This window comes from Streptomyces sp. ITFR-6 (assembly GCF_031844725.1).
Classification (GTDB): Bacteria; Actinomycetota; Actinomycetes; order Streptomycetales; family Streptomycetaceae; genus Streptomyces.
On the sequence record NZ_CP134612.1, the window covers coordinates 4,623,946 to 4,852,620 of the forward strand.

At 70.7% G+C, this 228,675-nt stretch carries 205 protein-coding genes, 3 rRNA genes and 9 pseudogenes (2 of these 217 cut by a window edge); 119 read left to right on the forward strand and 98 right to left on the reverse strand.

Annotated features, from left to right (window positions below; genetic code table 11):
- The 10 genes in view from RLT59_RS20945 to RLT59_RS20990 are tightly spaced (at most 33 nt apart) and all read right to left on the reverse strand, a layout consistent with a single transcriptional unit that may run on beyond the window.
- Positions 1–13: the start of a phosphatidylglycerol lysyltransferase domain-containing protein gene (locus RLT59_RS20945; RefSeq protein WP_311304805.1), read on the reverse strand. 1,013 nt of this gene lie to the left of the window's left edge; the window shows 13 of its 1,026 coding nt (coding positions 1–13); it begins with the start codon at positions 11–13; the stop codon falls past the left edge of the window.
- Complete coding sequence (locus RLT59_RS20950; protein ID WP_311304806.1) at positions 10–588, reverse strand: hypothetical protein; 579 nt, start codon at positions 586–588, stop codon at positions 10–12. The genes RLT59_RS20945 and RLT59_RS20950 overlap by 4 nt, the downstream gene beginning before the upstream one ends.
- Complete coding sequence (locus tag RLT59_RS20955; RefSeq protein WP_311304807.1) at positions 588–1,037, reverse strand: type II toxin-antitoxin system RatA family toxin; 450 nt, start codon at positions 1,035–1,037, stop codon at positions 588–590. Before RLT59_RS20955 ends, RLT59_RS20950 begins: the two co-directional genes overlap by 1 nt.
- Position 1,038: 1 nt before the next feature.
- Complete coding sequence (locus tag RLT59_RS20960) at positions 1,039–2,325, reverse strand: aspartate aminotransferase family protein (RefSeq protein WP_311304808.1); 1,287 nt, start codon at positions 2,323–2,325, stop codon at positions 1,039–1,041.
- A gap of 5 nt (positions 2,326–2,330) precedes the next feature.
- Complete coding sequence (locus tag RLT59_RS20965; protein WP_311304809.1) at positions 2,331–3,476, reverse strand: acyl-CoA dehydrogenase family protein; 1,146 nt, start codon at positions 3,474–3,476, stop codon at positions 2,331–2,333.
- Entirely contained in the window at positions 3,476–5,083 is a 1,608-nt protein-coding gene (locus RLT59_RS20970) for an aldehyde dehydrogenase family protein (RefSeq protein ID WP_311304810.1), read from the reverse strand. The genes RLT59_RS20965 and RLT59_RS20970 overlap by 1 nt, the downstream gene beginning before the upstream one ends.
- 5 nt (positions 5,084–5,088) lie before the next feature.
- Positions 5,089–7,854, reverse strand: a complete 2,766-nt coding sequence (locus RLT59_RS20975) for a beta-ketoacyl synthase N-terminal-like domain-containing protein (protein ID WP_311304811.1) — start codon at positions 7,852–7,854, stop codon at positions 5,089–5,091.
- Positions 7,851–10,973, reverse strand: a complete 3,123-nt coding sequence (locus RLT59_RS20980) for a non-ribosomal peptide synthetase (RefSeq protein ID WP_311304812.1) — start codon at positions 10,971–10,973, stop codon at positions 7,851–7,853. Before RLT59_RS20980 ends, RLT59_RS20975 begins: the two co-directional genes overlap by 4 nt.
- A 33-nt stretch (positions 10,974–11,006) precedes the next feature.
- Positions 11,007–11,786: an SDR family NAD(P)-dependent oxidoreductase gene (locus RLT59_RS20985; RefSeq protein ID WP_311304813.1), complete on the reverse strand. Its 780-nt coding sequence runs from the start codon at positions 11,784–11,786 to the stop codon at positions 11,007–11,009.
- A 28-nt stretch (positions 11,787–11,814) separates the two neighbouring features.
- On the reverse strand, positions 11,815–12,999 hold the full coding sequence (locus RLT59_RS20990; RefSeq protein WP_311304814.1) for an aminotransferase class I/II-fold pyridoxal phosphate-dependent enzyme: 1,185 nt from the start codon (positions 12,997–12,999) through the stop codon (positions 11,815–11,817).
- Positions 13,000–13,624: 625 nt separating this feature from the next.
- Here RLT59_RS20990 and RLT59_RS20995 point away from each other — a divergent pair.
- On the forward strand, positions 13,625–14,089 hold the full coding sequence (locus RLT59_RS20995; RefSeq protein WP_311304815.1) for an SRPBCC family protein: 465 nt from the start codon (positions 13,625–13,627) through the stop codon (positions 14,087–14,089).
- Between the two features lie 24 nt (positions 14,090–14,113).
- Entirely contained in the window at positions 14,114–15,166 is a 1,053-nt protein-coding gene (locus tag RLT59_RS21000) for a fatty acid desaturase family protein (protein WP_311304816.1), read from the forward strand.
- Here the strand turns inward: RLT59_RS21000 and RLT59_RS21005 are convergent.
- The gene (locus RLT59_RS21005; RefSeq protein WP_311304817.1) at positions 15,126–15,734 is read right to left on the reverse strand and encodes a TetR/AcrR family transcriptional regulator; all 609 of its coding nucleotides are present in this window, start codon (positions 15,732–15,734) and stop codon (positions 15,126–15,128) included. The genes RLT59_RS21000 and RLT59_RS21005 overlap by 41 nt on opposite strands.
- A gap of 157 nt (positions 15,735–15,891) precedes the next feature.
- Here RLT59_RS21005 and RLT59_RS21010 point away from each other — a divergent pair, with 157 nt between their 5' ends.
- The 7 genes and pseudogenes from RLT59_RS21010 to RLT59_RS21040 all read left to right on the forward strand — a co-directional run.
- Entirely contained in the window at positions 15,892–16,746 is an 855-nt protein-coding gene (locus RLT59_RS21010; RefSeq protein WP_311304818.1) for an alpha/beta fold hydrolase, read from the forward strand.
- Entirely contained in the window at positions 16,743–17,513 is a 771-nt protein-coding gene (locus RLT59_RS21015) for a thioesterase II family protein (RefSeq protein WP_311304819.1), read from the forward strand. Before RLT59_RS21010 ends, RLT59_RS21015 begins: the two co-directional genes overlap by 4 nt.
- 25 nt (positions 17,514–17,538) lie before the next feature.
- Entirely contained in the window at positions 17,539–19,017 is a 1,479-nt protein-coding gene (locus RLT59_RS21020; RefSeq protein ID WP_311304820.1) for an aldehyde dehydrogenase family protein, read from the forward strand.
- Positions 19,018–19,063: 46 nt separating this feature from the next.
- Positions 19,064–20,053: an LLM class flavin-dependent oxidoreductase gene (locus RLT59_RS21025; protein WP_311304821.1), complete on the forward strand. Its 990-nt coding sequence runs from the start codon at positions 19,064–19,066 to the stop codon at positions 20,051–20,053.
- Positions 20,046–20,699, forward strand: a complete 654-nt coding sequence (locus RLT59_RS21030; RefSeq protein ID WP_311304822.1) for an LLM class flavin-dependent oxidoreductase — start codon at positions 20,046–20,048, stop codon at positions 20,697–20,699. The genes RLT59_RS21025 and RLT59_RS21030 overlap by 8 nt, the downstream gene beginning before the upstream one ends.
- Before the next feature lie 55 nt (positions 20,700–20,754).
- On the forward strand, positions 20,755–22,041 hold the full coding sequence (locus RLT59_RS21035) for a YhgE/Pip domain-containing protein (protein ID WP_311304823.1): 1,287 nt from the start codon (positions 20,755–20,757) through the stop codon (positions 22,039–22,041).
- 102 nt (positions 22,042–22,143) lie between these two features.
- Positions 22,144–22,338, forward strand: a pseudogene (locus RLT59_RS21040) (IS5/IS1182 family transposase); the annotation flags it as partial.
- Between the two features lie 1,446 nt (positions 22,339–23,784).
- Here the strand turns inward: RLT59_RS21040 and RLT59_RS21045 are convergent.
- A complete protein-coding gene (locus RLT59_RS21045; protein ID WP_311304633.1) occupies positions 23,785–24,207 on the reverse strand; it encodes a hypothetical protein in 423 nt (140 codons plus the stop codon).
- The gene (locus tag RLT59_RS21050; RefSeq protein WP_311304824.1) at positions 24,204–25,034 is read right to left on the reverse strand and encodes an IS5 family transposase; all 831 of its coding nucleotides are present in this window, start codon (positions 25,032–25,034) and stop codon (positions 24,204–24,206) included. Before RLT59_RS21050 ends, RLT59_RS21045 begins: the two co-directional genes overlap by 4 nt.
- Before the next feature lie 41 nt (positions 25,035–25,075).
- On the opposite strand from RLT59_RS21050, the gene RLT59_RS21055 reads away from it, so the two are divergent.
- The 4 genes from RLT59_RS21055 (at position 25,076) to RLT59_RS21070 (ending at position 32,452) form a co-directional block, all read left to right on the forward strand.
- Entirely contained in the window at positions 25,076–26,641 is a 1,566-nt protein-coding gene (locus RLT59_RS21055; RefSeq protein WP_311304825.1) for a type I restriction-modification system subunit M, read from the forward strand.
- On the forward strand, positions 26,638–27,798 hold the full coding sequence (locus RLT59_RS21060; RefSeq protein ID WP_311304826.1) for a restriction endonuclease subunit S: 1,161 nt from the start codon (positions 26,638–26,640) through the stop codon (positions 27,796–27,798). The genes RLT59_RS21055 and RLT59_RS21060 overlap by 4 nt, the downstream gene beginning before the upstream one ends.
- A 42-nt stretch (positions 27,799–27,840) precedes the next feature.
- Positions 27,841–28,929 carry an IS630 family transposase gene (locus RLT59_RS21065; RefSeq protein ID WP_311304418.1) on the forward strand — a complete coding sequence of 363 codons (1,089 nt, stop codon included), beginning with the start codon at positions 27,841–27,843 and terminating at the stop codon, positions 28,927–28,929.
- Between the two features lie 61 nt (positions 28,930–28,990).
- The gene (locus RLT59_RS21070; RefSeq protein ID WP_311304827.1) at positions 28,991–32,452 is read left to right on the forward strand and encodes a DEAD/DEAH box helicase family protein; all 3,462 of its coding nucleotides are present in this window, start codon (positions 28,991–28,993) and stop codon (positions 32,450–32,452) included.
- A 391-nt stretch (positions 32,453–32,843) separates the two neighbouring features.
- Here RLT59_RS21070 and RLT59_RS21075 read toward each other — a convergent pair whose 3' ends face one another.
- Positions 32,844–33,287 (reverse strand): hypothetical protein, encoded by a 444-nt coding sequence (locus tag RLT59_RS21075; RefSeq protein WP_311304828.1) that lies wholly within the window; start codon positions 33,285–33,287, stop codon positions 32,844–32,846.
- Between the two features lie 327 nt (positions 33,288–33,614).
- Here RLT59_RS21075 and RLT59_RS21080 point away from each other — a divergent pair.
- A pseudogene (locus tag RLT59_RS21080) lies at positions 33,615–34,148 on the forward strand (transposase); the annotation flags it as partial.
- Positions 34,149–34,275: 127 nt separating this feature from the next.
- Here RLT59_RS21080 and RLT59_RS21085 read toward each other — a convergent pair.
- Positions 34,276–34,608, reverse strand: coding sequence for an SseB family protein (locus tag RLT59_RS21085; RefSeq protein WP_399126939.1), 333 nt, complete (start codon positions 34,606–34,608; stop codon positions 34,276–34,278).
- A 262-nt stretch (positions 34,609–34,870) separates the two neighbouring features.
- Positions 34,871–35,326 carry a TetR-like C-terminal domain-containing protein gene (locus tag RLT59_RS21090; RefSeq protein ID WP_311304830.1) on the reverse strand — a complete coding sequence of 152 codons (456 nt, stop codon included), beginning with the start codon at positions 35,324–35,326 and terminating at the stop codon, positions 34,871–34,873.
- Positions 35,327–35,437: 111 nt separating this feature from the next.
- Between RLT59_RS21090 and RLT59_RS21095 the strand changes: the two are divergent.
- The 3 genes and pseudogenes from RLT59_RS21095 to RLT59_RS21105 form a co-directional block, all read left to right on the forward strand.
- Positions 35,438–36,016 (forward strand): annotated as a pseudogene (locus tag RLT59_RS21095) (SDR family oxidoreductase); the annotation flags it as partial.
- 115 nt (positions 36,017–36,131) lie between these two features.
- On the forward strand, positions 36,132–36,533 hold the full coding sequence (locus RLT59_RS21100; protein ID WP_311304831.1) for a PadR family transcriptional regulator: 402 nt from the start codon (positions 36,132–36,134) through the stop codon (positions 36,531–36,533).
- A complete protein-coding gene (locus tag RLT59_RS21105) occupies positions 36,520–37,107 on the forward strand; it encodes an HAAS signaling domain-containing protein (RefSeq protein ID WP_311304832.1) in 588 nt (195 codons plus the stop codon). The genes RLT59_RS21100 and RLT59_RS21105 overlap by 14 nt, the downstream gene beginning before the upstream one ends.
- Positions 37,108–37,169: 62 nt before the next feature.
- Here RLT59_RS21105 and RLT59_RS21110 read toward each other — a convergent pair whose 3' ends face one another.
- Both RLT59_RS21110 and RLT59_RS21115 read right to left on the reverse strand, forming a co-directional pair.
- A complete protein-coding gene (locus RLT59_RS21110) occupies positions 37,170–37,721 on the reverse strand; it encodes an NUDIX hydrolase (protein ID WP_311304833.1) in 552 nt (183 codons plus the stop codon).
- Positions 37,718–38,161 carry a MarR family winged helix-turn-helix transcriptional regulator gene (locus tag RLT59_RS21115; RefSeq protein WP_311304834.1) on the reverse strand — a complete coding sequence of 148 codons (444 nt, stop codon included), beginning with the start codon at positions 38,159–38,161 and terminating at the stop codon, positions 37,718–37,720. Before RLT59_RS21115 ends, RLT59_RS21110 begins: the two co-directional genes overlap by 4 nt.
- Positions 38,162–38,330: 169 nt before the next feature.
- On the opposite strand from RLT59_RS21115, the gene eno reads away from it, so the two are divergent.
- A complete protein-coding gene (gene eno / locus RLT59_RS21120; RefSeq protein WP_311304835.1) occupies positions 38,331–39,629 on the forward strand; it encodes a phosphopyruvate hydratase in 1,299 nt (432 codons plus the stop codon).
- Between the two features lie 33 nt (positions 39,630–39,662).
- On the opposite strand, the gene RLT59_RS21125 is transcribed toward eno, so the two are convergent.
- Positions 39,663–40,073: a putative antibiotic biosynthesis monooxygenase gene (locus RLT59_RS21125; protein ID WP_311304836.1), complete on the reverse strand. Its 411-nt coding sequence runs from the start codon at positions 40,071–40,073 to the stop codon at positions 39,663–39,665.
- A 153-nt stretch (positions 40,074–40,226) separates the two neighbouring features.
- On the opposite strand from RLT59_RS21125, the gene RLT59_RS21130 reads away from it, so the two are divergent.
- Entirely contained in the window at positions 40,227–40,871 is a 645-nt protein-coding gene (locus RLT59_RS21130; RefSeq protein WP_311304837.1) for a TetR/AcrR family transcriptional regulator, read from the forward strand.
- 8 nt (positions 40,872–40,879) lie between these two features.
- Here RLT59_RS21130 and RLT59_RS21135 read toward each other — a convergent pair whose 3' ends face one another.
- Both RLT59_RS21135 and RLT59_RS21140 read right to left on the reverse strand, forming a co-directional pair.
- Positions 40,880–41,521 carry a response regulator transcription factor gene (locus tag RLT59_RS21135; protein ID WP_311304838.1) on the reverse strand — a complete coding sequence of 214 codons (642 nt, stop codon included), beginning with the start codon at positions 41,519–41,521 and terminating at the stop codon, positions 40,880–40,882.
- 2 nt (positions 41,522–41,523) lie between these two features.
- Positions 41,524–42,819 carry a sensor histidine kinase gene (locus RLT59_RS21140; protein WP_311304839.1) on the reverse strand — a complete coding sequence of 432 codons (1,296 nt, stop codon included), beginning with the start codon at positions 42,817–42,819 and terminating at the stop codon, positions 41,524–41,526.
- Positions 42,820–42,952: 133 nt separating this feature from the next.
- Here RLT59_RS21140 and RLT59_RS21145 point away from each other — a divergent pair, with 133 nt between their 5' ends.
- On the forward strand, positions 42,953–43,687 hold the full coding sequence (locus RLT59_RS21145; protein ID WP_311304840.1) for an ABC transporter ATP-binding protein: 735 nt from the start codon (positions 42,953–42,955) through the stop codon (positions 43,685–43,687).
- Positions 43,681–46,221 carry an ABC transporter permease gene (locus tag RLT59_RS21150; protein WP_311304841.1) on the forward strand — a complete coding sequence of 847 codons (2,541 nt, stop codon included), beginning with the start codon at positions 43,681–43,683 and terminating at the stop codon, positions 46,219–46,221. The genes RLT59_RS21145 and RLT59_RS21150 overlap by 7 nt, the downstream gene beginning before the upstream one ends.
- A 92-nt stretch (positions 46,222–46,313) precedes the next feature.
- Here RLT59_RS21150 and RLT59_RS21155 read toward each other — a convergent pair whose 3' ends face one another.
- Positions 46,314–46,994 (reverse strand): phosphotransferase, encoded by a 681-nt coding sequence (locus tag RLT59_RS21155; protein ID WP_311304842.1) that lies wholly within the window; start codon positions 46,992–46,994, stop codon positions 46,314–46,316.
- 210 nt (positions 46,995–47,204) lie between these two features.
- On the opposite strand from RLT59_RS21155, the gene RLT59_RS21160 reads away from it, so the two are divergent.
- Positions 47,205–48,575 (forward strand): S1 family peptidase, encoded by a 1,371-nt coding sequence (locus RLT59_RS21160; protein WP_311307803.1) that lies wholly within the window; start codon positions 47,205–47,207, stop codon positions 48,573–48,575.
- Positions 48,505–49,275, forward strand: a complete 771-nt coding sequence (locus RLT59_RS21165; RefSeq protein WP_311307804.1) for a dioxygenase family protein — start codon at positions 48,505–48,507, stop codon at positions 49,273–49,275. Before RLT59_RS21160 ends, RLT59_RS21165 begins: the two co-directional genes overlap by 71 nt.
- A 20-nt stretch (positions 49,276–49,295) precedes the next feature.
- Here the strand turns inward: RLT59_RS21165 and RLT59_RS21170 are convergent, their stop codons facing one another.
- Positions 49,296–51,008, reverse strand: coding sequence for a bifunctional 3'-5' exonuclease/DNA polymerase (locus RLT59_RS21170; RefSeq protein ID WP_311304843.1), 1,713 nt, complete (start codon positions 51,006–51,008; stop codon positions 49,296–49,298).
- 122 nt (positions 51,009–51,130) lie between these two features.
- Here RLT59_RS21170 and RLT59_RS21175 point away from each other — a divergent pair, with 122 nt between their 5' ends.
- The 3 genes from RLT59_RS21175 to RLT59_RS21185 all read left to right on the forward strand — a co-directional run bounded on the left by RLT59_RS21175 (position 51,131) and on the right by RLT59_RS21185 (position 55,649).
- A complete protein-coding gene (locus tag RLT59_RS21175) occupies positions 51,131–52,042 on the forward strand; it encodes an NADP-dependent oxidoreductase (RefSeq protein WP_311304844.1) in 912 nt (303 codons plus the stop codon).
- A gap of 120 nt (positions 52,043–52,162) precedes the next feature.
- Positions 52,163–53,365 (forward strand): DUF2786 domain-containing protein, encoded by a 1,203-nt coding sequence (locus RLT59_RS21180; protein WP_311304845.1) that lies wholly within the window; start codon positions 52,163–52,165, stop codon positions 53,363–53,365.
- 124 nt (positions 53,366–53,489) lie between these two features.
- The gene (locus tag RLT59_RS21185) at positions 53,490–55,649 is read left to right on the forward strand and encodes an FUSC family protein (protein WP_311304846.1); all 2,160 of its coding nucleotides are present in this window, start codon (positions 53,490–53,492) and stop codon (positions 55,647–55,649) included.
- Between the two features lie 32 nt (positions 55,650–55,681).
- Here the strand turns inward: RLT59_RS21185 and RLT59_RS21190 are convergent, their stop codons facing one another.
- Positions 55,682–56,179, reverse strand: a complete 498-nt coding sequence (locus RLT59_RS21190; RefSeq protein ID WP_311304847.1) for a hypothetical protein — start codon at positions 56,177–56,179, stop codon at positions 55,682–55,684.
- 263 nt (positions 56,180–56,442) lie between these two features.
- On the opposite strand from RLT59_RS21190, the gene RLT59_RS21195 reads away from it, so the two are divergent.
- Positions 56,443–56,685 carry a DUF397 domain-containing protein gene (locus tag RLT59_RS21195; RefSeq protein WP_311304848.1) on the forward strand — a complete coding sequence of 81 codons (243 nt, stop codon included), beginning with the start codon at positions 56,443–56,445 and terminating at the stop codon, positions 56,683–56,685.
- Between the two features lie 51 nt (positions 56,686–56,736).
- Here RLT59_RS21195 and RLT59_RS21200 read toward each other — a convergent pair whose 3' ends face one another.
- Positions 56,737–57,264: an ATP-binding protein gene (locus RLT59_RS21200; RefSeq protein WP_311304849.1), complete on the reverse strand. Its 528-nt coding sequence runs from the start codon at positions 57,262–57,264 to the stop codon at positions 56,737–56,739.
- 311 nt (positions 57,265–57,575) lie between these two features.
- Here RLT59_RS21200 and RLT59_RS21205 point away from each other — a divergent pair, with 311 nt between their 5' ends.
- The 5 genes and pseudogenes from RLT59_RS21205 to RLT59_RS21225 all read left to right on the forward strand — a co-directional run bounded on the left by RLT59_RS21205 (position 57,576) and on the right by RLT59_RS21225 (position 62,430).
- Positions 57,576–58,457, forward strand: coding sequence for a Sco1979 family transcriptional regulator (locus tag RLT59_RS21205; protein WP_311304850.1), 882 nt, complete (start codon positions 57,576–57,578; stop codon positions 58,455–58,457).
- A 54-nt stretch (positions 58,458–58,511) separates the two neighbouring features.
- Entirely contained in the window at positions 58,512–59,969 is a 1,458-nt protein-coding gene (locus RLT59_RS21210) for an aldehyde dehydrogenase family protein (protein WP_311304851.1), read from the forward strand.
- Between the two features lie 118 nt (positions 59,970–60,087).
- Complete coding sequence (locus RLT59_RS21215) at positions 60,088–60,729, forward strand: PadR family transcriptional regulator (RefSeq protein WP_311304852.1); 642 nt, start codon at positions 60,088–60,090, stop codon at positions 60,727–60,729.
- Positions 60,730–60,806: 77 nt separating this feature from the next.
- Entirely contained in the window at positions 60,807–61,751 is a 945-nt protein-coding gene (locus tag RLT59_RS21220; RefSeq protein ID WP_311307805.1) for an efflux ABC transporter ATPase subunit, DrrA-related, read from the forward strand.
- Positions 61,748–62,430, forward strand: a pseudogene (locus tag RLT59_RS21225) (ABC transporter permease). Before RLT59_RS21220 ends, RLT59_RS21225 begins: the two are co-directional and overlap by 4 nt.
- Before the next feature lie 5 nt (positions 62,431–62,435).
- On the opposite strand, the gene RLT59_RS21230 reads toward RLT59_RS21225, so the two are convergent.
- Positions 62,436–63,857: a glutamate decarboxylase gene (locus tag RLT59_RS21230; RefSeq protein ID WP_311304853.1), complete on the reverse strand. Its 1,422-nt coding sequence runs from the start codon at positions 63,855–63,857 to the stop codon at positions 62,436–62,438.
- 99 nt (positions 63,858–63,956) lie between these two features.
- Positions 63,957–65,176: pseudogene (locus tag RLT59_RS21235) on the reverse strand (ion channel protein).
- Between the two features lie 182 nt (positions 65,177–65,358).
- Here RLT59_RS21235 and RLT59_RS21240 point away from each other — a divergent pair.
- Complete coding sequence (locus RLT59_RS21240) at positions 65,359–66,117, forward strand: MerR family transcriptional regulator (RefSeq protein ID WP_311304854.1); 759 nt, start codon at positions 65,359–65,361, stop codon at positions 66,115–66,117.
- Positions 66,118–66,169: 52 nt separating this feature from the next.
- Here RLT59_RS21240 and RLT59_RS21245 read toward each other — a convergent pair whose 3' ends face one another.
- The gene (locus tag RLT59_RS21245) at positions 66,170–66,535 is read right to left on the reverse strand and encodes a YbjQ family protein (RefSeq protein WP_073733657.1); all 366 of its coding nucleotides are present in this window, start codon (positions 66,533–66,535) and stop codon (positions 66,170–66,172) included.
- A 148-nt stretch (positions 66,536–66,683) separates the two neighbouring features.
- Here RLT59_RS21245 and RLT59_RS21250 point away from each other — a divergent pair, with 148 nt between their 5' ends.
- Entirely contained in the window at positions 66,684–67,394 is a 711-nt protein-coding gene (locus RLT59_RS21250) for a DedA family protein (RefSeq protein WP_311304855.1), read from the forward strand.
- 22 nt (positions 67,395–67,416) lie between these two features.
- Here RLT59_RS21250 and RLT59_RS21255 read toward each other — a convergent pair whose 3' ends face one another.
- Both RLT59_RS21255 and RLT59_RS21260 read right to left on the reverse strand, forming a co-directional pair.
- A complete protein-coding gene (locus tag RLT59_RS21255) occupies positions 67,417–69,129 on the reverse strand; it encodes a threonine/serine exporter family protein (RefSeq protein WP_311304856.1) in 1,713 nt (570 codons plus the stop codon).
- Between the two features lie 200 nt (positions 69,130–69,329).
- Positions 69,330–69,824 (reverse strand): inorganic diphosphatase, encoded by a 495-nt coding sequence (locus tag RLT59_RS21260; RefSeq protein WP_024491916.1) that lies wholly within the window; start codon positions 69,822–69,824, stop codon positions 69,330–69,332.
- An 86-nt stretch (positions 69,825–69,910) separates the two neighbouring features.
- Between RLT59_RS21260 and dacB the strand changes: the two genes are divergently transcribed.
- The 6 genes from dacB (at position 69,911) to folE (ending at position 77,505) form a co-directional block, all read left to right on the forward strand.
- Positions 69,911–71,407, forward strand: coding sequence for a D-alanyl-D-alanine carboxypeptidase/D-alanyl-D-alanine endopeptidase (gene dacB, locus RLT59_RS21265; RefSeq protein WP_311304857.1), 1,497 nt, complete (start codon positions 69,911–69,913; stop codon positions 71,405–71,407).
- Positions 71,408–71,461: 54 nt separating this feature from the next.
- A complete protein-coding gene (locus RLT59_RS21270; RefSeq protein WP_311304858.1) occupies positions 71,462–72,595 on the forward strand; it encodes an Rv3626c family coenzyme F420 biosynthesis-associated protein in 1,134 nt (377 codons plus the stop codon).
- 201 nt (positions 72,596–72,796) lie between these two features.
- Entirely contained in the window at positions 72,797–73,888 is a 1,092-nt protein-coding gene (gene tilS / locus RLT59_RS21275) for a tRNA lysidine(34) synthetase TilS (RefSeq protein WP_311304859.1), read from the forward strand.
- Between the two features lie 99 nt (positions 73,889–73,987).
- Positions 73,988–74,527, forward strand: a complete 540-nt coding sequence (hpt, locus tag RLT59_RS21280; RefSeq protein WP_037777945.1) for a hypoxanthine phosphoribosyltransferase — start codon at positions 73,988–73,990, stop codon at positions 74,525–74,527.
- 196 nt (positions 74,528–74,723) lie between these two features.
- Positions 74,724–76,751, forward strand: a complete 2,028-nt coding sequence (gene ftsH / locus RLT59_RS21285) for an ATP-dependent zinc metalloprotease FtsH (protein ID WP_311304860.1) — start codon at positions 74,724–74,726, stop codon at positions 76,749–76,751.
- A gap of 148 nt (positions 76,752–76,899) precedes the next feature.
- Entirely contained in the window at positions 76,900–77,505 is a 606-nt protein-coding gene (gene folE / locus RLT59_RS21290) for a GTP cyclohydrolase I FolE (protein ID WP_311304861.1), read from the forward strand.
- Positions 77,506–77,606: 101 nt separating this feature from the next.
- On the opposite strand, the gene RLT59_RS21295 is transcribed toward folE, so the two are convergent.
- The 7 genes from RLT59_RS21295 to RLT59_RS21325 all read right to left on the reverse strand — a co-directional run bounded on the left by RLT59_RS21295 (position 77,607) and on the right by RLT59_RS21325 (position 83,299).
- The gene (locus RLT59_RS21295; protein ID WP_311304862.1) at positions 77,607–78,038 is read right to left on the reverse strand and encodes a hypothetical protein; all 432 of its coding nucleotides are present in this window, start codon (positions 78,036–78,038) and stop codon (positions 77,607–77,609) included.
- Positions 78,039–78,353: 315 nt separating this feature from the next.
- A complete protein-coding gene (locus tag RLT59_RS21300) occupies positions 78,354–78,836 on the reverse strand; it encodes a DUF3180 domain-containing protein (protein WP_311304863.1) in 483 nt (160 codons plus the stop codon).
- Between the two features lie 73 nt (positions 78,837–78,909).
- A complete protein-coding gene (gene folK, locus RLT59_RS21305) occupies positions 78,910–79,521 on the reverse strand; it encodes a 2-amino-4-hydroxy-6-hydroxymethyldihydropteridine diphosphokinase (protein ID WP_311304864.1) in 612 nt (203 codons plus the stop codon).
- On the reverse strand, positions 79,518–79,877 hold the full coding sequence (gene folB / locus RLT59_RS21310) for a dihydroneopterin aldolase (RefSeq protein ID WP_024493348.1): 360 nt from the start codon (positions 79,875–79,877) through the stop codon (positions 79,518–79,520). Before folB ends, folK begins: the two co-directional genes overlap by 4 nt.
- A 211-nt stretch (positions 79,878–80,088) precedes the next feature.
- Positions 80,089–80,571 (reverse strand): nuclear transport factor 2 family protein, encoded by a 483-nt coding sequence (locus RLT59_RS21315; protein WP_311304865.1) that lies wholly within the window; start codon positions 80,569–80,571, stop codon positions 80,089–80,091.
- Entirely contained in the window at positions 80,568–81,365 is a 798-nt protein-coding gene (gene folP, locus RLT59_RS21320) for a dihydropteroate synthase (protein ID WP_311307806.1), read from the reverse strand. The genes RLT59_RS21315 and folP overlap by 4 nt, the downstream gene beginning before the upstream one ends.
- Positions 81,366–81,457: 92 nt before the next feature.
- Positions 81,458–83,299, reverse strand: a complete 1,842-nt coding sequence (locus RLT59_RS21325) for a phosphatidylglycerol lysyltransferase domain-containing protein (RefSeq protein WP_311304866.1) — start codon at positions 83,297–83,299, stop codon at positions 81,458–81,460.
- 139 nt (positions 83,300–83,438) lie between these two features.
- Here RLT59_RS21325 and RLT59_RS21330 point away from each other — a divergent pair, with 139 nt between their 5' ends.
- Positions 83,439–84,560 (forward strand): alpha/beta hydrolase, encoded by a 1,122-nt coding sequence (locus tag RLT59_RS21330; protein WP_311304867.1) that lies wholly within the window; start codon positions 83,439–83,441, stop codon positions 84,558–84,560.
- 15 nt (positions 84,561–84,575) lie between these two features.
- Here RLT59_RS21330 and RLT59_RS21335 read toward each other — a convergent pair whose 3' ends face one another.
- Positions 84,576–85,769, reverse strand: a complete 1,194-nt coding sequence (locus RLT59_RS21335) for a betaine/proline/choline family ABC transporter ATP-binding protein (protein WP_311304868.1) — start codon at positions 85,767–85,769, stop codon at positions 84,576–84,578.
- A gap of 131 nt (positions 85,770–85,900) precedes the next feature.
- Here RLT59_RS21335 and RLT59_RS21340 point away from each other — a divergent pair, with 131 nt between their 5' ends.
- The 4 genes from RLT59_RS21340 (at position 85,901) to RLT59_RS21355 (ending at position 89,556) form a co-directional block, all read left to right on the forward strand.
- Complete coding sequence (locus tag RLT59_RS21340) at positions 85,901–86,614, forward strand: ABC transporter permease (RefSeq protein ID WP_311304869.1); 714 nt, start codon at positions 85,901–85,903, stop codon at positions 86,612–86,614.
- 3 nt (positions 86,615–86,617) lie between these two features.
- A complete protein-coding gene (locus RLT59_RS21345; RefSeq protein ID WP_311304870.1) occupies positions 86,618–87,292 on the forward strand; it encodes an ABC transporter permease in 675 nt (224 codons plus the stop codon).
- Positions 87,293–87,386: 94 nt separating this feature from the next.
- Positions 87,387–88,364 carry an ABC transporter substrate-binding protein gene (locus tag RLT59_RS21350; RefSeq protein WP_311304871.1) on the forward strand — a complete coding sequence of 326 codons (978 nt, stop codon included), beginning with the start codon at positions 87,387–87,389 and terminating at the stop codon, positions 88,362–88,364.
- A 100-nt stretch (positions 88,365–88,464) separates the two neighbouring features.
- Positions 88,465–89,556 carry a hypothetical protein gene (locus RLT59_RS21355; RefSeq protein ID WP_311304872.1) on the forward strand — a complete coding sequence of 364 codons (1,092 nt, stop codon included), beginning with the start codon at positions 88,465–88,467 and terminating at the stop codon, positions 89,554–89,556.
- 34 nt (positions 89,557–89,590) lie between these two features.
- Here the strand turns inward: RLT59_RS21355 and RLT59_RS21360 are convergent, their stop codons facing one another.
- Genes RLT59_RS21360 through RLT59_RS21370 form a run of 3 tightly spaced genes read right to left on the reverse strand, consistent with a single transcriptional unit; the run spans position 89,591 to position 91,979 of the window.
- Positions 89,591–90,733, reverse strand: a complete 1,143-nt coding sequence (locus RLT59_RS21360) for an NADH-quinone oxidoreductase subunit D (RefSeq protein WP_311304873.1) — start codon at positions 90,731–90,733, stop codon at positions 89,591–89,593.
- Positions 90,734–90,767: 34 nt separating this feature from the next.
- Complete coding sequence (locus RLT59_RS21365; RefSeq protein ID WP_311304874.1) at positions 90,768–91,793, reverse strand: SAM-dependent methyltransferase; 1,026 nt, start codon at positions 91,791–91,793, stop codon at positions 90,768–90,770.
- A gap of 27 nt (positions 91,794–91,820) precedes the next feature.
- Entirely contained in the window at positions 91,821–91,979 is a 159-nt protein-coding gene (locus tag RLT59_RS21370) for an Arc family DNA-binding protein (protein WP_311304875.1), read from the reverse strand.
- Positions 91,980–92,070: 91 nt separating this feature from the next.
- On the opposite strand from RLT59_RS21370, the pseudogene RLT59_RS21375 reads away from it, so the two are divergent.
- From RLT59_RS21375 to RLT59_RS21385, 3 genes and pseudogenes are all read left to right on the forward strand, one after another.
- Positions 92,071–93,049: pseudogene (locus RLT59_RS21375) on the forward strand (RNA-guided endonuclease InsQ/TnpB family protein).
- 135 nt (positions 93,050–93,184) lie between these two features.
- A complete protein-coding gene (locus tag RLT59_RS21380; RefSeq protein WP_311304876.1) occupies positions 93,185–94,390 on the forward strand; it encodes a sensor histidine kinase in 1,206 nt (401 codons plus the stop codon).
- Positions 94,391–94,470: 80 nt separating this feature from the next.
- Positions 94,471–95,142 carry a response regulator gene (locus RLT59_RS21385; RefSeq protein WP_311304877.1) on the forward strand — a complete coding sequence of 224 codons (672 nt, stop codon included), beginning with the start codon at positions 94,471–94,473 and terminating at the stop codon, positions 95,140–95,142.
- Positions 95,143–95,160: 18 nt separating this feature from the next.
- Here the strand turns inward: RLT59_RS21385 and RLT59_RS21390 are convergent, their stop codons facing one another.
- The gene (locus RLT59_RS21390) at positions 95,161–96,273 is read right to left on the reverse strand and encodes a DUF5937 family protein (RefSeq protein ID WP_311304878.1); all 1,113 of its coding nucleotides are present in this window, start codon (positions 96,271–96,273) and stop codon (positions 95,161–95,163) included.
- 80 nt (positions 96,274–96,353) lie between these two features.
- Complete coding sequence (locus tag RLT59_RS21395; protein WP_311304879.1) at positions 96,354–97,586, reverse strand: threonine aldolase family protein; 1,233 nt, start codon at positions 97,584–97,586, stop codon at positions 96,354–96,356.
- 211 nt (positions 97,587–97,797) lie between these two features.
- Between RLT59_RS21395 and RLT59_RS21400 the strand changes: the two genes are divergently transcribed.
- The 10 genes from RLT59_RS21400 (at position 97,798) to RLT59_RS21445 (ending at position 105,891) form a co-directional block, all read left to right on the forward strand.
- Positions 97,798–98,760 (forward strand): Rossmann-like and DUF2520 domain-containing protein, encoded by a 963-nt coding sequence (locus RLT59_RS21400; RefSeq protein ID WP_311304880.1) that lies wholly within the window; start codon positions 97,798–97,800, stop codon positions 98,758–98,760.
- On the forward strand, positions 98,757–99,782 hold the full coding sequence (gene panC, locus RLT59_RS21405; protein ID WP_311304881.1) for a pantoate--beta-alanine ligase: 1,026 nt from the start codon (positions 98,757–98,759) through the stop codon (positions 99,780–99,782). Before RLT59_RS21400 ends, panC begins: the two co-directional genes overlap by 4 nt.
- The gene (locus RLT59_RS21410) at positions 99,779–101,515 is read left to right on the forward strand and encodes an L-aspartate oxidase (RefSeq protein WP_311304882.1); all 1,737 of its coding nucleotides are present in this window, start codon (positions 99,779–99,781) and stop codon (positions 101,513–101,515) included. The genes panC and RLT59_RS21410 overlap by 4 nt, the downstream gene beginning before the upstream one ends.
- A 2-nt stretch (positions 101,516–101,517) precedes the next feature.
- Complete coding sequence (gene nadC, locus RLT59_RS21415; RefSeq protein ID WP_311304883.1) at positions 101,518–102,552, forward strand: carboxylating nicotinate-nucleotide diphosphorylase; 1,035 nt, start codon at positions 101,518–101,520, stop codon at positions 102,550–102,552.
- On the forward strand, positions 102,552–103,349 hold the full coding sequence (locus RLT59_RS21420; RefSeq protein ID WP_311304884.1) for a type III pantothenate kinase: 798 nt from the start codon (positions 102,552–102,554) through the stop codon (positions 103,347–103,349). The genes nadC and RLT59_RS21420 overlap by 1 nt, the downstream gene beginning before the upstream one ends.
- Positions 103,350–103,481: 132 nt before the next feature.
- The gene (locus RLT59_RS21425; protein WP_311307807.1) at positions 103,482–104,057 is read left to right on the forward strand and encodes a hypothetical protein; all 576 of its coding nucleotides are present in this window, start codon (positions 103,482–103,484) and stop codon (positions 104,055–104,057) included.
- 43 nt (positions 104,058–104,100) lie between these two features.
- Positions 104,101–104,280 carry a hypothetical protein gene (locus RLT59_RS21430; RefSeq protein WP_073733684.1) on the forward strand — a complete coding sequence of 60 codons (180 nt, stop codon included), beginning with the start codon at positions 104,101–104,103 and terminating at the stop codon, positions 104,278–104,280.
- 126 nt (positions 104,281–104,406) lie between these two features.
- Complete coding sequence (locus RLT59_RS21435) at positions 104,407–104,844, forward strand: BlaI/MecI/CopY family transcriptional regulator (RefSeq protein WP_311304885.1); 438 nt, start codon at positions 104,407–104,409, stop codon at positions 104,842–104,844.
- A 9-nt stretch (positions 104,845–104,853) separates the two neighbouring features.
- Complete coding sequence (locus tag RLT59_RS21440) at positions 104,854–105,411, forward strand: amino-acid N-acetyltransferase (protein ID WP_311304886.1); 558 nt, start codon at positions 104,854–104,856, stop codon at positions 105,409–105,411.
- A gap of 144 nt (positions 105,412–105,555) precedes the next feature.
- Positions 105,556–105,891, forward strand: coding sequence for a histone-like nucleoid-structuring protein Lsr2 (locus RLT59_RS21445; RefSeq protein ID WP_024494064.1), 336 nt, complete (start codon positions 105,556–105,558; stop codon positions 105,889–105,891).
- Here RLT59_RS21445 and RLT59_RS21450 read toward each other — a convergent pair.
- The gene (locus RLT59_RS21450) at positions 105,870–106,508 is read right to left on the reverse strand and encodes an SCO3374 family protein (protein WP_311304887.1); all 639 of its coding nucleotides are present in this window, start codon (positions 106,506–106,508) and stop codon (positions 105,870–105,872) included. The genes RLT59_RS21445 and RLT59_RS21450 overlap by 22 nt on opposite strands.
- Before the next feature lie 441 nt (positions 106,509–106,949).
- On the opposite strand from RLT59_RS21450, the gene RLT59_RS21455 reads away from it, so the two are divergent.
- On the forward strand, positions 106,950–109,478 hold the full coding sequence (locus RLT59_RS21455; protein ID WP_311304888.1) for an ATP-dependent Clp protease ATP-binding subunit: 2,529 nt from the start codon (positions 106,950–106,952) through the stop codon (positions 109,476–109,478).
- 83 nt (positions 109,479–109,561) lie between these two features.
- Here RLT59_RS21455 and RLT59_RS21460 read toward each other — a convergent pair whose 3' ends face one another.
- Positions 109,562–112,789, reverse strand: coding sequence for an NACHT domain-containing protein (locus RLT59_RS21460; RefSeq protein WP_311304889.1), 3,228 nt, complete (start codon positions 112,787–112,789; stop codon positions 109,562–109,564).
- Entirely contained in the window at positions 112,786–113,235 is a 450-nt protein-coding gene (locus RLT59_RS21465) for a trypco2 family protein (RefSeq protein WP_311304890.1), read from the reverse strand. Before RLT59_RS21465 ends, RLT59_RS21460 begins: the two co-directional genes overlap by 4 nt.
- 469 nt (positions 113,236–113,704) lie before the next feature.
- Here RLT59_RS21465 and RLT59_RS21470 point away from each other — a divergent pair, with 469 nt between their 5' ends.
- Entirely contained in the window at positions 113,705–114,424 is a 720-nt protein-coding gene (locus RLT59_RS21470; RefSeq protein ID WP_311304891.1) for a M23 family metallopeptidase, read from the forward strand.
- A gap of 19 nt (positions 114,425–114,443) precedes the next feature.
- Here RLT59_RS21470 and RLT59_RS21475 read toward each other — a convergent pair whose 3' ends face one another.
- Positions 114,444–115,028, reverse strand: a complete 585-nt coding sequence (locus RLT59_RS21475) for a TetR/AcrR family transcriptional regulator (protein WP_311304892.1) — start codon at positions 115,026–115,028, stop codon at positions 114,444–114,446.
- A gap of 129 nt (positions 115,029–115,157) precedes the next feature.
- On the opposite strand from RLT59_RS21475, the pseudogene RLT59_RS21480 reads away from it, so the two are divergent.
- A pseudogene (locus RLT59_RS21480) lies at positions 115,158–116,728 on the forward strand (MDR family MFS transporter).
- Between the two features lie 93 nt (positions 116,729–116,821).
- Here the strand turns inward: RLT59_RS21480 and cseC are convergent.
- The 5 genes from cseC to RLT59_RS21505 all read right to left on the reverse strand — a co-directional run bounded on the left by cseC (position 116,822) and on the right by RLT59_RS21505 (position 121,433).
- Positions 116,822–118,213 (reverse strand): two-component system sensor histidine kinase CseC, encoded by a 1,392-nt coding sequence (gene cseC, locus RLT59_RS21485; protein ID WP_311304893.1) that lies wholly within the window; start codon positions 118,211–118,213, stop codon positions 116,822–116,824.
- Entirely contained in the window at positions 118,210–118,917 is a 708-nt protein-coding gene (gene cseB, locus RLT59_RS21490) for a two-component system response regulator CseB (protein ID WP_311304894.1), read from the reverse strand. Before cseB ends, cseC begins: the two co-directional genes overlap by 4 nt.
- Before the next feature lie 10 nt (positions 118,918–118,927).
- Complete coding sequence (locus tag RLT59_RS21495; protein ID WP_311304895.1) at positions 118,928–119,680, reverse strand: hypothetical protein; 753 nt, start codon at positions 119,678–119,680, stop codon at positions 118,928–118,930.
- Positions 119,668–120,306 (reverse strand): SigE family RNA polymerase sigma factor, encoded by a 639-nt coding sequence (locus tag RLT59_RS21500; protein WP_311307808.1) that lies wholly within the window; start codon positions 120,304–120,306, stop codon positions 119,668–119,670. The genes RLT59_RS21495 and RLT59_RS21500 overlap by 13 nt, the downstream gene beginning before the upstream one ends.
- Before the next feature lie 224 nt (positions 120,307–120,530).
- Entirely contained in the window at positions 120,531–121,433 is a 903-nt protein-coding gene (locus tag RLT59_RS21505) for an HhH-GPD family protein (protein WP_311304896.1), read from the reverse strand.
- A gap of 284 nt (positions 121,434–121,717) precedes the next feature.
- Between RLT59_RS21505 and RLT59_RS21510 the strand changes: the two genes are divergently transcribed.
- Positions 121,718–122,578, forward strand: a complete 861-nt coding sequence (locus tag RLT59_RS21510; RefSeq protein WP_311304897.1) for a hypothetical protein — start codon at positions 121,718–121,720, stop codon at positions 122,576–122,578.
- 74 nt (positions 122,579–122,652) lie between these two features.
- On the opposite strand, the gene disA is transcribed toward RLT59_RS21510, so the two are convergent.
- Both disA and radA read right to left on the reverse strand, forming a co-directional pair.
- Entirely contained in the window at positions 122,653–123,777 is a 1,125-nt protein-coding gene (gene disA, locus RLT59_RS21515) for a DNA integrity scanning diadenylate cyclase DisA (protein ID WP_311304898.1), read from the reverse strand.
- A 124-nt stretch (positions 123,778–123,901) separates the two neighbouring features.
- On the reverse strand, positions 123,902–125,314 hold the full coding sequence (gene radA, locus RLT59_RS21520; RefSeq protein ID WP_311304899.1) for a DNA repair protein RadA: 1,413 nt from the start codon (positions 125,312–125,314) through the stop codon (positions 123,902–123,904).
- A 217-nt stretch (positions 125,315–125,531) separates the two neighbouring features.
- Between radA and RLT59_RS21525 the strand changes: the two genes are divergently transcribed.
- Complete coding sequence (locus RLT59_RS21525; RefSeq protein WP_311304900.1) at positions 125,532–127,460, forward strand: hypothetical protein; 1,929 nt, start codon at positions 125,532–125,534, stop codon at positions 127,458–127,460.
- Between the two features lie 46 nt (positions 127,461–127,506).
- Here the strand turns inward: RLT59_RS21525 and RLT59_RS21530 are convergent, their stop codons facing one another.
- The gene (locus RLT59_RS21530) at positions 127,507–128,346 is read right to left on the reverse strand and encodes a DUF3109 family protein (RefSeq protein WP_311304901.1); all 840 of its coding nucleotides are present in this window, start codon (positions 128,344–128,346) and stop codon (positions 127,507–127,509) included.
- Positions 128,347–128,388: 42 nt separating this feature from the next.
- Between RLT59_RS21530 and RLT59_RS21535 the strand changes: the two genes are divergently transcribed.
- The 10 genes from RLT59_RS21535 to proC all read left to right on the forward strand — a co-directional run bounded on the left by RLT59_RS21535 (position 128,389) and on the right by proC (position 137,611).
- A complete protein-coding gene (locus RLT59_RS21535; RefSeq protein ID WP_311304902.1) occupies positions 128,389–129,339 on the forward strand; it encodes a Ppx/GppA family phosphatase in 951 nt (316 codons plus the stop codon).
- A gap of 118 nt (positions 129,340–129,457) precedes the next feature.
- On the forward strand, positions 129,458–130,273 hold the full coding sequence (locus RLT59_RS21540; protein WP_311307809.1) for a sugar phosphate isomerase/epimerase family protein: 816 nt from the start codon (positions 129,458–129,460) through the stop codon (positions 130,271–130,273).
- A complete protein-coding gene (locus tag RLT59_RS21545; protein WP_311304903.1) occupies positions 130,270–130,899 on the forward strand; it encodes a TetR/AcrR family transcriptional regulator in 630 nt (209 codons plus the stop codon). The genes RLT59_RS21540 and RLT59_RS21545 overlap by 4 nt, the downstream gene beginning before the upstream one ends.
- A 97-nt stretch (positions 130,900–130,996) precedes the next feature.
- The gene (ilvD, locus tag RLT59_RS21550; protein WP_311304904.1) at positions 130,997–132,847 is read left to right on the forward strand and encodes a dihydroxy-acid dehydratase; all 1,851 of its coding nucleotides are present in this window, start codon (positions 130,997–130,999) and stop codon (positions 132,845–132,847) included.
- 163 nt (positions 132,848–133,010) lie between these two features.
- Positions 133,011–133,487: an acetyltransferase gene (locus RLT59_RS21555; RefSeq protein WP_311304905.1), complete on the forward strand. Its 477-nt coding sequence runs from the start codon at positions 133,011–133,013 to the stop codon at positions 133,485–133,487.
- Positions 133,488–133,561: 74 nt separating this feature from the next.
- Complete coding sequence (locus RLT59_RS21560; RefSeq protein ID WP_311304906.1) at positions 133,562–134,149, forward strand: hypothetical protein; 588 nt, start codon at positions 133,562–133,564, stop codon at positions 134,147–134,149.
- 130 nt (positions 134,150–134,279) lie between these two features.
- Positions 134,280–135,128, forward strand: a complete 849-nt coding sequence (locus tag RLT59_RS21565) for a class I SAM-dependent methyltransferase (RefSeq protein ID WP_311304907.1) — start codon at positions 134,280–134,282, stop codon at positions 135,126–135,128.
- Positions 135,129–135,191: 63 nt separating this feature from the next.
- Complete coding sequence (locus RLT59_RS21570) at positions 135,192–135,959, forward strand: ABC transporter ATP-binding protein (RefSeq protein WP_311304908.1); 768 nt, start codon at positions 135,192–135,194, stop codon at positions 135,957–135,959.
- Positions 135,956–136,717, forward strand: coding sequence for an ABC transporter permease (locus RLT59_RS21575; protein WP_311304909.1), 762 nt, complete (start codon positions 135,956–135,958; stop codon positions 136,715–136,717). Before RLT59_RS21570 ends, RLT59_RS21575 begins: the two co-directional genes overlap by 4 nt.
- Positions 136,718–136,801: 84 nt before the next feature.
- Entirely contained in the window at positions 136,802–137,611 is an 810-nt protein-coding gene (gene proC, locus RLT59_RS21580; RefSeq protein ID WP_311304910.1) for a pyrroline-5-carboxylate reductase, read from the forward strand.
- 1 nt (position 137,612) lies between these two features.
- Here the strand turns inward: proC and RLT59_RS21585 are convergent, their stop codons facing one another.
- A complete protein-coding gene (locus RLT59_RS21585) occupies positions 137,613–138,200 on the reverse strand; it encodes a cysteine hydrolase family protein (RefSeq protein WP_311304911.1) in 588 nt (195 codons plus the stop codon).
- Positions 138,201–138,274: 74 nt separating this feature from the next.
- On the opposite strand from RLT59_RS21585, the gene RLT59_RS21590 reads away from it, so the two are divergent.
- The 12 genes from RLT59_RS21590 (at position 138,275) to RLT59_RS21645 (ending at position 152,078) form a co-directional block, all read left to right on the forward strand.
- Complete coding sequence (locus RLT59_RS21590) at positions 138,275–139,291, forward strand: GlxA family transcriptional regulator (protein WP_311304912.1); 1,017 nt, start codon at positions 138,275–138,277, stop codon at positions 139,289–139,291.
- A gap of 647 nt (positions 139,292–139,938) precedes the next feature.
- Positions 139,939–141,466, forward strand: a 16S ribosomal RNA gene (locus RLT59_RS21595).
- A gap of 301 nt (positions 141,467–141,767) precedes the next feature.
- Positions 141,768–144,894, forward strand: a 23S ribosomal RNA gene (locus RLT59_RS21600).
- 79 nt (positions 144,895–144,973) lie between these two features.
- Positions 144,974–145,090: ribosomal RNA gene (rrf, locus tag RLT59_RS21605) — 5S ribosomal RNA — on the forward strand.
- The 16S, 23S and 5S rRNA genes sit together here, the layout of an rRNA operon.
- Positions 145,091–145,164: 74 nt before the next feature.
- Positions 145,165–145,809, forward strand: coding sequence for an HAD family hydrolase (locus tag RLT59_RS21610; protein ID WP_073737082.1), 645 nt, complete (start codon positions 145,165–145,167; stop codon positions 145,807–145,809).
- A gap of 42 nt (positions 145,810–145,851) precedes the next feature.
- Entirely contained in the window at positions 145,852–147,054 is a 1,203-nt protein-coding gene (locus tag RLT59_RS21615; protein ID WP_311304913.1) for an MFS transporter, read from the forward strand.
- The gene (locus RLT59_RS21620; RefSeq protein ID WP_311304914.1) at positions 147,023–148,195 is read left to right on the forward strand and encodes an acetoin utilization protein AcuC; all 1,173 of its coding nucleotides are present in this window, start codon (positions 147,023–147,025) and stop codon (positions 148,193–148,195) included. The genes RLT59_RS21615 and RLT59_RS21620 overlap by 32 nt, the downstream gene beginning before the upstream one ends.
- Positions 148,196–148,310: 115 nt before the next feature.
- Entirely contained in the window at positions 148,311–149,126 is an 816-nt protein-coding gene (locus RLT59_RS21625) for a phosphatase (RefSeq protein ID WP_311304915.1), read from the forward strand.
- A 128-nt stretch (positions 149,127–149,254) separates the two neighbouring features.
- Complete coding sequence (locus RLT59_RS21630; RefSeq protein WP_158072253.1) at positions 149,255–149,467, forward strand: helix-turn-helix domain-containing protein; 213 nt, start codon at positions 149,255–149,257, stop codon at positions 149,465–149,467.
- Positions 149,468–149,577: 110 nt separating this feature from the next.
- Positions 149,578–149,676 (forward strand): 30S ribosomal protein bS22, encoded by a 99-nt coding sequence (locus RLT59_RS21635; RefSeq protein WP_003948845.1) that lies wholly within the window; start codon positions 149,578–149,580, stop codon positions 149,674–149,676.
- Between the two features lie 239 nt (positions 149,677–149,915).
- Positions 149,916–151,016, forward strand: coding sequence for an NAD-dependent epimerase/dehydratase family protein (locus RLT59_RS21640; RefSeq protein ID WP_311304916.1), 1,101 nt, complete (start codon positions 149,916–149,918; stop codon positions 151,014–151,016).
- Positions 151,017–151,031: 15 nt separating this feature from the next.
- A complete protein-coding gene (locus tag RLT59_RS21645) occupies positions 151,032–152,078 on the forward strand; it encodes a lysophospholipid acyltransferase family protein (RefSeq protein WP_311304917.1) in 1,047 nt (348 codons plus the stop codon).
- An 85-nt stretch (positions 152,079–152,163) separates the two neighbouring features.
- Here the strand turns inward: RLT59_RS21645 and RLT59_RS21650 are convergent, their stop codons facing one another.
- From RLT59_RS21650 to RLT59_RS21660, 3 genes are all read right to left on the reverse strand, one after another.
- A complete protein-coding gene (locus tag RLT59_RS21650) occupies positions 152,164–153,384 on the reverse strand; it encodes a DUF5667 domain-containing protein (RefSeq protein WP_311304918.1) in 1,221 nt (406 codons plus the stop codon).
- 224 nt (positions 153,385–153,608) lie between these two features.
- Positions 153,609–154,385, reverse strand: coding sequence for an ECF subfamily RNA polymerase sigma factor, BldN family (locus RLT59_RS21655; protein ID WP_024490754.1), 777 nt, complete (start codon positions 154,383–154,385; stop codon positions 153,609–153,611).
- A gap of 322 nt (positions 154,386–154,707) precedes the next feature.
- Complete coding sequence (locus RLT59_RS21660; RefSeq protein WP_311304919.1) at positions 154,708–155,655, reverse strand: HAD family hydrolase; 948 nt, start codon at positions 155,653–155,655, stop codon at positions 154,708–154,710.
- A gap of 148 nt (positions 155,656–155,803) precedes the next feature.
- On the opposite strand from RLT59_RS21660, the gene RLT59_RS21665 reads away from it, so the two are divergent.
- The 6 genes from RLT59_RS21665 to hemB all read left to right on the forward strand — a co-directional run bounded on the left by RLT59_RS21665 (position 155,804) and on the right by hemB (position 162,377).
- Positions 155,804–156,079: a glutaredoxin family protein gene (locus RLT59_RS21665; protein ID WP_311304920.1), complete on the forward strand. Its 276-nt coding sequence runs from the start codon at positions 155,804–155,806 to the stop codon at positions 156,077–156,079.
- A gap of 272 nt (positions 156,080–156,351) precedes the next feature.
- Entirely contained in the window at positions 156,352–157,122 is a 771-nt protein-coding gene (locus RLT59_RS21670) for a redox-sensing transcriptional repressor Rex (RefSeq protein WP_311304921.1), read from the forward strand.
- Positions 157,119–158,615, forward strand: coding sequence for a glutamyl-tRNA reductase (locus RLT59_RS21675; RefSeq protein WP_311304922.1), 1,497 nt, complete (start codon positions 157,119–157,121; stop codon positions 158,613–158,615). Before RLT59_RS21670 ends, RLT59_RS21675 begins: the two co-directional genes overlap by 4 nt.
- The gene (gene hemC, locus RLT59_RS21680; RefSeq protein WP_311304923.1) at positions 158,612–159,598 is read left to right on the forward strand and encodes a hydroxymethylbilane synthase; all 987 of its coding nucleotides are present in this window, start codon (positions 158,612–158,614) and stop codon (positions 159,596–159,598) included. The genes RLT59_RS21675 and hemC overlap by 4 nt, the downstream gene beginning before the upstream one ends.
- On the forward strand, positions 159,595–161,262 hold the full coding sequence (locus RLT59_RS21685; RefSeq protein WP_311304924.1) for a bifunctional uroporphyrinogen-III C-methyltransferase/uroporphyrinogen-III synthase: 1,668 nt from the start codon (positions 159,595–159,597) through the stop codon (positions 161,260–161,262). The genes hemC and RLT59_RS21685 overlap by 4 nt, the downstream gene beginning before the upstream one ends.
- Before the next feature lie 116 nt (positions 161,263–161,378).
- Complete coding sequence (gene hemB, locus RLT59_RS21690; protein WP_311304925.1) at positions 161,379–162,377, forward strand: porphobilinogen synthase; 999 nt, start codon at positions 161,379–161,381, stop codon at positions 162,375–162,377.
- 24 nt (positions 162,378–162,401) lie between these two features.
- On the opposite strand, the gene RLT59_RS21695 is transcribed toward hemB, so the two are convergent.
- Together RLT59_RS21695 and RLT59_RS21700 are read right to left on the reverse strand one after the other, a co-directional pair.
- A complete protein-coding gene (locus RLT59_RS21695; RefSeq protein ID WP_311304926.1) occupies positions 162,402–162,932 on the reverse strand; it encodes a HEAT repeat domain-containing protein in 531 nt (176 codons plus the stop codon).
- A gap of 116 nt (positions 162,933–163,048) precedes the next feature.
- Positions 163,049–163,801: a DUF4232 domain-containing protein gene (locus RLT59_RS21700; RefSeq protein WP_311304927.1), complete on the reverse strand. Its 753-nt coding sequence runs from the start codon at positions 163,799–163,801 to the stop codon at positions 163,049–163,051.
- Positions 163,802–164,134: 333 nt separating this feature from the next.
- Here RLT59_RS21700 and RLT59_RS21705 point away from each other — a divergent pair, with 333 nt between their 5' ends.
- On the forward strand, positions 164,135–165,529 hold the full coding sequence (locus RLT59_RS21705) for a helix-turn-helix domain-containing protein (RefSeq protein WP_311304928.1): 1,395 nt from the start codon (positions 164,135–164,137) through the stop codon (positions 165,527–165,529).
- Between the two features lie 159 nt (positions 165,530–165,688).
- Positions 165,689–166,417 (forward strand): CPBP family intramembrane glutamic endopeptidase, encoded by a 729-nt coding sequence (locus RLT59_RS21710; RefSeq protein ID WP_311304929.1) that lies wholly within the window; start codon positions 165,689–165,691, stop codon positions 166,415–166,417.
- On the opposite strand, the gene RLT59_RS21715 is transcribed toward RLT59_RS21710, so the two are convergent.
- Genes RLT59_RS21715 through RLT59_RS21725 form a run of 3 tightly spaced genes read right to left on the reverse strand, consistent with a single transcriptional unit; the run spans position 166,383 to position 168,059 of the window.
- Positions 166,383–167,174: a DUF4253 domain-containing protein gene (locus RLT59_RS21715; protein ID WP_311304930.1), complete on the reverse strand. Its 792-nt coding sequence runs from the start codon at positions 167,172–167,174 to the stop codon at positions 166,383–166,385. The two genes, RLT59_RS21710 and RLT59_RS21715, sit on opposite strands and share 35 nt — an antisense overlap.
- Positions 167,175–167,211: 37 nt before the next feature.
- Positions 167,212–167,451 (reverse strand): DUF397 domain-containing protein, encoded by a 240-nt coding sequence (locus RLT59_RS21720; RefSeq protein ID WP_311304931.1) that lies wholly within the window; start codon positions 167,449–167,451, stop codon positions 167,212–167,214.
- Positions 167,448–168,059, reverse strand: coding sequence for a DUF5753 domain-containing protein (locus tag RLT59_RS21725; protein WP_399125843.1), 612 nt, complete (start codon positions 168,057–168,059; stop codon positions 167,448–167,450). The genes RLT59_RS21720 and RLT59_RS21725 overlap by 4 nt, the downstream gene beginning before the upstream one ends.
- Before the next feature lie 2 nt (positions 168,060–168,061).
- Here RLT59_RS21725 and RLT59_RS21730 point away from each other — a divergent pair.
- Positions 168,062–168,739, forward strand: a pseudogene (locus tag RLT59_RS21730) (phosphatidylserine/phosphatidylglycerophosphate/cardiolipin synthase family protein); the annotation flags it as partial.
- Between the two features lie 17 nt (positions 168,740–168,756).
- On the opposite strand, the gene RLT59_RS21735 reads toward RLT59_RS21730, so the two are convergent.
- A complete protein-coding gene (locus RLT59_RS21735; RefSeq protein ID WP_311304932.1) occupies positions 168,757–169,179 on the reverse strand; it encodes an ATP-binding protein in 423 nt (140 codons plus the stop codon).
- 170 nt (positions 169,180–169,349) lie between these two features.
- Here RLT59_RS21735 and RLT59_RS21740 point away from each other — a divergent pair, with 170 nt between their 5' ends.
- Complete coding sequence (locus RLT59_RS21740) at positions 169,350–169,778, forward strand: GvpU-like protein (RefSeq protein ID WP_311304933.1); 429 nt, start codon at positions 169,350–169,352, stop codon at positions 169,776–169,778.
- Between the two features lie 93 nt (positions 169,779–169,871).
- Here RLT59_RS21740 and argS read toward each other — a convergent pair whose 3' ends face one another.
- Positions 169,872–171,653, reverse strand: a complete 1,782-nt coding sequence (gene argS, locus RLT59_RS21745; RefSeq protein WP_311304934.1) for an arginine--tRNA ligase — start codon at positions 171,651–171,653, stop codon at positions 169,872–169,874.
- A gap of 134 nt (positions 171,654–171,787) precedes the next feature.
- Between argS and lysS the strand changes: the two genes are divergently transcribed.
- On the forward strand, positions 171,788–173,545 hold the full coding sequence (gene lysS / locus RLT59_RS21750) for a lysine--tRNA ligase (RefSeq protein ID WP_311307810.1): 1,758 nt from the start codon (positions 171,788–171,790) through the stop codon (positions 173,543–173,545).
- Positions 173,546–173,610: 65 nt separating this feature from the next.
- Here the strand turns inward: lysS and RLT59_RS21755 are convergent, their stop codons facing one another.
- Positions 173,611–174,555, reverse strand: coding sequence for an ACP S-malonyltransferase (locus tag RLT59_RS21755; protein ID WP_311304935.1), 945 nt, complete (start codon positions 174,553–174,555; stop codon positions 173,611–173,613).
- Positions 174,556–174,892: 337 nt separating this feature from the next.
- Positions 174,893–175,942, reverse strand: a complete 1,050-nt coding sequence (locus RLT59_RS21760) for a UbiA family prenyltransferase (protein WP_311304936.1) — start codon at positions 175,940–175,942, stop codon at positions 174,893–174,895.
- A gap of 278 nt (positions 175,943–176,220) precedes the next feature.
- On the opposite strand from RLT59_RS21760, the gene RLT59_RS21765 reads away from it, so the two are divergent.
- From RLT59_RS21765 to RLT59_RS21775, 3 genes are all read left to right on the forward strand, one after another.
- On the forward strand, positions 176,221–176,937 hold the full coding sequence (locus tag RLT59_RS21765) for a 4'-phosphopantetheinyl transferase family protein (RefSeq protein ID WP_311304937.1): 717 nt from the start codon (positions 176,221–176,223) through the stop codon (positions 176,935–176,937).
- Positions 176,938–177,140: 203 nt separating this feature from the next.
- Entirely contained in the window at positions 177,141–178,142 is a 1,002-nt protein-coding gene (locus RLT59_RS21770; protein ID WP_311304938.1) for a sensor histidine kinase, read from the forward strand.
- Positions 178,126–178,800, forward strand: a complete 675-nt coding sequence (locus RLT59_RS21775; RefSeq protein ID WP_073737121.1) for a response regulator — start codon at positions 178,126–178,128, stop codon at positions 178,798–178,800. The genes RLT59_RS21770 and RLT59_RS21775 overlap by 17 nt, the downstream gene beginning before the upstream one ends.
- 21 nt (positions 178,801–178,821) lie before the next feature.
- Here RLT59_RS21775 and RLT59_RS21780 read toward each other — a convergent pair whose 3' ends face one another.
- Positions 178,822–180,222, reverse strand: coding sequence for a MocR-like pyridoxine biosynthesis transcription factor PdxR (locus tag RLT59_RS21780; protein ID WP_311304939.1), 1,401 nt, complete (start codon positions 180,220–180,222; stop codon positions 178,822–178,824).
- Between the two features lie 107 nt (positions 180,223–180,329).
- Here RLT59_RS21780 and RLT59_RS21785 point away from each other — a divergent pair, with 107 nt between their 5' ends.
- From RLT59_RS21785 to RLT59_RS21855, 15 genes are all read left to right on the forward strand, one after another.
- Positions 180,330–181,670 carry a nucleotide sugar dehydrogenase gene (locus tag RLT59_RS21785; RefSeq protein ID WP_311304940.1) on the forward strand — a complete coding sequence of 447 codons (1,341 nt, stop codon included), beginning with the start codon at positions 180,330–180,332 and terminating at the stop codon, positions 181,668–181,670.
- Positions 181,670–182,758 carry an anthranilate phosphoribosyltransferase gene (gene trpD / locus RLT59_RS21790; RefSeq protein WP_311304941.1) on the forward strand — a complete coding sequence of 363 codons (1,089 nt, stop codon included), beginning with the start codon at positions 181,670–181,672 and terminating at the stop codon, positions 182,756–182,758. The genes RLT59_RS21785 and trpD overlap by 1 nt, the downstream gene beginning before the upstream one ends.
- Positions 182,758–183,555 carry an indole-3-glycerol phosphate synthase TrpC gene (locus tag RLT59_RS21795; protein WP_311304942.1) on the forward strand — a complete coding sequence of 266 codons (798 nt, stop codon included), beginning with the start codon at positions 182,758–182,760 and terminating at the stop codon, positions 183,553–183,555. The genes trpD and RLT59_RS21795 overlap by 1 nt, the downstream gene beginning before the upstream one ends.
- Positions 183,552–184,739 (forward strand): tryptophan synthase subunit beta, encoded by a 1,188-nt coding sequence (gene trpB / locus RLT59_RS21800; RefSeq protein ID WP_311304943.1) that lies wholly within the window; start codon positions 183,552–183,554, stop codon positions 184,737–184,739. Before RLT59_RS21795 ends, trpB begins: the two co-directional genes overlap by 4 nt.
- Positions 184,736–185,533 carry a tryptophan synthase subunit alpha gene (trpA, locus tag RLT59_RS21805; RefSeq protein ID WP_311304944.1) on the forward strand — a complete coding sequence of 266 codons (798 nt, stop codon included), beginning with the start codon at positions 184,736–184,738 and terminating at the stop codon, positions 185,531–185,533. Before trpB ends, trpA begins: the two co-directional genes overlap by 4 nt.
- On the forward strand, positions 185,530–186,690 hold the full coding sequence (locus tag RLT59_RS21810) for a DegT/DnrJ/EryC1/StrS family aminotransferase (RefSeq protein WP_311304945.1): 1,161 nt from the start codon (positions 185,530–185,532) through the stop codon (positions 186,688–186,690). The genes trpA and RLT59_RS21810 overlap by 4 nt, the downstream gene beginning before the upstream one ends.
- On the forward strand, positions 186,687–187,811 hold the full coding sequence (locus tag RLT59_RS21815; RefSeq protein ID WP_311304946.1) for a DegT/DnrJ/EryC1/StrS family aminotransferase: 1,125 nt from the start codon (positions 186,687–186,689) through the stop codon (positions 187,809–187,811). The genes RLT59_RS21810 and RLT59_RS21815 overlap by 4 nt, the downstream gene beginning before the upstream one ends.
- A gap of 5 nt (positions 187,812–187,816) precedes the next feature.
- Complete coding sequence (locus RLT59_RS21820; RefSeq protein ID WP_311304947.1) at positions 187,817–188,746, forward strand: sugar phosphate isomerase/epimerase family protein; 930 nt, start codon at positions 187,817–187,819, stop codon at positions 188,744–188,746.
- The gene (locus RLT59_RS21825; RefSeq protein WP_311304948.1) at positions 188,739–190,046 is read left to right on the forward strand and encodes a M20/M25/M40 family metallo-hydrolase; all 1,308 of its coding nucleotides are present in this window, start codon (positions 188,739–188,741) and stop codon (positions 190,044–190,046) included. The genes RLT59_RS21820 and RLT59_RS21825 overlap by 8 nt, the downstream gene beginning before the upstream one ends.
- A gap of 51 nt (positions 190,047–190,097) precedes the next feature.
- Positions 190,098–191,213, forward strand: coding sequence for an Ldh family oxidoreductase (locus tag RLT59_RS21830; protein ID WP_311304949.1), 1,116 nt, complete (start codon positions 190,098–190,100; stop codon positions 191,211–191,213).
- A gap of 38 nt (positions 191,214–191,251) precedes the next feature.
- On the forward strand, positions 191,252–192,565 hold the full coding sequence (locus tag RLT59_RS21835; protein WP_311304950.1) for a Gfo/Idh/MocA family protein: 1,314 nt from the start codon (positions 191,252–191,254) through the stop codon (positions 192,563–192,565).
- The gene (locus RLT59_RS21840; RefSeq protein ID WP_311304951.1) at positions 192,562–193,242 is read left to right on the forward strand and encodes a phenylalanine--tRNA ligase beta subunit-related protein; all 681 of its coding nucleotides are present in this window, start codon (positions 192,562–192,564) and stop codon (positions 193,240–193,242) included. Before RLT59_RS21835 ends, RLT59_RS21840 begins: the two co-directional genes overlap by 4 nt.
- Before the next feature lie 122 nt (positions 193,243–193,364).
- A complete protein-coding gene (locus RLT59_RS21845) occupies positions 193,365–194,876 on the forward strand; it encodes an anthranilate synthase component I family protein (protein WP_311304952.1) in 1,512 nt (503 codons plus the stop codon).
- A complete protein-coding gene (locus RLT59_RS21850) occupies positions 194,873–195,472 on the forward strand; it encodes an anthranilate synthase component II (protein WP_311304953.1) in 600 nt (199 codons plus the stop codon). Before RLT59_RS21845 ends, RLT59_RS21850 begins: the two co-directional genes overlap by 4 nt.
- Complete coding sequence (locus RLT59_RS21855; RefSeq protein ID WP_311304954.1) at positions 195,442–196,107, forward strand: flavodoxin family protein; 666 nt, start codon at positions 195,442–195,444, stop codon at positions 196,105–196,107. The genes RLT59_RS21850 and RLT59_RS21855 overlap by 31 nt, the downstream gene beginning before the upstream one ends.
- Positions 196,108–196,129: 22 nt before the next feature.
- Here RLT59_RS21855 and RLT59_RS21860 read toward each other — a convergent pair whose 3' ends face one another.
- The 8 genes from RLT59_RS21860 to RLT59_RS21895 form a co-directional block, all read right to left on the reverse strand.
- On the reverse strand, positions 196,130–197,401 hold the full coding sequence (locus tag RLT59_RS21860) for an amidohydrolase family protein (RefSeq protein WP_311304955.1): 1,272 nt from the start codon (positions 197,399–197,401) through the stop codon (positions 196,130–196,132).
- Between the two features lie 2 nt (positions 197,402–197,403).
- Positions 197,404–198,126: a type 2 periplasmic-binding domain-containing protein gene (locus RLT59_RS21865; RefSeq protein WP_311304956.1), complete on the reverse strand. Its 723-nt coding sequence runs from the start codon at positions 198,124–198,126 to the stop codon at positions 197,404–197,406.
- Positions 198,123–199,535, reverse strand: coding sequence for a phenylacetate--CoA ligase family protein (locus RLT59_RS21870; protein WP_311304957.1), 1,413 nt, complete (start codon positions 199,533–199,535; stop codon positions 198,123–198,125). The genes RLT59_RS21865 and RLT59_RS21870 overlap by 4 nt, the downstream gene beginning before the upstream one ends.
- 194 nt (positions 199,536–199,729) lie before the next feature.
- Entirely contained in the window at positions 199,730–200,329 is a 600-nt protein-coding gene (locus RLT59_RS21875; protein WP_311304958.1) for a phosphoribosylanthranilate isomerase, read from the reverse strand.
- 75 nt (positions 200,330–200,404) lie between these two features.
- Positions 200,405–201,679: an MFS transporter gene (locus RLT59_RS21880; protein ID WP_311304959.1), complete on the reverse strand. Its 1,275-nt coding sequence runs from the start codon at positions 201,677–201,679 to the stop codon at positions 200,405–200,407.
- Positions 201,666–202,949: an ATP-grasp domain-containing protein gene (locus RLT59_RS21885; RefSeq protein WP_311304960.1), complete on the reverse strand. Its 1,284-nt coding sequence runs from the start codon at positions 202,947–202,949 to the stop codon at positions 201,666–201,668. Before RLT59_RS21885 ends, RLT59_RS21880 begins: the two co-directional genes overlap by 14 nt.
- 36 nt (positions 202,950–202,985) lie before the next feature.
- Entirely contained in the window at positions 202,986–204,197 is a 1,212-nt protein-coding gene (locus RLT59_RS21890) for an ATP-grasp domain-containing protein (protein WP_311304961.1), read from the reverse strand.
- On the reverse strand, positions 204,194–205,210 hold the full coding sequence (locus tag RLT59_RS21895) for a Gfo/Idh/MocA family protein (RefSeq protein ID WP_311304962.1): 1,017 nt from the start codon (positions 205,208–205,210) through the stop codon (positions 204,194–204,196). The genes RLT59_RS21890 and RLT59_RS21895 overlap by 4 nt, the downstream gene beginning before the upstream one ends.
- 306 nt (positions 205,211–205,516) lie before the next feature.
- Between RLT59_RS21895 and RLT59_RS21900 the strand changes: the two genes are divergently transcribed.
- Positions 205,517–206,275 (forward strand): SDR family NAD(P)-dependent oxidoreductase, encoded by a 759-nt coding sequence (locus RLT59_RS21900; protein ID WP_311304963.1) that lies wholly within the window; start codon positions 205,517–205,519, stop codon positions 206,273–206,275.
- A gap of 77 nt (positions 206,276–206,352) precedes the next feature.
- Here RLT59_RS21900 and RLT59_RS21905 read toward each other — a convergent pair whose 3' ends face one another.
- The 13 genes from RLT59_RS21905 to RLT59_RS21965 form a co-directional block, all read right to left on the reverse strand.
- Complete coding sequence (locus RLT59_RS21905) at positions 206,353–208,029, reverse strand: phytoene desaturase family protein (protein ID WP_311304964.1); 1,677 nt, start codon at positions 208,027–208,029, stop codon at positions 206,353–206,355.
- 33 nt (positions 208,030–208,062) lie between these two features.
- Positions 208,063–209,202 (reverse strand): beta-ketoacyl synthase N-terminal-like domain-containing protein, encoded by a 1,140-nt coding sequence (locus tag RLT59_RS21910; RefSeq protein ID WP_311304965.1) that lies wholly within the window; start codon positions 209,200–209,202, stop codon positions 208,063–208,065.
- Complete coding sequence (locus tag RLT59_RS21915) at positions 209,199–210,422, reverse strand: beta-ketoacyl-[acyl-carrier-protein] synthase family protein (protein WP_311304966.1); 1,224 nt, start codon at positions 210,420–210,422, stop codon at positions 209,199–209,201. The genes RLT59_RS21910 and RLT59_RS21915 overlap by 4 nt, the downstream gene beginning before the upstream one ends.
- Entirely contained in the window at positions 210,415–210,681 is a 267-nt protein-coding gene (locus RLT59_RS21920) for a phosphopantetheine-binding protein (RefSeq protein WP_311304967.1), read from the reverse strand. Before RLT59_RS21920 ends, RLT59_RS21915 begins: the two co-directional genes overlap by 8 nt.
- A 129-nt stretch (positions 210,682–210,810) precedes the next feature.
- On the reverse strand, positions 210,811–211,245 hold the full coding sequence (locus tag RLT59_RS21925; protein WP_311304968.1) for an ester cyclase: 435 nt from the start codon (positions 211,243–211,245) through the stop codon (positions 210,811–210,813).
- A 63-nt stretch (positions 211,246–211,308) separates the two neighbouring features.
- Complete coding sequence (gene fabG / locus RLT59_RS21930; RefSeq protein WP_311304969.1) at positions 211,309–212,013, reverse strand: 3-oxoacyl-ACP reductase FabG; 705 nt, start codon at positions 212,011–212,013, stop codon at positions 211,309–211,311.
- Positions 212,010–212,678: an HAD family hydrolase gene (locus RLT59_RS21935; protein ID WP_311304970.1), complete on the reverse strand. Its 669-nt coding sequence runs from the start codon at positions 212,676–212,678 to the stop codon at positions 212,010–212,012. The genes fabG and RLT59_RS21935 overlap by 4 nt, the downstream gene beginning before the upstream one ends.
- A gap of 9 nt (positions 212,679–212,687) precedes the next feature.
- Positions 212,688–213,725, reverse strand: coding sequence for an AfsA-related hotdog domain-containing protein (locus RLT59_RS21940; protein WP_311304971.1), 1,038 nt, complete (start codon positions 213,723–213,725; stop codon positions 212,688–212,690).
- Positions 213,726–213,822: 97 nt separating this feature from the next.
- Positions 213,823–215,277 carry an MFS transporter gene (locus RLT59_RS21945; protein WP_311304972.1) on the reverse strand — a complete coding sequence of 485 codons (1,455 nt, stop codon included), beginning with the start codon at positions 215,275–215,277 and terminating at the stop codon, positions 213,823–213,825.
- The gene (locus tag RLT59_RS21950; RefSeq protein ID WP_311304973.1) at positions 215,274–216,368 is read right to left on the reverse strand and encodes an SMP-30/gluconolactonase/LRE family protein; all 1,095 of its coding nucleotides are present in this window, start codon (positions 216,366–216,368) and stop codon (positions 215,274–215,276) included. Before RLT59_RS21950 ends, RLT59_RS21945 begins: the two co-directional genes overlap by 4 nt.
- A gap of 557 nt (positions 216,369–216,925) precedes the next feature.
- Positions 216,926–218,404 carry a DUF2637 domain-containing protein gene (locus RLT59_RS21955; RefSeq protein ID WP_311304974.1) on the reverse strand — a complete coding sequence of 493 codons (1,479 nt, stop codon included), beginning with the start codon at positions 218,402–218,404 and terminating at the stop codon, positions 216,926–216,928.
- A gap of 219 nt (positions 218,405–218,623) precedes the next feature.
- Positions 218,624–219,442, reverse strand: coding sequence for a DUF3558 family protein (locus RLT59_RS21960; protein WP_311304975.1), 819 nt, complete (start codon positions 219,440–219,442; stop codon positions 218,624–218,626).
- Positions 219,443–219,611: 169 nt separating this feature from the next.
- Entirely contained in the window at positions 219,612–220,514 is a 903-nt protein-coding gene (locus tag RLT59_RS21965; protein WP_311307811.1) for a DUF3558 domain-containing protein, read from the reverse strand.
- Positions 220,515–220,684: 170 nt separating this feature from the next.
- On the opposite strand from RLT59_RS21965, the gene RLT59_RS21970 reads away from it, so the two are divergent.
- The gene (locus RLT59_RS21970) at positions 220,685–221,878 is read left to right on the forward strand and encodes an RtcB family protein (RefSeq protein WP_311304976.1); all 1,194 of its coding nucleotides are present in this window, start codon (positions 220,685–220,687) and stop codon (positions 221,876–221,878) included.
- Positions 221,879–221,911: 33 nt separating this feature from the next.
- On the opposite strand, the gene RLT59_RS21975 is transcribed toward RLT59_RS21970, so the two are convergent.
- From RLT59_RS21975 to RLT59_RS21990, 4 genes are all read right to left on the reverse strand, one after another.
- Entirely contained in the window at positions 221,912–222,361 is a 450-nt protein-coding gene (locus tag RLT59_RS21975; protein ID WP_311304977.1) for a hypothetical protein, read from the reverse strand.
- 87 nt (positions 222,362–222,448) lie between these two features.
- Positions 222,449–222,796, reverse strand: coding sequence for a hypothetical protein (locus RLT59_RS21980; protein WP_311304978.1), 348 nt, complete (start codon positions 222,794–222,796; stop codon positions 222,449–222,451).
- Positions 222,797–222,972: 176 nt separating this feature from the next.
- Positions 222,973–223,731: an SDR family NAD(P)-dependent oxidoreductase gene (locus RLT59_RS21985; RefSeq protein WP_311304979.1), complete on the reverse strand. Its 759-nt coding sequence runs from the start codon at positions 223,729–223,731 to the stop codon at positions 222,973–222,975.
- 54 nt (positions 223,732–223,785) lie between these two features.
- The gene (locus RLT59_RS21990; protein WP_311304980.1) at positions 223,786–224,121 is read right to left on the reverse strand and encodes a YnfA family protein; all 336 of its coding nucleotides are present in this window, start codon (positions 224,119–224,121) and stop codon (positions 223,786–223,788) included.
- Positions 224,122–224,282: 161 nt separating this feature from the next.
- On the opposite strand from RLT59_RS21990, the gene RLT59_RS21995 reads away from it, so the two are divergent.
- Complete coding sequence (locus RLT59_RS21995) at positions 224,283–224,753, forward strand: hypothetical protein (RefSeq protein WP_311304981.1); 471 nt, start codon at positions 224,283–224,285, stop codon at positions 224,751–224,753.
- Positions 224,754–224,800: 47 nt separating this feature from the next.
- Positions 224,801–225,295, forward strand: a complete 495-nt coding sequence (locus RLT59_RS22000) for a MarR family winged helix-turn-helix transcriptional regulator (RefSeq protein WP_311304982.1) — start codon at positions 224,801–224,803, stop codon at positions 225,293–225,295.
- A 22-nt stretch (positions 225,296–225,317) separates the two neighbouring features.
- On the opposite strand, the gene RLT59_RS22005 is transcribed toward RLT59_RS22000, so the two are convergent.
- From RLT59_RS22005 to RLT59_RS22020, 4 genes are all read right to left on the reverse strand, one after another.
- The gene (locus RLT59_RS22005) at positions 225,318–226,043 is read right to left on the reverse strand and encodes a Mut7-C RNAse domain-containing protein (RefSeq protein ID WP_311304983.1); all 726 of its coding nucleotides are present in this window, start codon (positions 226,041–226,043) and stop codon (positions 225,318–225,320) included.
- A 57-nt stretch (positions 226,044–226,100) separates the two neighbouring features.
- A complete protein-coding gene (locus RLT59_RS22010; RefSeq protein ID WP_311304984.1) occupies positions 226,101–226,940 on the reverse strand; it encodes an NAD(P)H-binding protein in 840 nt (279 codons plus the stop codon).
- 171 nt (positions 226,941–227,111) lie between these two features.
- Positions 227,112–227,642 carry a GNAT family N-acetyltransferase gene (locus RLT59_RS22015; protein WP_311304985.1) on the reverse strand — a complete coding sequence of 177 codons (531 nt, stop codon included), beginning with the start codon at positions 227,640–227,642 and terminating at the stop codon, positions 227,112–227,114.
- Between the two features lie 29 nt (positions 227,643–227,671).
- Positions 227,672–228,385, reverse strand: a complete 714-nt coding sequence (locus RLT59_RS22020) for a DUF6597 domain-containing transcriptional factor (protein WP_311304986.1) — start codon at positions 228,383–228,385, stop codon at positions 227,672–227,674.
- 53 nt (positions 228,386–228,438) lie between these two features.
- Here RLT59_RS22020 and RLT59_RS22025 point away from each other — a divergent pair.
- A pseudogene (locus tag RLT59_RS22025) lies at positions 228,439–228,675 on the forward strand (TIGR03086 family metal-binding protein); it runs 404 nt beyond the window's last position.

Consider the following 228,675-nt stretch of genomic DNA (forward strand, 5'->3'; position numbering starts at 1 on the left):
GATCCGCGCTCATCCGCGAGTCCCGGCAGGCCGGCGGGACTGTCCGTCCGGTTCCGGAGCACCCCGGCCGCCCGGCTCACCCGGGCGCGCACCGCCCCGGCCCTCACCGCTCCGGTCCGCCCCGACCAGGGACAGGGAGGCCCGGCCGCCCGACTCCACGGCCGTCTCGAACTCCGCGAACGCCGGATGCGGCGCCGGCTCGAACGGCACGGAGAACGGCTTGAGGAAGTTGCCCAGCAGGCCCCGGTCCCCGCACAGGTGCACCGGAACGGCGAGCAGCGCCCACTCCCAGCCGAACAGCCACGCCCACAGGCCGACGACCGCGCCCGCGGTCAGCCAGCTGTGCATCGTGTTGTACAGGACGTAGTACACGCGCGGCACGGAGCCGCCCCGGGCCCGGTGGTGGGCCAGGGCCCCCGGGATGTAGCCGATGAGGTCGATGTACAGGAACAGGCCCACGGCCACCGGCCAGCGCACCTCGTTCCAGTGCGCGATCAGCAGCCAGGCGCTGATGAGCAGGCCCGCCAGGTACTCGCCGCGCAGCAGCCGGTACGTCGTACGGGACTCGAAGCGGTTTGCGGCGTCCACTACGCGCCCTCCCCGCCCAGCAAGGCCTTCAGGATGGTCGCGATGGTCTCGCGCAGCACCCGCTCGGCCACCGGGTCGATGATCCCGGCGAGGCTCGGCAGGCCGAAGTCGAACTTGGCCTGGAACCGCACCACGCACCCGGCGCCGGCCGGGCCCGCGGTTGTCACCTCCCACTGGCCGTCGAACACCTCGAAATCGCCCGCAGTCTGACGGAAGGAGATCAGCATTGCCTCGTCGTCGAAGACGTCCTCCTCGGACCAGGTCAGCACCCCGTTGCGGAAGTCCACCTCCCAGTCGCTGACGACCGCCTCGCTGTCGGCCCCCGGGTGCACCTCCACCCTGCGCACAACGGCGACCAGCTCGGGATAGCGCCCGAAGTCGCGCACCAGCCCGTACGCCGTCCGCGCGTCGACACCCGCACTGTGGTGTTCCAGCTCTACCGCTCTCATGTCAGTTGCTCCTTGTCGTGTCGCCGGTCTGCGGAAAGCGCCCGCCGAGCGACCGTGCGGCTCCGTGGACCGCATCGGACAGCTCGTCCACCTCCGCGCTGCTGAGCACCGCCGGCGGGGTGAAGCGGACGACCGCGTGTGCGTTGAGCGAGTGGTTGACGATGACGTGGCGGTCCAGCAGCTCCAGCAGGAACTCCCCGGCGGTACCTGCGTCATGGAACTCCACGCCGATGAGCAGCCCCACCCCCCGGACGTCGCGAACCAGGTGCCCGCAGTGCTCGGTCAGGGAGCCGCGCAGCCGTTCGAGGAGCTCCTCGCCCAGCTGAGCCGCCCGCTCGGTCAGGCCCTCCTCCCGGATCACGTCGATCGCCGCCTCGGCGGCGACCATGGCGACCGGGGCCGCTGAGAACGTCGAGGTGTGGATGAACGGGTCACGGTCGAAGACCGCGAAGGCATTCTCCGTGGCGATTGCCGCCGCCACCGGAATCACCCCGCCGCTGAGCGACTTGCCGGCCAGCAGGATGTCGGGCGAGACGGCCTCGCGGTCCGCCCCCCACCAAGCGCCGAGCCGGCCCATCCCGGTCTGGATCTCGTCGAGCACGAACAGGGCCCCGGTCGCCCGGCAGAGGTCTGCCACCTCCTTGAGGTAGCCGGACGGCGGGATGACGACACCCGCCTCGCCCTGCACCGGCTCCAGGATGACCACTGCGTCCGAGCCGTCGGCTCCGATCTCCGCCGCCACGGCGGCCGCGCCGCCGTACGGCACGTGGGAGACCAGCGGCAGCAGCGGCCGGAACGGGTCCTGGTACAGCGGCTTCCCGGTCACAGACAGCGCGCCGAGGGTCTTGCCGTGATAGCCGCCGCGCGTCGCGATCACCCGGCGGTGACCGAGGCTGCGGGCCATCTTCAGCGCCGTCTCCACCGCCTCCGCACCCGAACCGGTGAAGTGCACCCGCTCCAGCCCCGTCGGGCAGACCCCGGCAAGTGCCGCCGCGGCCCGCGCGGCCGAAGGCTCCAGCAGCAGCCGCGTGGCCAGCGGCAGCGTACGGATCTGCCGCTCGACCGCGGCGACCACCCGGGGATGGCAGGCACCGGTGAGGAAAACCCCGTACCCGCCGGCGTTGAGGAAGTCCTGGCCGTCGGCCGTACGGATCCGGGAGCCGGCAGAGGAGACCTCGACGTGGCCGCCGAACATCTCGCCGAGCTTGCCGCGCCCCCGGCTCAGGTGCGCCTTGTACCCGGCAGCCACGCTCTGCCCCGTGGGGCGGGCGTGCGGGGCCGCGCCCACGCCGCTCACCGGACCCGCAGGGGCGCGCCGGCGCAGTGGTCGAGCAGCGCCTGCGCGGAGGCCGTGCGCGACGGCGGGTGGAAGGCCAGCGCCCGGCTGACGGCCAGCAGGCTCCCGATGTCGGGCGAGCAGGCGAACGCCAGCCCGCCGAGCACCTCCGCAGCCCGGTCCGCGACGTCCACCAGCAGGTCCTGCACGGCGTAGCGCGCGGTGAGGGACGCCGCCAGCTCGTCGTTGCCCACCGGGCCCGCGTCGACCTGCCGGGCGACGTTCTCGGCCAGCCCTGCGGCCGCCTCCATGCCGGTGACCAGGGCGGCCCGGTCGATGGCGCTGCCGCGGCCGCCGGCCACCGCCGCCTCCGCGAGCCGGGCTACCGTCCCGGTGTACGCCGAGGTGACCAGCAGCTCGAACCAGACGAAGCCCACGGTCTGGAGCGTGTCCAGGCCCGAGCCCAGCTCGACCTGAGGTCGCAGCATCAGCTCCTGCGGTACGTGGACGTCCTCCAGCCGGACCTCGTCGCTCTCCGCACCGGCGAGGAAGGGGGAACCCCAGAACGGCTTGCGGGTGATGCCGGGGGACTGGGCCGGCACCAACGCCACGCCCAGCTCGCTGCCGCCCTGCCCGTCGGCGGTCGGCAGCGCGACCCCGGCGGTCAGCAGGTCCATCGAGTGGGTCAGACTGCACGGCTTCTTGACCCCGTTGACCAGGAAGCCGCCGCCCTCCACGGGCACGGCCGTGACGGACGAGTCCAGGATGCCGGAACCGGTGCGGCCCTCGGCGAACCCGGACGCGACCAGCAGTCGGTCCCGGGCGATGGCCTCGATAAGCATCCACTCCAGGCCGCCCGCGTCCTCCGAGGCGACCAGGGCGACCAGACTGGCCACCGAGAAGTTGTGCATCGCGGCCGCGACCCCGAGCGAAGGGGAGATCGCCCCCAGAGCCCGCCCGACCCGCACGGCGTCCAGGGCGCTTGCGCCCCCGCCCCCGTACGCACCCGGGATGAGCAGCCCCGGTCCGCCGCTGCGGCGGAAGGCGGCCAGCCCCGGCCCGCCCGGCGCCTCGAGCGTCGTCAGGGGGACGCCCCCGAGCTCCTCGGCCAGCCCCGGAAGGTACTTCTCGCACGCCTCGCGGGCGTCGTTCATCGCGCGCATCAGGCCGATGCCTCCTTCGTGAGAACTGCGAACACGGCCTCGGCGGGGCGCACACCGCGCGCCACACTGACGCCCTGGAGGTGGGAGGTGCGTAGCATCGGGTAGTTGGCCTCGCCGCCCGGGCCACCGGTGAGACCGGTGCCGCCGTGGGTGGGCAGGACCGGGAGGAACCCGATGTGCGAGTCGTTCACCTTGAGCAGTCCGCCGCCCCGCACCCCGGCCACGAAGCGGTCGATCACCTGCCGGTCGCCGGCCCACAGCGAGTTGCGCAGCCCGTACTCGTTGGTGTTGACGAACCCCATCACCGCCTCCAGCAGCCCTTCCGTCTCCTCCGGCGCAGGGACAACGACCGGCAGCAGGGGGAAGAAGGTCTCGTGGCGTACGGCTTCCAGGTCCCGGGCCCTCTTGAGCCCGTCGACACGGACGACGGTGGGCTCCAGGAACAGCCCGCCCACCTCGTCCACCTCGCCGCAGACATCCAGCCGGCGGCCGCCACAGACCAGTTCCGCGCTGCCTTCCAGCGCCTGGTTCAGCACGGCCTTGAACAGATCGGTGCGCAGCACGGGCGAGAGCAGCGTCCCCGGCTCCTCGGGGTATCCCGGCCTGATCCCGGCGGCCCGCGCGGTCACCTTCGCCAGCAGCTCGTCCGCGACCGCCGGGTGGACCACCGCGACGTTGGGCACCATGCAGATCTGCCCGGAACCGTAGAACGCCTCGGTGAGCGCCTCGGCGGCCAGATCGAGGTCTGCGTCGTGCCAGACCACGCAGATGTCGTTGCCCGCGAGTTCGAGGACGGGCTTCTTGCCAGCAGCCACGCACCGGGCGCCGAACTCGATCCCCTGCCGGCTGCCGCCGAAGTACATGACATCGTCGACGAGCGGGCTATCCAGCCACGTCCGTATGGTGGCGGGCGCGTCCGAGCAGAGCACCGAGAGCGCCGCAGCGGGGGCGCCGACGGCCTCCAGGGCCGGCGCGATCAGCTCCCGCAGGATGTGCATCACGCCCAGCGGCGCGCTCCGCGGGGCCCGGACCACCAGCGCATTGCCCGCCGCCAGCGCCCACACACCTAGCAGGACGTTGGCGACCGTCGCGTTCTGCGGTGGGTTCAGGCAGACCACCCCATCGGCGACACGGCGCACCGTCAGCTCCCGCTGCGCCGTGTCGACCCGGTGCTCCATCAGGGCCGCGAGGAACTCGCGTGTCTGCGGTGCGGTGTTGGCGAGGATGCCGGAGGCCTCCCAGCGGGCCAGCGCTGAGGGATGCCCCTCGGCGACCATCAGGTCGACGATCTCGTCGTGCTTCTCGCGCACCAGGTCGTGGAAGACCTCGACCAGCCGCAGCCGGGTCGCGAGCGGGGCGGCCGACCACTCGGCGGCCGCCCGGGAGGCCGACTGCAGTGCCGCCTCCACCTCGTGGGGATCGGCGACGGCGCAGCGCCCGATCACGTCCTGCGGCGCGTCCTTGTGGGCGAGCTGCCCGCGTTCCAGATCGCGCTTGGTCCGTACGGAGCCGAAGAAGTCACGCAGCATGGCGGAGGCCCGCACGGTGTACACCCATCGGGTGCCCGGCCGGTCCTGCCCGTCCACGTAGGAGCCGTAGCTCAGCATCGCGGTCAGCCTTCCTGGTCGTTCGGGGCGAGGGCCGAGCCGAGCGCGGCCCCGAGGCGGGCGATCCGGTCGCCCTCGTCGAACATGGAGAAGTGGTCGCCGGGAACCTTCGCCACCACCAGGTGGCCGGTGATGTGGTCGCCCCACAGGGACTTGTCGCGCGGGTTCATGCGCAGTGCGTCGAGCAGCGCCTCGCCCTCCGGCTCCTCCGCCTGGAGCAGGACGAGGTCACCCGCGAACCGGCGGTCCGGGTAGTAGCCCTTGAGCAGGTCGTGGTTGTGCTGCCACACGTCGAGGAAGCCCTGCTCCCGCAACATCTGCGGGTCCACGCCCCGGACCGCCGCGGCCTCGAACAGCACCGGGAAGACTGCCTGGAACTCCTCCTCGTCCAGGTGCCCGCCCACGTACGTCTCCGGCGCGTGGGCGTCGAGCATGACCAGCAGCTCGACCCGCTCACCGCTCTTCTGGAGCTGGAGCGCCATCTCGAAGGCCACGTTCCCGCCGAACGAGTAGCCGCCCAGGCGGTACGGCCCCTGCGGTTGCTCCCGGCGGATCCACTCGACGTAGAGCGCCGCCAGTTCACGCAGCGTGCCGGGCCGCAGGGCCGGGTCCGTGGGGAAGGACAGCGCGCGCAGCGGCGCACCCTGCGCCGTCTGGGCGGCCAGCCGGAAGTACAGGAAGTTGGTGCCGCCCGCCGGCGGGACCAGGTACACGGGAGTGCCCTCACCATCGCGAACCGGTGTGATCCCGCTGTGCGCGGCTGCCGTGCCGGAGCGCGCCGCGCGGATGTGGGCCGCCATCTCGTCGGGTGTGCGCAGCCGGGCGAACTCGTCGACGTCCAGCTCGATCTCGAAAGCGCTGCGCAGGGCGGTGACCATCTCCACGGCGAGCATGGAGTCCCCACCGAGCGCGTAGAAATCGTCGTCCGGGGCGATCTGGTCTATGCCCAGTCCCTGTTGGAGCAGTTCGACCACATGCTCCAGGACGTCGTCGTCGGTCGCGTCCGGTGCGGCGACGGCGATGGACTTCGCGGCCCCCGCCGCGGGGGATTCGGCGGGGGCCCCGGCCACCGCACCGGCCCGGAGGTCGGGCTCGATCCAGTGGCGCTCCGGCCGGAAGGGGTAACCCGGCAGGGAGATCTTGAGGGCCGGTCCGTGGGCCCAGCCCGCCTCGGGCAGCGCCGAGTGCGTCGGCGCCCCGGCGAGCAGCGCGTCGAGACCCGCGCGCAGCTCGTCATGGGTGGCCGCCGTGAACACGTGCCGTACGGGCAGCAGTGCCCGGCCCGTGAGCAACGTGTACGCGATGTTCCGGACGGCCGGCGGCTCGGCACCGTCCAGGAGAGCGCGCAGCGCGCGGCCTTGGTCGGCCAGCGCCTCGGCGTCCCACGCGGACAGCACGACCGGGTAGGGGATTCCGGGCCGCCCGGCGGGCGGTTCCTCCCGTACGGGCGGGGCCGCGAGCACGGCGTGCGCGTTCGTGCCGCCCAGTCCGAAGGAGCTGACCGCCGCGGCCCGCAGGGGAGCGGCCGGCGGATGGTCCACGGTCTCGGTGGGCACCGTGTAGGGCTGGTCGTCGAGCCGCAGGTGCGGGTTGGGCGTGTCGTAGTTGATCTGCCGCGGCACCTTCTGGTGGTGGAGGGCGAGCGCCGCCTTGATCAGGCCCGTCACTCCGGCCGCCGCGTCGAGGTGCCCGACATTGGCCTTGAGGCTGCCGATCGTGCAGTCGGGGGCCGGGCCGCCGGCCTCCCGGTAGGCGGCGCCGAGTGCGTGCAGCTCCAGCGGATCCCCGACGGCGGTTCCGGTGCCGTGGGTCTCGACGTACCCGACGTGCGAGGCGGGGACTCCCGAGGCCTCGACGGCCGCCCGGATGACCGCCCGCTGGCCCTGCGGGCCGGGCGCCGTGAAGCCGATCTTGTCCGAGCCGTCGTTGTTGACGGCCGTGCCCCGGATGACGGCGTAGACGCGGTCTCCGTCCTCCAGGGCGTCGGCGAGCCGCTTGAGGACGACGACACCGCAGCCGTTGCCCTTGATCGTGCCGGCGGACCGGGCGTCGAAGACACGGCAGTGGCCGTCGCGGGAGAGGATCCCGCCCTCCTGGTACTCGTACCCCGAGGTCTGCGGGAACGTGATGCTCACGCCGCCCGCGAGCGCGGCCCGTACCTCACCGCGCGCCAGCGCCTGGCAGGCCAGGTGGACGGCGGTCAGCGAGCTGGAGCAGGCGCTCTGCACGGTCATGCTGGGTCCGCGCAGGTCGAGCTTGTACGAGACGCGGGTGGCCAGGAAGTCCTTGTCGTTGCCCAGCAGCACCGGGTACGACAGGGCGGCGTCCGCGTATTCGACCGAACGCAGCACATTGGCCAGCAGGTACGTGCTCATGCTGGTGCTCGCGAAGACACCCACCCGGCCGCCCGCGTCGTGCGCGGCCAGGCCCGCGTCCTCCAGAGCCTGCCAGGCGCAGGTCAGGAAGACCCGGTGCTGGGGGTCCATCAGACGGGCGTCGCGCTGGGTGACGCCGAAGAAGCCGGCGTCGAAGAGGTCCGCGTCCGAGAGGTCCGCGCCCCGCGGGACCCGGCCGGCAGAGGCGATCTGCTCCGGGGAGACGCCCGCCTCGGCCATCTCCTCGTCGGGGAACCGGCGGACGGACTCGACACCGTCGAGCAGGCACTGCCAGAGCTCGTCCGTCGTCGCCGCGCCGGGGAAGCGTCCCGCCATCCCGACGATGGCCACGGCCTCGCCCGTCGCTCCGGGCGTTGACCGAGTGGTCCGGTTCATCGGCTGTCCCCTCGTACGGCGTCGATGTGCGCCGCGAGCCGGCGCACCGTGGTGTGGGTGTAGAGCTCGATCATTTCCAGGCCGGGCACGGCCAGGTGTTCCTGGAGCAGTCGGTGTACCTGGACCACGTGCATGGAGGAGCCGCCGATGTCGAAGAAGTTGTCCTCGGGGCCGATCCCGATCCCGGGGAGCACCTGGCCCCAAATGGCGTGGACGGCGGCCTCGGTGCCGTTGCCGGCCCCGGAGCAGGGCACACCGGGCGCGCCCTGCTCCAGGGCCGCTGCGGGAACCGCCGGCCACGGCAGCGCCGCGTCGTCGATCTTCCCGTTGAGGGTCAGGGGGAGCGCCGCGGAGCGGACGAACTGTGCGGGCACCATGTACGAGGGCAGCCGCTCCCGTAGCGCCTGCCTGATCTCGCCGGGCTCCGGCAGGCTCGCCCCGGCCGCGAAGGCGACCAGCCGGGGGTGCTCCGGGTCGCGCTCGTCGAGCCGGACGGTGCACTCGCGGACGCCGGGGACCGAGAGCAGCGCCGTCTCGATCTCACCGAGTTCGATGCGGAAGCCGCGAAGCTGCACCTGCTTGTCGATCCGGCCGAGGTGCACGAGCGTGCCGTCGGGCCGCACCATGCCGAGGTCGCCGCTGCGGTAGAGCGTCTTCCCGCCCAGGACGGGGAACCGCTCCGCCGTCAACTCTGGCAGACCGAGGTAGCCGAGCGAGACGCCCGCGCCGCCGACGACCAGCTCCCCGGGGACGCCCGGCGGGCAGATGTTGCCGTCCGTGTCGACGACCGTGACCGTCAGGTCCGGCAGCGGCCGGCCGATCGCCGAAAGGACCTCCGTGCGGGCGCTCTGCGGAGTGACCGGATGGTGGGTGACGTGGACCGTTGTCTCGGTGATGCCGTACATGTTCACCAGCTGGGCCCGCTCGCCCATCACCTCGTACCAGGCGTTCAGCGAGGCGTACCGCAGTGCCTCGCCGCCGAAGACCACGTAGCGGACGGCGAGGCGCTCGCCGTCGCCCGGTTCGAGCACCTTCATCAGCTGGCCGAACCCGGAGGGCGTCTGGCTGAGGACCGTGACCTGCTCCCGGACGAGGAACTCCCGGAACTGGTCGGGGGACTTGGCGCAGTCCTCCGGGACGATGGCCAGCCGGCCGCCGTACAGGAGCGCGCCGAAGATCTCCCAGACGGAGAAGTCGAAGGCGTACGAATGGAACAGGCTCCAGGTGTCCTGGGGACCGAATCCGAAGTGGCCCTCGCAGGAGCGCATCAGCCGCATCACATTGCGGTGGGTGACCTGGACGCCCTTGGGGCGGCCGGTGGAACCGGAGGTGAAGATGACGTACGCGCAGGCGTCCGGGTCGTCCTGCGGCGCCGGGCCGGCGCTACTCCCGCCGGCCGGGGCCGGCGCGAGTAGCGGCGCCGCCGGCAGGAAGCGGGAGACGGGCGAGGGCCAGTGCTCCGCGTCCACCACGATCGGCAGCCCGCCCGGGAAGCTCTCCAGGATCGAGTCGATCCGGGACACGGGGGAGTTGGGGTCGAGCGGGACGTAGGCCTTGCGCGCCATGAGCGTGCCGAGGATGACGGCGATCAGGTCGACCCCGCGCCGCATGGCGATGCCGACATCGGGGCTGTCCGTGGCGGCCGAGAGCCGTGCGGCCACCCGGGCCGCCCGCTCGCCCAGCTCGGCGTAGGTCAGCTCCTCACCGCGGTCGCGGACGGCGATGCGCTGCGGGTGCGCCCGCGCGGTCCGCTCGAACCAGGCGGCCAGGGACGGTGGCACCTCGAAGGGCTCGCCGCCGGCGTCCGGGTTGACCAGGGCGAACAGCTCGCGCTCGGCTTCGACGGACAGGGCGGGGATCTCCTCGATCCGCCGCTTGGGGTCCTGCGCCACCACCGTCAGGACGTGCCGCATCACGCTCAGCGGATCAGTGCGCCACTGCTCGTCGCTGCATTCGGCATTGAGGACGAAGGCGGTCCCGGAGTCCTCGACGTTCATGGAGAGCGGGTACTTCACCTGGCGCCGAGGGAGCGGAACGGACTCGACGGTGGCGCCGTCCAGCCGGAAGCGCAGCGGCTCCTTGTAGTAGGTGAAGGTGTTGTCGGTGGAAAGCAGACCACCCGCGAGCCGGGTGCTGACCTCACGGGCATGCGCACCCAGGTCGAAGCTCTGGTGGCGCAGCATGCCGACGGTCGTCGACTGCACGGCCCGGCACAGCTCCTCGAAGGTGCCGTGTTCCGTGAGATCCACCGCGAGCGGGAGCGTGTTGACGAAGTAGCCGTATGCCTGTCGCTGGCGCAGTCCGCGGCGGTTGGCCAGCGGGATGCCGGTGACGAGCTCGCGGCCGCCGGTGACCCGTGCGTACGTGACGAGGTAGGCGGCGAGGAAGAACGCGAACGGCGTGCAGCCGAGCTCCTTCGTGCGGGTGAGAATCAACTCGCGTAATTCCGCGTCGAGTTCAAGGCTGCGCTCGTCGCCGATCCGGGCACCGGAGGCGGTGCGGCGGCCCTGGAGGCGATCGTCACCCAGGGTGGTGAGGTGGCCGAGGCGCGTGCGGAAGAACTCGAGGGCGTCGGCGCTCGGCGGCGCGGCGTCGGTGAAGGAGGCCGGACCGTCGTCGACGGACGGCGGGAGGGCTGCTTCGGGGTCGGCGTAGAGGCGCTCCAGCTCCGAGAGGAAGTTGAAGTAGCTGTAGCCGTCGTTGACCAGATGGGAGAACAGGACCGTGGCGTAGGCGGCCTCGTCGTCCCGGTACACGTGGAAGGCGTACTGGCGCCCACCGGGCGGGATCGGGGTGTCACTCTGCTCCGCGATCAGCCGGGCGATCACCTCCTCGGCGTTGCCGGGGAGGACGGTGAGCGGCACCAGGGCGTCAAGGTCCGCCTCCGGGGCACGGCGGATGGCGTGCACGGCGCCGTCGGTGGATTCGAAGGTCGCGTTGAGGGCGTGGATGCTGCGGGCGAGGCGGCCCAGCGCCGCGCGCAGTCGCTCCACGTCGACATCGCCCGTGATGCGGTACAGGCGGCTGAGGTTGAAGGAGGCGTCGTCCGGAAAGAGCTGGTGGTGGGTGTGGAGCTTGAGCTGAGCTGTTGTGGCCGGTGATATCGCCGGACCCGTCATTGTGTTCCCCCATGAAGTTCTTGCTGTTTGTGCTCAGTGGTCGGGTTTGCTGATGTCCCACGCGAACCGCCGCGACAGCGACCTGGGCAGGTGGCGCAGTCCCCAGGCGGCGGTCTTGTACCGAAGGCTCGGGATGCTGAGCACCTTGCCCTTGTGTAGATCGCGCAGGGCCGAGCGGACGACGTCGTCGGCGTGGAGCCACAGCCAGGGCGGCGGGAAGGTCGTCGGGATACCGGCCCGCTGGTGGAACTCGGTCCTGGTGTAGCCGGGCAGGAGGGCCATCATCCGCACGCCTGCGTCGCGTACCTGCTGTGAGACGGCCAGCGATTCGGTGAAACCGATGATCCAGGCCTTGCTGGCGGGGTACGTCGAGCTCAGCCAGGCGGGGCCGATTCCCGCGACGCTGGCGACGTTGATGACCGACCCCGAGCGCCGATGGGTCATCTCGCCCAGCGCGGCGTCGGTGAGCCGCAGGACGGCGCGTACGTTGAGGTCGAGGAGGCGTTCCTCGGCCTGGATGCCGGTCTTGAGGAACGGGTCGTCGTAGCCGATGCCCGCGTTGTTGACGAGCAGGTCGACGGCCGGCTCGGCCGCCAGCCGCGCCGTGACCCGGGCGCAGCCCTCGTCGGTGGTGAGGTCGGCGGGAAGGGCCTCGGCCATGACCCCGTGGCCGGCCTGGATGAGCTCGGCATGCTCCTTCAGGTCGCGTTCCGATCGCGCGACGAGGACCAGGTCGTAACCCTGTTCTGCCAGGGCCCGGGTGAACGACTTGCCGAGACCGGCCGTCGCTCCCGTGATCAGTGCAGTGGGCATGTGTTGTCAGCTCCGGTCGGATGGGTGGTCAGAGACGCGCTTCCGCGCGCAGCACCTGGTCGCGGACCGCGCGGAAGCCGGCTACCGCCCGCTGCAGCTGCTCCTCGGTCTGGGCCGCGGTGTAGCTGGTGCGAAGCCTGGGCGAGGCGGCGGGTGGCAACACGGCGTTGACGTAAACGCCCTGCTCGATGAGGAGGTTCCAGGCCAGGAGCGTGCTCATGTCGTTGCCGATCTCGACGGGGACGATCGGGGTCTCACTGGCGCCCACCTCGTAGCCCAGGGCGGTCAGCTCGCGCCGCATGAAGTCGGCGTTGTCGGCGACCGTGCTGCAGCGCCAGGGCTCCGCCTGCAGGATCCGCAGGGATTCCAGGGCGGCGGCCGTGTTGGAAGGGCTGGCGCTCGCGGAGAACATCAGGCTGCGCGCGTTGTGCCGCAGGTAGTCGATCACGTCCTCGTCGCCGAGGATCGCGCCGCCGATCGAGCCGAAGGCCTTGGAGAAGGTCAGCGTGATCAGCGGGACGCTCGCGGTGAGCCCGAAGTGGGAGCTGGTGCCCCTTCCCTTGTCGAGGACGCCGCCGCCGTGGGCGTCGTCCACGAGCAGGGTCGCGCCCAACTCGTCGCATATGTGCACCAGTTCGGGCAGCGGGCAGAGATCTCCCTCCATGCTGTAGACGCCGTCGACGACGACCATGCACGGGGCGGTCCCGGCGAGGCGGGAGAGCTTGGCGTAGAGGTCGTTCGTGTCGTTGTGCGCGAACCACTGGATCTTGGCCCGGCTCAGCCGTGCGGCGTCGATGAGAGAGGCGTGGGCCTCCTTGTCCAGGAAGACGATGTCGCCGGGACCGCACAGTCCGGCGATCGCGCCCAGATTGGCCTGGTAGCCGGTGGTCAGGACGAGGGCTGCGGGCTTCCCGAAGAACTCGGCCAGTTCGCGTTCGAGCTGGTCGTGCAGCTCCAGGTTCCCGTTGAGGAACCGGGACCCGGTGCAGCCTGCTCCGTAGCGCTCGGTCGCCCGGACGGCGGCCTCGATCACCCGCGGATCGGTGGACAGCCCCAGGTAGTCGTTGGAGCCGCACATCACCACTTCGCGGCCGTTCGTCATGCGGGCGGTGCCGGCGTCGCGGCCGTCGAAGTTGAGGAAGTAAGGGTAGAGGCCGGCGGCCTTTGCCTCACGCGCTCGTGTGTAGGAGGTGCACTTGTCGATGACGCTCACAATTCATCCTTCTGATGTCTTGGAGAGTGAAATGGAGGTGCTTACACGCGGAATGCGGAGTTCAACTTCCCGAATGACCATTCCGAGGATTCCGGACATGGTGGTCAGCTCCCAGTCGTCCGACACGTGAGGGGTGTCGTGGGAGGTGGCGGTGTTCGGGTGTTGCGGCTCCGTGAATCTTTCGCGGAGCAGGGTCATCAGCGTTCCCAGGAATGCCAGATGAGGCGAAGAGTAGATGCGATGTCGCAGATTGCACCGGCAATCGCGGATGCGGCCTTGGCCATGTTTCCCCCATGGAATGCCCGCGTACGCCGTCGTTCGCCGGTGCGTGTGCACTGGCGGCCGGGAGGCGGGCGTTTGTGTGCGCTGCGGTACCACGCAGCAGCTCGCGAGGGTTCCCCCCCTCGCTCAGAACGGATCGACTCGTTCTAAACGTATGCGTGTGGCTCGAGATCGTCAAGTGAATTCCAGCCGACGGGCTTGCTTCTGCCGGGGAGTTGAGGATCACGTCATCGTTGGCCGAAAGCAGTTTCTCCGGTGATGTCCTGTCGCCGCTTTCGCCTCCGGGCCGCATACTCCTGGGTGTTCCGGACCTGGATGCAGGAGGAGAATGATGCGACGTCAGATGAGCACCGAAGTGGACATCTTCGTGAATTCCTCGCAGATGGATATGTATGCGGCCGTGGCCGATGTCCGTTCCATGGGGAAGTACAGTCCCGAGTGCAAGTTGGTCCTCGGGCCGCGCGGCCGCGCCGCGGCCGGCCGGAATTTCGTCGGCATCAACCGCAAAGGGCTTTTCATCTGGTTCACTTGGTGCCGCGTCACATGCGCCGAGGCGCCCGAACGTTTCACGTTCGATGTGAGCACTTTCGGTCTTCCCGTGGCCCGCTGGAGCTACCGGTTCACGCCCGAGGGCGGTGGAGTCAGGGTCACGGAGTCCTGGACCGACCTCCGGACAGGTCGAGGCGCCCGTATCACCGAGCTGCTCGGTCTCCTCTTCACCGGAACGCCGGCGGGGCGCCGCGCGGACATCAACCGCGCGGGCATGCGCACCACGCTCCTACGGCTCAAGCGCGCCGTGGAGCGATGACCCTCCCAGAGAAAGGCGACAGCCATGACGACGGACCAGGCCCCGGCCCCGGTCTCCACCCCCATCTCTACCCCCCGCTCCTTCGCCCCCCTCCAAGCGGCAGTGCGCGAGGCGGGTCTGCTCCGGCCCCGCACCGGCTACTACGCCGTCAAGTTCCTGACCAACACCGTCCTCATGGCGGCGGCCTGGGGTCTCTTCTGGTGGCTCGGTGACTCCTGGTGGCAGCTGGCCTCCGCCGTTCTACTCGCCTTCGCGTACGGCCAGACCGGACTCCTCGGGCACGACGTGGGCCACGCCCAGGTCACCCGCAACCGGCGCGCGATGACCGTGCTCGGCCTCATCCACGGCAACCTCCTGCTGGGCTTCAGCTACGGCTGGTGGATGAACCACCACACCCGCCACCACAACCACCCCAACCACCTGGACCACGATCCGGACATCCTGCGCCGTGTCGTGGCCTTCTCGCCCCGGCAGGCACAGGGCGTCTCGGCGCTGCGCGCCGTCGTGATCCGCCACCAGGCGCCCCTCTTCTTCCCGCTGTTGAACCTGGAGGGCATCGGCCTGCGCGTCGGATCGATGATCGCCATCCGGCGCGGCATCGTCCGGCACCCGCGCATCGAATCGTTCCTGCTGGCGGTCCATGCCGTTGTCTATGCGGTGGTGGTCTTCTCCCTGCTCAGCCCGCTCCTCGCGGTTGCGTTCATCGCCCTCCACCAGGGCCTGTTCGGGGTGTACCTCGGCTGTGTCTTCGCCCCGAACCACAAGGGGATGCCGGTACGGGACGGCGAGGCGGAACCCGACTGGCTGAGTCGTCAGGTCCTCACCTCGCGCAACATCCGCAGCTCGCTGTTCCACGACTTCTTCTACGGCGGGCTCAACTACCAGATCGAGCACCACCTCTTCCCGACGGTGCCACGGCCGAACCTTCGCAAGTGCCGGCCGTTGACGATGGCGCACTGCGCCGCGCAGGGTCTGACGTACTACGAGGTCTCGGCGACCCGCTCGTACATCGAGGTCCTGGCGCACCTGCGCGAGGTCACCGAGCAGGTGCGGGAGGGCACTTCGCGGACCGTGTGATCCCATCCATCAGCATGTCGACGAGGTCGCGGGTATAGGTCTCGGCCACCTCGCCCCGGCGGACCAGGACGCGCATCCACAATGCGCCGGCCATGGCGTCCACGAGCGGCGCCGGATCAGCGTCGGGCGGCAGGTCGCCGCGCGCCACCGCGCGTTCGAAGACCGGCTGGTGCCGCCCGAAGCGGTCATCGAGGAACGAGATCACCAGCTCGCGCATCGCCTGGTGGCGCACCGCGCCGACGAGCGCCGCCTCCACCACGGTCCGCCGGGGCTCGTCGTCCAGTAGGTCCTGCAGCCGCTCAGCGAGGTCGGTCAGGTCGCCGCGAAGACTGCCGGTGTCGGCGAGCTCGAACTGCAACACGTGCGAATGCAGCAGCGCATCGCGCAGCAGCTCTGACTTCGATGCCCACCAACGGTAGATGGTCGTCTTGTTCACCCCGGAACGCTGGGCCACCCCCTCGATGGTCAGGGAGTCGTAGCCCAGGCCGCCCAGCATGTCCAACGTGGCCGTGAAGATCTCGGCCTTGCGCCGCGGACCGCCGACGTCGCCCTCTTGCTTCCGTGTCACCGGATACCACCTTCGCTCATGTCGGGAACCACTCTACTGCAACGCAACGTAGTGTTGCATTTGGATGCCGAACCTCTTAGAGTGCAACGCAACGTTGCGTTTGTTTTGGCTCCCTTCCGTGGGCGCCGTCATCGCACCCACCAGGGGGTATGGACACATGCGTGCTGAGCGACCCGGGGACCCGGGGGCGGGGCTGGCACCCGCTGCCGGTCGGCCGGGGATCTGGACCGCCGGGCCGGACGAGGGCATCCCCCTGGTCCTCGTCCACGGCATCCGGGTATCCGCCCGCATGTGGGCCCCGCATGCCCGCCGGCTGACTCCGCGCTTCCGGATCACGGCCCCCGACCTACCGGGACACGGCACCCAACGCGAGCGCCCCTTCTCCTTGGAAGACGCGGTCGCAAGGGTCGGCCTCGCCGTGGAGGAGGCGATGCTGGCCACTGGCCAGCCGCCCCTGGTCGTAGGCGCCTCCCTGGGCGGCTACGTCGCCCTCGCCTACGGCGCCGCCCACCCCGACCGCGCGGCCGCAGTCCTGGTACAGGGGGCGACCGCCCGGCCCGACCGCCTCACCGGCTGGGTCTACCGCACCGCCGCACGGGCAATTTGGGCACTCGGTCCGGCTCGCGCCGCCCGACTCAACGACCGGGCACTCAAGAAGCGTCTGCCCTCCGACAGCTACGAGGCCATCGTGGCCGGCAGTCTCACCATGCACGCCTTCGTCGAGGTCGTCGAAGACCTCACGCGACGCGACTTCCTCAACGTGGCAGGCCGCACCAGACTGCCCGTCCTGTTCGTCAACGGCCGCGGCGACCGACTCTTCCGCACCCAGGAAAAGGAGTTCGTCAGCGCCGTCCGCTCCGCCGGCGGATACGCAAGGCTGTTCCACGTCCACGGACCGCACGACATGTCGATCAGTGACCCGACCGCGTTCACCCGCATCGTGGAACGCGGTTACGCACTCCTGTCGGGCGCACGACCCGACGCCTTCTCCCCGCCGGGGGAGACGACATGACCGCCTGGATCCAGGAGTGGACCCCACACCTCCCCGACGGCGCGGCCACCGCCCGCATCCTGTGCCTGCCCTACGCCGGCGCAGGCGCCGCCGCCTACCGCACCTGGGCCACCGCCATGCCGCCCGGTGCCGAACTCCACGCTGTGGAACTCCCCGGCCACGGACGCCGATTGCCCGAGCCCCCCGGCGCCGACCTCACCGAGATCATCGAAGCCCTGACCCCGCTCGCGGCCCGCCCCGGACCACCACTCGTCCTGTTCGGACACAGCATGGGCGCCCTGCTCGCCTACGAACTGTGTCGCGCCCTGACCACGTTCGGCGCCGCACCAGCAGCGCTCGTCCTCTCCGCCATGTCCCCCGCGCACCTCGTCGACCGCACGGCCCAGCGGGCACTCGCCGAGAACCCGGACGCCCTCCTCGACCACGTACGCGAACTGGGCGCAACCCCGCCGGAGGTCCTGCACACAGCCGCGCTGCGCGAACTCGTCCTGCGCACCATGCGCGCCGACCTCCGCCTCCTCGCCGCATTCCCCGACCCCGCCACCGACGACCCCCTTCCGGCCAACATTCCCGTCACCGCACTGAGCGGGCAGACCGACAGGCTCTACCCACCGCACACCGTGGCCGCCTGGACGGCGATCGCCGAACGCTGGGAAGGGATGCACGTCCTGCCCGGCGGCCACTTCTTCCCCTGGCAAGGCGACACCGGCCCCCGCCTCGTCGCCGCCCTTGCACAGACCGCCGCATCCGCAGCCCGGCCCGCGTAACGCCTCGCCGTGAAGGAGAGCCACCATGACCACCGCTCACACCGATACGGCGACGGCGCAGTTCACCTCCCTGAATCCGGTGAACGCAGAGCTCGTCGCGACCTTCCCTGCCGAGGACGAGGCAGCCGTACGGGACAAGGTCGCCCGTGCTCGCGAGGCCGCCGCATGGTGGGACGGACTCGGCCATGACGGCCGCCGTACCAGGCTGCTGGCCTGGAAGCGTGCCATGATCCGCCGCAGAGTGGAGATCATCGACCTGCTCCGCCGCGAGAACGGCAAAGTACGGGCCGACGCCGTCATCGAGCTCTCCGTCACCCTCACCCACGTCGACTGGGCGGCAAAACACGCCCACCGCGTGCTGCGCCGCAGGTCCATGCCCTCCGGACCGCTCATGTTCAACCAGGCCAGCACCCTCGAGTACAAGCCGTACGGGGTGATCGGCGTCATCGGACCCTGGAACTACCCGGTGTTCACCCCCGTCGGTTCCATCGCCTACGCCCTGGCCGCCGGCAACGCCGTCGTCTTCAAGCCCAGCGAGTTCACCCCCGCCTGCGGGAAATGGCTGGTCGACACCTTCACCGAGGCGGTTCCGGAACACCCGGTCCTCCAGCTCGCCACAGGGGCCGGCCCCACCGGCGCGGCGCTGTGCGCCTCCGGGGTCGACAAGATCGCCTTCACCGGCTCCCGGCCCACCGGGGCCCGCATCCTCGCCGCTTGTGCCCCTACGCTCACCCCGGTGCTCCTCGAACTCGGTGGCAAGGACGCTCTTGTCGTCGCGGAGGATGCCGATGTCGAAGCCGCCGTCGAGGCCGCCCTGTGGGGCGGCTGCGCCAACGCTGGCCAGTCCTGCACCGGCATCGAACGCGTCTACGTCGCCGACGCCGTCTACGACCGCTTCGAGACCCGGCTGACCGAACGTGCTGGGCAGATCCGCGCCCGCGAGGACTTCGGCCCCATCACCATGCCCGGGCAGCTCGACATCATCCGCCGCCACGTCGATGACGCCCTCGCACGCGGCGGCCGCGCCCTCGTCGGAGGCCGCGAGTCCATCAGCCCGCCCTACGTCCTCGGCCCCATCGTCCTCGCCGACGTCCCGGAGGACTCCGCCGCCCTGCGCGAGGAAACCTTCGGCCCGGTCCTGATCGTCAACCGGGTCCGCGATGCCCACGAAGGCGTACGACGCGCCAACACCTCGGAATTCGGGCTGGGCGCAGCCCTCTTCGCACACCACGGCGCCACCGCCCTGGCTCGCTCCATCCGCTCCGGGATGGTCAGCATCAACGACGTGATGGCCTTCCCCGGAGTGCCGTCGCTGCCGTTCGGCGGAGTCGGTGCCTCGGGCTTCGGCCGCATCCATGGAGCCGACGGACTCAGAGAGTTCACCGTGCCGCACGCCGTGACCCGCCGCCGGTTCACCGCGCCGCTCGCCGTATCGACGTACGCCCGCGGCGCCAAGGACATCGCTCGCCTGGAACGCGTGGTCCGATTCCTCGGATCGCGCTGACCTGGTGACCCAACCACAGAACGCATCAGGCAGAAAGGGGAGAAGCATGGCCGGCAGAGCCACAAGGCGGCTGTCACTGGGGGTAAGGCTGCACGGAGGAGAGGAACGGATCTCAGGGCTGCCGCTTCCGCCCACACCACCGGACCCGCACGACTATCCGTTCCACGAGTTCCTGGTGATGGAGCTGGAGCGGGGACGGCTGGACGCCCTGCTCGTACCGCAACTGCTCGGGACGCCGCCCGGCGTACCGGGCACCGCCGCCACGCCCGTGTTCGAGGCCGGCACCCTGCTCGCGGGCTTTGCTGGCGCCACCGACCGGATCGGCGTCGCCGCGACGACCCCCGCGGTCTCCGGACACGCCGAAGCTATCGCCCACAGGCTCGCCTCCCTCGACGTGCTGTCTTCGGGCCGGACCGGCTGGCTGGCAGACCTGCCGAAGGACGAGGGCGACGAACTGCGCTGCAAACTCGCAGCGGAACTCCTCGAGGAGATCCACGGCCACTGGCGCGCCGGGAACAAGGGCGCGCCCGACTCGCCGCCACCCGTCCCGCAGGGGCGCCCCGTCCTCTTTCTCCCCGCCGCAACCCCCGCCGAACGCGCCCTGGCCGCACGCCACGCCGACGTCGTCCTGGCTGGCCGGCGCCCCCTAGAGCACTCCCGGGCCTGGTACGCGCAGACCAAGACGCAGGCCGCGACATACGGCCGACTCGCCGAGGAATTGCTGATCTGGACGGAACTCACACCCCTCGTGGTGAGCGACGCCCACCAGGTCCACGCCCACCACACCGACGACGTACTCGTCGGCACACCCGCACAGATCGCCGACCACATCGAGGAATGCTTCGAACAGCGGGCCTGCGACGGCTTCACCCTCTCCTTCCCCTCCCTCCCGGGCCCGCTCGTCGACTTCGTCGACCACGTGATCCCCGAGCTGTGGCGACGCGGTCTGTTCCCCAACGACTACGAGCATCCGACGCTGCGCGAGAACCTCGGCCTGTCACACCACGCCACTGCAACGGTAGCCACCCATGCCTGAGCCGAAGACACCGCGCGGCCCCCTGCTCTTCGTCGCCCTGCCCGCCGTACGCCCCCGCCGAGCCTCCGTCCCATGGCCGCGGCTACTCGTGGAGGCCGCCCTCGCCGCAGAACAAGCAGGGATCGACGCGCTCGTCGTCGAGTCCGGCGCCGGACTCCCGGAACCAGCCCTCGACCCCGTCGTCGTGTTGGCGGGCCTCGCCCCGCGCACCTACCGCCTCGGCCTCGTCGCCGAACTCCCCGTCACCTCACCCGAACCGGCCCGGACGGCCTGGGAACTCGCTTCCCTCGATGCCATGAGCGGTGGCCGGGCGGGCTGCCTCCTCCCGGAAGGCGCGGCCGGCCCGCCCTGGCACGGCCGGAGCCCGGTTGTCCTGACGTCCTCTGCCACCGGCCACACCGTCACCGGGCCCAGGCTAGCCCTCGACGTCCTCACCATGGTCCCCGGCGAAACGGCCGCCGACCGCCTCGCGGTCGCGCTCACCCGTACCCGTACGGACGGCCTCCTCATCCGCTGCCTCGCCGGACCCGGGGCCCTCGCCCGCTTCGCTGTCGAGAGCGTCCCCCTCCTTCGGGAACGCGGCCTGCTGCCCGTGGCGCAACTCAGCCCCCGAGGGCTACGCGAACGGCTTCCTGCCGCTGCCTGAACAGGGCCCCACCCGAATCCAACCACCGAATTCCGAAGACTGAAAGGCGGCCCCCGTGCGGGCAACCACCCTGTGGAGGCAACCTCGCGCCTGGCTGGCAGTGATCGTCGGCGGCCTGCTGGCGGCACTGATTACCCTGGCTTACATCGGCCCGGCGGCCGATCCGCAGGCGCATCTGCGCGATCTCCCCCTCGTCCTCGTCAACGCGGACGAAGGTGCCGCCGCGGCCGGCTCCACCGTCCGGCTCGGCACCGACCTCAGCACCCGCATCGAAGCGAGCGCGCGGGACGACGGCCGGATCTCCTGGACGATCGTCGACTCGCTTCCCGCAGCCCGCAGGCTGCTCGAACGGGGCGAAGCGTCCGGTGCACTCGTCATTCCGCAGGATTTCACCCGTAAGTCACTGTCGCTGACCGCACGCGACGCCCGCCCCGAACGGCCCACGATGACGGTCCTCACCAACGAGGGCGCCGGAAGCGTGGCCTCCTCGATGGCGGAGAAAGCCGCACGTCAGAGCGCCACCCAAGCATCCACCGCTCTCGGGGCGCAGCTCACCGCCCGCGCCAACTCCACCCGTCCCGGCGCCGATCGTCTCCTCCTGCTCCATGACCCGGTACGTACGGTGACAGAGCCCGGTCTGACGACCTCCGGAGCGACGGCCGGCGGCGCCATGACGCTCTATCTGACGATCGCCCTGCTGTTGGCCGGTCTGCTGCCCGCAGTCCTCCTCACCATGACGGTCGACGCAGCCCTCGGCTACTCCCCGCTAGAGATGGGCCCGCGCCGCAGCGTGCAGCCCGTCGTACGCATCGCCCGTACCTCGACGTTCGTGGCGAAGGCGGGCATCGGCGCGGTAACCGGTTTCGCGGCGGGCAGCGCCGTGACCGCCGTCGCCCTGTGGGGTCTGGATGTCGAACCCGACCGGCCCGTGCAACTCTGGCTGTTCGCGGGCCTGACCTGCACGGCGGTTACGCTGCTGACGCTGGCACTGTTCGCGATCTTCGGTATGGCGGGCCAGGTAATCGCGCTGCTGATGGTGACCCTGTTCGGCATCCCCCTCTCCGGCGGCACGATTCCGGTACAGGCCCAGCCGGGCTTCGCTCAAGCGGTGGGCAACTTCCTCCCGGCCCGGCATGTCACGGAGGGCATCCGCTCACTCCTCTTCTTCGACGGACTCGGCTCCGGCCTCCTCAAGGCGTGGCTGGTCATGGGCGCCTACGCGGTCGTGGCGTTCCTAGTCGGTCTCGTGGTCGCCCGCCTCTACGACCACCTCGGCTTTGACCGCGCGACAGCCGTGGAACTTGCCCGTCACTCCCAGCCAGCGGTGACCGCCACGTCCTAAGAGGCGGCGCAGATAGGGGCGGTAGTGGTACCCCGGCCGCAAAGTAGGTGCAGGCATTGGTGATCATGGAGTTGCGACGCTCTGGGATCACCGGGGAGACCTGTGGCTGTACTTCCGTCATGGCTGAGCGAACCACTCTGGGCCCGATTCGCCGCCCTGTTGCCCTGAGCGCTCGACCGCCGTGCCGACGCATCTGTTGGGCTGCCACCGCCCAGCATCAGCGACCGGGTCGTCTTTGACGAGATGCTGCAGGTCCTGCGGCTCGGCTGCTCCTACCAGGCGATCGCCGACACGACCTTCTTGTAAATCCCCTCGCGCCGTGGAGATCTTTCAAGCGGCCAACTCCACGGCGGGGTCGCCGTGATGGTCGCGTTCGCAGTCGGTCGGCTCCGGTATCCGCACACTGTTTCGTCGGCGGGTGGTTTACAAGCCGGTGATCCAGGTGGCGAACTTCAGCCGTGCCTCGGTGCGGGGTGATGAAGGTATGCCGGTGGAGGTACTCGACCTTGAGCTCGCTGTTGAAAGCCTCGCTGACGGATGGCTCTTTGGGTTGAGGTGACCTCATGAAGTGAGGCGCTGTATAGGGAGGGGCGTGCCGGAATCCGACCTGCCCCGAGCCGGCCACACGGCATCTCGGGGCACCGCCGTCTCGCTCGCTCACGCGCCTGGCTGGCTCAGGAGGGCCGGGCGGTGGAGGATAGGCGCCGAAGCCCCTCCGGCCAGTTGAACAACGGCTTGACCAGTCGATCGAAACGGCAGCTTCCAACCCCGCGGTCGACGACTCCGCCAGCTGGGGCCTCAGAGGGGGCGTCGGTACGTGGCGGCTCGTCCCGGGTTGTTGCACAGGCCCGTCGGCCGCAGGTCGCCGGCGTTCAGGTGCCGTGCCTCCGGGCGAGGCCGGAGGACGAATCCCTTACCCAAGTCATGCGTCGGCAGAATCCGGTGGGTGGTGCTGAGTGGTTGGCGGGCGCGAACCGGCGGTCGGTGACCACTCTCCAGGGAGGCGTTCTGCGCCGACTATCGTGGGAGCGCTCGTGGGGGCGATTTCGCCGGGAGCGGGTCAGCCGCAAGAGGCACTGTGGAAGACCTACAACCCGTGTGGCGCCCCATGTCGTCGTCATCGGTGGCCCCTCCGGTGGCCAGCCGGTGGCCGGACGCCTTCGGACGACGTAATACGAGGGAGCGCAGACCAACCAGCCGCACATACTTTGATCAGGCGAAACGTCACCCGGCGGCACGACCAGGCACAACGCTGCACGATCGCTCACGGTCTCGTAATGCGTAGGTCTCGGGTTCGAATCCCGAAGGCGGCTCGGAAGAACCCCAGGTAACATAGCTTGTGACCTGGGGTTTTCTGTCTCTTGAGATCCTTTCGTAGCGTCCGTCCGCCCCTTTGGGGCTTCATGATCGCCGCCGGTGGACAGCCGGTGGACAGCTGCGCAGGGGGCGTGCAAAGCGGTGGACGAGGGGCGGCCGTCGGTGGGTGTCGAGAAGGCGGCTGATGGAGCGTTCTTGCGATTCGCCGAGGTCGTAGCCTCACGACCGCTCTTGGATGGTTCTGACATAAAAGATGATCATGCGGCGAAGCTGTCGGATCTCCATGCGTGAAGGGCTGCCCTTCGTCGGAATCTCGCGGAAAATTTTTGCCGGTCAGCGTTCCGTCTGAGAGGGCGGTATGAGACCTGATGCCCGATTCTTCGTTTCGTGCGGGACAAGCGGACAGGTTGTGGCGACGTCGGTCGACTATGGCCGGGGCTGGGTGAACAAGCCTGGCTCGGTCTCGGCCAGGATCCCGCGGTCGGCCAGCCGCTTGAGCTTCAGGCGGACGTTGTTGATGTTGTTGGGCGCGACCGTCAGGTCCATCGCCTCGCACACCTGCCGGGCCCGCAGCGGGTGGTCGGCCGCGGTGAACACCGCCATGATCTGCTGGTAGGCCGGATGATCCGGCAGCTGCGGCGCCGGCGGCGCGGGCGGCCCGGGGTCGGGCAGCTCCAGCAGTGTCTTGCGGGTGATCCGGACTTCCTCGGCGGCCCGGCCGAGTTCGTCGAGCTGTGTGGTCAGCTGCGTGATCTGTTCCCGCATCGTCCCGGCCTGCGCGGTGATCTCCCGTTCCCGCTCCTCCAGCCGCGCCAGTACCGCGCCGAGCGTCAGCTCTCCGCCGGTCATGCGGTGCGCCAGGCCGGCGCGGTCGCCCCGGTCAGCCGGCGCAGTATCACCGCGGTCATCGCCCAGTACACCCGCGACTCCGAACTGCGGGGCAGATGCTCGTAGTCACGCACCAGCCTGCGGTGCAGCATCAAGATCCCATACGCGCGCTCCACCACCCACCGCTTGGCCTGGGGAACGAACCCGGTCTGCGCGGGGTTGCGCTCCACGACCTCCACCTCGATGCCTACCTTCTGACCGTGCGCGACGACGGCGTTCTTGAAGCCCTGGTCGACCAGGGCCTTCTCCACGGTGTCGGTGTCGGCGGCGACCTTGTCCAGCAGCGCGAGGCCGACGGCGTTCTCGTGCGCCGACGCGGCCGCAACGACCACTGCGATCACCAGCCCCGACACGTCAACGGCCAGGCCGCGCTTGCGGCCCGGTACTTTTTTTGCCGCGTCACGCCCCGTCGTCTGCGTGGGCACTCCAGCCGCCGCGTGCACGCTCTGGGTATCGAGCACCACCAGGCTCGGGTCCGCCTTCCGACGAGCCATTTCCCGCACTTGCCAGCGCAGCAGGTCGTGAATGGTCTGATCGATGCCGTCGTCACGCCAGGTGTAGAAGTAGTACTTCACCGCGCCGGGCGGCGGAAAGTCGTGCGGGAGCAGCTCCCACTGGCAACCGGTCCGGCCCTGGTAGAGCAATGCGTTGACGATCTCCCGCATCTCGTATCGGCCCTGATGGCCGCTGACCAAGGGATGCGCGGCCTTCCACGCGGTGATCACCGGCTCGACCAGCGCCCACTGCTCGTCGCTCACGTCGGTCTTGTAGGGCTTGCGCTCGCTCACGGCGACCAGCCCAACATGCCAATGACCACCGACCGGCCGGGATGCCCCACCGCCACACGTTCAGGCGACGACAAAACTCCTATGTACTCTCATTCCGCCCTCTGAAGAGCAAGATCGACCGACTGTGGGACGCCTTCTGGTCCGGGGGGATCTCCAATCCGCTGGAGGTCATCGAGCAGATCACCTATCTGATGTTCATTCGGCGCCTCGACATCCTGGAGCAGGCCAAGGAGAACAAGGCCAACCGCACCGGGCGCCCGGTCGAGAACCCGATCTACGCGGACGATGCCCAAGTCCTACGCTGGTCGGTGTTCATCAACGAGTCCCCCGAGAACATGCTCTCGACGGTGCGGGACGGGGTCTTCCCTTGGCTGCGCACCCTGGGGGGTGAGGACTCCACTTACGCGCACCATATGAAGGACGCGCGGTTCACCATCACGACCTCGAACCTGCTTGCCAAGGCCGTCGACATGATCAACGGCATCGACATGGGCGACAAGGACACCAAGGGTGACCTGTACGAGTACATGCTCAGCAAGATCGCTACAGCGGGCCAGAACGGCCAGTTCCGGACGCCCCGACACATCATCCAGCTGATGGTAGAGATGATGGCTCCGCAGCCCGGCGACGAGATTTGCGACCCGGCGTGCGGCACTGCTGGCTTCCTGGTCGGTTCTGCAGAGTACGTCGAGCGCACCCACCGCGAGGCACTATTCGCCCCGGCTCAGCGCCAGCACTTCAACGAGAGCATGTTCCACGGCTTCGACTTCGACAACACCATGCTCCGCATCGGTAGCATGAATATGCTGTTGCACTCAGTTGAAAACCCTGACATTCGCTACCGTGATTCTCTCGCCCAGAGCGCGGCGGGTGAGGCCGACCGATACTCACTTATTCTCGCTAACCCGCCTTTCGCTGGCAGTCTTGACAATGACGCGATGGCAGTCGATTTGCAGAAGGTCGTCAAGACCAAGAAAACCGAACTACTGTTCCTCGCCCTGTTTCTGCGCCTCCTTAAGCCTGGCGGTCGGGCCGCAGTCGTAGTGCCAGAAGGGGTTCTGTTTCAGTCGAGCAAGGCACACAAAGACCTTCGAAAGCTTCTGGTTGAAGGCCACAAGCTGGACGCCGTTGTGAAGCTTCCTGGTGGAGTGTTCAAGCCCTATGCGGGGGTCTCCACGGCCATCCTGTTCTTCACCAAGACGAATAGTGGTGGTACGGATAACGTTTGGTTCTACGAGGTGACAGCGGATGGCTGGAGCCTTGATGACAAGCGTACGCCGTTGCTGTCGGGCGACAAGCTTGGACCCGTCGTCAGCGATGGCGCCTTGAGCGAGGAACAGCACACTAGGAACAACTTGCCTGACGTTCTGGCACGCTGGCGACGCCGCAATGGCAGTGAGCAGACCCGGGCGAGGACTGAGCAGAGTTTCTGTGTGCCAAAGGAAGACATCGCCGCGCAGGGGTATGACCTGAGCCTCAAGCGATACAAGGAGATCATCCATGAGGAGATCGAATATCGCGCGCCAAATCAGATCCTAGAGGATTTGGCGCGAATTGAGGCAGATATTCAGCAGGGGATGAGTGAATTGAAGGGGCTGCTGGGATGAGTGAGCCCAAGCTGACGCCTCTCGGGCAGGTGGCTTTTTTCCAGAGCGGTGGCACGCCCGACCGTAAGCGAGACGACTACTATAAGGGATGCATTCCGTGGGTAACGGGTGCGGATCTAGATGCTGACGGAGGTATTTCTCCACGCCATACGATCTCCGAGGAGGCGGTGAAGGGATCTTCTACTGGCACGGCCGAAGCAGGCGATCTGCTACTGGTGACGCGCACCAGTGTCGGCAAGGTGGCGATCGCGCGCGATCCTATTTGCTTTAGCCAGGACATTACTGCAGTGCGGGCTCGCCCTGGCGATCTCGACACGCGATACTTGTTTCATTATATCCGTTCCCTAGAACGCTATTTCACGGATCGCTCCCGCGGCGCCACGATTAAAGGCGTCACTCGTGAGGTTGTACGGGACTTCAACGTTCCGATCTTCGACCTGGCGGAGCAGCAGCGTATTGCGCAAATGCTGGACCATGTAGATGCTCTGCGCGTTAAGCGTCGAGAATCCATCAAATTCCTCGATGATTTCGCGCAGTCGATTTTTGTTGAAATGTTCGGTGACCCGGTGGCTAACTCCAAGGGTCTACCCCAGGTGGATCTCACCGAAATGGGAACTCTCGATCGGGGTGTTTCGAAGCATCGGCCGCGAAATGACCCGAGTCTGCTCGGAGGAAGGTATCCACTGATTCAGACGGGCGATGTGGCTAGGTCGCGTGGTTACATTCACTCGTACGAGAGTACTTACTCTGATGCTGGCCTCGCCCAGAGTCGCCTGTGGCCACAGGGGACCCTGTGTATCACTATCGCCGCGAATATCGCAAAGACCGGAATCCTTCAGTTCGATGCGTGCTTCCCGGATAGCGTGGTCGGATTTACGTCTGACCCGCCCGTGGTTGAGTACGTGCAAACATGGCTTTCATTTCTCCAGGGGAACCTGGAGCGTATGGCGCCGGAATCTGCGCAAAAGAACATCAACCTCGCGACGCTTAGAAGTCTTCGCATTCTGGATCCGGGGCGTGAATCGATCGAGGAATTCGCGAGCAGAGTCCACAGCGTCGTGACGGTGAGGGCCGCTGCGGCGGCTCATCTTGCCGAACTTGACGCCCTTTTTGAATCGGTCCAAAACCGTGCCTTCAAGGGAACTCTGTGGGACTAGTGTCCTGAGTCGTTAGTTCGCGTGCGGTTGTAGAGTGTGGCGATGCCTGGTCCGAAGCCGTTGTCGCTGGAGCTATCCGATCACGAACGCAGCGTGCTGCGGGGCTGGTTACGCAAGCAGACGGCGTCGCAGGCACTGGTGCTGCGGTCGAGGATTGTGCTGGCGTGTGCAGAGGGCCGGTCGAACGCGCGGGTCGCGGACGACCTGGGTGTCTCGCGGGAGACGGTGCGCAAGTGGCGGTCCCGGTTCGCCGCGGACCGGCTGGAGGGTCTGGTGGACCGGCCGCGTTCGGGTGCACCGCGGAAGATCACGGATGAGCAGGTCGAAGCCTTGGTCGCCAGGACGCTGGGCCAGAGCCCACCAACAGGCGATTCGCACTGGTCGACACGTTCGATGGCCCAGGCCCAGGGCATGTCGCAGTCGGCCGTCTCGCGGATCTGGCGGGCGTTCGGCCTCAAGCCCCACATCGTGGAGACGTGGAAGCTGTCGACCGATCCGCAGTTCGTGACCAAGGTCCGTGACGTGGTGGGCATTTACCTGTCGCCGCCGGAGAACGCGCTGGTCCTGGCAGTGGACGAGAAGTCGCAGATCCAGGCCCTGGACCGAACCCAGCCCGTCCTGCCGATGGCACCGACTACGCCGGCGAAGATGACGCACGACTACGTCCGGCACGGCACGACCAGCCTGTTCGCCGCCCTCGACATCGCCTCCGGATCAGTCATAGCCCAGCACTACCGCCGCCACCGCCACCAGGAGTTCCTCCGCTTCCTGAAGGTCATCGACGCCGCCGTCCCCAAGGACCTCGAACTTCACCTGGTCCTGGACAACTACGCCACCCACAAGACCGAACCGGTCAAGAAGTGGCTGCTGCGGCACCCCCGCTTCCACCTGCACTTCACCCCCACCTCGGCGTCCTGGCTCAACCTCGTCGAGCGCTGGTTCGCCGAGCTGACCTCCCGCAAACTCCGCCGCTCGGCCCACCGCAGCGTCATCGAACTCGAACGCGACATCCGCCGCTGGATCAACGAGTGGAACAAGAACCCCAAGCCGTTCGTCTGGACGAAGACCGCCGACGACATCCTCGACACACTCGCCGCATACTGCACACGAATTAACGACTCAGGACACTAGTTCCCTGCGCAAGTTGGCTGAATTGACTGGCTTCTGCCTGCATCAGTGAAAGGTCATCATCGTGAGCAACTTTGGGTTCCTGCAGGCCGAGTGGCCAGAGCTGCATACCGAGGCGGTGCGCGCCGAGCGGCTGACGTACGTGGACCCGCGTGCGTCAGCGTTCTACGCGCGGCGGGTGCTGGAACTCGCGGTGACGTGGATGTTCGAGGCGGATGGCACGCTCAAGCTGCCGTACCAGGATGACCTGGCGGCGCTGATTGCCGAGCCGACGTTGGTGAAGGTGGCTGGCCCTGCGATCCGGGCGAAGATGGATGTGATTCGGCGACAGGGCAATGCTGCCGTGCACCGTAGGACGCCCATCGCTCCGAAGGATGCGGTGCGCACGGTCGCGGAGTTGTTCCACGTCCTGTACTGGATGGCCCGTACCTACACCCTCGACCAGGCCCAACTGCCTGCGTCCACGCTTGCGTTCGACACGGCGCTGATACCTAGACCTGTCCCGGCCGAGGTGCGGATCGCCAAGCAGGCCGAGCTGAAGGCGCAGGCCGAGAAGTACGCCGAGCAGGATGCCGCACTGGCCGCCGAGCGGAAGAAGAATCAGGACCTCGACGCCGAGATCGCCGAGCTGCGTGCGGAGGTCAAGGCGGCCAAGGCCGCGAACGAGGCGCAGCCGGACAACCACGATTACAACGAGGCCGAGACCCGCAAGCTCATCATCGACCTCCTCCTCAAGGAGGCGGGCTGGGCGCTGGACCAGCCGAGGGACCGGGAGTATCCGGTGACTGGGCTGCCGACATCGGCCGCGCCTTCCGGAAAGGGCAAAGTCGACTACGTCCTGTGGGACGACGACGGCAAGCCCCTGGCCGTCGTCGAGGCCAAGCGGACCACCCGCGACCCGAAGCAGGGCAAGTACCAGGCGACGCTCTACGCCGACGCCCTGGAAGCGCAGTTCAAGCAGCGGCCGGTGATCTTCTACACCAACGGCTACCGCACGTACCTGTTCGACGACCTCAACTACCCGCCCCGAGAGGTCCAAGGCTTCTACACCAAGGACGAGCTGCGCCTCCTGGTTCAGCGCCGAGCCAGCCGCCGCAACCTCGCCAAGATGCCGATCAACGAGCAGATCGCCGGCCGTCACTACCAGTCCCGCGCGATACGGCGTATCGCCGACTCCTTCGAGAAGGACTCGCTGCGCCAGGCTCTACTCGTGATGGCGACCGGCTCCGGCAAGACCCGGACCGTGATCGCGCTCAGCGACCTGATGATGCGTGCCAACTGGGCCAAGCGCATCTTCTTCCTCGCCGACCGCAAGGCTCTGGTCAAGCAGGCCACCACCGAGTTCAAGAAACACCTGCCTGGTGCCAACCCGGTGAACTTGCTGGAAGAGAAGGACCCGCATTCGAGGGTGTTCGTCTCCACCTACCCGACCATGATGAACCTGATCGACCAGACCGACGCCGAAGGCCGCCGACTCTTCGGCCCCGGCTTCTTCGACCTGATCGTCATCGACGAGGCGCATCGTTCGATCTACCAGCGGTACGGCGCGATCTTCGACTACTTCGACTCGCTCCTCGTCGGCTTGACTGCGACCCCCAAGGACGAGGTCGACCGCAACACCTACCGCCGCTTCGAACTCGAAGACGGCGTGCCCACCGACGTCTACAGCCTGGACGAGGCCGTAGCCGAGGGGTACCTCGTGGCGCCGCGGGCAGTCGATGTTCCTCTGAAGTTCCAGCGTGGCGGCATCAAGTACGACGACCTGTCCGAAGAGGACAAGGAGAAGTGGGACGAAACGGAGTGGAACGAGGACGGTGATGTCCCGGACGAGATCACCACGGAGGAACTGAACAAGTACCTCTTCAACGCGGACACCGTCGACAAGGTCCTGCAGACCCTCATGACCCACGGCCTGAAGGTCGATGGCGGCGACAAACTCGGCAAGACCATCATCTTCGCTGCCAACAACAACCACGCGGAGTTCATCGCTGAGCGGTTCGACAAGAACTATCCGCACCTGAAGGGTGCCTTCGCGCAGGTCATCACCTACCGCAAGGAGTACGCCCAGAGCCTGATCGACAAGTTCTCCGACGCGGCCGAGCTTCCGCAGATCGCGATCTCCGTGGACATGCTGGACACCGGCATCGACGTCCCCGAAGTCGTCAACCTCATCTTCTTCAAACTGGTGCGCTCCAAGACCAAGTTCTGGCAGATGATCGGCCGCGGTACCCGCCTCGCGCCCGACCTCTTCGGCCCGAACCGCAGCAAGGACGGCTTCCTGGTCTTCGACCTGTGCCAGAACATCGAGTTCTTCAACCAGAACCTGATGCGCGTCGACGGCAAGGTCGCCCCCTCGCTGAGCCAGCGGATCTTCGAGCGCCGAGCCGACCTGCTTCTCGCCCTCGATGACAGCTCCGCCCGCGACCGCCAAGCAGCCACAGTGATCGCTACGCGGCCTGCATCCGACGGCACCGTCAGCGACTCTGGTCTGCGCTGGGATCTCGCCACTCGACTGCATGACGAGGTCACGGCGATGAACCCGGAGAACTTCCTGGTCCGCCCGCACCGCGAACAGGTCGAGACCTTCGCCGACTTCGACGCCTGGCTGGAGTTCACGCCCGACGCGCACGGCGAGGTCATCGACCACCTGGCCGGACTCCCGACCGCCTTCCGCGACAAGGACGACGCCGGCGAGGAGGCCAAGCGCTTCGACCTGCTCGCGCTCCGTCTCCAGCTCGCCGTCGCGAACGGAGACCCGGGCTTCACTCGGCTACGAGACCAGGTCCAGGAGATTGCGTCCACCCTGCTCGACCAGCTGACCATTCCCGTGATCAAGGCCCAGCAGGTCCTGCTCGACGAGGTCGCAGGCGACGAGTGGTGGCAGGACGTGACGCTGCCCCTGCTGGAGACCATGCGCCGTCGTCTGCGCGGCCTGGTGCGGCTGATCGAGAAGACCAAGCGCGGCATCGTGTACACCGATTTCGAGGACGAGCTGGGCGAGCTGACTGCTGCCACGCTCACCGGCATGGAGATCGGTACCGACCTCACCCGCTTCGAGCAGAAGATCCGTATTTACCTCAACACGCACCAGGACCAGCTCGCGGTCCAGAAGATCCGCCGCAACAAGCAGATCACCGCCCTGGACCTGTCGGAGCTGGAGGCGATCTTCGTCGAGGCCGGTATCGGGACCGCGGAGGACATCGCCTACATCAAGGACACGAACGGCGGCCTGGGCTTGTTCCTGCGGTCCCTGACCGGCTTGGAACGGGAGGCCGCAGCGCTGGCCTTCGACGCCTTCCAGCAGGGCAAGACGCTCACGGCGAATCAGCTCCGCTTCGTCAACGAGCTGATCGACTATCTGGCGCGCAACGGCACGATAGGCGTTGATGCGCTGTACGAGTCGCCGTTCACGGCCCTCGCCCCGACCGGCCCCGAGGCGATCTTCCCCGAGGCCGAGGTCGACGTCATGGTGTCCGTCATTCACTCGATCCGCTCGACCGCCGTTGCCGCAGAAAGCGCGGCCTGATCAACCAGGCGTGGAGGAGAAGCAATGCGTCAAGAAGAAGTCACTGACGAGTGCCCTGGGACGGGACAGCATGGGCACATGGACGAGAACGCTGTGGGCGACGAGTGGTACGTGATCTGCCACGTTTGCGGGGCAAAGTGGGCAGGCGGCAGCACCCTCCTCGTACCTCACCGAGACCGGCGTAAGAGCTGAGGGGCCGGCGCCGTTTGCGTGAGCGCCGCGTGAGCGGACTGGGCGGTACCAGGGGAGAACAGGCGTCACAGTGATCACGTCCGCACGCCTCTGCCCTGGGGAAATGGGATTCTGTGGCACCTTCCGGCATCATCTGGGATGATCTTGCAGGCCCTCGTAATGCGTAGGTCTCGGGTTCGAATCCCGAAGGCGGCTCGGATCAGCCCCAGGACTCACTCGCCGTGACCTGGGGCTTTTTCATGCGCATCCGCTTATCCCACTCGTGGGTCGGAGAATGGGTGGGCAGTCTCTCCCCACGTGAATGCGAACTCGCCTCGTGAAGCCTCATAAGTTGCCCGGTGCGCAGTACGTCGCCTACGCAGCCCAGGTACTCGTTGCGGTACGAGTGGGCGCGTGAGCGTTCGAGGTCGTCGGAGAACAAGAGAATGGCTGAGGCCAGTTCGATCACCCGGAATCTCGCACCGCAGGCCGGGTGCGAGGTGTTGTAGGGCTCTCCGATGACCGCCCCGGCGAAGTCCGCTTCGGTGGATGTTCCGGCGGCGACCCGGCTGTCGCGGGATGCCAGGTCGGCTCCGTCGCTCCAGTGGAGGTAGTAGCGGAACAGCGGCCGGCCGGGCGAGGGGCGGAGCACGATCCGGCGCATCCGGGGGTGGTGTTCGAGCAGGCGGTCCTCCTGCTCGTCGAAGTCGGGGATCGGTTCGTCGGCCGTGACCGGTTATCCCGCCGGAATGTACTGCGTGTCCCACGCACCAAGAGTCACTGTCGATCTGCTCATGACCAGGTCTTATTGCGGGGTGTCGGAGAAGGGGTGGACGGTATTTCCCCAAGTGAAGGTGAATTGCTCTCGTGAAACTTCATATGTGACGGCAGCGCCTGAGCTCTCCATGTCGAACTGTGTATGCAGCCACCCGTCCATGGCCAGGGCTGCCGCCTCGGACCGGTAGTCGCTCAGGGGATAGTCGAGATGCCCGTCTGCGACGGGCTCAAGGGCCTGCCCGAGGCAGTCGAGGCCGTCTGGCCCCGCACCACCGTCCAGACCTGCGTGGTCCACCTGCTGCGGAACTCCTTCCGCTATGCAGCCCGCCAGGACCGGGACAAGATCGCCAAGGTACTCAAGCCCGTCTACACCGCGGCGACCGAGGAGGCCGCACTCGAGCGGTTCGCGGAGTTCGCCGACACGTGGGGCAAGAAGTATCCAGCGATCGTCCGGCTCTGGGAGAACGCCTGGGAGGAGTTCACTCCCTTCCTCCGCTTCGACACCGAGATCCGACGCATCGTCTGCACCACCGACGCGATCGAGTCCGTGAACGCGCGGATCCGACGGGCGGTGAAAGCCCGCGGCCACTTCCCGAACGAGCAGGCCGCCCTGAAGTGCGTCTACATGGCGATCATGTCGCTGGACCCGACCGGCAAGGGCCAGGCCCGCTGGACCATGCGCTGGAAGACAGCCTTGAACGCCTTCGACATCACCTTCGACCGCCGACTCTCCGCAGCACGCCAGTAACCCTCAACAACCCGAGTTACACCGCTCGTTTGACAGACCCCCCAACTCATCGATCGTCGAGTTCAGGCCCTTGGTGTACTGGGTGAACTTGGTGACCGACTCCTTGTCCAGATGCAGATCCGCCCCGTCACCGCTCAGCCCCCTCTTCACCCGCACCCCTATCGACGGCGACCGCGTCCGGAACGATCCCGGAGACCGGCGGGAAGAACATCGACCCGTCCTCGGTCGCGATATCCACCGCGAGGCCCGCGGGCTCACCCAGCGCGGGCACGATCTCATCCACGATCCGCGCACCCAACAGCGCCGCGTAAATAACCGGCTGGTCCCCCGGACCGTGGTGGAGAGCGAACCGGGCCAGCGCCGTCTCATCGGTGAACCCGCAGATCCACCGCACCCCACCCATCCGCACCGACCACAACCGCTCATCGGCCACCGGCACCAGAAGGACCGAACGCCGCATCTCACCCACCAACGCCCGCGGGTCACCAACACCGCTCCTGCGCTCGGCGATGCGCTCGGCCAGCGCTTCCCTTGTGTGCTCCACGGGCCCTCCCCCTCGTAGGCGACTCGATGGCGCCGTAGCTCACGACGCACGGCACGGCAGCGCCGGTTCTCGCGACGTGCTGCTCGATGCCGATCCGCCTCAAAAATATATCGGCGGAGAAACGCGCTGGCGGGACGGCTCGTTGAGGCCCTGCGGTGGCGACTGCCGGCTCCGCGCGTCAGGCCGCCGGGTCCGCCGGGTCCGGGGCGACGCCGCGGAGGAGGTTGGCGATCAGCCGGTCCGCGAACTCTCTGCTCAGCGGTTGCGCGGGCATCAGCAGCCGGTGGTAGACGGCGCCCCACAGCTGGTCGACGATCGTCTCCAGGTCGGCCTCCGCGCGGATCTGGCCCGCCTGCTGTGCGCGGGTGAGCCGTTCGACGGCGAGGGCGCGGCGCTGAATGACGTAGTGGGTGGAGAGCGCCTCCGCCAGGCCGGGGTCGCCCTGGGCGGCTCCGATGATCCCGGCGATGACGGGGCCGTTGCGGTTCAGGAGATCGACGAAGCTGTGCAGCTGCGTGGTCAGGTCGCGCCCGATGTCGCCGGTGTCGGGGAAGGCGAGGGTCTCCTTGAAGGTGTTGAAGTAGGCGTCGAAGGCCAGGGCGCCGGGGGAGGGCCACCACTTGTAGAGGGTCATCTTGCTGACGCCCGCGCGCGGCGACCTTCGAGAAGGTCAGGGCGTGGACCCCCTCGGTGAGCAGTAGCTCGGCTGCCGCGGTCAGCGTCGCGCGGCGGACGTCCTCCGCCCGGCGGCCAGGCCGTTGCCGCCTCCGGCGACATTGCGGACGGGGTGGAGATGGCGGCCCTGTTCGACACCGCCGAGGAGCGCTTCGGCGGGGTGGACGTGGTGGTCAACACCGCCGGGATCATGCTGCTCGCGCCGGTGGCCGAGATGGACCTCGACGCCTTCGACCGGATGCACCGGGTCAACGTGCGCGGCACGTTCGTCGTCTCGCAGCTCGCCGCCCGGCGGCTGCGCCCCGGCGGAGCGCTGATCAACTTCTCGACCTCGGTCACCAGGCTCCAGCAGCCCACGTACGCCGCCTACGCGGCGAGCAAGGGGGCGGTGGAGGCGATGGCCCTGATCCTCGCCCGCGAACTGCGCGGCCGGGACGTCACCGTCAAGGCCGTGGCTCCCGGGCCGACCGCCACCCCGCTCTTCCTGGAGGGCAAGAGCCCCGAGCTGGTCGAGCGGATCGCCGCCGCCTCCCCGCTGGACCGGCTCGGTACGAGCGAGGACATCGCGAGCGCGGTCGCCTTCCTGGCCGGCCCCGACGGGCGGTGGGTCAACGGTCAGGTCCTGTTCGCCAACGGCGGTATCGCCTGACTGGCTGGCTACCCGCCTGGCTGGCTGCCCGACTGCCTGACTGTCCGACTGCCTGACTGTCGGGCTCTCGCGTGCGGGCCAGTCGGGGCATGCTTCGCCTGGTACATTGCTATGCATGGAACCAGGTGAGGCAAGGCGCCGGGCCTCGGGCAAGGCCGAGAGCCAGCTGCTCAAGGGAGTGCTGGAGTACTGCGTTCTCGCGCTGATGCGGGACGAGCCGAAGTACGGTGTCGAGCTGCTCCGCGAGCTTCAGGCGACCGGCGCCCTGGCGACCGGCCAGGGCACCGTGTATCCGCTGCTGTCGCGGTTGCGGCGGGAGGAGCTGGTCGTCACCACCTGGCGAGAGTCGACATCCGGTCCGCCGCGACGGTATTACGAACTGTCCGGGTCCGGCCGGGCCGCGCTCGCGGAGTTCACCGCGATCTGGCCCGGCTTCCGTGGCGCCGTCGACCGACTCCTCACGCCGGGCAAGGAGCTCGGCGCGCACCTGGAAGGGCACACTCTTGAAGACCGATGAAACGCTCGTGCGGGACTACCTCGCGGTGGTCGAGCGTGAGACGTCGACGCTGCCGCCGGCCGCCCGCCAGGAACTCATCGCCGACCTCGGCGAACACATCGAGGTCGCGCTCGCCGAACGGCCCGGCAGCACCCGCGAGATCCTCGACGAGGTGGGCGACCCCCGCGCGATCGCCGCGACGGCGTTCCAGGAGCTCGGCGGCGACGCGGGGGCGAAGCCCCGGAAGCCGGGCCGCCGCCGTTCTCCGGTGTGGCTGCCCCTGGTGCTCCTGCTGGTCAGCGCCGTCGTGCCCTACCTGGGGCGGAGTGTGGTCCTGGACTGGATAGCCTTCGCAAGCCTGGTCAGCGGAGCCGTGATCATCTACCGCGCCCGCTACTGGACCGTGGCCGAGAAGTGGACCGGGGTCACCCTGGCCTTCATCGTCCCCGTCGTCATGAGGGTCGGCTGGTACGTCTTCGTCCTCCCCGACGACGGAAGCGGTGTGGACTCCGCGCTGCGCTGGTCGGTCGTCGCCCTGACGTTCATCCTGACGCTGGCGGGAACCGGGTATCTGTGGCGGAACCGGCGCCCCTGAGTCACCCACGATCACCGGGTTCGACCCCGCCACGGCCTGGCGGGCGCGGAGTCGCGGGCGGCTCAGAATCCGTCCGGGGGCTCCCGCAGGGCCTTCGCGATCAGGTCGTGGACGAGGTATTCGCCGGGGGCGCGGTTCTCCGTCAGGCGGTGGAGGTCGCCGGGGCCGAACCAGTCGTAGGCGGTGTGCTTGGCCCACTCCAGGGCGGGGCGGCGCAGATCGCCGTCGACCTCGACGAGATAGTCGGCCTCGTGCCGCGTACCGGCCCCGTCGTCGCCGGTCCAGGTGGTGATCCCGAAGAGGCGGCGGACGCGGCGCAGGCGCCAGCCGGTCTCCTCCTCGATCTCGCGGGCGAGGGCGTCCAGCAGTGATTCGCCGGGCTCCACGTGGCCGCCGACGATGTCCCAGCAGTCGGGGAACAGTCGTCGGTGGGGGCCGCGCCGCTGGGCGAAGGCCTTGCCGTCCGGGCCGAGAACGACCGCGCCGACCGCCCAGACCTCGCCGTCGGCCGGGACCGGGAACTCGACGCCCTCGTCCACGGCCACGGCCACGGCTACGTCCGCACCGGCACCGGCACCGGAGCCGTCATCGCCGTCTGGATGGGGCGTGCTCATGACGTTCCGGACAGGCCCTGGCGGGCGGCCAGCCGTTCCATCAGGGCCGCGCTGCGCGCGAGCAACCTGCGTTCCTCGTCCGAGAGTTCGGCCTCGATGGCCAGGGCCAGCCAGCCGGCCCTGCGGCCGCGCTCCGCCTCCAGCGCGGAGCGGCCCGCGTCCGACAGCTCGACCAGGGACTTGCGTCCGTCCGTCGGGTGGGACCTGCGGGTGACCAGGCCCTGATCGAGGAGGAGGCCGACCGCGCGGGCCATCGACTGCGGGCGTACGCGCTGGTCGGCCGCGAGATCGCTGGTGGTCATGGCGCCGTCGCGGTCCAGGACGCCGAGCACGGCGATCTGCCCGACCGGGATCAGGTCCTCGCGCTTCACGCGCCGGCTGAGCTTGCCCATCGCGGTGCGCAGTTCGGTGGCGACGGTGGCGGCTTCCGGGGTCGGCATAGGGCACTTTAACCCGGAAACGCCGTCGTGCAGCATAACTGAACAGCAGGGCTGCGCAGCCAGGCTGAACAGCATGACTGAACAGCAATGCTGTAGAGTTTGCGATGTCGGGCCGAGCGCCAGCGTCGTCGCAGCCAGGGCCCGGCAGGTGACAAGGGAAGGAACTCTCATGCCCGTAAGCACAGTTGAGCCGACCGCCATCCGTAACGTCACCGCCCGCGCTGTCCTCGACAGCCGAGGCAACCCCACCGTCGAGGTCGATGTCGTCCTCGCGGACGGATCCCTGGGCCGCGCCGCCGTCCCCTCCGGCGCCTCCACCGGAGCCCGCGAGGCGGTGGAGCTGCGGGACGGTAACCCCGGGCGCTGGCACGGCAAGGGCGTCGACCGGGCCGTCGCTCATGTGAAGGGCGAGATCGCGGACGCGGTCACCGGGCGCGATACCGATGACCAGACCGGCCTCGACGCCGCGCTCGTCGCGCTCGACGGCACGCCCACCAAGGCGCGGCTCGGCGCCAACGCCCTGCTCGGGGTCTCCCTCGCCGCCGCGAAGGCCGCCGCCGTCTCGCACCGGCAGCCGCTGTACCGCTACCTCGGCGGGGCCGGGGCCGGTGTGCTCCCGGTGCCGATGATGAACATCGTCAACGGCGGCGCCCACGCCGACAACCCGCTGGACTTCCAGGAGTTCATGATCGCGCCGGTGGGTGCGGGCTCGTTCGCGGAGGCCGTGCGGATGGGCTCCGAGGTCTTCCACACGCTCCGCCGGGACCTGCTCGCGGCAGGCCACTCCACAGGCGTCGGTGACGAGGGCGGCTTCGCGCCCGCGCTGCGTACGGCCGAGGAGGCGCTCGACTTCGTCATGGCGGCGATCGAGCGGGCCGGATACCGGCCCGGCGCCGACATCGGCCTCGTCGTGGACCCGGCCTCCTCGGAGTTCTACCGGGACGGTGCGTACGTGTACACGGGTGAGGGCGTCCGGCGTACGTCCGCCGAACAGGTGGACTACTTCACCCAGTTGATCGACGCGTACCCGATCGTCTCGGTCGAGGACCCGATGGCGGAGGACGACCTCGACGGGTGGCGCGAGCTGACGGCGCGGATCGGGGCCAGGTGCCAGCTGACCGGGGACGACGTGTTCTGCACCAACGAGGCGCTGGTGCGGGAGGGGATTCGTACCGGGGTGGGGAACGCGGTCCTGGTCAAGGTCAACCAGATCGGGACGCTGAGCGAGGCGCTCGGGACGGTGGACGCCGCGCGGCGGGCCGGATGGGCGGCGGTCATCTCCCACCGCTCCGGCGAGACGGAGGACACGACCATCGCGGATCTGGCCGTCGCCACGGGGTGCGGGCAGATCAAGACCGGGTCCCTGTCCCGCTCCGACCGCACGGCCAAGTACAACCAGCTCATCCGGATCGAGGAGGAGCTGGGGGATTCGGCGGTGTACGGATACGCCGCCCCGTCCGCCGGGTGAGACGCGACGGCGGATCGGCGCCGAGCCCCGCCCTCAGCGAAGCCGGCGCAGCGCCGCGGTGCGGACCTTCAGGAGGTTCGGCACCAGGGCGTAGACCACGGCCGGGACGACGATGCCGGTGATGACCAGCGTGCGCAGGAGCATCGGGAAGCCCGCGACGTAGGGGCCGATCGCCAGCTGGACGACGGTGAGGGCCGTGAAGACGGCCAGCCAGGTGAGCAGGACCCGCATGTGCACGGAGGGCATCGGGACGGGCTGCGCCGAAGCGGTGGGAGTGGTGGGAGCGGTGGGGGTGGTGGGGCCGGCGTAGGTGGCGGAGGTGGTGGGAGCGGCGTAGGTGGCGGAGGTGGTGGGAGCGGCGTAGGCGGTGGAGGTGGTGGGAGCGGCGTAGGCGGTGGAGGTGGTGGGAGCGGCGTAGGTGGTGGAGGTGGTGGTGGCGGGCATCGGGTGGTCCTTCCGTGGTCGGGGGATCGTGCGGTGCTGCCGCCGGGGCCGTGCCGCTGCCCCCGGTGACGGGTTCCACTGAACCAACCAACTGGTTGGACGTCAACCATCCAGTTGGTTGGCGCTCCGGTGAACTCGTTCTACGCTGGTGCCATGACCTCGGACGCGCCCCCCACCAAGGAACGGCTCCTCGCTGCGGCGAAGGAGGAATTCGCGGCACACGGCATCGCCGGAGCCCGAGTCGACCGGATCGCGGAGCTGGCCGGCGTGAACAAGGAGCGGATCTACGGCTACTTCGGCAACAAGCAGAAGCTGTTCGACGCCGTCGTGGGCCGTGCGCTCGACGAACTGGCCGAGGCCGTCCCGCTCAAGGCCGGCGACGACCCCGCGGAGTACGTGGGGCGGGTGTACGACTTCCACCGGGACAACCCGGTCCTGGTCAGGCTGTTCTTCTGGGAGGGGCTGCACTACCGCGACGGCGTGCTGCCCAACGAGGAGCGCCGCCGCAGCCGCTACGAGGAGAAGATCGCCGCCCTGGCCGAGACCTTCGGGACCGAGGCGTCCCCGAAGGTCGCGGCCTGCTTGCTGACCCTGATCGGGCTCGCCGCCTGGCCGAACGCGGTGCCGCAGCTCACCCGGCTGATCATCGGCACGGGCACGGGCACGGGCACGGGCACGGGCACGGGCACGGACATGGACATGGACCGGCTGGATCTGCGCGGCCACGTGGTGGCGTTCGCCCGACAGGCGCTGTTCGGGGCTGGGGCCGGGGCCGTAACCGGCGCCTCGACCCCGTAGCGCGGCCGCTAACCGCGCAGGTACGCCAGCACCGCCAGCACCCGGCGGTTCGTGGTGTCGTCCAGCGACAGGTCGAGCTTGCCGAGGATGCTGCCGAAGTGCTTGCTGACCGTGCCCTCGCTGACCGTCATCGCCGCGGCGATCGACGCGTTCGACCTGCCCTCCGCCATCAGGGCCAGCACCTCCTGCTCCCGGGCGGTCAGCCGCGACAGCGGGTCCCTGCGGTGCCGGATCAGCTGGCGGACCACCTCGGGGTCCACCACCGTGTCCCCGGCGCCGACCCGGTGCAGGGCGTCGATGAACTCCTCGACGTGGCCGATCCGTTCCTTGAGCAGATAGCCGACGCCCCGGCCGTCCGCGGAGTCGAGCAGATCCTCCGCGTAGGCGCGCTGGACGTACTGGCTGAGTACGAGAACGGGCAGGTCGGGCTGGAGGGTGCGCAGCTCGACCGCGGCGCGCAGCCCCTCGTCGGAGAAGCCTGGAGGCATCCGGACGTCGGTCACGACGATGTCCGGGCGGTGCTCGGTGACGGCCGCGATCAGCTCGCCGGCCGTTCCGGCTCCCGCCACCACCCGGTGCCCGAACCGCTCCAGCAGGCCGACCAGTCCCTCCCGCAGGAGCACGCTGTCCTCGGCCAGTACGATCCGCACGGTCAGGTCCTCCCGGACGACGGCGTGGACGGGGCGGGGACCTCCAGCCGGAACACCGTGGGCCCGCCGGGGGGACTGGACAGTAGCAGGTGGCCGCCGAGCACCGAGAGCCGGTCGGCCACCCCCTCAAGTCCCGTTCCGCCGCTGGTCACCGCCCCGCCCGCGCCGTCGTCCGAGACCTCCACCACCAGCCGTCCCCGCTCGGTGCGGCCGGTCACCCGGGCCCGCCCCGCCCCGCTGTGCTTGGCGACATTGGCCAACGCCTCGCAGACCGCGAAGTAGACCCCGGTCTCGACCGCTTCGGGCAGCCGGTCCGGCAGGTCGAGGTCCACGTCCACCGGCACCACGGAACGGTCCGCGACGTCCTCCACGGCGGCCCGCAGCCCCCGGTCCGTGAGGACCCGGGGGTGGATGCCCTGGATCAGCTCCCTGATCTCCACCAGGGCGGCCCCGGCCTCCTCATGGGCCTTGGCCAGCAGTCCGGCCAGCGGCTGCGCGGGGTTCTCCAGCCGGGCCAGGCCGAGCGTCATGGACAGGGCGACGAGCCGTTGCTGCGCGCCGTCGTGCAGATCGCGTTCGATCCGGCGGCGCTCCGCCTCGAAGGCGTCCACCAGACGCATCCGGGACCGCCCCAGCTCCCGCAGCCTGGAATCGATTCCGGCATCCGGCGGGGAGAGCAGCTGCCGGGTCAGCACCGCCCGCCCGGCCGCCAGCAGCCCCAGCGGATACGCGAACACCGGCAGCAGGACCACCCCGGCGAGCAGCGCCGCGAAGGCGGACGGATAGGAGTGGGCGAGCCAGATCTTGAGCACCCGGACCTCCTCACCGCCGCTCGCCGCCAGCACCACGGGCGCCGCGATCAGCCCGCCGCAGACGGTGAGGGCCGTCCCCACCGCCAGCGCCTCCAGCGGCCACAGCACCAGGGCGAACAGCAGCGCGTATCCCAACTCCCGCCAGGTGCACCGCTCCTGGAGGCGGGTGCGCAGCCAGGACGACAGCCCGGTGCCGTCCGGTTCACGGTGTGCCGGGGGCAGCGGCCGGGGGTCGAGCAGCCGCAGCCTGCGCCGCTCCAGAGCGGCCAGCGGAATGCCCGCGAGCACCAGGGTCAGCAGCAGCGGTATCCCGATCAGGACCACCGAGAGAGCGCCGCCCGCGACCGCCAGCAGGAGCAGGGCGGCGAGCGTCGCGATGCCGAGGGGCACGCTGGTCAGCAGGTAGAGCGCGGCCCGCCAGGGCCACCCGCCGAGTACGTAGCCGCACTGTCGCAGGGCCTGCGGGAGGCCGGGGGAGGAGGGCATGGGGGGAACGGTAGGACGCGCCCCGGGCGCGGACCACCCAGCGGTGTCGACCTTCGTGGTGGAGCTACCTCCACCACGAGGACTCCTCTTCGCTGCGATGTGCCCGGAGCGCGGCGGCGGTTGGCTCCTACCCATGAATCAAGCAGCTGTCCGACTCCGTTCGGTCACCCGGTCCTACGGCAGGGGATTCGGCGCGGTGACCGCGCTGGACGGAGTGAGCCTGGACATCCCGCGTGGCACCTTCACCGCCGTCATGGGCCCGTCCGGCTCCGGCAAATCGACCTTGCTCCAGTGCACCGCCGGGCTCGACCGGCCGACCGGCGGCCAGGTGTTCCTCGGTGACACCGAACTGACCGGGCTCAGCGAGCGGCGGCTGACACTGCTGCGCCGCAGCCGCATCGGCTTCGTCTTCCAGGCGTTCAACCTGCTGCCCTCCCTCACCGCGGAGCAGAACGTGGCGCTTCCGCTGCGGCTGGCCGGCCGCCGGCCCGCGCGGGGCGAAGTCCTCGACGTGCTGGAGCGGGTGGGGCTGCGCGAGCGGGCGGGGCACCGGCCGGGGGAGCTTTCCGGCGGCCAGCAGCAGCGGGTCGCCCTGGCCCGCGCGCTGGTCACCCGGCCCGATGTCCTCTTCGGTGACGAACCCACCGGAGCGCTCGACTCCACCACCGGACAGGAGGTGCTCTCGACGATGCGCGCCATGGCCGACGACGGCCAGACCGTGATCATGGTGACGCACGACCCGGTTGCGGCCGCCCGCGCCGACCGGGTGGTGTTCCTCGCCGACGGCCGGGTGCGGGGCGAGCTGTACGCGCCGGACGCCGGGCAGATCGCCGCGCGCATGACGAGGATGGCGGCGGTCCCGTGCTGAGTCTCGTGCTCCGGGGCATCCGGGCCCGCTGGGTCACCTTCGCCGGATCCTTCGTCGCGCTGGCCCTCGGTGCGGGGATCGTCGCCGCCACCGGTCTGGCGCTCGCGGCGACGTTCGACGCGCCGCACCAGGGCCCGGAGCGGTTCGCCGCGGCCCCCGTCCTGGTCCGGGGCGAGGACCGGCTGCGGGTGGACACCCCGGTCGGCGTCCGTACCCGGCCGCTCACCGATCCCCGCCCGGTCCCGGCGGAGCTCGCCGCGGAACTCGCCGGTCTCGGCCGTACGGAGCTGGACCGCACGTTCCCCGTGACCCTCGGGCCCGCCGCCCGCCCGGCCGGTGACGGCGGGCAGGCCGTCGGCCACCCCTGGCCGGTCGCGGCCGCCGCCCCCTACCGGCTCGTCTCCGGAAGGGCCCCGGCCGCGCCCGGCGAGGTCGTCGTGACGGCGGCAGACGACCCGGGCCCGGAGACGGGCCCGGAGACGGGGGACAGGATCACCGTCGCGACCCCGGCGGGCAGCGGTACGAGGACGGTGGTCGGGACGGTGCGCCCCGCCCGCGGCCCCGCGAGCTTCGAGACCGCCGTGTTCTTCACCGAGGCCGAAGCCGCCAGGATCTCCCCGGACATCGACGCCGTGGTGGTGCACGCGGATCCGGCGGCGGTGCGCGCGACCGTGCACAAGGCCGCGGGCACGGGCTCAGGTACGGGCTCCGGCATCGCGGTCCTCACCGGCGACGAGCGGCGCCGGGCCGACCCCGATCCGGACAGGGACGCCGAGGCGCTGGTCTCGGTCAACGCCCTGCTCGGCACGGCCGCGGGCATCACCGCCTTCGTCAGCATCTTCGTGATCGCCTCGACGTTCTCGTACGGAGTGGCCCAGCGCCGCCGGGAGTTCGGCCTGCTGCGCACGGCGGGCGCCACTCCGGGCCAGGTGCGCCGGCTGGTGTACGCCGAAGCCGTCCTCGTCGGCGTACTCGCGTCGGCCGCCGGCTGCCGGCTGGGTCTGTCCGGTGCGCCCCGGCTCGCCTCCTGGATGGCCGGCGAGGGGATGGCGCCCCGCTGGTTCGCGATCGGTGACCAGGCCTGGCCGCTGCACACCGCGTTCTGGACCGGGCTCGCCGTGGCCCTGGCCGGCGCGGTCACCGCCGCACACCGGGCCGGCCGGACCGGACCGGTCGAGGCGCTGCGCGAATCCGCCGTCGACAGCGGCTCGATGCCACTGAGCCGGATCCTGCTGGGCACGGCCGTCCTGCTGACCGGGGCCGTGCTGGTGGCCGTCGCGCTCGTCCAGGACCCCGGCGGGCTCCTCAAGCGCAAGACGTACATCACCCAGCCGATGCTGCTGATCGTCGGGTTCGCCCTGTTCGCACCCGTGCTGGTCCGTCCCGCCATCCGGTCGCTCACCTGGCTGCCGGCCCGGCTGCCCGGCGCCGCCGGGCTGCTGACCAGGGAAAACGCCTGCGCCGGGCTGCGCAGGACGGCCGCCGTCGCCGCGCCCGTGATCGTCACCGTCGCCCTGGCCGCGTCGCTCATGGGCACGACGGCCACGATCGACGCGGCCGGGGCCGCGGAGGCGCGTAGCCAGGCGACCGGGGACTTCATCGCCACGGCGGACGGCGGGGCGATCCCCGCGCGGTTCGTCGAGCGCGCCCGGCGCATCCCCGGCGCGGCGGTCAGCGCCTCGCGTTCCACCTCCGTGACCGTACTGGAGGAGGGCGTGGCGCTCGTCAGCTCGGAGGCCAGGGCGGTGGACCCGGCGGACGCGGCGGCCGTGTCCGAACTGCCGGTGGTGGCGGGCCGGTTCGCCGACCTCGACGACGGCGGCATCGTCGTCAACGAGGAGTGGCTGACCACGACCGTCGGCGAGCGCGTGGCGGTCTGGCTGGGCGACGGCCGCAAGACCACCCTGCGGGTGGTGGCCGTACTCGCCACCGGCACGGGCGGCAACGGCGTCTACGTCACCCCGCGCAACGCCGCCCGTGCCGCGATCGACCGGATCGACGTCCGGGTCCGGTCCGGAGCCGAACGGTCCGCCGTCGCGGAGCGGTTGTACGCGGACGGGCGGGCGACCGGCACCGAAGTGCTGACCACGGCCCAGTGGGTGAGGGCCACGCACCCGGCGACCGGCGGCTCCACCCGGACCGGGCTGCTGATGATTCTCGCGATCGCCCTGCTGTACACGGGGATCGCGCTGGCCAACACACAGGTGATGGCCACCTCGGACCGGGTGCGGGAGCTGGCGGTGCTCCGTCTCGCCGGGGCGACGAAGGCGCAGGTGCTGCGGCTGATCGGGGTGGAGGCGCTGGCCGTGGTCGCGGTGGGCGCGGTCCTCGGCGCGCTCGTCGCCGCGCTGAACCTGCTCGGCGTGCGCACCGCTCTCGGACTGCTCGGCGTCGGATCGGGCGTCGTCGTCCCGTGGGGCGCCACCGGTCTCGTGGTGGGGGTGAGCGCGGCGCTGGCCGTGGTCTTCGCCGTGCTGCCCGCCTCGTTCGCGCTGCGCACCCGGCCGGTCGAGCTGGCGGGCACGCGCGAGTGACCGGGCCCGCGCGGCACGGCGGACCGGGCGGGACCGGCGTTGGCAGTGCGGTGAACGGGCGGGGGCCGGGACCGGGGCCGGGGCACGGGGGTCTACGCCGACAGTGAGGTGACCAGGTCCGACGCCTTCCCGATGAGGGCCAGTTCGGCCGGGCTCATCGTCGGGTGGGCGGCTCTGCGGGCCGCCGCCGAGGCGAGGTGACGGGCCGGGATGCCGTCGTCGGCGGCCAGCAGCGGCACCAGGATGTCCACCAGCGCGCGGGCGCCCGGCGCCGCCGGGGCGTGGGGATCGACCGCGACCTGGGCCAGGATCAGCGCGGTCATGGCCCGGTCCAGGGCGGGCGGGCCCTCCTCCGTGTTGCTCCAGTCGATCACCACGGGGCCGCCCGCCGTCAGCATCACGTTGCCCGGGTGCAGGTCGAGGTGGAGGATCCGGTCCTCTGGATCCGCCGAGAGCCGGGCCGGGACGGTGTGCAGGTCCGCGAGCAGGCCGACCAGCATGGCGGAGCCCTCGTCCCCGCCGAGTTCGCCGGACATCAGGGACTCCAGCATCGTCGGACCGTTCAGGCGCTGCAGCACCAGGTCGCCGGGACCGGCCGAGACGGGCAGCGGGCCGAGCCGGGGGACCGGGTAACCGGAGGCCGACAGATAGGACATGACGGGCATCTCCTGCCTGGCGTCCAGCCCGGCGCGGTAGCGCCGCAGGACCCACTGCTCGTCCAGCTCGTATACGTCGGCGGAGCGTCCGGTGCCCAGCAGTTGGCCTATTCGCATGAGGGGAACCTACTCGGGCCGGGCGTGAACGGGGAGGCCGGAGCGCGGGTTTCACCGTATCGCCGCCGGTCACGGGTGCCCCATAACGCGATGCGATGGGGCGGACGGGATCTCCTGGAGCCGGGCACGCGCGGCTACGTTGTCGGCAATTCCCCCGCAACGAAGGAGAGTTCGGTGGAGAGATCCGTGGAGGGTTTCGTGCAGAGATCCATGCTCCGAAGACGCGCACCGGCCGTGTGCACCGCCGCCGTGGCCGTCGGCGCGCTCGCCTTGGCCGGGCTGACCGGCACCGCGTCCGCAGACCCTTCCCCCGCCTCCCCCGCCGCTCCGGTCGCCGGGGCGGGCCGGCTCTCTCCCGGCCTGATCGAGGCGATGCGGCGCGATCTCGGGCTCACCGCCGACGGTGCGCGGGCCAGGATCGGCGCGGAGTCCCGTGCGGCGGCCTCGGCCGCCGGACTTCGGCACTCCCTCGGTGCCGGTTTCGGCGGCGCCCGGGTGAGCGGTGACGCGGCGGAGCTGACCGTCGCCACCACCGATGCGGCGGACACCGCCAGGATCACCGCGGCCGGTGCGCGGGCCGTCGTCGTCGCCCACAGCCTGGCCGAACTCACCTCGGCCAAGGCCGCCCTCGACCGGGTGGCGCGGCAGCGGACGCCGAAGGACGTACCCGCCTGGTACGTCGATGTGCGCACCAACCGCGTCGTCGTCGAGGCGGGCCGGAGCGCCGCCGCCGAGAGCTTCCTCGCCGTGGCCGGAGTGCCGCGTGCACTGGTGACGGTACGTCAAGCAACCGGTCAGCCGCGCACGTTCACCGATCTGCGCGGCGGTGACGCGTACTACATGAACGGCACGGGTCGCTGTTCCATCGGTTTCCCCGTCAAGCGCGGTACCCAGGGCGGCTTCGTCAGCGCCGGACACTGCGGCACCCCGGGTGTCACCACCAGCGGCTACAACCAGCAGGCCCAGGTCTCCTTCCAGGGCTCCACCTTCCCCGGCCGCGACTACTCCTGGGTCGCCGCGAACACCGGCTGGACCCCTCGGCCGCTGGTGAACGGCTACGGCAACGGCGATGTGACGGTCACCGGTTCCACCGAGGCGCTGGAGGGCTCGTCGGTCTGCCGCTCGGGCTCGACGACCGGCTGGCACTGCGGCACCGTCCAGCAGCGCAACAGCAGCGTCACCTACCAGGAGGGCACCGTCTCCGGGGTGACCCGTACCAACGTGTGCGCCGAACCCGGCGACTCCGGGGGCTCGTTCATCTCCGGCAGCCAGGCCCAGGGCGTCACGTCCGGCGGCACCGGCAACTGCTCCCAGGGCGGTACGACGTACTTCCAGCCGGTCAACCCGGCACTCCAGGCATACGGGCTGACCCTGGTCACCAGCGGCACCCCGACCGATCCGCCCACCGATCCGACCGACCCGCGACCTCGTACCCCACCCCGAGGAGTCCGCCATGTCCCCCGACCCCGTCGACCGCTTCTCCGAGGACCGGCCGATCAGCCGCAAGACCCTGCTCAAGGCGGCCCTGGTGGCCACCGCGGTCCCGCTGTTCGCCGGGACCGGGGTGGCGCTGGCCCGTGACACCGCTTCCAGCGGCCAGCCGCTCGCCCCGACACCCGACTGCGACGACGGCGACGGCCCGACCCACGACCAGATCGAGGGCCCGTACTTCAAGCCCGACTCCCCGCTCCGCACCAGCCTGGTGAGCGCGGGCACGCCCGGTGTCCGGCTGACCGTCAGCGGCTATGTCTTCGGGCGGGCCTGCGAGCCCCTGCCCGGGGTACTGCTCGACTTCTGGCAGGCCGACACCAACGGCGCGTACGACATGAGCGGATTCGCCTTCCGTGGCCACCAGTTCACCGACGCGACGGGGGCCTTCACCCTCTCCACGGTCGTGCCGGGGCTGTATCCCGGCCGCACCCGGCACATCCATGTGAAGGCCCAGGCGCCCGGTTCCGGCATCCTCACCACCCAGCTCTACTTCCCCGACGAGCCGCGCAACAGCACCGACACCCTCTTCGATCCGGCCCTCCTGATGAACGTCCGGTCCGTCGGCCCGGCCAGGGAGGGGACCTTCGACTTCGTCCTCGACGTCGCGCAGGACCCGACCGATCCCACCGATCCGCCGACCGGGCCGGGCGGCAGCTGGGCGGCCGGGGCGCCGTACAAGGCGGGAGACCGCGTCACGTACGGCGGCGGCGCGTACCGCTGTCTGCAGGCGCACACCGCCCTGACCGGCTGGGAGCCGCCGAACGTCCCCGCTCTGTGGGAAGGCGCCTAGGTCGGGTCGCGCCCGCCGGGTCACTTGGCGTCCGAGTACCGCCGCACCACCGCGGTGGTGAACGGGAAGCGCACCGGTGTCTCACCGAAGGCGATCCGGCCGGCCAGTTCCCCGGCGGCCCGGATCGCCTCCACCACCGTCTCCGCCTCCTCCCGTGGGCAGTGCACGATCACCTCGTCGTGCTGGAAGAAGACCAGTTCGGCCCGGAGCCCGGCCGTGCTGAGCGAGTGGCGCAGCGCGGCCAGGAGCAGCAGCGCCCAGTCCGCGGCGCTGCCCTGCACCACGAAGTTGCGGGTGAAGCGGCCGCGGGCACGGGCGTTGGACGAGGCGTAGCCGGGTGTGAAGCCGCCGTCCGCCGGGGGCCCGGAGCCGTCCCCGGGGAGATCCTCGCCGCCCTCCTGCGGTATGCCGGCCTCCCCGTCGTCCCCGCTGCCGACGGCCGGCGGGCTGGTCCGGCCGAGCCAGGTCCGTACGAGACGGCCCTCCTCGCCGGCCTTCGCGGCGTCGTCCACGTAGGCGACGGCGTGCGGGAACCTGCGGCGCAGGGCGGCCAGATTCTTCAGGCCGTCCCCAGAGGTCTGGCCGTAGACGGCACCGAGCAGGGCGATCTTGGCGTGGTCGCGGTCGCCGTGGAAGGCGCGGTCGGACAGCGCGGTGTAGAGGTCGCCGTCGTGCCCGGCCACCTCCATCAGTCCCCGGTCGCGGGAGATCGCGGCGAGCACCCTCGGCTCCATCTGGTCGGCGTCCGCGACGACCAGCCGCCAGCCCTCGTCGGCGACGACCGCCCGCCGGATCACCTTGGGGATCTGCAGCGCCCCGCCGCCGTTGGTCGTCCAGCGGCCGCTGACCGAGCCGCCCGGCTGGTACTCGGGGCGGAAGCGGCCGTCGCGGACCCAGTCCTGGAGCCAGCTCCAGCCGTGGGCCGTCCAGATCCGGTACAGCTTCTTGTACTGGATGAGCGGCCGCACCGCCGGATGGTCCAGCCCCTCCAGCTCCCAGCGGCGGGTCGACCTCACCTTGATCCCGGCCCGGCCGAACGCCCGCACCACGTCGGCGGGGAGGTCCGGACGGACCCGGTGTCCGAAGGCGGCGGACACCTCGCCCGCCAGCTCGGCCAGCCTGCGGGGCTCGCCGCCCGCGTACCGCTCGCCCAGCAGCTCCTGGAGGACGTCGCGGTGGACGTCGGCCCGCCAGGGCAGGCCCGCGCGGTGCATCTCGGCGGCGACCAGCATGCCGGCCGACTCGGACGCCGTCAGCAGCCGCATCCGGTCCGGCCGGGCCGTGGCGTCGTGCCGGGCGAGCTGGTCCGCGTACACCTGGAGCAGGGCGTCGAAGGGCAGCTCCGTGCCGGAGCGGGGTTCGAACAGGGCGGACTGGGAGCCGGGCACCGCGTGGCGCGGCGCCGGATCGGGCGGCACCGGGGCGCGCAGCAGCCGGGCGTGGGCGGCGGCCGCGGAGCGGGGTTCACCGAGCCGGCCCTCGTGTCCCAGCAGGAGCGACTCGGCGGCCTCGATGTCGTAGCAGCGCGCCACGGGCACCCCGGCGGCGAGCAGCCGGGGGTAGATCTCGGTGGTCGAACGCCACACCCAACGGGTCACTCCGGGGCGGCTGCGGACGGCTTCCGCCAGGTCGGGTTCGGTCACGGCCGGGGCGGTGGGCAGACCTGCGGCGTCCAGCGGGACGAGGCGGGCGCCACCGCCCTCCGTGGCGGCTACCGCCCAGCGTTCGGTCATATGGCCGAGTCTGGCACTCCCCACTGACAGCGCGAGGCGGCTGGCACGGGCGGGTCGCAGACGGGAAGATCGGCACAGACCCTGCTCCGGGCCCCGGAGCACCCACCGAGGGGACAGGCGCGATGGAAGCGATCGTTTTCGAGGAGTTCGGCGGACCCGAGGTCCTGCATCCCGCCCGGGTCGAGGACCCGCATCCCGGTCCGGGGCAGGTGCGGGTGAAGGTCATGGCCGCCGGGGTGAATCCGATGGACTACAAGATCCGGCGCGGCTGGATGCGGGAGATGTTCCCGACGTCGCTCCCGGCGATCCCGGGCGTCGAGTTCGCCGGAGTGGTCGACCGGACGGGGGAAGGGGTCACCGGCGTCGAGGTGGGCGACGAGGTGCTGGGCCGCAGTGCGACGGGTTCCTACGCGGAGTACGTGCTGGCCGACGCCACCCGCGTCGCGCCCAAGCCGGCCGGGCTGAGCTGGCAGGACGCGGCCGCGCTGACCATCGCGGCGGACACCGCCCAGCGCGTCCTGGACGAGCTCGCGGTGGCCGAGGGCGACACGCTGCTGCTGCACGGGGCGGCCGGAGCCGTCGGATCGGCCGCGGTGCAGCTGGCGGTGGCCAGGGGCGCGACGGTGATCGGTACGGCGTCCGTCGCCAACCACGACTACCTGCGGGTGATCGGCGCGACCCCGTTGGAGTACGGGGACGGGCTGGTCGGCCGGGTCCGCGAAGCCGCTCCCCAGGGTGTGGACGCGGTCTTCGACGTGGCGGGGCGCGGTGCGCTGCCGGACTCCATCGAGCTGCGCGGCGGCACCACGGACCGGATCGTCACCATCGCGGACCCGGCGGCGGCCGAGCACGGTATCCCCTTCTCCGCAGGTTCCCCCGGCTCCGCGGAGCAGCTGGCCGAGCTCGCCCGGCTGGCGGCGGACGGCGAGCTGCGGGTGCCGGTCGAGCGGGCCCTGCCGCTGGTCGACGCGGCGGACGCGCAGCGGCTGAGCGAGGCGGGGCACGTACGGGGGAAGCTCGTCCTGCTGCCGTGAACCGTTCGGGGCGGGCCGCGTCTCGCGATCGGCGGACTCCGTCCACAGCCTGTGGACGGACTCGGCCGCCCCTGTCATCCCCGTCATCTCCGCCGAATTCGCCGCGCCTACCCTGACCTCATGGAATCGGTGATCGACCAGGCGTTCGCGGCCGCGCTCTACTCGGACGGCGACGCCGGTCTCGACACCGGGGCCTCGCTCCTCGCCGCGGACCCGGCGAGCGACGGCGAGCTGCTGCGGCGTGGCGAGGAGTTCGTCCGGCGGGCCTGGGAGCGCGGCTGGCTGCCCGCCGATCTCGTACGGCTCGTCCGCCGCGAACTCGACGAGCACGGGGCCGCGCTGGCCGCCGGGCTGATCGTCTCCGAGGTGCGGCGGTACGAGCGGCTGCCGCCCCGCTGGCGGTCCCAGCTGGACGAGCTGCCGCCGGCGCCGCAGCCGGGGAGGCCCGACCGGTTCTCGTACGCCTCCGAGCTGCTCGGGCTCTGCCGGCTGCTGCTGCGGCTGCCCGCCATCGAACCCGTCGGGCCCCCGCCCGGGGCGCCGCGCGACGGGCTGAGCCTGCCGCCCGCGCACGACGAACCCCGCATGCTGACCCGGATCAGGGCACTGCTGGCCAAGGCGGAGGCGACCGGGTTCCCCGAGGAGGCGGAGGCGCTCACCACCAAGGCGCAGGAGTTGATGGCCCGGCACAGCATCGACGAGGCGCTGCTCGCCGCCCGTACCCACAGCGACCGAGCGCCGGGCGCCTGCCGGATCGGGGTGGATGCCCCGTACGAGACGGCGAAGGCGATCCTGCTCGACGCCGTCGCCTCCGCCAACCGCTGCCGGGCCGTGTGGAACAGCGACCTCGGCTTCTCGACGGTCGTCGGCTTCGAACCGGACCTGGAGGCCGTGGAGCTCCTGCACACCTCGCTGCTGGTGCAGGGCACCGTGGCGATGACCAGGGCGGAGGCGGGCCAGCGGGCCGGCGGGCGTAAACGGACCAAGACCTTCCGGCAGTCCTTCCTGATGGCGTACGCCCAGCGGCTGGGGCGCCGGCTGGCGGAGGGCACCGCCCGCGCCACCGCGGAGGCCGACGCCGAGGGAGCCGCGGCCGGACCGCCCACCGCGACGGACCCCGGTCTGCTGCCCGTGCTGGCCGCCCGCGACATGGCGGTCACGGACACCGCGGAGCGGATGTTCCCGCAGACCACGACCACCCGGGTGCGGGGCGCCGTCGACCCGGACGGCTGGACCCACGGCACGGCCGCCGCCGACCGGGCCAGGATGGGCGAGGACGCCCCGGAGATCCCCGGCCGGGGCCGCCGGACCCCGCGCACGTGACAGCCGGGGCCGGGGACCTCGCGTGTCACCCCGGAAACCTCACCGGGCCCCGCGCGCGTCACCTCGGTAACCCTGATATCACCGACAACTCGGGCATAACGCCAAATCCGGTTAGGCTCTCGGCGTGAGCTGGCTCCGGGCGCTGAAGGAGACCGCCCGCTCGGGGCTGACGATCGAGCGGCGGCGCCTCGAACCGCTGATCGCGATCCGGGGCGCGGCCGGTCTCGCCCTGGTGATCGGGGTGACCCTGGCCCTGTTCGGTCCGGTGGTCGCGGCCGGCGCCGCCTTCGGCGCGTTCCAGGCGGCCATCGCCACCTTCCAGCGCAGCTGGCGGCCCCGGCCGGTGCTCGCCCTGGTCTCCGGCGCGAGCCTCGCCATCTCCACGTTCCTCGGCTATGTCACCGGCTCCCATCTGCCGGTCTTCATGCTCCTGCTGGTGCTCTGGACCTTCGTCGCCGGCCTCGCCTGGGCGGCGGGTCCGACCGGCGGCATCATCGCCGCGTCCAATGTCGCGATCATGCTGGTGACGATCACCCTGCCCACCTCCGTCGCCCAGGCGGCCCTGCACGGGGCGATGATCGCGTTCGGCGGGGTGGTCCAGGCGGCCCTGATCGTGGTGTTCCCGGTCCGCAGATGGGGTGCCCAGCGCGACGCGCTGGCCGACGCGCTGGCCGCGGAGGCGGACTACGCCCGCAGGCTGCGCCACGACCCGGTCGCCCACTTCGACCCGCTGCCGCTGATGGAGGCCCGCAGCGCGGCCGCCGTCACCCCGCGCCAGGCCCGCCGCCGCCCGGCCGAACTGCGCGGATCGCGCGGGGTCGCGGAGCGGATCAGGCCGGTGCTCGCCTCCCTCGCGGACCCGGCCATGGGCGTACCGGCCGAGGGCCCGGAGCGCGACCGGGTCCGTGAGCTGCTCGCCGCCGCCGGATCGCTGCTCGACGCGGCGGCCAGGGCGATCCGGCAGGGCGATCCGGTGCGGCTCCCCGCGTCCGCGGTCGCCGCGCTGAAGACTCCCGACACCGGGTCGCTGCTCGCCGGTCCACCGCTGCGCGCCGCCGACCGGCTCGCAGAGCTGCTCTCCGACGTGATCGAGGCGGCAGAGGGTGACGGGACCAAGGAGGAGCGGGCCCAGGCCGAGAAGTCCGCCGACGCCGTCGCGGCGAGCCGGGGCCGACGGCAGCCGGAGGGGCAGCGGCGCCCCACCCTGCTGCGGCTGGTCCCGGTCGTGATCGGTTCGATGCGCCGCGAGCTGCACCCCGGCTCCCCGATCCTGCGGCACGCCATCCGGGTCTCCGCCGTAGCCGCCGGCGGCTACCTGCTGGGCACCGCGCTGCCCTACGGCCACGGCTACTGGGCGCCGATGACGGCCGTGATGGTGATGCGGCCGGAGTTCTCCCGGACGTACGAACGCTCCGTGGCACGGTTCGGCGGCACCGTCGTCGGGGTCCTCGTCGCCACCCTGATCGTGCAGGGCGCCCACCCGGGCGTGGGGCTGTCCGCCGTGCTCGCCGTGGTCTGCGCCCTGCTGATGTACCTGCTGATGCGCACCGGCTACGCGGTCGGCCAGGCCTGCGTCTCCGCGTACGTCGTCTTCCTGCTGGGCATGGCGGGCGACGACTGGTCGCAGACCGTGCTGGAACGGCTCGTCCTCACCTTCGGCGGCGGCCTCCTCGCGATGATCTCGTACGCCGTCTACCCGGCGTGGGAGACCCCTCGGCTGCGCAACCGGCTCGGTGACTGGCTCAAGGAGGACGGGCGGTACGCCGCCTCGGTCGTCGACCAGTACGCCGATCCGGCGGACCGGGGCCACGACGACGTGCGCGAGGCGCTGCTGCGCACCCGGGCGGCCCGGGTCGCCTGGCAGGAGGCGGTGGCCACCGCCCAGCACGAACCGGTGCGCCACCGGGGCCTGTCGCACGCCGCGGCCGGTGACACCCAGCACGCCCTGTCCCAGCTCGGCCGGGTCGCCATGCTGATGGAGGCGCACCTCCCGGAGGGCGGAGCCACCCCCGTACCGGAGGCCGGTCCGCTGGCCGAGGCGTTGCGCCGGGCCACGGACCAGGGCGCGAAGGCGGTGCGGGAGCGGCGGGTGCCGGACTGGGGGCAGGTGCGGGACGCGCTGGCGGCGTGGGACGAGCGGGAGCGGCTGCGCGACGGAGTGGCGGACCCGGTCGTGCGCAACGGGGCCGGTCTCCTGCTCGACGCGCTGGAGGAATTCTCCCGGGGCCTGGACGACGGCCCCCGGCCCGGGACGACCGGCGCGCCCGCCGGGCCGGCGGACTGAGGGCGCGGCCGAGTGCCGTGCGGAGCCCGGAGTTACGGGGCCGTCAGGCCGGGCAGCCCTTCGAGCGAGTCGGCGTCGGTCCTGCCGAGGGAGTCCTTGGTCCCGCCGTCCCACGAGACGACGACGGTCTTGCCGTCGTTGGACTCGACGGTTCCGGCGGACCGGTCGGTGTCGCCGTCGGCGCACTTGAGCGCCAGCGTCACCTTGTCCGTGCCCTTCGCACTGCCCGAGCAGACATGGGAGTCGGCGACGACAACGGCTTTGCCGTGCGCGACGGACAGCACCACGGCCTTGCCGTCGGTCTGCCCGGCCCAAGCGCCCTCCAGCGCCTTGAGACCGTCGGCGGACGTGCCGCCGCCGGACCCGCCGCCCGCCGAGGAGCCGTCGCTGTGGTCCGGCGCCGGCGCGGAGGCGGAACCGGAGCCCTTGTCCGCGTCGGGCTTGTCGTTGTCACTGCCGCAGCCGGTGAGCGCGAGCGCGGTCAGCAGGCCGGTGGCGACAACTGCACCGGTACGTACGAGTTTGCGCATCGGGAATTCCCCCTGGATGACGAAAGACCATCCAAGCTACCAGTGGGTCGCAACGGGCCCCGGGCGGTCAACTCGGGGAATCGGGAGCGGAACGGGCCCGTCGTCCGTCTCTCTTACGAGCCCTCTCTCACGGGAAGCTGTAATCAGGGGACCACCGCGCGTGCACGTGCATCTGCTCATGCATCCGCTCATGCATGGGAATTTGAACACAGCTATGATCCGAGACAGTTGACACTTGCACCTTGCAACTCGGGGAGCGTCCTGTGCACCACGTGTACAACGGCATGGCGGCGACAGAGCTTCGCGGAGTCGCCTGGCAGAAGAGCAGACACAGCAACTCGCAGGGATCCTGCGTGGAGTTCGCGAAACTGCCCGATGGAGATGTGGCGATGCGCAATTCGCGCCACCCCGACGGGCCGGCGCTGGTCTACACGTCGGCCGAGATAGAGGCGCTGCTTCTCGGCGTCAAGGACGGGGAGTTCGACCACCTCATCGCGGAGGGCTGAGCTCCGCCCGGTCGCGCCTGTCCGCGCCCCGCGGCTCCCCGGCCCGGAGCGTCACACCGGCTCCGACAGCCGGAAGAGCGCCCAGACGACCTTTCCGCGCGGGGCCGCGCCGGAGGCGCTGTCCGCGCCCAGCGTGGGCGAGGGGTGCCAGCCCCAGGAGTCGCTGAAGGACTCCACCAGGAACAGCCCGCGGCCCGATTCCGCGGAGTCGGCGGCCTCCGACGCCACCGGGCTCGCCTGGCTCGGGTCCCGTACCGCGCACACCAGCCGTGAGGTCCAGCGCATCAGGTGCAGCCGCACCGGCGGGTCCTGCGATTCGCGCGGGACGTCGGAGGGCAGCGCGTGCCGCAGGGCGTTGGTGACCAACTCGGAGACCACCAGGGCGACATCGTCGAACCGCTCGCTGAGACCCCAGCCGGTCAGGGTCGATCTGGTGAACTGCCTGGCCCCGCCCACGGCCTCGTAACGGGCGGGCAGGGTGCAGGTGGCCGATCCGGAGACAGCGGAGGGATCGATGGGGGGAAGCCCCTGCCGTAACGGCTCGAAATCGAGCATCGTCGTCGATCCATTCGTCCCCATGCGAGGCACTCCCGGGATTCGCGGCTGTCTCGGTACTGCGGGTACTCGGGTACAGCGGCACAACACGAACGAGCACGCAGGTGCGCGACGCCCATGGTTCCGAATGCGCAGGGCAGATGCAAGGGCAGATGCACGTGCACGCGCCTGACCTGTCCGACCCCGTGCCGGTTCTGGCTCATTTCTTCCCCGGGGCAGTTTTGGAGTCTTGGGCAAGTCTTTCTATTTCCGTAATCGAATGAGTACGGGCTGAAGCGTTTTGATGGCAGAATCCGCCCCTGGGGTTCAGGGGGAGCCCCGATGCCAGGGAAGCGATGGGGAGGGTTGGACCAGTGGCGGCAGGCGAGTCGAGTGGATCCGTGGTGCGGCGCATCCTGCTGGGCTCACAGCTCAGACGGCTGCGTGACTCGCGCGGTATCACCCGTGAGGCGGCCGGCTACTCCATCCGGGCTTCCGAATCGAAGATCAGCCGCATGGAGTTGGGACGGGTGAGCTTCAAGGCCAGGGACGTCGAGGACCTGCTCACGCTCTACGGCGTCACGGACGAGGTGGAGCGCGAATCCCTGCTCGGCCTGGCCCGTGAGGCCAACGTGGCGGGCTGGTGGCACAGTTTCGGCGATGTGCTGCCCGGCTGGTTCCAGACGTATATCGGTCTGGAGGGGGCGGCCTCGCTCATCCGGATCTATGAAGTCCAGTTCGTCCACGGCCTGTTACAGACCGAGGGCTACGCCCACGCGGTCGTCTCCCGGGGCATGCGCGGCGCTCCCGCCGCCGAGATCGACCGCCGGGTCGCGCTGCGGCTGGAGCGCCAGAAGGCGCTCGTCGCGGAGCGGGCCCCACGCTTCCACGCGGTGCTGGACGAGGCGGCGTTGCGCCGCCCGTACGGCGGGCGCGAGGTGATGCGCGAGCAATTGCGGCATCTGATCGAAATGTCGGAACAGCCGAACGTGACCCTCCAGGTGATGCCCTTCAGTTTTGGCGGGCACGCGGGCGAGAGCGGTTCCTTTACGATGCTGCGATTCCCGGAATCCGATCTGTCGGACATTGTCTATTTGGAGCAGCTGACAAGTGCGCTCTATTTGGACAAGGCCGAAGAAGTCGCCCAGTACGAAAAGGCGATGGTGCGGCTCCACGCGGACAGCCCGGGTCCCGAGGAGAGCCGGGATCTGCTCCGTGGTCTACTCCAACTCACCTGATATTTCAGTACCATGACATCCCCACAGGAGTCTGCACCTGCAGTAAGGGATCGCATGTCCTTCTTCCACGAGCTGGCCGACCAGTACATCGACGGTGAATGGCGCACCGGGACCGGCTCGTGGGACATCATCGATTTCAATCCCTACAACGGGGAAAAGCTCGCGGCGATCACCATCGCCACCGCGGCCGAGGTCGACCTCGCCTACCGCGCCGCCGAGCGCGCCCAGCCGGCCTGGGCCACCAAGAGCCCGTACGAGCGCGCCCGGGTGATGGAACGGGCCCTGCGGATCACCGAGGAACTGGCCGACGAGATCGTCGAGGCCATCATCGACGAGCTGGGCGGCACCCGGGTCAAGGCGTACTACGAACTGCGCGCCGCCCAGGATTTCCTGCGTGAGGCCGCCCGTCAGGCGCTGGTCCCCGGCGGCCGGATCCTGGCCTCTCCGGTGGACGGCAAGGAGAACCGGCTGATCCGCCGGCCCGTCGGGGTCGTCGGTGTCATCAGCCCCTTCAACTTCCCGTTCCTGGTGACGATGAAGTCGGTCGCGCCGGCCCTGGCGCTCGGCAACGCGGCCGTCGTCAAGCCCAACCAGAACGCCCCGGTGGCAGGCGGCGGACTGGTCGCGAAGATCTTCCACGACGCGGGGCTCCCGGCCGGACTCCTCAACGTCCTGGTCACCGACGTGGCCGAGATAGGCGACGCGTTCATAGAGCACCCCGTCCCCAAGGTGATCTCCTTCGCCGGTTCTGACCGGGCCGGCCGCCATGTCGGCGCGACGGCGGGCGCGCTCTTCAAGCGCACCATCCTCGAACTCAGCGGCAACAGCGCCCTGGTGGTGCTCGACGACGCGGACATCGACTACGCGGTCGACGCCGCCGTCTTCAGCCGCTTCGTCTACCAGGGCCAAGTCTGCATGGCCGCCAACCGTATTCTGGTGGACCGGGCCGTCGCCCCGGAGTTCACCGAGAAGTTCACCGCCCGGGTGGCGGCGCTGCGGACCGGCGACCCGCGCGACCCGGAGACCCAGATCGGCCCGGTCATCAACACCTTCCAGGCCGACGCCCTGACCGCACTGGTCGACCAGGCGGTCGCCGAGGGCGCCACGGCGCTGGTCCGGGGCCGCACCCGGGGCAACCTCGTGGAGCCCACCGTGCTCGCCGGACTCGCGGAGGACTCCCCGCTGCTCTCCCAGGAGATCTTCGGCCCGGTCGCGCTGCTGGTCACCTTCGACGGCGAGGCGGAGGCCGTACGGATCACCAACGACAGCCCGTACGGGCTCAGCGGCGCCGTGCACACCGCTGACGTGGAGCGCGGGGTGCGGTTCGCCCGGCGGATCCGCAGCGGGATGTTCCACGTCAACGACGCCACCGTCCAGGACGACCCGCTGGTCGCCTTCGGCGGCGAGAAGGACTCCGGTACGGGGCGGCTGAACGGCGATGCGACGGTGGACGCCTTCACCACCCAGAAGTGGATATCCATCCAGCACGGCCGGAGCGTCTTCCCGTTCTGAACCCGAGCGTTCCCCCCGCTCCGGACCCGAGCGTCCTCCCGCCCCGGACCGGAGCGTTTTCCCCCTCCGAATCACGCACCGCTACTCTCATCAAAGTTGAGTAGAGAGGTGTGTGGGTATGTCCGCGATCCGGCTGCTGGTCCTTTGTGCCGTGCGGCAGCACGGCCGGGCGCACGGCTATCAGATCCGCAACGACCTGGAGTGCTGGGGCGCCCACGAGTGGTCCAGCGCGAAGCCGGGCTCGATCTACCACGCACTGAAGCAGATGGCGAAGCAGGGCGTCCTGATCGCCCACGAGGTCGCTCCGAGCACGGCCGGCGGCCCGCCGCGCACCGAGTACGAGATCACCGAGCAGGGTGACGCGGAGTACTTCGCGCTGCTGCGCGCGGCGCTCACCTCGTACGACCAGAAGCTGGACGTGCTCTCCGCGGGGCTGGGCGGCATCGTCGACCTGGAGCGGTCGGAGGCGGTGTCGCTGCTCAAGGAGCGGGTGGCGGGTCTGGCCAGGTGGCGGACGTCGGTCACCGAGTTCTACACGCCGGAGGCGGGCCCCGAGTCGATCGGCCACATCGGCGAGATCATGAACATGCGGGTGCACTCGGCGGACGCGGGCGCCGAGTGGACGCGCGGGCTGATCGCCCGGATCGAGGGTGGCGCGTACACCTTCGCGGGTGAGGGCGAGCCGTTCGTCGGCGTACTGGCCGAGGGCGAGGAGAACCCGTACGCGACCGGGGTGCCCGATCCCGGAGACGCTCACTAATCAAGTTTGGCGAATGCGGGACGGGCGGTTACCTTGCCCTCGCTAGTCAAGTTTGGCTATGAGAGGGTGTGACGATTTTGACCGACGCGATCGTCGTCGAAGGAGTGCACAAGCGATACGGCGCGAAGCGGGCCCTGGACGGCCTCGACCTCGCGGTCGCCCGCTCCACCGTGCACGCGGTGCTCGGCCCCAACGGCGCCGGAAAGACCACCGCGGTCCGCGTCCTGGCCACGCTGCTGCGGCCCGACGGAGGCCGGGCACAGGTGGCGGGGTACGACGTACGGCGGCAGGCGGGCCGGGTCCGGAGCCGGATCGGGCTGCTCGGGCAGCGCGCGGCGGTCGACGAGCGGCTCGGCGGCCGGCAGAACCTGGAGATGTTCGGGCGGCTGTACCACCTGGGCGCACGCCGGGCGGGCGTCCGGGCGGACGAGCTGCTGGAGCGGTTCGGGCTCGCGGACACCGACCGCAAGGCGGTCGCGGCGTACAGCGGCGGCATGCGGCGGCTCGATCTGGCCGCCTCGCTGATCACGGACCCGGAGGTGCTCTTCCTGGACGAGCCGACGACCGGGCTCGACCCGCGCGGCCGGGCCGAGGTCTGGGCGGCCGTGCGCTCCCTGGTGGGCGGCGGCACGACCGTACTGCTGACCACCCAGTATCTGGAGGAGGCCGATCAGCTCGCGGACCGCATCTCGCTGATCGACGGCGGACGGGTGGCCGCGGAGGGCACGGCCGACGAGCTCAAGGCGAGGGTCGGCGGCGACCGGATCGACGTCGTCGTCCGCGACGCGGCGGAGCTCGACCGTGCGGCCGGGCTGCTTCCCGGCGGCACGGTGCTGGACCGGGACCGCAGGCTGGCCGGCGCACCGGCCGGGGACCGGATGGTGGCGCTCACCCGGACCGTACGGGCGCCGGCGGAGGCGGGCATCGAGGCGGAGGACGTCGCGGTGCGCCGGCCGACGCTGGACGAGGTGTTCCTGACCCTGACCGGTCACAGGACGGACGAGGCGGAGGCGGCGGCATGAGCGCGGTGGGCTGGGCGGTATCCGACTCCTGGACCATGACCCGGCGCGAACTGGCGCACTGGGCACGGCAGCCGGTGCAGGTCGTCGTGGGGCTGGTCTTCCCCGTGATGCTCCTGCTGATGCTCAACTACCTGGTCGGCGGCGGCCGGGGCGTCGAGGGCGACACGGCCGAGTACCTGGTGCCCGGCATGCTCGCGCTCACCATGGCCTTCGGTCTGGAGTCGACGATGCTCGCGGTCACCCAGGACCTGACAAGGGGGTCGTGGACCGGTTCCGCTCGATGCCGATGGCCTCCGGCGCGGTGCTGGTCGGCCGGTCCGTCGCGGACATGCTCCAGTCGGTGGCCGCGCTCGCGGTGATGGGCGCGGTGGGGTACGCGATGGGCTGGCGGTGGCACGACGGGGCGGCCGCGGCGCTGGGGGCGGTGGGACTGCTCCTGCTGCTGCGGTTCGCGATGCTGTGGCTCGGCATCCTGCTGGCGCTGGTGGCGGGGCGGCCGGAGGTGGTGCAGGCGGTGCAGACGGTGCAGACGGTACGCGGCCTGTTCGGCAACCCGGGCGCCGGTGGTGACTCCTGGGCGTCCACCCACGCCGAACTCCTGGCGGTCATCTGGCCGTTGGCCCTGCTGGCTGTGTTCTTCCCGCTGGCGGTACGGCGGTTAGCGCGGCTCAGCCGGTAGGACGCTCAGTGGTGGAACGACGTCGCCGCCCCATGATCCCGGCTCAACGGATGGTCCTGCGCCCGTAGTTCGGGCAGCAGCAGCTGCAGGTCCTCCAGCAGCAGCTCCGCGAGGTCGGAGGAGAAGCCGTTGCGGCACACGATCCGCAGCACCGACAGATCCTCCCGGTTGGCCGGGAACGTGTACGCCGGCACCAGCCAGCCCCGCTCGCGCAGCCGCCGGGACACGTCGAAGACGTCGTACGCCGTCACCTCCGGCGCGGTCGTCAGCGCGAACACGGGCAGCTGGTCCCCCCGGGTGAGGAGGCGGAAGTCGCCCAGGGCCTCGATCCGTTCGGCGAGGCCGCGCGCCACGTCCCGGGACGCCTGCTGCACGGCCCGGTAGCCCTCCCGGCCCAGCCGCAGAAAGGTGTAGTACTGCGCCACCACCTGCGCGCCGGGCCGGGAGAAGTTCAGCGCGAACGTGGGCATGTCCCCGCCCAGGTAGTTGACCCGGAAGACCAGCTCCTCCGGCAGCTCGGCGGGCGAGCGCCACAGCGCCCAGCCGACACCCGGGTAGACCAGCCCGTACTTGTGCCCGGAGGTGTTGATCGAGGAGACCCGGGGGAGCCGGAAGTCCCAGACCAGGTCCTCGTCCAGGAACGGCGCCACCATCGCCCCGGACGCCCCGTCCACATGGACGGGGATGTCCAGGCCGGTGCGCTCCTGGAGGGCGTCGAGGGCGGCGCAGAGTTCCGCGATGGGCTCGTACGAGCCGTCGAAGGTGGAGCCGAGGATGCCGACCACGCCGATGGTGTTCTCGTCGCAGAGGTCCGCCGCCGCCTGCGGGTCGAGGTGGAAGCGGTCGCCCTCCATCGGGACCAGGCGCGGTTCGACCTCCCAGAACGTGCAGAACTTGTCCCAGCAGACCTGCACGTTCACGCCCATGACCAGATTGGGCCGGGCGGTCGCCGGATACCGGTCGGCGTTACGGAGGGCCCAGCGGCGCTTCAGCGCGAGCGCGGCCAGCATGCAGGCCTCGCTGGAGCCGGTCGTCGAACAGCCCACCGCCGTCGCGGGGTCCGGGGCGTTCCAGAGGTCCGCGAGCATCGCCACGCAGCGCCGCTCCAGCTCGGCGGTGCGCGGGTACTCGTCCTTGTCGATCATGTTCTTGTCGCGGCACTCGCCCATCAGCACTCCGGCCTGGGGTTCCATCCAGGTGGTGACGAAGGTGGCGAGGTTGAGCCGCGAGTTGCCGTCGAGCATCAGCTCGTCGTGGACCAGGCGGTACGCGGTGGCGGGCGGCAGCGCGCTGTCCGGCAGCTTGTGGCGGGGCGGCGCCGACTCCATCCCGGCCGTCGGATCGGCCTCCCCGAAGAACGGGTTGAGGGCCAGCCTGCGCTGTTCCGCGGACGGTTCGCTGCGGGGTGAGCCCTGGTGGAGCGGCATCGGCCGGCCTGCCCTTCGTCGGTTCCTGGCCGCGAGGCCGTACGAATCCGACCATACGGACACTCCGGGCGCCCGGCCCGCCGGATGGGTCCGCCCGGGTCACCGCAGCGGGGTGCCGTCCTCCTTCAGCTGCATCTGCGGACGCCCCGTCACCGGCAGCCAGGCCGGCAGCGAGGCGACGCAGAGCAGCGGGAGCAGGTTCATGTCGGAGGCCGGCACCGCGGCCGTGAACAGGCTGAGCCAGCCCTGCCGGGTGACGGCCAGCAGCACCCCGAGCACCCCGCACGTCACCGCGACGGCCACCGGCACCCCGCCGACCAGGGCATGGGCGCACAGGCCCAGCGACACCCGGCGAACACGACCGGGAAGATCCGCCCGTCCCGGAAACCGCACGTCGCCGCGGGCCCCGGTCTTCACCACCGCCATGAGGGCGAACCGCCCCGCCGACCAGCCGTCCGGGTCCGCGGCCAGCTCCTTCACCTCGTCCAGCCCCTTGAACAGGGTGAGATGCCCGCCCAGGGCGCCGAGCAGGCCGAGCAGCAGCCCGCCCAGGGTCAGCGCCAGGACCGGATGGGGCAGGGCGCGGAAGGCGCGGTGCACGTAGGGGAAGGCGTACACCGCCGCCAGTCCCAGCACCGCCCCCGCGGAGGCGATGACGACGGCGGAGAGCAGGTCGCCCCAGTGCGTGTGGGTGTAGTCGGGCAGCGAGAGGTCGAAGCTGGGGTGGGCGGCCAGCGTCATGGTGAGGGACCCCGCCGCACCGGCCGCGAGGCCGGCGTCTCGGTGAGGATCAGCGCGGCGGCGATCGGGGTGCCGAACAGCGCGCCGATGGTGCCCGCCGCGGCGAGCGACACCCACAGCTCGGCCGGGGCACCCGGCGCGAACCGGCGGCCCGCCCAGAAGGCCAGCGCGATGTTCGCCGCCGTGATCGGGTTCTCCGGACCCAGGCTGACCCCGCCCGCCAGCGCCACCACCGTCACCAGCAGGAGCCCCGGCACCACACCCGGCGCCAGCGGCGGATCGACCAGGCCCATGGTCGCCGGATCGGGACCGGCCCGGCCGGGCACCGCCCGGATGACCAGCCCGGCCAGCAGCCCGATCGCCGTGAGCATCACGATCATCCACAGCGAGGAGTACCGGCCGATCGACAGCGCGTCGAGCAGCGTCTCCCAGAGCACGTCCTGCAAGCGGTCCGCGAGCAGACTGACCCCGAGCAGCACGAGGGCGGAGGCCACTCCGACGGCCGGCGCGGGGACGAGGAGCGGCAGCAGCCTGCGCGCGGGGGCCGGTTCGGCGGAGACAGCGGAATCGGTGGACACCGGCTCACCACAGCGAGGCAAAAGCCCTATAACCCTCCAAAAGGGGGAGGCGTGACCCCCTTTCGGAGTCGCACCTGACACCAGGCCGGGCTGCGCCTCACCGCACGTCGGATTTGCACCTCACGTCACGTCAGGACGCAGGCTCTGTCATGTATTCAGCACAGGGAAAGGGGCGCGGAGCCATGGAGCACTCCGTGGGGCAGGTCGCCGGGTTCGCCGGGGTCACGGTGCGCACACTGCACCACTACGACGCCATCGGGCTGCTCTCGCCCAGCGGGCGCAGCCACGCCGGTCACCGGCGCTACAACGACGCCGACCTCGACCGGCTCCAGCAGATCCTGTTCTACCGGGAGCTCGGCTTCCCGCTCGACGGGATCGCGGCCCTGCTCGACGACCCGGAAGCAGACCCGCAGGAACACCTGCGCCGCCAGCACGCGCTGCTGTCCGGGCGGATCGGCGAACTGCAGCGGATGGCCGCAGCGGTCGAGACAGCCATGGAGGCACGGAAGATGGGCATCAATCTCACGCCGGAGGAGAAGTTCGAGGTCTTCGGGGGCAAGGACCCGGAGCGTCACGCGGAGGAGGCGGAGCGCCGCTGGAGCCACACCGATACCTATGCCGAGTCGCAGCGCCGGGCCGCCCGCTACACCAAGGAGGACTGGAAGCGGATGCAGGCGGAGGTCGCCTCCTGGGGTGAGCACTACGACGCGCTGATGGCGGCCGGTGAGCCGGCCGCCGGCGAGCGCGCGATGGACCTCGCGGAGGAGCACCGGCTCCACATCACGACCTGGTTCTACGACTGCACCCCGGAGATCCACCGGGGTCTCGGCGAGATGTACGTCTCCGATCCGCAGTTCAAGGCGTTCTACGAGTCGATGCGGCCGGGCCTGGCCGAGCACCTGCGCGACGCGATCAACGCCAACGCGGCCCGCCGCGAATAGCCGGACGCGCGGTTACGGGGACGGGCCGCGGGGCGCCGTCCCCGTAAGGCGTTCAGAGCCTGCTGATCACCGCGGCCGTACCGTACGCGCAGACCTCGGTGCCCACGTCGGCGGCCTCCGAGACGTCGAAGCGCATCATCAGCACCGCGTTGGCGCCCCGTGCCCGCGCCTGTTCCACCAGTCGTTCCATGGCCTGGTTGCGGGTCTCGACGAGCGTCTTGGTCAGCCCCTTCAGCTCGCCGCCGATCATGGACTTCAGCCCGGCGCCGATCTGGCTGCCGAGGTGCCTGGACCGCACGGTCAGGCCGAACACCTCCCCGATGACCTGGGTCACCTGGTGGCCCGGCACGTCGTTGGTGGTGACGACCAGCACATCGGCCTGGGCCGCCTGGCCGCCGCCGTAATCCTCAATGCCCATGGGTGTGGCACCTCCTGGGGAGAGTTTTGCCCCGGTTCGCCCGGTGTGCATCTCCACGGGGGCCGGTGGAACCCGGAGGCGCTCCGTTGCGTTGATAGCTTTGGGCGGCCACGCAGCCGTCATCCACCACATCCTGGAGCCCGGACCCTTGAATACGCTTGCGCTCGGACCGAGCTGGCTGGACCCGGACTATCTCATCGGTGAGTTCGGACTGATCGGCGTGCTGGTCATCGTCTTCGCCGAATCCGGTCTGCTGATCGGGTTCTTCCTGCCCGGTGACGCCCTGCTGTTCACCACGGGTCTGCTGGTAACGACGGACAAACTGCACAATCCGCTCTGGCTGGTCTGTGTACTGGTCGCCCTGGCGGCGATCGTCGGTGACCAGGTGGGCTATCTCTTCGGTCGCAAGGTGGGCCCGGCGCTCTTCAACCGTCCGGACTCACGCCTCTTCAAGCAGGAGAACGTCGAGAAGGCCCACGAGTTCTTCGAGAAGTACGGGCCGAAGTCGCTGATCCTGGCCCGCTTCGTGCCCATCGTGCGCACGTTCACCCCGATCATCGCCGGTGTGAGCCGGATGAACTACCGCTCGTTCATCACGTTCAACATAATCGGCGGCGTCATCTGGGGCGTCGGGGTGACGGTCCTGGGCGCGGTCCTGGGCAAGATCGAATTCGTGCACAAGAACATCGAAGCGATGCTCATCCTGATCGTGCTGATCTCGGTGGTGCCGATCGGTATCGAGTTCCTGCGCGCCCGCGGCAAGTCGAAGAAGGAAGCGGCCGCGCGGGACGACGAGGACCAGGACCCGGCCGGCGGCGGCACCGGCACCGGGCGCCGCGGCCGTCACGCCAAGCGCTGACCCGGCCCCCGGGACCGCCGGATCAGAAGCCGCGCGTCCGCTTGGCCGCGCGGCGGTTCGCGCCGCCGATCGCGCCCGGCACCCGCATGAACAGCCGGGAGATCTCGCTTCCCAGGTTCACCCCGATGGCGATGGCCCCGGCCGTCGCCACCGCGGTCGACAGCGAGGCGAGACCCCGGTCCAGCTCGTTCTGCGCGATGCCCAGCAGACCGAAGTACGTCGCGGAACCGGGCAGCAGCGGGCCGATCGCGGCCGTGATGAACGGCAGCGACGAGGTGTACCGGTACCGCGAGAACAACTGCCCGAACAGCCCCACCAGGCCGGCCGCCACCGCCGTGGCCGCCACCGGAGAGATCTTGCCGGTATTGGCCATCGCCCCGAAGATGATCCAGGCCACCCCGCCGTTGAGGGTCACCGCCAGCACCGTGGACCGGTCCTGCTGGAGCAGGATCGCGAAGGCCAGGCTCAGCAGCATCGACGCCAGGATCTGGAGCCACGGCCGGTCGTGCGAGATCAGCCGCTCCTCCGGGTTCAGCTGGGCCCCCAGCTGAAGACCCCCGTACAGCACCAGCAGCACACCCGCGACGATCCCGATGAAGAAGTACATGACCTCCAGGAGCCGCGCGGCCGCGGTGATGTAGTAGCCGGTCAGACCGTCCTGCACCCCCGCCACCAGGGCCCGCCCCGGCAGCAGCGCGAACAGCCCACCGGTGATGACGGCCGACGGGCGTACGTCCGACCAGTGGGTCAGGGTCAGCGCGACCCCCAGCGCGGCGGGCGGCATCGCCGCCACCACGAACTGGTAGAACTCCGGAAGCCCGCGCCCGGCACACAGCCAGGCCAGCCGGTCCCCGAGCATCGCGCCGAGCGCCGCGATCAGGAAGACCACGGGGCCACCGCCGACCAGCACCGATGCCGCGCCCGCCAGCCCGCCGGCGGCCAGCGTGAGCACCCAGCCGGGGTACGGGTGCCGGTTCCTGCGGATCTCCGCGAGGCGCCGGTACGCCTCCTCAAGGGAGACCTCGCCCTCCTCCGTGGTGATGTCGTCGATGAGCCGGAAGACCGCGGCCAGCCGGGTGTAGTCGGTGCCCCGGCGGCGCACGGTACGGCTCGCCGTCACCGGGTCGTCGACCAGCGAGGGCTGGTGCGAGATCGACAGCAGCGTGAAGGTGACGGTCGGCTCGCAGCGGTCCAGCCCGTAGCTGCGGGTCACGGCGAACATCGCCGCCTCGACGTCCTCCGCGCCCTCGCCGCCGGCCAGCAGCAGCTCCCCGATACGCAGCGTCAGGTCGAGCACGCGCGGCACCGCGGGGCCCGCGTCGTCGTGCTTCTGGACCGGCTCGGGCGCCGGGCGCTCGGCCACCGGCATCCGCAGCATCGTGCGCATCCGGTCCTGCCAGGGCGCTTCCTTGGTCAGCCGGATCATCGGGATGCCGTGCGCGGGCGTGAAGGCGGGGGAGTCCCGGGCGCTGTAGGTGCGCGGCGGGGCGAACGCCGAGCCCACGGTGTCCGAGCCGGAACCCGTTCCGGAACCGGAAGCGGAACCCGTACCCGAACCACCGCCAGGCCCCTGCTGCTCAGGCGTCAGACCGGCCGGAAGGGCGAACTCCGACGTCGGGTGGTCCTCCTCCGACGGCGACGCCGACCTCTCCACCCCCGCGGGCTGGGAGAAGGCGCTGCGTGCCTCGTCGGACTGGGGCTTCTGGTCCTCCGGACCGCCCGGTTCCGCCACCACTGACCTCACTCATCATCGGCTGCGCGTCTTCGGTAGCGCTCCTGCCCAGTATGGCCGCGGAGATGGGCGGCCACGCGAAACGGGCGGCACACCGGTGAAGGTGTGCCGCCCGTCGCTGGAGCAGACGCACAAGCGGAACCGCGAACGGAACCACGAGCAGAGCCCGAGCGGAACCGTGGAACGGAACCGCGAACGGAACGTCAGTGAGCGCCGCCCTGCGCCTCGAGGCGCTTGTACGAGTTCTCGATCTCGGCCTCGGCCTCGGTGCGGCCGACCCAGTCGGCGCCCTCGACGGACTTGCCGGGCTCCAGGTCCTTGTAGACCTCGAAGAAGTGCTGGATCTCCAGGCGGTCGAACTCCGACACGTGGTGGATGTCGCGCAGGTGCTCCACCCGGGGGTCGGAGGCCGGCACGCACAGCAGCTTGTCGTCGCCGCCGGCCTCGTCCGTCATCCGGAACATGCCGATGGCACGGCACTTGATGAGGCAGCCGGGGAACGTCGGCTCCTCCAGGATGACCAGCGCGTCCAGCGGGTCGCCGTCCTCGCCGAGGGTGTTCTCGACGAAACCGTAGTCCGCCGGGTAACTGGTCGAGGTGAAGAGCCGACGGTCCAGACGGATCCGGCCGGTCTCGTGGTCCACCTCGTACTTGTTCCGCGAACCCTTCGGAATCTCGATAACGACGTCGAACTCCACGGGTGGCTCCTCCATGATCAACACATACGACTGATGGTTAAGTGTCCCTCACGGAGATGTGTGCTCGCGAAAGGGGCTGGTCAACGGTGGACGATCCGGTGAAAAGACCGTCGGTCAATCCGTTCGGCAAGCTGAGCGGGGCGGCCCTGAAGGACCACCTCGGCCTGCGGAACGGGCTGAGCAACTGGCAGTTCACGGCCGTCTCCGCCGCCCTCGGCCTGGCGCTCGCAGCCGGCGTCGTCCTTGCCGCCGGTCCCTGGGACTCGGGTCAGCGTAAGGCCGAGCAGGACTGGGCCGCCGCCCGGAACGCCACGGGTGGCGCACATCACGACCCCGACGCGCCCGCCGGACCGGCCCCAGCGCCCAGCGCCCCGGCCGTGCTCACCGCGCTCGGCACCACCGCGGACCGGTCCACCACCCGGACCCAGGACGGCGCGGCGGCCGCACTCGGCCCCGTACTGGACCCCCTGCTGAAGGACTCCGCGCTCGGCGACCGGCGCAGCGCCGTCGTCATCGACACCGCCACCGGCAGACGGCTGTACGGCAAGGGGGCCGACGCCCCCATGACCCCGGCCTCCACGGTCAAGATCGCCACCACCGTCGCGGCCCTGACCGCGCTCGGCCCCGACCACCGCATCCCCACCACCGTCCGTGCCTCCGCCGACTCCCGCACCTTGACCCTCGTCGGCGGCGGCGACCCCACCCTCGACCGCGCGGCGCTGCGCACCCTGGCCGCGGACACCGCCCGCGCCGTCAAGGCCGCCGGCGTCCACGAGGTCCGGCTCCGGTACGACACCTCCGGCTACTCCGGGCCCGCACTCCACCCGATCGGCCCCAACGAGAACATCGCCCCGCTGAGCGCCCTCATGGTCAACGAGGGCCGCCTCGACGACACCGCGAGCGGCCCCGCCCAGCGCAGCACGGACCCCGCCCGGGACGCCGCCGACGCCTTCGGTGAACTGCTGGACAAGGCCGGCGTCGACACCGGGTCCGGGCCGGCGGCGGGCCGGCCGGCCGCGAAGTCCCGTCCCGTCGCCAAGCACCTCTCCGCCCCGCTCTCCGGACTCATCGAGCGGGCGCTGACCAACAGCGACAACGACATCGCGGAGGCGCTCGCCCGGCAGACCGCGCTGTCAGCGGGCCAGCCGGCGGACTTCGCCGGCGGCCGACGGGCCGTCACCGCCCAGCTGAAGAAGCTGAAACTGCCGCTCAAGGGCGTCGTCCTCACCGACGGCAGCGGACTCGACCGCCACGACAAGGTCACCGCCGCACTCCTCGCCGGTCTGCTCGCCCGTACGGCCGATCCGGACCACCCCGAACTGCGCTCCGTCCTCTCCGGGCTCCCGGTGGCCGGCTTCAGCGGCACGCTCAGCGGCCGCTACACGACGAAGTCCGGCGGCACCGGCCTGATCCGCGCCAAGACGGGCACCCTCACCGGCGTCAACACCCTCGCCGGCACCGTCGTGGACCCGCACGGCAGGCTCCTCGCCTTCGCCTTCCTGGCATCGGGCACCACAGACCCGGCCGCGGCCCAGTCCGCCCTCGACTCGCTCGCCACCGCCCTGGCCGCGGGCAAGGGCTGAAGGCCGCCCCCCATTTGCCGCTCGGTCCGGGGACCGAGCACGTACGGTTGACGCATGACGAGCATCGGTGGTGCGGGGATGGTCGACTGGAAGCTCGCGGTTGCGACCGCGACCCGATTCGTGCGGCCTGGGCCGGAGATCAGCCGCGAGGAGGCCCGCGAGGTCGTCGCGGAGCTGCGCAGGCACGCCAAGGCCGCGGAGGAACACGTCCGCGCCTTCACCCGGATGATCCCGGAAGGGACCGAACCGGAGGACACCCCGGTCCTGGTCGTCGACCGGGCCGGCTGGATCAAGGCGAACGTCGCGGGCTTCCGCGAACTGCTGCGCCCCCTCCTGGACAAGATGGAGGAACGCCGCGGCGGCGGTGCGGGCGGCGCCGTGCTCGGCGCGGTCGGCTCCAAGGTGACCGGGGTGGAGGTGGGGATGCTGCTGTCGTTCCTGGCCTCCCGGGTCCTCGGCCAGTACGAGACGTTCGCCCCCGCCACCCGTGACCTCCCCGCCTCGGCCGAAGGCGGCGGCAGGCTCCTGCTCGTCGCCCCGAACATCGTCCACGTCGAACGGGAACTGGAGGTCGACCCGCACGACTTCCGGCTCTGGGTCGCCCTCCACGAGGAGACCCACCGCACCCAGTTCACCGCGGTGCCCTGGCTCCGCGACCATCTGCAGGGCGAGATCCAGTCATTCCTGGACGAGACCGACGTCGACCCGATGACCGTGCTGGAACGGCTCCGCGAGGCCGCCCAGTCGCTGGCCGGCGGCCGGCCGGAGGGCGAGGAGGGCGAGGACGGCGGACGCAGCCTCGTCGAGGTCGTGCAGACGCCCGCCCAGCGCGAGATCCTCAGCCGGCTCACCGCGGTGATGTCCCTGCTGGAGGGGCACGCGGACTACGTGATGGACGGCGTCGGCCCCGAAGTGGTCTCGTCCGTCGGGGAGATCCGGGAGAAGTTCCAGCAGCGCAGGGCGCGCGGCGCGAGCCGGCTCGACCAGGCCCTGCGCAAGCTCCTGGGCCTCGACGCGAAGCTGCGCCAGTACCGGGACGGCGAGCGGTTCGTGCGCGCCGTGGTCGACGAGGTCGGCATGGACGGCTTCAACCGGGTCTGGACCTCGCCCAACACCCTCCCCACCAAGGCGGAGATCGCCAAGCCGGCGGACTGGATCGCGAGGGTGCACCGTAAGGCAGAGTCATGATCACGGCGCGAACAGGGGCTCGCGGCCACGGTCGAACGCGCCGGTAATCACCCATCCGAGGGACCGTAGGGGCATGGGAAGGCGTGCAATGCTCGTTGAACGGCATTGCTCTGTCACCATCGACGCACTCTGAGTGACGGCACTCTTTCCTGTCCCGGCACTCCGAAGCTCCTCTCCGAAACTTCACGAAGGGCACCGGACATGGGTCCCCATCCTGCGGTCGCGGCGATACGCCTGGCGGTCCGCCGCGTACTCCACGACGTCATCACCGACTTCGCCGAACAGACCGAACGAGCTCCGCACGCCGGACGCGCCCCGCACCCCGAGCTCGCCGAAGCCGGCGCCGGCCGACGGCGCGCCGCACTTCCCGAACGACCCGATACCCCTCTGGTGCTGGTGGCATGCTCCGGTGGCGCCGATTCCATGGCGCTCGCCTCCGCACTCGCCTTCGAGGCCCGCAAACTCCCCGTCCGGGCCGGCGGCATCACCGTCGACCACGGCCTCCAGGACGGCTCCGACACCCGGGCCACCGAGGTCGTCGGCCGCCTCAGCGCCATGGACCTCGACCCGGTCGAGGCCGTCGCGGTACGGGTCGGCCACGACGGCGGACCCGAGGCCGCCGCCCGCGACGCCCGCTACGCCGCACTGGACGCGGCGGCCGAACGCCACGGCGCCGCCGCCGTCCTGCTCGGCCACACCCGCGACGACCAGGCGGAGACGGTGCTGCTGGGGCTCGCCCGCGGCTCCGGCATCCGCTCCCTCTCCGGCATGGCCGCCGCGTCCGGACCGGCCGGCCGCTACCGCCGCCCCTTCCTCCAGCTCGACCGGCAGACCGCCCGCAAGGCCTGCCTGGTCCAGTCCCTGACCGTCTGGGACGACCCGCACAACATCGACCCCGCCTACACCCGCTCCCGGCTCCGTCACGAGGGCCTGCCCGCCCTGGAGAAGGCGCTGGGCAAAGGAGTCGTCGAGGCCCTCGCCCGTACCGCACAGCTCTCCCGCGACGACGCCGACGCCCTGGACACCTGGGCCGCGGAGGCCGACCGTGACGTACGCGACGAAGCGGGCCGCCTGGAGTGCGCCAAGCTCTGCGTCCTGCCGCCCGCCGTCCGCCGCCGGGTACTGCGCCGGGCCGCCATAGAGGCGGGCTCCCCGGCCGGTTCGCTCTTCGCCCGGCACATCGAGGAAGTCGACCGCCTCATCACCGGCTGGCGCGGCCAGCAGGCCATCAACCTGCCCGGCCGCGTCGAAGCCCTGCGCCAGGGTGGCAGACTGGTGATTCGGCAGAGCTGACGCACAAGCGGCTGACATGCAGGCGAGCGGCCGCGCAGGTCCGGGGACACCACCCGGACCAGGCAGGCAAAGAAAGAGACGCGGGTGAACGAGAAGGACATGGGTACCGACCTTCAGTCGGTGCTCCTCACCAAGGAAGAGATCGACGCGAAGCTCGTCGAACTGGCCGCGAAGATCGACGCGGAGTACGCGGGCAAGGACCTGCTCCTCGTCGGTGTCCTCAAGGGCGCGGTGATGGTCATGGCGGACCTGGCGCGCGCCCTGTCCACCCCCGTCACCATGGACTGGATGGCCGTCTCCTCGTACGGAGCGGGCACCCAGTCCTCCGGTGTCGTCCGGATCCTCAAGGACCTGGACACCGACATCAAGGGCAAGCACGTCCTGATCGTCGAGGACATCATCGACTCGGGTCTGACCCTGTCCTGGCTGATGTCGAACCTGGGCTCGCGCGAGCCCGCCTCGCTGGAGATCTGCACCCTGCTGCGCAAGCCCGACGCGGCGAAGGTCGCGCTCGACTGCAAGTGGGTCGGCTTCGACATCCCCAACGAGTTCGTCGTCGGCTACGGGCTGGACTACGCGGAGAAGTACCGCAACCTCCCCTTCGTCGGCACGCTCGCCCCGCACGTCTACGGCGGCTGACCAGGACCCGCACAACCCGCACCGACTCCGGGGAACCCTCACGGATTTCCCGCCGTTGAGCCTTCGAAGGCGGGTTTGACAGACGTCCCCGGCGGTCGTCGGTGACAATGCTGGGGTACCGTCCGAAGAACAGTCTTTACTCACACGCAGCATTTACCTACGGGCAGGAGGGACGGGGCGACTTCGCTCCGTATGGATGGACGTGAAGCGATACTTCCGTGGGCCGGTCATGTGGATCGTGCTGGCCGTCCTCGCCGTGGTCGTGTTGATGCAGGTCGTCGGCTCGTCCGGCGGCTACAAGACGGTGGACACCGGCAAGGTGATCCAGGCGATCAGTAAGAACCAGGTGGAGCAGGCCAAGCTCACCACCGGTGACGATCAAATCCTCAAGATCGAGATGAAGGACGGCCAGAAACTCTCTGGCGAGTCCGGCAGCAAGTTCCAGGCGAGCTACATCGGCGACCAGGGCGTCGAGCTGGCCGACACGCTGCAGAAGAAGTTCGAGAGCGGTGACATCGAGAAGGGTTACACCGTCTCGCCGTCGAAGCAGTCCCCGTTCGTCTCGATCCTCTTCTCGCTGCTGCCCTTCGTCCTCATCGTGGTCGTCTTCCTGTTTCTGATGAACCAGATGCAGGGTGGCGGCTCCAAGGTCATGCAGTTCGGCAAGTCCAAGGCCAAGCTGATCACCAAGGACACCCCCAAGACGACGTTCGCCGATGTGGCGGGCTCGGACGAGGCGGTCGAGGAGCTCTACGAGATCAAGGAGTTCCTCCAGGAGCCGGCGAAGTTCCAGGCCGTCGGCGCCAAGATCCCCAAGGGTGTCCTGCTGTACGGGCCTCCCGGTACGGGCAAGACGCTGCTCGCACGCGCCGTCGCCGGCGAGGCGGGCGTCCCGTTCTACTCGATCTCCGGTTCCGACTTCGTCGAGATGTTCGTCGGTGTCGGTGCCTCCCGGGTGCGCGACCTCTTCGAGCAGGCCAAGGCGAACGCCCCGGCGATCGTCTTCGTCGACGAGATCGACGCGGTCGGCCGGCACCGCGGTGCCGGCATGGGCGGCGGTCACGACGAGCGCGAGCAGACGCTGAACCAGCTGCTCGTCGAGATGGACGGCTTCGACGTGAAGGGCGGCGTGATCCTGATCGCCGCCACGAACCGGCCGGACATCCTCGACCCGGCGCTGCTGCGTCCGGGCCGCTTCGACCGGCAGATCGCGGTCGACCGGCCGGACATGATCGGCCGGCTGGAGATCCTCAAGGTCCACCAGAAGGGCAAGCCGGTCGCACCGGACGTCGATCTCGGCGCCGTTGCCCGTCGTACGCCCGGCTTCACCGGTGCCGACCTGTCGAACGTGCTGAACGAAGCGGCGCTCCTCACGGCGCGCGGCAATCTGAAGCTGATCGACAACAACATGCTCGACGAGGCCATCGACCGCGTCGTGGCGGGTCCGCAGAAGCGGACCCGGATCATGTCCGAGAAGGAGAAGAAGATCACCGCGTACCACGAGGGCGGACACGCCCTGGTCGCGGCGGCCTCACCTCAGTCGGACCCGGTCCACAAGATCACGATCCTCTCCCGCGGCCGCGCCCTCGGTTACACGATGGTGCTCCCGGAGGAGGACAAGTACTCCACGACGCGCAACGAGATGCTCGACCAGCTGGCATACATGCTGGGAGGGCGCGCGGCCGAGGAGCTGGTCTTCCACGATCCGACCACCGGCGCTGCGAACGACATCGAGAAGGCCACCGCAACGGCCCGCGCGATGGTCACGCAGTACGGCATGACGGAGCGGCTCGGCGCGATCAAGTTCGGCGGCGACAACACCGAACCCTTCGTGGGCCGCGAGATGGGCCACCAGCGCGACTACTCGGAAGAGGTCGCCGCGCTGGTCGACGAAGAGGTCAAGAAGCTCATCGAGAGCGCGCACAACGACGCGTGGGAGATCCTGGTCGAGAACCGAGACGTTCTGGACGCACTGGTTCTCCAGCTCCTTGAGAAGGAGACCCTCGGCAAGGCGGAGATCGCTGAGATCTTCGCTCCGATCGTCAAGCGTCCGGCCCGTCCGGCGTGGACCGGGTCCGCCCGGCGCACGCCGTCCACCCGGCCGCCGGTGCTCTCCCCGAAGGAACTCGCCCTCACGAACGGCGCCACCACGGCGAACGGCTCCCCGGTCGCGGACATCGTCCCGGCCACCGAGTCGATCCCCGAGGATCGTCCCGAGAGCTAGATACCGGACCCGTGCGACCCCCGTCACAGGGGTTCGGGCGGGCCCGGAATGGAAGCCGCGTCCTCCAGGTTTTAGCCTGTGGGGGCGCGGCTTTCGTATATCTGCGCGAATGTCCACGCAGCTGACAGCTCAATGGAACGAGGCACAGATGACCGACCCGGTGACGCTGGACGGCCAGGATCCGATCGGTGAGTTCGACGAGAAGCGCGCCGCCGCAGCCGTACGCGAGCTCCTCATCGCCGTGGGCGAGGACCCGGACCGGGAGGGGCTGCGGGAGACCCCGGGGCGGGTGGCACGGGCGTACAAGGAGATTTTCGCGGGTCTGTACCAGGCGCCCGAGGACGTGCTGACGACCACGTTCGACCTCGGCCACGACGAGATGGTGCTGGTCAAGGACATCGAGGTCTTCAGTACCTGTGAACACCATCTGGTGCCCTTCCACGGGGTGGCGCACGTCGGATACATCCCGGCGGCGAGCGGCAAGATCACCGGCCTGTCGAAGCTGGCCCGGCTGGTGGACGTCTATGCCCGCCGTCCGCAGGTCCAGGAACGGCTCACCACTCAGATCGCCGAGTCGCTGATGGAGATCCTGGAGCCGCGTGGAGTCGTCGTCGTCGTCGAGTGCGAGCACATGTGCATGTCGATGCGCGGTATCCGCAAGCCCGGTGCGAAGACACTGACCTCCGCGGTGCGCGGACAGCTCCGCGACCCCGCGACGCGGGCCGAGGCCATGAGCCTGATCATGGCCCGCTGACCGGGCCGGTACCGGCCCGCCCGACGCCCCGTACGTGCGGCTGAGGGCCGGCGGATCGCTGGGATCCACCGGCCCTCAGGCCCGCCGAAAGGCTTTGTGGGCTACTTGTACTTGTACGTGGCGTGGGCCACGCTGTTCACGGGCCACCACGAGTCGGAACCATTCTGGGAAATGAAACTACCGGTTCCGGAATTCGAGGCCCGGTAGGTCCACTTTTTTGTCGCCTTCACCTTGACCGTGGGTGTGGTGCACGACTTGGACTTACGGCAGCCTGCGATTTTGCTTGCGAATGTCTTTCCGTTGTTCCCGGAAAGCGCGACGGACGGGCGCTGGGCACTCATCTTGTGGGTGCAGACCTGCTTCGCGTTCGCGTAGACGGTCTTCCCGGTGCGCCACACCTTCACTGTGTTGGTGCAGCCGTAGTACGCCTTGCCCTTGCCCGAGATGGCTGCCGCGTTGGCCGACGTGGAGGAAAGGAGGACGGAGGCGACGACGGCCACCCCGACGCCCACACTCTGCAAACTGCGCTTCACGTTGATGCTCCCCGTTTCGATTCGAGAGCCGGACGCCGACGGGCGCCCGGTTGATCTTCGTCGCATCGGAACGTTAACACTCTCGCCTGCTCGTGTCCCGGGTTAATGCGAGAAGCTCGGGGACGATGAGGGCGGACCTCAGTTAACCCTCAAATGTATTGCGTGGGATCTGAGGGGGGCTGTATAGCGGAAGTAATGGGGGTGGAATGCGGGCGGCAGATCGGGGGCTCGGTGATCCGGAATTCAAGGTTCCGTAATTGGCCGTTCCGGTTTGCTCTCCGGAAGCGCGTTGTCCGGAAGCGGCCCGGCGGTGGGCTACGCCCCCGCCGCGTTCTTGTTGTCGTCCTCGTCGTCCGGGAGCTTGCAGACGCGTTCCAGGAAGAGGGCGGCCGCTATCACCGCGATGCCGGCCAGGACCGCGAAGCCGGCGTAGATCGCCTGGTCGCGGCGGGCCGGCATGTCGAGGGAGCCCAGCAGGAAGACGCCGACGCCGCCGTACATCCCGGCGACCAGGGCGACGACCAGGGCGCTGGCCTGGCCGAAGACCACGGCGCGGGCGGCCATCAGGGGCTCGACGCCCTTCGCGCCCGGCCGGCGCTCACGCTGGGCGCGCAGCCGGGAGCGGATGGAGAGCGCGGTCGCCAGCAGGACGACGGCGATCACCGCGAGGACGATGGGGGCGGCCAGGGGCACGCTCGGCAGGGTGCCGAGAGAGTCCCAGAGGCGGGCGCCGCCCCAGGACAGCACCCCGGCGGCGGCGAAGAGGCCCGCCAGTACTCCGAGCCGTAGTTGCTTCACCGGGTGAGCCGCCCTTCGCCGCCTGTGATCTGTGCCGCTGTGATCTTTCCTGCTGTTCCTCAGAGCCTAACGACTACTCGGGCAGCCGGAGTTCCAGGTCGGCCCGGGGCAGTACGCTGCCGCGGCCGACACCGGCCAGCAGATCGGCGACCGGGCCGACGCCGGGCAGCTGGGCCGCCGGATCCACGTCGTGCCACGGGGCGAGGACGAAGGCGCGCTCGCGGGCCCGGGGGTGCGGGAGGGTGAGCACCGGATCGTCGGAGACGACATCGGCGTACGCCACGATGTCGACGTCGATCGTGCGCGGACCCCAGCGCTCCTCGCGGACCCGGTCGAAGGCCTCCTCGATGGCCTGGCCGCGCTCCAGGAGGGAGGACGGGGGCAGCGTGGTCTTCACGACGACGACCGCGTTGAAGTACGAGGGCTGGGAGCCGGGGTCGACGCCCCAGGGCTCCGTCTCGTACACCGGGGAGACCGCCTTGACCCGGAGGCCGGGGGTGTCCTCCAGGGCGTCGATGGCGCCCTGGAGGGTCTCCAGGCGGTTGCCGAGGTTGGAGCCCAGGGAGATCACGGCGCGTTTGGGGTTGGAGAGGGTGATGTCCGCGGCGTCCACCTGTTCGACCACGGAGGCGGGAACCGGCTGTACGGTCGGGTCGCTCTGCCCCTCGGTAGAAAATGCAGTCATGCTCGGCTCCGGGTGATGGTGATGGTGACGTCGTCGAAGGGGACTGTGATGGGCGCATCCGGCTTGTGCACCACGACCTCCACCTCCTCGACGCCTTCGTGCTTGAGGCACTGCTGGGCGATGCGCTCCGCGAGCGTCTCGATCAGATCGACCGGTTCGCCCTTGACGACGTCGACGACCTCCTCCGCGACCACGCCGTAGTGCACGGTCTTCGTCAGGTCGTCGGCGGCTGCCGCGGGGCGGGTGTCGAGGCCGAGCACCAGGTCCACGATGAAGGTCTGTCCCTCTTCCCGTTCCCGGGGAAAGACACCATGGTGCCCGCGGGCCTTGAGGCCGCGCAGCGCGACACGATCCACGCGAATCACTCCTGCTGTTGTTGGTCGTAGGGGCACGGGCCGCGTGCGGGCGGCGTCCTGCCCTCACTGGAATCTACCTGCGGGCACCGACAGCACTCGCCTGTGGGGCCCACGGCGGACCGCACGGGGCCGGGTAGCCGCAGATACCCGGATGTGCCCGATTCCAATCCCGGGGAGTCGCTATTCAGTCCTCCACCGGTCTTGTACCCATTCAGGAGGGGGACTCTTCGTCCTCTTCCTCACCGGTTTCGGCCAGTACGGGTGACCCGTGGTGGGACCAGAGCTTCCAGCCGTCGGGAGTGCGCCGGAACACATTGGTGGCGACGACCAGCTGGCCCACCAGCGGCCCCAGCGAGCTGCCCTCCTCAGCGGGTCCGCCGCTGAGGATGTTCTCCGTGCAGGTGACCAGGGCGGTGTCGCCGGTCATGGACACCCCGACGTCGGTCAGGAAGAACTGGATGTACTCGGTGTTCGCCATGATCAGCGCGTAGCTGCGCAGCACCTCGCCGCGGCCGGTGAGCACCGGCCAGCCCGGGTGGACGCAGGAGACGGTGAGATCGTCGCCGGGCAGCCAGAGCCCGGTCAGTTCGTCGAGGTCCCCGCGCTCCATCGCCTCGTAGAAGGCGGTGTTGGCCAGCTCGACCGCCTCGATGTCGGCGGCCGCGTCCGCGTGCTCGTCCCGCGACTCGTTCACGCGGCTCCCTCGACGGCGCGGGCGACGCGTACGGCGTCGGCGGTGGCGCGTACCTCGTGGACCCGGACGGCCCAGGCGCCGGCGCGGGCGGCGAGCGCGGAGATCGCGGCGGTGGCCGCGTCACGTTCGCGGGCGGGTGGCGGTGCGGCGCCCGGCCCGGCCAGTACGTGGCCCAGGAACCGCTTCCGGGAGGCGGCGACCAGCAGCGGACGGCCCAGGGCGTGCAGGGCGTCCAGACGGGCGATGAGCGAGAGGTCGTGGCCGGCGTCCTTGGCGAAGCCGAGGCCGGGGTCGATCACGATGCGTTCGGGGGCGACACCGCCGCAGACCACGGCGTCCATCCGGGTCCGCAGCTCCTCGACGACCTCCGCGACGACATCCCCGTACACCGCCCGGCTGTTCATCGTCTCGCTGAAGCCGCGCCAGTGCATGACGACGAAGGGGACCCCGGCGGCGGCGACGACCGGGACCATGTCCGGGTCCGCGAGCCCGCCGCTCACGTCGTTGACGAGGACCGCGCCCGCCTCGACGGCCTGCTCCGCGACCCGGGCCCGCATGGTGTCCACGGAGACGGTGACCCCTTCGGAGAGGAGTCCGCGGACCACTGGGACGACCCGGCGCAGCTCCTCGGACTCGTCGACCCGGCTGGCTCCGGGGCGCGTCGACTCACCGCCGACGTCGACGAGGTCGGCGCCCTCGCCCACCAGGTCGAGACCGTGCTTGACGGCCGTCGTGGTGTCGAACCAGCGGCCCCCGTCGGAGAAGGAGTCGGGGGTCACATTGACGACACCCATGACCGCACAGCGGTCCCACTCCGGCAGGCCCTGGACCGTGCCTCGTCCACGCAACGTACTCATACGACCAGCCTAGGCCGTGACGGGACCCCTCACGCCGCGTGGACGCCCTGCTCCGGTGCGGAGGGCCGGGTGTGCGCGCAGGGCCGCCGCTCGCCGGAGGGCAGGCGGCGGGCCAGTGGACGGGGCAGTGCGAAGCTGACGAAGCCCTCGGCCTGCATCGCGGCCAGCGAGATCCGGGGCAGGTCGCGGGCGGTGCGGTAGACGACGAACCGGGGCTCCCAGCGGGGCCGGAACTTGGCGTTGAACTTGTACAGCGACTCGATCTGGAACCAGCGCGACAGGAAGATCAGCAGGCCGCGCCAGACGCGCAGCACCGGTCCCGCGCCCAGCTTCTCGCCGCGGGCGAGCGCGGAGCGGAACATCGCGAAGTTCAGCGAGACGCGGGTGATCCCGAGCCGGGGCGCGGCCTGGAGGGAGGCGACGATCAGCAGTTCGTTCATCCCCGGGTCCGCGGCGCGGTCGCGGCGCATGAGGTCCAGGGACATGCCGTCGGTGCCCCAGGGGACGAAGTGGAGCACCGCCTTCAGGTCGCCGTACGGGGATTCGGCGCTCTGTTCGTCGGCCTTGTGGGCGGTGGCGACGAAGCAGTCCCCGTCGGCGCCGTCACCGATCCGGCCCAGGGCCATGGAGAAGCCGCGCTCGTTGTCGGTGCCGCGCCAGTCGGCGGCGGCCCGGCGGATGCGGGCGAGCTCGGCCTCACCGATGTCAGCCACGCGCCGGACGCGGGTCTCGTAGCCGCCGCGCTCGATGCGCTTCACCATCTGGCGTACGTTGCGCATCGCCCGTCCGGCGAGGGAGAAATCCGCGACATCCACCACCGCCTCGTCCCCGAGTTCGAGGGCGTCGAGTCCGGTCTCGCGGGTCCAGACCTCGCCGCCGGTCTCGCCGCAGCCCATCACGGCCGGGGTCCAGGAGTGGGCTCTGGCCTCGTCCATGAACCGTTCGATGGCGCCGGGCCAGGCCTCCACGTCACCGATCGGGTCGCCGCTGGCCAGCATCACCCCGGAGACCACGCGGTAGCAGACGGCGGCCTTGCCGCTGGGGGAGAACACCACGGCCTTGTCGCGGCGGAGCGCGAAGTGGCCGAGCGAGTCGCGGCGGCCGTGCCGGTCCAGCAGCGCGCGCAGCCGGGCCTCGTCGTCCTCGGTGAGGCGGGCGGCGGGGTGTTCGGGGCGGAACGCCAAGTAGATGGTGGTGACGGCGGTCAGCAGGCCGAGCGCGCCGAGCGAGTAGCCCACGGTCCAGGAGGTGACACCGGCGTACTCGACCGGGCCCTCGAAGCCGAACAGGCCGTACAGCACGTGCTGGAGCCGGTCGGCGATGCTGGGGTTCCCGACCAGCCGGCCGGGGTGGACGCTGACGATGACCAGGCCGAGGCCGAGCGAACCCGCGCCGAGCAGGACGAAGTTGGCCAGGGCCCGCCAGCGGCTGCGCGGGTCGGGGAGGGCCGCGAACTCACTCCGGTGGCGTACCAGCAGATAGCAGAGCGTCAGGGAGACGACCGCGCCCAGCACCGAGTGCCGGTAGAGGAACTGGGACAGCGCACCGGCCGGGAGCAGCACGACGGCCGCCCGCCAGGCCCGTCGTTTGTGCCGCTTGAGGCCGTGGGCCAGGAGCAGCAGCAGGACGCCGGCGCTCAGCGAGAGCGCTGCGGCGAAGGGGCCGAGGGCGCCGGGCAAAACTTCGGCGAGGGTGTGCATCCTGCTGTGGCGGAAGCGGGGGAAGACCCCGGCGGCGACGTCGATCAGGCCGACTACGGTGCAGGCGGTGCCGACGAGCACCGGTACGGTTTCGGGTCGCGGTCCGCGCACGAACTTGCGTGCGCTATTCGGAACCGATCCCGATTTATCCCCATCTAGCGTGACAGACATCGCTTCCCGTGGTTCCGCGAGAGATTTGTGGAGTACGTCGGCCGGAGTCCGGCGGACGCTGTGCGACCTCTAGGACGAGCCTTCCGGGCGGAGGGTTCACTCGTATCCGGGAAATTTCCAGACAGAAAGTTCAATCGTCATGGGCCTTACCGGCAAGGCAGTGCTGATCCTGGCGATCGCGCTGGCCGTCGTGCTGTTCGCTGTCACGATCTGGCTCTGGCCGAGGTTCGCCCGGCGCAGTGTCCCGATGGTGTTCGGCAGGGTCGGCCTGCTCCTGGCGACCCAGGTGGCGGTCTTCGCCTCGGTCGGCCTGATGGCCAACAACTCGTTCCTCTTCTACGGCTCCTGGGCGGACCTGTTCGGCCAGAAGCAGGATCTGGGCGTGATCACCGACCACGCCGCCGGGACCCTGGCCGCGAAGAACATCGTCCGGGTGGGGACGCAGCGGCCCGACGTGCCGGGCGGTTCGCTGGCCACCAGGGGCGGCCGGATCGACAAGGTGGTGATCGCGGGGCGGCACTCCGGGATCGAGAGCTCGGCGTACGTGTACCTGCCGCCGGAGTACTTCCAGGAGGCGTACGCCCGGCGCAAGTTCCCCGCGGTGGTGGTGCTCACGGGCTACCCGGGCACTTCGGAGAACCTCCTCAAGGGGCTGCGCTACCCGCGTACGGCACTCGATCAGGTGAAGGCCGGACGGTCGCAGCCGATGATCCTGGTGATGCTGCGGCCGACGGTGGCACCGCCCCGGGACACCGAGTGCGTGGACATAAAGAACGGCCCGCAGACCGAGACGTTCTTCGCGCGGGATCTGCCGCGCGCGGTCTCCGCCGCCTACCGGGTGGGTCAGCGCGCCCGCAACTGGGGCATCATCGGCAATTCGACCGGCGGCTACTGCGCGCTGAAGATCGGGCTGCACCACCCGGACCGGTTCGCGGCGAGCGCGGGGCTCTCCGCGTACTACAAGGCGGCGGAGGACCCGACGACCGGCGACCTCTTCCACGGCGATCAGTCGGAGCGTGAGCGGGCGGACCTGCTGTGGACCCTGGACCACCGGCCGATGCCCGACTCGTCCTTCCTGGTGACGACCTCCCGCCACGGCGAGGAGAACTACGCGGATACGAAGAAGTTCCTGGCAAAGGTGAAATCGCCGGCGCAGGCCTCCTCGATCGTGCTCGGCAGCGGCGGGCACAACTTCAACACCTGGCGCCGGGAGATCCCCGCCGCCCTGGAGTGGCTGAGCAGCCGGCTCAGCGAGAACTGAGCCGGCGCCGCACCCTCAGGAGGCCGCGCCCGCCCCGCCGGACACGCTCGCGACGCTCTCCACGGCCACCTCCGCGCGCGGCACGGCCCGGTCGTCCGCGTCGATCGAGCGGCGCAGCGCCTCGTGGAGGCGGGCCGGGGTGAGCACGCCGAGGAACCGGCCCGCGCTGTTCTCGTCGATGACGGCGATCCAGCCGGCGTCGTGCTGGAGCATGGTGGCGAAGGCCTGCTTGAGCGGGGCGCCGACGGGCAGCCAGGCCTCCATCCGGCGGGCGTGCTCGCGGATCGTGCCCTGGGTGGCGGTGAGCGCGTCACCGGCCGGGATCCAGCCGTGCAGATGGTCGTCACCGTCCAGTACGACGGCCCAGCGTGCGCCCTCCGCGCGCAGCCGTTCGGTCGCCGTGGCCAGCGTGTCGTCGAGGTGGACGACCGGCGGCTGGTCGAGGTCGCTCTCCTCGATGGGGGTGACGGAGAGCCGCTTGAGCCCCCGGTCGGCGCCGACGAAGTCCGCGACATATCCGGTGGCGGGGGCGCCGAGCACGGTGGCCGGTGAGTCGAACTGCTCGATCGAGCCCTGCCCGTAGACGGCGATACGGTCCCCGAGGCGGACCGCCTCCTCGATGTCGTGCGTGACGAACAGCACCGTCTTGCGGACCTGCGCCTGAAGCTTGAGGAATTCGTTCTGCAGCCGTTCCCGGACGACCGGGTCGACCGCGCCGAAAGGCTCGTCCATCAGCAGTACCGGCGGATCGGCCGCCAGCGCCCTTGCCACGCCCACGCGTTGGCGCTGACCGCCGGACAGCTGTTCCGGATATCGGTCGCCATAAACGGAGGGATCGAGTCCGACCAGATCGAGGAGTTCGGCGGCGCGTTCGCGTCCCTTTCCGCGTTTCCAGCCCAGAAGATGGGGCACGGTAGCGGTGTTTTCGAGGATCGTCCGGTGCGGGAACAGCCCTACCTGCTGGATCACGTAGCCGATACGGCGCCTCAGTTGGACGGGGTCGATGGCCGATATGTCGTCCCCGTCGAGGAATATCCGGCCCTCGGTCGGTTCGATCAGCCGGTTCACCATCTTCATGGTGGTCGTCTTGCCACACCCCGATGGCCCGACGAGCGTGACGAGTTCACCCTCGGCGACCTCGAAGGAAAGGTCGTCGACGGCGGTCGTGCCGTCCGCATACCGCTTGGTGACGTGCTCGAAACGGATCATGGTTCCCCATTGTGGCGCGTGTTTTGTGAAGGACATGTTGCTGGAATACAACGGCTTCCGTGATTGTCAGTGGTCGAGGATAGGCTCGCCGGACATCAGTACGAGTGGGCGATCGGGAGGTGGGGGACAAGATGGCCGCACAGAACTGCCTGGTGACGAACGACTGGATCTGCGGGGAGTATCTCCGTTCCCGCAGTCAGGAGTTGACCGATGCCACCGTCCAGCACATCTGGATCACCGCGGTCTCGGTGGCGATCGGGGTCGCCGTGGCATTCCCGCTGGCCCTGCTCGCCCGCCGCAGCCGGCGCTTCGCCGGACCGGTGCTCGGGCTGACCACGGTGCTCTACACCGTGCCGTCGCTCGCGATGTTCTCGCTGCTGCTGCCGCTCTTCGGGCTCTCCGCGGCGCTGGTCGTCACCGGACTGGTGCTGTATTCGCTGACCATTCTCGTGCGGAACATCCTGGCGGGCCTGGAGGCGGTCCCCGAGGAGGCGAAGGAGGCCGCGCGTGGCATGGGGTACGGGCCCGCACGGCTGCTGTGGGAGGTGGAGCTGCCGCTCGCGATGCCCGCGCTGATGGCCGGGATACGCATTGCCACGGTCTCCACGATCGCGCTGACGACCATCGGTTCGATCGTCGGCCGGGGCGGTCTCGGCAACCTCATCGACGACGCGCTGCCGAGCTTCTTCAAGGCCCAGGTGCTGGCCGCCTCGGTGCTCTGCGTACTGCTCGCGGTCGTCGCGGACCTGCTGCTGCTCTGCGTGCAGCGGCTGCTGACGCCGTGGACGCGCATATCGAAATCCCGCGGAGCCGTGGACGCGGCCGGTACGGCGAAGGCGGTCTGACCCATGGGAGTTCTCGGCGAGGCCTGGACCTGGCTCACCACCGGCGCCAACTGGTCGGGGGAGAGCGGGGTGAGCCACCGGCTCGGTGAGCACCTGTACGTCAGCGGCGTGGCGCTCGCCCTGGCCTGCGCCATAGCGCTGCCCGTCGCGCTGTACCTCGGACACATCGGGAAGGGCGGCGCGCTGGCCGTCAACATCTCCAACGTGGGCCGGGCGGTCCCGGTCTTCGCGGTGCTGGCGCTCTTCATGGTCTCGCCGCTGCGCAACACCGGATACCTGCCGACCGTCATCGCCCTGGTGCTGTTCGCCGTGCCGCCGCTGCTGACCAACGCCTACGTCGGGATGACCGGGGTGGACCGTTCGGTGACGGAGGCCGCGCGCGGGATGGGCATGTCGGGCGGCCAGCTCTTCGTCCGCGTCGAGCTCCCGCTGGCCTACCCGATGATCATGACCGGGCTGCGTTCGGCCGCCGTCCAGGTGGTGGCCACGGCGACGATCGCCGCGATGGTCGGTCAGGGCGGCCTCGGCCGGATCATCACCGCCGGCTTCAACACGTACAACACCCCGCAGGTGGTCGCGGGGGCCCTGCTGGTCGCCGTGCTCGCCCTGCTGGTGGAGTCGGTGCTGGTCGCCCTCGACCGGCTGCTGTCACCGCTGCGCCGCCGCCGGACGGCGTGAGCCCGGCCCGCTCCCGTAACCCCCCTCGCAAACCGCACGTACCGCATACACCGCATATCGCATACGGCCCTGTTGCCGTGGACGGAGAACCAACATGAGCAAGACCTCGCGCATAGCCGGCGCGGTCATCGGCATGGTCGCGCTGGCGGGCTCGCTCGCCGCCTGCGGCGGTGACAGCCTGGAGAAGGACAACGGCGCCCCGGCCGGTGGCGACGGCTCCGGGAAGAAGGGCTCGCTCGTCGTCGGCGCCGCCGCCTTCACCGAGTCCAAGGTGCTCGCGGAGCTGTACGCGCAGATCCTGGCCGACGCCGGATACAGCACCTCGGTCACCACGGTGAAGAACCGTGAACTGTACGAACCCTCCCTGGAGAAGGGCGAGATCGACGTCGTACCCGAATACGCGGCGACGATCACCGAATTCCTCAACGCCAAGGTGAACGGGGCGAAGGCGGCCGAGGAGAAGCCGCTCGCCTCCGGCGACACCGACGCCACCGTCGCCGCCCTGGAGAAGCTCGCGACCCCTCGCGGACTCAAGGTCCTGCCGCCCGGCAAGGCGATCGACCAGAACGCCTTCGCGGTCACCAAGGAATTCGCCACGGAGAACAAGCTGAAGACCCTTTCGGATCTCGGCGCCTCCAAGGTCAAGGTGAAGATCGCGGCCGGTGACGAGTGCGAGGTGCGGGCGTTCTGCGCACCCGGTCTGAAGAAGACGTACGGCATCGATGTGACCGGCATCGACCCCAAGGGAGTGGGCACCCCGCAGTCCAAGCAGGCGGTCAAGGACGGCAAGGACCAGCTGGTCCTGTCCACCACCACGGACGCGGTGCTGGACAGCTACGGCCTGGTTTTCCTGGAGGACGACAAGAAGCTGCAGAACGCGGACAACGTACTTCCGGTCGTCAATGCGAAGGACGCGGGCGGTGAGGACATCGCCGGCGCGCTCGGGAAGCTCACCGACACACTCACCACAGAGGACCTGGCGGAACTGAACCGCAAGGTCGACGCGGAGCGCGCCAAGCCCGAGGACGCGGCCAAGGAATACCTCCAGTCCAAAGGTTCGATCAAGAAGTAGGCGCCTCGGGAGGGTGTTTCGGGGGCCGTCAGGTAACCGGCGGGGAACAGATTGCCGGGCGGCCCCCCAAGCAGGCCGTATGCACGGTAAATTTCAGGCCATGCCACGTGGACGCCATCGTCATTCGCCACCTCTGCACAGAATCCTTCCGCCTTCGGTCGTGGCCGGAGCCTCGGTTCTCTGTGCCGCGGGAGCCTGGCTGCTCGCCGAGCCCCTGGTCCTGCGCGCCCTCGTCGCCGCCTGCGCGGCCGCCGCCCTCACCGGCGCGTATCTGATGCGCAGCTGGGACCGGGAGGCGGGCCGTCGCGTCGCGGAGCTGACGCGCGCCCGCGCGGGCGACGAGTGGCGGGCCGAGGAACGCATCGCGGAGATCGAGGCCGATCTCGACGAGTCGCGCGAGCTGCGCGCCCGGCTGGAGACGAAGCTGCGCCGCAAGCGCGTCGAGCTCGCCGGGCTCCGTGGCGAGCACGCCGCGCTGCTGCGGCGGTACGCCAACGCCGAGACCGAGCGCGCCAGCGTGCTGGAGAGCCGCCGGCAGCTCGCCCTGAAGGCGGCCGCGCCGCCGCCCCGCGAACTGCCCGCCGCGCGCAGCACCCCGACCCCGGCCGGATATCTGCGCGCCGCCCAGGCGTTGGAGGACCTCTCGCGCAACCGCGCGCTCCAGGAGGCCCGGCGCACCGCGGAGCAGGCCAGGAAGCGCGATCTCGCGGAGCGCGCCCGGGAGGCGGAGGAACGGCAGGGGAAGCACGCGGCAGCCGCGCTCACCGGCGCCCCGACGGGCGACGAGCAGCACCGCCGCCCCGCGGCCGCCCTGCCCGCGTCGCCCCGGTCGGCCCAGGAACTGGCGCCCCAGTCACCGCCGTCCCAGACGAGGCCGGCCCAGGAACCACCGGCCCAGGCACTGCCGGAGCGGCGCGCCGTCCCGGCCGCCGCCTCGGTCGTCCCGTACGCCGCGGCCCGCCGCCACCTGGTCCCGCAGGGCAGCTTCGACTTCTTCGGTACGCAGAAGGCGCACGCCGCGATCGAGTCCGTGCAGAACGAGGATCTCGCCGATGTGGTGGGTGAGGAGGCGCTCGCCGCGCACCGCACCGGCGCGACCGAGAACCGGGCCGTCGGCAAGGTCATCGACCTGACCGCGCACGACGAGACCGAGCAGCTGGACGTGGCGGAGCTGCGCAGCGCGATCTCGTAGCGGCGGGGGCAGGCCTCCCGCCGCGCGGACCGGGCTACTTGTCGATGTCCCCGACGACGAAGAACAGCGAACCGAGAATCGCCACCATGTCTGCGACGAGCGTGCCGGGCAGCAGCTCGGTGAGCGCCTGGATGTTGTTGAACGACGCCGAGCGGAGCTTCAGCCGGTACGGGGTCTTCTCGCCCTTGGACACCAGGTAGTAGCCGTTGACGCCGAGCGGGTTCTCGGTCCAGGCGTAGGTGTGGCCCTCGGGGGCCTTGAGCACCTTGGGCAGCCGCTGGTTGATCGGACCGGGTGCCAGGTCCGCCATCCGGTCCAGGCAGGCGTCCGCCAGGTCCAGGGCGTTGTGCGTCTGGTCCAGCAGGCATTCGAACCGGGCCAGGCAGTCGCCCTCGGTGCGGGTGACGACCTTCAGGGTGTCCTGGAGCTCCCCGTACGCGAGATACGGCTCGTCCCGCCGCAGGTCGAAATCGACGCCGGAGGCGCGGGCGATCGGCCCGGACACCCCGTACGCGTGCACGGCCCGCGCCGACAGCACGCCGACTCCGCGGGTACGGCCCCGGAAGATCTCGTTGCCGAGCACCAGCTTGTCGTAGACGTCCATCCGGGACCGGACGGAGGCGACCGCGTCCCTGGCCCGGCCGAGCCAGCCCGCCGGGAGGTCCTCCTTGAGGCCGCCGACCCGGTTGAACATGTAGTGCATCCGGCCGCCGGAGACCTCCTCCATCACGGCCTGGAGCTCCTCGCGCTCCCGGAACGCGTAGAACACCGGGGTGATCCCGCCGAGTTCCAGCGGGTACGAGCCGAGGAACATCAGGTGGTTCAGGACCCGGTTCAGCTCGGCCAGCAGGGTGCGGGTCCAGACCGCGCGCTCCGGGACCTCCATGCCGAGCATCCGCTCGACGGCCATCACGACGCCCAGCTCGTTGGAGAACGCCGACAGCCAGTCGTGGCGGTTGGCGAGCATGATGATCTGCCGGTAGTCGCGGGCCTCGAAGAGCTTCTCCGCGCCCCGGTGCATGTAGCCGATGACCGGTTCCGCGTGCTGGATGCGTTCGCCGTCCAGCACGATCCGCAGTCGGAGCACTCCGTGCGTGGAGGGGTGCTGCGGGCCGATGTTGAGCACCATGTCGGTGCTTTCCGCCGCGCCGCCGATGCCGACTGTCGTCTCCGTCATGGGGCCAGTATTCCCTGCGGGGGCGCGGGCCGAATCAAGCCCCTCCGGCGATTGAGGAGCGGGGGTCCGGGGGCAGCGCCCCCGAGGGGTGGGGCACCCGTTGGGTCAGCCAGCCGAAGTCGCCCAGGCCGCCCCGCGCCGTCAGCTCCGCGGCCTCGCCCGCGGCGGCCAGCGCCCGCACGTATGCGGCCGGGTCGCTCGACGCGAGGGACAGCGGCGGGCGTTCACCGCTGACGCCCAGCTCCCGCAGCGCCTCGCGCTGGGTGCGGATCTCCGCGCCCCGGCCGCCCGCCGCCGCGCACGCGTCCAGCGCCACGTGCGAGGTGAGGTCGCAGCTGCCGTCCGGCACCGGACGCACCTCGCGCCCCGCCCGGAAGCCGGTCAGCGTGCCGAGGTGCGGCCGGGCCTCCCGTACGTGGCTGTAGTCCACCGCCACCGCGAGCCCGGCGCTCAAGGTGGCCACCGCACGCGCCCACGTCTCGTCGCGCGGGCGGCCGATCTCGGCCCGGCTGCCCGGACCGGCCGGCGGCCACCAGTCCTCCAGCCACCGGGCGTCGGCCCCGCTCACCGGATCGCCCAGCCGCTCCGTACCGTCCGAGGGGCGGACCAGGACGTAGCGGCGGACGCCGTCCTCATCCGTCTCGGCCACCGGCGTCACCACGTTGTCCAGCCACTCGTTGGCGAACAGCAGCCCGCGCACGCCCCGCGGGGGCTCGGCGCGCCACTCCACCCGAGGGTCCAGACCGTCGGGGCGCGCGGCCAGCTCCACGGCGTACGCCCGTACCGCGAGTCCGCCGCCGCCCTGCGCCGGGAGCGCGGCGAGCACCCCCGTCAACAGCTCTCCGCGCCCCGCCCCCAGGTCCACCAGGTCCACCGAACCGGTCCCGAGCTCGTCCGCCGTCCTGACCAGCAGCCGTGCGACGGCCGAGGCGAACAGCCCGGAAGCGTGCACCGAGGTACGGAAATGACCCGCCGGGCCTTCGGGGCTCCGGTAGAACCCCCCGTCCCCGTACAAGGCGGTCTCTGCCGCCTCCTGCCACCCGCGCCACTCATCCTTCACCTGATTCCTCCGAGGACGCCCCACCCTTCAGCGCGATTCCGCGTCCGCCACGACGGCGGCGCGCTCGACCTCCAGGCGGTAGACGATCTCGGAATTGAGGGACCGGCGGGCGGACTTGGCCTGAGCGGCCAGCCACCCGTGGAGATCGGCGGGCAGACGGAGTGTGATGCGCTTGTCCTCATCCATGACTCCAGAGTAGTGGTTTCCCGACGTTCACCTCGTGGTAGAATGACACCATGGCGACGCGGTAAGAAGCGGGTGAGGAGCCGGGCAGGCGGTGGGGTGGCTGCGTGAGGGTTCCTCTGTCCCGCAGCAGCAGACCGTCCGCGATTCGGCAAGTCCCGCGCCAAAGCCCTGAAGGACATCAAGGCCGAACTGCCGATGCGTCAGCGCGCCGGAATGCCCCGCATCAAGCGCGACGCGCTGCCCTCGATGAACTACACCCGGCGCGGGTTCCGCCTCAAGGACGGGCGTCTGTACCTCGCGGGCGGCATTGCCCTGAGCGTGGTGTGGTCCCGCGGCCTGCCCGCCGACCCCACCAGCGTGCGTGTGTACCGGGACAGCCTCGGGCACTGGTACGCCTCGTTCGTCGTCGCCACGGTCATCGAACCGCTGCCGGGGACCGGCCGCGTGATCGGTATCGACTGGGGCGTCAAGGAGACCGCCATCACCACCAGCGACAGCCACGACCTTCCCCACCCGCAGCACGGGAAGAGTGCCGCCGCGAGGCTGGCCCGTTACCAGAAGCAGATGGCGAGGCGGAAGCCCGCGCGCGGGAAGGCCGCATCGAAGGGCTACCGGACCGCGTCCCGCGCGGCGGCCGAGGTCCACAAGAAGGTCGCCAGGCAGCGCCAGGACACCGGCCGCAAGTGGGCCAAGGCGGTCGTGCGCGACTTTGACCGGCTCGCCGTCGAGGACTTCCGCCCCAAGTTCCTCGCGAGGTCGACGATGGCCCGTAAGGCCGCCGACGCCGCGATCGGCACGACCAGGACCGCGCTGGTCGAGATGGCCCGCAAGCACGGCCGCATCGTGCACTTGGTGCACCCGGCCCACACCACGATGGACTGCGCACAGTGCGGTGCGAGAATCAAGCACGCACTTCCCCTCTCCGAACGAACCTACGCGTGCACGCGTGCGGAGCCGTGTCCCCCCGGGACAAGAACTCCGCCCGCGTGATGCTCGTACGGGCTGGTCTCAACCCGGCTGGTGCTGATGGCGGAAGTCCTGCGGGAGCGCTGCTCCCGCAGGCAGCCTGAGCCAGGAATCCCCCTGCTTCTGCTGGAGGAGGATGTCAAATATCCAAGTCTCCACCTTGGGGAGTACGGTCTCCGGACCCGGATCGGCCCTTTGGCTGACCCACCCACCTGTCGGCTGTCCCTACGCTGGGTTACGTGCAGCGCCTCTACGATTTCATCCGCAGACACCCGACGGGCGTCGACAGCTTCTGGGCTGTCTTCCTTCTCGGGATCTCCGGCATGACCATTGTGGCGGGCGGTGCCGGGCGGGGAGGCGGTGAACGCTTCGCCGTGGTGCCGGTCGTCGTCGGTCTCAGCGTCGTCGTCGCACTGCGCCGCCGCGCGCCGGAGAAGATGCTGCTGCTCGCCATCGCGATGGGCGTCGCCCAGCTGATCTTCGGGGTCAGACCGACCACGGCGAACTTCGCCATGCTGGTGATCACGTTCACGGTGGCCACGGTCGGCGAGCGCTGGGCCTCCCGGCTCGCGCTGACGTGCAGTCTCTGCGCGGCGGGCCTTTCCCAGCTCCGCTGGCCGAACGAGGACCCGGGCAGCTGGGCGCAGAAGCTGTTCATCGTCATCGTGATGACGGTGCCCTTCGTGCTCGCCTGGGTGCTGGGCGACTCGATGCGGACCCGGCGGGCCTACTTCGACCAGCTGGAGGAGCGTGCCGCCCGGCTGGAGCGGGAGCGGGAGGCGCAGTCGAAGGTCGCGGTGGCCGCGGAGCGGGCCCGTATCGCCCGCGAGCTCCACGATGTCGTCGCGCACAACGTCTCGGTGATGGTGGTGCAGGCCGACGGCGCCGCCTATGTCATGGAAGCGGCCCCCGACCAGGCCCGGCAGGCGCTGGAGACCATCTCCAGCACCGGCAGGCAGGCCCTGGCGGAGATGCGGCGGCTGCTCGGTGTGCTGCGGACCGGGGACGCGCGGGAGAGCGGGGAGTACGTTCCGCAGCCCGACGTCCAGCAGATCGAGGACCTGGTCGACCAGGTCGTCCAGTCCGGTCTGGCCGTCGACTTCAAGATCGAGGGCACCCCGCGCCCGCTGCCCAGCGGCGTCGAGCTGACCGCGTACCGCATCGTGCAGGAGGCGCTGACCAACACCCGCAAGCACGGCGGTCCGAACGCCGGGGCCAGCGTGCGGCTGGTCTACTTCGACGACGGGCTCGGCCTGCTGGTGGAGGACGACGGCCGGGGAGCCGCGCACGAGCTGTACGAGGACGGCGGAGCCGACGGCGCGGGCCACGGGATGATCGGCATGCGCGAGCGGGTCGGCATGGTCGGCGGCACGCTGGACGCCGGGCCGCGCCCCGGCGGCGGATTCCGGATCAGCGCGCTGCTGCCGCTCAAGCCGGCCAGCTGAACCGCCCCACGGAACCCACGGACGAACCCGACCGACGACCCACGACCGACCGCAGGACGAAACAGGAGACAGTGATCCCCATGGCGATCCGCGTGATGCTCGTCGACGACCAGATGCTGCTGCGCACCGGCTTCCGGATGGTGCTGGCCGCGCAGCCGGACATGGAGGTCGTCGCGGAGGCCGGTGACGGCGCGGAGGCGATCGAGAACCTGCGGACGACCTCGGTCGACGTCGTGCTGATGGACGTGCGGATGCCGAGGCTGGACGGCGTCGAGGCCACCCGCCGGATCTGCGCGGAGCCGGGCGCGCCCAAGGTGCTCATCCTGACGACGTTCGACCTCGACGAGTACGCGTTCTCCGGGCTGAAGGCCGGGGCCAGCGGCTTCATGCTCAAGGACGTGCCGCCGGGCGAACTGCTCGCCGCGATCCGTTCCGTGCACAGCGGCGACGCGGTCGTCGCCCCGTCCACCACCCGCCGGCTGCTCGACCGCTTCTCACCGATGCTGCCGAGCAGTACGGCGGAGCCGCGCCACAAGGACATCGCCAAGCTCACCGAACGGGAGCGCGAGGTGATGCTGCTGGTGGCGCAGGGCCTGTCGAACGGCGAGATCGCCGCGCGGCTGGTGCTCTCCGAGGCCACCGTGAAGACGCACGTCGGCCGCATCCTGACCAAGCTCGGCCTGCGCGACCGGGTGCAGGTCGTCGTCCTCGCCTACGAGACCGGACTGGTGCGCGCCGGCGGCGGCCACTGACCCGCTGCCGCGTGGCGCTCAGCGCAGGATGCCCTCCAGGAAGTCGCTGCCGAGCCGTGCCACCACCGTCAGGTCCAGCTGGTGCAGTACGTACCGGCCGCGCCGCCGGGTCGTGATCAGACCGGCTTTCTTGAGCACCGTGAGATGGCGGGAGACCTCGGGGGAGGTGATGCCGTTCGTGTCCGCGAGCTCCCCGGTCGTGTACGGGGAGCGGGCGATGTTGCGGCACAGCCGCATCCGCATCGGGTGGGCCAGCGCCTCCATCCTCAGCTGGAGCAGCTCGACGGAGGCGGGCGAGGGCAGCTCCGGCCGGTGCACCGGGTAGTGGATCACCGGACGCCAGCCCGGCGCGTGCAGCACCGTCAGGTGCGGCCAGCCGAGGCTGGTCGGGATGAGGGTGAGCCCGGGGCCGACGGCCGGGTCGGTGGCGTCGGTCGCGCCCTCGGTCAGCTTGTCGACGCTGATCCGGTCCCCGGACGCGTCCAGAGACACCGCGGTGGACACCGCGCCCAGCGCCTCACCGATGCCCTTGTGGCGCAGCAGATCCGTCTTGTGCCGGGCGTCGGCCACCAGCTGGACCCGGGTCCGCCGCCAGGTGTCCGCGAAGAACGCCTGGTCGCAGTCCTCGAAGAGGCGCCGCACCCAGCGTCGTACGGAGGCGGGGTCGGCCAGCAGCCGCTGGGTGAACTCCACCTGCTGCGGGCCGCGCGTCGCCGCCATGTCCAGGGCGCGGGCGCGCATCCCGGCATCGACGAGCGGGGAGGGGGCGCCGGCCCCGTACTGGCTGGCGCAGGTGAATTCCAGGGCCGCGGCGACGAAGCGCTCGTCGTCCAGCCGGTCCAGGATGTCCAGGTCGTCCGCGAGGTCGGCGCCCGTCCTGCCGTCGCCGCCGCGGACCCCGGCGAACGGCATGAAGACGTCGGAGAAGGTGTTCCGCCACAGGAAGTCCGCCTCGTGCAGCCGGTCCGCGAGATCCGGCTCAAGGGCTGTCGTGGTGGCCGTCGCCCAGCCGTGCAGCCCCGGGTGGTGGCCGGGCTCGGAGAGCGCGTGCAGGGCGAGCCCCAGCTCCGCGAGGGGGGAGGTCTCGAAGACGATGCGTCCGGGGTCCAGCCCCGTGATGTCGATGGTCACGCTCACCCCTCCATGGTGCGGGGTGAGCGGGCCGGGCCGGGTCCCGATTGACGGCCGGCGTCAATCGGGACCCGCGCGACTCAGCGCTGCCGGGCGAGCCGGTCCTGTTCGGCAACCCGCTCCAGGAACCCGCCCAGGGCCGTCTTCACGTCGGCGGCCGTCCAGTCCAGCCCCGATTCGGTCACCGAGACCTCGGTGAAGGAGATCCCGGGCGGCCCGGCGGCGGCCGGCACCCACATGCGGAAGAGCGCCGTGCCCGTCTCCTCCGCCAGCCGCACCGACGCCTGGGTCAGGACCTCTGGCGGGTACGGCAGCCACACCTGGAACTGGTGGGTGTGCGGCGGCTCGGGATGCACCCGGAACCATCCGGCACCGGCCTCCGCGAGCCCCTCGGCCAGCGCCCCGGCCACCATTTGGGCCCGCGCCACGTACGACGGCAGCTGCGGCAGCTCCCGCGCCAGGCCGCTCAGGGCGGAGAGCGCCGCCGGGAACTGCTGGAAGAGCTGGCCGCCGTAGCGGTGCCGCCAGGTGCGGGCCTCCTCGATCAGCGAGGCGGAACCGGCGAGCGCGGCCCCCGAGATCCCGCCGAGGGTCTTGTAGAACGACACGTACACGCTGTCCGCCAGCGCCGCGATCTCCGGCAGCTCCCGCCCGAAGTGCGTCGCGCACTCCCACAGTCGCGCCCCGTCGAAGTGGACCACCGCATCGCGTTCGCGGGCGGCCGCCACCACCGCCTCCAGCTCCTCCCAGGTGGGCAGGACGAAGCCCGCGTCCCGCAGCGGGAGCTCCAGCATCAGGGTGCCGAACGGCTCCTCGAAGTCGCGGACCTCGTCCGCCGTGGGCAGCCGGGGCTCCGACGTCGGGTGGACGGTACGCAGCCCGCTCACCACGGACAGCGCGTCGCGCTCGTACATCTCGGGGTGGGCGAGCGGGTGGAGCGCCACCGTCGGGTTGCCGGTGCGGCCCGCCCAGGAACGCAGTGCGGCCTGCTGTGCCATCGTCCCGGTCGGGAAGAACGCGACCGCCTCCTTGCCGAGCACCTCGGCGATCCGCTGCTCCAGCTCGGCGACCACGCCGAAGCCGTAGATGTCCACGGGCTGCCCGAGGTCGGTGAGCGTGCCGGCGTCCTCGGTCAGCGCGGCCAGCTGCTCTCCGATCGAGCGGTCCATCGGGGCCCGCCAGAGGGTCCGCTCGGCCCGCTGCCACGCGGCGATCCGGCGGCCGCGCGGGTAGTCGCCCGCGTCCCGGGCCGCGTCCGCGCCCGGTGTCTCGTCCGCCGTGTCGTCGCGGGCCTGCTCGTTCGTGTCTGCCATGGGACGATCATCACGCAGAACCGGGCTCCCCTCCACGGGATATTCGAGCTCGGGTTCGAGTCGCGGTTCGCTCCGCCGTCCGCTCGGACACGCGTGGGGTGCGAGGTTTCCCACAGCCTGTGGACAGCCGGGAGCCGGACGAAACGCTGGCGTAGCATGCAGGGAAATCGTCCGGTACCCCCCGCGGACTGGAACGGAAGGCAACCGCCGCGTGAATGCAACAGCCCCCAAGGAGCCCCTCGACGCGAGGGACCGCCCCGCCCGTCTCACCGTCGGTGTCGTAGGCGCCGGCCGGGTCGGCCCCGCCCTGGCCGCGGCCCTGCGGCTCGCGGGACACCGCCCGGTCGCCGTCTCCGGCGTCTCCGACGCCTCGGTGGCCCGCGCCGCCGCCCTGCTCCCCGACGTACCCCTGGTGACGCCCGCCGAAGTCCTCGCGCGCGCCGAGCTCGTCCTGCTGACCGTCCCCGACGACGCCCTGCCCGGCCTCGTCGAGGGCCTGGCCGAGACCGGCGCGGTCCGGCCGGGGCAGCTGATCGTGCACACCTCCGGGCGGTACGGCACCAAGGTGCTGGATCCCGCGCTGCGGGCCGGCGCCCTGCCGCTCGCCCTGCACCCGGCGATGACGTTCACCGGCACCTCCGTGGACGTCCAGCGGCTGGCCGGCTGCTCCTTCGGCGTCACCGCCCCCGATCAGCTGAGGCTCGCGGCCGAGGCGCTCGTCATCGAGATGGGCGGCGAACCCGAGTGGATCGCGGAGGAGTCCCGCCCGCTCTACCACGCCGCCCTCGCCCTCGGCGCGAACCACCTGGTGACGCTCGTCGCCCAGTCGATGGAGCTGCTGCGCACCGCCGGGGTCGCCGCCCCCGACCGGATGCTCGGCCCGCTGCTCGGCGCCGCGCTCGACAACGCCCTGCGCTCCGGTGACGCGGCCCTGACCGGGCCGGTCGCCAGAGGCGACGCCGGTACGGTCGCCGCGCACATCGGTGAGCTGCGCGCCCACGCCCCGCAGGCGGTGGCCGGATACGTCGCGATGGCCCGCGCCACCGCCGACCGCGCCCTCGCCCACGGCTTGCTCAAGCCGGAACTGGCCGAGGACCTGCTCGGCGTCCTGGCCGAGGACGGCCGCACCGAAGGCGGCCGCAGCAGCGGCACCGGACCGGAGGAGCCCCGATGAACGAGCCCGCCGCCACCTTGCTCCGCACCGCCGCGGAACTCGCCGCGTACGCCCCCGGAGCGCCCGGCGCCCCCCGGCCCGAGCGCGCCGTCGTGATGACGATGGGCGCCCTGCACGAAGGCCACGCCTCGCTGATCCGGCACGCGCGCGCGGTCGTCGGACCGGCCGGGCAGGTCGTCGTCACCGTCTTCGTCAACCCGCTCCAGTTCGGGGAGGCGGCCGACCTCGACCGCTACCCCCGCACCCTCGACGCCGATCTCGCGCTCGCGGGCGCGGCCGGCGGCGACGTGGTCTTCGCGCCCTCCGGCGACGAGGTCTACCCGGGCGGGGAACCGCAGGTCCGGATCTCGGCCGGCCCGATGGGCGAGCGGCTCGAAGGGGCCTCGCGCCCCGGGCACTTCGACGGGATGCTCACCGTCGTCGCCAAGCTGCTCCACCTCACCCGCCCGGACCTCGCGTTCTACGGACAGAAGGACGCCCAGCAGCTGGCGCTGATCCGCCGCATGGTGCGCGATCTGAACTTCCCCGTGGAGATCGTGGGGGTCGAGACGGCCCGGGACGCCGACGGCCTCGCGCTCTCCAGCCGCAACCGCTTCCTGGACGCGCACGAGCGGCACACCGCCCTCGCCCTGTCCCGGGCCCTGTTCGCCGCCCGCGACCGGCTCGCCGCCCAGCAGGCGCTGCACGCCCGCGCGCTGGCCGACAGGGCGAACGAGGACCGGGCCGCCGGGCTCAACCGGCTCGGCGAGGCCCGGCTCGCCGCCGACGCACAGGCGGTCGCCCGAGCCGTTCCGGACGGCGGACCCGCCGCGGTGCGCGCCGCCGCCCGCGCCGTACTGGACGACGCGGCGGCCGCACAGCCCCCGCTCGCGCTGGACTACGTGGCGCTCGTGGACCCGGCGGACTTCACCGAGGTCCCCGACGACCGCACATCGGGCGAGGCGGTACTCGCCGTCGCCGCCCGGGTGGGCGCCACCCGCCTCATCGACAACATCCCGCTGACCTTCGGAGCCACCCCGTGACCGGAATACGGCTGACCGCACCCGCCCCCGGCTGGTCCATCGACGCCGATGTCGTAGTGGTCGGCTCCGGCGTGGCCGGCCTCACCGCCGCACTGCGCTGCGCCGCCGCAGGCCTCGCCACCGTCGTCGTCACCAAGGCCCGCCTCGACGACGGCTCCACCCGCTGGGCCCAGGGCGGTGTCGCGGCCGCCCTGGGGGAGGGCGACACCCCGGAACAGCACCTGGACGACACCCTGGTCGCGGGCGCCGGCCTGTGCGACGCGGCGGCGGTCCGCACCCTCGTCACCGAGGGCCCCGACGCCGTGCGCCGGCTGATCGGTACCGGCGCCCACTTCGACACCGCGGACGACGGCACCATCGCGCTGGGCCGCGAGGGCGGCCACCACCGCCGCCGCATCGCCCACGCGGGCGGCGACGCGACGGGCGCGGAGATCTCCCGCGCCCTGGTCGAGGCGGTCCGCGAAGCCGCGCTGCACACCGTCGAGAACGCCCTCGTGCTCGACCTCCTCACCGACGCGGAGGGCCGGACGGCAGGCGTCACCCTGCACGTCATGGGCGAGGGCCAGCACGACGGGGTCGGCGCGGTGAACGCCCCCGCGGTCATCCTCGCCACCGGCGGCATGGGCCAGGTCTTCTCAGCCACCACCAACCCGCCGGTCGCCACCGGCGACGGCGTGGCACTCGCGCTGCGGGCCGGCGCGGAGGTCTCGGACCTCGAATTCGTCCAGTTCCACCCGACCGTGCTCTTCCTCGGCTCCGGTGCGGAGGGCCAGCAGCCCCTGGTCTCCGAGGCGGTACGCGGCGAGGGCGCCCACCTCGTCGACGCGCACGGCACCCGCTTCATGCTCGGGCAGCACGAGATGGCGGAGCTCGCCCCGCGCGACATCGTCGCCAAGGCCATCACCCGCCAGATGCAGCTGCACGGCACCGAGCACATGTATCTCGACGCCCGCCACTTCGGCGCCGAGATGTGGGAGCAGCACTTCCCGACCATCCTGGCGGCCTGCCGCGCCCACGGCATCGACCCGGTCACCGAGCCGGTCCCGGTCGCCCCGGCCGCGCACCACGCCTCCGGCGGCGTCCGAACCGACCTGCGGGGACGGACGACCGTGCCCGGCCTGTACGCCTGCGGCGAGGTCGCCTGCACCGGGGTGCACGGTGCGAACCGGCTGGCGTCCAACTCGCTGCTGGAAGGCCTCGTCTTCGCCGAGCGCATCGCGGCGGACATCGTCGCGGACCGCCCGCGCGCGGGCGTCGAGGCGGTCGGCACCCTTTCCGCGCCCTCTCCGCTGCTGCCCGCAGAGGCCCGGAGCACGATCCAGCGCATCATGACCCGCGGCGCGGGCGTCGTGCGTTCCGCCGACAGCCTCGCCAGGGCCGCGGAGGAGCTGGAGGACCTGCACCGCAGCGCGTTCCTGAAGGCCGGGGCCGCGGAGCCCAAGGACGCCGAGCCCGGCGTCGAGGCCTGGGAGGCCACCAACCTGCTCCTGGTCTCCCGGGTGCTGGTCGCCGCCGCCCGGCAGCGCGAGGAGACCCGCGGCTGCCACTGGCGCGAGGACCGGCCCGAGCGCGACGACGAGAACTGGCGCCGCCACCTCGTCGTCCGGCTCACCCCCGACCGGCAGCTGACCCTCCGCACGACGGATACCGAGGCGTTCGGCCCCGTCGCCGCGGCCGGGGCAGCGGACACCGCAGCAGCAAGCACCACCCACCCCACTCCCGAGGAGCCGTAACCGTGAGCACGCCCGAAGAGAATCCGCGCCCCACACCCGTGGACGTACCGCTGATCCAGATCAGCGCGCCCGCACCTGCCGCGGGCGGCTGCGGCGACGGCTGCGGCTGCGGCGGGGACGACGGCTACGGCGACGAGTGCGGGCTCGACCCCGCGCTCGCCCAGCTCCTCGCGGACGCCGGTCTCGACCCGGTCCAGGTCGAGGACGTCGCGCATGTCGCCATCGCGGAGGACCTCGACGGCGGGGTGGACGTCACGACCGTGGCCACCGTCCCCGAGGACGCCGTGGCGACCGGTGACTTCACCGCACGGGAGGCGGGCGTGGTGTCCGGTCTCCATGTGGCCGAGGCGGTCCTGTCCATCGTCTGCACGTCCGCGTTCGAGGTCGAGCGGCACGTCCTGGACGGCGACCGCGTCGTCCCGGGCCAGAAGCTGCTGACCGTCACCACCCGCACCCGCGACCTGCTCACCGGCGAACGCGGCGCGCTCAACCTGCTCTGCCGGCTCTCCGGCATCGCCACCGCCACCCGCGCCTGGGCCGACGTCCTGGAAGGCACCAAGGCCAAGGTCCGGGACACCCGCAAGACGACTCCTGGCCTGCGCGCCCTGGAGAAGTACGCGGTGCGCTGCGGCGGCGGGGTCAACCACCGCATGTCGCTGTCCGACGCCGCGCTCGTCAAGGACAATCACGTCATCGCGGCGGGCGGGGTGGCCGAGGCCTTCAAGCGGGTCAGGGACGAGTTCCCGGACCTCGCGATCGAGGTCGAGGTCGACACGATGCAGCAGGTCATCGAGGTGCTGGAGGCGGGCGCCGATCTGATCCTGCTGGACAACTTCACCCCCACGCAGACGGCGGAGGCCGTCGCGCTCGTGGGCGGCCGCGCGGTCCTGGAGTCCTCCGGCCGGCTGGCGCTCGACTCCGCCCGCGCCTACGCCGAGGCCGGGGTGGACTACCTGGCCGTCGGCGCGCTCACCCACTCCGCGCCGATCCTCGACATCGGCCTGGACTTCCGCGACACCGACGGGGCCGGCGCCTGATGCTGCTCACCATCGATGTCGGAAACACCCACACCGTGCTCGGCCTGTTCGACGGCGAGGAGATCGTCGAGCACTGGCGGATCTCCACCGACGCCCGCCGCACGGCGGACGAGCTGGCGGTACTGCTCCAGGGCCTGATGGGCATGCACCCGCTGCTGGGCATGGAGCTGGGCGACGGGATCGAGGGCATCGCCATCTGCTCCACCGTCCCGGCCGTCCTGCACGAGCTGCGCGAGGTGACCCGCCGCTACTACGGCGACGTCCCCGCCGTCCTCGTCGAGCCGGGCATCAAGACCGGCGTGCCGATCCTGATGGACAACCCGAAGGAGGTCGGCGCGGACCGCATCATCAACGCGGTCGCCGCGGTCGATCTGTACGGCGGTCCGGCGATCGTCGTCGACTTCGGCACGGCCACCACGTTCGACGCGGTCTCCGCCCGGGGCGAGTACACCGGCGGCGTCATCGCGCCCGGCATCGAGATCTCGGTCGAGGCGCTCGGCGTCAAGGGCGCGCAGCTGCGCAAGATCGAGCTGGCCCGGCCGCGCAGCGTGATCGGCAAGAACACCGTCGAGGCCATGCAGGCGGGCATCATCTACGGCTTCGCGGGCCAGGTCGACGGGGTCGTCGGGCGGATGAAGAAGGAACTGGCGGCCGACCCCGACGACGTCACCGTCATCGCGACGGGCGGCCTCGCGCCGATGGTGCTGGGCGAGTCCTCCGTCATCGACGAGCACGAGCCCTGGCTCACGCTCATCGGCCTGCGCCTGGTGTACGAGCGGAACGTGTCGCGCCAGTAGGTCCGTGACCGGCGCTGTTCCGGCGCGGCGGCCCGCCCGGCCGCCGCGCCGCCGCACGGCCAGTTAAACGGATTTTGTCCATTTAGCACGTATTGTCGCGTCATGCCCACGCCCTACGGATCACGCGGCGGTATGGCGTTCAGCGCGGACGAGCTGCGAGTGCTCCGACGTGCCCTCGCCATCGCCCTCCACCCCGCGCCCCTGCCCGAAGAGGATGTCCAGGACTGCCTGCGGCTAGCGGGCTCCGTGGACGAGACGGTGAGCGAGGCGGGACGGCTGCGCGCCTTCCTCCTCGCCGACCTGACCCGCTACCGGAACGCCCTCCCCGGCTCCCTCAGCGGCTATCTGGAGCTCCTCCAGGACGCCCTGGCAGCCGGGTACGACCCCCGCCCCGAGGATCTGGCCGCGCTGCGCGCCCTGCGCGGTGGACCGGTCGCCGCGGCGCTCCTGGAGCGCTGCCAGGTGCTCGCGGAACGCTCTGTGCGGGCCAGGCTGTCCGGACGCGCCGTGTCCGCGACCGCCCCCGCGCCCCGGAGCCGGCTGCTCGCGCTGCCCGGCGGCCGCGCCGCGGAGCCGGACAAGCCGAAGGTCCCGGCGGCCCCGGCCCGCCCGGCGGCGCCGTCGGACCGCCCGGCCCCGAAGCCCTCGGAGGTCTTCCCGCCGCGCCGCCGCCCGGCGCCCCCGCCGCAGCAGCGCGCCGCGGGGTAGGGGGAGCGCGGAAGCCGTAGCCCCGCTCGCTACTCTGGACGTCATGGACTACGTATCCGCGCTCGTGCCCCCCGTGGTGATGGCAGCCTTCTTCATTGGCCTGGTCGTGACGATCGTCAAGAGCCAGGGCGGCCCCAACAAGGGCAAGGAGGACGCGGCCGTGGACGCGGCGATCAGCCGCGCGGAGGCGGCCCACCAGGCCCCCCGGACCGAAACGGTCTGAATCCCGCGAGGTCCCGCGCATCGCGCACAGCACCGTACGAAGGGCGTACGGCTCCCAGAGAGCCGTACGTCCTTTTTGCTGTGTGAATAACCGCCGATTCCAGACATTTGGCACTAGGGTGACGCTGTGCCCCGTCAATTGGGAGAGCTGGAAGACGCCGTGATGACCCGGGTCTGGCAATGGAACCGTCCGGTTACCGTGCGGGAAGTCCTCGAGGACCTCTCGCAGGAACGGTCCATCGCCTACACCACCGTCATGACAGTAATGGACAATCTCCATCAGAAGGGCTGGGTGCGCCGGGAAGTGGACGGCCGCGCCTATCGATATACGGCGGTCTCCACCCGCGCCGCGTACTCGGCCGCACTGATGAACGAAGCCTGGTCGACGAGTGACAACCCGGCCGCCGCGCTCGTCGCGTTCTTCGGCATGATGTCGGCCGAGCAGCGTGAGGCTCTCCGGGACGCCATGCGGATGGTTGTGCCCACTCTTCCCGAGGACACCGCGGCGCCTGCCGCCGAAGCCGACGAAGCGGCCGATGGAGCGGAGCCGGAGCCCGAACGATAGCGTCTGGGTATGTCCTCAGAGCTTCCGCAAACCGATTTCCGGACCGAACCGTCGGTTATAAACGTACCCATCACCGTCCGGCGCGCGAGGACGAGCGATGTGGACTCCGTCCGGCGTCTCCTCGACGGCTACGTGCGTGAAGGCATCCTGCTCGACAAAGCGACGGTCACCCTTTACGAGGACATCCAGGAGTTCTGGATCGCGGAACGCGACGAGGACGCCCGGGTCATCGGCTGCGGCGCACTGCATGTGATGTGGGAAGACCTAGCCGAAGTCCGTACTCTCGCGGTCGACCACAGCATCAAGGGAGCCGGAGTCGGGCACCAAGTGCTGGACAAGTTGTTGCAGACGGCCCGCTGGCTGGGTGTGCGACGGGTTTTCTGTCTCACCTTCGAAGTCGACTTCTTCGCGAAGCACGGCTTCGTGGAGATCGGAGAGACGCCGGTCGACGGAGATGTCTACAGCGAGCTGCTGCGTTCCTATGACGAGGGGGTGGCGGAGTTCCTGGGTCTCGAACGAGTGAAGCCGAACACCTTGGGTAACAGTCGGATGCTTCTGCACCTGTGACCGTCGGAAGAACCCCGAGCTCTATGTCCGAATCGCGCACGTTTCCCGTCTTCTTGCGCTGCTGAACCTCTCCCGAGGGTTTGTGTTTTCCGGGGAAAAGCGGTTTCCTTTCCGCGTACTCCATTTTCGATGAAAGGAAATCCGGTGGCACAGAAGGTTCAGGTCCTTCTTGTTGACGACCTCGACGGCGGCGAGGCGGACGAGACCGTCACGTTCGCGCTGGATGGCAAGACCTACGAGATCGACCTCACCACGAGCAACGCCGACAAGCTGCGCACGCTGCTTGAGCCTTACGCCAAGGGCGGCCGTCGTACCGGTGGCCGTGCCGCTTCCGGGCGTGGCAAGGGCCGCGCGGTTCCCGGTGGCAACAAGGACACCGCCGAGATCCGTAAGTGGGCGCGCGAGAACGGCCACAATGTGAATGACCGGGGCCGTGTTCCGGCGGACATCCGTGAGGCTTACGAGAAGGCCAACGGCTGAGCAGCCGGCTCATCACAGACCGGCCTCTGCCGGGCACGCGTCAGGCGGGCCCGGTGGCATTCCGTCGCCACGGCGTCCACGAGCCGGACGAGATCGGGAGCATCCCCACCCCTGCTCCCGAAGCCGGAGAGGGCCGGGAGCACCGGTTCCCCGTTCTGCCCGTGCGGTGACCAGGGGGGCCGCAGCCAGACGGCGGCCCCCGGCGGGCCCGTCCGGCCAGGCGGCGGGGGTGCGGTGATCCGGCCGCCGGTACCGAGGGCGGTCAGCGTGAGGGCTACCGGCCCCCACTCCAGCCAGTCCAGCAGTCCGGGCAGCTCATCCGCGCTTCCGGCTGCCACCAGCAGGCTCATCCGCTCACCCATGAGCGCCACGGGTCCCGCACGGCCCACCCGACGCAGCGCCGCGTGACCGGCGGCAGCGGGGACGACGAGCGCGTCGAACCGCGGCCCGGTCAGCAGCCGCACCGGAGCGACCCCGGCGGTGGCCCAGCCGAGCCGCTGCTCGTACCACTGGGACCAGCCGCCCCACGGTGCAGCTCCGGCACGGCCGTTCCGGCCGACGGGCGGCGGAGTGCCGGCGGGCAGCGGAGTTCGGGGCGGAGGGATGGTGAGGGCCATGCCGGAAGAACTCCCGATCCCGGTCCCGGGTTACGCAGAGTCCTTGATCGAACGCGTAGTGTGTCCGGGTTGGGGGCGTACGAGCGCATTCAGGAGTACGAAGATGTTCGCCCGTAGCGGAGGGAACCCGCGTACGCCGCATGGACTGTCTGTAATTGCGGGTAAGACATCCCTAGTGGGGAGGGGCGACACGCGGCCACCGGACGTCTCACGTTCGCCATCGGCGTACTGGCGATAGGGGTATCTGCCTGGCCTGCGGGAACATCGTCTCGCACCATCGGGTTGGAGCAGGTGTCGGCGTTCGGGGCGGGAGAACCCCCGGGAAGCAGGGCCGGGTGTCGGCAGTTGAAATGAGCGGTCCCCGCTTGCGGGACTAAGCTGCGGAAGGACAGGGAGGGGACCGACCCCTTACTGCCTGACCGCTCTGAGGAGCGATTAACGATGTTCGAGAGGTTCACCGACCGCGCGCGGCGGGTTGTCGTCCTGGCTCAGGAAGAAGCCCGGATGCTCAACCACAACTACATCGGCACCGAGCACATCCTCCTGGGCCTGATCCACGAGGGTGAGGGTGTCGCCGCTAAGGCCCTGGAGAGCCTCGGGATTTCGCTCGAGGCGGTCCGCCAGCAGGTGGAGGAGATCATCGGTCAGGGCCAGCAGGCCCCGTCCGGCCACATCCCCTTCACCCCCCGAGCCAAGAAGGTCCTGGAGCTGTCGCTCCGCGAGGCCCTTCAGCTCGGCCACAACTACATCGGCACCGAGCACATCCTGCTCGGTCTGATCCGCGAGGGCGAGGGCGTCGCAGCCCAGGTCCTCGTGAAGCTGGGCGCGGACCTGAACCGGGTCCGCCAGCAGGTCATCCAGCTGCTCTCCGGCTACTCGGGCGGCAAGGAGGCTGCCACAGCGGGCGGCCCCGCGGAGGGCACGCCCTCCACCTCCCTGGTGCTGGACCAGTTCGGCCGGAACCTCACCCAGGCCGCTCGTGAATCCAAGCTCGACCCGGTCATCGGGCGCGAGAAGGAGATCGAGCGGGTCATGCAGGTGCTGTCCCGCCGTACGAAGAACAACCCGGTCCTCATCGGCGAGCCCGGCGTCGGCAAGACGGCGGTCGTCGAGGGCCTGGCGCAGGCCATCGTCAAGGGCGAGGTGCCCGAGACCCTCAAGGACAAGCACCTCTACACCCTCGACCTCGGTGCGCTGGTCGCCGGTTCCCGCTACCGCGGTGACTTCGAGGAGCGCCTGAAGAAGGTGCTCAAGGAGATCCGCACCCGCGGCGACATCATCCTGTTCATCGACGAGCTCCACACTCTGGTGGGTGCGGGCGCCGCCGAGGGCGCGATCGACGCGGCGAGCATCCTCAAGCCCATGCTGGCGCGAGGCGAGCTGCAGACCATCGGTGCGACCACGCTCGACGAGTACCGTAAGCACCTGGAGAAGGACGCCGCTCTTGAGCGCCGCTTCCAGCCCATCCAGGTCGCGGAGCCCTCGCTGCCGCACACCATCGAGATCCTCAAGGGTCTGCGCGACCGCTACGAGGCCCACCACCGCGTGTCCATCACGGACGAGGCGCTGGTCCAGGCCGCGACGCTGGCCGACCGGTACATCTCGGACCGCTTCCTGCCGGACAAGGCGATCGACCTGATCGACGAGGCCGGTTCCCGGATGCGCATCCGCCGGATGACCGCGCCGCCGGACCTCCGCGAGTTCGACGAGAAGATCGCGGGCGTCCGCCGGGACAAGGAGTCGGCCATCGACTCCCAGGACTTCGAGAAGGCAGCCTCTCTCCGCGACAAGGAAAAGCAGCTGCTCTCCGCGAAGACCAAGCGCGAGAAGGAGTGGAAGGCCGGCGACATGGACGTCGTGGCCGAGGTCGACGGCGAGCTCATCGCCGAGGTCCTCGCCACCGCCACCGGCATCCCGGTCTTCAAGCTGACGGAGGAGGAGTCCTCCCGTCTGCTGCGCATGGAGGACGAGCTCCACAAGCGCGTCATCGGCCAGAAGGACGCCATCAAGGCCCTCTCGCAGGCGATCCGCCGTACGCGGGCAGGCCTCAAGGACCCGAAGCGTCCCGGTGGCTCGTTCATCTTCGCCGGCCCGTCCGGTGTCGGTAAGACCGAGCTCTCCAAGACGCTCGCGGAATTCCTCTTCGGTGACGAGGACGCGCTGATCGCCCTCGACATGTCGGAGTTCAGCGAGAAGCACACGGTTTCCCGGCTCTTCGGTTCTCCCCCCGGCTACGTGGGATACGAGGAGGGCGGTCAGCTCACCGAGAAGGTGCGCCGCAAGCCGTTCTCCGTCGTCCTCTTCGACGAGGTCGAGAAGGCCCACCCCGATATCTTCAATTCCCTGCTCCAGATCCTGGAGGACGGTCGCCTGACCGACTCCCAGGGCCGGGTCGTGGACTTCAAGAACACGGTCATCATCATGACGACCAACCTCGGGACCCGGGACATCTCCAAGGGCTTCAACCTGGGCTTCGCCGCCCAGGGTGACGTGAAGACGAACTACGACCGGATGAAGAACAAGGTCAACGAAGAGCTCAAGCAGCACTTCCGGCCCGAGTTCCTCAACCGTGTCGATGACACGGTCGTCTTCCACCAGCTCACCGAGGAAGACATCATCCAGATCGTCGACCTCATGCTCGCCAAGGTGGACGAGCGGCTGAAGGACCGCGACATGGGCATCGAGCTCAGCGCGGACGCGAAGTCGCTGCTGGCGAAGAAGGGCTACGACCCCGTGATGGGCGCCCGGCCGCTGCGCCGGACGATCCAGCGCTCGATCGAGGACATCCTCTCCGAGAAGATCCTCTTCGGTGAGCTGCGCCCCGGTCACATCGTGGTCGTCGGCACCGAGGGCGAGGGTGACGAGAAGACGTTCACCTTCCGCGGCGAGGAGAAGTCGGCTCTGCCCGACGTCCCCCCGATCGAGCAGGCGGCAGGCGGCGCCGGCCCGAACATGACGAAGGAAGCGTGACAGGCGCCTAGCGCGCCCGAGCGTCAGAAGGGGCGGCCCCCGACCGGTTTCGACCGGGCGGGGGCCGCCCCTTCGCCGTGGGCTCAGCAGTGCACCTCCAGCCCCTTGCCGCCGGACACCTCGACGAAGCCCGTGGCATCGACCGTGAGGCCCGGCAGGGCTTCCAGCGGGGTCAGATCGATGGCGGTGCCGCCGCGTGGCGGGGGGCGGAGCCGGAGCCTGGCCAGCGCGGGAAAGACCCGGGGGAGAGAGCCCAGGTCATTCAGCTGTCCGGAGAGTTCGAGCGTGAGGGCGGTGACCGAGGGGACCACGGCGGAGCCCAGGAACTCCGACGCGAACGCCCGCACCGTCAGGTTCGTCACCTGCGGGGACTCCCGGAGCGCGAGGCACAGGGGAGGAACCGCCGTGCCGGATGTCAGGGCAAGGCGATTCAGCTGGTCCCAGCCGTGCAGCGTGTCGACCGACATCGGGGTGGTGCCGTCGAGGACCAGCGTCGTCACCCGTGGATGCGCGGGCACCTCGCTCATGTTCCGGGCCGACATGTCCTCCAGGTGCAGAGAGCGCAGCCCGATGGAGGCGGTGGCGCTCAGCGCGGCGGGCGGCAGGTGACTCATGTCCAGCCGGAGCGTCCTCAGTTCCCGGAGCCGGACGAGCGGACCGAGGTCCCGCACACCCCAGGAGTCCAGCAGCGTCACGGAGGTGAGCGTCCCGGCGCACAGCTCCAGGAAGGACAGATCGCTGAGCCGGGCGTTGTCGCTGATGCTGAGCGCGCGCAACGGCCGGTCGCGCAGTCCGGCCCGGAGCTCGGCCGAGGAGAGGTTCCCGCGGATCTCCAGCTCCGTGACGGAGGGGAAGTGGCGCAGGGCGGTCAGCTGGTCCGCCGAGCCCACACTCAGCGTCCGGTGGCCCAGCCTGCCCGCGGAGAGGACCCGCTCGGCGAAGAGGCCCGCCGGATACCGGTCCCAGCGTTCCCGGAACAGTGGCATGAGCTCAGGGTGACCGAGCACCCACTGACGGGCGTAGGGAACGGCTTCCGCGCCGCCCACCTCGTTGATCAGCAGGGCCATGTACGGCGCCTGCACATCGGTGAGCCCGGGATCCGACGGTTCGGGAAGATGACGCAGTCCGGCCGGACCGAGCCGGGCGAACAGCCGTGCCTCCCTGCCCGAGCGGAACGGGAACAGCGACGCCACGGCCTCGGAGACCCGGGCACGCGTCGTGTCGTCGAGCCAGGTCGCGTGCTGCGCGCAGAGCGCGGCCAGGACGTGGAGCTCGGTCCGGGCGACACCGCCCGCCGACCGTGCCTCGGCGTCCAGCAGGCCGTTGATCAGTACGGGATGCTCGCGGCGGCCGCAGTGGCCCGCCGCGAGCAGGATGACGTCCTGCCACTGCTGGGAGTCCGCCCGGCCGATCAGTTCGTGGAGGTGGCCGCCCTCGACGAACTCCTTCGCCGCGAGGAAGTCCTGGAAGGTCCGGTGGACGAACTGGTAGACGCCGTCGGCCCGCTCCTGGAGGACGCCGCTGCGGTTCAGCAGATGGGTCAGGACCTCCGGCGCCGCGCCCTGCCGCCGGATCTGCTCCATGCCCCGCAGCCCCTGCTCCAGCTGGTGCAGCGCCTGCTCGTGGTCCAGCTCAGTCTGGCCGCCCCGCACCAGCCAGATCGCGATGCGCTGGAGGAGCTGGGCCTGCTCGTCCACGTTCATCGTGATGCCCTCGGGGGCGTCGATCCGGCGCCGTCTGTCGCGGTTGCCGAGCAGCATCGCGAGCGCCGAGTCGTACAGGCTCCAGCGGGTCTCCGGCAGGAGGCCCTGGCGCCGTCGGTGCAGGGCGCAGATCACGGCGCATAGGAGCGGGGTGCGGGCCAGGTTGCTCAGGGTGGAGTTGGTGGCGAACTGCCGGGTCAGATCGCGCTCCAGCTCGCCCAGCGCCGCGTGGTCCGGGTCGTCCAGCCGGGCCGCCCGGTGCCAGGCCGCGACGAACGCCGCGATGTCCCCGTTCCGCATCGGCAGCAGCCGCAGCTCCTCGAAGTCCTCCGAGGCCAGCCAGTCCGGGGCCACCGCGTGCGGGCGCACGGTCGCCACGCAGCGGGTCGCCGGGTAGCGGCGCAGCAGCCGGGACAGCCAGTCGTACGCGGCCTCGCGCTCGTCCGGCGGGACCTCGTCCAGGCCGTCCACCAGCAGCAGCCCGCGACCCGCCTCCAGAACCCGGCCGGTCCAGCCCTCCGGCGGGTCGTCGACGGCCGTCGCGGCGGCGGCGGCCAGCTGCCCGACGGACGGGAAGGAGCCGCCCCGCGCCCGCAGGGTGCGCAGCGGGACGACGAAGGGCACCAGCCCGTTGAGCGCCGTCAGCTTCGGGCCGAGGGTCCCGGCGGAAGCGTGCGCCGCCAGCCACCAGAGCAGGGTGGTCTTCCCGGCCCCCGCGTCGCCCCGCAGCAGCACCCGGGGGCGCTCGGCGAGCAGGGCGTCGACGCGCCGGGATGCGGGGCCGGGCTCCTCGGGGGCCGTGGGGCGGCCGCCCGGCTGGGCCTCCAGGCTGAGGTAGGCGGTGTCCAGGTCCCATTCGGAGTCGTGCCGGCCGAGCTCGTCCAGCCCGAAGATCTTGGTGCGCCGGTAGGCGGCGCCGAGCGCGGCCGCGTACTCCTCCTCGTAGCGCAGGTCCTTGGGGAAGTGTCCGTGGACCTGTTCGTGGTGGAGCTCGGTGCCGGTCTGCCCGTACACCAGCCGGAACGGATCGGAGGCGAGGAGCGGACCGAGCGGTACGCATTCGACCCGGCGGCCCCCGCGTTTCGGCGGGATCTGCCGGGCGATGCCGAGCAGGACGCTGCCGGCGAAGACCGGTCCGCCGGAGAGCCCGCGCAGCGCGGGCGGCTCACGGTCCGACCCGGCGGGCGGTCCGTCCAGCTCGCAGACGAGCACATGGCGCGGGCGGCCCGCTGACGGCAGCACGGTGGCGGTGTACTGGTCGGCCTCCAGATGCTCGTCGGGGCCGTGGCGCTGCACATCGGGGAAGCCGGTGATCTCGCAGCCGGTGAGCGCCTGGCTGCTGTGCAGCACGCCGAGCCGCACCGGTTCCGCCGGGAACAGCGGGGCGGCCGTCTCGACGAGGGCGGCGTCGAGGCCGTGGTCGATCCAGACGACGGCCGAGTCCGTGGGGCCGGTGACGTCCGGGTGGGCGATGGCGCAGCGGCCGCCGCCCCTGACGACGTGGGCGCAGGTCAGCACCAGCCGGTCGGTGAGCAGGACACCGCTGCCCTGAGCGGAGCCGGCGCCCAGGACCACGACGGTGCGGTCCGCGGGCGGTATGGCCGTCACAGCCGGGGCCGCCCCTGGCCGAACGGGTCGGTACTGCCGTCGGCGCCCGACGCGCCGGTACCGCCGTCGGCGCCGAAGCGTTCGGTGCTGCCCTCGCTCTCGTTGCCGATCTGCCAGGCCTCGCCGGTCGTGGCGTCACGCGGTTTCAGGGTGAAGGCGACCTTGTGGGTGTGGCCGGTGGCGCGGCCCGCGTCGGCGCCGGCCTCCACCACCCAGGCCTTCACCCGGGCGGATCCCTTGACCTCCTTGCGGAGTTCGAGGGTGAACTCCATCTGGATGTCGCCTACCTCGAAGGCGAGCGGGCGGCCGGTGCCCCGGGTGGCGGCCTCGATGAGCTGGTTGCGGACCGACTCGACGGCGTCGGCCAGCTCGATGCCGTCGTGGCGCCCCCTGCCCGGGGCGCCACCGCCGCTGTTTCCGCCCGTACCTGCGGTGTTGCCGGTCATGTGCCGTCCCCCCGGAGCCGATCGGTTCTCGCCGTGCCAGCGTAGTCAGGTTGCCTGCCGAAGGTCCCGAAACGGACAGCCTTTGGTCCCACCGGCGGTGACAAGGCGCACAGCCCTTTCGAGGCCTACTAGCCGGCTTAGGAGCACGCGCCATGATCGCCGGAGGGACCTTCGGCCCTGCGCCCGGCGGGACCTTGGGAGCTACGGGATGAAGTGCCCCGAAAACGGGTCCATGTCTGTTTGGAGTGGTTTGGAACTGGGCTTAAACGTCTCCGGACGAAGAGAGGCGAAGAGATTCGACGGCTCGCGAGAGGTGCGTTCCGGGGCTCGCGGAAGTGGTTTCCCGGGGTGTCGGCTACGGCTTTTCTTCGTAGATGGGGGGTTTGAGCACCGGTCGGGTGGCGGGTTACCAAGGGATGGCCAGCCCGGCAGGAGCGCCGGGTCCAGTCATCCCGGAGGTTTTCCGCTTATGTCGAAGCGCGTTACGTTCAAGCACTCCCACCGCCCGTCCGCCTCCCGTGTGCGCGGCGCCGTGGTGGCGGCCGGTCTGGGTACGTCGATGGTTCTCGGTGCGGGCGCTGCGTTCGCGGCCGGCACGACGGGCACCCCCCACACCGCGAGCCTGGCGAGCACCACCACGGCCGACTCGGTCGCCGAGCAGGCGGCCGCGCAGGGCGAGGCCGCCAAGCACACGGCCGAGAAGAAGGCCGAGGCGGCGAAGAAGAAGGCCGAGGCCAAGAAGAAGGCGGCCAAGAAGGCCGCCAAGAAGCTTCGCTGGGAGACCCCGGTCCACCACTACGAGCTGAGCGCGAGCTTCGGCAACGACGGCAGCCGCTGGGCGCACAAGCACTCCGGCCAGGACTTCGCCGTGCCGATCGGCACCAAGGTCGAGGCCGCCCGCACCGGAACCATCGTGAAGGCCGGCCCGAACGGCGGCGGCGACGGCCCCGCGTACGGCAACGCCATCGTGATCAAGCACAGCAACGGCCGCTACTCGCAGTACGCGCACCTGTCGAAGATCGACGTGCACATCGGCCAGCACGTGAAGAAGGGGCAGAAGATCGCCCTGTCCGGCAACACCGGCAACTCCAGCGGTCCGCACCTGCACTTCGAGATCCGGAACACCGCGAACTACGGTTCCGCGATCAACCCGGTCAACTACCTGCACAAGGTGGGTATCGACGTCTGACCCGCCACGACCCGGTCCGCTAACCGGCGGCACCCGGGTCGTGCGCCTGCGTCACCAGATCGACGGCGACCTCCAGGACGGCCTTGCGCTTGTCCTCGGGGTCGCCGTCGACGTCCTTGAGGGCCAACATGCCGGCGTGCATCGTGAAGAGCGCGCTGAAGCACCGCACCTGGTCGATCATCGGCGCCTCGGGGTCCTTGATCAGGTCGACGAGCCCCAGGACCCGGTCCTTGATCGTCACGCCGATGCTCAGGTCGCGCACGGTCGCCTGGTTCTCCTGCATGAAGCGGAAGAGCGGGGCGGCGGTCGTCAGCGCGTCGCTGTAGCGGGCGAGGATCTCCTTCTTCGTCTCCAGGGTGCGCGGCTGCCCCCGGCCCCAGACGATCAGTTCCTCGACGGGCCGGTTGAGGTCCTCGAAGATGCCGACGAGGATGTCTTCCTTCGTTTTGAAGTGGTAGTAGAGGGCGGCCTTGGTGACGTCCAGCTTCTCGGAGATCTCCCGCAGCGAGGTCTTCTCGTAGCCCTGCTCGGCGAAGAGTTCCAGAGCGACGTCCTGGATGCGCTGGCGGGTGTTGCCCCGGCGCGGCTGCGTCGTGCTGCTCATGGTGCTCTCCCCATACCTCATACTTACCTGACGCCCGGCTAGTTGCGGGGGTGCTTTCCCCCAGTGTAATCGACTAGCCGGGCGACAAGTAAGGGCCCGGTGAGCAGGGGACCAGGGGAGTTGGGGAAGATGTCGGACCTGAAGACGGCGACAGGCGGGAAGGCGGCCGACGGCAAGCCGAAGCGTGCGCCGAAGAGCGAGCCGCAGCAACGCAGCGTCCGGGTGGTGATCGTCGCCCTGCTGATCGCCATGCTGCTGGCGATGCTCGACAACCTGATCGTCGGCACCGCGATGCCGACGATCGTCGGAGACCTCGGAGGACTGCAACATCTGTCCTGGGTGGTGACCGCGTACACCCTTGCCACCGCTGCCTCCACGCCCATCTGGGGCAAGCTCGGCGACATGTACGGGCGCAAGGGCATGTTCCTCACGTCCATCGTGATCTTCCTGATCGGCTCGGTCCTCAGCGGCATGTCCCAGGACATGGGCCAGCTGATCGGCTTCCGGGCGATCCAGGGGCTCGGGGCCGGCGATCTGATGGTCGGGGTCATGGCGATCATCGGTGACCTCGTGCCGCCCCGCGAGCGCGGTAAGTACCAGGGCCTGATGGCCGGTGTCATGGCGATCACGATGATCGGCGGACGCTGGTCGGCGGCACCATCACCGACCACCTCGGCTGGCGCTGGGCCTTCTACATCAACATCCCGCTGGGCATCGTCGCCCTGGCCATGGTCACCGCCGTACTGCACCTCCCCAAGCGGGAGCGCAGGAAGGCGAAGGTCGACTACCTCGGGGCCGCGCTGCTGACGGTCGGCATCACCGCGATCGTGCTCGTGACCACCTGGGGCGGCTCGGAGTACGACTGGAACTCCGCCGTCATCATGGAGCTCATCGCGATCGGCGTCGCCTCGCTGGCCGGTTTCGTCTTCGTCGAGACGAAGGCCGCGGAGCCGATCATCCCGCCGCACATCTTCCGCAACCTGAACTTCACCCTGATGTCCGTGGTCGGCTTCATGGCGGGCTTCGTGATGTTCGGCGCGGTGCTGTTCCTGCCGCTGTTCCAGCAGTCGGTCCAGGGCGCGTCCGCGACCAACTCCGGACTCCTGCTGCTGCCGATGCTGCTCTCGATGATGGTCGTCTCGCTGATCGCGGGACGCGTCACCACCAGCAGCGGCCGGTACAAGATCTTCCCGATCATGGGCTCGACCCTGATGGTGGCCGGACTCTTCCTGCTCTCCACGATGGACACCGGCACCACCCGTCTCACCTCTGGCATCTACATGGCGGTGCTCGGCGCCGGCATGGGCTTCCTGATGCAGATCACGATGCTCGTCGCGCAGAACAGCGTCGAGCTGAAGGACATGGGCGTCGCCTCGTCCGCCACCACCCTGTTCCGTACGCTCGGCAGCTCCTTCGGCGTCGCGATCATGGGCGCCCTGTTCACCGGCCGGGTGCAGGACGAGATGGCCGCCCGCGGCGGCGGGGGAGCCACCGCGCACTCCGCCCAGCTGGACGCGGCGAGCCTGGCGAAGCTGCCGGTGCCGGTGCGCGAGGCGTACGAGTTCGCGGTGTCGTCCGGCACGCACATCGCCTTCCTGGTCGGCGCCTCGGTCGGCGTGGTCGCCCTGGTGGCGGCGCTCTTCGTCAAGGAGGTCCCGCTGCGCGGCGCGGCCCCGGACCCGGCCGAGAGCATGGTGTAGCCGTACGGCCGTTCGAGAAGAGGCCCCCGGTCCGCACGCGATTGCCGCGTACGGGCCGGGGGCCTCCCCGTTGCCGGGACCTGCGCGTCCCGCTCAGCTCTCCGAGGGGCCGTGGCCGGGGTCCTTGCCGCCGCTCGCGGCCGTCCTGCCGTTCGGCCGGGGGCCGCGCTGCTCGGCGAACTGGAGCATCGGGTAGCTCCCGGTGTCCGTCGGCGCGTGCTCCGGCAGCCACAGCACGGCGATCGCCCCGCCCACGCCCGCGGCCGCGCCCTCCGGGGCGGCGTTGCGGAAGGTCAGCCGGGCGCCGAGCACCCGCGCCTGACCGGCCGCGATCGTCAGCCCGAGACCGTGCCCGTGGCCCGCCCGGTCGGTCGATCCGGTACGGAACCGGCTCGGCCCCTCCCGCAGCAGCGCCGCCGGGAACCCCGCACCGTGATCGCGGATCCGGACCACCCGGCCCTCGACCGTGACCTCCACCGGGGTGGAGCCGTGTTTGGCGGCGTTGCCCAGCAGATTGCCCAGGATCCGCTCCAGCCGGCGCGGATCGGTGCTGACCCACGACTCGTGGACCACGTGGACCCGCACATCCGGGTCCAGCAGCGCGATCCGGCGGCTCACGAAGTCCCCCAGCGCGATCTCCTGCAGCTCGGCCCGCTCCGACGCGCTGTCCAGCCGGGCCACCTCCAGCACGTCCTCGACCAGGGTGCGCATCGCCTGCGCCCGGTCCCGTACCAGCTCCGTGGGGCGGCCCGGCGGCAGCAGCTCGGCCGCCGTCAGCAACCCCGTCACCGGGGTGCGCAGCTCGTGCGCGATGTCCGCGGTGACCCGGCGCTCCGCCTCGATCCGCTCGTTCAGCGCGTCCGTCAGCGCGTCCACCGCACCGGCCAGCTCATCGGTCTCGTCCCGCACGACACCGCCGACGGCATCCCGGACCCGGACCTCCGTACGGCCCTGCGCGACCTTCCCGGCCGCCGTCGCCGCCTTGCGCAGCCGGCGGGACAGCTGGCCGCCGATCAGCACCCCCAGCGCGCAGCCGCCGAAGACCACCGAGACCGAACCGATGATCAGGGCCCGGTCGAGATCGCCCATGATCGTGGTGGAGCGGTCCGCGAACCGGGTGTGCAGCGAGAGCACGTCACCGTTGGCCAGCGGCACGGCCGCCCACACGTCCGGCACCCCGCCGCCGTCCTCCACATGGGTGGCACGCCGGTTCTTCCGGGTCTCCTGGCGCAGGCTCTGCGGCATCGTCGGATCGTTGATCTTCGCGCCGAACCGGGGGTCGGCCTTCTTCGTCTTCGTCGCCTCGTAGAGCAGCTGGGCGTAGGTCAGCCGCTCCAGCTGGACCTCGCGGGCGTTCTCCAGCATCGAGACCCGGGCCGCGTTGTGCACGACCAGGCTCAGCGCGACCGCGATCAGGGCGCCGACCGCGGCGATCGCGATGCTGATCTTCCAGCGGACACTCGTCCGCAGGGACGGCCGCCTCATGCCCTGAGCTTGTAGCCGAAGCCGCGGACCGTCTCGATCCGGTCCTGGCCGATCTTCGTGCGCAGCCGCTGCACATGGACGTCCACGACCCGGGTGTCACCGCCCCAGCCGTAGTCCCAGACCCGCTCCAGCAGCTTGTCGCGGGAGAGCACCGTGCCGGGCGCGGACGAGAACTCCAGCAGCAGCCGCATCTCGGTCGGCGTCAGGCCCACCTGCTCGCCGCTCCTGCGCACTTCCATGCCCTCGGTGTCGACCTCCAGGTCACCGAAGACCAGCACCCCGCCCTCCGGCCCGTCCTCCGTACCGGCGGCGCTGCCCTGCCCGCTGCCGGAGGCGTGGCCGAAGCGGCGCAGCACGGCGCGGATCCGGGCGACCAGCACCGCGCCGTCGAAGGGCTTGGTGACGTAGTCGTCGGCGCCGGCCTCCAGACCGAGCACCACGTCGATCGAGTCGGCACGGGCAGACAGCATGATCACGGGCACCGTCGACTCGTCCCGGATCCGGCGGCACAGGCTCACCCCGTCCAGTCCGGGCACCATCACGTCGAGCAGCGCGATGTCGGGCCGGTCGGCCCGGAACGCTTCGAGGCCACGGAGCCCGTCGGGCATCGCGGTGACCACGAAGCCGTCCCGCTCCAGCGCCAGCTGGGTGGCCTCGCGGATGACGTCGTCGTCCTCGACGAACAGGACATGGGTCTCGGCCATCGGAAAGCTCTCAGTTCTTCGTCGGTTCCGTGGGCTCCGGGAAGGCCCCCTCCCCGGCGCCGACAGCTCGGTTGAAGTCGTTGTGCACCCGGTCCGTCTCGCTGAACCGGCTGTTCGCCCAGTGGTACGTGATCACTTCCTCGCCCGAGGGATAGGCGACCGCGTCCTTCTTCCCGTAGACCTGGGTCGTCACCACCAGATCACCGCGGTCGATGGTCCCGTAGACCGCCGGCTGCTCGGTGGTGAAGACGTTCTCGTACGTGCCGTCGGCGCGGGGCCGGTACACATAGGTGCCGACGCCCACCGAATCGCCGCAGGTCATCACGTTCACGACCACGTCGGCGCCGGGGCCGCCGGTCAGTTTCCCGTACGAGGTGTCCACCGGGTACTCGTCACCGGTGCAGGGCTTCAGATCCGTCCGGACCCGTTCGCTCACCTTCGTGTCCGCCTTGAGCAGCGCGACGGCGTCCACCCGCGGGGTCGGCCTCGCCCTGGACGGAACCGTGGCGGTCGGCGTGATCCGCACGACCGGCTGGGTGCCCGCCGGGCCCTCGTCGCGGGTGCCGGTGCCGCCGGTGGAGCAGCTGACCGCGAACAGCCCGACGACGGCGAGCCCGGCCAGAGCCGTACTGCTCGCCGCCCATCCGGTCAGCCGCCGTCCGCGTCCGCCACCGGATCTGCCACCGCTTCTGCTGCCGCTTTCCCCGTCGGTGACCGCGTCGTCGCTCGCGCCGCCGTCACCGCTGCCTGTCAGGCCGCGCACCGCTCCCGCCCCCGCTCGTCATGACGCCCGATCCGCCGCGCCGCGCTCCGGGTCCGTACCGGAGCGGTGGCAGAGGCGGCACGGGCGGCCGGCCGCTGCTCCCGGTCCTCGCGGATCCGGGCCTCCCTGGCCGCCTCTTCCCTGCTCTCCAGCTCCTGGCGCAGCCGCGCCAGGGCACGGTGCAGCGTGCTCTTCACCGTACCGGCCGACATGCCGAGCGCCGCGGCCGTCTCCTCCGTGCTCATCTGCTCCCAGTGTCGCAGGACGACGACGCTGCGCTGCTTGGGAGCCAGCACGCCCAGGACGTCCATCAGCAGGGCGCGGTCGGCGCGCTGCTCGGTGCCGTCCTCGATGCTGGCGTCGGGGAGCTGCTCGGTGGGGACCTCGTCCAGCCTGCGGGCCCGCCACCACTCGGTGCGGGTGTTGATCATGACGCGGCGCAGATAGGCGTCGGCGAGGGACTTGTCGGCGATGCCGTCCCAGCGGCGGTAGGTACGCGCCAGGGCCGTCTGCAGCAGGTCCTGCGCGTCCACGGGGTCGGGGACCAGCCGGCGTGCGCTGCGCAGCAGCGCATCCTGCCGGGTACGCACGTACTCCTCGAATCCGAGCACCTCGCCCTGCGCCATAACAACCGCCTCCATCCCCGTGGATCCCCTGTAGTACCGCTGCCAGCCGCTCAGTCGTCGGGCTGACGTCGGTGACGCTACGGAGCGGTTGTCACGAGGCTGTGCGGAGCAGCCATACGCCGACGCACGGCTGTCCATCGGTTGTGTAACAGCGCAGGAGGAGTGGGGCAAAGAGCCCCGGGGGGCTGCCGGCGGTCCGGGCGGGGAAGGCCCCCGCCCGGCCGTCAGGTCAGCGGCAGCCGGTACTGGGCGCCGGCCAGCGGTTCCACCAGTCCGTCCGCGACCAGCCCGTCCAGGGCGCGGGCCCGCTGCACCGGTTCGTCCCACACGGCGTTCAGCGCCGACTGCGGTACCGGTGTCACCGCCTCGCGCAGCACGGCGAGGAGCCGGCCGCGCACCTGCCGGTCGGTACCGGCGTACGTCTGGCCGCGGCGCGGCGGCCCCTGGTGCGCGGGCTTCCCGGCCAGCCGCCAGGCGCACTGCTCCGCGATCGGGCAGCGCGTGCAGTCCTCGTTCTTCGCGGTGCAGACGAGGGCGCCGAGCTCCATCGTCGCGGCGGCCCACCGCGCCGCCCGCTCGTCCTCCTCGGGCAGCAGCGCGCGGGCGAGCTTGCGCTCGGCGGCGGTGGTCGCGTTCGGCGGGTACTGGATGCCGGTCGCGGCCCGCGCGAACACCCGGCGGACGTTCGTGTCGAGGACGGCGTGCCGCTGCCGGTAGGCGAACGAGGCCACGGCCGCCGCCGTGTACTCACCGATCCCGGGCAGCGCGAGCAGCTGGGCGTGCTCGCTCGGTACGTCGCCGCCGTGCCGTTCCGTTATTGCCTGGGCGGCCCCGTGCAGCCGCAGCGCTCGCCGGGGGTAGCCGAGCCGGCCCCAGGCGCGGACCGCCTCGCCGGGAGGGTCGGCCGCGAGGTCGGCGGGGCGCGGCCAGCGGGCCAGCCACTGTTCGTAGACCGGGAGGACCCGGTTGACGGGGGTCTGCTGCAGCATGAACTCGCTCACCATCACACCCCAGGCGCCCGCTTCGGGGCGGCGCCAGGGCAGATCGCGGGCGTGCTGGTCGAACCACCCGATGACGGGGGTGTGAAGGGATGCGGGGGGCGTCTGTGTCGCTGTGGTGGCAGTCATCGCACGTCCGATCCTGGCACGGAAAGGCAGACGACGGACGGGTGCACGGGGGTGTCGCCCCTCATAAGAGCCCTTGGAGTGATAGTGCCACCCGTCTGTCCCCGTGCCGCCTGACCTCCGGTCCGGCAACTGGCCGCACCCCCCGGACCCGGTTGCGGCAAGTGGCCGCACGGCGGGCATCCCTGGTTGCGGATACGCCCTCCCGGGATGATGATCCGCAAAACTTGGTATCGGGGCGGCGGGTGGGGCGGGAGTTGGGGCGGATCTCTCGTAGAGTTTGCGCCGTGGGATCTTTGCGTAATCCGATCGGGCCGCTTCCCTCCACCATTTACTGGCGACGGAGGGCAGTCGCGGCGACGCTGATCGCGCTGCTCGCCGTGCTGGTCGTATGGGCCGTCACCTCCCGTGGCGGCAAGGGGGACCACGACGACTCCAGGGCCCCCGGCTCCGGTCCCACTGACGCGATCACGCCAGGGCCCTCGGGATCCGGCCCGGCGATCAGCGAACAGCCGGGCGGGCGCGACGAGTCGGGCGGCTCCGGCGGGGACGACGGCAACGGCAGCGGAGGTTCAGGCTCCGGTTCCGCCGGCTCGGACGGTTCGGACGGCTCCGGCAACGGCGGCTCGGGCAGCGCCGGTTCCGGTTCCGACGGCGGCTCCGGCAGCGGTTCGGGTTCCGGCTCCGGCAGCTCCGGCGGCAGCGGCACGACCACCGGACAGCGGCTCCCGGCCGGCTCCTCCGTCCCCGACTGCACCGCGGGCGCACTGCAGTTGACCCTCAAGAGCGACGTGAGTTACGCGCCCGGCGAGAAGCCGAAGTTCCGGCTGATCGCCAAGAACACCTCCGCCACCGACTGCAAGGCCGACCTCGGCCCGAAGAGCACGGTGCTCACCATCACCGAGGCGGGCGGTGACGACAACGAGGTCTGGTCCTCCAAGGACTGCCCGCGCAACGCGACCGCCGTGCTGCTGAAGGTCCCGGCGGGCGCGACCGTCGTCCACACCGTGGAGTGGAACCGCGCCAAGAGCGCCCCGAAGTGCGCGACGCCGCCGCCGGGGAACGCCGGACCCGGTACGTATCTGGTCGAGGCCAAGGCGCCGGGCGAGCCGGTGCAGCGCGCCTCGTTCGTCCTCGCGAAGGACTGACCCGCCGAAGGGCTCACGGATGGGGGGCGGGGGGCGCACGCCCCGCCCCCCCATCCGTACCGCTACAGGTACCGCTACACGTACCGTTCGAGGATCGACGACTCGGCCAGCCGCGACAGGCCCTCGCGCACACTGCGCGCCCGCGCCTCCCCGACCCCGTCCACCGTCTGGAGATCGTCCACGCTCGCCGCGAGCAGCTTCTGCAGACCGCCGAAGTGCTCCACCAGCCGGTCGATGATCGCCCCGGGCAGCCGCGGCACCTTCGCCAGCAGCCGGAAACCGCGCGGCGAGACCGCGGAGTCCAGCGTCTCGGGGGAGCCGCTGTAGCCCAGGGCCCGCGCCACGACGGGCAGTTCGAGCAGTTCGGTGTGGGACAGCGCGTCCAGCTCGGTGAGCGCCTCCGCCACCGTGCGCGACCGCTTGGCGGTCGGCTCCGGCACGTAGTCGCGCACGACCAGCTCGCGCTCCGGCTCCACGCCCGCGATCAACTCGTCGAGCTGGAGCGAGAGGAGCCGGCCGTCGGTGCCCAGCTCCACCACGTACTCGGCGATCTCGGTCGCGATCCGGCGCACCATCTCAAGGCGCTGCGCGACGGCAGTCACGTCCCGGACGGTCACCAGGTCCTCGATCTCCAGGGCGGAGAGCGTGCCGGCCACCTCGTCGAGCCGGAGCTTGTAGCGCTCCAGGGTGGCGAGGGCCTGGTTGGCGCGCGAGAGGATCGCGGCGGACTCCTCCAGGACCCGGCGCTGCCCGTGCACGTACAGCGCGATGAGGTGCATCGACTGCGAGACCGAGACCACCGGGAAACTGCACTGCCGGGAGACCCGGTCCGCCGTGCGGTGGCGGGTGCCGGTCTCCTCGGTGGGGATGGAGGCGTCCGGGACCAGCTGCACGCCGGCGCGCAGGATCTTGGTCATGTCCTTGTCGAGGATCAACGCCCCGTCGAGCTTGGCCAGCTCTCGCAGCCGGGTCGCGGTGAATTCCACGTCAAGCACGAAGCCGCCGGTGCACATCGACTCGACGGTCTTGTCCATGCCGAGCACGATCAGCCCGCCGGTGTTGCCACGGAGAATGCGCTCCAGGCCGTCCCGCAGGGCCATTCCGGGCGCGACGGCACTCAACGAGGCGCGCATCAGCGCCTCGTTACCGGTGCCTTGGCCGGACTTTCCGGGCGATGCTGCCCGGTCGCTGGCTGCCACTGCACTCCTCCGGTCACAGGTTTGCGGTGCCCTCGGGGCCCCTCCTCCGGATCGGGCACGATCCGAACGAAACACCCCACGTCCCTCGTACCGTTCGTACGGACGGGCGAGACCAGGGCAAAGTCTACCGGCGTGCGCCGTCCTCCTGCGGGGCCTGTGCGCGGGACCGGCGCGGGAGGACTCTCAGCGCGTCGCCCATGTTGGCGACTTCCGTGACCTTCATACCGGCCGGGACCTTGCCCGGATCGGTCGGGACCAGCGCGTGTGTGAAGCCCAGACGGTGCGCCTCCGCCAGTCTGCGCTGGACCCCCGTGACCCGTCTGACCTCGCCCGCGAGCCCCACCTCACCGATCGCCACAAGATTCTTGGGCAGCGGTGTGTCACTCGCGGCACTGGCCAGGGCCAGCGCGATCGCGAGGTCCGCGGCGGGCTCGGTGAGCTTCACGCCGCCGACCGTCGCGCAGTAGATGTCCCGCTTGCCGAGCGCGCTGATCCGGCCGCGCTGCTCCAGTACGGCCAGCATCATCGACACCCTGGACGTCTCAAGACCCGAGGTGGTGCGCCGGGGTGAAGGGATCTGCGAGTCCACCGTGAGCGCCTGCACCTCCGCGACCAGGGGGCGCTTGCCTTCGAGCGTGACGGTCAGGCAGGTGCCGGGCACGGGTTCGTCGCGCCGGGTGAGGAAGAGGCCGGACGGATCCGCGAGGCCGGTGATGCCCTCGTCGTGGAGCTCGAAGCAGCCGACCTCGTCGGTCGCCCCGTACCGGTTCTTCACGCCACGTACGAGCCGGAGCCGGGCATGGCGGTCGCCCTCGAAGGACAGCACCACGTCGACCAGGTGCTCCAGCAGCCGGGGCCCGGCGATCGCCCCGTCCTTGGTGACGTGACCGACCAGGAGGGTGGCCATGCCGCGCTCCTTGGAGGCCCGGATGAGCGCCCCGGCGACCTCGCGGACCTGTGCCATCCCGCCGGGCGCGCCCTCGATCTCTGGCGAGGCCACGGTCTGCACGGAGTCCAGCACGAGCAGGGACGGCTTGACCGCGTCCAGGTGGCCGAGGACCGCCGACAGATCGGTCTCCGCGGCCAGGTACAGATGGTCGTTGATCGCCCGGATCCGGTCGGCCCGCATCCGGACCTGGCTGGCCGACTCCTCGGCGGTGACGTAGAGCGTGCGGTGCTCGTCGCTCGCGGCCTTGGCCGCCACGTCGAGCAGCAGGGTGGACTTGCCCACACCCGGCTCGCCCGCCAGCAGCACCACGGCACCGGGCACCAGACCGCCGCCCAGCACCCGGTCCAGCTCACCGACGCCGGTCGAGCGGGCGGTGGCCTGCCTGCTGTCCACCTGGCCGATCGGGAGCGCCGCGGTCGAGACGCGGCCGGCCGCCGTGGTCCGTACCGCGGGGGCGCCGCCGAACTCCTCGACCGTGCCCCACGCCTGGCACTCGGGGCAGCGGCCGAGCCACTTGGCGGTCGTCCAGCCGCATTCCGTGCAGCGGTAGGACGGCCGGTCCTTCGCGGATTTCGTACGGGTGGCCATGGCGCCACCGTATAGGTGCCCTCTGACAGTGCCGTCCGGGGCGGTGCGGGGAAGGGTGCGCGCGCGGGCGTACGCCCCCTTCCCGCACCGCCCCGGGACACCGGGAGCAGGAGATCCCGCCCGATCCTGTCCGCTTTCACGCGATACGTTCACCCGAAAGGGTTGAATCTACCCAAGGGGCGCCAGGGCCGGACCCCGGTCTGCCTACGGTCGCAAGGTGACGAGCAGCAGGCTGGAGACACCCGCGAGCACCCCCGGCGTACACCGGACGCAGCATCGTGCGCCCCACTCCTCACCGAAGAAGCCGCCTGCCCGTTACGAGCCGTATCTCGACGGCCTCTTCACCTACTGCCTCTCCGTGCTCTGCGACCACGACGCCGCCACCGACGCGCTCGGCGGTGTCCTCGCGCTGGCGGAACGGCAGGGCGGACGGTGTCCCTCGGACGAGGAGGAACGTAAAACCTGGCTGTACGCGCTGGCCAGGTGGACGTGTCTGCGCAGGCTCACCGAACAGAAGCAGGGCCGCCAGGCGCACCGTCAGCACGACAAGACCGGGCCCGTGAAGGGGAACCGTCGCGCCCCGGCCGCCCAGGGGGCGCGCACAGGACGGCGTACGCCCCCCACGGCCGCCCACACCCCCAAGGCGCCGGCCGCACCGTCCCGGCCCGCACTGCCACAGCCCGCCCCGGCCCACGGCCCCGCCCCGGCCCACGGCCCCGCCCTGGCCCACGGCCCCGCCTTGGCCTCCGCCCCCGAGAGCCCCGCGGCCGCGGAGGCGCACCGCCGCGAGCTGGCGCAGCTGGCCTGGCCCGAGGCCGCCGGCACCACCCCCGAACAGCGGGAGGCGCTGGAGCTCGCGGTACGGCACCGGCTCACCCCGGTCGCGGTCGCCGCGGTCCTGGGCCTGGAGACCGCCGCCGCCAGGGAGCTCCTGGCCGCGGCCGCCTGCGAGGTCGAGCGGACCAGGGCCGCCCTCGCGGTCGTCGAGTCGGGCGGCTGCCCCGCGGCGGGCCGGCTCACCGGTGACCGGCGTGTGCTGCTCTCCGCCACCCTGCGCCGCGAGCTCGTACGGCATGTGGACGACTGCCCCCGCTGCCGTCGCACCGCGGAGCGGGCCGACGCCGAGGGCCCGTGGCCGGGTGCGGCCGTCACCCCGGCCGCCGCGCCGGCGGTCGTCGAGGCGCCGCGCCCGTCCGCGTATGTGGCGATGATCCACGCCCAGAAGCACCAGAAGAATCGGTCCGCCACTCCGCGGTTCGACCGGGCGGGCTTCCCGATGGACCCCAAGGACCACGCCGCGCGCCGGGACCGGCTGCGGTCCAGGGTCATGACGACGACGGTGGTCGCCACGGTCGTCTGCGCCCCGGTGATCGCCCTGTGGTCCGCCTACCGGGGCGCACCGCTCACCGGCGAGGGGCACGACGGGTCCTCGGTCACCGCGACCGAGACGGACGGCAGCGGCGATCCGTACGAGCGCTACGAGAACGCGGGCAACGCCACCCCCGAGTCCGGCTCCCGCTTCACCGACGACGGCGGCCGCCCGGACATCTCGGCCGAGGTCATCAGCGTCGGCACGGGGCCCGGCCATGACGGGGGACGCCACCGCGCGGGCGGGCTCACCGTCGAGGCACGCCCGTACGGCTCCACCACGATGATCACGCTGACCGCGTCGAAGGCCGGCCCGGTCGCCTGGTCGGCCCGGACCGGGGCGTCCTGGCTGCGCCTCAGCAGCTCCTCCGGGAAGCTCGCGGCGGGCGGCAGCGTCACGATCCGGGTCCTCGTCGACCAAGGGCGCGAACCGGCCTCGCGGTGGACGGCACGGGTCGCGCTCGCCCCGTCGGGCGCTGTCGTCGCGATCCACGGCGACGGCGGGAGGCGCCCGTCGGGCGTCGGGCCGCACCCCTCGAACCCCCCGCAGCCGAACCGCTCGGTCCACCCGCGCCCCCCGGTGCCGTCGGACCCTTCACCGTCCTCACCGGATCCCAGGCAGCCGACACCGGATCCGACGGACCCGACGCCGGACCCGACGGATCCCACGACGACCCCGACGGACCCGGGCGAGCCGAGCCCGTCCCCGGAACCGACGGACCCGTCGGATCCGACCGTCCCGGGAGAGAGCCCGAGCGCCCCGCCCCCGCCGAACTGACCGACCACCCGCCGACACGGCCCCCGGAAGCCGCGAGCCCCCGGTACTACGCCGGATCGGCCGGGTGGGGCGCCATCGGCAGCAGCGAGGAGAGCCGCTCCTCGCACAGCCCGGCCAGCCGGTCGTACGCCTCCTTGCCCATCAGCTCGGTCAGCTCGGGGCGGTACGACACGTACACCGGCTCGCCGGCCCCGTGCGCGGAGGTCGCGGAGGTGCACCACCAGTGCAGGTCATGGCCGCCGGGACCCCAGCCCCTGCGGTCGTACTCACCGATCGTCACCTGGAGCACCCGGGTGTCGTCGGGCCGGTCGATCCAGTCGTACGTACGCCGGACCGGCAGCTGCCAGCACACGTCCGGCTTGGTCTCCAGGGGCTCCTTGCCCTCCCGCAGTGCCAGGATGTGCAGCGAGCAGCCTGCTCCGGCCGCGAAGCCGGGCCGGTTCTGGAAGATGCACGAACCCTCCCAGCGCCGGGTCTGGCGCTCCCCGTCGTCATCGGTCTGCACCCAGCCCGACTCCGTACCCACGTCGTGGAACTGCCACAGCTCCGGGGTCAGCCGGGCCACATTCTCCGCGACCCGCTTCTCGTCGTCCTCGTCCGAGAAGTGGGCGCCCAGCGTGCAGCACCCGTCGTCCGCGCGACCGGCCTGGATGCCCTGGCAGCCGCTGCCGAAGATGCAGGTCCACCTGGACGTCAGCCAGGTCAGGTCGCAGCGGAGGACCTGCTCGTCGTCGGCGGGGTCCGGGAACTCCACCCAGGCCCGCGCGAAGTCGATCCCCGTCTCGTCGGGCCCGTCGGGCCCCTTTGCTTCTGCCTGCCGCATCTCCTGCTTCGTCTTCTGCTTCTTCGTGACTTTGTCCGGCTTCGCCTTTTTCGTCTTTGGCACGCGCCCAGAGTAAGGCGGCAGGCGGGCAGTAGCGTTCTGCGTATGAGACTCGGAGTCCTCGACGTGGGGTCGAACACGGTTCATCTGCTGGTGGTCGACGCGCACCCCGGCGCCCGCCCGCTGCCCGCGCACTCGCACAAGGCGGAGCTGCGCCTGGCCGAGCTCCTGGACGAGGACGGCGCGATCGGCCCGCTCGGCGTGGACCGGCTGGTGGCGACGGTCACCGGCGCGGCACAGGCGGCGGAGGACAAGGGCTGCGAGGACGTGCTGGCCTTCGCCACCTCCGCGGTACGGGAGGCGAGCAACGCCGACGCCGTGCTGGCCCGGGTGCGGGACGAGACCGGCATCGACCTCACCGTCCTGAGCGGTGCGGAGGAGGCCCGGCTCACCTTCCTCGCCGCCCGCCGCTGGTTCGGCTGGTCGGCGGGGAAGCTGCTGGTCCTGGACATCGGCGGGGGCTCGCTGGAGATCGCGTACGGCATCGACGAGGAGCCGGACGCCGCCGTGTCACTGCCGCTCGGCGCCGGACGGCTCACGGCGGGCTGGCTGCGGGGCGATCCGCCGGACCCGGTGGAGGTGCGGGCGCTGCGCCGGCACGTCCGGGCGAGCATCGCCCGCAGCGTCGGGGAGTTCACCCGATTCGGCCGCCCCGACCACGTCGTGGCCACCTCCAAGACCTTCAAGCAGCTCGCCAGGATCGCCGGCGCCGCCCGCTCCACCGAGGGGCTGTACGTGCAGCGCACCCTCAGCCGCAAGGCGCTGGAGGAGTGGGTGCCGAAGCTCGCGGCGATGACGGTCGAGGAGCGCGGCGGCCTCCCCGGTGTCTCCGACGGACGGTCCGCCCAGCTGCTGGCGGGCGCGCTGGTCGCGGAGGGGGCCATGGACCTGCTGGGCGTCGAGGAGCTGGAGATCTGCCCCTGGGCGCTGCGCGAGGGAGTCATCCTGCGCCGCCTGGACCACCTCCCGACGCGGGACGCGGCGGCCCTGGCCTGACGGCTGTGCGCACGGCAGCGGCGTACGGGTGCGGAACGGCCATGGCCCTTCTCACTTTCAGCCGGGCTCCCTCTCCACCGTGCACCGGGGCCCGTACGCTGTCTGCGTGACAGAACCAGTGGTGCGCGTCCCGGATGCGAAGGTCGCCCTGTCGACGGCCTCCGTCTACCCGGAGTCGACGGCGACGGCCTTCGAGATCGCCGCGCGCCTGGGGTACGACGGCGTCGAGGTCATGGTCTGGACCGACCCGGTCAGCCAGGACATCGAGGCGCTGCGCCGGCTCTCGGACTACCACCAGGTGCCGATACTCGCCGTGCACGCCCCCTGCCTGCTGATCACCCAGCGCGTCTGGTCCACCGACCCGTGGGTCAAGCTCCAGCGGGCCCGCGCCGCCGCGGAGAAGCTCGGCGCCACGACCGTGGTCGTCCACCCCCCGTTCCGCTGGCAGCGGCAGTACGCGCGTGACTTCGTCACCGGGATCTGGCGGATGGCGGACGAGACGGACGTGCGGTTCGCCGTCGAGAACATGTACCCGTGGCGCTACCGGGACCGGGAGATGCTCGCGTACGCCCCCGACTGGGACGTCACCAACGACGACTACCGGCACTTCACCGTGGACCTCTCGCACACCGCGACCGCCCGCACGGACGGCATGGCCATGGTCGACCGGATGGGCGACCGGCTGGCCCACGTCCACCTCGCGGACGGCAAGGGCTCCGGCAAGGACGAGCACCTGGTGCCCGGCCGGGGCGACCAGCCCTGCGCCGAGCTCCTGGAGCGGCTGGCCCGTACCGGCTTCGGCGGCCATGTCGTCGTCGAGGTCAACACCCGCCGGGCGATGTCCACCGCCGAACGCGAGGCGGACCTGGCCGAGGCGCTGGCCTTCACCCGGCTGCACCTCGCCTCCTCCTCCGCCCCGTCGCCGCGCCCGTGACCGAGGGCGACGGGAGCCAGGCCCCGCCCCCCAGACGCCGCGGCCGCCCCTCCCGCACGGAGGCGAAGACCGGCCCCGACGCCCGCACCCGCATCCTGGAGGCGGCCCGCACCGAGTTCTCCGAGCGCGGCTACGACAAGACGTCCGTCCGGGGCATCGCGAAGGCGGCCGGAGTGGACGCGGCCCTGGTCCACCACTACTTCGGTACGAAGGACGAGGTGTTCGCCGCCGCGATCGAGCTCTCCTTCGAACCCGCCCTGGTGCTCCCGGACATCCTCGGCAGCAGCACGGAGGGCCTGGGGGAGCGGCTGGCCGGCTACTTCATCGGAGTGTGGGAGAACCCGGCGTCCAGGGCCCCGCTGCTGGCGATCATGCGTTCCGCGATGACCCACGAGGCGGCGGCGAAGGTCCTGCGCGTCTTCGTACTGCGCCGCCTGCTTGACCGCATCGCCGACCAGTTGGACGTCCCCGACGCCACCTTCCGCGCGGAGCTGGTCGCGTCGCACATGGTGGGCATCGCGGTACTGCGCTACGTGATCCGGGCGGAGCCGCTCGCCTCCGCAGACCCGCAGAAGATCATCGCGATGGTGGGCCCCACGCTGCAGCGCTACCTCACGGAGGCCTGACCGTTCCCCGATCCCGGATACCGGACACCCCGTCCAGATCCTGGCGTCACAGGCGTACGCTCGGAACCAGTCTTTTCTGTCGAAGGAGCGAGAGACGATGCCCCAGCTGAGGTCCCGCACTGTCACCCACGGCCGCAACATGGCGGGCGCGCGCGCCCTTATGCGCGCCTCGGGCGTAGCGAGCGAGGACATCGGCAAGCCGATCATCGCGGTCGCCAACTCCTTCACGGAGTTCGTCCCGGGCCACACCCACCTCGCCCCCGTCGGCCGGATCGTCTCCGAGGCGATCCTGGCCGCGGGCGCCGTCCCCCGCGAGTTCAACACCATCGCGGTCGACGACGGCATCGCGATGGGTCACGCCGGGATGCTCTACAGCCTCCCGTCCCGCGACCTGATCGCCGACTCCGTCGAGTACATGGCCGAGGCGCACTGCGCGGACGCGCTGATCTGCATCTCGAACTGCGACAAGATCACCCCCGGCATGCTGATGGCCGCGATGCGCCTCAACATCCCCACGGTCTTCGTCTCCGGCGGCCCGATGGAGGCCGGCAAGGCCACCCTCGTCGACGGCACGGTCCGCAAGCTCGACCTGGTCAACGCGATCAGCGACGCGGTCGACGAGAGCATCTCCGACGAGGACATGCTCCGCATCGAGGAGAACGCCTGCCCCACCTGCGGCAGCTGTTCCGGCATGTTCACCGCCAACTCGATGAACTGCCTGACCGAGGTCCTCGGCCTCTCCCTCCCCGGCAACGGCTCCGTCCTCGCCACGCACACCGCCCGCAAGGCGCTGTACGAGGAGGCCGGCCGCACGATCGTCGAGATCACAAAGCGCTACTACGAGCAGGACGACGAGACGGTCCTGCCGCGCGCCATCGGCACCCGCGCCGCGTTCGACAACGCGATGGCGCTCGACATCGCCATGGGCGGCTCGACCAACACGATCCTGCACCTGCTCGCCGCCGCCCAGGAGGCGGAGCTGGCGTACGACCTGGAGGACATCAACGCGGTCTCGCGCCGCGTCCCGTGCCTCGCCAAGGTCGCGCCCAACGTGGCGCCCGGCGGTACGTACTACATGGAGGACGTCCACCGGGCCGGCGGTATCCCCGCCATCCTCGGTGAGCTGCACCGCGGCGGACTGCTCAACGAGGACGTGCACTCCGTGCACTCCGACACCCTCTCCGAGTGGCTGAAGAACTGGGACATCCGGGGCGGCTCACCGTCGCCGGAGGCCGTCGAGCTGTGGCACGCCGCCCCCGGCTGCGTCCGTTCCGCGACCGCCTTCTCGCAGTCCGAGCGCTGGGACACCCTCGACCTGGACGCGGCAGGCGGCTGCATCCGCGACGTGGAGCACGCGTACTCCAAGGACGGCGGCCTCGCGGTCCTCAAGGGGAACCTCGCGGTGGACGGCTGCGTCGTGAAGACGGCCGGCGTCGACGAGTCGATCTGGACCTTCGAGGGCCCGGCGGTCGTCTGCGAGTCGCAGGAGGACGCCGTCGACAAGATCCTCCGCAAGGAGATCGAGCACGGCGACGTCGTCGTCATCCGTTACGAGGGCCCGCGCGGCGGCCCCGGCATGCAGGAGATGCTCTACCCGACCTCCTTCCTCAAGGGCCGGGGCCTGGGCAAGACCTGCGCGCTGGTCACCGACGGCCGCTTCTCCGGCGGCACATCGGGCCTCTCCATCGGCCACGCCTCTCCGGAGGCGGCGTCCGGCGGCACCATCGCGCTCGTCGAGGACGGCGACCGGATCCGGATCGACATCCCGAACCGCTCGATCGAGCTCCTGGTCGCGGAGGACGAGCTGGCCACCCGCCGGGAGGCGCTGAACGGCGTCTACGCGCCGAAGAACCGCGACCGCAAGGTCTCGGCGGCGCTGCGTGCCTACGCGGCCATGGCGACCAGCGCGGACCGGGGCGCAGTCCGCGACGTCTCCAAGCTCGGCTGACACCCGCACCCACGACACCCCGCTCCACCGCCCGGCCCCTCTCGCGAGGGGCCGGACGCGTTTTACGGCCCACCCGCCCGTCGTGGCCCGAGAACGACTCCGTGTGACCGGTCGATCGCAGTAAGCTCGCCCCCTTGCCATGCATGACCATGATTGGGGGAGTATGCGAACTTCCGTACGCAGCTCAGTAGTCATCGCGTCAGCCGTCACCGCCCTCGCGGCACTGGCCGCTGTCCCGGCCGGTGCGGCGTCGGCCGCACCCACACCGATCGCGCCCGCGCCGGGCGCCGCCACCCCGGCCGGCGTCTGCGGAGCCGGGTACACCCAGATCGACTCGCACGTGTTCAAGGACGCGTCGGCCGAACTGGCCCGCGTCTACCTGCTCTACAACGCGAGCACCAAGTTCAACTGCGTGGTCACCTTCCACGCCGCCGCCACCGAGGGCAAGGCGCTGACCACCGGCGCCTGGCTCGACGTGGACGGGGACGGCAAGGAGCAGGTCAAGGACCAGGGAAGGTACTCCTCGTACGCGGGTCCGGTCCGCCTCGCCGCCGGCAGCCACTGCGTGAAGTGGGGCGGCATGATCGAGACGGCCGCCGGGACGTACGCGTACACCAGCCCGTGGAGCCACTGCGGCTGACGCGCGACGGCGCCGCGCCCGCCCCTCGGGAGCGAGCGCGGCGCCACCGCCCCGGCCCTGGGACAATCGATCCTGTGAGCGAGAACAGCGAGACCCCCGACGACATCGCGCCCGGCGCCACCGAGTCCGCGACGGCGCCCGCCGGTGCCTCCGCGACCACCCCCGGACCGCAGCCCGAGCCCATCCGCTTCTTCGGCACGACCTGGGTCGCCCATGATGGTCACTACGGTCTGCGCCGCGTCGGGGCCGCCGTCGGTTCGCTCGCCGCGGCCGCCGCGTCCTGCTTCGTACTGCGGTTCGCCTACCAGGGTCTGGAGATCGCTGACGTCGGCAGCTTCGTCGGCGTCCTGGTGGTCCTGATGTTCGCCGTCTGCAGTGCGATCGCCTTCCGCAAGACGTGGGAGGGCTTCAGCAGCCGCCCGGCCGACCCCGCCTGCGAGGACAATCTGCGCGGCCTCAAGACCATCGGCTTCATCGGCGGGCTGCTCGCCTACTTCATCCGTACGTTCTTCGAGGCCCCGGGCGAGAAGCTCCGGCGTACGGAGTACGAAGCGGCGCAGGTCCGGTACGCGAAGCGCCGGTCGGCCCGCACCGGGAACCCGGCGGCCCGCAAGACGGCCAAGGCGAATGCGGCCAAGGCGAAGAAGGCCCGCCGCAAGTAACGCGCCGCGAGTAACGCGTCTTGGGTCACGCGTCTTGGGTCACGCGTCTTGGGTCACGCGTCTCGGGTCACGCGCCACGCCGAAGCGGGCCCCTGGCCGTGGCCGGGCCGCCGAGGCCACGATGGGCCACATGGCCACTACAAATACCCCGGACCCCAGCCCGTCCCCGCGCTCCGCGTCCCCGCGCGCCCTGTCGTTCGACCGCGCCGCCGCCCAGTACGGTGCCGCCCGCCCCGGCTACCCGGACGCCCTCCTGGACGCCGTCGAGGAGCTCGCGGGGCGGCCGCTGCGAGGCGCCCGCGCCCTGGACGTCGGGGCCGGCACCGGCATCTCGACCCGCCGCCTCCGCGACCGGGGCGCAGCCGTCGTCGCCGTCGAACCGGGCCCCGGGATGGCGGCGGAACTGCGCAGGACCCTGCCGGACGTCCCGCTGGTACGCGGCGACGGCAACCGCCTCCCCTTCGCCGAGGCCTCGGCCGACCTGATCACGTACGCCCAGTCCTGGCACTGGACGGACTCCGCCCGCGCCGCCCCCGAGGCCATGCGCGTCCTGCGGCCGGGCGGCGCGCTGGCCCTGTGGTGGAACGTGGCCGACCCCGACGTCGGCTGGATCGCGGAACAGGGCGAGCGGCTGCTGAGCTTCTTCGCCGCCGAGCTGCCCGAGCTCGCCGGCCCCGGCCCCGGCCCCGGAGCGGCAGGCGGGCCCGCGGCGGCCAACACCGGTGCCCACGGCTCGCCCGTATCCGCCCGCGATCTGCCGGCCGAGCTGGCGTTCGTACACCGCAGGGTGCCCTGGACCCGGAGCGTCCCCCTGGACACCCACCTCGCCAACCTCGGCAGCCACTCCGCCTTCCTGGTCCTCGGTGACGAACCCGCCGGGCGCTTCCTCTCCGAGGAGCGCGAACACCTCGCACGGCGCTTCCCGGACGGCGTGGTGGAGGAGACGTACGTCGTCGAGCTGAGCGTGACCATCCGCTGAACCGGCAGGCGCGGAGGCCGTGGGCCCTTGACGGAAGAACCTCACCGCGACAAAATTCATCACATGATGAATTCTTCGGGTGCCGCCATCGAGGCCCGCGGCCTCACGGTCGTACGGGGCAACCGCACCGTCCTCAAAGGCCTCGGCTTCACCGTCGAACCCGGCAGGATCACCGGCCTCCTCGGCCCCTCCGGCTGCGGCAAATCCACCCTGATGCGGGCCGTCGTCGGCACCCAGGCCAAGGTCACCGGCACCCTCGACGTCCTGGGCAGCCCGGCCGGCCACCCCGGCCTGCGGCCACGGATCGGGTACGTCACGCAGGCGCCGTCCGTCTACACCGACCTCACCGTCCGGCAGAACCTCGACTACTTCGCGGCGATCCTGCGACCGGGCCGCCGGCACCGCGACGCCCGCCGCGAAGCCGTCACCCGGGCCATCACAGAGGTGGACCTGACCAGCCACTCCGCCGCCCTCGCCGGCACCCTCTCCGGCGGCCAGCGCACCCGCGTCTCCCTCGCCGTGGCGCTGCTCGGCACCCCAGAGCTGCTCGTCCTCGACGAGCCCACCGTCGGCCTGGACCCGGTGCTCCGGCGCGATCTGTGGAGCCTCTTCCACCGCCTCGCCGCCGACCGCGGCGCCACCCTCCTCGTCTCCTCCCACGTCATGGACGAGGCCGAGCGCTGCCACCGCCTCCTCCTGATGCGCGAGGGCGAGATCCTCGCCGACGACACCCCGGAGGCGCTGCGGACCGCCGCCCGCACCGAGACCGTCGAAGAAGCCTTCCTCCACCTGGTCGACGCGGCCGCCACCCGTCAGGAGAACGCCCGATGAGCACGACCAGCACCTCACCGCTCAGCGTGGCCCGCACCCTGGCCACCGCCGCCCGCGTCCTGCGCCAGCTGGCACACGACCCCCGCACCATCGGACTGCTCCTGCTGATCCCGGTCGTCATGATCACGCTGCTGCGGTACGTCTTCGACGGCAGCCCGCGCACCTTCGACTCCATCGGCGCCTCGCTGCTCGGCATCTTCCCGCTGATCACGATGTTCCTGGTCACCTCGATCGCCACCCTGCGCGAGCGCACCTCGGGCACCCTGGAACGCCTCCTCGCGATGCCGCTCGGCAAGGGCGACCTGATCGCGGGCTACGCCCTCGCCTTCGGCGCCGTCGCCGTGGTCCAGTCGCTCCTGGCCACCGGCCTCTCGGTGTGGCTGCTCGGCCTCGACGTCACCGGGTCCCCGTGGCTGCTGCTCCTGGTCGCCGTGCTCGACGCCCTGCTCGGCACGGCGCTCGGCCTGTTCGTCTCGGCCTTCGCCGCCTCCGAGTTCCAGGCCGTCCAGTTCATGCCGGCCGTGATCTTCCCGCAGCTCCTGCTCTGCGGACTCTTCATCGCCCGCGACCGGATGGCGCCCGTCCTCGAAGCGATCTCGAACGTGCTGCCCATGTCGTACGCCGTGGACGGCATGAACGAGGTCCTCCACCAACCGGACGTCACCGGCGACTTCGTCCGCGACGTCGCGATCGTGGCGGGCTGCGCCCTCCTCGTCCTCGCCCTGGGCACGGCCACCCTCCGCCGCCGCACCACCTGACGGGCCGGTGCGAGGATGGCGGGCACGAGTACCGAGAACAGCCGGCACCGAGAGCCGCCGGCACCGCCCGGAGGGTGAAACCGCATGACCCAGACAGTCGCAGTCCTCGGCACCGGCAAGATCGGCGAGGCCCTGCTCAGCGGCATGATCCGGGCCGGGTGGCGCCCGGCCGACCTGCTCGTCACCACCCGCCGCTCCGAGCGCGCGGAGGAGCTCCGCAACCGCTACGGGGTCGACTCCGTCAGCAACGCGGAGGCCGCCGCCCGCGCCGACATCCTCATCCTCGCGGCCAAGCCCCAGGACATGGGCCGCCTCCTCGACGAGCTCTCCGCCCATGTCGCCGCGGACCGCCTGGTCATCAGCGCCGCGGCCGGCATCACGACCGCCTTCATCGAGGACCGCCTCACCGACGGCACCCCGGTCGTCCGGGTCATGCCGAACACCCCCGTCCTGGTCGACGAGGGCATGTCCGTCATCTCCGCGGGCAGCCACGCCACCGGCGCCCACCTCGCCACCGCGGAGGCGATCTTCGGTGGCGTCGGCAAGACGCTGCGCGTCCCGGAGTCCCAGCAGGACGCGGCCACCGCGCTCTCCGGCTCGGGCCCGGCGTACTTCTACTTCCTCGTCGAGGCGATGACGGACGCCGGAATCCTGCTCGGCCTGCCCCGCGCCCAGGCCCACGACCTGATCGTCCAGGCCGCCATCGGCGCCGCCGTGATGCTCCGGGACAGCGGCGAGCACCCGGTCAAGCTCCGCGAAGCCGTCACCAGCCCGGCGGGCACCACGATCAGCGCCATCCGCGAACTGGAGAACCACGGCGTACGCGCCGCCCTCATCGCCGCCCTCGAAGCCGCTCGCGACCGCAGCCGCGAACTCGCCTCCGGCAAGGGCTGAGCTACCCCGCGGCGGCGGCGATCAGCTCCGCACTGCGCACCACCTTCGCGAACCCACCGCCGTGCAGCGTCACGGCGGTGGCCCGCGCCAGTTCCTCCGCGCGCATCGTCCAGCCGAACGGGCCGGTCCCGTCGAAGGTGTACGTCGCGTCGAACGCGAAGAACACCTCGTACCCGAGGTTCCCCGCCATCCGGGCCGTCGTCTCCGCGCACATGTTGGTCTGGATACCGGCCACCACGATCTGCCGCACCCCGCCCCCGCGCAGCCATTCCGCCAGATCCGGCGTCCCGTAGAACGCCGAGTTCACGCTCTTCGTCAGAAACAGCTCGGGCCCGTCCCCCTTGCCCCGCCGCTCCTCCACATATGACTTGAAGGCGTTGCCCGGATATCCCACCCGCAACGGCGAATCCGGCTTGGGCGAGTCATGCCGTACGAAGACGACCGGCCGCCCGCTCTCCTGCCAGGCATCGATCAGCCCGGCGATGTTCTCGTCCGCAGAGGGATTGTTCCGCGGCCCCCAGTACGCCTCCTCCTCGAAGCCCTCCTGCACGTCCACCACTACCAGCGCTGCGTTCTCCGCGATCTCCATGGCCCCTATGCTGCCGCGCGCCCACCCGGCCGCCCAGAGGTCACAAAGCCATCGATCGATGCTTTACTGCCAGCATGACCGCCGCCACCCCCGCCGCCGCCACTCGGATCGCCCTCGTTGCCTTTCCGGGCATCCGCGCGTTCGACGCCTCGGTCATCACGGAGGTCTGGGGCGTGGACCGGACGGACCGCGGAGTCCCGTCGTTCGAGCTGCGCCGCACCGCGGCCGCCCCCACCCCCATCCCCCTGCGCGGCGGCCTCTCCCTCACCCCCGACCGCACGCTGAGCTGGCTGTCCCGAGCCGACCTGATCGTCGTCCCTGGGCTGGACGACCATGTGACGCCGGCGCCCGAACCGCTCCTCGAAGCCCTGCGCCGCGCCCATGTCCGCGGCACGCCGATCGCCGCGCTCTGCGGAGGCGCCTTCACCCTCGCCCAGGCCGGCCTTCTCGACGGCCGACGAGCGGTCACCCACTGGAACCTCACAGACCTCCTGCGCACCCGTCACCCCGGCGTCACCGTCGTACCCGACGCTCTCTTCGTCCACGACGACAATCTCTGGACCTCTGCGGGCACCGCGGCCGGCATCGACCTCTGCCTCCACCTCGTCCGTACGGTCCACGGCGCCGAGACCGCGGCGACGATCGCCCGTTCGATGGTCACCGCCCCGTTCCGCACCGGAACCCAGGCACAGTTCATCGAGCACCCGACCCCGCACACGGACCGCGACGCGGACACCCTCGCGGCCGTACGCGCATTCGCTCTGACCCGTCTGGCCGAACCGCACACGGTGGCGGAGCTCGCCGACCGCGCCGGCATGTCCCCGCGCTCCTTCGCCCGCCACTTCCAGGCGACCACCGGCACGACACCGCTGCGCTGGCTGATCACCCAACGCATCGCGGCAGCTCAGAAGCTGCTGGAGCGCACCGATCTGCCCCTGCCGGAGGTGGCCCGCCGCACGGGCTTCGGCAGCGAGATCACCATGCGCCAGCACTTCGCGACCCACCTGGCCACCAGCCCCCGCGACTACCGGCTCGCCTTCCACCGCTCCCCGCCGGGGACCGGGGTTGACACGCCCGCACCACATCCGTAATGTGCTCCGAGTTGTCCGACGTGAGCGCCGACCCCGGTCGGTCCCCGGACAGCCATTCCGCAGTAACCACAACGAACGAGCGACAGCTGTCGCCTGTCTCTGCGTGCGCATTCGCGAAATGAGGAATCCACGTTCGAAGGAACGTGACCCCGATTAGCGTCGGAGCCCCGGATTCCGCTAATGTCTCACTCGTCGGAACGGCCCAACGGCCGCGAAGACAAGCCCAACTGACTGGGAATCGGGCCCGAAAGGATCTGATAGAGTCGGACTCGCCGGAAAGGGAAACGCGAAAGCGAAGAACTGGAAAGCGAAATTGCGAGGCCCGCTTCGACCGGGAATCGGACACGAAAGAGTCTGATAGAGTCGGAAACGCAAGACCGAAGGGAAGCGCCCGGAGGAAAGCCCGATGAGGGTGAGTACAAAGGAAGCGTCCGTTCCTTGAGAACTCAACAGCGTGCCAAAAGTCAACGCCAGATACGTTGATACCCCGACCTGCTTCGGCAGGTTCGAGGTTCCTTTGAAAGTCCTGGCAGACCCACTTGTGGTTCTACCAGGCAATGCACATAGCGAGGACACAGTGAACGGTCGGTCTTATTCCGACTCGACTGTTCCGCTCTCGTGGTGTGATCCCCGATTACGGGAAAACATTCACGGAGAGTTTGATCCTGGCTCAGGACGAACGCTGGCGGCGTGCTTAACACATGCAAGTCGAACGATGAAGCCTTTCGGGGTGGATTAGTGGCGAACGGGTGAGTAACACGTGGGCAATCTGCCCTTCACTCTGGGACAAGCCCTGGAAACGGGGTCTAATACCGGATAATACTTTCTCTCTCATGGGGGAAGGTTAAAAGCTCCGGCGGTGAAGGATGAGCCCGCGGCCTATCAGCTAGTTGGTGGGGTAATGGCCTACCAAGGCGACGACGGGTAGCTAGGCCTGAGAGGGCGACCGGCCACACTGGGACTGAGACACGGCCCAGACTCCTACGGGAGGCAGCAGTGGGGAATATTGCACAATGGGCGAAAGCCTGATGCAGCGACGCCGCGTGAGGGATGACGGCCTTCGGGTTGTAAACCTCTTTCAGCAGGGAAGAAGCGAAAGTGACGGTACCTGCAGAAGAAGCGCTAAGCTAACTACGTGCCAGCAGCCGCGGTAATACGTAGGGCGCAAGCGTTGTCCGGAATTATTGGGCGTAAAGAGCTCGTAGGCGGCTTGTTGCGTCGGTTGTGAAAGCCCGGGGCTTAACCCCGGGTCTGCAGTCGATACGGGCAGGCTAGAGTGTGGTAGGGGAGATCGGAATTCCTGGTGTAGCGGTGAAATGCGCAGATATCAGGAGGAACACCGGTGGCGAAGGCGGATCTCTGGGCCATTACTGACGCTGAGGAGCGAAAGCGTGGGGAGCGAACAGGATTAGATACCCTGGTAGTCCACGCCGTAAACGTTGGGAACTAGGTGTTGGCGACATTCCACGTCGTCGGTGCCGCAGCTAACGCATTAAGTTCCCCGCCTGGGGAGTACGGCCGCAAGGCTAAAACTCAAAGGAATTGACGGGGGCCCGCACAAGCAGCGGAGCATGTGGCTTAATTCGACGCAACGCGAAGAACCTTACCAAGGCTTGACATACACCGGAAAGCATCAGAGATGGTGCCCCCCTTGTGGTCGGTGTACAGGTGGTGCATGGCTGTCGTCAGCTCGTGTCGTGAGATGTTGGGTTAAGTCCCGCAACGAGCGCAACCCTTGTTCTGTGTTGCCAGCATGCCCTTCGGGGTGATGGGGACTCACAGGAGACTGCCGGGGTCAACTCGGAGGAAGGTGGGGACGACGTCAAGTCATCATGCCCCTTATGTCTTGGGCTGCACACGTGCTACAATGGCCGGTACAATGAGCTGCGATGCCGCGAGGCGGAGCGAATCTCAAAAAGCCGGTCTCAGTTCGGATTGGGGTCTGCAACTCGACCCCATGAAGTCGGAGTTGCTAGTAATCGCAGATCAGCATTGCTGCGGTGAATACGTTCCCGGGCCTTGTACACACCGCCCGTCACGTCACGAAAGTCGGTAACACCCGAAGCCGGTGGCCCAACCCCTTGTGGGAGGGAGCTGTCGAAGGTGGGACTGGCGATTGGGACGAAGTCGTAACAAGGTAGCCGTACCGGAAGGTGCGGCTGGATCACCTCCTTTCTAAGGAGCATCTAGATTCCGTAAGGAATTCAGAGCCACTACGCCGGCAAATGTTCGGCGGTGGTCAGCTCATGGGTGGAACGTTGACTATTCGGCACGACAGGTTGTTTTTCACTAGTACTGCTTCGGCGTGGAATGTGGGAAGGGATCGGTCGGGTCGGGCACGCTGTTGGGTATCTGAAGGTACGGCCGTCATGGTCGTCCTTCGGTTGCTTAACCCCAGTGCACTCACCTGGTTAAGGGTGGGGTGATGGGTGGCTGGTCGTTGTTTGAGAACTGCACAGTGGACGCGAGCATCTGTGGCCAAGTTTTTAAGGGCGCACGGTGGATGCCTTGGCACCAGGAACCGATGAAGGACGTGGGAGGCCACGATAGGCCCCGGGGAGCTGTCAACCAAGCTTTGATCCGGGGGTGTCCGAATGGGGAAACCCGGCAGTCGTCATGGGCTGTCACCCGCTGCTGAACACATAGGCAGTGTGGAGGGAACGCGGGGAAGTGAAACATCTCAGTACCCGCAGGAAGAGAAAACAACCGTGATTCCGGGAGTAGTGGCGAGCGAAACTGGATCAGGCCAAACCGTATGCGTGTGATACCCGGCAGGGGTTGCGCATGCGGGGTTGTGGGATCTCTTTTTCATAGTCTGCTTACTGTGAGACGAGTCAGAAACCGTTGATGTAGGCGAAGGACATGCGAAAGGTCCGGCGTAGAGGGTAAGACCCCCGTAGCTGAAACATTAACGGCTCGTTTGAGAGACACCCAAGTAGCACGGGGCCCGAGAAATCCCGTGTGAATCTGGCGGGACCACCCGTTAAGCCTAAATATTCCCTGGTGACCGATAGCGGATAGTACCGTGAGGGAATGGTGAAAAGTACCGCGGGAGCGGAGTGAAATAGTACCTGAAACCGTGTGCCTACAAGCCGTGGGAGCGTCGCGCGCCGAGTTTACTCGGTGCGTCGTGACTGCGTGCCTTTTGAAGAATGAGCCTGCGAGTTAGCGGTGTGTAGCGAGGTTAACCCGTGTGGGGAAGCCGTAGCGAAAGCGAGTCCGAATAGGGCGTTTGAGTTGCACGCTCTAGACCCGAAGCGGAGTGATCTAGCCATGGGCAGGTTGAAGCGGAGGTAAGACTTCGTGGAGGACCGAACCCACCAGGGTTGAAAACCTGGGGGATGACCTGTGGTTAGGGGTGAAAGGCCAATCAAACTCCGTGATAGCTGGTTCTCCCCGAAATGCATTTAGGTGCAGCGTCGTGTGTTTCTTGCCGGAGGTAGAGCACTGGATAGGCGATGGGCCCTACCGGGTTACTGACCTTAGCCAAACTCCGAATGCCGGTAAGTGAGAGCACGGCAGTGAGACTGTGGGGGATAAGCTCCATGGTCGAGAGGGAAACAGCCCAGAGCATCGACTAAGGCCCCTAAGCGTACGCTAAGTGGGAAAGGATGTGGAGTCGCAGAGACAACCAGGAGGTTGGCTTAGAAGCAGCCACCCTTGAAAGAGTGCGTAATAGCTCACTGGTCAAGTGATTCCGCGCCGACAATGTAGCGGGGCTCAAGCGTACCGCCGAAGTCGTGTCATTCACACATATAGGGCCAACGCCTGTGTGGATGGGTAGGGGAGCGTCGTGTGCCGGGTGAAGCAGCCGCGGAAGCGAGTTGTGGACGGTTCACGAGTGAGAATGCAGGCATGAGTAGCGATACACACGTGAGAAACGTGTGCGCCGATTGACTAAGGGTTCCTGGGTCAAGCTGATCTGCCCAGGGTAAGTCGGGACCTAAGGCGAGGCCGACAGGCGTAGTCGATGGACAACCGGTTGATATTCCGGTACCCGCTTTGAAACGCCCAGTACTGAATCAGGCGATGCTAAGTCCGTGAAGCCGGCCCGATCTCTTCGGAGTTGAGGGTAGTGGTGGAGCTAAGCGAACCAGACTTGTAGTAGGTAAGCGATGGGGTGACGCAGGAAGGTAGTCCAGCCCGGGCGGTGGTAGTCCCGGGGTAAGGGTGTAGGCCGTGTGGTAGGTAAATCCGTCACACGTTAAGGCTGAGACCTGATGCCGAGCCGATTGTGGTGAAGTGGATGATCCTATGCTGTCGAGAAAAGCCTCTAGCGAGTTTCATGGCGGCCCGTACCCTAAACCGACTCAGGTGGTCAGGTAGAGAATACCGAGGCGTTCGGGTGAACTATGGTTAAGGAACTCGGCAAAATGCCCCCGTAACTTCGGGAGAAGGGGGGCCATCACTGGTGATCGGATTTACTCCGTGAGCTGGGGGTGGCCGCAGAGACCAGCGAGAAGCGACTGTTTACTAAAAACACAGGTCCGTGCGAAGCCGTAAGGCGATGTATACGGACTGACGCCTGCCCGGTGCTGGAACGTTAAGGGGACCGGTTAGCTGACTTTCGGGTCGGCGAAGCTGAGAACTTAAGCGCCAGTAAACGGCGGTGGTAACTATAACCATCCTAAGGTAGCGAAATTCCTTGTCGGGTAAGTTCCGACCTGCACGAATGGCGTAACGACTTCTCGACTGTCTCAACCATAGGCCCGGTGAAATTGCACTACGAGTAAAGATGCTCGTTTCGCGCAGCAGGACGGAAAGACCCCGGGACCTTTACTATAGTTTGATATTGGTGTTCGGTTCGGCTTGTGTAGGATAGGTGGGAGACTTTGAAGCGGCCACGCCAGTGGTTGTGGAGTCGTCGTTGAAATACCACTCTGGTCGTGCTGGATGTCTAACCTGGGTCCGTGATCCGGATCAGGGACAGTGTCTGATGGGTAGTTTAACTGGGGCGGTTGCCTCCTAAAGAGTAACGGAGGCGCCCAAAGGTTCCCTCAGCCTGGTTGGCAATCAGGTGTTGAGTGTAAGTGCACAAGGGAGCTTGACTGTGAGACCGACGGGTCGAGCAGGGACGAAAGTCGGGACTAGTGATCCGGCAGTGGCTTGTGGAAGCGCTGTCGCTCAACGGATAAAAGGTACCCCGGGGATAACAGGCTGATCTTCCCCAAGAGTCCATATCGACGGGATGGTTTGGCACCTCGATGTCGGCTCGTCGCATCCTGGGGCTGGAGTCGGTCCCAAGGGTTGGGCTGTTCGCCCATTAAAGCGGTACGCGAGCTGGGTTTAGAACGTCGTGAGACAGTTCGGTCCCTATCCGCTGTGCGCGTAGGAATATTGAGAAGGGCTGTCCCTAGTACGAGAGGACCGGGACGGACGAACCTCTGGTGTGCCAGTTGTCCTGCCAAGGGCATGGCTGGTTGGCTACGTTCGGAAAGGATAACCGCTGAAAGCATCTAAGCGGGAAGCCTGCTTCGAGATGAGTATTCCCACCTCCTTTGAGGGGTTAAGGCTCCCAGTAGACGACTGGGTTGATAGGCCAGATGTGGAAGCCCGGTAACGGGTGGAGCTGACTGGTACTAATAGGCCGAGGGCTTGTCCTCAGTTGCTCGCGTCCACTGTGTTAGTTCTGAAATAACGAACGGCCGTGTTTTGTTCCGGTGTTGGTTAATTTCATAGTGTTTCGGTGGTCATTGCGTTAGGGAAACGCCCGGTTACATTCCGAACCCGGAAGCTAAGCCTTTCAGCGCCGATGGTACTGCAGGGGGGACCCTGTGGGAGAGTAGGACGCCGCCGAACTCCTTTTAATAGTTGAGCCCCGTGCCCTTGTGGCACGGGGCTTTTCTGCGTTCCCGACAGTTTAAGGTCGTGACATGCGCTACGAACTGGTCATCTTCGACAACGACGGTGTGCTCGTGGACAGCGAGCCGATCTCCAACACCCTCCTGGCCGCCTACCTCACGGAGCTCGGCCACCCCACCACGTACGAGGAGTCCCTCCGCGACTACATGGGGGCCGCCATGCACCGGGTGCACGACCTCGTCGAGGAGCGGGGCGGGGAGAAGCTGCCCGCGGACTTCGACGACACGTTCCACTCGCGGGTGTTCGCCGCGTTCCGGCAGGAGCTGCGGCCCGTACCCGGTGTCGAGGAGGTGCTGGGGGACCTCGTCGCCGAAGGGGTCCCGTACTGCGTCGCGTCCTCCGGCAGCCACGAGCGGATCCGGGTCGGGCACCGGACGACCGGGCTCGACCAGTGGTTCGAGGAGGAGTGGATCTTCAGCTCCGAGGACGTGGGCCGAGGGAAGCCCGCCCCCGACCTGTTCCTCTACGCCGCGGACCGGATGGGGGTGCCGCCGGAGCGGTGCGTCGTCATCGAGGACAGCCCGCTCGGGGTGGAGGCGGCCAGGGCCGCAGGGATGGATGTGTACGGGTTCACGTCGATGATGCCGGCGGACCGGCTGGCCGGGGTGACCGGGCATTTCTCCGACATGGGACAGCTGCGGGAATTGCTTGCCTGACGCGTCTACCCATGGGTAGAAACTGGCTCTACGCTCGCGGCCATGACAGATGCACGTTTGCGGCACGGCAGAGCTTCCCTCGCGTTGAGCTTCTTCGTGCAGGGGGTCACGTTCGCATCTCTCGTGACGCGGATCCCGGCCATTCAGGACCGGTACGGGATATCCGACGGCCTGCTGCCCGTGTTCCTCGCCGCCGTGCCGATCCTGGCCGGTGTGGGCAGCGTGGTCACCGAGAAGGTGGTCGCACGGGTACGGCCGCGCGTGGTTCTGCGATGGACGCAGCCCATCGTGCTGCTGGCGCTCCTCGGCGTCGGTGCCGGGAGCGAGCTGTGGGCGGCGGCCCTGGCGCTCGGCGTGTTCGGGCTGGCCGTCGGCGCGCTGGACGCGTCCACGAACATGATGGGGGTCAGCCTCCAGCGGGCGTACGGACGTTCCATCATGCTCGGCTTCCACGCCGCGTACAGCCTGGGCGGGATCGCCGGGGCGTCGATGGCGTGGGCCGGGGCGCACTGGGATCTGTCGCTGCTGGTCTCGTATCTGCCGGTCGTGGTGGTGCTGTTGCCCGTCGCGTTCGTCGGGAGCCGGTGGTACGTCGAGGGGAAGCAGGAGGACGAGGGGCGGGCCGCGCCGAAGGGGAAGGCCGGGGCTGTCTCGTTCAAGCTGCTGCTGCCGCTCTGCGTGGTGATGAGCTTCGCGTACATCGGGGACTCGACCGTCTCCAACTGGAGCGCGAAGTACCTGCAGGACGTGCTCGGGAGTTCCGAGCAGCTGTCGACGGTTCCGTACAACGTCTACATGGTGACGACGCTGCTGGGGCGGGCCGTCGGGGACTTCGGGGTGCGGCGGTTCGGGGCGGTGGCCGTGGTGCGGTTCGGGAGTGTGCTGGCCGCGGCCGGGTTCGGTGTGGTGGCCGTCGCCGGCGGGGCCTGGACCGGGATGCTCGGGTTCACCATGCTGGGATTCGGGCTGTGCGTGATCGTGCCGCAGACGTTCGCGGCGGCCGGGCGGATGTTCCCCGACGACAGCGACACCGCGATCGCCCGGCTGAACATCTTCAACTACGTGGGATTCCTGGTCGGCTCGCCGCTGGTGGGGGCGATCGGGGACGCCTGGAGCTACCGGGGCGCGATGCTCGTACCGATGGTGCTGGTGCTCGCGATGCTCGTGTACGCCCGATCGTTCGGCGCGGAGCCCGCCCGATACGGTGGCGGGCATGAGCGGCCGCGCACAGCTGATGTGGGATGACGCAGTAACGGGATACGACTTCGGGGACAGCCACCCCATGGACCCGGTCAGACTCGCGCTGACGATGGGCCTGGTGCGGGCGTTCGGCCTCGACCGGGCGGTGGACGTGGTGGCGGCCAAGCCCGCCGGGGAGTCCACGCTGCGGCTCGTGCACCGCTCCGACTACGTGGCGGCCGTGCGGGCGGCCTCCGCGGACCCCGCCCACGCCGACCAGAGCTACGGGCTCGGGACGGTGGACGATCCCGCGTTCGCCGGGATGCACGAGGTGTCCTCGCTGATCGCCGGGCAGTCCGTGGGCGCCGCGGAGGCGGTGTGGCGCGGGCGGACCGGGCACGCGGTGAACTTCAGCGGCGGGCTCCATCACGCCATGCCCGGCAGCGCGTCGGGCTTCTGCATCTACAACGACCCGGCGCTCGCCATCGCCCGGCTGCTGGAGCTGGGCGCGGAGCGGGTCGCGTACGTCGATGTGGACGTGCACCACGGGGACGGCGTGCAGGCGGCGTTCTGGGAGGACCCGCGGGTGCTGACCGTCTCGCTGCACGAGCACCCGCGCACCCTCTTCCCGCAGACCGGCTGGCCGGAGGAGACCGGCGCCGGGGCTGGTGAGGGCGGTGCGGTGAACGTGGCGCTGCCGGCCGGGACGGGGGACGCGGGGTGGCTGCGGGCCTTCCACGCGGTGGTGCCGGAGCTGCTGGCGGACTTCCGGCCTCAGGTCCTGGTGACGCAGCACGGGGCCGATACGCACTTCGAGGACCCGCTGGCCCATCTCGCGGTCTCGCTGGACGCCCAGCGGGCGGTGATGGCGGCCTGCCACGACCTCGCCCACGAGTACGCCGACGAAGGGCGCTGGGTGGCGCTCGGCGGGGGCGGTTACGCGGTGGTGGACGTGGTGCCGAGGTCCTGGACGCATCTGGTGGGGATCGCCGCCCACGCGCCCGTGGACCCGGAGTCGGTGATCCCGTCCTCCTGGCGGGACGAGGTCTACGCCCGGACCCTGCAGCTCGGTCCTGCCCGGATGACGGACGGCCGCACCCCCTCGTGGAAGTCGTGGGAAGAGGGGTACGACCCGGCCGACCGGCTGGACCAGGCGGTGCTGGCGAGCCGCCGGGCGGCCTTCCCGCTCCGCGGGCTGCTGACCTGAGGCGACCGGGCCCGCTCCGGCCCGAGGCCCGCCCGCCCGGCACGTGTTACGCCAACTGTGGGGCGTATCCCGGCTTTTGGCCCCCGGGCGGTGCGGGTACGGGAGCATCGGCAGGGTGTTGAGCACCGGAGCGCTGCGCGCGCATCTGCTGGCGGCCCGGCTGGCCGGCCCCGTGGCGACCTCGCGGGAGGTGAGCCTGCGGAGTTATCGGCTGTTCGCGGCCAGGGACCCCCGGGTGACGCTCGGCCTCGACCCCGGACGGGGCTGGGGTGAGCTGGACCTGCTCCGGCTGATGGCCGACAAGTGCGGGGTCTCGGCCGATCCCGCGCATGTATCGGGTCCCGATGTGATCGACCCCGAGCGGACGCTGGCGGGGCTGGACGCCTTCGCGGGCCGGCTGGCGGACGCGGCCAGGCGGCGGGCGCCGGTGCTGTTCGGCACGGGGCACCCGCACCGGCTGATCGGTTTCTACGCAGCGCTGGCAGACGCTTTGTCGTCGGTCGGGTGCGTTGTGCTCACCTCCGCGCAGGGGCGATGTATCGACATAACGACCCGGTTCGGCGTACGCACGTACAACCTGGACTACGTACGGGGAGTCGCGCTGGTGCGCGAACCAGGCGTGCGGCTGCCCGGTGGTGGTACCGGCGCACACTCCCACTCCCCGCTGCCGGTCAGGGTCGTTCTGGAGGCCGCCGCGGTGGGCCGGGGGCCGCTCCCGGAACTCGTCGTGGGGGACCACGGATGGGTCTGCGGGGCAGGTCAGCTGGGCATCGAGGCGATCGGGCTGGCCGATACGGACGATCCCGCGCTGTTCGTCGGTGAGGCCGAGGGAAGGGTGTCGGCCGTCGTCCCGGTGGACGACGCCGTGCGGTCCGCCTACTACCTGCCGCTCACGCGCTATGTACTCAATCGGGCGGCTCTGTCACAGTAGGCGGCCGATCGTCTCTCCTCTTCCCCACTCGCATCACCCGCCCCTAATCTGGGCAGTGAGCGCACATCGACGAAGAGTCACCGGAGGGGAAGCCGGTGCGCGTCGCGTGCGGAAGGTACAGGTGGATCATGGCTGCTGACAGCGAGAGGCCTCTCAACGAGGTCAAGTTTCTGACCGTGGCGGAAGTCGCCTCTGTCATGCGAGTGTCGAAGATGACCGTGTACCGCCTGGTGCACAGCGGTCATCTGCCGGCGATCCGGGTGGGCAGGTCCTTCCGGGTGCCGGAGCAAGCGGTTCACGAGTATCTCCGGGAGTCCTTCGTGGGGGTGGGGTCGGCCTGACATTCCCCTCGGATTACGTCCCTCACCCGGTGGCGGGTAGGCTAGGCCGACGTAGGTCGTGTGGGCCCAGACGCCCCGCACCAGTGAAGAAGAAGTGAGCGAGGGTAGTCGTGGGCTCTGTCATTAAGAAGCGGCGCAAGCGGATGGCCAAGAAGAAGCACCGCAAGCTGCTCAAGCGCACGCGCGTTCAGCGTCGCAACAAGAAGTAAGCGAACGCAGTTCGTGAAATCCGCAGCCCTTTCGCCTGTCAGGCGGGAGGGCTGCGGTGCTGTGCGGGGCCCGGTACGACCGGGCCGCCCGCCACACATTCGGGCCAAGACGTGGGAGAAGGCCGCCGCGCGGGCATCACAGGGCAACATCCACCCGCTACGGTGACGAGCGGGGGGAGAACCTCTCTTCGAGGGCCCCTCCCACTCACTTCACGGGAGACCGACGGAAGGCGCTGATCTTGGGGAAGGTCGTGCTCGTCACGGGAGCGGCCCGGCAGCTGGGCGGCCGCTTCGTGCGGCGCATCCAGCGTGATCCGGACGTGGACCGGGTGATCGCCGTCGACGCGGTCGCGCCCGGCCACCAGCTGGGGGACGCCGTCTTCGTGACGGCCGACATCCGCCAGCCCGCCATCGCCAGAGTCCTCGCAGAGCACTCGGTCGACACGGTCGTCCATCTGGACGTCAGCGCGATGGGCCTCGGCGCCCAGGGCCGCAGCGCGGTCAAGGAGACCAACGTCATCGGCACCATGCAGCTGCTCGGCGCCTGCCAGAAGGCCCCGGCCGTCCAGCGCCTGGTGATCAAGTCCAGTACGGGTGTGTACGGCTCCGCGCCCCGCGATCCGGCGGTCTTCCACGAGACCACCCCGCCCAAGTCCCTGCCGAGCGGGGGCTTCGCGAAGGACGCGGTGGAGGTCGAGGGGTACGTACGGGGCTTCGCGCGCCGCAGGCCGGACGTGGCCGTGTGCGTGCTGAGGTTCGCGAACATCCTGGGCCCCGACGCGGACTCGCCGCTGGCCGACTATCTGTCGCTGCCGGTGCTGCCGACCGTGTTCGGATACGACCCGAGGCTCCAGTTCGTGCACGAGGACGACGTCATCGACGTACTCGGCATCGCCGCGAGCGAGCCGCGGCGGTCCACGCTGAACAGCGGCACCTTCAACATCGCCGGGGACGGGGTGCTGCTGCTCTCGCAGTGCTCACGGCGGCTGGGGCGGCCGACGCTGCCGGTGCTGCTGCCCGCGGTGACCTGGGTCGGTCAGGCGCTCCGTGCCGTCGGTATGACGGACTTCTCGCCGGAACAGATCCGGCTGCTCACCCATGGCAGGGTGGTCTCCACCGTCCAGATGCGCGAGACCCTGGGCTTCCGGCCGCGGTTCACCACGGTGGAGACGTTCGCGGAGTTCGCGCGCAGCCGGGGACCGGGGCTGCTGCCGCCCGAAGCGGTGAGCCGGGCCGTCGGCAGAGTGGCAGCGATGCCGTTCGCCGGGGGGACGACCGGCGGGGCTCCGGAGATCACCGGGGCCGGCGACGACACACACCCGACCCCGAGCGGCAGGTAGAGGAGCGCACCGACGATGGCGGATGCCAAGGTCATTCCGTTCGACGACGACCGTTCGCGGTCGGGGGGCTCGCCGCGTGGAGCGCGGCGGCGTGGACCCGGACGCGGCAACGGGTCCGTGAGCGCCCTGCCGGGCCAGCCGGACGCCGGGCCGCCGGAGCGGCGGACGGGTGAGCCGGCTGAGCCCCAGGACGCCGAGGCGGCACCGGAGGGCGCGGGACGGGCCGGCTGGGAACGGCGGATCGCGGGCGGTCTGGCGTTCCTGCGGCGGCGGGTCACGGGCGAGTACGACGTCGACGAGTTCGGCTACGACGAGGAACTCACCGACCAGGTGCTGATGTCGGCGCTGCGGCCCGTGTACGAGAAGTACTTCCGGGTCGAGGTGAAGGGCATCGAGAACATCCCGTCGGACGGCGGGGCGCTCATCGTGTCCAACCACTCCGGGACGCTGCCGCTGGACGGGCTGATGCTCCAGGTCGCGGTGCACGACAACCACCCGGCGGGGCGGCATCTGCGGCTGCTCGCCGCGGACCTGGTCTTCATGCTGCCGGTCGTCAACGAGCTGGCCCGCAAGGCGGGGCACACCCTCGCCTGCGCGGAGGACGCGGAGCGGCTGCTGAGGAAGGGCGAGGTCGTCGGCGTGATGCCGGAGGGCTTCAAGGGCATCGGGAAGCCGTTCAGCGAGCGGTACAAGCTCCAGCGCTTCGGGCGGGGCGGCTTCGTGTCCACGGCGCTGCGGGCCGGGGTGCCGATCGTGCCGTGCTCGATCGTGGGGGCCGAGGAGATCTACCCGATGATCGGCAACTCCAGGACGCTGGCGCGGCTGCTGGGTACGCCGTACTTCCCGATCACGCCGACGTTCCCTTGGCTGGGGCCGCTGGGGGCGGTGCCGTTGCCGACGAAGTGGACGATCCAGTTCGGGGAGCCGATTCCTACGGATGGGTATCCGGTGGAGGCGGCGGAGGATCCGATGCTGATGTTCAATCTGACGGATCAGGTGCGGGAGCAGATTCAGCACACGCTGTACAAGTTGCTGGTGCAGCGGAGGTCGGTGTTCTTCTGAGGCGCCCGGTGCCCCGGGACGGGGGCTCTGCCCTCAATCGCCGGACGGGCTTGGGGGTGCCCGTCCGGCGGGGGGTCTTTTCCGGTCAGTCCTTGTCGGCCCTGCTGTCGATGCCCAGGCCTCCGATCAGGCCGGGGATCAGCGGGGGCAGGGTGATGTCCGGTGTGGGCGCCGTGCTCGGGGTGTCCTTCGACGGTTCGGTGGCTTCCGGTGACGGCGGGTCGAAGAGGCCGTCCGCGCCGCCCCCGATCAGGCCGTCCGCCGGGGTGCTGCCCGTGTCCGAGGGGTGGGGCGAGGTGCTGCTGCCCTTCTTGCCCTCGTGCGCGCCCGCCGGTGAGGACGAGGAGGGCGACGGCTTGTGCGAAGAGGACGAGGGGCCCGTGCCGGTACCGGTGCCCGTGCCCGAGTCGGTGGAGTCGGACCGCTGGGATCCGCCGCTCTTCTCCGGGGCGCGGGGGAACAGCGACTGGAGCGGCGCGACTTCTTCGTCTATGGCCGCGAAGACGGAGCTCACCTGGTCACCGAGCTCGGTGAGCTGGACGGGCAGCCGGTCGCGGAGGCTGGTCCAGCTGTCGCGGTGCGAGCGGGAGAAGGAGTCCAGGGTCTGGATCGGCCCGATGGCTCCGTCCCGCTTGTAGGCGGCGTGCAGCAGGCGGTGGCCCTCGGTGGCGTCGTGCGTCATGCCGTTGAGCGTGCGCCTGACCTCCCCGAGCTGCTCGTGGTCCAGATCGCCGGAGCGGCCGCGCTCCATCAGCCTGCGGGCCTCGCTGAGCCGGGTCGACGCCTGGTCCAGGTAGACCTCGCCCCGGCTGGTGTCGCTGCCCGCCAGGTTGAGGTGGATGTCCTCCATGCCGCGCTTCAGCCCGTAGAGCGAATCGCCCGGGAGCGCGTCGGAGCTGGCCGCGGCCACCCCGCCGAAGGCTCCCGCGGCCACACCGACGGTGAGTCCGCCGGCCGCGAGGCCCTTCGTCCAGCGCGATTTGGGGCGCAGTTTGCGGAGCGGGGAGGCCCGGTGGGCCCCCTTGCTCCGCTGTTCGGGTACTGCGGGGGCCGCGGGCGTGCCGCCCGCGGCGAACATGGCCTCCATGGCGGCGACGAGCTGGGCTCGCTGCACCACTTTGACCTCGGGATCCAACGCCGGCTTCGGTAGCTCACCGAGGCCGTTCGCCAGGGCCAACAGCGGTCCGCGGTCGGCCGGTTCGGCCGGGTCCTCGGGCTGTACGGCCGCCGCACCGCGGAGCGACTGCTCCTCCACGGCCTGGGCGAAGGCGTTCGCCCGCCGGTGTGCCGAGACGTTTGCGATCACTGGCGGCACCTCCTCTCGTCATGACGGTCGACTCCCCTGAGGGTCCGGAAGGTTGCACACCTTGAGCGCATCCACACGATTGAGTGAGTGTCTGCGGACAGGGGGTGACGACAGGGGGCCTGCAACCGGCACAACGAGTGGCGCGGCACTTGGGTTACGCACGAAGGATGATCGGACCAGTGCGTGATGAACGTATCGCCGAGAGTGATTCGGCCCGGGTGGGATCAGCGGGCATCGTCCGGTAGGAGGCGGGCAAGGGTGCGGACGGCGCGGTACTGCAGGGTCTTGATCGCGCCCTCGTTCTTGCCCATCACCCGGGCGGTCTCGGCGACCGAGAGCCCTTGCAGGAAGCGCAGGGTCACGCACTCCTGCTGCTGGGGGTTGAGTCGGCGCACGGCTTGCAGCAGTGCGGCATTGGAGAGGGACTCCAGGACGGAGTCCTCGGGGCTGCGCTCGACCTCGTTGGCGTCGAGCATTTCGCCGGTGGTCACTTCCAGCCGGAACCGACTGGATTTGAAGTGGTCGGCGACCAGGTTTCGAGCGATGGTGACAAGCCAGGCGCCGAAGTCACGGCCCTGCCAGGTGAACGTGGAGATACGCCGCAGGGCGCGCAGGAAGGTCTCACTGGTGAGGTCCTCCGCCGTCGCCTTGCCGCCCACGCGGTAGTAGATGTAGCGGTACACGGTGTCGCTGTACTGGTCATAGAGGCGGCCGAAGGCGTCAGCCTCACCGGCCTGTGCGCGCTCGACGAGATCCATCATGCGCGCGCTGTCGCTGTCGGCCGTCGGCCGACGAACGGTGGACGTGGTCGTTGCGCCGCGGTTGCTGCGTCTTCCGACCGCCGCACCGCGTTCGGCCAGGGCGTAGCAAGGGCCGGCAGGCGCAGGGGTGGCAAAGGCGGGTACGGCGTACGCGGTGGGGACGAAGCCGCGCAAGCGGTCGCCGACCGTTGCGCGCAGCGTAGCCAGGCCCGAGGCGTCAACCCCGACGTGTGGGTACACGGGACTCCCAGAGGCAGAGCTTCCATCACGTGCAGTGCGAAACCGTCACTCGTCGTAGTGAGTGGTGGGTTCCGGAATGCGTCTGAGGAGAATAACGCTTCGTACAGGCAGTGCTACACCCAGTTGCTCAAATCACCGGTTACGACGCTTCTGTAGCGACTATTCGACACATCAAGTAGCACATGGTGACCGGTTATTGATCGAATTATTTCGAGATCTGCCAGGAGCCGCGACAGGTTGTGGTCGGGCGGGGAGGGCTGGAGCGGGTCGGACCAGCCGGACCAGCCGGGGCGGCCCGGGTCAGCGGCGGCGGCGGCCCGGGTCAGCGGCGGCGGCGGTGCAGGGCGACGGCGGCGGCGGTGCCGCCCGCGAGGGCGCCCACTCCCGCCGCGGCCGGGATGCCGACCTTGGCCGCCTTGCGGCCCGTCCGGTAGTCGCGCAGCCGCCAGTCACGGGCCCGCGCGTGCTTGCGGAGCTTGCTGTCGGGGTTGATCGCGTACGGGTGTCCGACCAGGGACAGCATCGGGATGTCGTTGTGCGAGTCGCTGTACGCGGCGCAGCGCGCCAGGTCCAGGCCCTCCGCCGCCGCCAGGGCGCGTACCGCCTCGGCCTTCGCGGGGCCGTGCAGCGGTTCGCCCACCAGGCGTCCGGTGTAGACGCCGCCGACGGATTCCGCGACGGTGCCGAGCGCGCCGGTCAGGCCGAGGCGGCGGGCGATGATCGTGGCGGTCTCCACCGGGGCGGCGGTGACCAGCCAGACCTTCTGGCCGGCGTCCAGGTGGGCCTGGGCCAGCGCACGGGTGCCGGGCCAGATGCGGTCGGCCATGTACTCGTCGTAGATCTCCTCGCCGATGGACATCAGCTCGGAGACGCGGTGGCCCTTCACGATGGACAGGGCGCTGTCGCGTGCGTCCTGCATGTGTTCCGGGTCCTCGACGCCGGCCAGCCTGAACCAGGCCTGCTGCCAGGCGAACCGGGTCAGTTCGCGGCGCTCGAAGAACTTCCGCTTGTACAGGCCGCGGCCGAAGTGGAAGATCGCGGCGCCCTGCATCACGGTGTTGTCGAGGTCGAAGAAGGCGGCTGCCCGGTCGTCACCGACGACGGGGAACCCGGGTTCCTCCACGGGCGCGTCGGCCTCGGCTTCGGTGCCGTCGGGGCGCTCGGCGTCGAGCGACGACTTCCGTGCGGCCTCCGCCGCCGCCTCGCCTGCCAGCACGCTCCGTGCTGTCGCGGAGCGCCTACGGGGTGTGAGCCATCCAAGAGCGGCCATGTCGTGAGCATAGCCAGTCGGTTCGGCCCTTCCCGACCTGCCGGGATGCGAAGGCGTGAACTCTCGGGGACCGGATTGTTAAACGGGTGATTCCGGGCACCGGGGACGAGGCGCCGGCCGGCTCCTCGCGCGGCGCAGAATGAGAGGTATGAGTTCCCTGTTGCGACGTACGAAGAAGAAGCCCGCGGACCGGGTGGTGACCCTGGTCGGGAAGCCGGGGTGCCACCTCTGTGACGAGGCCCGGCTGGTGGTACGGAAGGTCTGTGAGGAGACCGGCGCTTCCTGGGAGGAGAAGGACATCACCCTGGACGATGAGCTGCACCGGGAGTACTGGGAGCAGATCCCCGTGGTCCTCATTGATAACGAACAGCACACGTTCTGGCGGGTGGACCCGGCGAGACTGCGCAGTGCGCTGATTTCCTGAGTGAAACCCGGTTACCATCGTGGGCGTTTTGAGTGGTCCCGGGGGCGTAGTTGTGAGGAGTGTGTACCACCTTGCCCCCTTCGGGCCTGCAACGGGCTGATGCGATCGGCGGTTCCTGGATCGCGCGACGAATGCGCGTGACCCCGGTCACTTTGACCGGACAAATCGGACACTATCTTTGTGCACGCGTTCACAAAGACATAGCCTGCATTCGACGGGGCGGCCATGGGACATACGGCCGCCTGCAGCCCCGCTCATCCCGCAGGAGCACCGTGGCAACTGGCCGAAACCACCGACCGGCGACCCGTAGCCGAGGAATTCCCGAGGCCACCGTCGCCCGACTTCCGCTGTATCTCCGTGCGCTGACCGCGCTCTCCGAGCGCTCGGTCCCCACGGTCTCCTCCGAGGAGCTCGCCGCGGCGGCGGGGGTCAACTCCGCCAAGCTGCGCAAGGACTTCAGCTATCTGGGTTCCTACGGGACGCGCGGCGTCGGCTACGACGTCGAGTATCTCGTCTACCAGATCTCCCGCGAACTCGGCCTCACCCAGGACTGGCCGGTCGCCATCGTCGGCATCGGTAACCTCGGCGCCGCCCTCGCCAACTACGGCGGTTTCGCCTCCCGCGGCTTCCGGGTCGCCGCGCTGATCGACGCCGACCCGGCGATGGCCGGAACGCCCGTCGCCGGTATCCCCGTCCAGCACGCGGACGAGCTGGACCGGATCATCAGCGAGAACGGCGTGTCGATCGGTGTGATCACCACCCCGCCCGGCGCGGCGCAGCAGGTCTGCGACCGGCTGGTGGCCGCCGGGGTCACCTCGATCCTGAACTTCGCCCCGACCGTGCTCTCCGTGCCCGACGGCGTGGACGTGCGCAAGGTCGACCTCTCCATCGAGCTCCAGATCCTCGCCTTCCACGAGCAGCGCAAGGCCGGCGAGGACGCCGCCGCGGACGACGGCCCCGACCCGGCCGCGCCGCCGGTACGGGCCACGGCCACCAGCCGGAAGGGACCTGACGGGGACATGCCCGCGGTGATGCCGGCATGAGTCTCCTCGTCGTAGGGCTGAGCCACCGCAGCGCCCCCGTCTCCGTACTGGAACGGGCCTCGCTGGCCGCCGACGCCCAGGTCAAGCTCCTCCAGGACACGCTCGCCGCGGAGCCCGCGACCGAGGCCGCCGTGCTGGCCACCTGCAACCGCATCGAGCTGTACGCCGACGTGGACAAGTTCCACGCGGGCGTGGCCGAGCTGTCCACCCTGCTCGCCCAGCACAGCGGCGTCGGTCTGGACGAGCTCACTCCGTATCTCTATGTGCACTACGAGGACCGGGCCGTCCACCACCTCTTCTCGGTGGCCTGCGGGCTGGACTCGATGGTCGTGGGCGAGGGCCAGATCCTCGGCCAGATCAAGGACGCGCTGGCACTGGGCCAGGAGCTGCACACCGCGGGCCGGCTGCTGAACGACCTCTTCCAGCAGGCCCTGCGGGTCGGAAAGCGCGCCCACAGCGAGACCGGGATCGACCGGGCCGGGCAGTCGCTCGTCACCTTCGGACTGGAACAGCTCGCGGACGGACGCGACTCCGCCGCCTGGGCGAAGGGCAAGCGCGCCCTGGTGATCGGGGCGGGCTCGATGTCCTCGCTGGCCGCCGCGACGCTGGCCCGTACCGGTGTCGCGGAGATCGTCGTCGCCAACCGCACCCGGGCCCGCGCCGACCGGCTGGTGGAGATCCTCAGCCAGGCCGAAAGCCAGGCAGGAGGCACCTCGGTCGCCGCCCACGCGGTGGAGATGGCCTCGGTCTCCGACGAACTGACACGTGCCGATGTCGTCGTCTCCTGCACCGGCGCGACCGGTCTGGTGCTGAGCGCGGAGGCCGTCGCCGGAGCGCTCGGCCTCGACTTCGCCCCGCACGAGGCGCCCGCCGCGCCGGCCGTCGAGCTGGACCAGCACGCCGCGTGGGTGGAGAACGGTTCGGCCACGGCGACCGCGCAGGCGCAGGCCGTCCGCCGGGTCACCGTGCCCGCCCAGTCCACCGGGCCGGTCCGGCTCGCCCTGCTGGACCTCGCGATGCCCCGCGACATCGACGGGGACGCCGCCCGCCTCGACGGTGTGCGCCTCGTCGACATCGAGTCGCTCGCCGAGGCGTCCGCGGACGCCCCGATGGCCGCCGATGTGGACCAGGTGCGCACCATCGTCGCCGACGAGGTCGCCGCCTTCGGTGCCGCCCAGCGCGCCGCCCACATCACTCCCACCGTCGTCGCCCTGCGCACGATGGCCGCCGGAGTGGTCGCGGGCGAGATCGCGCGGCTGGACGGACGCCTCCCCGACCTGGACGAGAAGCAGCGCGCCGAGATCTCGCAGACCGTGCGCCGCGTCGTCGACAAGCTCCTGCACGCGCCCACCGTGCGGGTCAAGCAGCTCGCCAGCGAGCCCGGCGGCGCCGGGTACGCCGACGCACTGCGGGAACTCTTCGACCTCGACCCGCAGACGGTCGCCGCCGTCTCCCGGGCAGACCTGAACGACCCGAATCGAGGGCGGTCATGACCGACAACTCACCCCTGGGCGCGGGGGCCACCGAGCCGCTGCGGCTGGGGACCCGGCGCAGCAAGCTGGCGATGGCGCAGTCCGGCCTGGTGGCCGAGGCCGTCAGCGAGGTGACCGGGCGGGCCGTGGAGCTCGTCGAGATCACCACGTACGGGGACACCTCCAAGGAGCAGCTCTCGCAGATCGGCGGGACCGGCGTGTTCGTCGCCGCGCTGCGCGAGGCGCTGTTCCGCGGTGACGTGGACTTCGCCGTCCACTCGCTGAAGGACCTGCCGACCGCGCAGCCCGAGGGGCTCGTGCTGGCCGCGGTGCCGGAGCGCGAGGACCCGCGTGACGTGCTGGTGGCGCGGGACGGGCTGACCTTCGGGCAGCTGCCGCCCGGTTCCCGGATCGGCACCGGCTCGCCGCGTCGCATGGCGCAGCTCAACGCGTACGCCCGCAGTCACGGCCTCGGCATCGAGACCGTGCCTATCCGCGGCAACGTCGATACGCGTATTGGTTTTGTACGAAGCGGTGAACTGGACGCGGTGGTACTCGCCGCGGCCGGACTCAGCCGTCTCGGCCGGACCGGTGAGGTGACCGATTTCCTGTCGGTCGACACCGTTCTGCCCGCTCCCGGCCAGGGAGCACTGGCGATCGAATGTGCTGCCAGCAGCACTGACCTCGCCGCCGCGCTCGCGGAGCTCGACGACCCGTACACCCGGGCCGCCGTGACTGCCGAGCGTGCCCTGCTCGCCGCCCTGGAGGCCGGCTGCTCCGCACCTGTGGGTGCGCTGGCCGACCTCCTGGCCGACGGTCAGGCTGTCAACGAACTGCGCCTGCGCGGAGTCGTCGGGTCCACCGACGGTTCCTCGCTGGTACAGCTGTCCACCACCGGTCCCGTCCCCACGTCGCACGACGACGCGGCGGCCCTCGGTCGCGAACTCGCGGCCGAGATGCTCGCCAAGGGTGCGGCCGGTCTTATGGGGGAGCGAGCACTTTGAGCCCCACCGGCCCCGCCGCATCCGATTTTCCTGTCCTGTCCGCAGGGCACGTCACCTTCCTCGGCGCCGGTCCCGGCGACCCGGGACTGCTGACTCTGCGCGCCGTCGAGGCGCTTGCGAGCGCGGACGTTCTTGTCGCAGAGCCGGACGTTCTCGACGTCGTCCGCTGCCATGCGCGCGCAGGCGTAAGCACGCCTGAGCTGACGGTTGTTGACGCGCAGTCAACAGCCGTCGGGGTGCCCGTTCTCAGGGACGCGGCCAATCTTGTCATGGAGGCCGCGAAGGGCGGCAGGCGGGTCGTCCGTGCCGTCGCCGGTGACCCCGGCCTGGACGGGAACGCGGGCGGCGAGATGCTGGCCTGCGCCGCCGCCGGGATTCCCTTCGAGGTCGTGCCGGGTGTCGCCAACGTCGTGGGGGTGCCCGCGTACGCCGGGGTGCCGCTGCGCGACGCGCAGGGTGCTGACGTCCGGTTCGTGGACGCCCGTACCGCCTCCGACCGTTGCTGGAGCGAGGTCGGCGCGAGCGATGCCACGTGCGTCATCTCGACGACGCTCGACGCGGTGGCCGCGGCCGCCGGTGAGCTGGTCTCCGCGGGCCGCAAGCCCGACACCCCGCTGACGGTGACGGTCGGCGGTACCACGACCCGGCAGCGCACCTGGACGGCGACGCTGGGCACCATCGCCCAGCTGTTCAAGCAGGCCAAGATCCTTCCCTCGCCGGAAGGGCACCGGCCCGTCATAGCCGTGGTCGGGGAACGCAGCTCCGCCGCCCAGCGCGACCAGCTCGCGTGGTTCGAGTCCAAGCCGATGTTCGGCTGGAAGGTGCTCGTGCCGCGTACGAAGGAGCAGGCGGCGTCGCTCTCCGACCAGTTGCGTTCGTACGGCGCGGTGCCGCACGAGGTCCCGACGATCGCCGTCGAGCCGCCGCGTACGCCCCAGCAGATGGAGCGCGCGGTCAAGGGCCTGGTCACGGGCCGCTACGAGTGGATCGCGTTCACCAGCGTCAACGCCGTGAAGGCGGTCCGGGAGAAGTTCGAGGAGTACGGGCTCGACGCCCGTGCCTTCGCCGGGATCAAGGTCGCGGCCGTCGGTGAGCAGACCGCCGCCGCGCTCGTCGACTTCGGTGTGAAGCCGGACCTGGTGCCCTCGGGTGAGCAGTCCGCCGCCGGGCTGCTGGAGGACTGGCCGCCGTACGACCCGGTCTTCGACCCGATCGACCGGGTGTTCCTGCCGCGCGCCGACATCGCCACCGAGACGCTGGTGGCCGGTCTCATCGAGCTGGGCTGGGAGGTCGACGACGTCACCGCGTACCGCACGGTCCGCGCCTCGCCGCCGCCCGCCGACACCCGTGAGGCCATCAAGGGCGGCGGGTTCGACGCGGTGCTCTTCACCTCGTCCTCGACGGTGCGCAACCTGGTCGGCATCGCCGGCAAGCCGCACAACGTCACCGTCATCGCGTGCATCGGCCCGGCCACGGCGAAGACCGCCGAGGAGCACGGCCTGCGCGTGGACGTGCTGTCCCCGGAGCCCTCGGTGCACAAGCTGGCCGAGGCCCTCGCCGCCTTCGGCGCGCAGCGCCGGGACGCGGCGAAGGAGGCCGGTGACCCGGTGACGCGGCCGAGCGAGCGGCGTCCGGGCGCGCGGCGCCGTCGTACGACGACCTGACCGTCCGGCGTGCTGTGTGCGGGGCCCGGCTGCTTCTCCTGGAGGCGGCCGGGCCCCTCGCTTTCCCAACACCGGTGTCGGTAAGAGCGTGATGTGTACGGGTCTAATCTCGAAGGATGACTGTGTACGGAAACTTCCCCGGCTCCCGCCCCCGGCGGCTGCGGACGACCCCCGTGATGCGGCGGATGGTCGCCGAGACACGGCTCGACCCGGCGAACCTGATCCTGCCCGCGTTCGTACGTGAGGGCGTCGACGCCCCCGTCGACATCTCGGCCATGCCCGGCGTGCGGCAGCACACCCTGGACACCCTGCGGAAGGCCGCGGTCGACGCGGTCTCGGCGGGCGTCTCCGGGATCATGCTGTTCGGTGTGCCGCTGGACGAGAAGAAGGACGCCCGGGGCACGGCGGGCACCGACCCCGACGGCATCCTCCAGCTCGGTCTGCGCGCGGTCCGCGAGGAGGTCGGTGACGATCTCGTCGTCATGTCCGACCTCTGTCTGGACGAGACCACCGACCACGGCCACTGCGGGGTGCTGACCGAGGACGGCCGGGTCGACAACGACGCGACGCTGGAGCGGTACGCCGAGATGGCCCAGGTCCAGGCCGACGCGGGCGCCCATGTGGTGGGCCCCAGCGGCATGATGGACGGCCAGGTCGGTGTCATCCGCGACGCGCTGGACCAGACCGGCCACGAGGACGTGTCGATCCTCGCGTACACCGTGAAGTACTCCTCCGCGTTCTACGGCCCGTTCCGCGAGGCCGTCGGCTCCTCGCTCCGGGGCGACCGCAAGACGTACCAGCAGGACCCGGCCAACGCCCGTGAGTCGATACGCGAGCTGGCGCTCGACCTGGCCGAGGGCGCGGACATGGTCATGGTCAAGCCGGCCGGACCGTACCTGGACATCCTGGCCAAGGTCGCGGAGTCGGTGGACGTGCCCGTCGCCGCGTACCAGATCAGTGGCGAGTACTCGATGATCGAGGCCGCCGCCGAGAAGGGCTGGATCGACCGGGACGCGGCGATCATGGAGAGCCTGACCGGAATCCGGCGCGCGGGCGCGCAGATGATCCTGACGTACTGGGCGACGGAGGTCGCGCAGAAGCTGCGGCGCGCCTGAGCCCGAGGGTGCGGTTACGGGTGCTCAGAGCGCCGGTTCGGCGCCCCGGGCCGTGAGGATGCGTGCGGCCTCCCGGCCCAGTGTGCGGTCGCCGGCCAGCCGGTGCAGCACCTCGGCCCGGTCCTCGCTCGGGCCCGCGTGGCTGAGGGCGGCCAGGGCGTTGTCCCGGACGAGCTGGTCCTCGTCGGTGAGGACGGCTGCCGCCATCGCCTCGTGGACCGCCGGGTCGTCGGCGTAGGGGCCGAGCGCCATGGCCGCGTACTGCCGCACCAGGTCCTCGTCGGGCCCGCGCATCACGGCGAGGAGGGCGCGGGCGGCCCGCTGCCGGTGGGCGTTGTCCGTGGGCGGCCAGCGCCGCAGGGCGGTCGCGGCCTCGATCCTGGCGAGCTCGTACTCCTCGGTGTCCTCGGTCGCCGAGGCGGGGAACGTCAGGGCCGCCGGGTGGTCGAGCCGGTCCGCGAGTATCCCGCCTATGCCCGCGACGAGTTCGCGTCTGCGGTCGCTCTCGGGGGGCTGTGCGCGGAACTGGTCGATGAGGCTCTGTGTCCGGTCCATTGTGTGTGGCTTCCCGTTTGACGGCGGCGCACTCCCGGCCCGGCCGTCGACGGGGACGGGCGGGCCGGGAGTGCGGGGCGGACGGGGGCTGAGTGACGGGGTCTCAGCGTCGGGGCTCAGTAGGTGAGGGCGTCGGACATCTCGGCCTGCCAGTAGGTGACGAAGCCGTTGTCGTCCCAGACGGTGTCGGCCGGAAGGTTCAGCTGGGCCGGGCTGCCGACGGAGCCCACGTTGCTGCGGCCGGAGAAGTTGACCTGGAGGTGGGTGGCCTTGCGCGGGGCGGGGCCGGCGCCGGGCTCGCCGGTCAGGCCGATGGAGGCGTAGGCGGACTCGCCCGGGTTGAGCGTCACGACGGCCTGCGGCTTGCTGTCCTCAAGGATCGGGAAGACGGCCTGCGCGTCGTCGAAGCGGAGCTTGGGCGAGTAGTAGGCGTTGCAGGCGGTGCTGCCCGTGTTGGTCACGGTGAGCAGCAGGTGGTTGATGGGGCGGGTCACCTTGCTGACGCGGGTCTTGGTGTTGCCGCCGGTGCAGGCGTCCGACGTGACCTTGGAGCTGCTGCCCGCCGCGTCCGCGGAGCCGGTGGAGCCCGTGTCGGTCTTCCCTGCCTTGGCGGCGTCCGCATCGGGGTTCGACGTGCCGTTCGACGTGCCGCCCGTCTTGTCGTCGGCGTCGGCGTCGGTGCCGTCCTTCTGCGACGCGGCGTCCGGGGACTGGGACTGCTTCGCGCTGCTGTTCGCCGCCGGGACGGACGCTGCCGACTTGCCGTTGTCGCTCGTGCCGTCGTTGTCACCGCCGCAAGCGGTGAGCGAGAGGGCGGCCAGGAGGGCGGTGGCGGCGATGACAGTGGTGCGGATGCGGTTGCTGCGCATGGTGGTGCTCCCCGTGAAGTAAAGGTGCTGGATCAGCGGAATCGGATCGGTGCTGGTGGGTCAGTGCCCGTGGATGAGGATCATGACGACCGTGCCTGCCACGATCACCACCCCGATGGCCAGGACATCGACGAGCTCGATACGGAAGAGGGTTCGCATTGCTCGTCCCCCGTGGTCGCTGCGGTGTGGTCTCAGATTGCGGGGTGGCGGATTCCGGCCGCAACACCTGCCGATCCATTGGGGATGCTGGAACGCCTGCGCGTACTGTGACCTGGGCAGGTTCCACGTCCCTGGAACGGTGTTCCGGGACGAACCAGGAGGGGGAACGCTGCAGTGGCGACGCCGGAGGCCGAGGATTTCGCGGCCCTGCTCAAGGAACTGAAGGACCGTTCGGGACGTAGTTACGGGGTGCTCGCCGCGAAACTGCACGTCAGCACGTCGACGCTCCATCGGTACTGCAACGGGGACGCCGTCCCCAACGAGTACGGGTCCGTGGAGCGCCTGGCCCGGCTGTGCGGGGCGACGGCGGACGAACTCGTGGAGCTGCACCGGCGGTGGATCGTCGCGGAGGCGGCGCGGCGACGCGGAAAGCGGGAGAACGGGTCGGCTCCGGCTGCCGCGTCTGCGCCTGTTCCGGCGCCCGTTCCGGCTTCGGCTGCCGAGGACGAGCCCGAGCCGGATGCGGATCAGGCAGCTGAACCCGTGCCCGGACCCGCGCCCGTTCCGCCGGCCTCCGAGCTGGAACGTGAGCAACTGGCGGCCGTTCCCGGAGCCTCGGGCAACCGGTGGCGGCGTGCGTCCGCCCGTACGCGGGTGCTGCTCGCGGTGGCGGCCGTTGTCGCGCTCACCGTGCCCACCGCAGTCGTCGCCAATCAGCTCTCCGGTTCGAGCGAGGACGCCGCCGTGGGCGCCGCTCCCGGCGCGACGGGTCACGGGGGCGACGACAAGAAGGCGGACACCGTGTCCGGCGCCTCGGAGAGCGCCTCCACATCACCCAGCCCGTCGCGGAAGCCGAGCCCTTCCGCGACCACCGGGTCCGCGAGCCCGTCCACAGCCCCGTCGAAGTCCGCCTCGCCCCCGGCGGGGAGCGAGCCGAAGACCGCCACCGGCCGGCCGCCGGCCGTCACCATCAGCTCGTACAACTGGGAAGAGCCCTGCGGGCAGTACTACCTGCTGGACGAGCCCGCCGCCAACGTGCCGCCACCGCCCGTGCCGCAGGACACCCGTGGCTGGGCCCGCGCGCTGGGCGGGGTGGACGGCGGCCGGATGAGGCTCGAACTCACCGTGCAGGGCACCTCGGAGCAGGCGGTCGTCCTGAAGCACCTGAACGTGCGGGTGCTGAACCGCAGCGCGCCCCTGAAGCGGTCCGCGTTCTCGATGGGCGAGGGCTGTGGGAGCGGGATCGAGCCGCAGTCCTTCGATGTCGGCCTGGACAACAGCCGTCCCACGCTCACCCCCGTGCCGGGGCTGCAGGCCGGCAAGAAGGTCCCGGCGAAGGACTTCCCGTTCCGCGTCTCCTCCAACGACGTGGAGGTCTTCGACCTGGACGCGCACGTCGAGGGCCACGACGTCACCTGGTACCTGGAGCTGGAGTGGAGCAGCGGCGGCCAGACGGGCACCCTGCGCATCGACGACGGCGGCCAGCCGTTCCGTACGAGCAGCATCGCGGGACGGCCGGAGTACCTCTACAACAGGCAGAGCTCCAAGTGGGAGGCCGCCGCCTCCTGACGCGGTGCGGGTGACCCGGCCCGCTGAGCCTCCGGACGCCGGTGCGACGATGCGAGGATGCGGCAATGCGAGTGCCGCTGACAGTGAGGGTGGGCCGGTGGACGCAGCCGAGGCGGAGAAGCGGGCCGGGCGCAGGTTCACCCGTGGTTCCTGGTGGCGGTGCTCGTCTACCTGGGGATCATCCAGGGACTCGGACAGCTGATCGGTGTGGACACCTCGTCCTCCGACAGCCGCTTCCCGACCACCGAGTCGCTCGTCCGCAACGCGCTGATCCCGATCGGTGCCTCAATCGTGTTCGTGGCCGCGCTGGTGACCTGGCTCGGCTGGTGGCGCGAGGTGCTGCGCTACCGCGCGCCCGTGCGGCGGTGGGTGCGCCGGGTGCCGGTCTCCATGCTGCTCGCCACCCTTGTCGCCATGAACTACGGCCACCTCGGGGACCGGAGCGGCTCCCTGGTCGTATGCCTGCTGCTGCTCGGACTGTTCGTCGGTGTGGGCGAGGAGCTGATGTTCCGGGGCGTCGGCGTCCGCGTGTTCAAGCGCGCCGGGTTCAGCGAGGGCAAGGTCGCCCTCTGGTCGTCCGTGATCTTCGGCCTGGCCCATGTCAGCAACGCCATCGGCCAGGGCGCCCAGGCGATCATCCAGGCCCTGGTCGTCTGCACCTCGGGCTTCTTCTTCTACCTGTGCCTGCGCGTGGGCGGCGTGATCCTGCTGCCGATGCTCGTCCACGGGCTGTGGGACACCAGCCTGTTCTCCAGCATGATCGGCGCCGAGCCCGTCGTGTACCCCGGCGCCGTCCTCATCATCGTGCTCCAGGTGGCCCTGATCGTCGTACTCGTCCGACGGCGGCGCGTCATCAATCCCACCAGAACGCCCACGTCTCCTGCTTGAGCAGCGCCTTCTCCGCGTATGCCTGGAGGGTGTTGAGCGTCGACTGCTGGATGTTGTCCGGGCAGAACGCGAAGTGCTCGGCCGCCAGTGCCTCGGCCTCTGCGGGTGTGGTCGGCGGGCGGCTCACGGAGACGACCATCGTGTCGAAGCCGAGCACCACGACCCGGGCGCCGAAGCGGTCCTCCCAGGAGCGCAGTACCGCGCAGAGCCGGGCCACGTCGTTCTCGTGGTTGAGCGGTCCCGACCAGCCGATCGCCGCCGGTATGTCCGCGCTGCGCCGTGCGGGCACCAGGCCCGCCCGCATTCCGGCCGGTGAGAAGCCCATCCCGGTCAGCTGGTCCGCGATCTCGGCCGCCAGTCCGTCCGGGGTGTCGGGGCCCGCCTCGGCCGGCACGGGAGCCAGGCCCGGCCAGTCGGCCGGTGCGTCGTTCAGCTCGTCCTCTGCGTAGGCCTCCCACGCCTCGCTCAGCACGTGCTCGGCGTCGTGATCCCCGGCGTACGTCGTCCGCGCCGGGGCGAGGTCCCAGTGCTCGGGCCACTGGGTGCGCATCCCGCCGTCGATCAGTACCGGCAGCAGCCCGACGGGCCGCCCCGCCGCACGGATCGCGGCCCACGATCCGGGGGACGCGGGCTCGTCCCCGTACCAGAGCAGGGGTTCGGTCCACGTGCCGTCGACCGTGTCGTCCACGAGTCTGCCGGGCGGGAGTTCAAGCCCGGCAGCGGCCGGGGAGCGCAGAGGATTCGGAAGCGTTGCCATGCCGAAACCCTAGGCGCCCCCACTGACAGTCGACCCGTCAGTTGCCTACGTGCCCGGTGAATGCGGCCCAGGCGGTGGGCGTGACGCTGGGCGCGGGGCCCTCGGGGTTCTTGGAGTCGCGGACGTGCACGGCAAGGGGATGTGCGGCTACCTCGACGCAGGCTCCGCCCTGTTCGCTGCTGTAGCTGGACTTCTGCCAGTCATAGGCGACTTCGAGGCACGCGCCGCCCTCGCTGCCGCTGTAGCTGGACTTGAACCACGTACGTGCCGTGCTCATAACTCTCCTAGCAGCCGGTCCAGCAGGTCCTTGGTTTCGTCGACGTTGAGGGCCTGCGTCCGCGGCATCGCATATTTCTGCGCCAGGATGCTGACCTCGTCGGGGTCTGCGACGATCTGGCTTCCGCGCTGCGTTTCCGTGTATGCGAGGTGCTGGTAGTCCGGTGTTTCGAGCAGGATGAACGGGCCGTCGAGAGCTGCATGCGTTTGCTGTCCGAGTGGCATGACCTGAATGGTGATGCCGGGCAGTTGAGCGACCTCTGCGAGGTGTCGCAGGGTCTCCGCGTACACCTCGTCACCGCCCAGGCGGTCGCGGAGGACGGCTTCGGAGATGATGAAGCTTGTAGTGGGAGGGTTCTTCCGGTGCAGGATCTCCTGCCGCTCGATGCGAGCCGCCACCTGTGCCGGCTCGATGCGAGCCGCCACCTGTGCCTCGATCTCGTCCTCGGGCATGACGGGGACCTTGCTGCGGAACACCGCCCGCGCATAGTTCTCCGTCTGGAGCAGCCCAGGCAGTACCTGGTTCTCGAACCACGAAAGCGCCAGCGCCGTCCGTTCCAGATCCATGTACTGCTCGGCCCACGCCGGGATCAGGTCGACCTCCGGCATGTACCCACGTACAGGTGCGCGGACCGGCCGTGGACGGACTGGCGGCGGCGTTCGCGCAGAACTGGGCCGAGTGCCACGACGAACTGTTCGACGACCGTGACCGGTTCCTGGGGACGCGGCAGCAGGGGGAGGCGGTCGTCCAGGTCGTGCGCGGTTCGGCCGGCTTCGGCTGGCAGGACATGCAGACGCTGCTCCGCGTCGTACTGGAGTCCGCCGAGGAGCGGGTGCGGCTCACCACGGCCTACTTCGCGCCCGACGCGTACTTCGTGGAGCTGCTCTGCGCCGCCGCGCGGCGCGGGGTGGCGGTGGAGATCCTGCTGCCGGGGCCGCACACCGACAAGCGGGTCTGCCAGCTGGCCGGACAGCTCCACTACGAGGACCTCACCGCCTGCGGGGTGAAGATCTTCCAGTACCAGCCGACGATGATCCACACCAAGGCCATCACCGTCGACCGCGTCGCGTCGCTGATCGGCTCGACCAACTTCAACCGGCGCTCGCTGGACCACGACGAGGAAGTGATGCTCGCGGTGATGGACCGCGCGTTCACCGCGACGCTCGACGGCCACTTCGACCAGGACCTGGAGTCGAGCGTCCTGATCAAGGGCGGCCGGTGGAAGGGGCGGTCGGTCGTGCAGCGGATCCGGGAGGCGTCGGTCGTGCCGTTCCGCCGCTTCCTGTAGAGCCGTTCGCGAACCGGTCAGCGGGCCAGCGTCGCCAGGATGGTCTTTCCCTGGTCTCCGTGGCGGTGGACGGTGACGCTGCTGGACAGCCGGAGGACCATCGGCCAGCCGAATCCGCCTGCCTGGCCGGTCAGGTCCGGGACGCGGCACTGCGGATGGGTGGGGCTGGGGTCCACGACCCGTACGTGCAGCGCCCTGTGATCGGCCCCGAACGAGAGGGCGGTGACGCCTCCGGCGTACCGGATCGCGTTCGTCACCAGCTCCGAGACGAGCAGCACCAGGTTCTGGACGGCACGGGCGGACGGCGCCGGGCTCAGCCGTGCGACGAAGGCGGCGGCGGCCTCGCGGGCTTCTGCGGCGCGCAGCGGCGGGGGCGCGGGTTCCGAGCGGACTTCCTCGGCCTCGACGGAGAATTCGGGCGCGATGGCTTGGTCGGTCATGTGGATTCACCCCTGAGGAAAAGGCGCGTGGCCGGTTCTTGCTGCGTGTACCCGGGCTGTTTCCATATATCCGAGATTGGTCCGTACGGGTGGCCGGCCGTTCCGAGGCGTGCGACGGTCTTCTCGGGGCAGGGGAGCGGGACCAGACAGTGCTGCGAAGGGACAAACCCATGAACGAGTCCGTCGAGCTCGCACCGGACTCGACCGCGGTGATCACCGAGGCGGTGCCCGATCTCCAGCTCCAGCTGCTGATCCAGCTCCTCGACCGGGAGACCCGCTCCGGTCTGCCGCTCACGCTGACCATCCCGGCCGGTGTGCTGCACGGTGACGTGATCGGGCACGAGGCCTGGAAGGCCGAGTGGTCCAGGAGCCTGCGGCAGGTGGAGGGCGAGGGCGCCAACCTCATCGCGGCGTTCCCCGAGACGGTGGACCAGGGAATCCAGGAGCTCCGCGGCGGCGAGGACAGCCAGCAGCTGCCCCGGTGGATCCATCTGCGTGACGCCACGCTCGTCTTCGGCGGTACGGCTCCGCTGCGGCTGCCGCTGTGGCGCGGGCGGCTGTCCGACGTGTCCGGGTGGGCGCTGGGGCGGCCCGAGTAGTGCGCACGACGAGTACAGCGCGACGGGGCGGGGTCCGGCACAGCGTGTGTGCCGGACCCCGCCCCGTCGCAGTGACGCGGTCGGGCCGATCGCTCAGAGTCGCTCGGGGGTCCTGATGCCGAGCAGCGCCATGCCCCGGTGCAGGGTGCGGGCGGTGATGTCGCAGAGGAACAGTCGGTTCTCGACGACCTCGGCCGGGTTGTCCTTGCTCAGGACGTGGCACTGGTCGTAGAACGTCGTGTAGAGCGAGGCCAGCTGGTAGAGGTACGCGGCCAGCTTGTGCGGCTCGTAGCCCGCCGCCACCTCGGACAGCACCTCACCGAACTGGTCCAGGTGCAGGCCGAGCGCACGCTCGGCCGGGGCCAGCTCCAGCTCCGGGTGCGCGACCGGCTTCGCCTCACCGGCGTTGCGCAGGATCGACCGGATACGCGCGTACGCGTACTGGAGGTAGACCGACGTGTCGCCGTGCAGCGCCACCATCTGGTCCAGGTCGAACTTGTAGTCCCGTACGGCGGAGGTCGACAGGTCGGCGTACTTCACGGCGCCGATGCCGACGTACCGGCCGTTCTCGACGATCTCCTCCTCGGACAGGCCCACCTTCTCGGCCTTCTCCCGGACCACGGCCGTCGCCCGCTCGACCGCCTCGTCGAGGAGGTCCTCCAGCTTGACCGTGACACCCTCACGGGTCTTGAACGGCTTGCCGTCCTTGCCGAGCACCGTGCCGAAGGCGAGCTGGTGCGCCTTCACGTCCTCGTTCAGCCAGCCCGCCCTGCGGGCCGTCTCGAAGACCATCTTGAAGTGCAGGGACTGCCGCACGTCCACCACGTACAGCAGGGCGTCCGCCTTGAGGTTCCGGACCCGGTCGCGGATCGCGGAGAGGTCGGTCGCCGCGTAGCCGTAGCCGCCGTTCGTCTTCTTGACGATCAGCGGGGTCGGGTTGCCGTCCGGGCCCTTCACGTCGTCGAAGAAGACGCAGAGCGCACCCTCGGAGCGGACGGCGACGCCCGTCTCCTCCAGGATTCGGCAGGTCTCCTCCAGCATGTCGTTGTAGCCGGACTCGCCGACGATGTCGGGGTCGGCGATCTCCATGTCGAGCTTGTCGAAGACCGAGTAGAAGTAGATCTTCGACTCGTCGACGAACCGCTGCCACATGGCGAGCGTCTCCGGCTCACCGGCCTGGAGCGCGACCACCCGGTCCCGCGAGCGCGCCTTGAACTCCTCGTCGGAGTCGAAGAGCGCCCGGGAGGCCTTGTAGAGCCGGTTCAGGGACGACATGGCGGCTTCGCCGTCGGCCTGTCCCGACTCGTCGTCCTTGTGGTCCAGCTCGTGCGGGTGCTCGATCAGGTACTGGATGAGCATGCCGAACTGGGTGCCCCAGTCACCGATGTGGTGGCGCCGGACCACGGACTCGCCGGTGAACTCCAGGATCTTGACCATCGCGTCACCGATCACGGCGGACCGCAGGTGACCGACGTGCATCTCCTTGGCCACGTTCGGCTGGGCGTAGTCGATGACGGTGGTGCCCGCGGCGCTGTTGTACGGGACGCCGAGCCGGTCCTCGCCGTCCGCCGCACGGGCGGCGAGGGTCTCGGTGATCGCCTTGTCGGAGAGCGTGATGTTCAGGAAGCCGGGTCCGGAGACCTCGATGTCCTTGATCAGCTCGCTCGCCGGGAGGGCGGCCGTGACCTGGGCGGCCAGCTCGCGCGGGTTGCCCTTGAGCTTCTTGGCGAGGGCCAGGATGCCGTTGGCCTGGAAGTCGGCCCGGTCGCTTCGGCGCAGCAGCGGGTCCGCGGTCCCGGCATCCGGCAGGGCTGCCGTCAGGGCGTCCGCCAGCTGCTGCTGGAGCGTGGAAGCGAGGGAATGGACCGAGGCCATGGGATGGCTGCCGTTTCCGTAGGAGTACAAGGGATGACGTCAAGTATCCCACGGTGTGTAAAGCCGTTTTCGCGCTGTGGGTGGTACCTGGGAGAATGGCCCCTGCCCCTATGAGTCCTACAAGAGAGAAGGACGTGCCGACCGTGGCTCAGAGTCAGAGCAGCACCGAGACCGACTGGGTCTCCCGCTTCGCGGACGAGGTCATCGCCGAATCGGAGCGTCGTGCGCCTGGCAAACCGGTCGTCGTCGCCTCCGGCCTCTCCCCGTCGGGCCCGATCCACCTGGGCAACCTCCGCGAGGTCATGACCCCGCACCTGGTCGCCGACGAGATCCGCCGCCGCGGGTACACCGTCCGGCACCTGATCTCCTGGGACGACTACGACCGGTACCGCAAGGTGCCGAACGGCGTCCCGGGGATCGACGAGTCGTGGGCCGAGCACATCGGCAAGCCGCTGACCTCGGTGCCCGCCCCGGCCGGTTCCGCGTATCCGAACTGGGCCGAGCACTTCAAGGCCGCCATGCTGGCGTCGCTGGACGAGCTGGGCGTCGAGTACGACGGGATCAGCCAGACGGAGCAGTATCTGGCGGGGACGTACCGCGAGCAGATCCTGCACGCGATGCGGCACCGCGCCGACATCGACGCCGTCCTGGACCGCTACCGCACCAAGAAGGACGGGGCGGCGGGCGGCAAGGGCAAGAAGCCGCAGCAGAAGAAGGCCGACGAGGCCGAGCTGGAGGCCGAGGCGGGCTCCGGCGCCGCGAGCGAGGACGACGGCAGCGGCGGCTCGGCCGGCTACTTCCCGTACAAGCCCTACTGCGGCAACTGCGAGAAGGACCTGACCACGGTCACCTCGTACGACGACGAGAGCACAGAGCTGAACTACACCTGCTCGGCCTGCGGCTTCGCGGAGACGGTCCGGCTGAAGGAGTTCAACCGGGGCAAGCTGGTCTGGAAGGTCGACTGGCCGATGCGCTGGGCGTTCGAGGGCGTGATCTTCGAGCCGAGCGGCGTCGACCACTCCTCGCCCGGTTCCTCGTTCGTCGTCGGCGGCCAGATCGTCCGCGAGATCTTCGGCGGGGTGCAGCCGATCGGACCGATGTACGCGTTCGTCGGGATCTCCGGCATGGCGAAGATGTCCTCCTCCAAGGGCGGTGTGCCGACCCCGGCCGACGCGCTGAAGATCATGGAGGCGCCGCTGCTGCGCTGGCTTTACGCGCGCCGCAGGCCCAACCAGTCCTTCAAGATCGCCTTCGACCAGGAGATCCAGCGGCTGTACGACGAGTGGGACTCGCTGGAGCGCAAGGTCGCCGACGGCTCCGTGCTGCCGGCCGACGCCGCGGCGCACGCCCGCGCGATCGGGACGGCTGCCGGTGAGCTGCCGCGCACCCCGCACCCGCTGCCGTACCGCACCCTCGCCTCGGTCGCGGACATCACCGCCGGGGCCGAGGACCAGACGCTGCGCATCCTCAGCGAGCTGGACCCCTCGTCCCCGCTGACCTCGCTGGACGAGGCCAGGCCCCGGCTGGACCGGGCGGAGAACTGGATCACCACCCAGGTCCCGGCCGAGGCCCGCACCATCGTCCGGGACCAGCCGGACAAGGAGCTGCTCGGCTCGCTCGACGAAGAGGGCCGCGCCTCGCTGCGGCTGCTGCTGGACGGGCTCGACTCGCACTGGTCGCTGGACGGGCTGACCACGCTCGTCTACGGCGTGCCGAAGACGCTGGCCGGGCTTGAGCCCGACGCCAAGCCGACGCCCGAGCTGAAGGTCGCGCAGCGGTCGTTCTTCGCGCTGCTGTACCGGCTGCTCGTCAGCCGGGACACCGGGCCGCGCCTGCCCACGCTGCTGCTCGCGGTCGGGGCGGACCGGGTGCGGGGGCTGCTCGGCGGCTGACCGGACGACGGTGCGAAGGGCCGCCGGGGTCTCCGGCGGCCCTTCGCGTCGTCACCCCGTTGTTCTCAGACGGCCGGGGCGGTGGCCAGGGACGTCCTCGGGTCCGAGAACGTGTCGCGCGGTACCCGAGGGACGGTGGCCTTGGCCAGGCCCGTCAGGGTGCGGCCCGGACCGATCTCCATGAGGCGGTCGCAGGCCAGCTCGGCGGTGAGCGTGTGGAGCGTGTCCGACCAGCGGACCGGTGCCGTGAGCTGGCGGCGCAGCAGCTCCGCCCAGTGCGGCCCGCCCCGGTGGGCGCGGGCGTCCACGTTGGCGACGACCGCGGAGTGGCCGGGCATGAAGCGGGCCGTGGCCAGGGCCGCCGTGAAGGGCTCGACCGCCCCGGCCATCAGCGGGGTGTGGAAGGCACCGTCGACCGTCAGCGCCACCACCTTCACCGCCCCGGCCCGCTGCGCCGCCTGTGAGCAGCGCTCCACGTCGGCCGTCCGGCCCGCGATGACCGTCTGCTGCGGGGAGTTGAGGTTGGCCAGCCACACCTGCCCGCCCGTCGCGTGGATCTCGTCGACGACCTCCTGGACCCGGTCGGTGTCCAGGCCGAGGACCGCGGCCATCGTGCCCTCGGTACGTTCGCAGGCCGCCCGCATCGCGTCACCGCGCGCCATGATCAGCCGCACCGCGTCCTGCGGGTCCAGGATCCCGGCGGCGACGAGCGCGGAGTACTCGCCCAGGCTGTGTCCGGCGCAGGCGCCGGGGAAGGTGGCCAGCGGGTGCTGGCGGCGCAGTTCCGTCATGGCGACCAGCGCCAGGGTGAAGGTGGTCAGCTGGGCGTTGTCGGTACGCCGCAGCGTCGCCGTGTCGGCGTCCAGCAGCAGGGTCCCGATGTCCCGGCCCGCGGCCTCGGAGACCTCCGCCACCACCGACCAGCCGGGGGTGTGGGTCCAGGGCAGGCCCATACCGGGACGCTGGGCTCCCTGGCCGGGGAATGTGAGTGCCAGTCGGGTGCTCGTCATCGTCTTCCGTCTCCTTCCTGCGGCCGGGGCGTGGTGCTGACACACGGTGAGGAGCGCGTTCCGCTCCACCGTTACGCGAGTATTTCTCCGCCGGAGTCAGCGACACTTTCATTCCCGGAGTCCGCGGTCCGGACCACATTTTTGCGATCCGTTGCTTTCTCCGGTGATGAAATCACCTCAACCACCCGGTACAGCAGGTACGTTGCACTTGAGTGGTGGGTGAATGTGCCTTTGGAACGGGGGCGGTGTTCCTTTGTGTTTCCAGGGTGGGTACGGGCGTTGAGCCGAATGGCCGGGGCGGCCGCGAAGAGCCTCTGCCCGGCGGAGACCGTGCCGGTCAGACGAGGACCTGGGCGAGCAGCGCCAGATGCGCGCAGTGCTGCGTGACCATGAAGTAGCGGTACGGGCGCCGCCGTTGGTGGCGGCTGTCGGTGGCGCGGCCCGCGAGCGTCACGACCGACAGCGCGAGCCCGCCCACCAGGACCACGCACGCGGTCGGCAGCTGCTCCGGGGCCCAGCACAGCGCTCCGGCGGTGAAGCCCCCGCCCACGGTGCAGGCGCCCAGCGCGACCAGGACGCGGGTGCGGCGTTCGCCCAGCGCGACCGCCCATGTCCGGCGGCCCGCCGCCGCGTCGCCCGCGATGTCGGAGAAGTCCTTTGCCACCGCCCCGACCAGCGCCATCCACAGGGACATGGCGAGGGCCGTCAGGAGCAGCGCCGGGGACTGGGGCTGGACGCCGAGGGTGAGCGGACCGGCGGCGTAGGTGAGCAGCCCGGACACGAACACCACGCCCATCACGGACGGTGTCCGGTTCTTCCAGGCGGTGCGCGGCGAGGAGTAGGCGTGCCCGAGGAGCAGCATGGCCGTGCACAGCACCAGCGTGCCGAGGCCGGCGGCCGCGGCGGACAGCAGTGCGGCGGCGGCCGAGCAGCGTGCCACGTTCAGCGCGGTGCTGCGGGACAGCCGGCCGCTGGCTATCGGCCGGGCCGAGCCGTTGACCCGGTCCTCCCGGTAGTCCATGCACCCGTTGTAGAGGTACGTGTAGAAGACGGCGCCGAACCACGCGACGGAGCCGAATACCGCCTGGAGTACGGAGCGGCCGCTGATCTCCGGGACGGACGCGATCGCCAGGGCCGTGCCGGCGAGATAGCGGAGCTGAAATGCCGCCAGGACGGCGGGGCGCGATTCTTCTATGCAGAGCCGAAGAATCCGGGAAGTCCGAGCGATCCGACTGGGTCGGGTAATTCGAGGAGTCTGAGGAGTTCGAGGAATTCCGTGCTTCGGGCCGCTGGGTGCAGTCACAGGCAGTGGCCGTATCGTCGCCGTAGGCATGTCCAGGAGCCTAGGCATTAGCGGTCCGCCCTGACTGTTCCGCAAATGAGCCATGGCTACCACTAAAGAGGCACGCAAGACCGGTTGGTCGGATTCCGAATAATCCCAGGTCCCGCACCCCGCGCCCGGTGTCCCGTTCGTCCCGACCGTTCTTCCCGGCCGGGAGGCGGCTGCGCCCTTCTGGTACGCCGGACCACCGCCGAAGTGGACCCCCCGCCCGCCCCGCCCCGGCGCTTCGCTGGTGAGCAGGCGGGCGCCGTCCTTTCCGGCACCCCGCTTCCCGTAACGGGCCGTTGGCAGCCCTGGTCCATTTCCGACCCCGGGAAGCCGTCATGCATATCCCTGCGCCCCTGTCCCTGAGTCCGGCTCGCGCGGTTCTCGCGCCGGACGAGATCCATGTCTGGTCCGTCTCCCTGGACCGGGTCCCGCCCGATGGCGCGGACGCGGTCCTCGACCTGGCCGAACGCGCCCGTGCGGCGCGGATCCGGCACCCCGTGGCGCGGTCGCGCTACCGCCGCGCGCATCTCGCGCTGCGCGCCGTGCTCGCGGGATATCTCGGCGTCCCTCCGGATCTGCCGCGCTTCACCCGGCGCTGCCCGGAGCCGGAGGTGTGCGGTGACTGCGGCCGCGGCCGGCCGGTGCTCGTGGACGGGGCCTGGCCGGACCTCGGGTTCAGCCTGTCGCACTCCGGGGCGGCCGCCCTGGTGGGTGTGACGGGGCCGCCGGGTCCGGTCGGGGTGGACGTCGAGCGGGTCCGCCCGGTGTTCGACTGGCGGCGGGTGCCGGAGGTGGGAAAAAAAGACCGGATAAACGGATTCCGAATGTGGACGGCAATCGAAGCGGTGGGCAAAGCCGCCGGAACCGGACTTCGGACCCCGGTCTCCGTCGGTGATCCGGGAACGGACGGGCTGCGCCGCGCGCACCGTTCGGGCGATCCGGTCGAGTGGTACGTACACCCTGTGGACTGCCCGGACGGATACGTCGGATCCGTCGCCACCGCGATGCCCGGGGCCGAAGTAAGCGCATTCTCATGGCCGCCGGAAGACTGAGTCCGGTATGTGGGACGGGAGGAGCCGTGTTGACATTCCGTAACCGTACGATGATGATCCGAGGGTCGGTTTCTGGTGAGGGTGGGGGCTCTTTAATGACGCATTCAGGTTTTATTGAATCCGACACAGCCGAACAACTTCTGGCTCGGACTCCGGAATTACTGTCCGACTACCGGAGCCGGCTCGAAGAGATCAAAAGCCCCTTGGTCGCGAGTGACGGCGCCTGGCATACGTGCGCGCTGCAGGCCGAGCGGATCATCCGGGACTGCGCGGACAGCCTGCAGCACGGCCGGGCCGACGTGCGGGACACGCTGATCCAGCAGGTCGCGGGGCTGGGGGTGCAGCGCGCCACACAGGGCATCGACGCCGTGCACTCCATCCGGGCCGGGCTGCTCCTCTTCGACATCGTCTTCGACGCGCTCGGCAAGGCCATGGTGAACTCGCCCTCCGCGTTCGACGGGTTCCAGGCCGGGGTGCGCACCCTGCAACGGGGCATCGGCAGGCGGCTGGAGGCCGGCGCGCTGGGGCACGACACCTACCTGCTGAACACCGTGCGCGAGGTCAACGCCGCCACCCAGCGGCAGCTCGCCCGCGAGATCCACGACCACCTGGGCAACCACGTCAGCCTGGCCCTGCGTCGCATCGAGCTGCACGAGCTGACCTGGGAGTCCAGACCGGAGGAGGTCGTCGCCCGGATCGGCTCCGTCAAGGACACCCTCACCGAATCGCTCGGGATCATCCGCGACCTGGTCACCCAGCTGCGCCGGGCCGACCGCGAGGGCACGTTGGAGTCCGCGTTCACCGCGTTCCTGGAGTCGATGGAGATCACCCCCTCCAAGGTGCGCATCCAGGTCAACGGCAGCGAGGAGTGGGCCCCGCAGGACGTGCTCGACGAGGTGTTCCTCGTGGTGCGGGAGTGCCTGCGCAACTCACTGGCCCACGCGGAGGCCGAGCACGTGCTCGCCGCGATCGACATCGCCCCGTACAAACTGCAGGCCCTCATCGAGGACGACGGCCGCGGGTTCGACGTCTCGGCGGTCGCCATGGCGGGCAAGGCCAACGGCATCGCCTCCGCCACCGAACGGGTCGAACTCCTGGGCGGGACAATCCTGTTCACCAGCGCTCCCGATGCCGTCGGCACCCGGGTCACGATCACGATCCCCCTGATGGACCTCCCAGGTGATTCCGTTGAACGCGCGACCTGAACTGATCCGCATCCTCGCGGCCGACGACCACACCCTGCTGCGCACCGCGCTGGCCGAACTGCTCAATGCGGAGGACGACCTCCAGGTCGTGGCGGAGGCGAGCAGCGGACGGGGCCTCGTCGAGCTGGTGGAGCGCCACCAGCCGCACGTGGTGCTGCTCGACGTGGAGATGCCGGACCACCACCCCAGGGCGGCCGTACGCGGGCTCCTGGAGCGTTTTCCGAGCCTGCGCATCATCATCCTGACGATGTATGACGACCAGCCGCTCGTGCACGAACTGCTGCAGCTGGGCGCCCGGGGCTATCTGCACAAGAGCGTGTCGCGCGCGGCGCTGCTCAGCGCGGTGCGCAACGCGGCGCGGGAGGACGACCAGATCACCATCCTGGTGCCGCGCTCCGGCTACACCTCGGGCGGATACCAGACCCAGGAGCAGGACGCCGGGCCGGTCTCGCCGCGCGAGCGCGAGGTGCTGACGTGCGTCGCGGAGGCCATGAGCAACCGGCAGATCGCGGCCCGGCTCGGCATCACAGAAGGCACCGTGAAGCGTCATCTGCGCAACATCTTCGACAAGTTGGAAGCCGTCTCGCGCATCGACGCGGTGAACAAGGCGCTGGCCCAGAAGCTGATCGCCGCCCCGCGCGGCCGGTCGATGCGCTGAGGTCCCGTCGTTCAGCCGCGTTCAGCCGCGCGCGGCCTCGCGGTAGGAGGCGCCGATCGCCTCGATGGCGTCCGAGATGCCCGTCAGGGGCAGTGAGCCGTACCCCAGGAGCAGCCCCGGCGCGCCGGGCATCCCGCTGAACCGGAACTGCCGGCCGCTGCGGACCAGGACCGAGCGGCGCTGGGCGCCGTGCACCACGGCCGCCTCGTCGGTGCCTGGGGGCAGTACGGCGTAGCTGTGCAGTCCGGCCGCGCAGCCGATGAGCCGGGCCTCCGGCAGCGACTCGTGGACGGCCGCCGCCAGCGCCTCGCGGCGGGAGCGGTAGCGGGAGCGGACCCGGCGCAGGTGCCGGTCCAGCAGCCCGCTGCGCATCAGCTCGGCGAAGGCCAGCTGGGTGAGGGTGTCGGAGCCCTGGTCCTGGCGGGAGCGGACCCGTTCCATCAGCGGGTACAGCTTCGGGGGTATCGCCAGCCAGCCCAGCCGCAGCCCCGGCACCAGCACCTTGCTGGTGGTGCCCGCGTAGACCACCCGCTCCGGGTCGCCCTCCTGGAGCGCGGTGGGCCTCGCGCCCCGGTCGAACCAGAACTCGCCGTCGTAGTCGTCCTCGATGATCCAGCCGTCCCGTGCCCGCGCCCAGGCCAGCAGCTGCTGCCGGCGCTCCGGCGACATCATCACCCCGGTCGGGAACTGGTGCGCGGGGGTGACCAGGACCGCGCGGGCGCCCGAGCGCTCCAGCGCCTCGACGATCAGGCCCTCCTCGTCCACCGGCACCCCCACCGGGGTGATCCCGGTGTCCAGGATGAACCGGCGCTGCCCGTTGTGCCCCGGCTCCTCGATGGCCAGTTCATGGATGCCGAGCCGCTGGAAGGAGTCGGCCAGCAGCGCGAGGCCCTGGGCGAAGCCCGCGGTGACCATCACCTGCCCCGGCTCCGCGTGTACCGAGCGCACCCGGCCCAGATAGGCGGAGAGTTCATTGCGCAACTCCGCGATCCCGGCGACCGGCGGGTAGTCCATCCCTTCCCGGCCGACATTCTGCAGCACCTTCGTATAGGAGTTGAGCCACTCCTGACGCGGGAAATTCGACAGGTTCGCGATGCCTACCCGCAGGTCCCAGCGGGCACTTGTCGCCGGACGGGAATCCAGCAGCGAGGTGTCACCGACGCTCTCGGGCAGTTTCCGCGCGACGAGGGTGCCCGAGCCGCGGACCGCGTCGAGGTATCCCTCGGCGATCAGCTGCTCATAGGCCTCGACCACCACGCTGCGCGAAAGGCCCAGGTCCAGGGCGAGTTGACGGCTCGAAGGCAGCCGTGATCCGGGGTGCAGAACCCGGTCCTCGACCCGGCTCTTGATGGCGTTCTGCAGTTGCGCGGTGAGCGGTACAGCCGAGTCTCGGTCCACTTGGACCGACAGGTACCAGGCCATCTGGTCTGCTCCGTCTCCCCCGCAGTGGTCTGGGTGGTCCCCCCGGCCCACTGGCCTAATTGATCACGCCAACGGCCTTTATTTATAGCACTCAGAGGGAGAATCCCATGGTTGCAATGACTGGCGTAATCGCTCCCGCGATTCACGGGCGGGACGGCGCACAGGTCTTCGACGAGAAGATCGAGAGCCATACCCTGCGCGTGGGAATCGTCGGACTCGGCTACACCGGTCTCCCGCTCGGTCTCGGTTTCGCCACGGCGGGCCTTCCGGTCCGCGGGCTGGACACGGACGCCGAGCGGGTCGACCGGGTGGCGCGCGGCAGTTCCTATCTGCCGGATGTGAGCGACGCCGAACTGGCCTCGGTGAGCGAGCGGTTGAGCGCCACCACGGAGCCGGGCGAGCTGGCCGGCTCGGATGTGCTGATCGTCTGCGTGCCGACCCCGGTCACCGGAGACCAGCAGGCCAACCTGGATTACGTCAACTCCGCGATGGACTCGGTGGCGCCGCTGCTGCGCCGGGGGACGCTGCTGATCCTCCAGTCCACCGTCCCGCCGGGCACCACCGCCGCCGCCGCGGCCGCCCTCGCGGACGCCACCGGCCTGGAGCCGGGCACCGACTTCCACATGGCGATGGCCCCGGAGCGGGTCGACCCCGCCAACACCAACGGCTGGAACCTCACCAACACCCCCAAGGTGGTGGGCGGTCTCACCGAGGAGTGCACCCGCCGCGCCGCCGCCCTGTTCGGGCTGGTCTGCGAGACGGTGGTGCCGGTCTCGCGGACGGAGGTGGCCGAGCTCTCCAAGGTCTTCGAGAACACCTTCCGACTGGTCAACATCAGCCTCACGCTTGAGCTTTCCGACCTGTGCCGTCACCTGGACATACCGGTCCGCGAGGTCATCGACGCCGCCTCCACCAAGCCCTACGGATTCCTTCCGCACTACCCCGGGCCCGGCGTGGGCGGCGAGTGCATCCCGGTCGACCCGCTGTTCCTGCGCGAGGCCGCGGACCGGGCCGGCACCGACATGAAGCTGGTGGCCGCCGCCTTCGACCGGGTCGAGAAGCGGCCCGGCCAGGTCGTGGAGCGGCTGGCGGAGCTGATCGGGGCCCGCGACTCCACGCTGAGCGGCGCCAAGGTCCTTGTCGTCGGGGTCAGTTACAAGTCCGGGGTCGCCGATCTGCGCAACGCCCCCGCCCTGGACGTCATCCGGGGTCTGCGCGCCGCCGGGGCCACCGTCTCCTACCATGACCCGCTGGTCCCGGACCTCGTCGTGGACGGGGAGCCGGTCGCGGCCGCCGCGTGGGCGGCGGCGGAGCTGGCGCAGCTGGACGCCGCGGTCATGGTCACCGCCGTACCCGGGCTGGAGCAGGACCTGCTGTGGGGCATCCCGCCGGTCGTCCTGGACACCCACAACAAGCTTGAGACGGCCAGCAATGTGGCGGTGCTCTGATGGCGGCCACCCTGCTCGGCGGCCGTGCCCTCCCGGCCGTCACCAGGGACGCGGTCGCGGGCCGGACGGTCTCCGCGCAGGCGGCACAGGACGCGGTCGCGGAGCTGCTGGACGAGACGACGGACGAGGTGGAGGCCGCTGCCTTCCTGACCGCCGTCGCGGTGGGCGGGGCCACCCCGGTCCTGGTGGCGGCGGCGGTGCGGGCGGTGCTCGCGGTGGCCAGGCCGGTCGGCTGGACGGGCCCGGCGGTCGATGTGGTCGGCACCGGTGGTGACGGCAGCGGCTCGGTCAACATCTCCACGCTGGCCGCGCTGGTCGCGGCCTCCGCCGGGGCGACCGTCGCCAAGGCCGGCAACCGGGCGGCGACCTCGCAGTGCGGGAGCGCCGACCTGCTGGAGGCCCTGGGCATCGAGCTCGACCCCGGGGAGCGCATCGGGGAGCTGCTGGCCGCAGACCGGTTCGCGTTCCTCTTCTCCCCGGCACTCCACCCGGCACTGCGCCGGCTGGCCCCGGTCCGCCGCCGGCTCGGCTTCCGCACCCTGTTCAACCTGTCGGGGCCGCTCGCCAACCCCGTACCCCTGACCGGCCGGCTCATCGGCACCGCGACCCGGCAGGACCAGGAGGTCATGGCGCAGGCCGCGGCACTCCTCGGCTACCGGCGGACCTGGGTCATCCAGGGCTACGACGGGATGGACGAACTCACCACCGCGGGCCCCGCACGGGTCCTCCAGGTGGACGGCGGCGACGTCACCGAGTCCACCGTGGACCCGGCCGGGCTGCCCCTGCGCCCGGCGGGCCGCGCCGAACTGGCGGGCGGTGGCCCGGCACGCAACGCGGTCCTCGCCCGCCAGGTGCTGGCCGGCACGGCGCCCCGCCCGCTGCTCGACACGGTGCTGCTGAACGCGGCGGCCGTGCTCCACCTCGCCGGACAGGCACCCGGCCTGCCGTCCGCACTCGACCTGGCCCGGCACGCCGTGCGGAGCGGAGCACCGGCCGAACTGGCCGCCCGGCTCGCCGCACGGCAGCCCACCCCGGCCGGGCCCGCAGCCCGCACCGACCGCACCTCGACCACCCGGGAGAGCCTCTGATGGCCACGCACCTCGATGAGATAGTCGCCGCCAAACGCGCCGCCTGGAGCGGCCCGGCGGCAGCCGACGCGGCCGCCCGAGGGCGCCGTACGCCCGCCGTATCCGGCCGGTTCGCCGCCGCACTGAGCGGCCCCGAGATCTCGGTCATCGCCGAGATCAAGCCGAAGTCCCCCTCCAAGGGACAGCTGCTCGACCCCGCACTGGCGGTCCCCATGGCCGGGAAGTACATCGACGGAGGGGCCTCGGCCATCTCCGTACTCGGTGACACGCCCTTCTTCGGCGGCTCGCCGGAGCTGGTCCGTACCGTCGCGGAGCACCCGGACGTCACCGTCCCCGTCCTGTTCAAGGACTTCATGGTCGACATCCGGCAGATGCACCTGGCCCACGACAGCGGCGCCGACGGCGTCCTGATCATCGCCCGCGCCGTCGGTGACGCCCTGCTCACCGACCTGGTGCAGACCGCGCACGGACTCGGCCTCGACGCACTGGTGGAGACCTTCACCCAGGACGAGGTGGACCGGGCGCTGCGCTCCGGGGCCCGCATCATCGGCATCAACAACCGGGATCTGCAGACCTTCTCCGTGGAGCTCGACAACTCGGCCAGGCTGCGCCGCGACATCCCGCGCGGCGTGCTGACCGTCAGCGAGAGCGGCCTCGGCGGCCGCCCCGACATCGAACGCATCGCGGCGCACGGCTTCGACGCCGCGCTGATCGGTGAATCCCTGCTCAGCAGCCCCGACCCCGCCGCCCAGCTGCGGTCCTTCACCGGGGTCCCGATTCTGGAGGTGGCCTCGTGAACGGCCGATTCGGCGAGTACGGCGGACAGTTCGTCGCGGAGACCCTGGTGGGCCCGCTGCAGGAACTGGAGGAGGAGTACCACAAGGCCCTGGTCGACCCGGAGTTCAACGCGGAGCTCGACCGGCTGCTCAAGATGTTCGTCGGGCGGCCCACCCCGATCACCGAGCTGCACCGGCTCGGCGTCACCGAGAACGGCGTCAAGCTGTGGCTCAAGCGGGAGGACCTGACCCACACCGGCGCCCACAAGATCAACAACTCGGTGGGGCAGGCTCTGCTCGCCCGCCGGCTCGGCAAGAAGCAGATCATCGCGGAGACCGGCGCGGGCCAGCACGGCGTGGCCGTGGCCGCGGCCTGTGCCTACCTCGGTCTTGAGGCCACCATCTACATGGGCCGGGTCGACGCCGAGCGCCAGGCCCCCAACGTGCAGCGGATGGAGCTGCTCGGCGCCCGCGTCGAGCTGGTCGACCTCGGCACGGCGACCCTGAAGGACGCCATCAACGCGGCGATCCGCGAGTGGATCGCCCGCCCCGACACCACGCACTACCTGCTCGGCTCCGTCGTCGGCCCGCACCCCTTCCCCACCATCGTGCGCAACTTCCAGTCGGTCATCGGCCGCGAGGCCCGCGCCCAGTTCCTGGAGGAGAACGACCGGCTGCCCGACGCGGTCGTCGCCTGCGTCGGCGGCGGCTCCAACGCGGCCGGGATGTTCAGCGCCTTCCTCGACGACCCGGTCCGGCTCGTCGGCGTACAGGCGGCGGGCGAGGGCAAGGGCGGCCAGGGCGGGCACGCGGCCCCGCTGCTCTACGGCGACCCCGGCGTCCTCCAGGGCACCCGCACCTACCTGCTCCAGGACGACGACGGGCAGATCCAGCTCACCCACTCCATCGCGCCCGGCCTCGACTACGCGGGCGTCGGCCCCGAGCACTCGCACTACAAGGACACCGGGAAGGTCGAGTACATCTCGGCCTCCGACAACGAGGCGCTGGACGCGTTCGCCGCGCTCAGCTCGCAGGAGGGCATCCTCCCGGCCCTGGAGTCCGCGCACGCGGTGGCCGGCGCCCTGAAGGTGGCCCGCGAGTCCGCACCCGGCAGCACCATCCTCGTCAACCTCTCCGGCCGCGGTGACAAGGACCTCACCTCCGCCATGGCCGCCCTGAAGCAGCGTGAGGAGACCACCCGATGAAACGCCTCGAACAGACCTTCACCGACAACCGGGCCAAGGACGAGACCACCCTCGTCGCCTACCTCACCTCCGGCTACCCGCACCTCGGCGAGACCGTCGGCCTGATCTCCGCCGCGGTGGACGCGGGCGCCGACGTGATCGAGCTCGGGGTCCCGTTCTCCGACCCGCTCGGTGACGGCCCGGTCATCCAGGCCACCGGACAGGCCGCCCTGGACACCGGCACCACCACCGCCGCCACCCTCGACGTGGTCGCGGAGGCGCGGGCCGCCGGGGTGGAGGCGCCGATCGTGCTGATGGGCTACTGCAACCCGTTCCTGCGCTACGGCCTCACCCAGCTGTACGACGACGCCAGGTCGGCCGGCGCCGACGGATTCGTCGTCCCGGACCTGCCGGTCGGTGAGGGCGCCGAGTGGCTGGCGCAGGCCGAGGCCACCGAGCTCGGCCAGACCTTCTTCACCGCCCCCGGCAGCTCGCCGGAGCGGATGGCCGCCTCCGCCGCCGCCTCCCGGGGCTTCCTCTACGTCCTCGCGGCGAACGGCGTCACCGGGGTCCGCTCCGAGCTCGACCCCGGCATCGACGCCTACCTGGAGCGGGTGCGGGCGGCCGGCGACACCCCGATGGCCGTCGGGTTCGGCATCTCCCGCCCGGACCACGTCGCCGCGCTGCACGGTAGGACGGACGGCGTGATCGTGGGCAGCGCGCTGCTCCAGGCGATCGGCGCGGCCAAGGACGCGGCCGGCCGCCGCCAGGCCGTCACGGGGCTGATCTCCTCCCTGAAGGCGGCCACCCGATGAGCGACGCCACCGCCATCCCCTTCTTCAGCGGCGCCGCCTCCGTCCGCCGCGACTGGCCCCGCCTTGAGGCCCGGATCCGTGAGGTCGCCGCCTCCGGCCGGTTCACCTCCGGCCCGGTCACCGCCGAACTGGAGGCGGCGATCGCCGCCCGCACCGGCGCCCGGCACGCGGTGGCCGTCGCCAACGGGACCGACGCCCTGGTGATCCTGCTCCGGGCGGCGGGCATCGGCCCCGGCGACGAGGTGATCGTCCCCGCGTACACCTTCTTCGCGACCGCCTCCGCCGTCCTGCACGTGGGCGCCCAGCCGGTGCTCGTCGACGTGCTGCCCGGCAGCTACGCGATGGACCCGAGGCGGGCAGAGGAAGCGATCACCGAGCGGACCAGGGCGATCATGCCGGTGCACCTGTTCTCGCAGATGGCCGACATGGAGGTGCTCAAGGACCTGGCGGACCGGCACGGACTGATCCTGCTGGAGGACAGCGCCGAGGGCATCGACATGTGGGCCGGCGGCGTCCACGCGGGCCTGTGGGGCAGCGGTGGCGTGCTCTCCTTCTTCCCCACCAAGACGCTGGGCTCGCTCGGCGACGCGGGGATGCTGCTCACCGACGACGACGAGATTGCCGCCGCCGCCCGGCGGCTGCGCCTGCACGGCCAGGGCACGGACGGCGCGTACGCCACGGACGGCGCCTACGTCTACCAGGAGCTCGGCTACAACAGCCGCTGCGACGAGCTGCACGCGGCGTTCCTGCTGCACCGCCTGGAGCGGCTCAGTGAGGAGACGGAGCGGCGCGCCGAGCTGGCCGCCCGCTACGACCGGCTGCTCGCGCCGCTGGCCGGCATGGTCGACACCCCCTGGATGGCGCCCGCCAAGACCCCGAGCAACCAGGTCTACTACGTCTACCTCATCGAGTGCGACCGGCGGGACGAGCTGGCCGCCCACCTCGAAGCGAACGGCGTCGGCACCGAGGCGTACTACCCCCGCCCGCTCACGGACCAGCCGCTGCTGGCCCCGCTGCCGGGCTCCCGCCACCCCGTCCCGGTCGCCGCCGCCGCCGCGACCCGGGCCCTGGGTCTGCCGATGTACCCCGGCCTCACCGACGAGCAGGCCGACCGCGTCGCCGCCCTGATCCTCGCCTTCTACGGAGCCGCATCGTGACCACTGCCATCCCCTACTTCGACTGGCCCGCCCGCTCGGCCGACTGGGCCGACGACATCGTGGAGGTCTTCCAAGAGGTCGCACTGAGCGACGAGTTCATCCTGAAGTCCCGGGTCGAGCGCCTGGAGTCGGAGATCGCCGCACGCACCGGAGCGGCGCACGCCATCGCCGTGGCCAGCGGCACCGGAGCGCTGAGCGTGATCCTCGCCGCCCTCGGCCTCGGTGACGGCGACGAGGTGGTCACCCCCGCGTTCTCCTTCGTCTCCACCGCCTCCACCGTCGCCCTGCGCGGAGCCCGCCCGGTCTTCGCGGACGTCGAGTACGAGACCGGCCTGCTCGACCCGGCCGCCGCCGAGGCCGCCGTCACCGAACGCACCAGGGCGCTGCTCCCGGCCTACCTGTTCTCGAACTCCCCGAAGATGGGCGCCTTCGCAGAGCTCGCCGCCCGGCGCGGACTGCACCTGGTCGAGGACAGCGCGATCGCGCTCGGCGCCACGGTCGACGGCAGGCCCGCCGGCCGGCACGGGCACGCCGGGGTGTACTCCTTCTTCCCCGCCAAGCCCGCGGGCGGCATCGGGGACGCCGGAATGATCGTCACCGACGACGACGAGCTCGCCCGCACCGCACGCATGCTGCGCAACCACGGCCAGCCCGCCGGCAAGCGCTTCTACCACGAGCTGCTCGGCTTCAACTGCCGGATGGACGAGCTCACCGCCGGCTTCCTGCTCCGCAAACTCCCGCACCTGGACCGGCTGCTGGAACGCCGCCGCGAGATCGCCGCGATCTACGAGGAGGGGCTGCGCCCGCTGGGCCCGGCACTGCTGCCGCCGCCCGCCGGCTTCGAGGAGCGCTCCGTCTACACGTACGTCGTACGCGCCCAGCAGCGCGACGAACTGCGCGCCCAGCTGGCCAAGGAGGGCATCGAGACCGTCGTCTACTACCCGCGTCCGCTGCACCTCCAGCCCGCGTTCGCCCACCTCGGCCACGGGCCCGGTGACTTCCCGGTGGCCGAGCGGCTCTCCCGGGAGTCCCTCGCGCTGCCCCTGCACCCGGACATGGCGCCGGGCGCGGCCGAGCGGGTCGTGGCCGCCGTCAACCGCTTCTGCACCGCGGGGAGGTGAACGGGATGTCGGCAGCGAAGGACCTGGTCATCACGGCGGACCGGCTGTGCGGGATCGGGGACGAGGCCGCCCCCGACCTGGCGGGGCAGCTGGCCATCCACCACGAACTGGGCATGGAAGCCATCGAGTTGCGCACCGTGGACGGCCTCGGCCTGCACGAGCTGGAGCCGGGTGACGCCGCCGACCTGGCCCGGCGCACCATCGTCGCCGGTCTGCGGGTGCCCGTCGTCGACACCCCGGTGGGCTCCTGGTCCACCACCGTCGCCACCCCCATGGACGAGGAGCTCGCGACCCTGGAGCGCTCCGCCAAGGCGGCCGCGCTGCTCGGCTGCGACCGGCTGCGGGTCATGTCGTACCCCGGCGACGGCCGCCCGGAGCGCGAATGGCGCACCGAGTCGCTGCGCCGGATGAAGACGCTGGCCCGCGAGGCCGAGCAGCTCGGCGTGACCCTGCTGCATGAGAACTGCCAGGGCTGGGCCGGTCGGAGCGCCGCGCACACGGTGCGGATGCTGGAGGAGGTCGCGAGCCCCCGGCTGCGGCTGCTCTTCGACACCGGCAACGGCCTGGCCTATGGCTACGACTCGCTCGACTTCCTGCGGGGCGTGCTGCCGTGGGTGGAGCACGTGCACATCAAGGACGGCGTCCGCACCGGCCCGGAGGCCGAATTCACGATGCCCGGCGAGGGCACCGCCCATGTCGCGGAGTGCGTGGCTCTGCTGGAGCACCACGGCTACCGGGGCTTCTACAGCCTGGAACCCCACCTGGCCCGCATCCCGCACCTCGGCCTGGCCGGCGACCCCGCCGCGCTGGCCGACGGCTACCGCGAGTACACCCGGCGCTGCACGGCGCTGCTCGGCATCGACACCACGGACAGCCGCGCGTTCACCGAATCCACGGACAGCTCCATGTACTGGGAGGGCAGCCACCATGGCTGAGACGGCCCGCACCACCCGCACCCACGGCGGCCTCGGCGCCGGTGACCTGGAGTGGCTGACCGAGCTGATGGCCGTCGACTCGGTCTCGCCGCTGGAGGGCGGCCCCATGGACGGGGCGGCCCGCGCGCAGCAGGTCTTCCTGGCCGGTGCCGCCGAGCGCGGATTCCGCACCGCACTGCACCGGGCGCCCGCGCCCGGACTCCTGGAGCGCCCCGAGGTGCCCGCACCGGTCCGGGAGGCGGCCGCCCGCGACCTGCCCGCGTTCCTGGCCGGGCAGCCCTCCGTGGTCGTCGCCCACGGGGCCCCGCAGCCGCAGGAACGCCGACTGGTCGTCAACTTCCACGTGGACACGGTCGGCCCGCACGTCCCGCCCCGGCTGGACGGGCGGATCCTGTACGGCCGGGGCGCCGTCGACGACAAGGGCCCCGGGGTCGCCGCCGCGGCCGGGGTCGCCGCCGCCTTCGCGGAGGACCCCGGGCTGGACGGCCGGATCGAGGTCCAGATCGCCTCGGTGCCCGGCGAGGAGGGCGGCGCGATGGGCACGTACGGCACCCGCGCCCTGGTCGACGCCGGGTTCACCGGGCGACTGATGGTGTTCGCGGAGCCCACCGGCAACACCTTCATGGACGGCTGCACCGCCGCGATGACCCCCCGGATCACGGTGCTCGGCCAGGACTCCACCGACGACCACCCCGCGGACGGCCACAACGCCACCGTGCTGCTCGGCTTCCTCGCGGACTTCCTCGCCCGCCGGCTCGGCCCGCTCGCCCACGGCATGGGAGCCAAGCTCTGCGTCTCCGGTCTGCACACCGGCACCGCGCACAACCGGGTCTACGGCGGCGGGCAGTTGCTGCTCAACATCGCCTACCCGGCGACCGAGCAGGCCGAACTGCTGGCCGCCTCCCTGGAGGTGCTGATCGAGGAGGCCAGGACCGAGTTCGCGCATCTGCACGCCCATGACCCGTTCAGCCGGCGCACGGTCAAGGACTGGCGCCGCATCGTCCGCCTGGACTGGCTGAAGCAGGGCCTGCCGACCCTGAACAACCGGGACGCGGAGGCCGAACTCGCACTGAACGAGGCCGGGTTCCACCGGCACGACGGTCTGGCCGACGGCTCCGCGTTCACCTGCGACGCGATCTGGGCGCCGGGTCCCGGCCGCTATGTGGTGGCCTGCGGACCGGGCCAGCTCGACGCCAACGGGGCTCACACCGCCGACGAGTTCGTGCACCTGGACGACCTGGACACGTACGCCCGACGGATCAAGGAGCTGGTGCACGCCTTCGCCGCCCACGCCGCCTGACCCACCTTCCCCCGCTCTCCGCGGAGAACCTCACCCGGAAAAGGATTCGCCATGACCGTCCGTGTCCCCCTCGCCGAGCTCACCACCTTCGTCAACGACGTCCTCACGGAGTGCGGCCTGGACACCGAGTCGGCGCGCACCGCCGCCGACGTCATCACGTACGCCGACGCGAACGGCTTCACCACCCACGGCACCAACGGGCTGGTGAACATCTACGCCCCCCGGCTGCTCGACGGCCGGATAGCCGCCGGCGCCGCACCCCGCGTCGTCCAGGAGACCGCCGGGGCCGCCCTGCTGGACGGGGACCGCGGGCTCGGCCTCGTCACCATGGACCTGGCCATGGACATCGCGATGGCCAAGGCGCGGCAGACCGGCATCGGCATGGTCGCCGTCCGCAACAGCACCCACTTCGGCAGCGCCGGCTACTACACGCAGAAGGCGGCGGCCGCCGGGCTGATCGGTCTGGCGATGACGAACTGCGGCGCCCAGGGCGTCGCCCCGCCGCTGGGCGGCACCGTGCGGATGCTCGGCACCAACCCGCTGAGCGCGGCCGTGCCGGTGACCGAGGGCGCCCCGTTCGTCCTCGACATGAGCACCACGGTGGTCGCCACCGGAAAGATCAAGGCCGCCCACCGGGAGGGGCGGCAGGTCCCGCAGGAGTGGCTGATCCGGCACGACGGCACCCCGACCTCCGACCCGGCCGACTTCATGGCGGAGGAGGCGGACGTCGCCTGGCTCGGCGGGCCCGCCTCGACCGGCGGCGCCAAGGGCTTCGGCCTCGCCCTGCTGGTGGACCTGCTGTGCGGCCCGCTGTCCGGCGCCGCCTACGGGCCCCGGCCCGGCGTGCTGAAGGGCGAACCGGCCGGCGACGACAACGTGGGCCACACCGCGATCGTGATCGACCCCTCCGCGTTCGGCTCGGCCCACGCCATCGCCGCCGAGAACCGCCGCCTCCTCGACACGGTCGTGAACTCCCCGGCCGCCGGGTACGCCACGCGGGGCGTCACCTACCCGGGAGCCCCGGAGGCCGCGCGGTACGAGCAGTCGCGGCGCGAGGGCGTCGAGCTGCCGGGACCGGTGGCCGACGGCCTGGTCGCGCTCGCGGAGCAGCTGTCCGTGGCGGCACCCGACGCGCTCGCCGTCCGGGCCCTCGCGCCCGCCGCCTGACCCCCAACCACCCGGGAAACGGAAAGGACCGAACCGTCATGCGTATCGGAGTGATCGGCCTGGGCGTCATCGCCCCCTTCTTCCTTCAGGCCATCGAGGACGATCCGGAGCTCCGGCTGACCGCCGTCTGCGATCTGGACCGCCGGAAACTGGACGGATTCGCGCCGGGGACCGAGGTCTTCACCGACCACCGCGAACTCCTCGCCTCCGGGCTGGTGGACGGCGTCGTCGTCACCCTGCCCAACCACGCGCACGCCCCGGTCGTCGCCGACGCCCTGCGGGCCGGTGTGCACGTCTGCTGCGAGAAGCCGCTGACCGTCCGCGCGGAGGACGCCCACCACCTGGTGTGGCTGGCCGAGGAGCACGCCACCACCCTGTTCACCGCCTTCCACCGCCGCTACAACACCCATGTCCAGGAACTGGCCGCCCAGTTGGCCGACCGTTCGGAGATCTCGCACGTCACCAGCCGCTACCAGGAGAAGATCGAGGAGCACAGCGGCAGCGAGGGCTGGTACCAGGACCTCGACCGCTGCGGTGGCGGCTGCGTCATCGACAACGGCCCCAACGCGCTGGACGCCCTGGAGACCGTCCTCGGCCCGCTCACCCTGACGGACGCCACGATCGGAGACGTCCGCTCCGGCGTCGAGTTCTGCGCCGAACTGCACCTGGCCACCACCGACGGCATCCCCGTCCTGGTCGACCTGGACTGGGCGCTGGAGACCGGTGAGCGCAAGGACATCACCGTGCACCTCAAGGACGGCCGGCAGCTGTACGCCGACATGCTGGACGGATTCGAGGCGTTCAAGTCCTCCCTCGACCACGAGTACGCCGGGATCATGGCGGACTTCCACCGCACGGTGCGCGAGGGCCGCAGCGGGCCCGACCGGGGCCCGCACATCGTCGACCTGGTCGAGGAGGCGTACGCCATCGGCCGCACCCGGGAGGAGCGGCTGCGGATGACCGCCAAGGAGCCGGTACCGGCCCAGCTGGTGAAGCTGCTGTTCCACCGCCGCGCCGACCGGGGCATGCGGCTGTCGCCCTGGCAGTCGCGCTGCGTGCGCGCCGGGGACGTACACGAACTGGTCACCACCACCGACCGGCCCGCCACCACCGGGGACCGGGTCGACCACGTGGGGTTCCTGGGCTTCGCGGAGTTCGGGGCGGGCACGGTGATCGAGCGGGGCGACGTGGTGACGGGCCCGCACGGGCCGATCGGACGGGTGGCCGGATTTGACGAGTGCCACGCGCCGAACCACTACAACATTCTCATCGACACCGAACGCGTCCTCACGGCAGAGGACTTGAACCTGCATACCCTGGACACCCTCACCTTCTCCGGAGGAACCCGATGACCGCCACCGCACAGGGCACCCCCACCTTCCGCAGGGTCGACGTGACGCCGGAGGCCCGCGAGCGGGTGCCCGGGGTGCACGTACTGACCCTGGAGGCGGACATCGGTGCCACCGGCCCGGCAGCGGCGGAGGCGGTGTGGACCGAGGCCCACGCTCAGTGGAACGGCAAGAGCCGCGCCGAGGTGCGCGCGGCCCCCAACGTCGCCGCCTACCGGGAGCTGAGCCGACTGCTCGGCACCCACCCCGACAAACGCCCGCCCTCCGTGCAGGCCCTGATCGACCGGGGACTGCGGGCCAAGCCGCTGGGCGCCTGGCCCCGGATCAACCCGGCCGTCGACGCGGTCAACGCGGTGGCGGTCCGCACCCTGGTCGCGCTCGGCCTGTTCGACCGGGACGCGCTGGTGGGCGAGGTGGGGCTGCGGCTGACCGACGGCACCGAGGAGTTCACCGCCCTCGGCGCGGACGGCCCGGTGACGCTGGAGGCGGGCGGGCTGGTCCTCGCCGACGAGGAGCGCGTGCTGTCGCAGTTCGCCCACCGCGACGGCGTGCACCAGGCGGTGACCGGCGCCACCCGCCGGGTGCTGCTGCTGGCCTGCGCCGTCCCCGGCGTCAGCGAGGACACCTGCCGGGACGCGCTGCTGGAGGCCGCCGCACTGCTGCGCGGAACGGTGGACTGAGGACCGGCGGCGAGTGGTCCGCCGCCACCCCGGGACAGTGGACTGCTCCGCCGGTACGCGCAGTTGGTTGGCTGGTGCCAAGGCACCGCCCCCCCTCGCGTACCGGAAAGAGACCGCTCACGATGACCATCACCGCAGTCGAGCCCGCCGCGGCACCGCCCCGGGCGCACCCCGCACCCGTACGGGTGAGCGTGGCGCGGACCCCACTGCCGCCGCACGCCCCGCTCGCCCTGGCCACCGAGCTGCGCAGGCTGCTCGGTGAGGATCAGGTCTTCCTCTTCGAGAGCCTGGCCGGGCCCGACGAGGACTGCCGCTTCGCCGCCGTCGGCGCCGAGACCCTCGCCCGGATCACCGTGCGGGACGGACAGGCCGTGCTGGACGGGACGCCGGAGCTGGTGGACCGGCTGCACCCCCTGGTGGACCGCGCCGCCGGGAACGTGCAGCGGCTGCTGGAGACCCTGCACGGGGCCTTCGCCGTGGAGACCGACGTACCGCTCGACAGCTACGCCTTCGGCTTCCTCGCCGTACTCGGCTACGAGGCCGCCTGGCACCTGGAGCAGCTGCCGCCACGCGCTCCCGGCCAGGATCCGGAGATCACCCTCACCCTCTTCCGGCACGTCGTCACCTACCGCCTGGACACCGGGGAGAGCGAGCAACTCCGAGCTTGCGCCAACGAGTTCTGTGGCTCCGGAGTGCTGGGTGACGGTCTCGCGGAGCTGGTACGGGCCCTGCCCGACGGCACTGGCGACACGGACGGCACGGACGACCCGCTGCCGGCCGCGCCCAGGCCCTACGCGGTCCGCCGCACCGTCCACCGCGAGGAGTTCGAGCGGCGGGTGGAGCGCTGCCTCGAACACATCAGGGCGGGCGACGTCTACCAGATCCAGATCGGCCACCGCGTCGAGGTGACGACGCCCCTGGCACCCCTCGACGCCTACCGGCGGCTGCGCCGGAGCAACCCCTCGCCGTACATGTACCTGGTGCCGTGGGCGGGCCGCACCCTGGTCGGGGCCAGCCCCGAGCTGCTGCTGCGGATCGAGGGCCGCACCCTGGCCATGCGGCCCATCGCCGGCACCACCGCGCGGGCCGCGGACCCGGCCGAGGACGCCCGCCGGGTGGCCGCGCTGCACGCCGACGAGAAGGAGTGCGCCGAGCACATCATGCTCGTCGACCTGTGCCGCAACGACGTCGCCAGGGTCTCCGTGCCGGGCACCCTCGCCGTCGAACGGATGATGGTGGTCGAGCACTTCGCCCAGGTGCACCACCTCGTCTCCACGGTGAGCGGCCAACTGGCCGACGGCGCAGACGTGTTCTCCGCACTGCGCGCCACCTTTCCGGCCGGCACCATGACCGGGGCGCCCAAGGTCCGGGCCATGGAGCTGATCCAGGAGATCGAGGGACGGCCGCGCGGCGCCTACGCGGGCGCGCTGGGCCTGATCGACGTACGCGGACAGGCGGCGACGCTCGCCCTGTGCATCCGTACCGCCGTCCACGACCCCGTCACCGGCAGCTACGCGCTCCAGGCGTCCGCCGGGGTGGTCGCGGACTCCACGGTCGACGGCGAATGGCGCGAGACGCTGATCAAGATGAGCGCCGTGTACGCCGCCCTGACCGGCGAGGTGCTCACCGCATGAGAATCCTGCTCGTCGACGCCCGCGACAGCTTCGTCCACATCATCGACCACCACCTGCGGCAGCACGGCGTCCGCACCGACCTCGTCACCGCCCACGCGCACACCCCGGCCGAGCTCGCCGCCCGCCGCCCGGACGCGGTGGTCCTCGGCCCCGGCCCCGGACACCCCGCCGACTCCGGCCACCCGGAGCTGGTCCGCCACTTCGCCGGCAAGGTCCCGCTGCTCGGGATCTGCCTGGGCCACCAGGCCGTCGGACTCGCCTTCGGCGGCCGGATCGAGCGGGCCGCGCGCACCGTGCACGGCAAGACCAGCCGCCTCGACCACGACGGCTCCGGGGTCTTCGCCGGACTCGCGGACGGCACCGAGGTCACCCGCTACCACTCCCTGGCCGTCGCGGACCCGCCGCCCGCCGCGCTCACCGTGACCGCGCGGGCCCGGGAGGACGGCTGCGTGATGGGACTGCGCCACCACGAACTTCCCGTCCAGGGCGTGCAGTTCCACCCCGAGAGCATCACCACACAGACCGGACAGGCGTTCATCACCAACTTCCTCGAAGGGATACAGCCATGGCAGACCACGGTCCCTGGGCGTCGATAGCCGCCCTGAACGGCTCCGAGCGGCCCGACGGCCTCACCGGGCGGGTCCTGCGCATGCTCGCCGCGCAGGCCGCTGAGCACGGCGTGCACCTCGATGTGATCCCGCTCGCCGAATACCACATCACGCCCTGCGGGCCCTGCGGCGACTGCAACATCCGGCCGCTGCCCTGCGCCCAGGACGACGACGTCCCGGCCCTGGTCGACCGGATGATCCGGGCCGACGGAGTGCTGTACGCGGCGCCCGTCCACGGGTTCGGACTGGCCGGCGTGATGCAGAACTTCATCGAGCGCGCCGGGGTCGGACACCTGCGCTTCGACCGGCCGCTCGCCAACAAGGTGGCCGGGGTCGTGGTCACCGGACGCCGCTACAGCCACGACCGGGTCCACGGACAGCTCATCGACAACGTCCTGCTCAACCGGATGATCGTGCCGGGCAGCGGCTTCCCCGCCTTCGTCCAGGACCAGTTCGCACCGGGCGAGGACGAAGAGGGCCTGGCGGCGGCGCGCGGGCTGATGGACCGCATGATCGACCTGCTGCGCATCCTGCTCCTCCCGCACGCCGGCCGGGGAGACACCGCCCGGCTGCTGTCCCTGCCCCGCAACGAGCGGGCCGGGCTGCTCAGCCCCACGGGGTGAACAGCCCGGCTCCAACGGAGAATCAGGACACGGGAGGCGCCACCGGACCCGCCACGTGTTCCCCGCCGATCAGCACCGACCGCAGCGACTCCAGGTCCTGGAGCACCGTCAGGTCGGCCGCAGGGTCACGGTCCCGGACCACCAGGTCCGCGAGGCGGCCGGGCGCCACCACTCCGGCGTCCGCACCGCGCCCGGCCAGCTCCGCGCCGTGGGCGCAGGCCCACTTGATGACCGTCTCCGGTGCGATGCCGGCCCGCTCGGCGTACATCACCAGCTCGTCCGCGTACGTGCCGTGCGGGGTCCAGGCGAAGCCGAAGTCGTCACCCGGCACGATCTTCAGGCCGAGGCCCTCCGCCCGGGGCAGGAAGCGCAGGGTGTTCTCGATCTCGTCCTTGAAGTCCAGGGACTCCAGGTAGTCCGGGGCCTTGCCGAACCGTTCGCCCAGGGCGAGCAGCCGGTCGGGCTGGAACAGGCTCGGCACGACGAACACGCCGCGCTCCGCGATCTCGTCGAGCGCCCGGTCGTCCGCGTAGGTGGCGTGGTCGATGACGTCGACCCCGGCGGCCAGCGCGTTGCGGATGCCGGCCAGCCCTCGGGAGTGGGCCCGCACCCGGGCCCCGCGCCGGTGCGCGGTCTCCACGACGGTGGTCAACTCCTCGCGGGTGAACAGCAGTTCCTCGGAGCGGGCGTTGGGGAAGGTGTCGTCGCCGGACGAGAACACCTTGATGATCTCGGCGCCCTCGTCGATCTCCTCCTCCGTGTACTTCACCAGGTCCCCGAGGACGTCCACCACCGGCATCAGCTCCCGGGGCATCCGCTCCTTGAGCTCGGGCGAGCGCCGCCCCGGCGGCCCGGACACCATCAGGTCGCGGCTGCACGGGGTGATGCGCGGGCCCCGGATGGCGCCGGCCGCGATGGCGTTCTTCAGCGCCATATCGATCCCGGCGACCGAACCGGCACCGACGAACGCGGTGTATCCGCAGGTCAGCAGGTCCGCCGCGTGCCGGGCGGCATGCATGGCGACCTCCGGCACCCGGTACTTGAACAGCGTCTCGCGGCCGTTGGTGACATTGACGTACGCGATATGCGTGTGGCCCAGCGTCATGCCGGGCAGCACGGTGGTGCCGGCCAGGTCCCAGCGGACGAAGTCGCCCTCCGCGGGCGCCTCCGAGGCGGGCAGGACGGCCTCGATGCGCTCGCCGTCCAGCAGTACCGAGCGGGCGGGCAGCGAGGCGCGGCCCAGGCCCTCCTGGACGGTGACGTCGTGCAGCAGCAGTCGGCGGTCAGTGGTCATGATCAACTCCCCAGGGTGTGTCGGAGGGTGGACTCGGGCCGGGCGAGTACGGCGGGTCCGAACACCATCCAGACCATCGGGACGCCCGGCCGCGAGACCTGGAACCGCAGCCGGTGCGCGGCCCGTCCGGGCTCGTTGGTGACGGCGGCGTCCGCGCGTCCCTCCGCGACCAGCTGGGCGGCGTGGATGGTGGACTCGGCGGGCACCCAGGCGATCTCGTAGCCGCCCCGCCCGCCCTCCACGCCGTCCAGCAGCTCCACCAGGCGCCGGGTCTCGTGCAGGGTCGCCAGCCGCAGGACGCCCTCGCGCAGCCCGGTCCCGTAGGAGGCGATCCCGTACTCGGGGGTCGGGGTGGAGAACGTGGCGTCCAGCCGCAGCCGGGGCGACCAGAAGAACCGGGTCGCGCACTCGGCGGCCCCCGGCACCAGGGCGTAGGCGGGGCCGCCCCGGCTGCCGACGGCCGCGAGGAGCTCTTCGAAGGAGTCGTACGGCACGGCCTCCACCTCGGGTCCGCCGAGGTGGGCGAGCCGGTAGCCGAGGCGGCCGAGGGCGACCATCGAGGTGGTGCCGTCCGGGCCGAGGGTGCCGATCCGCAGGGTGCCGGACCGCAGCAGCGGCGAGTGCGGTATTCGGGCCGGCTCCCACAGGATGGGGAACGGCGTCGGATCGGACCGGTCCCCGGTGTCCAGGGTGTAGCCATGAGGATGCAGCATCGGCTCTGTCATGCGCGGTGCCCCCGTGCCCCGGCCAGCCGGCGTGCGGCGGCCGTCTCGTGATCGACGGCGGTCCGCCGGTCGTGGATGCGTGCGGCCTTCCAGCTGACGAAGGCGCCGGTCGTGGTGACCGGGTCCAGCTCCTCGGGCAGCTCCACCCGGCAGCGCACCCCGAGGGAGTCCGCGACCCGCGCCGCGTGCGCGGCCGCCAGCCCGGGTTCGGGCCCGTCCGGCAGGTCGAGCCGTACGGTGATCAGGTCTTCGCCGTCCGCGTCCCGGTCGATGACGACCTGGTAGCCGTAGCTGTGGTCGATCCGCTGGAGCACGGCCCGCTCGACCTGCCAGGCCTGGAAGCTCCGGCCGCCGAGCACGATCCGGTCGCGGGTGCGGCCGACGACCCGGATCACCGGGCCCCGGATGCCGCAGCCGCAGTCGTTGGCGGCGAGTTCGACGAGGTCGCCGGTGCGGTAGCGGATCAGCGGCTTGATGCCGTCGATCAGCATGGTGACGACGAGTTCGCCGGTGCCCCGGTCACCGAGCGCGGCTCCGGTGTCCGGATCGACCAGCTCCGCGATGTAGTTGGGCCGGGCCAGGTGCAGCCGCCCGCGGGCGCAGGCCGAGGCGACGACCAGGGTCTCCTGGGAGCCGTAGAGCGCGTTGTAGGTGCGGGCGCCCCAGGCCTGGTCGATCTGCCGGGCCAGGTCGGGCGTGCACATCTCCCCGGTGACCAGGAAGACCTTCACGCCGAAGTCCCGGCGCGGGTCGAGCCCCTGGGCGCGGGCGGCCTTCGCCAGCGAGAGCGCCACGTTCGGGGTGCAGAACACCACTTCCAGGGCCAGGTCCCGGATCAGCTGGAGCGCCTTGGGGAAGCCGATGACGGGGGAGTACGGCCAGATCTTGGCGACCGCGGAGCCCACGTTGCGGGCCACGTCCCCGAGGGTGTCACCGAGCGAGTGCACCTCGGTGGGGCCCATCACGCCGACGCGCGGGGCCCGGTCACCGAAGACGTCCGCGAAGATGTCGCGCCAGCTCTCCGTCACATGGGCGTTGGAGGCGATCACCTCGCGCGGGTCACGCGGACAGGGAGTGGCCGGTCCGGTGGTGCCGGTGGTCTCGTAGTAGAAGCACGCCTCGTCGAGATCCCGGCTGAGGATGTCGAACATGGCCGTGCGCAGATCGTCCTTCGTGGTGAAGGGCAGCGCGCTCAGCCCGTCGAGGGTCAGCTCCTCCGTGGACACACCGGCCAGGTGCCGGGCGTAGAAGGGCGAGCCGCTCCGGGCGAGCGCGACGACCTCGCGCAACTGCCGCCGCGCCCATGCCCGCCACTCGTCCTCACCGAGTTCACCCGAGGTGTACCGGTCGTGCAGGGCGAGATAGCGCTCGACGAAGTCGTGGTGCTTCCCGGCAGCGGGCAGCCACATGGATCCCCCAGGTGGATCGGCTATTGAGGTGGACGAAGTGCCGTCGTGCACCAGGTGGGTGCCCGGGTGCTCCCATACGGGTCCGGGAAGCGGCCATCCGATAGTGCGGGCCGTGTCGGCCCGTCCTCAATCCGCCTTAGGAGGCAGTCCGTTCGCACTTGGAGGCAGTGCGGTTGCGGGGTGTGGCGGGGTGCTTACGCGAGCGCCTTGGCCTCCGTCACGAACCGCTCGATCAGCGCCGGGTCCTTCACCCCCCGGGAGCTCTCGACGCCGCTGGAGACATCGACCCCCCAGGGCCGCAGCCCCGCCACCGCCCCGGCGACGTTGTCCGGGTCCAGCCCGCCGGCCAGCAGCCACGGACCGGCGGGGGAGCCGCCGAGCGCGGCCGGGTCCCAGCGCTCGCCGGAACCGGGGCTGGGCGAGTCGATGATCAGCAGGTCCTCCCCGTACGCCCCGCTCTCCAGCGGCGCCCCGCTCCCCGGCGACGCGGCCCGGATCAGCCGGAACCCGTCGGCGCGCAGCGCGGCGAACGCCTCGGGCGGCTCCGAGCCGTGCAGCTGCACGGTGTCGACGCCCGCCTCCGCGGCGGCCCCGCGCACCTCTTCGAGCGGCTCGCCCCGGAACACGGCGACCGTGGCGGTGCCCTCCGGCACCTCCGCGACCAGCGCGCGGACGGCGGCCGGGGTGACCTGGCGGGGGCTCGGCGTGAGGACGAAGCCGATCGCGTCGGCCCCGGCCCGGACGGCGGCCGCCACATCCTGCGGGCGGCTCAGGCCGCATACCTTGACGTACACATCTGCCTCCTGGAAGCGGAACGGAAAACGGTTGATCACCGTACGGCGGTCATGGACGTATGGGCGTACGGCGGCTCATGACCGTACGGCCGTGCGGGAGCACAGGAACACCAGCGCGCCCGCGGTCAGCCCGCCCGCCGTCACGGCCAGCGCGGCACGCGGGCCGACCGCCGCCGCGAGCAGTCCGCCGAGCAGCCCGCCCAGCGGGATCACCGCCCAGGTCAGGAACCGGAAGGTGGCGCTGACCCGGCCGATGAGTTCGGCGGGCACGGTCGCCTGGCGCAGCGTGATCGAGTGGATGTTGAAGACCGCGATGCCGAAGCCGTTGAGGACATAGCCGACCCCGAGCAGCAGATGCCCGGTGCCGCTGCCGGAGCCGGGTGCCAGCGGCAGCAGCAGGGTCGCGGCGGAGGCCACCACCATGCCGAGGACCATCGTGCGGCCTACCCCGAGCCGCGCCCCGAGCGGGCCCGCGGACAGTGCGCCGCCGAACGCGCCGAGGCTGCCGACCGCGATGATCACGCCGAGACCGGCCGGGCCGAGGTGCAGCTCCCGGATGCCGTAGAGCGGGAAGACGACCAGGACGATGTCCCAGAGCAGGTTGTACCAGGACGCGTGCAGCATGATCACCCGCAGCAGCCTGCTGTGCAGCGTCATGCGCAGCCCGGCGGCGATCTCCTTGCGGATGGAGGGGCGGGCACCGTCCGGGCGGACCGGCGGCGTCTCCGGCGTACGGATGCGCAGCAGCATCACGGCCGAGAAGAGGTAGCCCGCGCAGTCGACGAGGATCGCGACGGGCGCGGTGAGCACCTGGATCAGGGTGCCGCCGAGCCCCTGCCCGGCGGTCTCCGCGACCGAACGGCTGGCCTGGAGCTTGCTGTTGCCCTCGACCAGCTGCTCCTTGGCCACCAGCGAGGGGACGTACGCCTGGTACGCCACGTCGAACAGGGCGGTGAGCACCCCGGTGGCGAACGCCACCGCGCACAGGGCCCAGACGCCGAGCCCGCCCAGCCAGGCCAGCAGCGGCACCGCGGTGAGGACCGAGGCCCGCCCGAGGTTCGCGGCGATCAGCAGCGGGCGGCGGCGCACCCGGTCGGCCAGCACTCCGGCGAACAGGGTGACGCAGAGCACCGGCAGGTACTGGGCGCTGTTCAGCAGCCCCAGCTGGGTCGGGCCCGCGTCGAGCAGCACGATCGCGGTGACCGGCAGGGCCAGTTCGGTGACCCGGGAGCCGAGCAGCGAGACCGTCTGGCCGGCCCACAGCCTGCGGAAGTCCCGGTGGTGCCAGAGTCCGCGCGGTGGCTCGGGGGCCTGCTGTCCGGACCGGTCCAGGAGCTCAGAGGACGACATGGGCCGCCTCCCGGACTGCCGGACCCCTGGTGTCGGTGGAGTGCGCGTCGAGCGGGTGCCAGTCGAGCCGGTAGGAGGCCATCGTCCGCCGGATCGCCGCTTCGACCTCCTCGGAGGTGCCTGCCCGGTAGCGGAACGTCCCCGCCGTGTGCACGGCGCCGCCGTTGCCGCTGAGCACGGTGCCGGGGGGCGGCAGCGTCTCGGCGTACAGCTCGGGCACCCGGTCCACCAGGGAGGTCACCGATTCCACCACGGCCGGGCGGACGGGCGGTTCGGGCATCATCAGGTACCCGGCGACCGGTCCTGCCAGGTCCATCGGGGCGATGCGGAGCTCCTCGCCGAGCTGCACCAGCGCGGAGGCGGCGACCAGGTCGACCCCGTACACCTCCTCCCAGACGTAGCGGACCTGGCCGCCGCCGGCCCGCGCCCCGATCTCCAGGAACACCAGGTCGTCACCGTCGCCCGAAAGTCCCGCGGTGCGGAACACCTCCAGGTGGAAGACGTCGTCGGTGAGCGCGAGGGCGGCGCAGACCCGCTCCGCGAAGGCGGTCACCCGCCGTTCGAACTCCGGGTCGTCGTTGGCGACCGAGCTGAAGGCCGTACCGGTGGCGAAGTCCAGGCAGCTGGCGCCGCAGCGCCAGGCGCGCGAGGTGAGCAGTTCGCCGCCGCTCACCACTCCGTCGATCTGGTAGAGCACCCCGTCGATGAACTCCTCGCACTGGGCGTCGGACAGCTCCGCGCCGTCCAGCAGGACGTCCAGTTGGTCCTGCGAGCGGACCACGTGCACGCCCTGGCTGTCGGCGCCCGCACGCGGCTTGAGGACGAACGGGCAGCCGTGCCGGGCGGCGAACTCCCGTACCGCACCGGCGTCCGGCGTCTCCGCGAACGCGGGCACCCGCAGGCCGGCCGCCGCGACCAGCCCCTTCATCACGACCTTGTCCCGCACGGCGGCGACCTCCGCGGGGCCGCGCCCCGGGATACCGAAGTGCCGGCGGATCTCGCCCGCCGCCTCCAGGTCGAATTCGGAGAGCGCCAGTACGTGGGTGAACGGGCCGTAGAGGCCGATGAGCCTCGCTGTCTGGGCCAGGACCTCCGCGGTGTCGGTGAGATCGGAGACCACCCGGACGGACTCGGCCAGTTCCTCGTCGAGCGGCTGCCGGCCTGCGGCGGTGGTGAGGTAGGCGATGCGGTCGGTGGTGTGGTCGAGGTAACGGTGGTACTCCGCGAAGGAGTTGGCCCAGCGGTTGAGGATCAGGACATGGCGGTTCATCGGTTCTCCGGATGGTCGGTAAGACGTGCGGGTCGTTCAGCTGAAGGTCACGGCGCGCTCGGCACGCCGCAGGACCCCCGCGGTCTCCCGGTACGAGGCGCCCGCGGCGAGCACGTAGCCGAGCCGGCCGGAGGAGCTGCCGGGCTCGGAGAGCGCACTGCCCGGTGGCAGCAGGACGGCTATCTCCCGCACCCGGGGATCGGACTCGATCACCGGGTCGACGCGGAACTCGCGGTAGGTGTCGAGCCCCGGCCGCAGGAAGTAGCGGATACCGGCCCGGGTGCCGGAACGTGCCTTGGCCGGGGCGGGGTTGGGCAGGCCCAGGTAGCAGCGCAGCATGATCTCGTACAGGTCGTGGCCGCGGGCCAGGCGCAGCAGCTCCGGGATGCGGTCGCCGGGCAGCCGGGCCGCGACCTCCATCAGCAGCGGGCCGCGCGCGGCCATCCGCAGCTCGGCGTGGAACGGTCCGATGCCGAGCGCGACGGCCTCCAGGATCCGCACGACGTAGGAGCTGATCCGGTCGGCCGTCCGCGCGTCCAGCCGGGCCGGCACGATGTGCCCGACCTCGACGAAGTGCGGTTCCTGCCCGAGGATCTTCTCCGTGATGGCGAGCACGTGCACCCGCCCGTCCTCGACGTACCCCTCGACGCTGTACTCCGGTCCCTGGACGTACTCCTCGACCAGCACCAGCCCGGGGCCGTCCGAGCCGGCGGACCGGCCGGTGCGCAGCGCCCGGCGGAACGCGCCGACGGCCTCCCGTTCGGAGGACACCCGGCGCACGCCGAGGCTCCCCGACTGGTCGACCGGCTTGACCACGCAGACCGGGCCGAGCTCCGCGTACGCGGCGGCGGCGGAGCGCGAGCAGGAGACGGTCCGGTAGCGGGGCTGGTCGAGGCCCGCCGCGTCCACGGCCCGGCGCATCCGGTGCTTGTGGCGCAGCGGTGCCACGCCGTCCGGGGGGATGCCGGGCAGGCCGAGCGCGGCGGCGGCGTGGGCGGCGAGCGAGACGAAGTGCTCGAAGCCGGGGAGGACCGCGTCGACCGGGGTCTCGGCGTGCAGGGCGCGGAGCAGGCCGAGCACGGCGGCCCGGTCGTGGGTGTCCGCGTGGATCACCCGGTCGGCCTTCCCCGGGTCCTGGCCGGGCCCGGTGGCCGAGCTCAGGACGATGACGGTGTGCCCGAGCTCGTGCGCCCGGGTCACCAGCTCCAGCCCCGAGGAGCGGGGCTCGATGATCACAACGGTGCTCATGCCGCTTCCTGCGGGACGCTGGTGCCGGAGGCCGCGAACGCCGCGGTGCGGGCGGTGTCCAGGAGCTCCATGGACTCCAGGTGCAGGGCGAGATCGCTGCGCGGTGCCGGGCGCTCGCCGCGGAAGTGCTCGTAGGCCTGCTCGATGAACCGGGTCAGCGGGGCGTCCTGGACGACCGTGCGGACCGGGCGTCCGGCGATGCGGACCTGGCCGAAGTCGTCGTCCCCGGAGACGGGGTAGTCGGCCACGAGGGTGCCCTCCGAGCCGTGGATGTGCAGCCGGCGGCGGCGTACGGGCGAGGCGAGATCGGTGTACAGCGTGGTCCGGACGCCGGAGGTGTGCAGCAGTTCGACCTCGGCGCCGCCCATCCGGTCGAGCCGCCCGAACGGCAGCGGCAGGTCCCAGCCGCGCGACTCGGTGACCTCCGCGACGGACCCCGCGAGGTGCAGGGCGAGCAGCAGCTGGTGCGGCAGCTCCACCTCGAAGGCACTGCCGTGGCCCTGGGTCTGCAGCGAACGGCGGAAGCGCGGCTTGCTCTGCTCCATGTGGTACGAGACCGGCTCACCGATCGCCCCGGAGGCCACCAGCTCCTCCGCGGCCTCGGTGACCCGGCTGGACGGCCAGACGCTCATCGGCAGCACCACGGAGCCGGTCGCCTCCGCCAGGTCCACCAAGTAGGCGGCGTCCTCGATGGTGTTGGCGATCGGCTTCTCCAGGATGAAGCGCTGGGCCCCGACACGCAGGAGCTGCTCCATGCAGTCCCGGTGCGCGTTCGGCGGCACGGCCACGTGGAAGACGGCGTCGGCCACCCGGTGCCCCGCCGCCCACAGCTCGGCCACCGCGCCGCGGATGTCCGGTACCCACTCCCCTCCGATCACCTCGGCGGGACGCGGGTCGACGGCGATCACCAAGGACCGGCCGCCGGTGATGTCCCGCAGCGCCCGATGGTGGAGATCGCGGCCCGCATGCCCGTATCCGACGATGACGGAAGGTGAATTGCCTTTCTTCCTCATCTGTTTACCGCCCTTCGCTGTCGTAGTGAAAAGAGCGTCGCAGCGGTTCGGCGGATGCAGCCAGGCCAATTCCCGTGACCCTGGCCGGACCACTTGGTATCGGTTCGTCCGGAGACGGTGGTACGCCGAAAGGAACACGGTGGGGTGCCGAGGTGGCATCGGTGGAACGGGCTCCCGCGCACGGTCGCTGGATACGCTTGTTCGGATATTCGGTATCTGCCTTTCCTTGCGCGTAATTCACTGGGTGTCATATTCCGCTCACGGAATTACCGCGTCCGTTAATTCATCTGGAGAAGGAGACAGTCGATGACCCTCGAAGGCCGGGCAGCTCTGGTCACCGGTGGTTCCCGCGGCATCGGGCGGGCCATCGCGCTCCGTCTCGCCGCCGTCGCCGTGAACTACCGCTCCCGCAAGGACGAGGCCGAACGCACCGTCGAGGAGATCACCGCACTCGGCGGGCGGGCCATCGCCCTCCAGGCCGACGTGGCGGACCCCGGGGCCGCCCAGCGGCTGGTGGACGAGACGACGGCCGGCCTCGGCGGGCTGCACATCCTGGTGAACAACGCCGGAGTGGCCCGCGACGGGCTCATCTTCGACCAGTCGCCCGAGGACTGGTGGGAGGTGCTCCGGGTCAACATCGGCGGCGTCTACCACTGCACCCGGGCGGCCGCCGGGCACTTCATGTCCCAGCGCGACGGCAACATCATCAACATCTCCTCCGTCATGGGCGAGGGCGGCTGGATCGGCCAGTCCAACTACTCCGCCTCCAAGGGGGCCGTCAACTCCTTCACCCGGGTCGCCGCCGTCGAACTGGCCCGCTTCGAGGTCAGGGTCAACGCGGTCCTCGCCGGGTTCACCGAGACGGAGCTGATCGGCGGACTGCTGGAGAAGGACGGCGGCCGGAGCATCAAGCGCCAGCTGCCGCTGCGCGAGTTCGCGACGCCCGAGCAGGTGGCCGGCGCGGTGTCCTTCCTGGCCGGCGAGGACTCCTCGTACATCACCGGCGAGCTGCTGCGCGTGGACGGCGGCTGGGCGGGCCAGCTCGGTCTGGGACGTGCCAAGTAGCGCGCCGCTCGCCCACGCGGCAGGCCCCGTAACCGGTGAGCGGTTACGGGGCCTGCCTGGTGCCTGTCTCCGTCCGGTCAGCCGATCCGGGCCAGGCCGCGGGCGTTACGGCGCTGCGAGCCGCGTGAGACGGCCAGCGGGTCCCAGCCGTCCGCGCGCTCCGGGAGCAGTTCGGGGTCGCCCAGGAGCGCGCCCCCGTGCACCTCGGCCATCAGGGCGCGGCCCAGGATCTGCCCGGCCAGCACCATGCCGCCGACCGCGGAGCCGGTGATCCCGGTGCCGTGCCGGGTGTTGGTGCCTACCACATGCAGCCCCTCGATGGTGGTGCGGGTGTCGGGGCGGCTGCCCGTGCCGCCCCACTGGGCCAGCCCGTACGGCGTCCCGCCGGTGGCCAGCGTGTAGCGCTCGTGGGTGATCGGGGTCGCCGTCTCCAGGTGCACGATGTGGTCGCGGAACGGGCCGAGCACCTCCTCCGCCGTACTCAGCATCGACGCGGTCAGCTCGGCCTTGCGCTCCTGGTAGCCCCCGTTGCGCCGGTAGCGCTCACCGGCCGCGGGCCCCTCGTTCACCCCCCAGTACTCGTAGCCGGGCGGACACAGCGTCATCACCTGGAAGTTGCTGTGCCCCGGCGGGCAGACGGCCGGCGTGTCCGGGTCCTTCAGCGAGGCGAACGACGCGAACAGGAACGGCACCGGGCTGATGCTCTCCTTCTCCAACTGCTCGTAGTAGCCCTCGATGTCGGCGTCCCTGTACCACCACAGATTGGCGTTCGGACGGGCCGGCAGCTCCTTGTCGAGCGCGACGTAGAGGGTGGCCAGCGGCAGCGCCATCTTCGCCTGCCGGGTACGGGAGACCACCCGGCGGCCGAAGTGCTCCTCGCCCACCAGGTCCAGCACCGTCCGCGAGTAGTCCGCGTTCGACACCACCAGCGGGGCTCGGAGGACGTCGCCGTCCTTCATCCCCACCCCGGTGACCCGGCCGTCCTCGACGAGGATGCGCTCCACCCGGCTCCTGGTCCGCAGCTCTCCGCCGTGCGCCTCAAGGCCCTCGACCAGCGCGGCCGCGAGCACCTGGCCGCCGCCCTCCGGGTAGTAGGCGCCCCGCAGATAGTGGTCGGTGACCGCCGCGTGGGTGGAGACGGTGGCCTGGCGCGGCCCCATCCCGTAGTTGGGCGACTGGGCGGCCAGCACGGTACGGGCCCGGGGCGACAGCCCGCAGTGGTCGAACAGCTCGGTGAGGGTACGGCGTCCCCACTCGGCGGTGACCGGCGTGCGCGCCAGCAGGTCCGCCAGTGAGGGTCCGCCGTCCTCCAGCATCATCGAACGGGTCTCGGCGGCCACAGACCGGCAGATCCCGGTGAACCGCACGATGCCCGCGCTCCGGTCGGGCAGTGCCGCCGTCAGCCGCTTCGTATAGGCCTCCCAGCCGACCGGCACGTCCACCGTGAGACCCGGGATCTCGATCCGGTCGAAGCCGTTCCGGTCCATCTCCCGGTAGGAGACCCGGCCGTCGAGCCCCAGCCCGGAGAAGATCGCCGGCAGCACTCCGTCCGGCCCGCAGTCGCCCAGGTAGTGGACGCCCACGTCGAACTCGTAGGCCCGGCGGCGGCGGAAGACATGACTGTTTCCCCCCGCCACGTCGTGCTGCTCCAGTACGAGGACGCGGCGCCCGCTCACGGCCAGGTACGACGCGCACACCAGGCCGCCCATGCCGCTGCCGACGACTATCGCGTCCCACTCATCCCGCTTCACCATGGGGCTCAACCGTCCTGTTCTTGTAGGCGGGACTCAGACCCGCTCGCGTACGACCAGCGCACCGGCGTTGCCGTCGTGGCCGACCGAGGTGATCAGCCCGACGCGGGGGCCGTTGCCGCCCGGCGCGCTCTTCCAGCGGGCGAGCAGCGCCGCGAGCTGCAGGGCGCCGCCCGCGCTGTACGTCTCGCCCAGCACCTCGGTCACCCGCACCGGCTCCGGCAGCCGGCCCAGGGCGAGCCGCACCGCGCGCTCCTCCAGCCGGTCCAGCCCGATGTGGTCACCGGCGCCCAGGGAGACGGCCGCCACGTCCTCCGCCGCCACCTGGCTGCGCTCCAGGGCCCGGGTGATGGCGTCGGCCAGCCCGTTCGTCAGGCCGCGGTGGAGGCCGGCCCGGCGGCTGACCCCGGTCCACCCGTAGAAGCCGACCTCGCAGGCCAGCAGCTCCGCGAGGACCGGTTCGCCGGGGGTCTCCTCGGCCCGGACGACGAACACGGCGCTGCCCTCGCCGACCGGTGCGGCCTCCCGCAGCGTCCCGGCGTGGTGCCAGGCCCAGGCGACCGGGGCGCTGAGCTCCTCCGCACCGCCGACGAGCAGTGTCCCGGCACGCCCCGCCGCCATGGCCAGCCGGGCGTGCCGGAAGGCGTACAGGCTGGCGCTGCGGCCGCCGGCCACGGTGGCGTTCAGGCCCTTGAGCCCGTGCCGGATGGCCATCTGCCCGGCGCTGCAGTTCATGACGCTGCCCGCGAACTTGCCCGGGTTGATCAGGTAGGGCTTCTCCAGGGTGAGGGTGTCGTACAGCAGGTCGGAGTAGCCCGCGATGCTGCCGGTGTTGGTGGCCAGCACCACACCGGTCCTGGCCGGCTCGGTACCGGCGGAGGCCGGGCCCGCCTCTTCGAGCGCCTGCTTGCAGGCGACCAGGCTGAGACCGGCCAGCCGGTCGAGGATCTTGGTGCCCTTGCGCCCCAGGTGGTCCGCGGCCCGGAAGCCGGACACGGACCGGACCGGACGCGGCGGGTAGGCCGCGTCCCGCCCGGCCGCGTCCGGTTCCCCGGCCTCCTGCGGCACGGAGCCCCGGTCCAGCGCTCCGGCCAGGGACGCCAGTCCGTAGCCCGCGCCGGAGACCACTCCGGCGCCGACGACCGGCAGGGGCTGCACGGGCGCGGCCGTGGTCACAGGTACCTCCCGAGGATGGTGATGACGTTGTTCCCGCCGAAGGCGAAACCGTGGTTCTGGACGATCTCCACCCGGGCGTCCCGGCCCACACCCGGCACGCAGTCCACGCCGGGCCCCAGCTCCGGGTCGGTCTCGACCAGGTTCGCGGTGGGCGGCAGGAACCCCTGCTCCAGGGCGGCGCAGCAGGCGATCGCGCCGAAGCCGCTGGCCGCGCCCATGGTGTGGCCGAGCATCGACTTGATCGAGCTGATCGGCGGCAGCCGGTCCCCGAAGACCTGGCGGACCGCCCGCACCTCGGTCGCGTCGTTGGTCGGAGTGCCGGTGCCGTGGGCGCAGATGTAGTCGATCTGCTCCGGTACGACACCGGCGTTGAGGTGTGCGGCCCTGATGCAGTCCGCGATGCTGGTGGCGTCCGGGTGCACCATGTGGGACGCGTCGCAGTTGGCGGCGTACCCGAGGACCTCCGCGTAGATACGGGCGCCGCGCTCCAGCGCGTGGTCGAGCGGTTCGAGCAGCAGCGCCGCCCCGCCCTCGCCGGTGATGATGCCCGAGCGGTTGGCGTCGAACGGCTGCGGCAGGTCCTCCGCCATGGCGCCCAGCGCGTAGAACCCGGCATGGGTCAGCCGGTTCACCGAGTCGGCGCCGCCGGCCAGCATGAAGTCGGCCTCGCCCAGGCGCACCATGTCGAAGGCGTACCCCAGCGCGTAGTTGCTGGCCGAGCAGGCGGTCGGGATGGTCTGGGCGTCGCCGCTCAGGCCGAGTTCTGCGTTGACGGCGCCGGCGATCTGACCGGCCGGCAACTGGCCGACCAGCCGGGGCTCCAGGCCCTTGAGGCCCTGGGTGACCCACTGGCCGCCCAGGCTCTGGGCGACCGCGGACTCGCCGCTGGTGGTGCCCATGATCGAGCCGGACCGGGCGGCGGAGAGCTGCTCGGGGTCGATGCCGGAGTCCTCGACCGCCAGCCGGGAGGCGGCGGCCGCGAGGAGGGCGCTGCGGCCCCACCGCTCGGGGTCGAGGTGGTTCAGGAGGGCGGCCGGTTCGAAGTCCTCGACCTCTGCGGCCTTTCGGCTGGGGAACGGGGTGGCGTCGAAGCTGCGGGCCGGCCCGATGCCGACCCGGCCCGCCCGGAGGGAATCAGCGAAGAGCTCGACGCCGATTCCCACCGGGCTGACCGCTCCGAGTCCCGTGATGACGACTCGGCGCAAGGTCGGCTCAGGCATTCCGTGCGCATCCCTCGACGGCGAGCAGCAGCGCCCTGAGTGTGGTGAGCGACTCCAGGTCCGCCTTGGGGAGGACGAAGCCGAGCTCCTTCTCTATGCGGGAGACGACGGTTATCAACGTGAGCGAGTCACTGTCGTAGTCCTCGATGAAGTGGCCGTCCTCGGTGAGCTCGTCGTCGTCCAGCTCCAGTTCCTCGTTGACGATGTCGATGACACGGATCCGCAGCTCGGCATCCAGTTCCACGGTCTGCACGGTCATGATGGGTCCTTTCGTGAAGAGAAAACGTGAGTGGTTCGCGTCCACTGGTGGTGGGGGGTGCGGGTGGGGGCGCGGCTGTTGTGGGGGCGTGGGGCTGAGGGGGGAAGTGGGGGATCGGGGCGGGACGGGTCAGACGGCGGCCGGGGTCGGCGGCTTGAGGGTGATCGCGCCGATCTGGGTCAGCAGCAGGAGGTCCTGGCGGAAGCCCCAGTGCTCGACGACCTTGCCGTCCTCGATCCGGTAGATGTGGGTCTGCTCGACGTCCACGTCGGCGCCGGACGGCTCGAAGCCGAGGAAGTCACCGGTGTGCTTGCCGGTGAAGCGCAGCCGCAGGACCGCGCGGTCGCCCTCGGTGAAGCTGTCCAGCTCCTCCCACTTGGCGCCCTCGAAGGCGCTGTGGACCCAGCGGGCGGTCCCGAGGTAGCCGTACGGGCCGCCCGGGACGCCGGGCTGCGCCTCGTGGTCGACGAAGGAGTCGGCGACGTACTTGAGCGCGGCCTCCTCGCTCAGGTCGTTGAAGATCAGGCCCATGTTGATGGAGAGTTCGAGTGCTTCGCTGCTCATCTGCTTGCTCCTCAATGGTGGGGAAATGTCCGGGGATTCACCCCCGGAGGTCTGTGGGTGGGCTCAGTGGCCGGCGCCCAGGCCGCCGGTGACCGGGATGACTCCGGCGGTCACGTACGAGGCGTCCTCGCCGGCGAGGAAGCGCGCGGCGGCGGCGACTTCCTCGGGGGTCCCGGTACGGGCCAGCGCCGTCCTGGCGAGCGCGGCCTTGCGGCGCGCGTCGGTGACGTCCTCGACCATGTCGGTCTCGATCATTCCGGGAGCCACCACGTTGACGGTGATGTTGCGCCGGCCCAGCTCGATCGCGAGCGACCTGGCGAATCCGATCAACGCCGCTTTGGAGGACGCGTAGTTGGTCTGCCCCGGAGCGCCGGACATGCTGTTGATGGACGACATGTAGATCAGCCGGCCCCAGCGGGCCTTGATCATCGCGGGGACGACCTCCCGGGTGACGCTGACGGCCCCCTGGAAGTTGGTCTCCATCACGGCGCGGAAGTCTTCCTCCGGCATGCCGATCAGCAACTGGTCCCGGGTGATGCCCGCGTTGGAGACCAGGATCTCGGTGTCACCCTGCTGGATGGACACCTCCTCGACCGCGGCCTTGATCTGGGCCGGGTCGGTCACGTCGCACCGTACGGCGAAGAAGCCGGGCGGGGGCTCGCCGTTGCGGTAGGTGATGGCCACCTTGTGACCCTCGGCCGCCAGGGCGCGGGCGGTGGCGAGGCCGATGCCCCGGTTTCCGCCGGTGACGAGTACGGAGCGGCTCATATGGACTTCCTCCTGGTCTCGTCCCACAGGGACGCGAGCTGGTCGCCGGCGCTCTCGGCGTCGGTGAAGAGCACCGCGTGCCAGCCGAGTGCCTCGGCACCGGCACAGTTCTGCGGGAGGTCGTCCACGAGCACACAGCGCTGCGGAGGTACGCCCGCCCGCCGCGCGGCGAGTTCGAACATGCCGGGGGACGGTTTGCGGTGACCCACCTCGAAGGAGAGGAGCACGTCGTCCCAGAGCCCGTCGGGCTCGATCATGCGGCGCCAGTACGGGTCCCAGGCCGGCACCATGTTGGAGAGCATCCCGACGAACGCGCCCCGCTCCCGCATCTTGCGCAGCTGGGCCAGCCAGGCGTGGTTGGTCTCCCGCCCGTCGAACCAGGCGTCCGCCATCGTGGTGAGCCGGAGGTGGACACCGTGCTCGGCCTCCAGCACGTCACCGACCTCCTGGAGCCACTCCTCCTCGGTCACCAGCGGGGTGTCGATCGGCAGCATGATGTCGGTGGTGCCGTACCGGGCGGTGACGGTGGCCAGCGCCCGGCCCAGGACCACCTGGTCGAGGCCCATCGAGGCGCAGAACGTCTTCATGGTGTGGCCGAGCGGAGGAGTGAGGACCCCGCCGAAGTCCGACCAGACGGCCAGTGGGGGCGATGTGGTGTCAGACATGACGGGGCCTCAGAATCCTTGGAGGTGGGAGACGTCGACGACGGTGACGGTGAGTTCCGCGATCTCCTGGCCGTCCTGGCGGAAGCCGACCCGTACCGTGTGCCGGCCGTCGCTCGCGGGAGTCCGCTCTGCGGTCGCGGTCAGAGGGACGTCCAGTTCCGCGAACCGCTGGAACCCGGCCTCGTAACCGGCGGCGAAGAGGCCCCCGGAACCGGAACCCGAGCCGGACGTGGAGCCGGAGCCCGGCGCGGCGGCCGCCGTCAGCAGCGCCAGCTGGCGGGCCGCCTCGACCAGGGCCATCGCCGGCAGATGGTCGTAGGAGTGGTCGAACAGCGCCGGGTTGTCGAAGCGCGGTACGACCTGGGCCGACACGGACCCCTCGGTGAACTCCGGCTCCGTCAGCACGACGTTCAGCGGGTTGTCGCGGCCCACCAGCTCCGGCGCCCCCCGCCGGACGACGCCCGGCCACTCGGTGAACTCCGTACTGAGCGGCGCGGGCGTGCCGCGCTGGGCGTGCCGCAGGATCTCGTTCTCGTCCCCCTTGAGGAAGAGCACGTCCATGGAGTGGTCGCCCACGTGCACGTCACCCATGTAGATCCGCTGCTCCAGCCGGCCCTTGCGGAACCGGCCGCTGTGCCGGGCGGTCTTGCCGAAGAAGTCGGTGTCGATCCGGGGCGGCCCCGGTTCGCCGCCGATCCGTAGCGCGGACAGATTCCGCAGCGAGAACTGGAAGGCGTGCACGATGGCGACGGTTCCGGCCGGCACCCCGGCGTTGGTGTGGCCACCCGCGATCGAGGCCTGCCGCCCGGCCTCCAGCAGCAGCAGGGAGTCGTGCAGCTTCGGCCTCGGCCGGTGGTCGCTGTAGTAGAGGTGGGTCAGCGGCAGGTGGATGCCCGCGGTCACCGCCATCGGACGTACGTTCTGGACGTCCGTGACGAAGACCTCGGATATCGCGGACCGGTGCGCGAGGGAGCGCTCGATGGTGCGCCCGTATTCGAGGTCGGGCCGCACGCTCTGCGTGGCGTCTTCCAGCACCTGGGTGGTCATCGGTTTCCTCCAGACCTGTTTTCGGGGTGGATCTGCGGGGCGGTGGGGCGGGGCGGGACCGGTCGGCCGGCCCCGCCCCACCCGGGGGCGGCTCCGGTCAGGCGACCGTGACCGCCGCCGAGCTGTCCTCGGCGGCCGCGGTCTCCTGCGCCGCCTTGTCGCCGGCCAGCTCCGAGCTCCGCCGGATGAGCAGTCCGCTCACCGCGCCGAGCAGCACCACGATCACGCCGACCCACAGCGCGGCCTCCAGGCCGTCGGTGAACGCCGAGGCCGGGTCGCCCGAGGTGTTGTCGGCGAACTGGCGGCTGAACACGGTGGTGAGCGCGGCCACACCGAGCGCGCCACCGAACTCACGGCTGGTGTTGTTGGCACCGGACGCCTTGTTCTGCTCGTTCTCCGGCACCGCCGAGATCACCGTGGCGGGGTTGCCCGCGAAGACCAGCCCCATGCCGATACCGGCCAGGGCCAGCGCGGGCACCATCGCGCCGTAACCGACGTCCGGTGTGATGACCAGGGCGATCCAGCCGAGGCCGATGCCCTGCAGGGCGCAGCCCGCGGCCTGCAGCACACCGCCGCCGATCCGGTCCACGAACTGGCTGGCGACGGGCACCACGAACATCGGCGCCAGCGTCCACGGAATGGTGCGCAGACCCGCCTCGAAGGGGGTGTAGCCCATCGGGCCCTGGAGGAACTGGGTGAGGTAGAAGATCGACCCGAAGACACCGAAGTACATCGTGATCGACACCACGTTGCTCAGCACGAACGCCCGCGCCCGGTACAGATGCGAGGGAATCAGCGGCTGGCTGCTGGAGCGCTCGGACACGATGAACGCCACCGCGAGGACCACCGTGAGGGACAGCCCGATGATCGTGCTGGTGCTGGTCCACCCGTGGTCGGCGGCCGAGACGATGCCCCAGACGGCCGACACGACGGAACCGGTCACCAGGACCATGCTCGGGACGTTCAGGCTGCGCTCCCTGCCCCGGCTCTCCTTGACCGCCCAGAGGGCCAGCGGCAGGGCGATGAGGCCGACGGGCACGTTGATCCAGAAGATCCAGCTCCACGAGATCTTCTCGGTGACCAGACCGCCCGCGAGCGGACCGGCCGCGATACCGAGGCCGTTGACCCCGCCCCAGACCCCGACCGCCAGGTTCCGCTGCGCCCGGGAGACGGCGCCGACGGCCAGCGTGAGCGAGACCGGAAGGATGGCGGCCGCACCCGCGCCCTGGAACACCCGGGCGATGACCAGCGTGACGACCGAACCGGCCATCGCACAGGCCACGGACGACACGGTGAACAGGGCGATACCGCCGAGGAACACCCGACGGCGGCCGAAGCGGTCACCCAGTGCCGCACCGGCCAGCAGCAGACCCGCGAAGGCCAGCACGTAGCCGTTCATCACCCACTGCAGCTCGGACTGCTTGACCTCGAAGTCCTTGCCGATCTCCGCCAGCGCGTTGGTGACGACGAGGTTGTCCAGCGAGACCATGAACATGGGCAGCGACGTGGCGATCAGCGCCCAGAGAACGCCGTTGCGTTTGGATTCGGTCATCGGTGGTTCCCCCTGTTGCTCGTGGAGTGACGGCTCACGGAGTGGTGGCCGGTGGCGTGGTGCTTCGTGCCGGCGCGGGCCACACGGCGCAGCGTGATCCGGTCCGAGGTCTCCCCGGCCAGCACCACACCGACCTCACCGCTGAGCACGTAGTCGCCGTACGGCGTGACGGCCACCGTCGTGGGGCCGGAGACCGGCCACGGCTCCTCGCGCGAGCGGACGGTGGCGCTGCGCCAGCCGTCCTTCGAGTCCACGACCGTGACGGCGTCCACGCCGCCCGGCGCGCCGACGGCCTCACCGATGGAGTTGGTCACCACGACCAGGGAGCCGTCCGGGCGCAGTGCCAGGCCGTCCGTGCCCACCAGCGGCTGGGAGAGCTTGACCTCGGCCACCTTGCGGTGGGCCGGGGCGTTCGGGCTGATCCGGAACATGGCGCCGTTGTCGTAACGGAGCGCCAGCAGATAGCCGTCCGGGTGCCAGGTGATCCCGTTCAGGCCGACGATGTCCGCGGCGAAGCGGGGGTCGGTGACCACCGGGTGGACGTGGCCGGCCAGGTCGATCCGCTGGAGCGTGGCCGACACGGAGTCCGTGACGTAGATGTTGCCCCGGGGGTCGAAGGTCAGGTCGTTGGCGAAGGTGCGCGAGAGCCCCTTGGCGACGTCGATACGGCGCTGCAGCTTGCCGGTGTCCAGGGCGAAGACGGCCACGCCCGAGGTGGGCGGCTGGTCACCGACGTCCAGGCGCTGGCGGATCCAGAAGTCGCTGTAGGCGACCAGGATGCGGTTGCGCGCGGTGTCGACCCGGACCCCGAGTGTGGACACCATGCCGATGCTGGGTGCCAGCTCGGTGACGGTGCCGTCCAGCCGGACCACCGAGAGGGTGCCCTTCAGGGCGGAGCCGACCAGGAAGGCGCGGCGGGTGGGGTCCCAGGCGACGCCCTCCGGGTAGACGTCGGCCGCCCGGGTGTTGATCACGTCCGGCCCGGTGTGACGGACGGCGGCAGCCGCGGTGTGGGAGGACGAATTCGCCATGGCGGGGGCCGGGAGGGCTATCGGCGCGATCGCCGTGAGGACGGCCGCGGAGGCGAGCACGGCTCTTAGCGGAAATGCGCGGGACACGGTGTTCCTCTCATGGTGGGTCGGCTGGAATCCGTAGTACGCGTGCGGTGAGGGGGAGTACGGGACTGCGGAAATGCGGGACTGCGGGACTGCGGGACTTCGGAAATGCGGAATGCGGAAATGCGGGAATACGGGCACGCAGAACTACGGATTCCGGCTTCGCGGTGGGTGTGCGAACGGTCGGTTCGACGGGTGGTTCAACGGGCGGCTGTCACGGGCCGGCTCTCTCGGGCGTCGTCGCTGTCGGGGAACCGGGAAGGGTGGTGCCGTAACTCGCCATGGTGCGTATTCATTTGCGGTACACGAATGAATCTAGGCCGGTGGCCGCGCGATAAGTAGACGACCTAGGGCGTACCGGGGCTGTCTCCTTCGAGACATCCGGGAGCGCGGCGGCGGGGGCGGCGCCGGTGACATACGCGGGCGCGCACAGCGCTGAGGGCCGCCACCCGGTGATGCGGATGACGGCCCTCAGGAGCTGAGCGGCTCAGCGGCTCATGGGCTCAGCGGCTCACGGTCAGCTGCTCAGCGACTCACGCGATGTGGTCGGCCTCCAGCTCCGCGTGGTAGCGGTTCTTGAAGCCCTGGATCAGCTGGCGGAGCAGCGCCGCGCTGCGCGGGTGCCGCACGTTGTGGCCGTCCGACAGGTGTATGTCGAGGACCTCGATGCTCGGGTACGTGCTGTGCTGCGTCACGAATGCGGCGAAGACCTCGTAGGCGATCTCGCTGAACTCCGCGTCCTCCTGCGCCCACTCCTCCGCCCATTCCTCGGCCGCCTCCGCGACGGGCTTCTGCTCCTCCGGGAGCCGGCCGGCGTCGGCCGCGGGCGCACCGAAAGCCTCGGCCGCCTCGGCTGCCTCGGCTGTCTCGTGGACCGGCTGCTGCTGCTGCTCGGCGCCGGGGCCGGGCGCGCCGCCGATGGTGCCGACGTTGCCCAGCGAGCGGGTGCGGCCGGGTCCCGTCGGGATCATGACCGGGCCGGGCTCCTGGACGTCGAGGTACGTCGGGTTGTACGAACCCTCGTACGCGCCGTCGGGCGACTGGGCCGCGAACCACGGGCTCTCGTGCGAATCGGGCGCGGGGGTCAGGATCGGGGCGTGCGGCTGGAAGGCGCTCTGGTGCTGGGACTGGTGCTGCGCCTGAGGCTGAGGCTGGAAGGCACTCTGGGACTGGTGCTGGGGCTGGTTCTCCTGGTGGCTGTGCTGCTGCTGGTTCTGCTGCGGCCCGGCGTACTGCTCCTGCCCCGGGGCGCCGACGAGTTCGGGCTGCTGGGAACGGGCGGTGTCGACGGCGGCGACAGCCCCGTCGGCGGGGGCCGGCGGCAGCAGCACGGGCTCGATGCCCGCGGCGGCGAGCCCGGCCGGGCCGGTCTCGGCCAGCGGAACGCCGAACTTCGCGAGGCGCAGCGGCATCAGGGACTCGACGGGGGCCTTGCGGCGCCAGCCGCGGCCGAACCGGGCCTGGAGGCGGGCCTGATAGATCAGCCGGTCCTGTTCGAGCTTGATGACCTGCTCGTACGAGCGCAGCTCCCACAGCTTCATCCGCCGCCACAGCCGGAACGTCGGCACCGGGGAGAGCAGCCACCGGGTGAGGCGGACCCCCTCCATGTGCTTGTCGGCCGTGATGTCGGCGATCCGGCCCACGGCGTGCCGGGCGGCCTCGACGGCGACCACGAACAGCACCGGGATCACGGCGTGCATGCCGACGCCCAGCGGGTCCGGCCACGCGGCCGCGCCGTTGAACGCGATCGTCGCGGCGGTCAGCATCCAGGCCGTCTGACGCAGCAGCGGGAACGGGATGCGCAGCCAGGTCAGCAGCAGGTCCAGCGAGAGCAGGACGCAGATCCCCGCGTCGATGCCGATCGGGAAGACCAGCGAGAAGTTCCCGAAGCCCTTCTCCAGGGCGAGTTCGCGTACCGCGGCGTAGGAGCCCGCGAAGCCGATCGCCGCGATGAGCACCGCACCGGCCACCACGAGCCCGATGAGTATGCGGTGCGTGCGTGTGAGCTGCATCGCGGCCACCCGCGATCCCCTTCCCGCTTCTTCGTCTCCGACGCCCGGTCCGGAGGAACGATGTGAGTTCTGGCGGGCACAGCCTGGCACATGCGTGCGAGCCGTGTTGCGCGGGGAGGGGCGAAGCCCGGTTCCAGGAGGAGGGCCGGGCTTCGCAAATCCGCTTATGGGATCGGGAGTTGGTGCTCCCCGGGCGCATGGGGGGCGCCGGGAAGGACGCTACTCGGCAGCCTTGTCCGATGCCTTGTCCGTCGTCTTGCCCGATGTCTTGGCCGAGGGCTTGCCGGACGACTTGGGGGCGTCGGGCGAGGCGCTCGTCTTCGGGCTCTCGTTGGCGGTGGCGACCGAGGCGACGGCGTCGCGCGCGCCCATCTTGGCGCCCGAGGTGATCTTCTCGGCCGAGGGGGTCTTCGATCCCGCGTAACCCGCGCCGTTGTAGGTGAGGGTCACGACGACGTTCCCGGTACGGGCGAGGATCGTCGCGTAGCGGAAGTCCTCGCTCGTCTTTTCGAGGTCGTAGGTGATCAGGGTGGCCTGCTCGCCGATCCCGCTGACGGGAGCCGCGACGAGCTTCTTGGCGCCCTCGGTCGCCTTGACCTTGTCGATCTGCTTCGCCAGGTCGTCACCGGCCCGGTCGGCGCCGCTGCCCAGGGCCTGGTCGGAGGCGAAGCGGGTGAAGCCGGTGTCGAGCCACCGGTACTGGGAGCCCTTGACGCCGTTGTCGTCCAGGCCGTTCCAGGAGCAGCTGCCGCGGGCGGCGGTGTCGCTGGACCTGCCCTGCGTGCCCTTCTTGTCCTTGGCGGCGGGCACCAGGGACTTGACCGTCTTCGCGGTGACCGACTTGCACGGGTCGGGCAGCGTGGCGAACTTCGCGGCCGCCACCTGGGCTTCCGTCTTCGTGGCGTCCGGCGCGGCGGACGAGGCCGAGGCCTTGTCCGTCCCGCTGTCGGAGTCCGACGAGCAGCCGGCGACGACGAGCATCACCGGAACGGCGGCGCAGGCGAGTATGCGGGTGAGTCGCGGTGCTGATCGGTGCATGATTCCTTCACTCGGGTGGCGCGGCGTTCGGGCGGCCGGACGATCGGTGGACAGGGACGCGGACGGTGGTTCCGGAGGGCCACGGTACGACGGACGGCGGCCGGATGCCGCCTCGGCCGGACGGCTCACGGACCTGCCGAGGGCCGGGGCGGACCGGCCGCGGACGGGGTCACTCGCTGAAGCTGTCGACCAGTTTCCGGCCCAGTGCCTGGGCCTTCTCCTGCAGTTCCTTGCTGTCGGGGATCTCCGTGGAGAGGCTCGGCTGCGCGGTGTACTGGATGGTCACGATGACATTCGATGTGCGGAATACCACGCTCACCGTGCGGTGCTGTGCGGTAGAACCTGCCCGGGTGAGCAGATCGTCCAGAAATGCGCTGTCACCGAGCGAATCGAGGACCCGGGGCTGGAGGTTCTCGGCGCCGCCGTCCCCGGAGCCACCTGTGTCCGCGCTGTCCCCCGTGTCCGGGCTTTCTCCGGTGTCCGGGCCGGTCTTCCCGCCCGCGTCCGGGTACGAGCTCTTGCCCGCGGCCTTGCCGCCGTCCTTGCCGCCCCCCTTGCCCGGCTTCCCGCTCGCGGTCGCGGTCGTGGACGGGGAGCCGGAGGCGTCCGGAGTGTCGCTGTCCGTGCTGCTGCCGGGCAGCGCGGAGGGCAGGTCCGCGGCCGCCTCCTTCTTCGCGTACACCTCGCGGGCACGGTCGTCGTCGCTCACGGACGGGTCGTACGAGACGACCCGCTCGAAGTCGACGAAGAGGCTGTGGGCACCGTCGGGCGCCTCGGTCTTCCAGCGGCAGCCGACCCGCCGGTCGGTGTCGTACGTGACTGCGGGCGAACCGTCGAACACCTTCTCCTGCTGGGCCTCCGGCAGTTCGGCGGAGCCGGGCAGCAGGTCCTTCAGGGTGGCGGGCGAGATCGAGCGGCAGGCCTCGGGAAGCGTGCGGTACTTGCCCGGAGGCGCGGTGGAGGAAGCCACGGCACCGGGTTTGCTGTCGGTGGCGGAATCGCCGGTTCCGGTGCCGCTGCTGCAGCCGACCGCGAGCGCTGCAATGAGCACGGCGCCGGGCGCGTACGCCATTCGTCGCACGTTCCTGGGCTCCCTTCGTGCGAAAAACGGTTGCCGCTCGTCGGCGGCCGGTGGACACAATGTGTATCGCACGCGCCGCCGTGGCTGCCGATCGGCCGATACTTTTGCCGACCTTGGTACCGGTTTTGCGCTTTCAGGCTTTTCGGGGGAATCGAGGAACTATGTCGTATATAGAGGTGCCGGGTGCGAAGGTACCCATCCGCATGTGGACCGACCCGGCCAAGGTCGAGGACGTCGCGATGCAGCAGCTGCGCAACGTCGCCACCCTGCCGTGGATCAAGGGCCTGGCCGTCATGCCGGACGTCCACTTCGGCAAGGGCGCCACGGTCGGCTCGGTCATCGCGATGCACGGTGCGGTCTGCCCGGCGGCGGTGGGCGTGGACATCGGCTGCGGGATGTCCGCGGTCAAGACCTCGCTGACCGCCAACGACCTGCCCGGCGACCTGACCGGGCTCCGGTCGAAGATCGAGCAGGCCATTCCGGTGGGCCGCGGGATGCACGACGACCCGGTGGACCCGGACCGGCTGCGCGGGCTCGCGGCGACCGACTGGGACGACTTCTGGGGACGGTTCGACGGAGTGGCCGAAGCGGTCAAATTCCGTCGGGAACGTGCCACAAAGCAGATGGGAACGCTCGGAGGGGGAAATCACCACATCGAGGTCTCCCTCGACGAGGCCGGTGCGGTGTGGCTCACCCTGCATTCCGGGTCGCGTGCCATCGGGAATCAACTTGCCGAATTCCACATCGGTCAGGCTCAGAAGCTCGCGCACAATCAGGGTCTGGTCGATCGCGACCTGGCGGTCTTCCTCGCGGACACCCCGCCGATGGAGGCCTACCGCAACGACCTCTACTGGGCGCAGGAGTACGCGAAGTACAACCGCGCGACCATGATGGCGATCCTCAAGGACGTGGTGCGCAGGGAGTTCAAGAAGGCGAAGGTGACCTTCGGCCAGGAAGTCAGCTGCCACCACAACTATGTCGCGGAGGAGCGCTACGAGGGCATGGACCTGCTGGTGACGCGCAAGGGCGCCATCCGGGCGGGTAGCGGGGAGCTGGGGATCATTCCGGGCTCGATGGGTACGGCTACGTACATTGTGAAGGGTCTCGGAAACGAGAAGGCGTTCAACTCCGCCTCGCACGGCGCCGGCCGCCGGATGAGCCGTAACGCGGCCAGGAGGCGGTTCTCCGCACGTGACCTGGAGGAGCAGACTCAGGGCGTGGAGTGCCGAAAGGACTCCGGCGTCGTGGACGAGATCCCGGCGGCGTACAAGCCGATCGAGCAGGTCATGGAACAGCAGCGGGACCTGGTGGAGATCGTCGCGAAGGTGAAGCAGGTTGTGTGCGTGAAGGGGTGAGGCCAGGTCGGAGAGCCTCGGCCTCACCCTCGCTCACTGGTCGGGCTTGCCAAGGGCTGTCCCCGGTACCTGCCCGGACTTCAGCCGCCAGAGGCGGACCGAGCAGCTTGCCGGGGTTCGGTCGAGCTCTGCCCCTGCGGCTGTGGCATCGTCCAGTCGCAGCAGAGGCTCGTCCTCCCAGAGCTTCCAGCGGCGGTTCTTCGCACGTGGCTTGAGCCCCTCCGGGCGACGCCACGCGGAGAGCGTTGTGGCGGCGTCCTGCTTGCGGCTCAGCGCAAGACAGCCCGGGTAGTAGAGATGCTCTGCCAGCCCGACCGCGGCCTCCATGGTGTAGACGATGTTGTAGACGCCGTCACGGGAGTTGCGCTTGATGGAACGCCTGGTGCCAGTGACTCGCTTGGAGCAGAAGCAGAAGTAGGCGCCCACGGCTGTGCCGGCAGTGGTCAGGGAGACGAACGGAAATCCCTTACCGGTGTAGCCCACGGAACCATCCGCGTCGATGACCCCGCGAAGGTAGTCGCGGGCGGAGAAGTCGACGCGTGGAGGTGTGATGCGTCGCGACTTCCTTCCCTAGGGAAGCCCCAGCTCATTGAGTAAGGACCTGGCTTCCAAGGAGCAGAGCGTCCAGATCGCTGAGTGGTGGCGCTCGGAGAAGTTGGTGGCGCGGATGCGCTCGCTGATGCTCGTGTTGTACGGCGTCAGTTGCTGGAACTCCCGCAGAATCGCGATGTCGCGCACATTGATTTCGACGCTGAGGCGGCCTTTCTGGCCCGTTCCGGCTGCGAGATGGCCGTCCGCCTGCACGAAGCCGAACATATAGCTGTACCTGGGATCCGTGAGGTCCATGAACCTCATGGGGCGGGCCGCGAGATCGCTGATGTCGAGGAGCGCGGGCGCGTTAGGGTCGTGCTCAGCCACGGGGAAGCTCCACTTCCTTGGTGGTGAGGCGCCCGGCCCGGACTGCAATCCGGGCCGGGGCCGTTATGTATGAAGTTGTGATCGAGCGTATGCCGGAGAAGTGGCGCCTCTTCCGGCGGTGGGATGGATTCCCCCGGACGAGTGAAGGAGGGAGGGCCGCTCCGGGCGGGACCGCGTCAGCCCGTGCGGTGGACCTTGGAGTTGGAGGCCTGGGCGCGGGGGCGGACGACCAGGAGGTCGATGTTGACGTGGCTGGGGCGGGTGACGGCCCAGGTGATGGTGTCGGCCACGTCGTCCGCGCTGAGGGGGGCGTCGACGCCCGCGTAGACCTTGGCGGCCTTCTCGGTGTCGCCGCGGAAGCGGGTGGTCGCGAACTCCTCGGTCTTGACCATGCCGGGGGCGACCTCGATGACGCGGACCGGGGTGCCGACGATCTCCAGCCGGAGGGTCTCGGCCAGGACGTGTTCGCCGTGCTTGGCGGCCACGTAGCCGCCGCCGCCCTCGTAGGCGGCCAGGCCCGCGGTCGAGGAGAGGATGACCACCGTGCCGTCGCCGCTCGCGGTGAGCGCGGGGAGCAGGGCCTGGGTCACGTTGAGGGTGCCGATGACGTTGGTCTCGTACATCTGGCGCCAGTCGGCCGGGTCGCCGGTGGCGACGGGGTCGGCCCCGAGCGCACCGCCCGCGTTGTTCACCAGGACGGCGAGGGAGCGGAACGCGGTGGCGAACTCGTCGACCGCGGCCCGGTCCGTGACGTCCAGGGCGTACGCCGTGGCCTCGTGGCCCGCCTCGGTGATCTCGGCGGCGAGCGCCTCGATGCGGTCCTTGCGGCGGGCGGTGACCACGACGCGGTAACCGGCGGACGCCAGCTGCCGGGCGGTCGCGGCACCGATGCCGCTGCTCGCTCCGGTGATGACGGCGATGGGGGATGCGGCCATGGCGGGCTCCTCGGACAGCTGATCGGTACGGGGCCAGGATAGGCAAGGGCGCCGTCAGTGGTTGCGGGGGGCGTACATGATCACGGCCATGCCGGCCAGGCAGACCAGTGCGCCCGTGATGTCCCAGCGGTCGGGCCGGTAGCCGTCCGCGACCATGCCCCAGACGATCGAGCCCGCGACGAAGACCCCGCCGTACGCCGCGAGCACGCGCCCGAACTCGCCGTCCGGCTGGAGCGTGGCGACGAAGCCGTACGTGGCCAGCGCGACGATCCCCGCACCGATCCAGGCCCAGCCGCGGTGTTCCCGGACGCCCTGCCAGACCAGCCAGGCGCCGCCGATCTCGAAGAGCGCGGCGACGACGAACAGGGCGATGGAGCGGACCACGGACATGTGATCAGCGTGTCATGAGCGGGGCGGCGGAGTGCGGGAGGGGGCGGGGCGCGAAGACGCGCCGAACCGGTCGTAATATATGGATATTTCGTGCAGATCTGTATCTTCAGGACATGGTAGTGACGTGCAAGGCCCTGTTGAGGGTGTCCGCTGCGGCGGCCATGGCATCGGCTCTGGCGCTGGGTGCGGTCGGGACGGCCGCGGCCGCCTCGCCGACGGTTGCGCCGGGCGCGCGGAGCATCGCGCCCGAGGCGGATGTGTCGCACCACGGGCACGTCTCGCTGTGGGGCACCGGGCTCGGAGTCTGGCTGACCAGCCAGAACAGCGGGCCCTCCGACCTCACGGGCACCACCGTCCGGCTGCGGGTGTCCGTGGCGCTCTCCGGCCGCCAGGTGCTGCCCGTGCAGTGCCTCCAGGCCGACGCGCAGACCGTGCTGTGCCGCACGGGCCCGCTGCCCGCGGACGGCTCGCGGCAGCGGCAGCTCGCCCTCGAACTCCAGCTCCAGGGGCGGCCGGCGGAGGTGGCCGTCCGGATCGACACCGTGTGGAACGGCGGGGCGACGGACCGGAACGCGCAGAACAGCGAGCACGAGGTGCTGGCCCCGGCGACCGGCGACGAGTACGTCTTCTGAGGCCGATATCCGTGGCTCGTGCACTCTCTGCTTCGTACACTCTCTGTATGCCGCAGAAGTCCGTTCCGCCCCGCCGTGCCGCGATGCTCGGTGAGCTGTCCGTCGTGTCGCGCCGCTACATGGCCGCGTACGCCCTGTTCAACCAGGCCGTCGCGGACCGGCTGCGGCTCCACCCGACCGACCTCCAGTGCCTCAACCTGCTCAGCCTGGAGGCGGCTCCCGTCACCACGGGGCGGATCGCGGAGCTGACCGGGCTCACCACGGGCTCCGCGACCCGGCTGGTCGACCGGCTGGAGCGGGCCGGCTACGTCACCCGCGCACGGGACACGGTGGACCGGCGGCGGGTCCTCGTCGCGACGGTGCCGGACCGGATGGCGGAGTTCGGGGCGGTCTGGGAACAGCTGAACGGCGGCTGGGCGGCCATGTTCGAGAGTTACGGCGACGACGAGGTCGCGCTGCTCATCGCCCATATGCGGCGGACGGTGGAGCTGAGCGCGGCCCAGGTCGCGGGGTTGCGGGACGGCGGCGGCGGGTCGACGTGAGGCCGGGGGTGCCGTGCCGGGCTCAGCCGCCGAAGTCGCGGACCGCCTCGGTGACGATCGCCTCCAGCCGGGCGTGGTGGGCGCCGCGCCAGTACACCCGCTCGCACTCCGTGCACTGCGCGAAGACGTCGTACGAGCGTTGCGTGCCGCTCTCCAGCCGGGTGCCCACGCTGTCCTTGTCGGCCGCCGCCAGCCGTCCGTTGCACGCGGTGCACCGGCTCCACGGGTCGAGCTCGGGCGCGAACCGCCCCAGTACGTCCCGCAGCTGTTCCTCCGGCCGGTCGCTGTAGACGTACGCCCCCGCCCAGATCTCCCGCCGGTGGAGCAGCCTCCGGTCCCTGGAGAGCAGGACCCGCCGCTCCCGCGCGGAGCGGGTGGCCAGGGCGGGGTCGCCGATGTCCTCGTACTCGTAGGCGGCGTCGACGCCGAGCAGCCGCAGCCGCCGCGCGAGGGTGCCGAGGTGGACGTCGAGGAGGAAGCGCAGGGGCGCGCCGGGCACCTGCTGCGGGCGCTGTACGGCGTGGACGTCGACCACCTCGCCCGCGGCGGGGATGTGCGAGAACGGGACGGGGCGGCCGTCCACCAGGAGTTGTCCGGCCTCGGTGAGCGGGACCCCGAGCGATTCGACGACATGGCCGAGGGTGGACGAGCCGTCGGTGGTCACGGCCGTCCGTGCCCCGCGTCGGTGGTGCGCCACGAAGAGCCTGAGTTCGGGGGCGACTTCGAGGTGGATCTCCGGTCCGTTCACCTGGTCAGGATGTCATCGGTCCGGGTGCGCCTGCCAGGGAATTCGGGCGGCGCGGGCTTACGGGCGGAAGGCGGCGGCGTGCTCGGCGGCCCAGGAGGCGAACGTGCGCGCCGGGCGCCCGATGAGCCTCTCCGTGTCGCGGGTGACCTCGGCCGGTGAACCGTCGGTGGCGGCCCAGTGGCTGAGCAGCCCCTCGGCGAACTCCGCGGGCAGGAAGGGGGAGACGGACTCCTTCCAGGCCTCCCGGCTCACGGCGTTGACGGTCGTGGCGCTGCCGGAGGCCGCGGCCAGCAGCTCGACCTGCTCGGTCGCGGTGAGGGATTCGGGGCCGGTCAGGTGATACGAGGCGCCCTGGAGCCGGGTGTCGGTGAGTACGGCGAGGGCCGCCTCCGCGATGGAGGTCTCGTCGATCGGGCTGGTCTGGCTGAGGGGGTAGGGCAGGTCGACGGGGCGTCCGCTGCGGAAGGCGCCCGCCCACTGGTAGGCGTTGCTCGCGAAGTCGCCGGGGCGCAGGAGCGTCGAGCGGAGGGGCGAGGCGGTCAGGGCCTCCTCGACCGCGTGGTGGGAGGCGGCGACGGGGTTGGCGGCCGGGTCCGGGGCCAGTACCGAACTGGAGGAGAGCAGCACGATGTGCCCGACCCCGGCGGCCCGTGCGGCGGTGAGGAAGTCGTCGATGTGGGACGGCTCCGCGTACAGGAACACGGAGTCGACGCCGTCCAGCGCGGCCGGGAAGGTCCCGGGGTCGCCGAGGTCGCAGGCCGCGGCCGGGACGCCGGCCGGCAGGGCGAGCGCGGCGGGGTTGCGGGAGACGGCGCGGACGGGGTGGCCGCGGTCGTGCAGGAGTGCGGCGAGCGCGGAGCCGATGCGGCCGCGGCTGCCGGTGACGAGCGCGAGCATGACGGGTGAGTCTCCTCGGGGGTTCATTGAATGCGTTACGCATAAGCTGCGCAACGCAGATAAATATCCAGGAGCCCGCTCCGATCGTCAAACGAATTCGCCGGAGTCCACCCTGACCGCTGACCGGATCCGGCCGTCGGGCCCGGTCAGCGGTCCGGCGATCGGACCCGGTCAGCGGTCAGGGTGGAGGTCCAGTCGCCAGTCGTTCGTCAGCAGCGGATGGCCGGGCGGGTACTCGATCTCGCACTCACCGAGCAGGGTGAACCCCGCTTTGCGGCACACCCCGTTCGACGCGCCGTTGGCCACGGACGGGTAGGCGTGCAGATAGCGGTGCTTGTGCTCGGCGCGCGCCTGCCCGGCCACCGCCGCCGTCGCGGCCGAGGCGATGCCGCGCCCCTGGAACCCCGCGAGAACGGCCCACCCCGTCTCGTACACCTCCTGGCCCCGCCAGCTGCGCTCCCAGAAGCCGATGGTGCCCACCGCCTCGTCCTCGCCGGTCAGCGCGATGCGGAACATCCGGCCCCGGCCGGTGCGGTCCGCGCTCAGGGCCACGTAGCGGGCGTGGCGGCCGACGAGCTGCTCCTCGGACTCGGGGCCGCCCAGATGATCCATCAGCTCCGGGGCGTTGGCACGGCGGAGCAGCTCCAGATCGCTGTCCGACCAGGGCTCGATCCGTACGGATGGTGCTTCGGTGCGCTCCATGCCGAAACTGTAGGACGCGGCACTGACAGTCAGTGGGCGCTGAGCGCCGTCGGCGGCACGTCCACCGTCGCGGTGAAGTCCCTGACCAGGTGCGCCTGGTCGCTGTAGCCGAGATCCGCCGCGAGCGCCGCCCAGTCCACCTCCGGCTCCGATTCGGCGCGGGCGAGTCCGCCGACCCGGCGGACCGTGCGGTCGGTGCGCACCAGCTCGGCCAGGGCCATCGCCCGGTCGGCCTGCGGGTCCGGTGCGGGGCCGAGCGCCAGCAGGTATGCGTCGAGCGCGGCGATCCGCTCGTCCTCCCCGGCGGGGTCCAGGACCGAGGCCGGTGCGGCGGGCGGCGTGAACACCTCGGGCGCCGGGACCCGTCGCCCCGTCCACTCGGACACCGGCCGGTCCGGTGCGAACGGGTGGAAGCCGCCGGGCCGGAACTGCACCCCGCAGACCCGGCGCCGCCCCTCCAGCTTCTGCGTGAACAGCTCCAGGCCGATGCCGGAGACCTCCGCGAAGCCGGCCTCGTCGTCACCGCGGCCCGGGTACCGCTCGAAGACCAGGTTGACGCTGGGGTGCGGGACCAGGTGGGAGAGGTAGGGCTCCGGCAGATCCCAGTCGATCAGCCAGTAGTGCTCCAGGTACGGGCGCAGCGCGGGCGCGGGTTCGCGGCGCCGGAACGTCACGTGCGTGAACAGTTCGGGGGCGTCGACGATGCCGCGGGTGTCGCGCCGGGGACCTGTGGAGCCAGCCATGACGGCCGATTCTATGGCCGGGGCGGGTCCTGTGTCCCGGTTGTCGTGCCCGGCTGTCGTGTTTCTTCAAGACCTGGGCGGCCGGCGCGCTGCCCGTGGTCCGGGGGATCGACGACAGCCGGCTGGGCGATCCCACCCCCTGCGCGCAGTACGACGTCCACGCCCTGATCAGCCACCTCAGCCAGGTGGTCGTCAACTTCACGGCCCTGGCGGCCCGGGAGGAGGCGGAGTTCGGTGAGACGCCGGACGCGGTCACCGGCGACTGGCGCAACCGGTTCGGGGAGCGGACG

Coding starts and splice junctions, on each gene's coding strand:
- RLT59_RS20955 (WP_311304807.1), bottom strand. CDS start 1,037: ATGAGAGCGGTAGAGCTGGAACACCACAGTGCGGGTGTCGACGCGCGG.
- RLT59_RS20965 (WP_311304809.1), bottom strand. CDS start 3,476: ATGCGCGCGATGAACGACGCCCGCGAGGCGTGCGAGAAGTACCTTCCG.
- RLT59_RS20970 (WP_311304810.1), bottom strand. CDS start 5,083: ATGCTGAGCTACGGCTCCTACGTGGACGGGCAGGACCGGCCGGGCACC.
- RLT59_RS20975 (WP_311304811.1), bottom strand. CDS start 7,854: ATGAACCGGACCACTCGGTCAACGCCCGGAGCGACGGGCGAGGCCGTG.
- RLT59_RS20980 (WP_311304812.1), bottom strand. CDS start 10,973: ATGACGGGTCCGGCGATATCACCGGCCACAACAGCTCAGCTCAAGCTC.
- RLT59_RS20985 (WP_311304813.1), bottom strand. CDS start 11,786: ATGCCCACTGCACTGATCACGGGAGCGACGGCCGGTCTCGGCAAGTCG.
- RLT59_RS20995 (WP_311304815.1), top strand. CDS start 13,625: ATGAGCACCGAAGTGGACATCTTCGTGAATTCCTCGCAGATGGATATG.
- RLT59_RS21000 (WP_311304816.1), top strand. CDS start 14,114: ATGACGACGGACCAGGCCCCGGCCCCGGTCTCCACCCCCATCTCTACC.
- RLT59_RS21010 (WP_311304818.1), top strand. CDS start 15,892: ATGCGTGCTGAGCGACCCGGGGACCCGGGGGCGGGGCTGGCACCCGCT.
- RLT59_RS21015 (WP_311304819.1), top strand. CDS start 16,743: ATGACCGCCTGGATCCAGGAGTGGACCCCACACCTCCCCGACGGCGCG.
- RLT59_RS21020 (WP_311304820.1), top strand. CDS start 17,539: ATGACCACCGCTCACACCGATACGGCGACGGCGCAGTTCACCTCCCTG.
- RLT59_RS21025 (WP_311304821.1), top strand. CDS start 19,064: ATGGCCGGCAGAGCCACAAGGCGGCTGTCACTGGGGGTAAGGCTGCAC.
- RLT59_RS21030 (WP_311304822.1), top strand. CDS start 20,046: ATGCCTGAGCCGAAGACACCGCGCGGCCCCCTGCTCTTCGTCGCCCTG.
- RLT59_RS21045 (WP_311304633.1), bottom strand. CDS start 24,207: ATGACCGGCGGAGAGCTGACGCTCGGCGCGGTACTGGCGCGGCTGGAG.
- RLT59_RS21055 (WP_311304825.1), top strand. CDS start 25,076: ATGCCCCACCGCCACACGTTCAGGCGACGACAAAACTCCTATGTACTC.
- RLT59_RS21060 (WP_311304826.1), top strand. CDS start 26,638: ATGAGTGAGCCCAAGCTGACGCCTCTCGGGCAGGTGGCTTTTTTCCAG.
- RLT59_RS21065 (WP_311304418.1), top strand. CDS start 27,841: ATGCCTGGTCCGAAGCCGTTGTCGCTGGAGCTATCCGATCACGAACGC.
- RLT59_RS21075 (WP_311304828.1), bottom strand. CDS start 33,287: ATGCGCCGGATCGTGCTCCGCCCCTCGCCCGGCCGGCCGCTGTTCCGC.
- RLT59_RS21085 (WP_399126939.1), bottom strand. CDS start 34,608: ATGCGGCGTTCGGTCCTTCTGGTGCCGGTGGCCGATGAGCGGTTGTGG.
- RLT59_RS21090 (WP_311304830.1), bottom strand. CDS start 35,326: ATGACCCTCTACAAGTGGTGGCCCTCCCCCGGCGCCCTGGCCTTCGAC.
- RLT59_RS21100 (WP_311304831.1), top strand. CDS start 36,132: ATGGAACCAGGTGAGGCAAGGCGCCGGGCCTCGGGCAAGGCCGAGAGC.
- RLT59_RS21110 (WP_311304833.1), bottom strand. CDS start 37,721: ATGAGCACGCCCCATCCAGACGGCGATGACGGCTCCGGTGCCGGTGCC.
- RLT59_RS21115 (WP_311304834.1), bottom strand. CDS start 38,161: ATGCCGACCCCGGAAGCCGCCACCGTCGCCACCGAACTGCGCACCGCG.
- eno (WP_311304835.1), top strand. CDS start 38,331: ATGCCCGTAAGCACAGTTGAGCCGACCGCCATCCGTAACGTCACCGCC.
- RLT59_RS21125 (WP_311304836.1), bottom strand. CDS start 40,073: ATGCCCGCCACCACCACCTCCACCACCTACGCCGCTCCCACCACCTCC.
- RLT59_RS21130 (WP_311304837.1), top strand. CDS start 40,227: ATGACCTCGGACGCGCCCCCCACCAAGGAACGGCTCCTCGCTGCGGCG.
- RLT59_RS21140 (WP_311304839.1), bottom strand. CDS start 42,819: ATGCCCTCCTCCCCCGGCCTCCCGCAGGCCCTGCGACAGTGCGGCTAC.
- RLT59_RS21145 (WP_311304840.1), top strand. CDS start 42,953: ATGAATCAAGCAGCTGTCCGACTCCGTTCGGTCACCCGGTCCTACGGC.
- RLT59_RS21155 (WP_311304842.1), bottom strand. CDS start 46,994: ATGCGAATAGGCCAACTGCTGGGCACCGGACGCTCCGCCGACGTATAC.
- RLT59_RS21160 (WP_311307803.1), top strand. CDS start 47,205: ATGCTCCGAAGACGCGCACCGGCCGTGTGCACCGCCGCCGTGGCCGTC.
- RLT59_RS21170 (WP_311304843.1), bottom strand. CDS start 51,008: ATGACCGAACGCTGGGCGGTAGCCGCCACGGAGGGCGGTGGCGCCCGC.
- RLT59_RS21175 (WP_311304844.1), top strand. CDS start 51,131: ATGGAAGCGATCGTTTTCGAGGAGTTCGGCGGACCCGAGGTCCTGCAT.
- RLT59_RS21180 (WP_311304845.1), top strand. CDS start 52,163: ATGGAATCGGTGATCGACCAGGCGTTCGCGGCCGCGCTCTACTCGGAC.
- RLT59_RS21190 (WP_311304847.1), bottom strand. CDS start 56,179: ATGCGCAAACTCGTACGTACCGGTGCAGTTGTCGCCACCGGCCTGCTG.
- RLT59_RS21200 (WP_311304849.1), bottom strand. CDS start 57,264: ATGGGGACGAATGGATCGACGACGATGCTCGATTTCGAGCCGTTACGG.
- RLT59_RS21205 (WP_311304850.1), top strand. CDS start 57,576: ATGGGGAGGGTTGGACCAGTGGCGGCAGGCGAGTCGAGTGGATCCGTG.
- RLT59_RS21210 (WP_311304851.1), top strand. CDS start 58,512: ATGTCCTTCTTCCACGAGCTGGCCGACCAGTACATCGACGGTGAATGG.
- RLT59_RS21215 (WP_311304852.1), top strand. CDS start 60,088: ATGTCCGCGATCCGGCTGCTGGTCCTTTGTGCCGTGCGGCAGCACGGC.
- RLT59_RS21230 (WP_311304853.1), bottom strand. CDS start 63,857: ATGCCGCTCCACCAGGGCTCACCCCGCAGCGAACCGTCCGCGGAACAG.
- RLT59_RS21240 (WP_311304854.1), top strand. CDS start 65,359: ATGGAGCACTCCGTGGGGCAGGTCGCCGGGTTCGCCGGGGTCACGGTG.
- RLT59_RS21245 (WP_073733657.1), bottom strand. CDS start 66,535: ATGGGCATTGAGGATTACGGCGGCGGCCAGGCGGCCCAGGCCGATGTG.
- RLT59_RS21270 (WP_311304858.1), top strand. CDS start 71,462: ATGACGAGCATCGGTGGTGCGGGGATGGTCGACTGGAAGCTCGCGGTT.
- tilS (WP_311304859.1), top strand. CDS start 72,797: ATGGGTCCCCATCCTGCGGTCGCGGCGATACGCCTGGCGGTCCGCCGC.
- hpt (WP_037777945.1), top strand. CDS start 73,988: ATGGGTACCGACCTTCAGTCGGTGCTCCTCACCAAGGAAGAGATCGAC.
- ftsH (WP_311304860.1), top strand. CDS start 74,724: ATGGACGTGAAGCGATACTTCCGTGGGCCGGTCATGTGGATCGTGCTG.
- folE (WP_311304861.1), top strand. CDS start 76,900: ATGACCGACCCGGTGACGCTGGACGGCCAGGATCCGATCGGTGAGTTC.
- folK (WP_311304864.1), bottom strand. CDS start 79,521: ATGACTGCATTTTCTACCGAGGGGCAGAGCGACCCGACCGTACAGCCG.
- folP (WP_311307806.1), bottom strand. CDS start 81,365: ATGGGTGTCGTCAATGTGACCCCCGACTCCTTCTCCGACGGGGGCCGC.
- RLT59_RS21325 (WP_311304866.1), bottom strand. CDS start 83,299: ATGTCTGTCACGCTAGATGGGGATAAATCGGGATCGGTTCCGAATAGC.
- RLT59_RS21330 (WP_311304867.1), top strand. CDS start 83,439: ATGGGCCTTACCGGCAAGGCAGTGCTGATCCTGGCGATCGCGCTGGCC.
- RLT59_RS21335 (WP_311304868.1), bottom strand. CDS start 85,769: ATGATCCGTTTCGAGCACGTCACCAAGCGGTATGCGGACGGCACGACC.
- RLT59_RS21340 (WP_311304869.1), top strand. CDS start 85,901: ATGGCCGCACAGAACTGCCTGGTGACGAACGACTGGATCTGCGGGGAG.
- RLT59_RS21345 (WP_311304870.1), top strand. CDS start 86,618: ATGGGAGTTCTCGGCGAGGCCTGGACCTGGCTCACCACCGGCGCCAAC.
- RLT59_RS21350 (WP_311304871.1), top strand. CDS start 87,387: ATGAGCAAGACCTCGCGCATAGCCGGCGCGGTCATCGGCATGGTCGCG.
- RLT59_RS21355 (WP_311304872.1), top strand. CDS start 88,465: ATGCCACGTGGACGCCATCGTCATTCGCCACCTCTGCACAGAATCCTT.
- RLT59_RS21360 (WP_311304873.1), bottom strand. CDS start 90,733: ATGACGGAGACGACAGTCGGCATCGGCGGCGCGGCGGAAAGCACCGAC.
- RLT59_RS21370 (WP_311304875.1), bottom strand. CDS start 91,979: ATGGATGAGGACAAGCGCATCACACTCCGTCTGCCCGCCGATCTCCAC.
- RLT59_RS21385 (WP_311304877.1), top strand. CDS start 94,471: ATGGCGATCCGCGTGATGCTCGTCGACGACCAGATGCTGCTGCGCACC.
- RLT59_RS21395 (WP_311304879.1), bottom strand. CDS start 97,586: ATGGCAGACACGAACGAGCAGGCCCGCGACGACACGGCGGACGAGACA.
- panC (WP_311304881.1), top strand. CDS start 98,757: ATGAACGAGCCCGCCGCCACCTTGCTCCGCACCGCCGCGGAACTCGCC.
- RLT59_RS21420 (WP_311304884.1), top strand. CDS start 102,552: ATGCTGCTCACCATCGATGTCGGAAACACCCACACCGTGCTCGGCCTG.
- RLT59_RS21425 (WP_311307807.1), top strand. CDS start 103,482: ATGGCGTTCAGCGCGGACGAGCTGCGAGTGCTCCGACGTGCCCTCGCC.
- RLT59_RS21430 (WP_073733684.1), top strand. CDS start 104,101: ATGGACTACGTATCCGCGCTCGTGCCCCCCGTGGTGATGGCAGCCTTC.
- RLT59_RS21440 (WP_311304886.1), top strand. CDS start 104,854: ATGTCCTCAGAGCTTCCGCAAACCGATTTCCGGACCGAACCGTCGGTT.
- RLT59_RS21450 (WP_311304887.1), bottom strand. CDS start 106,508: ATGGCCCTCACCATCCCTCCGCCCCGAACTCCGCTGCCCGCCGGCACT.
- RLT59_RS21455 (WP_311304888.1), top strand. CDS start 106,950: ATGTTCGAGAGGTTCACCGACCGCGCGCGGCGGGTTGTCGTCCTGGCT.
- RLT59_RS21465 (WP_311304890.1), bottom strand. CDS start 113,235: ATGACCGGCAACACCGCAGGTACGGGCGGAAACAGCGGCGGTGGCGCC.
- RLT59_RS21470 (WP_311304891.1), top strand. CDS start 113,705: ATGTCGAAGCGCGTTACGTTCAAGCACTCCCACCGCCCGTCCGCCTCC.
- RLT59_RS21475 (WP_311304892.1), bottom strand. CDS start 115,028: ATGAGCAGCACGACGCAGCCGCGCCGGGGCAACACCCGCCAGCGCATC.
- cseC (WP_311304893.1), bottom strand. CDS start 118,213: ATGAGGCGGCCGTCCCTGCGGACGAGTGTCCGCTGGAAGATCAGCATC.
- cseB (WP_311304894.1), bottom strand. CDS start 118,917: ATGGCCGAGACCCATGTCCTGTTCGTCGAGGACGACGACGTCATCCGC.
- RLT59_RS21500 (WP_311307808.1), bottom strand. CDS start 120,306: ATGGCGCAGGGCGAGGTGCTCGGATTCGAGGAGTACGTGCGTACCCGG.
- RLT59_RS21505 (WP_311304896.1), bottom strand. CDS start 121,433: ATGACTGCCACCACAGCGACACAGACGCCCCCCGCATCCCTTCACACC.
- radA (WP_311304899.1), bottom strand. CDS start 125,314: ATGGCCACCCGTACGAAATCCGCGAAGGACCGGCCGTCCTACCGCTGC.
- RLT59_RS21535 (WP_311304902.1), top strand. CDS start 128,389: ATGAGACTCGGAGTCCTCGACGTGGGGTCGAACACGGTTCATCTGCTG.
- ilvD (WP_311304904.1), top strand. CDS start 130,997: ATGCCCCAGCTGAGGTCCCGCACTGTCACCCACGGCCGCAACATGGCG.
- RLT59_RS21555 (WP_311304905.1), top strand. CDS start 133,011: ATGCGAACTTCCGTACGCAGCTCAGTAGTCATCGCGTCAGCCGTCACC.
- RLT59_RS21565 (WP_311304907.1), top strand. CDS start 134,280: ATGGCCACTACAAATACCCCGGACCCCAGCCCGTCCCCGCGCTCCGCG.
- RLT59_RS21570 (WP_311304908.1), top strand. CDS start 135,192: ATGATGAATTCTTCGGGTGCCGCCATCGAGGCCCGCGGCCTCACGGTC.
- RLT59_RS21575 (WP_311304909.1), top strand. CDS start 135,956: ATGAGCACGACCAGCACCTCACCGCTCAGCGTGGCCCGCACCCTGGCC.
- proC (WP_311304910.1), top strand. CDS start 136,802: ATGACCCAGACAGTCGCAGTCCTCGGCACCGGCAAGATCGGCGAGGCC.
- RLT59_RS21585 (WP_311304911.1), bottom strand. CDS start 138,200: ATGGAGATCGCGGAGAACGCAGCGCTGGTAGTGGTGGACGTGCAGGAG.
- RLT59_RS21590 (WP_311304912.1), top strand. CDS start 138,275: ATGACCGCCGCCACCCCCGCCGCCGCCACTCGGATCGCCCTCGTTGCC.
- RLT59_RS21610 (WP_073737082.1), top strand. CDS start 145,165: ATGCGCTACGAACTGGTCATCTTCGACAACGACGGTGTGCTCGTGGAC.
- RLT59_RS21615 (WP_311304913.1), top strand. CDS start 145,852: ATGACAGATGCACGTTTGCGGCACGGCAGAGCTTCCCTCGCGTTGAGC.
- RLT59_RS21620 (WP_311304914.1), top strand. CDS start 147,023: ATGAGCGGCCGCGCACAGCTGATGTGGGATGACGCAGTAACGGGATAC.
- RLT59_RS21630 (WP_158072253.1), top strand. CDS start 149,255: ATGGCTGCTGACAGCGAGAGGCCTCTCAACGAGGTCAAGTTTCTGACC.
- RLT59_RS21645 (WP_311304917.1), top strand. CDS start 151,032: ATGGCGGATGCCAAGGTCATTCCGTTCGACGACGACCGTTCGCGGTCG.
- RLT59_RS21660 (WP_311304919.1), bottom strand. CDS start 155,655: ATGGCCGCTCTTGGATGGCTCACACCCCGTAGGCGCTCCGCGACAGCA.
- RLT59_RS21665 (WP_311304920.1), top strand. CDS start 155,804: ATGAGTTCCCTGTTGCGACGTACGAAGAAGAAGCCCGCGGACCGGGTG.
- RLT59_RS21675 (WP_311304922.1), top strand. CDS start 157,119: ATGAGTCTCCTCGTCGTAGGGCTGAGCCACCGCAGCGCCCCCGTCTCC.
- hemC (WP_311304923.1), top strand. CDS start 158,612: ATGACCGACAACTCACCCCTGGGCGCGGGGGCCACCGAGCCGCTGCGG.
- hemB (WP_311304925.1), top strand. CDS start 161,379: ATGACTGTGTACGGAAACTTCCCCGGCTCCCGCCCCCGGCGGCTGCGG.
- RLT59_RS21695 (WP_311304926.1), bottom strand. CDS start 162,932: ATGGACCGGACACAGAGCCTCATCGACCAGTTCCGCGCACAGCCCCCC.
- RLT59_RS21700 (WP_311304927.1), bottom strand. CDS start 163,801: ATGCGCAGCAACCGCATCCGCACCACTGTCATCGCCGCCACCGCCCTC.
- RLT59_RS21715 (WP_311304930.1), bottom strand. CDS start 167,174: ATGGCAACGCTTCCGAATCCTCTGCGCTCCCCGGCCGCTGCCGGGCTT.
- RLT59_RS21720 (WP_311304931.1), bottom strand. CDS start 167,451: ATGAGCACGGCACGTACGTGGTTCAAGTCCAGCTACAGCGGCAGCGAG.
- RLT59_RS21725 (WP_399125843.1), bottom strand. CDS start 168,059: ATGCCGGAGGTCGACCTGATCCCGGCGTGGGCCGAGCAGTACATGGAT.
- RLT59_RS21735 (WP_311304932.1), bottom strand. CDS start 169,179: ATGACCGACCAAGCCATCGCGCCCGAATTCTCCGTCGAGGCCGAGGAA.
- RLT59_RS21740 (WP_311304933.1), top strand. CDS start 169,350: ATGAACGAGTCCGTCGAGCTCGCACCGGACTCGACCGCGGTGATCACC.
- argS (WP_311304934.1), bottom strand. CDS start 171,653: ATGGCCTCGGTCCATTCCCTCGCTTCCACGCTCCAGCAGCAGCTGGCG.
- RLT59_RS21755 (WP_311304935.1), bottom strand. CDS start 174,555: ATGACGAGCACCCGACTGGCACTCACATTCCCCGGCCAGGGAGCCCAG.
- RLT59_RS21760 (WP_311304936.1), bottom strand. CDS start 175,942: ATGGCTCATTTGCGGAACAGTCAGGGCGGACCGCTAATGCCTAGGCTC.
- RLT59_RS21765 (WP_311304937.1), top strand. CDS start 176,221: ATGCATATCCCTGCGCCCCTGTCCCTGAGTCCGGCTCGCGCGGTTCTC.
- RLT59_RS21780 (WP_311304939.1), bottom strand. CDS start 180,222: ATGGCCTGGTACCTGTCGGTCCAAGTGGACCGAGACTCGGCTGTACCG.
- RLT59_RS21785 (WP_311304940.1), top strand. CDS start 180,330: ATGGTTGCAATGACTGGCGTAATCGCTCCCGCGATTCACGGGCGGGAC.
- trpD (WP_311304941.1), top strand. CDS start 181,670: ATGGCGGCCACCCTGCTCGGCGGCCGTGCCCTCCCGGCCGTCACCAGG.
- RLT59_RS21795 (WP_311304942.1), top strand. CDS start 182,758: ATGGCCACGCACCTCGATGAGATAGTCGCCGCCAAACGCGCCGCCTGG.
- trpA (WP_311304944.1), top strand. CDS start 184,736: ATGAAACGCCTCGAACAGACCTTCACCGACAACCGGGCCAAGGACGAG.
- RLT59_RS21810 (WP_311304945.1), top strand. CDS start 185,530: ATGAGCGACGCCACCGCCATCCCCTTCTTCAGCGGCGCCGCCTCCGTC.
- RLT59_RS21820 (WP_311304947.1), top strand. CDS start 187,817: ATGTCGGCAGCGAAGGACCTGGTCATCACGGCGGACCGGCTGTGCGGG.
- RLT59_RS21825 (WP_311304948.1), top strand. CDS start 188,739: ATGGCTGAGACGGCCCGCACCACCCGCACCCACGGCGGCCTCGGCGCC.
- RLT59_RS21830 (WP_311304949.1), top strand. CDS start 190,098: ATGACCGTCCGTGTCCCCCTCGCCGAGCTCACCACCTTCGTCAACGAC.
- RLT59_RS21835 (WP_311304950.1), top strand. CDS start 191,252: ATGCGTATCGGAGTGATCGGCCTGGGCGTCATCGCCCCCTTCTTCCTT.
- RLT59_RS21840 (WP_311304951.1), top strand. CDS start 192,562: ATGACCGCCACCGCACAGGGCACCCCCACCTTCCGCAGGGTCGACGTG.
- RLT59_RS21845 (WP_311304952.1), top strand. CDS start 193,365: ATGACCATCACCGCAGTCGAGCCCGCCGCGGCACCGCCCCGGGCGCAC.
- RLT59_RS21850 (WP_311304953.1), top strand. CDS start 194,873: ATGAGAATCCTGCTCGTCGACGCCCGCGACAGCTTCGTCCACATCATC.
- RLT59_RS21855 (WP_311304954.1), top strand. CDS start 195,442: ATGGCAGACCACGGTCCCTGGGCGTCGATAGCCGCCCTGAACGGCTCC.
- RLT59_RS21860 (WP_311304955.1), bottom strand. CDS start 197,401: ATGACCACTGACCGCCGACTGCTGCTGCACGACGTCACCGTCCAGGAG.
- RLT59_RS21865 (WP_311304956.1), bottom strand. CDS start 198,126: ATGACAGAGCCGATGCTGCATCCTCATGGCTACACCCTGGACACCGGG.
- RLT59_RS21870 (WP_311304957.1), bottom strand. CDS start 199,535: ATGTGGCTGCCCGCTGCCGGGAAGCACCACGACTTCGTCGAGCGCTAT.
- RLT59_RS21880 (WP_311304959.1), bottom strand. CDS start 201,679: ATGTCGTCCTCTGAGCTCCTGGACCGGTCCGGACAGCAGGCCCCCGAG.
- RLT59_RS21885 (WP_311304960.1), bottom strand. CDS start 202,949: ATGAACCGCCATGTCCTGATCCTCAACCGCTGGGCCAACTCCTTCGCG.
- RLT59_RS21890 (WP_311304961.1), bottom strand. CDS start 204,197: ATGAGCACCGTTGTGATCATCGAGCCCCGCTCCTCGGGGCTGGAGCTG.
- RLT59_RS21895 (WP_311304962.1), bottom strand. CDS start 205,210: ATGAGGAAGAAAGGCAATTCACCTTCCGTCATCGTCGGATACGGGCAT.
- RLT59_RS21900 (WP_311304963.1), top strand. CDS start 205,517: ATGACCCTCGAAGGCCGGGCAGCTCTGGTCACCGGTGGTTCCCGCGGC.
- RLT59_RS21905 (WP_311304964.1), bottom strand. CDS start 208,029: ATGGTGAAGCGGGATGAGTGGGACGCGATAGTCGTCGGCAGCGGCATG.
- RLT59_RS21915 (WP_311304966.1), bottom strand. CDS start 210,422: ATGCCTGAGCCGACCTTGCGCCGAGTCGTCATCACGGGACTCGGAGCG.
- RLT59_RS21920 (WP_311304967.1), bottom strand. CDS start 210,681: ATGACCGTGCAGACCGTGGAACTGGATGCCGAGCTGCGGATCCGTGTC.
- RLT59_RS21925 (WP_311304968.1), bottom strand. CDS start 211,245: ATGAGCAGCGAAGCACTCGAACTCTCCATCAACATGGGCCTGATCTTC.
- fabG (WP_311304969.1), bottom strand. CDS start 212,013: ATGAGCCGCTCCGTACTCGTCACCGGCGGAAACCGGGGCATCGGCCTC.
- RLT59_RS21935 (WP_311304970.1), bottom strand. CDS start 212,678: ATGTCTGACACCACATCGCCCCCACTGGCCGTCTGGTCGGACTTCGGC.
- RLT59_RS21940 (WP_311304971.1), bottom strand. CDS start 213,725: ATGACCACCCAGGTGCTGGAAGACGCCACGCAGAGCGTGCGGCCCGAC.
- RLT59_RS21945 (WP_311304972.1), bottom strand. CDS start 215,277: ATGACCGAATCCAAACGCAACGGCGTTCTCTGGGCGCTGATCGCCACG.
- RLT59_RS21955 (WP_311304974.1), bottom strand. CDS start 218,404: ATGCAGCTCACACGCACGCACCGCATACTCATCGGGCTCGTGGTGGCC.
- RLT59_RS21960 (WP_311304975.1), bottom strand. CDS start 219,442: ATGCACCGATCAGCACCGCGACTCACCCGCATACTCGCCTGCGCCGCC.
- RLT59_RS21965 (WP_311307811.1), bottom strand. CDS start 220,514: ATGGCGTACGCGCCCGGCGCCGTGCTCATTGCAGCGCTCGCGGTCGGC.
- RLT59_RS21970 (WP_311304976.1), top strand. CDS start 220,685: ATGTCGTATATAGAGGTGCCGGGTGCGAAGGTACCCATCCGCATGTGG.
- RLT59_RS21985 (WP_311304979.1), bottom strand. CDS start 223,731: ATGGCCGCATCCCCCATCGCCGTCATCACCGGAGCGAGCAGCGGCATC.
- RLT59_RS21990 (WP_311304980.1), bottom strand. CDS start 224,121: ATGTCCGTGGTCCGCTCCATCGCCCTGTTCGTCGTCGCCGCGCTCTTC.
- RLT59_RS21995 (WP_311304981.1), top strand. CDS start 224,283: ATGGCATCGGCTCTGGCGCTGGGTGCGGTCGGGACGGCCGCGGCCGCC.
- RLT59_RS22000 (WP_311304982.1), top strand. CDS start 224,801: ATGCCGCAGAAGTCCGTTCCGCCCCGCCGTGCCGCGATGCTCGGTGAG.
- RLT59_RS22010 (WP_311304984.1), bottom strand. CDS start 226,940: ATGCTCGCGCTCGTCACCGGCAGCCGCGGCCGCATCGGCTCCGCGCTC.
- RLT59_RS22015 (WP_311304985.1), bottom strand. CDS start 227,642: ATGGAGCGCACCGAAGCACCATCCGTACGGATCGAGCCCTGGTCGGAC.
- RLT59_RS22020 (WP_311304986.1), bottom strand. CDS start 228,385: ATGGCTGGCTCCACAGGTCCCCGGCGCGACACCCGCGGCATCGTCGAC.